This window comes from Pseudomonas sp. GW821-FHT03E01, from assembly GCF_059420765.1.
On sequence record NZ_JBWKUI010000001.1, the window covers coordinates 111,910 to 340,521 of the forward strand.

Here is a 228,612-nt window from a genome sequence, read left to right on the forward strand (position 1 = left end):
GAAGGGCTCGGCGGCGACCAAGAGCCAAGCGGAGGCTTACAAGGCGTTACGGCTGGACTCGAAAAGCGTGGCTGTGGCAATGCAGAAAGATGCGCAGGGGACAATGCTGGATCTGCTCAAGCGCATTTCGCAGGTCGATAAAGCCAAGCGTCCCGCGTTGCTGACCAATTTATTCGGCAGCGAATCGATTGCGGCGATTACGCCGCTGCTGACCAACCTGGAGTTGCTCGAGAGCAACTTGCAGAAAGTCGGCGACGCCTCGAAATACGCCGGCTCGATGGATAAGGAGTACGCCTCCCGCGCGGAAACCACGGCCAACAACTTGCAGCTGTTGCGCAACGCCGCCGCGAGTGTGGCGCGGGCGGTGGGCAATGCCCTGCTGCCGGGTATCAATGCGGTGGTGGATAGCCTGCGGCCGATGATTGCGTATGCGGCGGAATTGATCCAGGCCAATCCGCAGTTGGTTCGTGGCCTGGCCATCGCCGGCGGCGCATTCACAGCATTGCGGGTTGCGGTGTTTGCGGCGACCGTAGCCACTCGGGTGTTGGGTGTGGCCTTTGCGGCGACGCCGGTGGGCATCATTGCCGTCGCTATCGCCGCGGCGGCGGGTTTGATCGTGGCCAATTGGGAAACGATCGGACCGTTCTTCACTGCGCTGTGGGAGTTGATCAAGGCGCTGTCGACACCCTTTATGGAGTTTATGAAGGGCGTGTTTGATTGGTCACCGCTCGGGCTGCTGATCAAGCACTGGTCGCCAATCACCGCCTTTTTTAAAGAGCTGTGGGAGGGGGTTAAACCGTACTTGCAGCCGATCCTGAGTATGTTCGGGCTGGAAGAGGGTGGCGCCGGACTCACCGCGAAAGTGGCTAGCTACGCGGAGGAGCAACGCGAACGTAATGCTGGCCCCGGCGGCGGCACCGGTGCGTTCCTGCAAGCCAATGCGGTGAGCCTGGCGCGGAATCAGCAGACCGAACGCAACCTCACGCAAGCCGGCCTCGCCCCGGGCCAGCTGTTGCGCCCGCCGGGACTACCGGCCCCGGGCTCACTGGTACAGCAAGCCTCGGCGAATAACCGCACACAACTGGATGGGGCGTTGGTGATGCGTTTCGAGAACGCCCCGCCGGGCTTCCGAGTCGATCCGGCGACCAGCAATCAGCCGGGTTTGTCGATCACGCCGAAAGTGGGCTACCGCTTGCTGTCAGGGAGTAATCCGTAATGAGTGAATGGCGTGACCGCAAACAAGGCGCTTCCTTTCGGGGGGTGCCGTTTTTAGTGGATGCCGACAGCGTACCTGTTGGCCGGCGCACTCAGGTGCATGAGTTCCCCCAGCGCGATCAACCCTTTGTCGAAGACCTAGGGCGGCGCACCCGACAATACAAGTTCACCGGCTTTGTGGCCGGGGATGACTTCCTGGCGCAACGTGACCGTCTGCTGGCCGCGCTGGACAAGCCTGGCTCGGGTGAGTTGGTGCATCCGTGGTTCGGACGTCTCACCGTCACCGCCGGGGAGTGTGAGTTGTCCCATGCGCGCAACGAGCTGGGCATGGCGCGCTTCAACCTGGTGTTTATCGACGGCATGCTGGAGTTCCCGGTGCAGTCGCCAAATACCCGCCGGCAACTGGCGGCCCAGGCGCCGAGCCTGATGGACTCGATGAAGGACCGCTTTAATTCTGCGCTGGCCCCAATCGATCTGGCGCGGCAACGTGCCAGTGCGGTGCGCTCGGCGGTGTCAGGGGCTTTCGGTTTTGCCTTGAAATCCCTCCAGCCGGCTTCCGCCTTGGGGGGCGACCTCACCGGCCTGGTGTCCTCACTGCTCAATGGTCCGGGCGCGTTTGCCGACAGCCTGCTGTCCGGGGTTGCCGGCCTGGAGCGCTCCTTCAGCGGCTACGGCTCCAGCGGTGCGTTTAACAGCAGCAGTGGCAAGGCGGCGACGGTGTCGTCGTTAAAGGCCTCGGCGCCGGTGACTGCTGACCCGGAGCTCGCGACCATTCAGGCGGCGGTTATTAGCCTGGTGCAGGACGCGGCGCTGCTGGATTTGCTGCTGGACATGGCCGAGGTGCCGGTCGCCATCCGCCAGGGTATCAGCGATCCGGCCGCCCTGGACGTGCAACTGGCGCAACAAGGGGCGACGGTCGAAGCCGGTACCGAGGTCGATACGCCGGTGCCGGTCGCTGATGACGTGCTGGACGTGCGTGACGCGATCAGCGACGCGTTGTGGTCGGTAGCCGGGGAAAGTCCGCCGGAACACTTCGGTCGGCTGAGCGAGGCCCGCCTGGCTCTTGATCGGCATTTGACCGAAGTGGCGCGTAGTGGCGTAGGGCTGCGCACGTATACCCCTCCAGAGACGGTGTCGGCGCTGGTGCTGGCCCATGCGCTGTATGGCGACGCCTTGCGCAGCGGCGAAATTGTCTCGCGCAACCGTGTGTCTCACCCGGGCTTTGTGCCCGCCACTGAACTCCAAGTAGCGAAAACCTAACCATGGACGAGCTGAACACCGTCACCCTGAGCGCGGGTGGGCACGACTACGCCGGGTGGAAAAGCATCAGTATCGGTGCCGGCCTGGAACGCCAGGCACGGGATTTTAACCTAGGCATTACCTGGCGCTGGCCGGGCAGCAGCGAAGTGCCGGTCAGGATTAGCCAAGGCGAAGCGGTGGAGGTACGCATTGGCCAGGATCTTCTGTTAACCGGCTATGTGTTCAGCACGCCGATTCGCTACGACCGCGAGTCGGTGACGCTGAGCATCACCGGCCGCTCGCGCACGGCGGACTTGGTGGACTGCGCTGCGGTCAATCAGCCCGGACAATGGCGCGGCCAAAGCGTGCAACAGATCATCACGGCAATTGCCGGCGAATACGGCATTGCGGTGGTCAACGATGCTGCGGTTACCTTGGGTGTTGAAGACCACACGATAGAGCCGGGCGAGACGGCGTTTGAAAGCATCGACCGGCTGTTGACCCTGTCGCGCTTGTTCAGCACCGACGACGGTCGAGGGCGCCTGGTGATCGCCAGTCCGGGCAGCGCCGGGCGTGCGGTCGACACCTTGGAGTTGGGTAAAAACCTGCTGTCAGGCGACACCGTGCTGGACTTTTCCAGTGTGTTCTCTGAGTACATCAGCAAGGGCCAGCGCAGCGGTACCGACGACAGTTTTGGCGCCGAGGCCAGCGAAGTCGAGGCGCGGATCACGGATGCGCGCCTCGACCGGCGTCGGGTGAAGATCATTCAGCAGTCTGGGCAAATGAGTCCGGCGATTGCCAGGGCGCGGGTCGAGTGGGAGCGGGCCAACGCGGTCGGCAAGGCCTTGACCGTCAACTACGTGATTCAGGGGTGGCGGCAAAGCAACGGCGCACTGTGGCGACACAACATGCTGGTGCGGGTGGTCGACCCTTTGATTGGCCTGGACCGCGACATGCTGATCAGTGAAATCAGTTACGAGCTGGGCGAGCAGGGCACCACAGCTCGCGTCAGCGTGGCGCCGCCGGAAGCCTTCCTGCCGGAGCCGAACGACGCCTATGAAAAGCGCAAGCTCAAGAAAGGCAAGAAGACCGACACCTTCGAATACCTCATTCCAGCGGACTACAAACCATGAAAAACACCATCGCGAACTTTCTGGCGCGCGGCGTGGTGGCCTTGGGCAACTCGGCCAGCAAGCTGCAAAGCCTACAGCTTCGGTTGTTGGCCGGTGAGGTCAAAGACAACGTTGAGCACCTGGAACCATACGGCTTCACGGCATGCCCCTTGGCAGGCGCCGAGGCGCTGGCCGGTTTCATTGGCGGCGACCGTAGCCATGGGGTGGTGATCGTCGTGGCGGACCGGCGTTTTCGTCTGCAAGGCCTCAAGCCCGGCGAGGTGGCCCTGTACACCGATGAGGGCGACCGCCTGCATTTCAAGCGCGACCGGATTATCGACATTGAAACCGTGACCCTGAACGTCAAGGCGTCGGCCTCGGTGAACTTCGATACGCCGCTGATCAAAACAAACGGGCGCATCGAGTCCGATGGCGATCAGGTCGCTGGCGGGGTGAGCCAAATCAGTCACACGCATGACGGCGTGAAACAGGGCACCGAGCAAAGCGGGCCGCCGGTCGGGGGTGCGGGATGAGCCGTGAAGAACTGCTACGCCGCGCCGTGACTATCAGCCTGTTCACCTGGCGCCGCGCCGGCCCGGATGACGTAGTTGACGACAGCGACCGTAAGGGTTGGTGGGGCGACTGCGTGCCGTCGGTGGCAGGTGACCAGATCGGCTCGCGGCTGTGGTTATTGTCGCGCCGAACGCTGGTCGCGCAGACGCTGCAGGATGCCCAGGCCTACGCCGAAGAGGCCCTGACCTGGCTGCTCGATGACGGCATCGTCACGGCGGTGACGGTGACGCCTGAGCGCCGTGGCAACGATCGGTTGAATTTGCGGGTGACGCTGACCGAGCAGAGCGGCGAAACCTTGGAACTGGATTTTGAGAACACCTGGGGGCTGATCAATGCCGTATGAGAGACCAACGCTGCCGGCGCTGATCCAGCGCACCGAGGCCGACTTTGAGCGCAATGCCCCGGACGCCTTGCGCCGCGCGGATGCCAAGGTGGCGTCCCGTGCGCTGAGCGGCACCGCTTACGAGCTGTATGGGTATCAGGACTGGATTGCGCGACAGTCCAACCCGGCGACGTGCGACGAAGCCATGCTGCTGCGCTGGGCCGATTGGCGCTTGGAAGACGGCCCGACGCCAGCGGTAGCGGCCAAGGGATCGGCGACGGTGACAGGCTCCAGCGGTGCCCTGGTCGACGCAGGCCAGCTCTACCAACTGCCGGACGGCCGACGCTATCAGGTCGGCGAAGCGGTCACGCTGGTGGATGGGGCGGCCAGCCTGAAGTTGGTGGCCGAAGATGTCGGTACCTTGGGCAACATCGAGGCCGGCAGCCTGACAGCGGTGACGCCGGTGCTGGGTGTCAACTCGACGGCCGTCATTGGTCCGGATGGCATCGTCGGAGGGGCCGAAAAGGAAGGCATTGAAGCGCTGCGTGCGCGGGTTCAAGCGGCCTTCAAAAACCCCAGCAAGGTCGGCAACGGTGACGACTTTGTCGAATGGGCCTTGGAGGTGCCAGGTGTCACCCGCGCCTGGGCCTTGCCGCGCTGGATGGGGCCGGGCACGTTTGGCCTGGCGTTCGTGCGCGATGGCGATCTGGACATTATTCCCACGGCCGCCCAGGTCGCCGAGGTGCAAGCCTACTTGGACAAAAAGCGTCCGGTGACCTCGGAGATTTACGCCCTGCCGCCCGAGCCGCAGCCGCTGAATTTCAGTCTGCGCCTGACCCCGGACAGCACAGCTTTGCGCGCGGCGGTGACGCAAGCGCTGCATGGCTTAATTCTGGATGAAGGTGGTCCGGGTCAAACGCTGAAACTCACTCATGTCTGGGCGACGATCAGCAACACCCCGGGAGAGACCGACCATGCCTTGAGCGTGCCGGCGGCAGACGTGGTGATGGCCGCTAATCAAGTGGCGGTGCCGGGGGTAATCACATGGCTTTGACCGAGGCGGACTATGTTCAAAAACTTCGGCAAATGCTGCCGCCGGGGCCGGCGTTTGATCCGGAGCTGGAGCCTGATTGGGCGCAGATCGTGGCGGGCCTGGCCCCTGAACTGGCCCGGGTCGAGGGTAATGGCGAGGCGCTGTTGCTGGAGTTGAACCCGGCCACGGCCACGGTCTTGCTGCCGTATTGGGAAACCTATTTGGGCTTGCCGGATGTGTGTACGGTGCCCGGTTCGAAAACGCTGGAAGAGCGCCGCCAAGCGGTGCTCGACAAGCTGACCGCCACCGGTGCGCCGCAGTTGAGCTATTACCGAAAGCTCGGCACGCAGCTGGATATCGCCGTCGAGATTCAGGAGTTCCGCCCCGCGCGGGTGGGCCCGACCAGCGTCGGCGATTTCTTGTATGGGGCCGGTTGGCCGTGGAGCTGGATCGCGTCGGTGCCGATTGAAACATATGGCAGCGAGGCCGCGGCCACGCTGGATTGTCGGCTGCAGCGCGACGCGCCGGAATACACCGATGTGGTGCTGGGCTTCGGACAAGAAGTCGTTGATGGCATTTACAGCAAGGTGGACCAACTGTTCAACGCCATTCATTACGTCATGCCTGCCGCTGTTGCTGGTATTGAGGAATAAGTTATGCAGAGAATTTCAGAATGGACGGACCTCGTAACGCCTACGGGAGGGTTTCGTTATGGCAGTGTCGTTAGCGGTGAACCGCCTACGCCTCTCAAGGCTGAGTGGTTCAACATGGTCCAGGCCGAGTTGGCCAACTTCATTCTGGCGTCACTACCGACGTTGGATGCGGCAGATAGCTTTCAGTTACTGAAGGCCGCTCAGAAGATGATTTCGAACTTGGCAGTTCAGGCAACGACGCTTGCTGGCTACGGGATCACGGACGCCTACACCAAGGCGCAAGCCGATCTGATTATTTCCGGCAAAGCAAACTGGGCGATCACGTTGGCCGGCTATGGCATTGATGATGCCTACACGAAAACCGCAATGACGGCCTTACTTAACGCCAAGGCCAATAACGCAACTTCTTTGGCGGGTTACGGCATTCTGGATGCTTATACCAAGGATGGGATTGACTGGCTGCTGTCTTTAAAACAAGACAAGAACACAGCATCTTTTGGCGCGGCCAGTTGGACGCGGGATTCCGCTACGGGGTCGCTTGAGCAGTTCGGCTCCTTCGATATGCTTGGGGGCGCGGGTGAGCAAATCATTTGGTTCCCGGTCGCGTTCCCGTCGGCTTGCCGGATGGTGCAACTGACAAACCACGAAAACCAGCCTAACGAAGGTAACGTGGTCCGAATTCTGAGCTATGACCGCTTCTCGGCAACTATCGCGAACGCTGGAGGTAATACCTTCACTCAATACGACTGGCTTGCGAAGGGGAATTGAACATGGGCTATTCGTACAGCGCATCACTGAATACGTTTTTTCACACGTCTGTACCTGACCGTAATGTTCCTAGCGATGCCGTGGACATTACCGATGAGAGGCATGAAGAGTTGATGGTGCTCATCATGAAACAGAGAAAGAAGCTAGCCGCTGGCGAAGACGGCCTGCCGATGACGGTCGAGTATGAGTTGCCAGGCACTCCATAAGGAGTTGTTAAAGCCCGTGTACCCGCGTCGGCGGGTTTTTTTATGTCTGGAGAAACGACATGACTGATATTTCCGCGCTGGAAGCCTACGCCGGTCAGCTATCGGAAGCAGCACAGCGCTCGTTGGCGGCGTCTGCCATTCAGCATCAAGTCATGAATGGCGATGCTGAAACATTGGTGCCGACCGAGTCGGGCCCTTTGCCGAGCCTGGCGAAATGGCAGGCGGATACAAACAAGGTATTTGAAGATGTTCGGATTATTGTTGATACAAACTTTCGGCGTTTGCCCGCCGATCCCAGTACACGTTCAGACGGTAGCCCGCTTGAAATAGGGGACGAATATTTCAATACGGTGGAGTTGGTTAAACGTTCCTGGAATGGGGCGATTTGGTTTACCCCGAATGCAGATGGTCAATTGATACAGCAGGCATTCGCGGGACCTGGTGGCATGACGCTGATTGGCACACCTGCAAACCTCGCTGAGCTCCGCCAGCTACCTGCACCCGTTGTAAGCGCAGGACGATCATTTGTCATTTTTGTATCCGGACATACCAAATCGTATGACGGTTCGGAGGGCAACTGGTACTGGCAAGGCAACAGTAACGAAGGCGATGATAACGCCATGGTAATCAAACCAAACTCTTTGGATGCGAGTCAGGCGGGTCGTTGGAAACGTTCCTATGCCGACTTCATTCTGCCGGAATACTTCAATGCGGCTGGTGATTTTGATTGGGCTACTCAGCAAGGAACAGTGGACACGATCGCCCTTCAAGCCGCTCTCTGCTGGTGTAATAGAAAGGGCTCTATTTTGCGGCCCATGCCGGGTAAAAGATACCTGACCGATACGCTGTATTTGTACTACGACGCAGTGTTAAATCCGAACTGGCCCGGTCGCGCAGGAAGGGTAAGCATTTGGGGGCACGCCAACGGGCACGCAACAGGTGCTTTAGAGGATCAGGGCGACGCCTTTGTTCATATCAATGGATCTGCTAAACCGTTAATAGACCTTAAAGGCGTCTTTAGTATTGAAAATCCCACCGGTATGGGTGGCTATTTCTCTCTGCTGAATTTCAACTTGATTGGTGGCAGTCACACTAATCACGTGCTTCGTCTTCAGGGATCGCAGGGCAGCATTCTGCTCCAGAACTATACCGTCAAGGTGCAAAACCCTGCGGGCGACGGCATCCTTGAATGTACGTCATGGGAAACCACACACGTTAATGGGTTGATTCGTGGTGGTGCCACAGGTTTAGGCACTTGGACGGGAGTTGGTCTACGTATCAGCTCAGACGGTTCTGGTGGCCAGACCAACATGAAGACCTATATTAACGTCGACTGTTATCGTATGGGGTACGGCATCCGTATTGGTCGCGGCGCGGTTCCCACTGGTACTTTTGGTCCTTTGGAGTTCATCGGTGGCCAGACCTCTAACTCAGACTTCCACGGTCTTTGGTTAGAAGGCGGCGTGATTAATTTCACCAGTATTGGCCTTCAGCATGAGGAGGCCCGCCTCAATGCGATCCGTATTGATCGGACGTTAGAAGATGGTGTCACTCAAGCTAACGATTTGGCTCGTTCGATAAAGATCATCAACACCTACATTACTGGTTGCGGAATCATTGAGGACGGTTCTGTTAATAGCTACGCGGTCTACGTGGCGAACGGCGACGGGGTGGAGCTGGACGGGCTTGTTTTCAACAATGCCGGTAATAGCATTGCATTTGACGCAGGCAATGTGGATAACCTCCTTATTCGTCGACCTACCTGGCGCACTGTCAGGGCTTACGGGGCAGCATCGGGTTGCGGCATTCGAGCATTTGGGACACAGGCTGCTGCAAAACGCATCTACCTTGAGCATCCTACGTTTAACCAGAACCCGTTGATCCAGATTGACGCGATCGCCCTACAAATATTCGCTCGTGGCTTAGCCGGTGGTCGGCTTTCGTTCGCAACTAATAGTCCAACGCCAAGCATCTCTCTGAGTGGGCAATCGGGTAGCGAGGCAGTTGAACAGCTTAATTTCAACTACAGCACGCCGGTAATTCTAGACAATATTCTAGGTGGCAGGTTGTACCAGACGTTGTTAATAACAAACTCCAACACAAACGTCACTATTCCTAATAATCGCAGTACGTTTTTCCTTAATGGCTCCTCATTTACCCCGGTCAATAGCAAGTCTATTATGGTGCTCTATTTTGATGGGGTGGCGTGGAATGAAGTGCATAGATCGCTTAATGCTTAGGTGCCAAGATGACTAAAGTGTATTTGTTGGAAGGTAAGTTGATTGGTGTAGGTGATTGGGTTTGTGTGTTTGAACCGGATGAGAGCGGTAACTTAATCGCTTCCAATCCTCTGCCAGAAGGCGCCGTTGAAGCTGATGTGGAGTTGGTAAGTACAGCCAAGGGTTCGATAGTATTGGCTACGGATTACGATGCGTTGCGCTATGACGAATACCCGCCGATACGAGATCAGTTAGACGCTTTGTGGAAGGGGGGGGAAGCGGCTACCGCAATGGCTGCACAAGTTAAAATAGTTAAAGATAAATATCCGAAGCCTTAGCTGGGCAATATTGAGTTCTTTTTAAATGCCGGCGCAATGCCGGCATTTTTGTGCCTTCGAAAATGTTGGCGTAGCTCGTTTCACAACTCATCTAACAGGTGTTTGCTATGGGGTTTTACTGGATAAGGTACACAGATAAATTGTCAGAACCGTTTGGCGGGTTGGCTTCCGGTCCGCTGATTCGAATTCGGCCAAAGTACGAGGACGATAAGGGCCTGCTCGAGCATGAGAAGACTCATGTGCGGCAGTGGTTCGCACTTACAGGGGTGGGTCTGCTGGTCGCCATTTCCTTGATCCTGCTCGTTTCACCAGCCCTCTGGCCCGTCGCTGCTGGTGCACCGTTTCTTCATTCACTGCTCTACAAGTTCGTGCGGCCATATCGGCAGTGGTGCGAAGTGCAGGCTTATCGTAAGCAGATTGAGGTGGGTGACTACGCAAGTTCAGATTTTGCTGTGACTGCCCTAATCGATAAATACGGCCTGACCCTGAGTATGACTGAGGCTGCAGCGTTGCTGCGTTTCTGAGTCCGTGAGAAGTAATCCAGCCCGCCGCACGCGGGCATTTTTTTGCCTGGAGAAAAGTAATGGCACGAATCCCTGTTGCCCAAGCGGGCAGCCGTAATGCACTGGCCTTCCTCGATATGCTGGCCTGGTCCGAGGGCACTAGCACCTCGTCGGCCACCGAAGTTGATGGCTACGACGTGATTGTCACTGGCATCGATAAGAAGCCTGAGATATTCAAGGATTTCAGCAAACACCCGTTTGCCGGCGGGCGGGCATCCAAGGTTATCAACAGCAAGGGGCTGACTTCGAATGCCTCGGGCCGGTATCAGCAAATGCTCAAGGACTGGCCTCATTATCGATTGTTGCTGGCGCTGCCCGACTTCAGCCCGATCAGCCAAGACGTGCTGGCGTTGCAGCACATCCGTGAATGCCGGGCGTTGCCGGACGTTCACGCTGGTCGCATCGAAGCAGCAATCGCGAAATGCCGGAACATCTGGGCCAGTCTGCCAGGTGCAGGGTATGGCCAGCGGGAGCACCGACTTGAGGACCTGATCAAACAGTACCGGCTGGCGGGTGGGGCCCTGGTATGACGCCCGCCCAGTGGCGGTGGGTCAGCGCGATGATCTTGGCGTTCATGCTGGTTGGCGGTGGAGCTGTGGTTGCGTGGAAGTGGCAGGCCAATAGCTATGGCAAGAAGCTGGCAGACCGGGAGTCCAACTACCAAGCCGACTTGGCGAGCATCGCCAATGCTGGCGCTGCATTTTTGCAAGCTGAACGGAGCAAGCGGCTAGCACTCGAGCAGCAGCTGGCGACCAGTGATCAAACCCATCACAAGGAACTGACCGATGCACAAGACCTACAAGCTCGCTTGCGTGATCGTCTGGCCACTGCTGATTTGCGGTTGTCAGTCATACTCGGCCCTGCCGCCACGGATAGTCTCTGTGGGTTGCAGTCCTCCCCCGGCCCCGGCGGCGTGGTTCATGGAGTCACGCGAGCCGAACTTGACCCAGCGCATGCTCAACGAATTGTCGGCATCACCGACGACGGAGATCGAGGACTGATAGCTCTCGCTGCATGCCAAGCCTATGCTAAAAAAGTTTCAGAAATTAAGAAGTAGATGTTTCTATGTTAATTAGTTTGTTGCGCAATTAGAGCGCTTTTGTATGAGTGAATTTGTCATTGCTAGGCGGGTGGGATAATTTGTCAGCTTTGATTTAGTTGTTTTTCTTCTGTTGACTTGGTTAAATGGCTTGCAGAATCGTTAAGTATTTTAAGGGGAATGAAAATTATGGTTCATCCGCTAGATGGATGTAGAGCTAAGCTTGAACGGGCTAGGGAAACTATCGAGTCTTTAGCTAGAGATATATCCGCCTTTGAGTCACAAATTCCTCAACCCTTTAAAATTACGCGTGAGCACCGTGGCGCAGAGTACGTTTTCTTAGCTTCGGGAGAAACACTAGCGCCTCTTCGTTTTTCCGTGCTAGCGGGAGAGGCTGTGCATCATATGCGTTCTAGCCTTGATCACCTGGTAAGCGCGCTCGTTGTATCAAATGGTAATACTCCCAGTAGGTCTAATCAATTCCCTATTTGCACAACGGAAAATGGATTTGATGTCGCGGTTAGTAAAAAGCAACTAAATGGAATTTCGTCGTCGGCAAAAGATCTAATTAGAATGTTGCAGCCATTCCATAATCCAACGCCGGATGACGCTATTCTAAGTGTGGTTGCGGAATATGATAATGCGGACAAGCATCGATTGCTTGTGATTGTTAATGCGGCTGCGCGAATCGGAGCTAACCTTAATATTGGATCGGATCCGGCAGCGTCTTTAGAGCAACTGGAAAAGAAAGTCTCTATCGTTAATTTGAGCCCGCCGGGACCAAAAACGATTTCGCCTAAAGGAGAGGTAGTTTTTTCTATAACTTTTCAAGAGCCTATGCCCCACATAATGGCGGAGGCTGAATTTGTTCCTGTCGTGGTTTTCGATACGTGCGGTTCGGTCGTAGGTGCTCCGGTGGCACTCTATCTCAGAGGGATCTGCGATGGGGTCAGCTCTATTGTTGAGCAGTTTACTAATGAATTTTAGCAAGATGCTATCGAGAAAACTAAGGGCGTGAGTGCGGCCGGAGATGGCTGTACCGGTTCCGTGCAAGGTGGTGCCGGTCAAGGTGCCGGCCTTCGCCACTGCTAGTCTCAAGAAGTCCGACAAGCTGGAAACGAAGGTCCGGGCAATGCTGGCGGAGATCCGCCAGCGGCAGGTATATGAGAAACAATTAGTTGTAGTGAATTTGGCGTGCCTGTGATTAATGTATTTCGGTAATGCGGAATAGAGCAAGACAACAGGTCTTGTGTGTTGGGTGAGTATAGATATTAAGGAGGTTAATCTCCTAGAGCTTTATCTTTTCGCTCTTGGTGTTCAATTAGCTCTTTGACTATTTTTGTTTTAGTGATTTTTGCGAACGGGATTCTCACTGTTAAGCTTGGAGCTGAGTCAATTGGGATGACCGCTTGGGCGCTAACAATGCCAACCAGCTTGTTATTCGCTATCACTGGTCCTCCGCTGTTGCCTGGATAGATACTCATGTCCGCCCAGAAAAATGGGAGTGCCTCGTGAAGCATTGATATTCTGCCGTAAGATGCTACAGGTAGAGAAAATGCATTAGATGACCAGGCGTCAGAGAGGCTGGATTCTTTGATTTGTCCGAGTAGTGCTGTAGAGCTTGGGAATCCGATGGTGAAAACCTCTTGTGTATCGGATTCTGGTTCGTCCGCAATGTCCTCAAGCTCTATTGGCTCGAACCCTGATTCTAGTAAACCCTTCGCAAAATCAGCATGGCGTTGATTGAGCGAAATCACGGCTATATCATGCTCCGGCTTGGAAAAAATGTACGGACATAGAGCAGATGATCCGGCGCGCAGGCCATTTAAAAATTCAGGATAAGGTTTGTTGGCTAGAACTTCATCGAAAGATGGGACGCGAAATATTCTGTTGAATATCAAATTTTCAGCTTGTTCTCGTTTTTCTGAAATTTCGTCCTCAATAACGTGGCGCGCCGTAAGGATGTAGTAGCGGTCGACATGGCGGATGAAAATGCCGGTTCCGTGGTATCGGATATCTTTCATGCCTTGAGCAATATCTTCAGCGCAAAACTGCTCCCAAGTGATTTCTCCTTTGATTAGTTGGGCCTGTAGTGCTCCGATTTTATTTATACGATCTAAAGGGTCGACACTATCTGTGGCGCATTCTAGATGGATTACCGCGCGCTTCCATTTGGCGAGCATTTAGCTGTTCCTCTTGATACATGGTATTGAGTGAAGGTTGAATGTGTTGGCGTGAAATGTAGTGCAGCTTGGATGAATGTGCTTTAAGTTGTCTGACATTTTTTAACCGCCCAGGATCTCCAGGATCTTGAGCTGGTTTTGTTTGAGCTCTTTGGCATGGCGGAAGATAGAAAGGGAGTAACCGCTGATACCAATGTTGATACCAATCTAAGCTTTTTCGGGCGATCTGGTGCGCCTGAAAGCCTTGATTTTGCTACGCTTTGTCCAACACTGAAGCGCCGTTAAGATCGCATCGTGATGTTAGCTGAGTCCTCAAGCTGTTTAGACGATCGTTTTGGGGTGATCTATGAGGCCATCAAGCATCCCGCGAAGCCGGTCGGCTTCGCGCTTGTGGCCTCTTGCCGATACGTCGAGATCGTACAATTGCTTACGAGCAACTGCCAATTCTCCGGCCCTTTCCCGAAGATTTCTCATTGCTTCGTCACGCTGCGCTGAGGCTTCGGTATACATCTGCACCAGGCCAAAGATGTTTTCCCTAGCCTTTCGCAGCTGCTGATTCAATTCTTGGACTTCGTTTTCCAGCATGCGCAAATAGTGAGTGCACGTTTCAAGCTCGGTTGGGCATCCCCACCAGTCGGAGGTGTCTTCGATTTCAAGGGGGTCCACGTTTGGTACCTGCTATAGCTGTTTATATATACAGTAATTCAAGCATCAAGGTGGGTCGAGGTTGGCGCGACGAACTGCAGAAAATCGGGAATGGAACAGTTCCGCATCCACGGAGGTGCCCCTTGTGTTGTGTGGGTTACAGAGCCTTAAAAATCAGTGGCTTGCGGAACGCTTTTGATGCTAACCTATTGATCTAGCTTGTTTTGTGGATGGATTGCAAATCCACCTACGCCGGTTCGATTCCGACTTCGGCCTCCACTTTAAACGAGCTCCGTAGATCCATGATCTACGGAGCTTTTTTATTTTCGCAGTCCTGCAAGATTTAGTCTTGAAAAGGGGATTTGCGAACTTGCTTCACCGGGGCGGGATGTATATATTTCCCCCTCTGCTGCACAAGCGTCAGAACTGCCAGATCGTTATTTGGACAGTCTTCAGACTGCTTACCGCGCTACCGCCCGAATGGCGAAACTGGTAGACGCATGGGACTTAAAATCCCCCGCTCGTAAGGGCGTGCCGGTTCGATTCCGGCTTCGGGCACCATCTAAAATCAAGGGTTTGCGGGCGAAAGCTAATGCAAACCCTTGTTTGTTTCTGGTCCGCTATTTTGGAGTTGCTCCGCAATTCACTTGGTAGGAGTGACTTTCTTGCCAAGGCGATGACGGATGTATTGCTCCGTCATCACCACCGTCGTATGCCCAAGTTGATCTCTCGCCTGTAAGATGTCACCGATGGATTCGGCTTTATCTGTACCTGCTTTGGCGCGTAAATCCCGCATCTGAAATTCAGATTTCTGGACGCCGGCCGCTTCTCTGGTCAAATCAAACCTTCTCCGTAACATCGCCACCGTCATTGGTGTGCCATCCTCTGTAACGATCAGCCGTGTCGAGCGGACCTTCTGACTTTCGGGGCATGATTCGATCAATCAAAACTTCAGCTCGCCAGTGACTTCAATCCGGCGCTTCGCCTTTGTTTTCCCCTGCAGAATCCAAATTTGCCCCTCGGCGTACGTGTCTTGTCCAGTTTCTTTATTGCCCTTGATGCCGGCACAAGGATTGGCCAGCGATGTGTAGCCTTTGTCCCGCGCGTAGTTCCAGATCGCCCTGAGGAGGGGCTTTTCACGGTTCGCTCGGACCGGCGCTGATTTGCGCCAGGTTAGGTACTGGCGAACGTGCAGAGGTTCGATCGTTTCTAGAGGGCTGGATCCTCATTCTGATACTACGACGCGTTTAAAGTGTACTTAGAGAAGTCTGACATGTTGCTTTCCTTGCTTTGAGTTGGGTCAACACCAATATCGGCAACACGCCGCTAGTTCAATCCCTGCTTTAGGCTTAACAGGTAACGAAATATGACAACCAAGCAACTGGGAGTCGATCGAGCGTGCCTACCGGGAAATGTCGCAGCACATCACAACCATTCCGATCTCGGTCTTGTCGGTGCTAAATGGGATCTCACCTAGTACTTCGAAGCCGAAGCCCTCGTAGAAACGCCTCGCACTGGCGTTGGTTTTGAGTACGTCGAGCCAAATGAAATGCTCTTTACGATCTTCGGCCAGTTGACGGATGAATTGCAGAAGCTGTTTCCCGTAGCCTTTGGCTGCTTGGGTCTTGAGGAAGTAAATTTTTTGGAGCTCCGCACCGGCCTTGCCGGAAATAGGCATCGGCTTCGACCAGTTAACCTTTGAGAACCCTACCGCTCTGTCGTCTTCATCGAGTGCTATGAGCCAACAGTGACGTGCGGGTGCCCCTATCGATTCCTGAAGCGCCAGGACTGAAAAGTCTTCACTCAAGAAATGCTGCATACCTGAGGGGGTCCATATGTCGGAGAAGTGGTCTCGATACGTCTCTATACCGATATCACTAAGTGTGTGGATATCCTCAATGGTCGCCTCTCGAATTTTGATCACTGTCTCGCTCCTTGCGTTGAGTTGATCTCGACCAATACCTACAACGCGCCAGTATTTCAAGTATTAGGTAGCCCATGAACAGGCCACGCCCTCCTATGTCACTGCTTGAACTGTCAGACCTGTCCGACTTCGGTAGCCGGCCAGGCAGAAAACCGGCGGGGCCCCTGGGGACTTGCAAAGGACACGGGGTCGGAAACCCGCGGGATCTTGTTAGTGGAAGGCCTGCCAGCTTACTGAAATTTCAATCACTGAAATCTTGAAAGGATTCATTGAGAAGCCGCTGAAAAGGAGAGCTCCTAAGCGTATTCGACTACCTGTACAAGAGCGCCTTCGCGGCACGGATCGGCAGGTCGCCGAGCACCATCACCTGGTTGAAGACGAACGGCAGGTTGGTGATCGTTATTAAGGATGCAAACGGCAACGAGAAAGAGCTCGAATACAACGACGCTGGCCAACTCGTGAAATATACCGACTGCTCCGGCAAAACCAGTGCTTGGGAATACGACGAGCGCGGCCTGATGATCTGTTTTACCGACGCGGCGGGGCAGAGCATCGAGTACCACCGCAAAAATCTATCTCTGCTCCGCAATTCGCTACCACTGGTCATTTTGTGGGCATGACTTTCATCCCTTTACGCATTCGAATGTACTTCTCTGTCATGCCTACGGTGGTGTGCCCAAGTTGATCGCGTGCAGCACGAATGTTGCGTGTCGATTCTTCCTTATCCGTCGCGGCCTTCGTCCGTACGCGCATTTGAAAATCAGCCTTGGGAATGCCGGCAAACTTCGGGGCATTATCAAACCACTTCCGGAGCATGCTCGGCGTCATCGGCTACACCGCCAAGGTCGGCAGCGCTGGATGATCTCGGCCGTGGCGCGGATGATGCTGCAATGGCCATTGCTTGAATGAAGTGATGACTTTATCGAAGATCGTTTTTGTTAATGGGAATCAGTGTTAATTACGAATGGTTTTGTATAGCATGCGCCGCAGTTTTTGGCGGTTTCACTCCCTGCATTGGCCTATTCGTAAAGGTTTTTCTCTTCATGCGTCGAACCCTGCTTTCCATTTGTGTGCTGCAAGCATTGTCGTCTACCTCATGGGCTGAACAAACGGAGGTGTCACCCTCAACGCTTGAGCTGGACGCAACCGATGTTATCGGTACTGCGAATTACGAAAGGGCGGACGGCCCGGTGCAGGGTTATCTGGCTACGCGCTCGGCCAGCGCCACACGCACCGACACGTCGATCCACGAAACCCCGCAATCGATCAGTGTGGTCTCGAAAGATGCGGTCGAGGATCTGGGAGCCACCCGTTTGCAGGACGCGTTGGACTACGCTGGGGGCGTGGGGCGGGCGAACAATTTTGGTGGACAGGGTCTGACCACGTTTACCGTTCGTGGCTTTACCACTGGCGAGTTTTATCGCAACGGTTTTCCGATCAACCGCGGCTATCCGAACATGCCGGATGCCAACACTATCGAGCGACTCGAAGTGCTACGCGGTCCGGCAACCATGCTCTACGGTCGGGGTGATCCTGGCGGCACGTTCAACGTGGTTTCCAAACAGCCGTTGCCCGAGCGCACCGTCACCTTGGGCAGTCAACTGAACGATCAGGGCATGAAGCGTGGCACGCTGGATGCCTCCGGCCCGCTCGACGAAGAAGGGCGCCTGGCCTATCGACTGAACGTAGTGGGCGAGGGCGGCGACACCTTCCGCGATCACGTCGAAACCGAGCGCTACGGTATCACGCCGGTGCTCACGTGGCAGGCAACCGACGCGACCAAGCTGATTTTCGAAGGCGACTTCATGCGTAACAACGCACCTTTGGATCGAGGCGTTACACGTTACCCGAGGCAGACAGGTACCGCCTCTCGCGACAGTTTTTTCGGCGAAAAAGACGCTGGCAAACTGCATAACGACAACAACATGGCGCAGCTGCGTTTCGAGCACATGCTCAATGACGACTGGACGCTGGGTGGTGGCTTCCAGTGGCTCGATGGTTCGCTCAAGGGCAACGCAGTCGAGGCCAACGGTATTGCCGCTGACGGCCGCACCTTGGGGCGCAACTTCAACTATCGCAAGCTGGAGTGGACCGACAAGGATACCCAGCTCAATCTGACCGGCCATTTCGATACCGCTGGTTTGCAGCACACGTTGCTCACCGGTATCGAGTACGAAGATTATGACTACAAGTCGATCATTCAACGCTCCAGCGGTGCTGTCGATGCGTATCCGATCGACATCTTCGATCCGGTGTACGGCCAGTCGCGTCCAGCACTGACTCGCACGCCGACCCACGACAAGGAAAACCTCAAAACTTATGCCGCGTTTGTGCAGGATCAATTGGCACTGACCGACAAACTGAAGGTGCTGGCAGGGGCGCGTTTCGAACGCTTCGAACATGACTACGAAACCTTTGTCCCGGGCGGCAAGAGTTGGCAGGCGAGTGACAACGCAGTAACTCCGCGCATCGGCGTGACCTACGATTTGACCGAGACATTAGCGGTTTATGCCGACACCGCGCGCTCGTTCAAGCCCAACACCGGCGCTAGCCGCCTCGGGGGAGGGTTTGCGCCGGAGAAGGGCAAGTCGTACGAAATGGGTATCAAGTGGGAAGCACTGGATCAGCGGTTGAGTGTCGATGCGGCGATCTATCAGATCGAGAAGCGTAACGTGCTGACCACCGACCCCGTCGATTCCACCTTCAGCGTTGCTGCCGGTGAAGTGCGAAGCCGTGGTTTCGATATCAACGTTGCCGGCAACCTCACTCCCGAATGGCGCGTGATTGGCGGCTACGCCTATGTCGATGCCGAAGTGACCAAAGACAACGTACTGCGCTCTGGCACGCGGCTGCTGAACATCCCGAAAAACAGCTTCAGCCTGCTGAATATGTACGAGTTCCAGGACGGCACCCTCAAGGGATTGGGCTTGGGCACCGGATTCAAGTACGTCGACGAGCGCGCCGGACAAACCGCCAACACTGCGTTTTCGATGGGCAGCTACACCGTTGTCGACTTGCTTGGCTTCTACAAGATCAATGACAAGGTGCGGCTCAATCTTGACGTGAAAAACCTGTTTGATCGCGATTATGAAGAAGGCGCGTTCGGCAATGTTTACGCTTATCCGGGTGCGCCACGAACCGTGCAAGTCGGTATTTCCTACACGTTGTAGTGCGTTCTGCTGGTGCACACTGAGCAAGCGCGATAACGCTGGAAGTGAGGCGATGTGCGTCAGCAGTAGAGTCTGTGGATCCTGCAAAGGCGACAGTTGCAGATTTGAGCTACAGACAGGTCAGCCGTCAGCTTATCTCAGGTCGCTCGTGCCTGGTGCTGGACCGTGGGCGAATCGTGGAGCAGGGCGAGGTGTGGCAGATTTTTGGTGACCCGCAACACGAGGTGTCACCGGCCGTGGCGACCGATCTGCTGGGCATCGCCCAGGCACTGGGTGGGCAGGTCAGCTTGCTGCATGGCGGTATCGAGCGTATCCAGAGCCGCGCCCAGGGACGTTGACTCCTGGGCGTAGCGACGAGCCAGGGGCCAGGCGCGTTGCTGGCCCGTGCTTCGTCGCTGGCCGATCAGGTGCCGGGGTATCTGGCACCCGCGTGATGTCGACTTACTTCGATCCTCCACCGATCTGCCAGACGTAGGGCGGTTCGGTGCCGTTGATTTCCCAGTCGCCGATGATGCGTTCCTTGTAGATCAGCGGGTTGTGCGAGGCCGCGGTGCGAGCGTTGCGCCAGTGACGATCGAGGGCTTTGCCGGTGCTGGTGGCCGAGGCGCTGAGGGCGTTGAACAGGTCGCTGGTGGCGCGTAGCACCAGGTCGGCGATCACCACTTGGGCCTGGGCGGATTCCAGTTCGGCGGCGATGTTGGCATCGCGTTCGGCTTCGTCGTTATGGGCGAAGCGGCTTTCGTAGGCCACCTGCAAGGCAGCCGCGGCGCGCAGGGTGGTGGCGTGTGCGGCATAGACCTGCGCTGAAGCCTTGCCCACCACTTGCTGCACCTGGACATCCTGGCTGACGTGGCTGGCGTTGCCGGTGCTGAAGATGCGCGTGCGCTTGCGTACTTCTTCCGTGATGTCGCGCACCGCGGCACGGCCGGCACCGGTCTGGACCGCCAACAGCACCAGTTGATAGAAGGCCGTCTGGTATTTGAAGCGGGTGGTGAAGTCCAGCAGGTTTTCGGGCTCCACCACGGCGTTCTCGAATACCGAGGTGCCGCTGCCGGTGGTGCGCTGACCAAAGCCATCCCAGTCGTCGCTCTGCACAATACCCGGTTGCTGCACGCGAACGGCGGCAATCACATCGGCGCCGTTGTCATCGCGCTGGGCATAGAGGTCGATCCAGTCGGCGAAGATACTGCCGGTGCTGTAGTACTTGGTGCCGTTGACCACCCATTGTTCACCCAGGCGCGAGACACGGGTGCCAACCTGGCCGATCTTGATGCTGCCGACTTCGGTCCAGGCGTTGCCCACCAGATCGCCGTCGACAAAACGCTTGAACCAGGTGTCCTGGGGCGCATCGGCATGGGCGTTGAGGCGGTCTTCGACAAAGGCAAAGTGACCGCGCAACGCCTGCGGCAGATTGGAATCGGCTTCGGCCAGTTCGATCAGCAACTCAAACAACTGGGGCAGGGAAGCGCCGGCGCCACCGTACTGCACCGGCACGCGCACGGCGCCAAAGCCGGCTTCCTTCAGCCACTTCACTTGTTCAAAGGGCAGGCTGCGAGTTTGCTCGCGCTCCAGTGCGCCGGCGGCGATGCGTGCAAAGATCGGCCGGAAGCGCTCGGCCAGGGCCTGGTAGTCGGTACCGCTGGAGAGGGGGTGTGGCAGGTGCTGTTGCTGGACAGTCATGGTGCAGCTCCTTATGGAAGGCAAGAGAAGCAACAGTGCAGTCGATCTGTTGCGTACTACTGCCAGTGCACAGGTCGTGCCTGGCACTGCAAAAGCCGTTTAATCGGGCGCGCAGGGCTGTTCGCCAGGGTGGTTGCTGTCGTCTGCCGGGCAACTTGCTGAAGCGCTGACTGCCCGGCAACAGCGGCCTGGGCGCGCTGCATGGCATGGGCAGAGAGGCAGCTGTTGTGAGCGCAACAGTTGATCAACAGCCTGCCCGGTGGACGACACTGCGGCGTTTTGCGAAAAACCGTATAACTTATTGATTTTTATTGAATTATAGAGATGGCACGGTTGCTGCTCTAGTCCTTGTGCAGGTGCCGCGGTGGCCTCTGCCACCATGAGGACGGGCAATGAGCAACACACTGAAAGTGGTCGCGGTATCCGGGAGCGTGCAGCGGCCTACGCGCACCCTGGTGCTGCTCAAGGCTCTGGTCGCCGGTCTTGCGCAACAGCTGCCGATCGCGCTGCACCTCATCGAGTTGTCCGAGGTCGGCCCGCAGTTTGCCGGGGTGCTGTGCCGTGAAGACTTGCCCGCTGCGGTAGAGGCCGATCTGCAGGCCATTGAAACGGCCGACCTGCTGATTGCTGCCAGCCCGGTGTACCGCGCCTCGTACACCGGACTGTTCAAGCACCTGTTCGATTTCGTCCATCACCAGGCGTTGAACAACGTGCCGGTGTTACTGGCCGCCACCGGTGGCTCGGACCGCCACGCCCTGATCATTGATCACCAGTTGCGCCCGCTGTTTGGTTTCTTCCAGGCCCTGAGCTTGCCCATCGGTGTGTATGCCGCCGAAGCCGATTTCACCGACTACCAGATCACCAGCCCCCAGTTGCTCGAACGCATCGAGCGCGCTGTCGAGTCGGCGGTCCTGAGCCTCAATCCGAAAGTTCACCGGGATGCCAGCGCTGCCTGACGTCCCGGGTCAACCCTCATTTCAACGAGTCAATGGAGTACGTACAATGAGCCAGGACAACATCAAGTTTGCCTATTGGGTTCCCAACGTCAGCGGTGGCCTTGTGGTCAGCAAGATCGAACAGCGCACCAGCTGGGACATCGATTACAACCGCAAGCTGGCGCAAATCGCCGAAAAGGCCGGCTTTGAATACGCCTTGTCACAGATCCGCTTTACCGCCGGTTATGGCGCCGAAAACCAGCACGAGTCGGTGACCATAAGCCACGCGCTGTTGGCCGCCACCGAGAAGCTCAAGGTGATCGCCGCCATCCTGCCTGGGCCCTGGAGTCCGGTGCTGGCGGCCAAACAGCTGGCAACCATCGACCAGTTCACCAACGGTCGGGTCGCGGTGAATATCGTGTCGGGCTGGTTCAAGGGCGAGTTCCGGGCCATTGGCGAGCCGTGGCTGGACCACGATGAGCGCTATCGTCGCTCGGAAGAATTCATCCAGGCGCTCAAGGGCATTTGGACCCAGGACAACTTCAGTTTTCATGGCGATTTCTACCGCTTCCATGACTACACCCTCAAACCCAAGCCACTGCAGCAACCGCACCCGGAAATCTTCCAGGGTGGCAGCTCGCGCGCGGCGCGGGACATGGCTTCGCGGGTTTCCGATTGGTACTTCACCAACGGCAACAGCGTCGAAGGCATCAAGGCCCAGGTCGACGACATTCGGGCCAAGGCCGCGATCAATGGCCACTCAGTGAAAGTTGGGGTGAACGCCTTTGTCATTGCCCGCAAAACCGAGGCTGAAGCCCGAGCGGTATTGCAGGAAATTATCGCCAAGGCCGATCCGGAGGCCGTCAATGGTTTCGGCAGCGAGGCGAAGAACGCCGGCGCCTCCAGCCCTGAAGGCGAAGGCAACTGGGCCAAGTCCACCTTCGAAGACCTGGTGCAGTACAACGATGGCTTCAAGACCAACCTGATCGGTACGCCGCAGCAGATTGCCGAACGCATCGTCGCCCTCAAGGCGGTGGGCGTGGACCTGGTGCTCACTGGCTTCCTGCACTTTCATGAAGAAGTGGAGTACTTCGGCCGCAAGGTGTTGCCGTTGGTGCGTGAGCTGGAGCGCGAGGCGGTCGCGGCCAAGGCTGCGGCGCTCGCCTAAAGGACGGGAAAGGTCATGGCGACATTCACTGATAACACGCAACCCGACACCTTGCCGCAGTGGCTGCAACAGCAGGCACGTCAGCAAGGGACGGGCATTGCCCTGCGACATAAGCGCCTGGGGGTGTGGCAGGTGCGAACCTGGTGCCAACTGGCCGCTGAGGTTGAACACCTGGCAATGGCCTTGCAGGTGCGTGGTTTTGTGCCTGGCGCGAGCTTGGTGATTGTCAGCCGCCCGCGGCCGGAGGCGTTGATTGCTGTACTGGCGGCACAGTGGTTGGGCGGGGTGGCCGCGCTGTTGGATCCGCTGGAGGCTGCGGCTGCACAGGTGCCGCTGTTGCGTGAGCTGCACAGTGAATGGGTGTTCGCCGAAGGCCATGAGGAGATTCAGCGCCTGCGCGCCGCCGGACTGGCGCCCAGGCTGCTGATTTACGCCGACGGCCGCGGCACGGCTGAGGTGAGTCAGACCGGTGACACCCTGGCGTTCGCACAACTGCTGCTGGGCAGCGATCACCGGCTGGAACCCCAGGCCCGAGCCGAGCGCACAGCTTTTACCTTCTACCGTTTGGGTGCGGGGCAGCGCATCGAGCAGCAGCGCATTAGCCACGCCGAGTTGCTAAAGGAAGGCCGGCGCCTGGTGCACAGCGAGCAGCTGGGGCGGCAGGAAGAAGCCCTGGCGGCGCGAGCGTTTGCCGCGGGTAGTCAAGCGCGTTACTTGCTGGCGCCTTGGTTGATTGCCGGCTTTCGACTGAATTTTCCGGAGAACCTGGCGACTCGCGACCAGGACCGTCGCGAGTTGGGCCCGACGCTGGTGGCCGGCACCCGGGAAACCTACGAGCGCCTGCATGCCCAGGTCCTGGCCCGCTTGCCGGAGCCAGGCAGCTGGCGTCGGCGTCTGGTGGACTGGGCGCTGGTGGCACACCCCGGTGCGCTGCAACGGCATCTGGGTTACTGGCTGATCCGCCGGCCGTTGCGCGACATCCTCGGCTTTTCCCGCACCCGCGCGCCGTTGGTGGTGGGCGAGGCGCTGGCGCCACACACCCAGGCGTTTTTCCAGGCCTTGGCGATTGAAGTACGCACCTGGCCTGACCCGGCACAGTGGCACCGGCCCGCGCGCTGGCCAGCCCCGTTGGTCAACGGCTGGATCGAAGACAGCACGCAACCGGCCTGACAAGGACATGACTCATGGCACAGACACAGGCGACAAAGGTTGAACATCTGCTGGAGCTGGAAAATATTGGCTTGTCGTTCAAGGGCGTCAAGGCGGTGACCGACATCAGCTTTGCCGTGGCCGCCGGCGAGATTTGCGCCTTGATCGGCCCCAATGGCGCGGGTAAAAGCTCACTGCTGAATGTGATCAACGGCGTGTACCAGGCCCAGCAGGGGCGCATCCGCTTTGCCGGAGAAGGGCGCCGGCGCATGAGCCCGCATGATGCGGCGGTGCGCGGCATTGCCCGCACCTTTCAGAACATCGCCTTGTTCAAAGGCATGAGTGTGCTCGACAACGTGCTCACCGGACGCACCCTCAAGCGTCGCAGCAGCTGGATCGAGCAGGCTCTGCGCATCGGCCGCGCCGCTGGCGAGGACGACCGCCAACGTGAGGCCGCCGAGCGGATAATCGACTTTCTGCACATCCAGCCCTGGCGCGACACCCTTGTCGGCAAGCTGCCCTATGGCTTGCAGAAACGGGTGGAACTCGCCCGTGCCCTGGCCGCCGAACCGCGTTTGCTGTTGCTGGACGAACCGATGGCCGGGATGAACGCCGAAGAGAAGCAGCAGATGAGCCGCTTCATCGTCGACATCAACCGTGAGTTGGGCACTACGGTGGTGTTGATCGAGCACGACATCGGCGTGGTCATGGGCATTTGCGATCACGTGGTGGTGCTCGACTACGGCCGCAAGATCGGCGACGGCCCACCCGAAGAAGTGCGACAAAACCCCGAGGTGATCGCCGCCTACCTCGGCACGCGCCACTAACCCCTGGGTCGATAGCGCCGCCAGCCGCCAGCCGCCTGGTGGCCAGGAACCCTTTGCCCGCAAAACAGGAAGGCCCATGGAATTTTTCTTAGAGGTGTTGATCGGTGGGCTGCTGGCCGGGGTGATGTACGCCCTGGTGGCCATCGGTTTTGTCCTGATCTACAAGGCCTCCGGCGTCTTCAACTTCGCCCAAGGGGCGATGGTACTGTTTTCGGCGCTGACCTTTGTCAGCCTGTTGGAACGCGGCGTGCCGTTCTGGCTGGCGTTTGTCATTAGCCTGGCGGCGATGGTGCTGCTGGCGTTGGCGGTGGAGCGGGTGGTATTGCGTCCGCTGGTCAACCGCTCGCCAATCACCTTGTTCATGGCCACCCTCGGCTTGTCCTACGTGATCGAAGGGGGCGCCCAGGCGCTGTGGGGCGCCCAGGTGCATGGCCTGGAACTGGGCATCAGTGACGAGCCACTGGAACTGGGCGGCATGCTGTTGTCGCAGTTCGACATTTTTGCCGCCGTGACCGCTGCGCTGCTGGTGTTGGCGCTGTCGCTGCTGTTCAACAAGACCCGTATCGGTTTGTCGTTGCGTGCCGTGGCCGATGACCCGCTGGCGGCGTTGGCCATGGGCATCCGCCTCCAACGGGTGTGGGTGCTGGTGTGGGCGGTGGCCGGGTTTGTCGGTCTGGTGGCCGGCCTGCTCTGGGGCGCGCGGCTGGGGGTGCAGTTTTCGCTGTCGCTGGTGGTACTCAAGGCATTGCCGGTGCTGATCATCGGCGGTTTTACCTCGATCAGTGGGGCGATTGTCGGCGGCTTGATCGTCGGCGCCTCGGAGAAGCTGGCCGAGGTGTACCTGGGCCCCGTCATCGGCGGCGGTATCGAGAACTGGTTTCCCTATGTGCTGGCGTTGCTGTTCCTGCTGGTGCGGCCGGCCGGGCTATTTGGTGACCGCGCGATCGAGCGGGTTTAAGGAGAGGCGTGATGTTTTATCAGGAAGCTGGTCAGTTCAGTACTCGCTATGCCCAGGACCGCCGGGTGTTTCGCCTGCGGCAGGACCGTTACGGCTTGGTTGCCTTGCTGCTGTTGGCCTTTGTAGGTGTGCCGTATCTGGGTAACGACTATTGGTTCAGCGCCATTCTGATTCCGTTTCTGGTGCTATCACTGGCCGGGCTGGGGCTGAACCTGCTGACCGGCTATGCCGGGCAGTTGTCGCTGGGCTCGGCGGCCTTCATGGCTGTGGGCGCCTTTGCCACTTACAACGTTGAACTGCGGGTGCCGGGCTCGCCGTTATTGCTCAGCATGGCCCTGGGCGGGGGAGTGGCAGCGCTGGTGGCGGTGCTGTTCGGCCTGCCGAGCCTGCGGATCAAGGGCTTCTATCTGCTGGTGTCGACCCTGGCGGCACAGTTCTTTGTGACCTGGGCGCTGACCCGCTTCAGCTGGTTCTCCAATAACAGCGCCTCGGGGGTGATCAGTGCACCGCGCCTGGAGATACTCGGGGTGGATTTGAACTCACCGGTGGGCCGTTATCTGCTGACGTTGGGGGTGGTGGTGGCGTTGTTCTGGCTGGGCAAGAACCTGGTGCGCAGTGAACTGGGACGCAACTGGATGGCCGTGCGTGACATGGACACGGCCGCTGCAGTGATGGGCATTGCGTTGCTCAAGACCAAGCTGCTGGCGTTTGCGATCAGCGGCTTCTTTCTCGGGGTGGCCGGAGCGCTGTGGGCCTTCACTTACCTGGGCACCGTGGAGCCCCACGGTTTCGATCTGAATCGGTCCTTCCAGATCCTGTTCATCATCATTATCGGTGGCCTGGGCAGCATCCTCGGCAACTTCCTGGGCGCGGCGTTCATTGTGCTGTTTCCGGTGCTGCTGTCGAACCTGGTGGCCTTGTTGCCGGCGGGGCTGATCGATGCCGGGCAGATAGAAAACCTGCAGAAGATGGCATTTGGCGCCCTGATCATTGTGTTCCTGGTCAAGGAGCCGGAGGGCCTGGCGCGCCTCTGGCAGAAGTTCCGCGAGCGCGCTCGGTTGTGGCCCCTGCGCTACTGAGCAAACCGGCGCAGGCATGGACTGCGCTTCGATCCTCCTGCGGCAAACGTGCGATTGAATCATTGATAAGGAAAATACCGATGTTGAAACGATCTCTACTCAGTAGCCTCGCCCTGGCCGTCAGCCTGAGCGTTGCCACATTGACTGCGCAGGCGGATAACGAACAGTACTTCCCGCTGCAGAGCTATCGGGTCGGTCCTTATGCCGCCGGTGGTACCGGGTTTTTTGGTGGTTTTATCGACTACCTCAAGTACGTCAATGCCAATGGCGGGGTCAACGGCGTCAAGCTGACCTGGAGCGAGTGCGAAACCGAATACGTGGTCGAGAAGGGCGTGGAGTGCTACGAGCGTCTGAAAAAAGGTCTCAATGGTGCGCCGGCTGCCGCCACTAACCCGCTGTCGGTGGGAATCGCCTATGCCACCCTGGAGCGCTCGACCGCGGACAAACTGCCGCTGATCACCATCAACCACGGCCGCACCGACTCCACTGACGGCAGCGTTTTCCCCTATGTCTTCCCGTTGCAGCTGAACCCGTACTCCGAAGTCTCGGCGATCATCAACTACATCGGCCAGCAGGCCGGGGGGCTGGACCAGCTCAAGGGCAAGAAGATAGTCACCCTGTATCATGGCTCGCCCTACGGCAAGGAAACCAATGAGGTGTTGCAGACCCTGGCCGACAAGTACGGGTTCAAGCTGACCCTGCTGGAAGTGCCCCATCCGGGTAACGAACAGCAGTCGCAATGGCTCAACATTCGCCGGGAAAAACCCGACTGGGTGATTCTGCGAGGCTGGGGCGTGATGAACCCGGTGGCGTTGAAAACCGCGCAGAAAGTCGGCTTCCCGGCGGATCACATCATCGGCAACATCTGGAGTAACTCCGAGGACGATGCCGCACCGGCCGGTGCCGCCGCCAAAGGCTTTATCGCGATCACCACGCACCCCACGGGCACCGATTTCCCGGTCCTGCAAGGCATCCAGCAGCAGGTGGTGGCCAGGGGCAATGGTGACCTGGCCGATCCGAAACGCTTCGGCACCGTGTATTACAACCTCGGTGTGGTGAACGGCATTCTCAATGTCGAAGCGGTGCGCATTGCCCAGGAGAAATTCGGCAAGCAACCGCTCACCGGCGAGCAGGTGCGCTGGGGCTTCGAGCACCTCAAACTGGACGATGCCCGCCTCAAGGAGCTGGGTGCACTGGGCTTGGTGCAACCATTGCAGCTGTCGTGCTCGGACCATGAAGGAGGCGGTGCAGTGCGCTTCCAGCAGTGGGATGGCAGCCAGTGGAAACTGATCAGTGACTGGGTGCAGGCCGACCGTGCCTTGCTCAGGCCGATCATCGAAGCCTCGTCGCACCAGTACGCCAAGGAAAAAGGCATCACACCGCGCGATTGCAGCCAGGACAGCTGAGATGTGAATCGGGTCGGGGAGGCGTCCCCAATGCTTTTCCGTTAAGGCAATGTCTGCTCAATACACATCCCGTGGCGAGGGAGCAAGTCACTCGCCACACGTCACTTGTTTCAAGCTTTTATTAATTGAACAGCATGGGGATAGGCGTATGAATCAAGTACCGATCTTGCGGATCGACGCGATTGAAGTCCTGTACGAACAGGCCATCCTCGCGGTGTGCGGGGTATCGCTGGCGGTGCCGCAAGGGCAGATCGTGGTGTTGCTGGGGGCCAACGGTGCCGGCAAGAGCACCACCTTGAAGGCCGCCTCCAATCTGGTGCGCGCCGAGCGGGGCGAGGTAGTGCAGGGGCGGATCCTCTATCGAGGCGAGGATGTCACCCGTAGCACGCCCCATAGCCTGGTGGCCAGTGGCCTGGTGCAGGTACTGGAAGGCCGGCATTGCTTTGCCCAACTGACAGTGGAAGAAAACTTGCTGACGGGTGCCTTTGCGCGTCAGGTGTCCCGCGGGCAACTGAAGGCCGATCTTGAGCGTATCTACAGCCAGTTTCCGCGCCTCAAGCTGCGGCGCAAAAGCCTGGCCGGCTACACCTCCGGCGGTGAACAGCAGATGGTTGCGCTCGGGCGGGCGCTGATGGCCCGGCCGCAGCTGGTATTGCTGGACGAACCTTCGATGGGCCTGGCACCGCAGATCGTCGAGGAGATCTTCGAGATCATCCAGCAGCTCAATCAGCGCAACGGCGTGAGCTTCCTGATTGCCGAGCAGAACATCAACCTGGCCCTGCGTTACGCCCAGTACGGCTACGTGCTGGAAAGCGGCCGGGTTGTCAGCGAAGGCACGACCGGGCAGTTGGCCGCGCGCAGTGATATTCAGGACTTCTACCTGGGGGGCGGGACAGCGGGTAAAGGAGCTGCTGCTTGACCGCCACCAGTCAGATCGACAGGTTGACCACTTTGACCGTCTGGGCGTCCTGTACCGGGCGGCGTTTGTTCACCACCAGTTCACCGACCTTGATCAGCATCGCGCGGGTGATGTTGCGACTCAGCCCCAGCAAGCTGGCGGTGTGCACCTGGTTGTAGTGGCAGAAGCGATAGGCCGCGCGCAACAGCGCTTCCTCGACCCGCTCGTGGAGGGCGCCGCTTTCTTCCTCGAACAGCTTCTTGAAGGCTTGCTGCAACAGGGCGTCGGCACTGTCGTCCTGGACGGTATTGCTGGCGTCCAGGCGTTCGATACGCAGGTTGGACAGGTGCAAGTCCTGGACGCGGATCAGATTGTTACGGCAGATCAGTAAGGTGTGGTGAATGACGTTTTCCAGCTCGCGAATATTGCCCGGCCATGAGTAATTCACCAGCTTCTGTTCGGCTTCGGTATCCAGCACCACTTCGCCATAGCCCAGCCGACGACTGTACTCGGCGATGAAGTGGCGGATCAGCGGCAGGATGTCGCCCGGTCGCTCGCGCAGCGGGCTGAGTTCCAGGCTGACCACGTTTAGCCGGTAATAGAGGTCTTCGCGAAAGTGCCCGGCGTTGATGGCTTTTTCCAGCTGCACGTTGGTCGCAGCCAGCACCCGTACATCGATTGGGATGCTTTTGCGTGAACCCAGGCGAACCACTTCACGCTCCTGCAGCACCCGCAGCAACTTGACCTGGATTGGCATCGGCAAGTCGCCGATTTCGTCGAGGAACAGCGTGCCGCCGTTGGCTTCCTCGAACCAGCCGGCTTTGGCGCTCAGGGCGCCGGTGAAGGCGCCTTTTTCGTGGCCGAACAGTTCGGCCTCCACCAAACTTTCGGAAAACGCGCCGCAGTTGACCGCGATAAACGGTTTGTTGCGACGAGCGCTGAGGTTGTGCAGGTGACGGGCCACCAGCTCCTTGCCGGTCCCGGTTTCGCCGATGATCAACACGCTGGCATCACTGGGCGCAACCTGTTGCAGGTGCGCCAGCAGCGCCTGTGATTTCGGGTCTTCGAAGACTTGCGCGGTGGCGCGTATGGAGGTGGCCAAGGCTGGTGAGGGCGGCAGCGTGAGTAGTTGCATGGTCGGGCCTATGAGTAAAAGGACGGAGTGGGCAGCGCCGTGTTGAGCGCCCAGTCACCCAGTTCATGGAGCTTGTAGTCCACGGGGTCGTGCAGGGTCTGGGTGCGCAGGTTGCGCCAGTGACGATCAAGGCGCAGCGCGGCATGGGTGGCGCGGGCGCCGGTCACTTCAAACAGGCTGCTGGTCAGGTCCAGGCCGGTGCGGGTGGCGGCGACCTTGGCGGTGGCAATGGCCAGGGCCAGTTGGCCACGTTCCTCGGCGGCGAGCTGGTGCTCCTTGCTCCAGGCTTGGTCGAGCAGGGCGTTGGCTCGTTCAGTGAGCAGGCGCACGCTTTCCAGCCCGACCCAGAATTCGCCGTAATGGCGCAGGACATAGGGGTCCTGATTGGCCTGGCTGACGTTGGCCTTGAACCAGGGGCGCGTTTCCTTGAGGGTGTAATCGCGGGCCTCTTCGAACGCGCCCTCGGCAATGCCGAGGAAGATATTGACGAAGGTCAGTTGGGCGATCAGCGGGCGCAGGCAGGCAAAGGGCGTGCTCAGCGGGCCGGGATCGAGCAGCAGCTCATTCTCTTCCACGCGCACCCGTTCGAAGGTGGCGCTGCCGCTGTCGGTCTGCCGTTGGCCGATGTTGTCCCAGTCGCCGTGCAAGGTGATGCCGGTGCGGTGGCTGGGAATGGCGGCGATCAACAGCTTGCCGCTGGTGGATTCATCCAGCGCCGAGGCAATCAGCATTTCCGAATCGGCGGAGCCGGAGCAGAAACTCTTGCGCCCGGAAAACTCGCGATAGCCGGCAAACTTTTTCGACAGGGTGCGGGTGTCCAGCGGGTTAAGGGCATTACCCCAGAACCAGTTGTTGCGCGCGGTCTGTTCGAACCAGGGCTGCCACTGTTCGGGCCGGGAAAACAGCCGCACCGTGGCCAGCATCAAGTGCTGGAAGCCGAACACGTGGGCGATCGAGCTGTCGATCCTGGCGAATTCGCGCACCACTTCAAGGGTGTCGCTCCAGCTGGCGCCAAGGCCACCGTATTGCTGGTCAATTTTCATCGCCAGCAGACCGCTACGGCGCAACTCGTCGCGCTCGGCTTTCGGCGTGCCGCCCAGATGGTCGCGTTCGGCGGCGGTTCGGGAAAACTCGGCGGCGAGCGTCCGAGCGATCTGCAGCGGGGTTTCAAGTTTGGATGTATGGATAGCGGTCACAGGCTGTTCCTCAGGCTGTTTTCCGCAGGTCGGCGGCATTGGCGGTGAACAGCGGAGCGGCCCGTTCGACTGCCAGGCGGATGCGTGTTTTCAGCGCTTCGCTGCTGATCTTGTAATTCGTGAAATCGGCCTCCGAGGCATACACGCCCAGGGGTAGGGTCACCGACTGGAAGAAGCTGAACAGCGGGCGCAACTGGTGATCGATTACCAGCGCATGCCGGTCGCTGCCACCGGTGGCGGCCAGCAACACCGGGGTATCGATCAATGCGTCCTGGCCAATCAGGTCGAACAGGTGCTTGAACTGGCCCGGGTAGGCACCACGGTAGACCGGTGCGGCCACCACCAACAGGTCCGCCGACTCAATCGCATTCAACTCGTACTCAACAGTTTCCGGCAGCTCCCGACGGGATATGGCGCTGCCCAGCGGGCGGACAATGTCACCCAGCTCGATGATGCGGCTTTCGATTGGCAGGTACTGGCTCAGCTCAGCAACGATGGCTTGGACCAGTACCAGGGTGCGCGACGGACGATAGGTTCCACCGGAAACGGCGACGACTTTAAGTGGAGTGCTCATGGGGTCTGTTCCTGTTCGAGTTGCGGGATGTGCAGCCATCAGAGCAAGAGTTGTTCCATGGTTAAAAGAGCTATGAAAAACAATAAGTTAGTCTGTTGCTTGGTCTCGACTGCTGTTGTCTGGGCAGCTAACTGTTGAGCGACTGTTGCGTGAGCAGCAATGGCGCTGCTGTTTGTCGGGCAACACTGTGGCATCCATGAATTGAATGTAAGTGATCTAAAAAACATCTAATAAATACTTTTTGGTTATTAGCTTAAGACTTTGTCGGGCTGTCAGCGCCAGGGGAGCAGCTTTTGGCTGGCTTTAGCCGGCCGAAATCAGTGGGTAATGCTTCTCGGATCGGCCAAGTGTTGCTCAGACAATAGCGGTTCAACATCGCTGTTGGGTGGGCAACAGTGGGTGGACCAAAGCGCACGGCATTCACCTTCCACCGTCGCCGCTCAGGTGGTTGTGTACGCTGCCTGCAGGCCCGCGACGCAGGGTTTCAGGGCTTCTGGTATGGCTCTTGCTCAGGCACCTGACTCTCCAGCAACAGTGCTGATCAGGGCGCCACAGAGTGCTCGTTTCCTATATCTGCCGGCCGATGTGCCGTGCGCCTTGTGATCCAGCCCTGTATCACTCCCTGAGGCCCGTACCATGAATTTGGATATTTTCTGGTTTCTCCCCACCTCCGGTGACACCCGCTACCTGGGTAAGTCCGAGTCCGGCCGCCCGGCCACCAACCAGTACATGCGGCAGATTGCTGTGGCTGCGGAAAGCCTTGGCTACGACGGCCTGTTGATTCCCACCGGCAGCAGTTGTCTTGATCCCTGGGTCACCGCCGCCAGCCTGGTACCAGTGACCAGCCGGATTAAATTGTTGGTGGCCTTGCGCACGTCAATCAGCAGCCCGACCGTAACGGCACGTCAGGCTGCCAGCCTCGACCAGGCCCTGGGTGGGCGCCTGCTGCTCAACGTGGTCCCCGGTGGCGATGCGGCCGAGTTGGCCGCCGAGGGCGTATACCTCAAGCACGATGAGCGCTATGAGGCCGCCGATGAGTTCCTCACCGTCTGGCGTCGGGTATTGCAGGGTGAAACGGTCGACTTCGAGGGCAAGCACATCCATGTGAAGCGGGCGCAGAATTTCTTCCCGCCGGTGCAGAAGCCCTATCCGCCGCTGTACTTCGGTGGCTCTTCGCCGGCCGCCCACGAGCTGGCGGCCAAACACGTGGACACCTACCTGACCTGGGGCGAGCCACCGGCCGCGGTGGCCGAGAAGATCGGCGATGTACGTGCCCGCGCCGCGAAGCACGGCCGCACAGTGCGTTTTGGCGTACGTCTGCACGTGATCGTGCGTGAAACCAACGAGCAAGCCTGGGCCGCTGCCAACGAACTGATCCAGTACCTGGACGACGAGACCATCGCCCAGGCCCAGGCCAACTACGCGACCATGGACTCCGAAGGCCAGCGCCGCATGGCTGCGCTGCACGGTGGCTGTCGCGATCAGCTGGAAGTCAGTCCCAACCTGTGGGCCGGTGTCGGCCTGGTGCGCGGCGGTGCCGGTACTGCCTTGGTCGGTGACCCGCAGACCGTCGCCGCCCGGCTGCAGGAATACGTCGACCTTGGCGTCGACAGCTTCGTGCTCTCAGGTTATCCGCACCTGGAAGAGGCCTACCGCTTCGCCGAACTGGTGTTCCCGTCGTTGCCCGGTAAACAGGCGGTGACCGTCAATGAGGTGCTCACGGGCGGAGCCTTCGATGTGCGAGCCAAGACCAAACAAGAGGAAACCGCGGTATGAAAGTGATCGACATGCGCTGCCGGCCGGCCTATCTGCACGATTTCTTTGGCGCCAACCCGGGCTCGGCGGGCTACGCCACCGCGCGCTGGCTGAATCGCCGCGTCGGAGCTCGCGGCAGCGACGAGCATTTTGCCCGCTCGCTGACGCCAGAGGGTTTTATTGCCGAAGTCCGAGAAGCCGGTTTGAGCCAGGCGGTGGTGGTGGGGCGACACACCCCTGGGCAACACCTGCCGAATGATTTCATCCACGAAATCACCCATCCCCATCAGGAGCTGCTGGGTATCGCCGGGGTTGACCCGACGCTGCAGGGTATCGATGGCGCTATTGCCGAAATCGACCGGGTGATTGATCAACTCGGTCTGGTCGGTATCGGCCTGGAGCCGGGTTTCGCCGTGCCGGCACGGCATCCGGATGACCCGCTGTACTTTCCCCTCTACGAACACTTGTCGCGCCGTGGCATTGCGCTGTTCCTGATGAGCGGACCGACCACGCCGGATCCGGCCTTCAACGACCCTGGCCGCCTGGCAGCGGTGGCACGAGCGTTTCCCGAACTGAAAATAGTCTGTTACCACGGCTACTGGCCGAACGTGGCGCAACTGCTGGGCGTAGCTTTTCGCTATGAAAACATCTTCGCCGTGCCAGACATGTACCTGTTCCTGCCGGGCAGCGAGGCCTTTGTCGCAGCAGCCAATGGCTTTCTGGGCGACCAACTGTTGTTTGGCTCGTCCTACCCGTTCCGGCCGATCCGCCAGTCGATCGAGGATTTTCAGGCGCTGGGGTTCAAGGATCAGGTGCTGGATAAGTTGCTTTATGGGAATGCGGCGCGGTTGTTAGGGTTGAGGAGGTAGCCTTGAATCGACGCCTGCCGTTTCGACGGACGCCCAATCGGGCTATAGAAGTCGGCGAGGTAATGGCGCGGGTCGCCCAGCAGCGCGTTGACGCCGACGGCAATTGGCTGTGTCAAACCGATGGAAAGATCCAGGACAAGGCGCCTTGAGCGATAAGCTGTTGGCGAGCCTCCCATTGGCGCAACAGCCTGTCGCGGCAGGCCAGGCGCTCGTTCACTTCGGCGACTTCCAGGCTCAGTGCGCGCACCTCGTCTTTCTGCATCCGACGCTCTTGCAGCAATTGCTCGACGCTGGTCAGGATGCGTCGCAACAACGGGTTGTTCGACGACAACGGCGTGCTCGCCTGGTCAGGCTGGTCCAGTCTGTCGGCGAGCGGAGCCAATACCCAGTGGGTTGTCCGGCTGAAAAAAACATGGAGCACCTCTACCTGAGTGAAGTGATGTCAGCCGCCAGGGGCTGCGGGGGACGTACCGACAACGACTGCGAATCAAACACTGTCGCCCCCGGCAGGGCTTGCCAGGCCAGTGGGCCGGCGGCGATATCCCGGGTACTGAGCAGGCAGTGGTCAAGCTCGCGCTGTAAAACCTCGGTGTCGAGGCCCTGGCCGATGAACACCAATTCCTGGCGACAATCACCGACCACGTTGTCCCACTTGGCCATGATGCTCTGGAGCCGGTATTCATCCCGTGGCCATTGCGACGGTTCGATAAAGTTCCACCAGTGGCCGACATAGTCCCACTGGAACTGCCCGCCGCTCTGCACCAGCATGCCGGTTTCCAGGTGCCGGCTGGCGAGCCAGAAATAGCCTTTGCTGCGCAACAGCCGTCCGTTGCGCCAGGGGCGCTGGAGAAAGTCGAGCAAGCGCTGTGGGTGAAAGGGTGTCCGCTCACGGTAGACCCAGGATGTCACACCGTAGGTGTCCGCTTCGGAGGCTGGCGCGTCGGTCGCCTCCATTTTCCTCATCCAGCCCGGCGACGCGGCAAGGCTGGGTAAATCAAACAGATGGGTGCCGAGGATGCTCGACAGCGCGACTTGACCGTGGGTCATCGGCAGGATCTGCGCGCCGGGGTTCAGGCCGGCGAAAATGGCGTGCAGTGCCTGGTAACCGGCGTCATCGATCAGGTCCAGTTTGTTGACGAGAATAACGTTGGCGTACTCCACCTGCTCGATCAGAAGGTCGGCCAGATGGCGCTCCGGCGCGTCTTCCATGGCATCCGCACGGGCCACGGTATCCGGCGACTCGAGCAGCGCCTGAAACTGGCTGCCATCGACCACCGTCACCAAGGTGTCCAGGCGTGCCAGTTCGCTGAGGCTGAAGCCTTCGGTGTCAAGGAAGGCGAACGTCTCCGCCACCGGCATCGGCTCGGAGATCCCGGTGGATTCAATGAGCAGGTAGTCGAAACGCTGCTGACGTGCCAGATCACTGATCTGCTCCAGCAAATCGGCGCGCAGTGTGCAGCAAATACAGCCGTTGCTCATCTCGATTAACTCATCGCGACCACGGTGCAGCGACACGTCGCGCTGCACCGCTTCGGCATCGATGTTGACTTCGCTCATATCGTTGACGATGACCGCGACTCTCAGGCCTTCGCGATTGCGCAGGATATGGTTCAGCAGGGTGGTTTTGCCGGCACCGAGGAAGCCCGAAAGGACCGTCACCGGCAGTCGGCCCGCCTGGGCGCCGTCAATCATGCGTTCACCGCTTTTGCGCTGGGCGCCTTGTCGAGGTAGCTTTCAAAAAGATCGACCACCACGAAACCATCGTCCGCCGCGTCGCCCCAAAGGTCTTTCACACGAAATTCGACGTGGTAGGTCGGCTGATGCGCCGCGCTCACATCGCCATGGCCGATGGCATCCGGGAAGGGCCACTGTTCTGACGTGCGGTGCAGGATCACGCCTTCCTTGCCGCGTACGTAGGCCGGCATGCGGATATGCCCGGCCACATATTCGTCGCGAACGACCACCCGATCGCCCACCTCGAAGGGGGGCCGACCGGTGATCGCCTGGCGACCGCCCGCGTGGGCGGGGTTCGCCAGCTTGAAGTGAGAGCCTAGGGCCTCATCAAGTTCTGCCTGGGTAATCACGCCTGTTTCTACCAGCAGGGTCGCGGTGGCGATGATGTAGCGCTCGTAGTATTGCGTGCCGACATGTTGGCGAACATCCAGGCGTTCGACGGCGTGGCGCACTTCGTCGACGCTGAATTTTTTCAGGTGATCGACGCCGATGAACATCAAGCTGTAGGCCAGGTGTTCCCAGTCCTGCTTGAACACCTGTTTGTAGCTCAGGCTATTGATGGTGTGCTGGACTTTGCCAAAGCCTTGAAAACCGCCGAGATCGTGAAAGCCATCCATTGTGAATACCTCTGAAAAGTGAAAGAAACCCAGCGCCCTGGCTACGCTACCTGCGGCAGCGCCACGCCGATCAGGACGTCCTTGGTGATCAGGGCCCGAAGGGCCTCTTCATCCATGCCCTCACTGCCCTCGGGTCGTACCGGCAGCACCAGATAGCGGCTTTCGGCACTGGTGTCCCACACTTTGATGGTGGCTCCCTCTGGCAGCTCGGTGCCCAGTTCCCGCAGAACGGTGTGCCCTTCGCGGACCAGGCGGGCACGGAATTCGAAGCCCTTGTACCACTCCGGCGGCAGGCCGAGGACGGGCCAGTTGGTGCAGGAGCACAGGCTGCAGACGATCACGTTTTTCAGCGTGGGGGTGTCTTCCAGGGCGACGATGTATTCACCTTGTGGGCCGGTATAGCCGAATTGCGCGCAGGCAGCGGTACCGTCCTTGAGCAGCAGTTCACGAAACTGCGGGTCGACCCAGGCCTTGGCCACCACTCGAGCGCCATTCTCCGGGCTCCAGTCGTGGGCCATGAGTTGGGTCAGCTGTTCGATATAGCCGTCGGGAATCAGCTCCTTTTGCTTGAGCACCTGGAATAGGGCGCGGGCTCGCTCGCCTGGGGTCGAGGTGGTTTTTTCATCGGTGTTCATCAGTTAACTCCTCATCGTTGAGCGTTTAAGCAGCGCCTGGGGTGTTTGTTTTTGTGCGCTGCGCGGGGACCGACCGGTTAATTGTTTTTCCAGTCAACGGACGCTTCGAACGCTGCGGCCGCCTGGTAAATCGTGCCTTCGGCATAGTGCTTGCCCACCAGCATGAGCCCGACCGGCAGGCCGTCCACCAGCCCGCAGGGAATCGACATGGCCGGATGGCCGGTGATGTCCTGGGCTGAGGCGTTGCCGATCATTTCCAGCGCCCGGGCCACGTATTCCGTGATCGAGCAACCGGGTTCCGGATGAGGCTGGGCGATGATCGGCACGGTCGGCATCACCAGCAGGTCGTAGCGCGCCAGCGCCGCGTCGTAACCGGCCCGGGCCATGCGTGTGAGATTCTGCGCCTTGGCGTAGAAACGGCCGTTGTAGTGCTTGATGCCGTATTCACCGACAAACATGCACAGCTTGAGAGACGCGGACAGCTGATCCGCCTGCTCGCGCCACCCGGCTTGCTTGTCCAGCAACGTGAGGTCGTACAGGCCTTTCCAGTTAAAACCGGCGCCATTGCCGTGCATCATCTGCATTGTCAGGCCTTCACAGCCGATGGGGAGCCACAGCGAGCCGGCGATCTTGTGCTCCGGCACGGAGACTTCCTCGACATGCGCGCCGAGCCGCTCCAACTGGGCGATGGCGTTACGCACCGATGCAGTTACGCGCGGGTCCTGGTTGGCCAGCTGGAAACCTTCCTGCAGGATGCCGATCCTGAGCCCTTGCACGCCACGGTCCAGGTAATCGCTGTAGGTATCGACCCGGGGCGCGGCCTGGCGTGGGTCGAGGCCGTCGGAGCCGGCCATGACTTCCAGCATCAACGCGTTGTCGCGCACGTTGGCCGTGATGGGCCCGGCATGGTCGATGGTCGCTTCGATCGCCATGATCCCGGTGTAGGGCACCAGGCCGTGGGTCGGCTTCATCCCGTAAGTACCGCAGAATGCCGAAGGAATCCGAATGGAGCCGCCCTGATCGCCGCCGACCGCGAGATCCACTTCGCCGGCGGCCACCAGTGCCGCGCTGCCGGAAGAGGAACCACCGGAGGCGAAACCCTGACGATAGGGGTTGTGTACCGGTGCGGGGTCAGAGGTGTGACTGCCACCGGACAGGCAGTAGTGCTCGCACGTGGCCTTGCCGAGAATGGTCGCCCCCGCATCCAGTAAGCGCGTGACCACGGTGGCATCGAACGACGGGACGAAACCTTCGAGTGGCGCGGCACCGTTCATCATGGGGACGCCGGCCAGGGCGATATTGTCCTTGAGCGCGACGGTTTTGCCCGCCAGCTTGCCTTGCGGTGCGCCGTTGACTTCGGTGCGGTAATACCAGGCGTTCAAGGGGTTGTGGGCCGCCGAAGGGCGGTAGCCGGAACTGCGCTCGTAACGGACGGGCGGCACGCAATCGGGCAGCTCGTCGATCAGGTCGTAGGCGTCGAAGCTCGACTGCATCAGGGCCAGGTATTCACTGGCTTGTTCACGGCTGAGCTGCATGTGCAGGCCGTTCGCGATGTCCAGTAAGTGTTCAAGGGTGGGACGAACGATTGCCATGGTGGGGCTGTCCTTATCGTGGTGGCCTGGGGTTCAAGATAATCCGTGCCTCTGCGCGGTGGCTTGGTTGAAAAAGACACCGACTTGGTTGAGCCGGACATCCTTGCGCCAGGCGCAGGAAGGGTGTCCGGCGGCTGTCTGCTGGACGGTTGGCTAGAACACGTGCGCGTAACGCAGGTTCATGCGGAAGTCCTCTTTGGCGCCGTTATCCACTGAAAGGTCCTTGCCCAGCTGCAGCTGGAGCTGGTCCTGGGGGGTGACGAATTTGGTGGCTGTCAGGCGGAAGTTGGTGGTGCCCATTTCGTCGTCCTGGTTGACACGCGCGACGCTGGTTTCACCGCCCCAGGTACGCCCGAAGCCGACGCCGAATGCCATGGTGGGGTCTGGCATGTAACGGCCCATCACCTGGGCAGCGTAGGACACGTCCTGCTTGAGGCGGTCGCCATTGGCGCCGTAATCGGTGTTATCGCCATACCAGGTGGCACCGCCGACCAGGTCCATTGCCCACTTCTCCGTGAAGTGCTTGACGTAGGCGCTCTGCAGCTCGAATTTCCAGCGGTTCTCACCGAGGTTGAGCGCGTCGTTCTTGTCGTAGGTACCGGAAGGGACATACACATAGGGGGCGATACTGAGGGTGTCGCGGGCTTCATTGAGCCGCCACTTGACCGGCGCGGTGAGGATCAAGTCGCCGACGCCCCGGGTACTGCCGAGTGTCGAGGCATCGCCGCCAGTGGAAACGTGCCCGAAGGGCAGGAGGAATTGCGGGTCGATGGTGACCGCTTCACTCAGCGCGTACACATGGAGCAGACGCAGGATGCCGACGTCCGAGCTCAACCTGAAGTCCGAGCTGGCCTTATGGCCATTGGCGTAGGCCGAGTCTGTGGTGGAGTGCTGGTAGTAAATCGCGCCGATGGTAGCGCCGACCGGGTATTGCTCGTAATCGCCAGGGGCCACCTCACCAGCGTTCGCGTGGAGTACGGGCAACAGCGTGGAGAGTGTCAGCAGACGGATCTTATTCATCTTTTATTCCTTGCACGGCAAGGCCGTGCCGCCCGGGCAGGGCGGCAAAACGGCAGAAATTCGGGGTTTTAGACGCCGGCCAGGTTCAGGATGCAGGCGATTGCGCGTCGCGCAGCATTCCGGTCTGCGGGTGACAGTTGATGTACTCGAACACCTGGCTCTTGGCGTCCGACACCGACACTTCGTGGTACAGCCGCAATTTCTTCAGGCCCGCCGCGACACGGAAGAAGGTCACGAAAATTCGCAGATGGGTGGGGTGGGATTCCGCCCAGCGTTCGAGCTTCTCGATCGAGCGCCAGTGACCGATGTTGTAGCTCACGTCGAGGAAGTTGCCGTCCAGGTCGATATTGCGCACGAAGCGGTTGCTGTAGCAGCCCAGGGGTTGGCCGTTGTCACGCAGGAAGTCCATGCCGTCCTGCAGGGTCGGCAGGATCTCGTCGAGGTACAGTGAACGTTCTTCAGCCTCGGCGTCCGCCCAGTCCTGGCCTGAGCGAATCAAGGCGAGGTTGTCATGCCCCATGATCACCACCCGGCCACCCTTGGCGGGATCACCCGCGACCACTTGCAGCTCGCTGGTGGGCATCATCCAGTCTGTCTGGGAGATCGGGAAGCGGTCGCGCATCGAGCCCCAGTAGCCGTGTTCTTCGATTTCACCACTGGTCGTATCCATTACCGCGCCGACGCCGGGCAGGTTGTCCTGGAAGGCATACAGGGTCTCAAACTGCTCGGCGCGCGGGGCGCTGATTTCACGGAAATAGCCAAGGCCATCACTCAGCCGATCCGACGAAGCCCACCAGTCATTCACCTCCGGTGAACGCAACCAGCGACAGTGGGCCGCCGGGTCTTTCCAATACCCGACGACAATCAGATTGTCGAAGCCGCTGTTGTCGGTGTGGTGGGTCAAGTCGTGGTTCTGCGGGCCATTGGCCAGGCTGAAACTGCCGACGATATGACGCATCGCCTGCAACGCGGCCTCGCGCTGTGCATCGCCTTGATACTGCACGCCGAAGTACCCCATCACTACTTGTTGCAGTTGCTCGTCAGCGCGTGCCACCCACATCGGAAACGGCGGCTGATACTCATCGGGCACGCGGCGGGACAGGGTGCGTGGGCATTTGAGATGTTTGTCGATTGCAGATTCCATCTTGAGCTCCTCGTTTTTTTTCAGGCAAGCGGTTTGGATTCACGCTTCGGCGGCGGAGTGCGCTTGGCGACCTGCCGTCGATGCAGCAGCTTCATGGCTCCCCATTCAATCAACCAGTAAACCGACTCCTCAGGCACGAGATCGCGCATGTGCAGAAGCCAGGATGAGTCAGGCAATTGTTTTGAATATTGTCGGTCCATGGGAGGCCTCATCAGCAGGGGGATGAGCTGCTGTGAGGTGAAAATTAGGCTGGACGGCGATAGGCCGCTTTGTTCGTCAGGACAACCGTTTGGTTGTAAAAGACAACGCCGACACACGCGGCGCGGCCATGATCGGCATTGGTGCACCCACGCCGAATACGTCAGGCACTCTGCCTCTAAGTGGGGATTTTGAGGTGTTCTCGCGTCACGTTGGCCGGGTGAAAACCTCGATGGCAGTCACTTCGCAGAGCCCTTCAGGATCGGCATGAATGCGCTTGGCCTGTTAATTGCTGCGATAAAGCCGTTAGAACTTCTCGCGCTCTTACTGCAAGGTTGTACTGAGGTCCGTGGCATGAACCCAAGCACTCAATATTCGACCCTCGCTGTCGCGGCCCCGCGCCGCTTTGATTATTGGAAGGAAGTGGTCTGCCGCCATTGCCTGGCGGCCGATAGCAAACCTTTGTCCCAGAGCAGTTTTGATGGCTCGCTTGCAGTCAATACCGTGGGTGATCTGGACATTTGTTCGCTGTCTGCACCCCTGCATTACTGGGAACGCTCCGAGCAGCATCTGCGCAGTGGTCCTTCCGAAGATTTATGGTTGGGGTTCTCTCGAAATGGCCACGGCCAGATTGAACAAGGCGGCAGAAAAGCCAACCTGGCGGCGGGCAATTTGTTTCTTTATGACGCAACTCAGGCGTTTCGATTCAGCTTCGGTGGCACTGAAAACCACCTGGTGCGCATTCCGCGAGCCTTGCTCGTCGAACGCCTGCCACGTATCGCCGATTACACCGCGATGGTTCTCGACGAGCGGCGTCCGGGAGTCATTCCATTGCGTGAAATGTTGCGTCAGGCCGCGAGTGCGCCGGCATCGTTGCAGGATGAGGCCATCTCGAACCGTTACTCCAGCGCTTTGCTCGACCTCCTTGTCATCAGCCTGGAACTCCAGGACTTGAAGATCAGTCACGATGAGCTGGATCTCTACGGCCGCATCATGAAGTACATTCAACGGCACTTGACCGAGCCGGACTTGTCGATTGAAGTCATCGCGCAGGCCCACAATGTGTCCACCCGCACCGTCACCCGAGCCTTCGCCCGCTACCAGAAGACCCCCGTGGCAGAAATTTGGAAAGAGCGCCTGAATGCCAGCCGTGAAGCGATCGAGCGCGGTCAGGTGCGCAGTGTGTCCCAGGCGGCGCTGGACTTCGGGTTTTCTGACTTCTCCCATTTCAGCCATGCGTTTCGCAAAGCATTTGGCGTTGCGCCCAATACCCTGTTGCATCGAAATTGAGTGATGCCCCGAAGGACAGTGCCCTTGCGCTTGAACGCTCTTCTGTGAAAGCGCAGGGCGTTTCCTGCGGGGCGTTCTGTTTGGACCGGGGGACATGGTGGACACATGTTCGGAGACATAGTGGACAGTTAACGAAGCCGTTTACCTGATATTACGGATCGGGCGTTCATCTCAATTTGTGCAACGCGATGCCTACCCAGTAGACATCGTGCTTGCCGTCCTCCAAGGTCCTGCGCAAGCCCACACGCTCACCGGTAAACGCCCGGGCCCAGCTTGAGCTCCTACCCTCACCAGTTGAGCTCCCCGTTGGCTTGCACTGTTCGCACTTCGTCATCATCGCCGTACTCCAGTTCCGCCGGTACTTCCTGATAGCACAGCTCACTTTGCCGGTACCGGGAGGCAGGAACGTTAAAATCCGGAGCTTGGTGTGGACGTTGGTGATTATAGATTTCCCGCCATTGGTCTGTTACGGTCGACGTATATCTAATACTTTCAATCATGTTCAGACCACTTTGCACGTCAACCACGCCCCCCAGAAAAGGCTGCTGAAGAAACGGGTAGCGTCTCCAAATCCGGCGTCATGCAAGAGTTTTTGAACCGCCGCCTCGGAATGTGGAGGATCAGCACCTTGAAGGATTTTCCCAAGCTTGACCTTCACTTCATCCGGGCTGGCTCCATGCTGCCGCCACCGCTGCCCCCAAGCCGCAAGCAGTAGCGGCTGGCTGGCATAAGCGTATTGATTCCCCGCGACAATCAACGGCGCCCCCGGTTTTAGATGAGCCCGAATGGATCGTAAAATTTGTCGCTTGGTTTCATCTCCATCGAGATGATGGAGTACCCCGATCAAGGTCGCTGCGTCGTATGACTCGTCTGCTGCCAGGTCTTCAACATGCCCAAGATGCATGGCCGTTCTTTCAAGCAAGTTGTTTGCCTCTAATTGCTGCTTTGCAGCCTCCAACATCGGCTCGGACGGATCAACGGCCGTGAAGCGCCAACCCGGCTCAAGCTTGGCCATAGCAACAATTTCCTGCGCCGTACCGCCAGCGCCAACTACAAGTATTTTTGCCGAACGTGTAGCGCCCAGGCTTGCCGCCAGCATGCACGCCGCCAAGTCTTGGCAGGCGTCATATCCTGCTAGCGCAATACGGCTCTGTCGTCCGTACTCATTGGCTCGTGAGGTATCAAATTTTTCTGAGTTGAGAGGGGATGATTTCAAGGCGGTTCTCCATGTCCTGAAATCAAGCTACGCCAGACATAGCAATAATAAAAATTCATTAATTTTATGTGGAGCATTCCTGAAGGGAATGCATACCTCAAAAAAATGCATCGTCGGATCAAGTCCAATGGCTGTTACCCATGTTTTGACTATTCGAGCGTATTGCCTGATGGAGAGATGATCCGGGTCATCCACAGCGATCGGCAGTGCGCGTGGGTCGGGCGCAAGTCAAGGGGGGGGAGGGACGCTTTGGTCTGGTCGTGCGGCGTTGGGAAGGTATGTATGATGACGCATCTATTGTTACCGATGGTCCCCATCCGCCGCTCAGAACCGCCCCGACGAGGCTATTGCAGCGGTGCACTTGTATTAAGGGGTCTATTTTATGGCCTACATGTCGTCCAAGCTCAGTGGTCAGTCGCCCGAAGTGTTTCACTTGGAGACTAGCGACACCAGTGGCTACGCCGTGGATTGGCACGCCCATGACTGTCATATGCTGCTGTTACCACGCCAGGGTGGGCTATTCCTGTCGACCGAAAGCAGCCAGACTTCTCACGTTTCGCCCCGGTTGTTTTCCTTTGTGCCGGCAGACTTTGCACACGCAACCCAAGCGGCTCCGGGGCGGGAGAAACATATGACCTTGTATGTCGATCCCTCTTACATCAAGCATCAAGGACAGATGAACGGTTACAGCGGTTTCGCCAAACAGGTAAATCGATCGGGGATCTGGCAAGGAACAGAGACGCTGGAAAGTATCTTGCGCCTGTACGACCAACTGCAAGGCAGTGCATCTGCGGAGGCCTTTCAGCGCCAATTACCCCATCTCAATCATCTGCTCTTCGAGGAGTGCGCGCGGGTTATCGCTTGTCAGCAGACTCAGCCGCAGCCGAGTGAACATCAGCAGCAGGCGACGCTGGTTCGCGACATACAGCGCTACATTCAGGAGAATCTGGAAACAGATTTGGATATTGAGTCGATTGGGCATGAGTTCCACCTGTCACGGCGTCACCTTACTCGTATCTTCAAAGACATTACGGGCGAAACCCTGCTGGATTTCACCAACCGCACCCGAGTGGAAACGGCCGCCCGGCTTGTTTCATGCACTTCACTATCGATCCTCGAAGTCAGCCTCGCGGTAGGCCTGGACTCCCCCTCATACCTTGCTCGACTGTTCAAACGCCACCTGGGCCTAACCCCAAGCGGGCTACGCAAACCCCGCTAACGATCTGGCCCAAACGGGCGCATGGACGGCCCGATCAAGCGCTTTCGCCAAAATGATGCTGGCCACAATAGACCTCGTCTCCAACATTGAGAGGTCACAATGAACGACGTGGACGTTGTAGAAGTCTTCAAGTCCAGCCAGGGAGGCGACAAACGGGTATCCATCGCAATCGGTGCCGCCGGGCTTGGCGCTGAGCCGATCATGACGATGGCATGCGCCAATCTGCGACTCATAGCGACCAATAACGGGCCGGGCAGACTGAGTTATTGGCAGGAGCGAAAAGCAAAAGAAGTCATGATGGAAAACCTTGATTGCGGCATTCAGGTTTCGGCCGTAGCCAAGGAGTGTTCCTTGTCACGAAGTCACTTCTCCCGAGCTTTCAAGAATGCTACGGGCCACTCCCCACGTGATTGGCTTCAGCTTGCAAGATTAACCCGAGCGAAAGAATTCCTTGAGCAAACTGATTTTTCTATTTCTCAAGTGGGGTTGGAGTGCGGGTTTGCTGATCAAGCCCATTTCACCCGAATGTTCTCCAGTAAATTCAATATGCCCCCAGGAAAGTGGCGGACACAAAAAAAGTCCCAGCTGTAGGGGTGGATCCCCCCTGGAGAATCCATCAAGGCCACCACACCCGTCCGATTGTCAGTTGGACGGGTGTGGTGGGGGCTGCCATTGATAGCAGGCACTCCTTGTTGGTTTTCGGTCCGCTATTTTTGATGGCTTGAGCAGGCAAAGTCCGAAGGGTCGAACCGATCGGTCGTGTCCATCCGGATACTGCGCAGGCTCACCGTTTCCAGGTGTGACGCGTATAACGTCTCTGCAAAATAACTGATCAGGATGGAGCGCCGGCGTGCGCCGATCGAGTTCAGACTGCCCGCATGCACTAAATCGGCATCAAACACCAGGATGTCACCCGCGGAGCCTGAAAGCTGCACGGACCGGGACTCGTCATTGAAGTCGAATGGCGGCGCTTCCTGGTCAGGGCGATGGCTGCCGGGGACGATACGTGTTGCGCCGTTCTCGGGGCCATAATCGTCGAAGTAAGCAATGGCGTTCACAATGTCGCCGGGCCGTTGGGCCGACAAGTCGCGGTGCAGCTGCTGATGACCGCCACCTGCAAGGGGCTCGCGACCCTCCACCTGCGAGAGGAAAAACCGCTCTTCGATCAATTCACCCACCACCGCCAGCAGCTCCGGCAGACGACACACCGCCTGAATCTTCGAATCAGAATCCAGCAGCGAATGGCGCCAATCCATGCCACGCGGCACTGGCCATTGGGACGCCGGCTTCACGCCGGCATCGAACACGGCACGAAGGTCACCCAGCCACTCGGCCGGGATCGCTCGACGGAGCAGCGCAAAGCCATCTCGATGGAGTTGTTCGCGGTCAGTCATGGATTCCTCAATTTCCTTGCCACCAACGCATCAAAAATCCTGCAGTTGCGCGCGTAACTGATGGACATCATAGAAGAGCAAAAGTGGACAGCCTGTTCTTCGCGCTCGTTTAGATCTGTTCCAGCAACCAGGTACGGAACGCGATAAGCGATGGCAGCATTTCGTTGCGCGGCGGGTAGGTCAGGTAGTAGCTGCGCTGGCTGGCGAACGGCTGGTCGAGGCTGATCAGCTCTGCGTTGGCCAACTCGTCGGCCACTAGAATACGTGGCACCAAACCGATGCCGATGCCGGCCCTGACGGCCTGGATCAAGTGCGAGGTGAGTTCGAAACTCGGCCCCAGCCGCATCATTCGATGGGGCAGGCCGTGATGGCTGAACCACTCGCCCCAGACGTTGGCGTTGTTTGCGACGTTGAGCAGCGTCTGTGCGCCAATGCGCTCCGGCGTCCAGGCGTCGTGGAGCTCGGCCACTTCTGGAGAAATGATCACCATCAGTTCTTCGGTGTGCAGGCGATGGCTGATCAGGCCCGGCAAATCGGCATTGCCGACGACGATCGCGGCATCGATACCGCTGGTTTCGAAGTCGATGGCGTCGATCCGGGAATTGATGTGCACCAGCATGCCGGGATGGGTTTTGTAGAAGTCATGTAGGCGCGGCAATAACCACTTCGAGCCGAAAGTCGGCAAGGTGGCCAGGCGCAAGGTGCCGCTGCCGGATTGATAAGCCATGGCTTGCAGCGTGGCGCTGCGGATGCGTCCGAGGGCTTCGCTCATTTCTCGCTGGTAGAGACGACCGACATCGGTCAACTGCACTTGCCGGCCTTCACGGCGAAACAGCGTCAGGCCCAGTTGCTGTTCCAGCGCCTGGACTTGCCGGCTCACGGCGCTTTGGGTCAGTGACAGTTCCATCGCGGCGCGGGTGTAGCTTTCATGGCGGGCGGCGGCCTCAAAGGCCAGCAGCAACGACATCGAGGGCGTAAGGTGACGGTAATTCATTCGTAAAAGTCATCGATAGCGGCAGGATTATCCGTTTGTCCGGCGCCAGAGCCTACAGGATCATTGGCGTAGCCGACGACCTGAGGCTGACCCATTAATGCTCAGGGGACAAGTGTTTTGATTTTTTCCCATGATTAGACCGACAAGAGAACAGCCTGCGATGATCGCTCAGTTGCCCACCGTTGCACTCGCGGCAGACTACCCGGAATTTCTTCAGGCCCTGCGCGCCAGCGGTTTTCGTGGCCAGCTCAGCGCCGACTACGCCACCCGCACCGTGCTGGCGACCGACAACTCGATTTACCAGCGCCTGCCGCAAGCGGCGGTGTTCCCCATGGACGCGGACGACATCGCACGCATCGCGACCTTGATGGCCGAACCACGCTTTCGCCAGATCAAGCTGACCCCGCGAGGCGGCGGCACCGGCACCAACGGCCAGTCATTGACCGATGGCATCGTGGTCGACTTGTCGCGGCACATGAACACCATCCTGGAAATCAACGTCGCCGAGCGTTGGGTGCGGGTGCAGGCGGGCGTGGTCAAGGACCAGCTGAATGCCGCGCTCAAACCCCATGGGCTGTTCTTCGCCCCGGAGCTGTCGACGTCCAACCGCGCCACCGTCGGCGGCATGATCAACACCGACGCCAGCGGCCAGGGGAGTTGCACTTATGGCAAGACCCGCGATCACGTGCTGGAACTGCACAGTGTGCTGCTCGGTGGCGAGCGCCTGCACAGCCGGCCTCTGTCCGACGCGGAGCTGGAAGTGGCATGCACGCAATCCGGCCGCATCGGCGAGGTGTACCGGACGGCGCGGCACATTCAGGAAACCCAGGCCGACCTGATCGAGTCGGTATTCCCGAAACTCAACCGCTGCCTGACCGGTTACGACCTGGCGCACCTGCGCGACGAGCACGGGCGTTTCAACCTCAACAGTGTGCTGTGCGGTGCGGAAGGTTCGTTGGGCTACATCGTCGAGGCCAAGCTCAACGTGCTGCCGATTCCCAAGTATTCGGTGTTGGTGAACGTGCGCTACAGCAGCTTCATGGATGCGTTGCGCGACGCTAATGCGTTATTGGCGCACAAGCCGTTGTCCATCGAAACCGTGGACTCCAAAGTGTTGATGCTGGCGATGAAAGACATCGTCTGGCACAGCGTCGCCGAGTACTTCCCGACGGACGCCGGGCGCGCGACGCTGGGCATCAACCTGGTGGAGTTCAGCGGGGAAGACCTGGCGGACGTAAATGCTCGCGTGGCGTCGTTCGTGGAGCATCTGCAGGCCGACACGACGATTGAGCGACTGGGCCACACCCTGGCCGAAGGGGCCGAAGCCGTGACCCGCGTATACACCATGCGCAAACGCTCGGTCGGGTTGCTGGGTAACGTCGACGGCGAGGTTCGCCCGCAGCCTTTCGTCGAAGACACTGCCGTGCCGCCGGAGAAACTGGCTGACTACATCGCTGAGTTCCGCGCCTTGCTGGATAGCCATGGCCTGGCCTATGGCATGTTCGGTCACGTCGATGCCGGTGTGTTGCATGTACGTCCGGCGCTGGATATGAAAGATCCGGCCCAGGCCGCTCTGGTCAAGCCGATTTCCGATGCCGTCGCCGAGCTGACCCGGCGTTATGGGGGGCTGCTGTGGGGTGAGCACGGCAAAGGTTTGCGTTCGGAATATGTCCCCGAGTTTTTTGGCGAGCTGTACCCGGCGCTGCAATCGCTCAAGGGCGCGTTCGACCCGCACAATCAGCTCAATCCCGGCAAAATCTGCACTCCGCCGGACGCCGCCCAAGGCTTGCTCAAGGTCAACGAAGTCACGCTGCGTGGTGACCTGGACCGGCAAATCGACGAGCGCGTCTGGCAAAGCTTCGGCTCCGCCGTGCACTGCAACGGTAACGGCGCCTGCTACAACTACGATCCCAACGATGCGATGTGCCCGTCGTGGAAAGCCACCCGTGAACGCCAGCATTCGCCAAAGGGCAGGGCTTCATTGATTCGCGAGTGGTTGCGTCTGCAAGGCGCGGCCAATATCGATGTACTGCAAGTGGCCCGAGGCAAGCTGTCGTGGCTGAGCGGGTTGCCAACGCGGTTGCGCAATAACCTGGCGCGCTCGCGTGGCGAGGCGGATTTCTCCCATGAGGTCTACGACGCGATGGCGGGGTGTCTGGCCTGTAAATCCTGTGCGGGACAATGCCCGGTCAAGGTCAACGTGCCGGAATTCCGTTCGCGATTTCTGGAGCTGTACCACGGTCGTTATCAACGCCCGCTGCGCGACTATTTGATCGGCTCGCTGGAGTTCACCCTGCCTTACATGGCCTACGCGCCAGGTGTGTACAACGCGGTGATGAGCTCGAAATGGGTGAGCCGTCTGCTAGAGCGACAGGTCGGTATGCTCGACAGTCCGTTGATCAATCGCCATAACCTGCAGGCCACGCTGACCCGCTGCAAGGTCGCTGTCGCCAGTGTGCCAGCCTTGCGCGAGCTCACTGTCGCGCAACGCGAGCGCAGCGTGGTGCTGGTGCAGGACGCCTTCACCCGGTACTTCGAAACCCCGTTGCTGGCGAGCTTCATCCAGTTGGCGCATCAGCTGGGTTATCGGGTGTTTCTGGCGCCCTATAGCGCCAACGGCAAGCCTTTGCATGTGCAGGGTTTCCTCGGTGCCTTCGCCAAGGCGGCGATCCGCAACGCCCATCAGCTCAAGACGCTCGCCGACTGTGGAGTGCCGCTGGTGGGGCTGGACCCGGCGATGACCCTGGTCTACCGCCAGGAATATCAGAAAGTACCGGGGCTCAACGATTGCCCAAAGGTCCTGCTACCCCAGGAATGGCTCTGCGATGCGTTGCCGGAAAATCCGCATCCGGCGACTGATACCTTCCGTTTGTTGGCGCACTGCACCGAGAAAACCAATGTCCCGGCCAGCACTTCGCAATGGGAAACCGTTTTTGCCCGGCTCGGGCTCAAGTTGACGACTGAGGCGACCGGCTGCTGCGGCATGTCTGGAACCTACGGTCATGAAGCCCGGAACCAGGACACCTCGCGGACCATTTTCGAGCAGTCATGGGCCGGCAAGCTGGACAAAAAGGGTGAGGCGCTGGCGACGGGATACTCCTGCCGCAGTCAGGTGAAGCGCTTCGCCAACACGCAATTGCGCCATCCACTGGAGGTTGTGCTAGAGCGCATTGTTCAGCCAGTTCGCTGATGCAAACGCTGCGGCTGATTGCACGCAGCATCAGTTCCTTGGCGCGGCGCTCCTGCCCGTCGGACGAGGCGCCCACGGGCGCGCCAAGGTGCATTGATGGTCTGGATTCACCTGTCAGGAGTGAGCCGGGTAATCCACGTATCCACGCTGATCGCCACCGAAGAAGGTGCTCGGATCCGGCGCATTGAGCGACAACCCGTCGCGAATTCGTCGTGGCAGATCAGGGTTGGCCAGAAACGGCCTGCCGAACGCGATGATGTCCGCGCGACCGTCGATCAAGGCCTGTTCCGCTGTCTCGGGGTCGTAGCCACCGGCGATCATCAGCACGCCGTCCCACGCTGCACGCAGTTGGCCGATGATTGCATCCCAGCGCGGATCGAAGTTCTCGTCCTTGACGGTGCCGACGACGGCAGGCTCGACGAGGTGCAGGTAGGCCAGATTCCACTGGTTCAACGAACGTACGATGTGGCCGAACGTAGCTTGCGGCGTCTCATCGCCCATGCCCATGAAGCGTCCCATCGGCGTGAGGCGTACGCCCACGCGCTGCGCACCGACTTCGTCGACGACGGCAGCAACCACTTCCAATAACAGGCGCGCACGGTTTTCCAGGCTGCCGCCGTAGCTATCCTCGCGCTGGTTACTGTTGCTGTTGATGAACTGATCCAACAGATAGCCGTTGCCGGCGTGAATTTCCACGCCATCCATCCCGGCACTCAGCGCGTTGCGCGCGGCCCGGCGGTAGTCGTTGATGATGTCAGCGATCTCCGAAGTTTCCAGTGCCCGCGGAACCGGCACATCGCCCCACACACCGTTGCCATCCGCGTCGACGATGAACGTCTTGCCCGGCACGGGTAATGCGCTCGGGGCCACTGGAAGGGCATTGCCAGGCTGGAAGCTTGGGTGCGACACGCGGCCCACGTGCCAGAGTTGCATGAAGATCAAACCGCCGGCCTCGTGCACCTGGCTGCTGACTTCGCGCCAGGCCTGTACCTGCTCATCGCTGTAGATGCCCGGGGTCCAGGCATAGCCCTGGCCCTGTCGGGAGATTTGCGTCGCCTCGGTGATGATCAACGCGGCGCTCGCACGCTGGCGGTAATATTCGGCGTTCATGGCCGTCGGGACATCGCCCGGTTGCCCGGCGCGTGAGCGGGTCAGCGGCGCCATCGCCACTCGGTGCGGGAGTGTGTATGGCCCCAATGCGATGGGTTGGAACAGTTGCTGCGTCATAGAATTTCTCCAGGTTTCGAAAAGAGGGAGCAGGGCGGCGATGGATGTTTGGCCAGGCACCGTATGGCTGTAAGTTAATCCGCTGCATGCCGCTTGATAATCCGCATCAGCCTCTACGCTGCATTGCGTGAAACGCAACGCTGCGCAGGGTCAGGACGGTTGCTCTGAGCGGGTCAGCGGAAGGTTCAGCCAGCGTCGGCCGGTAGCGTTCGCCACAGCATTGCCGAGGGCGGCGGCCATCGGTCCCTGGACGATTTCGGCGGCGCCGAGAAACGGCTGTCCCGGTTGGTCGAGCAGATGAACATCGACCTTTTTCGGCACCTGCGAAAAGCGCAGGATCGGGTAGCCACTCCAGTCGTAGCTGCGTATGCCCCCGGCGTCATAGGCGACTTTTTCATACAGCGTCCAACTGGTGGACTGTACGATCCCGCCTTCCACCTGGTTGCGCAGGCCATCGGGATTGACGATTTGCCCGACGTCTACCGCCGTGACTACGTGATCTATCTGTACCTCGCCTGTCTGCGGATGCACCTGCAAGCGCACCGCGATCGCGCAATAGCCCATGATGTTTTTGTAGCGGGCAAACGCGAAGCCGATGCCCGCGCCAGGTTCGCTGCTTTTTTGCGGCCAGCCGATGGCGTCGCGCACGCGCTCCACCACGGCCCGCGCCCGGGGATCCGCCAGATGGGCAAGGCGCAAGGCCACCGGATCGCTCCCGGCCCTGGCGGCAAGCTCATCGATGCACGCCTCGATTGCGAAGATGTTGATGTGCGCGCCCAGCGAGCGCATGGCAGAGGTGCGAAACGGCATCTCAGTGACGAAGTTCATGTTGATGCGCGTGGATGCCAGCGTGTACAGCGGCACGGCATTGCGATCGCCGTCGCCTTCAGGTTGAGCGATGGGCACCGAAGGCGCAGAGATGAACGGTCGGGCCAGCAGTCGCGCCGGCAGCAGCCGGCCCGCGTTGACGATGCGTTCGTTATGCGGCGTGGTCCACAGTTCATAATTCCAGTCCTGCAGTCGACCTTGCGCATCAAGATTGGCCTGCACTTCAGTCACCATCGCCGAGCTGTAGGGTTCCCAGAGATTTTCCTGCTCGCGCATCCACTGCACCCGCACCGGCGTGCCCGGTATTCGCATGGCAATCAACGCCGCGTCGGCCGCTGCATCGTCTGCGCCGTTGTGGCCGTAACAACCGGACCCTTCGGTGTGGATACAGCGAACGCGCTCGGGCGGTAGCCGCACCATTTCGGCGATCCCGGCGCGCAGCGGATACACGCCTTGGGTGTGGGTCCAGACGGTGAGGGTGCCGTCCTTGAACCAGGCCACGGCGCAGGATGGGCCGATGGATCCGTGCATCAGGTATTGCTTGGTCACGCGCGCTCGATAGCTCTTGTCGGTCGCCACCTGTGGGGTGCCCTCATGGCTGATCGGGTAGCGGCGTGAAGGCAGGCGCTCGAGCAATGTGTGGATGTCCCGTGACTCGGGTATCGCTTGTCCACCGCTCCAGCGCGCCGATTCATATCCGCTGCGCATGGCCTTGATCGCTTGCCATTCATCACGCGCCACCACGGCAAGGTAATTGCCGTCGCGAATCACCTGCACAACCCCGGCCAACGTTTTGATCGACTCCGCGTCGAAGGCCTCCAGCGTACAGCCGGGACGTGGAGGGCGAATGACCCGAGCGTGCAGCATGCCCGGCAGACGAATGTCCTGAACAAATGCAGGACCGCCGCTGACTTTTGCCGGAATATCCAGCCGTTGCAGCGAATGCCCGATCAGCTTGAAGCCCGTCGCGGGCATTGCCGGCGATTCGGACTTGGCATAGAGGTGCAGATCGACGTTTTTGACGGCGTCAGCGTAGGACATTCGTTGTCCGGCAGGGCCGTGAATGACGCCTTCCTGTGTCGTCAACAGTGGCGGTGCCACCTCCCAGCTGCGCCCGGCCGACTGCAGCAATAACTCACGCACTTGCGCCGCCGCGTTGAACAGCGCGGTGCCGCTGTCGAAAATGCTATGGCTGCCAGCGGTGTAGCCTTCGTTGGGCGTCAGGGCAGTGTCGGCCGTCAGCAGGTTGATCGCCGTCGGCGAAACCTCCAGACGTTCGGCGGCAATTTGCAGCAAGGCTGTTTTGACGCCAGTGCCCAATTCGACCTTGCCGGTGTAGACGGTGATGCCTTCAGGGCCCACGCGAATCCACGCATCGAGGTAGGGATTGGTGCGCAGGCTGCCGGGCAGATCAGGCGCCAGCACCACCGTGCCGAGCGTATCCACTTCGGTGTCGGCCCATGCACGACGCGCTGCCGGCACCAGGGTAAACGCCACCAGCAAGGCGCCTCCACGCAAGAAAGCCCGGCGACTGTGGTCGACTTTTTTCTCCACGATCATGTCGCGCTCCCGTTTTGCCCGGCCACCAGGCTGATTGCCTCGATAATCCGCAGGTGGGTGCCGCAACGACACAGGTTGCCTGCCATGTGCTCGCGAATGGTCTGCTCGTCCGGGTGCGGATTGCTTTCCAGCAATGACTGCGCGTGCATCAGCATGCCGGCGATGCAGTAGCCGCATTGAGCCGCCTGTTTGTCGATAAAGGCTTTCTGCAAAGGGCTGGGACGTTCGGCAGAACCGAGGCTTTCAACCGTTCGAACCTTCTTGCCCTCAAGGCCCGCGCAGGGCGTCACGCAAGAAAAGACCGGTTTGTCATCGACGATGACCGTACAGGCGCCGCACTGCCCCAAACCACACCCGTATTTGGCGCCGTTCAGCCCCAGATGATTGCGCAGCGCATAGAGCAGCGGCATATCAGGTTCCAGCTCCAATGCATGGGCCGAGCCGTTGACGTTGAGCGTGACTTGGGTCATTTCGTCTCCTGACGGATCGCTTCAATAGTGGAAGAAAGCTCTGTCCAGGGTTGGTCAGGCCTGGCTTGCTGGCGCAGGTATGACGCCAGGGCGATGAGTTGAACGTTGTCCAGGCTGGCGGCAAACGGCGGCATGACCGGTCCGGGCACGCCCGGAATTGCCGGCACGCCTTCGAGCACGGTTTTCAGGAAGTTGCGTGCGCTTGGGGCTTGCAGTGCCGAGGTGCGATCCAGCGCCGGACGCCCGTCGATCTCGCGCATCGGCGCCGCAGGGGCATGACAACCGGCGCAGGCACTGGCGAACAGCAGGGCGCCGCTGGTCTGGTCCAAGGTCTCAACGTTCCCGGCGCCGGGTTGGATTTCGGTGATCGCAGCCTTGGTTTGCAGGCTCAGCAAATACTCGGCAATCGCCTCGGCGTCACTGACCGGCAAGCGAGCCAGACTGAGGCTGACCGGGCGCATCGGGCCCGCGGCTGTGCCGTGCCCGTCCACCACTTCTGCCCGCAGATAGTGGACCAACTGCTCAGTGCTCCACGGGTTTGCGCGACGGGCCATGCCGAGCAGCGAAGGCGCCTCCCAGCCATCCACCTTACCGCCCGCGAGGCTTGTGCCGGACTTCTCGGCACCGATCAGGTTCAACGGTGAATGGCAGCCCGCGCAGTGGCCGGGGCCTTCAACCAGATAACGTCCGCGATTCCACGCTTCAGATTGCTGCGCCACAGGTGTCAGCGGCTTTGCATGCAGGAACAGCAGATTCCAGAACGACACCAGTGGCCGGAGGTTCATCGGGAAATTCATGTGGTTTTGCATGGCCGGTGAGTTCACGGCAGGGCCGCTCATCAAGTACGCATACGCGTCGGCAATGTCGCCTTCGCTCATGCGCCGGTAGTGCACGTACGGGAAGGCGGGGTACAGGAAGTGGCCATCGCGGGCTATCCCTTCACGCATCGCCCGCTCGAACGCCGGCAGTGACCATTGGCCGAGACCGGTCTGCGGATCGGGTGTGATGTTGGTGCTGTAGAGCGTGCCGAACGGCGTCACCAGCGGCAGCCCGCCTGCCATGTATTGACCGCCCGGACGCGTATGGCACACCGCACAATCGCCTGCTTCGACCACCCGCGCACCGCGCTGCAATTGCGCGGCATCGAACGCTCGCGGGCGCTCAATCGGTGCTATCGCCGGGCGCCACATCAGCATCGCTGCGCCGATTGCACCTATCGAAGCGAGGACGGCCGCGCTGATCCAGAGGGGGCTGGATCTCAGGAAATTGCCCTTCATGAGGGTTTGCAACGCGAGAGGCGCGCAATGCGCATCGATGAGGGATTCGGGATCATGAACAGCTCCTTGAGCATCCGGGGGAAGGGCGCTGATGGAGAGCCCTGCGCCAAGTGCCCAAGGTTAGAGAAAGCGCAAGCGCCGGAGTATTGCCACGTCGCGCAATAGCGCTTTGCGCCAACGGCAACGCCGGGGTCGTTGCGGATGGCGCATCACTCCATTGCCCGGATGATGGATTCTCTGTGTCGGCCCATGCCCTTAGCCTTGGCATCACTTTCCCGAACTCAACGAGGTGTCATCATGCTCACGGGTAACCCCGCAGCAGCGGCCAAGGCCGAACAGCCTGCTTCACTCTCCGGCCTGATGGTCGCGTTCCTGGCATTTTGCTGCGGCGCGGTCGTGGCCAACCTCTATTACGCCCAGCCGATTGTCGAATTGATCGCGCCGCAGATCGGCCTGTCCAGCGCCAATGCCAGTCTGATCGTTTCACTCACACAGTTTGGTTATGCGCTGGGTCTGCTGTTGCTGGTGCCGCTGGCCGACCTGATGGAAAACCGGCGCCTGGTCGTGGGTTTCACCCTCGCGGCGAGCGTTACGCTGCTGTGTGCCGGGCTGACGCACTCGCCGTCGATGTTCCTCGTATTTTCCTTGCTGATCGGCCTTACTTCGGTTGCAGTGCAGATTCTGGTGCCACTGGCGGCGCATCTGGCACCCGAAGCCACGCGCGGTCGTGTGGTGGGAAATATCATGAGCGGGCTGCTGCTGGGCATTCTGTTGTCGCGTCCGCTGTCCAGCCTGATGGTGGAAGTGTTCGGCTGGCGCGGGGTGTTTTACAGCGCGGCGGCACTGATGGCCGTCATCGCCCTGATCACCGCGGCTGCGCTGCCGCGCCGTGTGCCAACGCATCAGGCGACTTATGCCGCGCTGATCGGCTCGGTGTTTACCCTGGCTCGTCGCCATCCGGTGCTGCGTCAACGTTCGTTGTATCAGGGATTGTTGTTCGCCAGCTTCAGCCTGTTCTGGACGCTTGCGCCGATTGAGCTGATGCGTCACCACGGTTTCAGCCAGGCGCAGGTGGCGATTTTTGCCCTGGTCGGAGCGGTAGGTGCAGTCGCTGCGCCGATTGCCGGGCGCTTGGCCGATGCCGGCCACGGCCACCGCGGAACACGGGTCGCACTGCTGCTGGCACCGGCTTCATTGTTGATCGCTGCGCTGCCCGGCAGCAGCTACCTGTGGCTGGTGGTGTGTGCGGTGCTGCTGGATTTCGCCGTGCAACTGAACATGGTGCTGGGCCAACGGGAGGTGTACGCCATCGACCCGCACAGCCGGGCACGCCTCAACGCCGTGTACATGACCAGTATCTTCGTTGGCGGTGCCTTGGGATCGCTGGTGGCGAGCCCGCTCTACGAGCACTTCGGCTGGAACCTGTCTGCCGCATCGGTGGCATTGCTCCCGACCCTGGCTTTGGTGATGTTCCTCGGTCGCAAGGCCAATGCCTGAGCGCCGGGTGCCGGGGAGTCCGGTGAAGCACGGTCGTACAAGACGGCTGGCGAACGGTGATGCACTATCATCACCGTTTCTTTTTGACCGGATTACGCTTATGGACAAGTTGCTGGCACTGAAGATGTTTGTTGAAACCGTGCGTTGCGGCGGTTATTCCTCCGCGGCGCGCAAGCTCGGCATCTCGACGTCTTCGGTCACTCGCCAGGTGGCGGGGCTGGAAAACGAGCTCGGCGCCAGCCTGCTCAACCGCACGACACGCAACACCAGCGTGACCGTCGCCGGGCAAACCTATTTCGAAAAGGCTGTGGCGATTCTTGACGCCATCGACGAAGCCGATGCCGTGGTTGCCGACCGTGGCAGCGAGGCGCAAGGACGCCTGCGGATCAGCGTCCCTGTCGAGTTCGGTCGGCGGATCATCGCGCCGCATCTGGGCCGATTGCTCGAGCGCCATCCGGGACTGGAAATAAGCGTGTCGTTGAGCGATCAGGTCAGCGACCTGCTGAGCGAACAGATCGATGTGTCAGTGCGTCTGGGATCGTCGGTGGTCAGTGAAGACATCGTCAGTAAACGGGTAGGGGCCTTCCAGCGCTGGGTGGTGGCCAGCCCGGATTACCTGAGCCGCCACACGGCGCCGTGTCATCCTCGCGACTTGCTCGAGCACCAATGCCTGCGCTTTGATTACGCTGGTTCGCACCAGTGCTGGACGTTCCAGGGCGATAAGGAAACCATCCAGCTCAATGTGCACGGCCGCCTGCAAAGCAACAACGCCGACATCCTGCGCGAAGCGGCAATCGCCGGCGGCGGGGTGACCCTGTTGGCCGACTGGCTGGTGCGCGACGATGTCGCCGCAGGCCGGCTGACGCGGTTGCTGGAACACTACGAAGTCAATCCCGGCAGTGCGAGCAGCTGCATCAACGCGCTGTATTTGCCCAACCACCGGGGATCCAGCCGGATCAATGTGTTTATCGATTTTCTAGAGGAAATCCTCACGCCTGGCGTGTCAGCTATACAAATGGCTGGCCAGTAAAGCCACGCGGTAGCCGTTGCAGTCCGGGCATCTCGATCAGCCGTTGGGTCCACTCTGCGCGCCAGTCGTTGGCGGCGTGGGTGGCTTTGGCTTTGCGTGCGGCCCGACGTGCGGCGTTGCGTTCGGCTTTGCGCGCTTCCTTGTACGCATCGGTGTTGCGGCAGCTTCTGCATTTCACCCGGTTCAATATGCTGCTGGAAGTGAGGTTGCTGCCTTTGTGCCCGCAGGCCAGGTGCCCGCCGACTTTGAAGTGAGTGACCATGGGACATACTCCTTCGTGATGTGTAAGCGTTCGACACCTGGCGGGTGAGGGCGTTCGTTCGCGTTACGGCAGGCAAAAAAATGGCCCGCATGCGGGCGGGCCAGGGGATGTTTTCAAAGGAGCAAGTGAACTGTAGGAGTTCGGTTGTGAAGACGGTGTGAAATGGCCGAAGGCACGAATAAAAAAAGCCCGGCAAAACGGGCCGGGTTGGGATGTAGCGCGAGTCTGGCAGGCAGGCATAACCACGGTGACGAAGAGGTCACCGCTCAGTGTGCTGAATTGGACTCTGTCCCTGGCTCAAATAACGCGGTCGCCTGATTTGAACCGAGGCAGTGGCGGCTCGACATGTTTGAGTGCAGACAACGCGCTGCGAATCTGCGGCGTGTCCTTCTCGATGTCGTTCAAGCGGTCACGAATCCTGAGCGCTGTCGGATGCCCCCCTTGATGATCGACCCAGTCGGCGATCTCCTTGCACGCAGCAGCAAGGCGGGCCTGACGGGAGTCAAGCAGGGTGAGCAGGGTGGCGATAGACTCTTTCTCGGACATGACAATCACCTCCGTTCAAGGAAATCGGCTAAAGGGCAACAAAAAGCCCGCGGGGGAGCGAGCTTTCTGCCGATGGGTCGCTGGTCCTTCAGCTCCTTCAAGTATAGACCCGGAAAATGAAAGTGGCCGGCGTCAAGCCAACCCGTGCGACACCGGCGAACTGGCCTCGTTAAGCCTGCGACATTCGCGCCTGGCGTCCTCTTCAAGATCGTAACCGTCACCGATAAAGCCGCGAGTACGGGTATCGATGATGCGATACCAGACGGCGGCGTCGGGTGGTGGGTGACCGGTTTCTCCGGCCCGGCGGCCATGAACGATGATCTTGTTGCAGCGTTTCACAACGAAAATGTCTTCCATGGCGTCCACCGAAGCTGTTCGTGTTCAGATCAAGCATAGAAGCGCTTTGCGATCATGCAAAAAACTGGTGGGTCAGTTCGTCGGTTCAGTGCCCCCTTGAATACGTCTCGGCGACGGGTTCAGGCCAACACCGCCACCGCTTTGATCTGCGCCCAGAGTTGCTGGCCGGGGTGCACGCCCAGTTGATCCCGGGAGTAGCGGGTGATTCGCGCCAGCAGCGGTGTGCCGGCGGCATTCAGGCGGATCAGTACGTGAGCAGCGTTGTCGGCGCCGATTTCACTGATCACCGTGACCGGCAGGCGATTGAGGATGCTGCTCTGTTCGACGCCTTGCAGGCTCAGGCTGACATCCCGCGCCTGAACCTTGCAGCGCAATGCCTGGCCCTTGGTCATCGGCGCGTGGGCGACCCGAATGCTCAGGTCGGTGTCGGGCAGTTGCAAGGTCAGCAGCTGGTAGTCGGCGTCATAGGCGCTGACGTGCCCTTCGATCACCACGCCGGCGTCATCGCCCAGCGCCAGCGGCAGATCGAGCCGGGCCAGGGTTTCGCCGATGGCGCCGCTGGCCAAAGCCTTGCCGTTGCTGAGCAGGACGAGGTGATCGGCAAGCCGCGCGACTTCATCCTGGGAATGGCTGACGTACAGCACGGGGATGTCGAGCTCATCGTGCAACCGTTGCAGGTACGGCAGGATTTCGTTTTTACGCTGGGTATCGAGCGCCGCCAGTGGCTCGTCCATCAACAACAGTTTGGGGCTGGTGAGCAGGGCACGGGCGATGCCGATACGCTGGCGCTCACCGCCTGAAAGATTCTGCGGATTGCGGTCGAGTAAATGGCCAATCCCCAGTAACTCCGTGGCATGCGCCATGTCGACCCGCCGCTGTTGGCGAGGGATGCGCTTGAGGCCGAATTCTAGATTGGCCCGCACCGACAGATGGTGAAACAGGCTGGCTTCCTGGAAAACATAACCCAGGGCGCGTTTATGCGGCGGGACGAAAATCCGCTTGTCGCTGTCCTGCCAGACTTCATCGTTGATCTGGATAAAACCCTGCCCGGCCTGTTCCAGACCGGCGATGCAACGCAGGCATGTGGTTTTGCCCGAACCGGAATGACCATAGAGCGCAGTCACTCCACGGCCGGGCAATTGCAAGTCGATATCCAGGGCAAATCCCGAATAGCTCAGTTTCAAGCGCGTTTGAATCATGGGTCAGCTCCAGGCCGCTTTGGTTTTACGGCTGGAGTAGAGCGCCAGCAACACTGCAAAGGAGAACACCAGCATTGCCCCGGCCAGCCAATGGGCCTGGGCGTATTCCATGGCTTCGACGTGATCGTAGATCTGCACCGAGACCACGCGGGTTTTGTCGGGAATGTTGCCACCGATCATCAGCACCACGCCAAACTCGCCGACGGTGTGGGCAAAACCGAGAATGGCCGCGGTGATGAAACCGGGACGGGCCAGCGGCACAATCACGCTGAAGAACGTGTCCCAGGGGTTGGCGCGCAAGGTGGCGGCCACTTCCAGTGGGCGAGTGCCGATGGCGGAAAAGGCATTTTGCAGCGGCTGGACCACGAACGGCATCGAGTACAGCACCGAGCCGATCACCAGCCCCGCAAAACTGAAGGTCAGGGTGCCGAGCCCCAGCGATTGGGTGAAGTGGCCGATCCACCCGTTCGGGCCAAGCGCCAACAGTAAATAAAAGCCAATCACCGTGGGTGGCAGCACCAGGGGCAGGGCGACGATCGCCCCGACCGGGCCGCGTAACCAGGATTGGGTACGCGACAGCCATAACGCAATCGGAGTGCCAATGATCAGCAGGATGACCGTGGTCAGGGACGCCAGTTTCAGGGTCAGCCAGATCGCGGAGTAATCGGCACTCGATAGCGTCATTTAGAGTTGGTAACCATAGGACTTGATGACGGCGGCGGCTTTCGGCCCCTTGAGGTAGTCAACCAATGCCTGGGCGGCCGGGTTGTCCTTGCCCTTGTTGAGGATCACCGCGTCTTGTTTGATCGGATCATGCAGGTTGGCCGGAACGATCCAGGCCGAACCGTTGGTCACTTTGCCGTCTTTGTAGATCTGCGACAAGGCCACAAAACCGAGTTCGGCGTTGCCGGTGGACACGAATTGGTAAGCCTGGGTGATGTTCTGGCCTTCAACGATCTTGCCTTTGACCTTGTCGGTCAGGCCTTGCTTGGCCAGCACCTGAGTGGCAGCCAGACCGTACGGGGCGGCTTTCGGGTTGGCGATGGAAAGATGCTGATACTGGTTGTCGCTCAGAACCTTGCCCTTGGCGTCGACATAACCTTCCTTGGCCGACCACAGCGCCAGCGTGCCGATAGCGTAGGTGAAGCGCGAACCCTTGACGGTGTCGCCTTCGGTCTCGAGTTTTTGTGGTGTGGTGTCATCCGCCGAGAGCAACACTTCGAACGGCGCGCCGTTCTTGATCTGGGTATAGAACTGGCCGGTTGCACCAAAGGAGGTGACCAGTTTGTGCCCGGTGTCTTTCTCGAAATCGGCAGCGATGGCCTGGATCGGCGCGGTGAAGTTGGCGGCAACGGCGACCTGGACTTCGTTCGCGTGGGCGGACCCGAAAGCGAACACGCTGAACAGGCACACAGGGGCAAAACGTGAGGCACGCATGGTCATGAAACGGCTCCGTGGTAGGCGAGTGATACGCTATATATCAGAATATATAGCGAAATGCCTGTAAACGGAACGAATGGGATGTGCACGTCGGAATTCACGCGCGCCCTGTAGCAGCTGGCACAGCCAGCTGCTACGGGCCCCCGTCCTAGCGGTGAAGCAATTTGGCCAATCCTTCATCCGCCAAACGCCGGGTAAGCTCTGCCGAAGTCAGTTCAACGCCCAGGGTGAACGCCTGCCCGGCCCAAAGGTTGCTGAAATCCGCTTCCCCTTTAGCCCGCAATGGCATCAGCGCACCGCCCGCCAAGGGGAAGGCCGGTGCCTTGGCGCTCATCGGCCCGAGTTCACGCATCACCCGATTGAGAATCCCGCGCGCCGGGCGCCCGGTGAAAATGTTGGTGACCGCTGTCTCGCTTTCCTTGGCCGTGCGCAACGCCTTGTGGTGGGACGCGCTGACCTTGGCCTCTGGCGTGAACAAATAAGCCGTACCTACCTGAACCGCCGATGCGCCCAACATAAAAGCCGCTGCGACGCCACGCGCATCGCTAATCCCGCCCGCCGCAATGACTGGCACTTTCACCGCATCAACGACCTGCGGCACCAGCGCGAAAGTACCCACCTGGCTGCTCAAATCATCACTGAGGAACATGCCCCGGTGACCACCAGCCTCGTAACCCATCGCAATGATCGCATCGCAGCCATGCTGCTCCAGCCAGATGGCTTCTTCGACCGTAGTCGCTGAGGAGAGAACTTTCGCCCCGGTGGCTTTTACCCGATCCAGCAGCGATTTTTCCGGCAGGCCGAAGTGAAAACTCACTACTTCGGGACAAAACTCTTCGATCACTTCGCAGGCCGCGTTATCGAAAGGCGCGCGATTGGACACCGGCGTCGGTGCGTCGAAGTCGACGCCCAATTCCCGGTAGTACGGTTCCAGCAGATTCTTCCATTCCCGGGCGCGCTGCTCATCCGGCGGCGGAGGTTGGTGGCAGAAGAAATTGACGTTGAACGGGCGCTGGGTGTGTTGGCGAATCGTCTTCAGTTCTTCGCGCAACTGCTCGATGCTCAGCATCGCGGCAGGCATCGAACCCAGGCCACCAGCGTTGCACGCAGCAATCACCATGGCCGAAGTCGTCGCGCCGGCCATAGGGCCCTGGATGATCGGCAGCTCGATCCCGAGCAGGTCAAGAATGCGGGTGTCTGGCCATTGGCTCATGTGCAGTGTTCTCCGACGTCGAAACAGGGCAGGGACGGTAGAAGCAAGTTTGTATCAGTAATGCCTGGCGCAAGGCCAGTCGAGTTTTTAATGCGTACAGGATGATCCGCAAGGCGCCAGACGATGGGGATTGGCTTAAAGTCGGGTACGGTGATGGGGTTCCCTGTGTTATTTCAACAGCACGACAACTGAGCGATTCCACCTGGAGGCAGTGATGTTCAAAGGCATTCTGATCGACAAAGATGACAGCGGTTACCGGGCCACGCTGCAAGAGATCGCTGACGATCAATTGCCCGAGGGCGATGTGACGGTGCGTGTGGCGTACAGCACGCTGAACTTCAAGGATGGCCTGGCGATCACCGGCAGCAGCCCGGTGGTGCGCAAGTTCCCGATGGTGCCGGGGATCGACCTGGCAGGCACTGTCGAAGTCAGCAGTCATCCGGACTACAAGGTCGGTGATCACGTCCTGCTCAATGGCTGGGGTGTGGGTGAAGGACACTGGGGCGGGCTGGCGCAGAAAGCTCGCTTGAATGGCGAGTGGCTGATTCCGTTGCCCAAGGCATTCACCGCCGCGCAAGCGATGGCCGTCGGCACGGCCGGCTACACGGCGATGCTGAGCATCCTGGCGCTGGAGCACAACGGCGTGAGTCCCGAACAGGGCGACGTACTGGTGACGGGCGCCAACGGCGGTGTAGGCAGTTTCGCCATCGCGCTGCTGAGCAAGCTCGGCTACCGGGTGGTGGCCTCCACTGGCCGCACCTCCGAACACGACTACCTCAAGCACTTGGGCGCCAGTGAAATCATTGATCGCGCCACGTTATCGGAGCCAGGCAAACCGTTGGCCAAGGAGCGTTGGGCGGCGGTGATCGACTCGGTCGGCAGCCACACACTGGCCAACGCTTGTGCGAGCACCAAGGCTAACGGCACCGTCGCCGCCTGCGGCCTAGCCCAGGGCATGGACTTCCCGGCGTCCGTCGCACCGTTCATATTGCGCGGCGTGACCCTGGCCGGGATCAACAGCGTGACCCAACCCAAAGCCCGGCGGATACTGGCCTGGAATCGCCTGGCCAAGGACCTGGATTTCGCCTTGCTACCGCTGATCAGCCACGAAATCGGCTTGAGCGAAGCCATCGACGCCGCGCCGCGCTTGCTTGCCGGGCAGTTGCGCGGCCGGGTGGTGGTCGACGTCAATCGTTGATCGTCTTGGCACCAATCAAACAGACAAACTGTAGTGAAAAGGAAATAGCGACAATGGATGTAAAACTGCGTGAAGTGCTGCCCTTCAGTGTCTCGGGTTTGCAGGTGCGAACCCGCAATGCCGCAGAGCAGCAGCCGGATACCGCACGTATCGGCCCTATGTGGGAACAATTTTTCGTCGAGGACGTTTTCGACAAAATCGCCCACAAACAGCCGGACTCCTTTATGTACGGCGTGTATTCCAACTACGAGTCCGACACTTCAGGCCACTTCGATGTAACCGCGGGCGCGGCGGTCACCGCACCCTCCGAGGGCTTTGCGCAGATTCAGGTTGAGGGCGGCGATTACCTGGTGTTCAGCGCCAAAGGGGCGATGCCCGATAGCGTCATTCAGACCTGGGGCTTTATCTGGGCCTATTTCGAGGACAATCCGCAGGTTCGCCGCAAGTTCGCCACGGACTTCGAGGTCTACACCGGGCCGGAGTCCGTGGCGGTCTATATTGGCATTCAGGACCCGGACGCGTTTTCAAGTTCCAGCAACTGACGCTTGCGTTCCACGCCCCAGCGGTAACCCGACAGGTTGCCGTCGCTGCGCACCACGCGATGGCAAGGGATCGCCACCGCCAAACTATTCGCGCCACAGGCCTGGGCCACGGCGCGCATGGCTTTCGGCGCGCCGATGCGCTTAGCGATATCGGCGTAACTGGCGGTGCTACCGGCGGGAATCTCCCGCAGGGCTTGCCATACCCGCTCTTGAAACGCTGTGCCGCGTACATCCAGCGGCAAATCCAGGCCGAGGGCCGGGGCTTCGATAAAGCCGACGACCTTGGCGATCAACTGCTCGAACTCATGATCGGCGCCAATCAGGTTGGCGCGGCGAAACTTGTCCTGCAGGTCGCAGACCAGTTGATGCGGGTCGTCGCCCAGCAGAATCGCGCAGACTCCGCGCTCACTTTGTGCCACCAGAATCGCTCCCAGAGAGCACTGGCCGACGGCAAAGCGAATGTCGTTGTTCTGCCCGGCCGCGCGATAGTCCCCGGGTGTCATGCCGAGCAATTGATCCGCCGCCTCATAGAAACGGCTGTTGGAATTGAATCCGGCGTCATACAGCGCATCGGTAACCGTGCCGCCATCGGTCAGGCGCTCGCGAACCTTGCGTGAACGATGGGCGGTGGCGTAGCCCTTGGGCGTCAGGCCGGTGATGGCCTTGAACACGCGGTGGAAGTGGAAACTGCTCAAACCGGCTGCATCCGCCAGTTCATTCAACGCCGGTAACGTTTCGGCGGATTCGATTTGACGGCACGCGGCGGCCACGGTCGCGGCGTGTTGCGCGGCGACGTCGCTGTGATCTTTCGCGGCCCGTTTGCTGGGGCGATAACCCGCTGCCTGAGCTTGCTCGGCCGTGTCGAAGAATTCGACGTTCTGCGGTTTCGGCAGGCGTGCCAGGCTGCTGGGGCGGCAGTAGATACCTGTGGTTTTCACCGCATACACAAACTGCCCGTCGGCACGTGGATCGCGCGCGACCACGGCGGCCCAGCGAGGATCGTTTTCGGTGGCGATTGTTGGCGATTGAGTTGTCATGGCTTCATGTCCGTTGACCCGTTTCAGGCAGATTAACCAGCCGGTAGAGACGCCACACTCCGGGTCTTGCGGTCGAATTCGAATGCTTCATCCCGCGGTACGAAAAGTGAAATTGATCCGCTGTTCGCCCAGCCGCGGATGCTGGCCTTCCTTGATCGGCAATACGCCGTGGTAACGCAAACGGTCCACGCCGCCCCAAACCACGATATCACCGTGAAACAGCGGCACCCGCTGGCTTTTGGCGCTGCGTTCGAAGCCGCCGAACAGGAACGTCGCCGGCAACCCCAAAGACACCGACACGATGGGGGCGGTGTAGGCGTTTTCGTTTTTGTCCTGATGCAACGACATCCTGGCCCCGGGAACATAGCGGTTGATCAGGCAGGAATCCGGTACGAACGCCATAAACCCTGCTTCTCGCGCCGCCGCCTGGGCCAGTTCGAAAAACACCTCGGGCATTTCTGGCCAGGGCGCGCCGGTCTGCGGATCGTTGCGGGTGTATTGGTAGCCGCTGCGATCGGTGGTCCAGCCCCAGGTGCCGCAACTGCTCAAGGCCACCGACATGGTAAAGCCACCGGGCGTGACCATCTGCCGAAACGGCGCCGCTGTCAGAACCGCCTCCAGCGCCGGTAGTAACCGGTCAAGCCAGGGCAGGGCAAAGCCCCTCAGGACGTAGGATTGTTCGCCAATCTGCTCGCGCCTGGGCTGCTGCTCGGGTTCTGCGTCGGCAAACAGATCGAAGGTAATCGGGTTCATGGGCTCATAACGCATCGTGAAAGATGATTCCAAGGGTATGCCGTTTTCCACTGTGCAGGCGACTCACCCCATGACGCAGGGTCACTCGGTAATAGCCGCGAACGCCTTTAACCGGGCGCTGATTCACGGCAAAAATCAACGCGTCACCTTTCTTCAGTCCGATGACTTGCGGGCGCGATTGCATCCGTGGGCGTTGTTCGGTCAGCACAAATTCGCCACCGGTAAAGTCCTCTCCCGGTTCTGACAGCAGAATCGCCACTTGCAGCGGGAACACGTGTTCGCCGTACAGATCCTGATGCAAGCAGTTGTAGTCCTGCGTGCCGTATTGCAGCAATAAAGGTGTCGGGCGTTCCTGACCGGCGGCATGGCAGCGTTGCAGAAACGCTTCGTGGGATTCGGGGAAACGGGTCGGCAGATCCATGCATTCGTACCAGCGATTGGCAATGGGAACCAGTCGAGGGTAGAGCGCGCTGCGCAATCGGGCCACCGGATCCGGCAGCGGGTATCTGAAGTATTTGTACTCGCCACGGCCAAAACCGTGGCGCGCCATCACCACTTTCGAGCGAAAGGGTTCGGGGCAGTCGTACAGGGCGCTTATTTCATCGCAGGTCTTATGGCTTAAAAGCGATTTGATGATCGCGCAGCCATCCTGGTCGAGTTGCTGCGTAAGTTTGCCCCAGTCGAGGGCATCGTGGTGAATCGGATCGGTAAGCAAGGGTTCTGACTCCTTGACCAAAAGGTCGAGGCGGCCAGTTTAGAGAGCGTTGCGGGAGCGGGCACTCCGGCGCTTGCGGTCGAATTCGCGAGAGGGGAGCAGACGTCCATGTTGTCGCTCCAGATCGCGTTACAGCGCTTTGCTGACGCTGATCTCGCTGATGACGTCTTCGCTCTGGCCATGCAGCTTGTCCAGCGCAGCCTTGGCTTCTTCTGCGGTGCCGTTTTCAAGCTGGGCGAATTCGAAGCGACGTTCGCCGTTGAGTTTGTATTTGATGACGTATTTGGTCGTCTGGGCCACGGTCATATCTGCCTGTTCTGGTGTGGGTTCAGCTCAGCTTCGAGCTGGAGCGGCGGATGATCTTGATCGAGTGCGTCAGGGTCGGTTTGCGGGTCACGCTGATCGGCCGGCGGTTGACCGTGTCGATGGTGATGTTCCAGAAACCGGTGCTCGGCGCGGTGATCCGGGCCGGGAAGGTGTCGAATGCGCCACCGTGATACGTGTGACGGCCGCCGTTCTTGAAGCTGCGGAAGTTGGCGTCGTTCATCAAGCGGATGTTGCACATTTGGGAGCACTGAATGACGACGATGTCGTCTTCGTTGAGGTGCTCGCGCTGGTGGATAAATTTCATGAGGCGCCTCCAGAAGGGCTTTTTCTACAAAATCAAAACGATAGCATGGGCGATTGGCGCAGTTTATCAGCCCGAACAGGTTATTATCTGGCTGTCGGGGTCCGCTTTGACAATTAAAAACAGTTATTTGGAATTCTATGAGCGATAAATGCAGGGAGCCTTGGAGAAAAACAGCATTTGTGCTGTCGGAGGGTCTTTATCGGAGGTTTCATATGAAATGGGGTGTTCTGGTCGTGCCGTTTGTATTGGCAGTGGGTGGATGTGCGACGGTCTCGGACATCACTGCGTCGTTGCCTACCATGAACGTGATTTCAGGCAAGAAACCCCATGAGTACGCCCAGTGCCTGGTCGAGAAATTGGCCAGTAGCCGTGGTGCCTTGCAAGTCGAGCCGCAAAAGGATGGCATGCGGGTGATTGTGCCGCAGAAGTTCTCCTCGGGGCCGGCAGCGGTGTTTGACATTGAAGACCGCTCCGGTGGCAGCAGCATCAAACTGCATGAGCGCATCTCCAATGTGCCGTTGCGCCCATGGGATGTACGCAATGCCGCCACCGCGTGCATTTCCGGCTGATAGACTACCCCCGGTCAGCATCGATGCCGTCAAAGTCGCACTTTGACGGCATTGTCATTTCTGGAGTCGAGCATGAAACGAGAGCAGGTGCGGGAGCGCCACGCAGAGGGTCATATCTCTGCCACCCATGTGATTCAGAACCCGGCGAATCCGGGGGAGTGGATCGTATTTTTCAAGAAAAGCGCCGGGCGCAGTTTTTTCCTGGTGGATGACAACGATGAAGTCGAGTCCTTCAGCCGCCTCGACGATTTGATCGAGACGGTACGCGGGCTCGGGATCAAGTTCGCCGAAATCCATATGTAGGGCAATGGGTGCCCTACTTGCAGACCACCACCACACTGCGGTTCTTGTAATTGCCGACGTCGACGCCCAGGGTTTTGTCGCTTTCCTTGGTCGAAGGTGTACCGTCGGTACCGACAATCCGATAGCCGGTGCCGGCGCAAGAGGCATCGGCTTTTTCGTAGCAACTGGCCCAGGCGTTGGCTTCCCCGGAGCAGTCGATGGTCAGGCCTTGCTCGCCATTTTTCAGGTAAGTCGTTTCTGACGTGGCGCAGCCACTCAGGGCCAGTACCGCAATCAGTGGCAAGAATCTTTTCATGTCGTGGTCGTCGTCAGTGATGGGGGCTAAACGCTATGACAGCGGCTGCAACGAAAGGTTATAGCGATTGGCCACTTCGTTGCAGGCATTCACAAAAAAGCCCTGCGCAAAGACAGGGCTGCGGTCGCGCCAGGTTCAGCTCAAGGCTTGTCTTTGCCGCGCCGCTTGGGTGCTGCGGGTTGATCCTGCAACACCGATGCCACTTCAATCGCCAACGCTTCTGTAGGGAACGGCCCGGCAATATTCTCGCCGCCGACGCTGTCTATCCACCACTGGCCGTCTTTCGCCTGATTGATCAGGTACCCGTTGACGCTTTTTGCTGCCGACATCTATCTGCCTCGTTGGCTGGTTCAGGTGCGCAATGATAGCGCCAAATGCCCTCAACGGGTGCCGATGGGTGTAGGGTGGGGCAGATTGTCGCTAGACTGATGGCCGCGCAGGTCGTCGATCTCTGCTATCTATAAGACGTTGTGCAGCTTATCTGCGGAACTATCCATCAGAATATTTCTCTATGATGGCGTCGGTTAGCCAGTGCGGGGCATTGTAAGGTGCACGCCGCCTGATTAGACTGCGCCGAAACTCGTACACACAGCCCTTTCAAGGACTTATATGATCAAGAAATGCTTGTTCCCAGCAGCCGGTTACGGTACTCGCTTCCTGCCAGCGACTAAAGCCATGCCCAAAGAAATGCTGCCGGTGGTAAACAAGCCACTGATCCAGTACGGCGTCGAAGAAGCACTGGATGCCGGGTTGACCGAAATCTCCATCGTTACCGGTCGCGGCAAACGCGCCCTGGAAGACCACTTCGACATCAGCTACGAGCTGGAAAACCAGATCAAGGGCACTGACAAGGAAAAATACCTGGTCGGCATCCGTAAACTGCTCGACGAGTGCTCGTTCTCCTACACTCGCCAGACCGAAATGAAAGGCCTGGGCCACGCAATCCTGACCGGCCGTCCACTGATTGGCGACGAACCTTTCGCCGTAGTACTGGCGGACGACTTGTGCGTCAACCTCGAAGGCGACGGCGTACTGACCCAGATGGTCAAGCTGTACAAGCAGTTCCGCTGCTCGATCGTGGCTATCCAGGAAGTCGATCCTCAGGAAACCAACAAGTACGGCGTGATCGCCGGCGAGATGATTCGCGACGACATCTATCGCGTTCACAGCATGGTCGAGAAGCCAAAACCTGAAGATGCACCGTCGAACCTGGCGATCATCGGCCGTTACATCCTGACCCCGGACATCTTCGACCTGATCGAACAGACCGAGCCAGGCAAGGGCGGCGAAATCCAGATCACCGACGCCCTGATGAAGCAAGCGCAAAACGGCTGCGTCATGGCCTACAAGTTCAAAGGCAAGCGTTTCGACTGCGGTGGCGCCGAAGGCTACATCGACGCAACCAACTTCTGCTTCGAGAACTTCTACAAGACTGGCAAGGCTTACTGATAGCGCCTGAGCTGCTTGTATTGAAAAGCCACCTTCGGGTGGCTTTTTCATTTTTCGGCCCCAAATAGTTTGCAACGCTTGCCCAAAGGGCGCTCGCAGGTATGCTGGTGTCCTGCCGAGGAGATAGTAATGGCCTACGATTTTGACCTATATGTGATTGGTGCCGGTTCTGGCGGTGTGCGGGCTGCGCGGTTCGCGGCCGGTTTTGGTGCGAAAGTCGCCGTGGCCGAGAGCCGCTACCTGGGCGGTACGTGTGTGAACGTTGGCTGTGTGCCGAAAAAACTGCTGGTCTACGGCGCGCACTTCGCCGAAGACTTCGAGCAATCGCAAGGTTTTGGCTGGACTCCGGGTGAAGCGACGTTCGACTGGGCGACGCTGATCGCCAACAAGGATCGCGAGATCAATCGCCTGAACGGCATTTATCGCAATCTGCTGGTCAACAGTGGTGTGACCTTGCATGAAGGTCACGCGAAAATCGTCGATCCGCATCAGGTTGAGATCAATGGCGAGCGTTACACCGCCAAAAACATCCTGATTGCCACCGGTGGTTGGCCGCAGATCCCGCAGATTCCGGGGCACGAGCATGCCATCAGCTCCAACCAGGCATTCTTCCTTAAAGAGCTGCCCAAGCGCGTTCTGGTGGTCGGTGGTGGTTACATTGCGGTGGAGTTTGCCGGGATTTTCCACGGGCTGGGCGCTGAGACCACGCTGCTGTATCGCGGTGATCTGTTTCTGCGTGGCTTCGACGGCGCAGTGCGCAAACATTTGCAGGAAGAGCTGACCAAGCGCGGCATGAACCTGCAATTCAATGCCGACATCGAACGTATCGACAAGCAGGCCGATGGCAGCCTGAAGGCGACGCTCAAGGATGGTCGCGAGCTGGAGGCTGACTGTGTGTTCTACGCCACCGGTCGGCGTCCGATGCTCGACAACCTGGGGCTGGAAAACACCGGGGTCAAACTCGACAAGAAAGGTTTTGTCGAGGTCGATGAACAGTATCAAACCGCTGAACCGTCGATCCTGGCCCTCGGTGATGTGATTGGTCGGGTACAACTCACGCCGGTTGCTCTGGCCGAAGGCATGGCCGTGGCGCGGCGCTTGTTCAAGCCTGAGCAATATCGCCCGGTGGATTACAAGATGATCCCGACCGCCGTGTTCAGCTTGCCGAACATCGGCACTGTCGGGCTGACTGAAGAAGAGGCGCGCGAGGCTGGGCACGATGTGGTCATCTTCGAAAGCCGTTTTCGGCCGATGAAGCTGACCCTGACCGAATGCCAGGAACGCACCTTGATGAAACTGGTGGTGGACGCCAAGACCGACAAGGTCCTGGGTTGCCACATGGTCGGCCCGGATGCCGGCGAGATCGTGCAAGGGTTGGCGATTGCCCTGAAAGCGGGCGCGACCAAGCGCGACTTCGACGAAACCATCGGTGTGCATCCGACAGCCGCCGAAGAGTTCGTCACCATGCGCACGCCAGTCGCGGGTTAATCGTTCTTCTGTGGCGCTGATGCGTCTGGCGCTGTCGCAACGACAGCGGCCAGGCGCACGCTTTCATCCAGGCTTGCCTGCAACTTGATCAGTTCAACTTCCAGCGCTTTGTTGATGTGCGACTGCTCGTCAATGTTCTGCTTGAGAGACTGGCTTTCCAGCAAGGCAATGCGCAAGCGTTCCTGGAGGAGGGTGCGTTCGCTGTCGATGCGGGTGACCTGTTCCAGTAACTGATCCTGTCGGCTGTTGGTGTGCTTGAGTTGCTCCTGCAACAGGCTCAACTCCCGCAGCGTGCCACGGTTTTCGGTCAGCAGACGCTCATTGTCGCGATGCAGTTGGGTGATTTCATCCTGGCGTACCAGTGCGCTTTGCTGGGCCTGACGCAACTCCATCTGAATCTGCTGCACCTGGCCTTCGTGGCGTCGCTGTTCCTGCTCGCGCTGGTCTTTGACGGCGTTGCGGTAGTGCTCCAGTGCTTCGCGGGCGTGCAGGTGTTTTTCTTCCAGTGAGCGGATCTGCTCGTCCTTGTCCTGCAAGCGCAATTCGAAATCGGCCAGTGCCTGGTTCAGCCCGGCGTTGCGGGTTTGCTCGGTTTGCAGCATCGAGCGGGTGTCGTGCAGTTCCGCCGATTCCTGGGTCAGCGCCAGGCTTTGAATTTCGTATTGCTGTTGCAATTCGGTATTGGCCTCGCGGGCCTCGTGCAGCTGGGTTTCCAGCTCTTTTCGTTGTTGCTCGAACTGCGCGCGTGCCTGGTCGATGGGTTCTTGCGCCTGTTCTTTCAGGCGTTGCGCCAGTCGCGCCACCAGCGCTGTCAGCTCATCATCGATCGGTTCGGAAGGTGCTGGCGCGGGTTCGGCGCCGTCATCGAGCTCTTTCAGATAGCGATGGATCGTGGTTTTCGAGCCGGTATTGCCCATTTCGATCCGCACTGCGTCGATGCTCGGGTGTTCGCCGCGGGCAAGGATTGCCGAGCGTGCCGCTTGCACCAGTGCCTTGTTTACGCCGCCACGTGCCATGTCTTCTCCTACGATTTGATACTGTGGTACATACCACTAATTTACACAATGTACCATGCCACGAATAAAGTTAAAAACTTGTGATAGTTAATGCGGGATATACTGGTATTACCCCGTGTGATGAGCTGTAGACCGGGTTTTCAATCGCCAACGCGGTACGTTTTCGAGCACTGAGCCCATGACCGATCTGGATCGCTACCTGCAAGCCGCTACCCGCGACAACACCCGTCGCAGCTATCGCGCGGCCATCGAGCACTTCGAAGTCAGCTGGGGCGGGTTCCTGCCGGCGACCAGCGATAGCGTTGCGCGGTACCTGGTTGCACATGCGGGCGTGCTGTCGATCAATACCTTGAAGTTGCGCTTGTCCGCGTTGGCGCAGTGGCACAGCAGCCAGGGGTTCGCCGATCCGACCAAGGCGCCGGTGGTGCGCAAAGTATTCAAAGGCATTCGCGCGCTGCACCCGGCCCAGGAAAAACAGGCTGAACCCTTGCAGCTTCAACATCTGGAGCAAGTGATCGCCTGGCTGGAGCAGGAAGCACAGTCCGCCAGGGCGCAGGACGATCGCGCGGGATTGCTGAGAGCCAAGCGCGACACCGCACTGATCCTGCTGGGCTTCTGGCGTGGTTTTCGTAGTGATGAGTTGTGCCGCGTGCAGATCGAGCATGTACAAGCCAGCGCCGGTTCAGGCATTACCCTCTACTTGCCACGCAGCAAGGGCGATCGCGAGAACCTCGGCCAGACCTACCAGACACCCGCCTTGCAGCGCCTGTGCCCGGTACAGGCCTACATCGAATGGATTACCGAAGCCGCGTTGGTCCGTGGCCCCGTGTTTCGTGGCATCGATCGCTGGGGCCATTTGAGCGAGGAGGGCTTGCACGCCAATAGCGTTATCCCGTTGTTGCGCCAGGCACTGGAGCGCGCCGGCATTGCGGCCGAGCACTACACCAGTCACTCCCTGCGTCGTGGCTTCGCCACCTGGGCCCATCAGAGCGGTTGGGATTTGAAGTCATTGATGAATTACGTGGGCTGGAAGGATGTGAAGTCAGCCATGCGCTATGTTGAAGCCAGCCCATTTCTCGGGATGACCCGAATCGCTGAAAAGCCGTTGGCGCTGTAGATCACGTTTTCTTCTATTAATACGCTCGGCTAATAGCGAAAACAAATCAGCAACATCAGGTTTGCCAATGAGCCAACTGGCGATCGGGTGGGTAGGATTCACCACATCAACTTCTTAACCCCTGACGGAGAGTCACCGATGCCTATCATCAACAGCCAAGTTAAACCGTTCAAAGCTACCGCCTACAAAAACGGCGACTTCGTACACGTGTCGGACGCTGACCTGAAAGGCAAGTGGTCTGTCGTTTTCTTTTACCCAGCTGACTTCACCTTTGTTTGCCCGACCGAACTGGAAGACCTGGCTGACAACTACGCCGAGTTCCAAAAACTGGGCGTCGAGATCTACAGCGTTTCCACCGATACCCACTTTGCCCACGCTGCCTGGCACAACACTTCGCCAGCGATCGGCAAAATCCAGTACACCATGATCGGCGACCCGACTCATGTCATCTCCCGCAACTTCGACGTGCTGATCGAAGAAGCTGGCCTGGCTGACCGTGGCACTTTCGTGATCAACCCTGAAGGCCAGATCAAAATCGTTGAACTCAATGATGGCGGTGTAGGTCGTGACGCTTCCGAGCTGCTGCGCAAAATCAAGGCCGCTCAATACGTCGCCGCTCACCCGGGCGAAGTGTGCCCAGCCAAGTGGAAAGAAGGCGAAGCCACTCTGGCTCCGTCCCTGGACCTGGTCGGCAAGATCTAAGTCTGTGACGCGCTTCATCAGGGCGGAGCTCCGCACCTACTAAGTAAGCTGCACCGCCCCATAAAACGCCCGGGCGAGATTCGCTCGGGCGTTTTTTTATGTCTGATTGCTCTCTATTCAAACAGCATCTAAGGAAATCGCCCGTATGTTGGACGCCAATCTTAAAGCCCAGTTGAAATCGTACCTGGAACGGGTCACTCAGCCGATCGAGATCGTTGCATCCCTCGACGACGGTGCGAAATCCCAGGAAATGCTCGCGTTACTCAAAGACGTTGCCAGTCTTTCCACCCAGATTACTTTGCTCGACAACGGTAACGATGCGCGTAAACCATCGTTCTCGATCAATCGCCCGGGAGCCGATATCAGCCTGCGTTTCGCCGGCATCCCGATGGGCCACGAATTCACATCCCTGGTGCTGGCCTTGCTGCAAGTCGGCGGCCACCCATCGAAAGCCAGTGTCGACGTTATCGAGCAGATCCGCTCGCTCAAAGGCGAGTTCAACTTCGAGACTTACTTCTCGCTGTCCTGCCAGAACTGCCCGGATGTGGTTCAGGCGCTGAACCTGATGGCCGTGCTGAACCCGAACATCCGCCACGTCGCCATCGACGGCGCGCTGTTTCAGGCCGAAGTTGACGAGCGCCAGATCATGGCCGTGCCAAGCGTTTACCTGAACGGCGTGAACTTCGGCCAGGGTCGCATGGGCCTGGAAGAAATCCTCGCCAAGATCGACACCAGCGGCATCGAGCGCCAGGCCGAGAAGATCAGCGCAAAGCAAGCCTTCGACGTACTGGTCGTCGGCGGTGGCCCGGCCGGTGCTTCAGCGGCAATTTACGCCGCTCGTAAAGGCATTCGCACCGGCGTGGCGGCTGAACGTTTTGGTGGCCAGGTGCTCGACACCATGGCCATCGAGAACTTCATCTCCGTGCAGGAAACCGAAGGGCCGAAACTGGCCGTGGCACTGGAAGAACACGTTAAGCAATACGACGTGGACATCATGAACCTGCAACGCGCCGACAAGCTGGTGCCGGGAAAAAACGGTGAATTGCACGAAATCCATTTCGCCAGCGGCGCGTCCTTGAAAGCCAAGACCGTAATCCTCGCCACCGGCGCGCGCTGGCGTGAAATGAACGTTCCGGGTGAGCAGCAATACCGCAACAAGGGCGTGGCGTACTGCCCGCACTGTGACGGTCCGCTGTTTAAAGGCAAGCGTGTGGCGGTGATCGGTGGCGGTAACTCCGGCGTCGAAGCAGCCATCGACCTGGCGGGGATCGTGTCCCACGTAACCCTGCTGGAGTTCGACGTGCAACTGCGCGCCGATGCGGTGTTGCAGCGCAAGTTGCACAGCCTGCCGAACGTTACCGTGATCACCAGTGCGCAAACCACTGAAGTGACCGGCGATGGCCAGAAGGTCAACGGCCTGCGCTACAAGGATCGTCAGTCGGACGAGCTGCGCACTGTTGAGCTGGAAGGGATTTTTGTGCAGATCGGTCTGCTGCCTAATACCGATTGGCTCAAAGGCACCATCGAGCTGTCACCGCGTGGCGAGATCATTGTCGATGCCCGTGGTGAGACGTCGATCCCCGGCGTGTTCGCGGCCGGCGACGTGACTACCGTGCCGTACAAGCAGATCGTGATTGCGGTGGGTGAGGGCGCCAAGGCTTCCCTGAGCGCATTCGATCACTTGATTCGCACCTCGGCGCCGGCATAAACGCCGAAGCTGAAAACACAAAACCCCATGAGCGATCATGGGGTTTTTTGTGGGTGGATCTTTTAATTTACAACGGTGCCGGCTGAATGATCTCGACCCAGTAACCATCCGGGTCCTTGATGAACGCCAGGCTCTTCATGCGACCGTCGTTCAGGCGTTTCTGGAAATCGCAGCCCAGCGCTTCAAAACGTTCGCACGCGGCGCGGACGTCCGGCACCGAAATGCAGATATGGCCGAAGCCGCGCGGGTCGGTGTTGCCGTTGTGGTAGGCGAAATCCGCGTCGTTCTCGGTGCCGTGGTTGTGGGTCAGTTCGAGAATGCCGGGGATCGATGTCATCCACTCGGTGCGGGCAGCGGCATCGGCCGGGATCTGGTTTTTATCGACCAGCGCCAGGAAGTACAGGCTGAACTCGGCTTCCGGGAAATCACGCTTTTCCACCAGCGAGAAACCCAGGACGCGGGTGTAGAAATCCAGGGACCGGGTGATGTCCTTGACCCGCAGCATGGTGTGGTTGAAGACGAACTTCTGGGTGGCGGTGTCAGGTTGGGCGGTCACACCAGGAAATGTATTGAGTTCGTGCAGGCTCATGGGCCCTCCGGAAATTCCAAGAATGCTCACAATGATACGCAAGGGCCCTGGCATCGCCAAACCAAAACCGCAGGCTTGCCTGCCGGGCGGGTGAAGCTCAGACTTCGCGGCTCAATCCGTGAGTGTTCATTACAATGATCCGACCCTGTCAATTGATGTTCGTCCTGATGTGTCTGCTTTCAGGAGTTACCCGTGCTGATGCAGAAGCTCCGGTCGTGACCTGGCCCAATGGATGGACTGTCGAGACCGTTCCGCAAGACGAGGCCAAGCCTCAGGTTTCCCGGCAGCGCGCGGTAAAAAACGACCAGGACGGGACACCGGTAATGGTGATGGAGTTGACCATGACTCAAGTGGAAAGCGGTCATCAGGTGAATCTGGAAGGTGTGTTGCTGGAAATGCGCAAGTCCGTGCAGAAGGACTTTTTTCAGGGCGGCTATCAGAGCGTCTGCAACAAAATTCATCCGACTGCCTTGAGCCGGTTATCGGCGCTGGAAACTACCTGCACCATTACCCAGAACGGTCGACATGTGTTGTCTCAAACATTGGTCGCCGCAGTCGACGGCGATAAAGCCTATGTTCTTTCCTACGCGGGGCAGGCTGAGGTTTATAAGGCAAGTCAGGGCGACATAGAGGCAGCTCGAAACAGCTTGAAACTTTAGTTTAAGGTTTCTGTACCCGCGTTTTTGAGCATGGCCCGGATTTTTAGATAGCCAAACGGATTAAGCACAAAGTTAGTCAGTCTATAGCGAGTTGATCGGCGACTATCGTCGCATTTTAGACGGCATCCATGAAAAAGCCCTGCATTGGCAGGGCTTTTTTATTACCGTGAGCGCTTAGGCACGCAGCCAGGAGTCAACGGTGGCTGCACCGTATTGTTCCTTCCAGGCTTTCAGGCCGCGATGATTGCCGCCCTTGGTTTCAATCAGTTCACCCGTGTGCGGGTTCTGATAAACCTTGACCACGCGAGCGCGGCGGGTTTTAGGGGCGGTTGCCTGCTGCAGGCCGGATTTCGCCGGGTGCGGGTCGAGGATGGCGATGATGTCGCGCAAGCTCTTGCCGTAGGTTTTCATCAGCCCCTGGAGCTTTTCTTCGAATTCGATTTCTTTTTTGAGACCGGCATCGTTCTTCAAAGATTCCAACTGCTTGAGCTGTTCTTGAAGGGCCTTTTCAGCTGCACGGAATTCAGCGAGTCTGGACAATATCTTTACTCCAATAGTGTGTTTGGCTGAAACCAACCGCAAACAAAGCTATAAGCCAAGAGCCTTGAAGCGACTCGGTGATAATGGCACGCCTGCCGATTTTGCACAGGTATGAAAAATTGTAGTAGTTAATTGGCCAAGAGTAAATCCTGACTTTTTCTTCATGTAACAAGAGTAGTCTTTTGATTCAATTTGGCGCGCATCATCATGATTCCGGCGCTTAACGTGGTTAGTTAATGATCACTTAATGCTCTAATGAACTCTGCGCCGGGCATCGGCCGGCCGAACAGATAACCTTGCAGAAAGTTCACGCCATGGGCAGTCAGATAGTCACTTTGCTCCTCGGTTTCCACCCCTTCGGCGACGATGCCCAGATCGAGTTTGGCCGAGAGTTCGATGATGCTGTCCAGAATGTGCCGGGAGAGGGCGTCGACACCGATCATGGCGACAAAACTCTGGTCGATTTTCAGGAAGTCCACATTGAACTGACGCAAGTAACCGAGGCTTGAATGGCCGGTGCCAAAGTCGTCGATGGCGATCATCACGCCCAGCGCGCGAAGCCGTTCGAACAACAGCAGGGTGATGGCTGTCGGTTCGACCAGTTCGCGCTCGGTCAACTCCAGCACTAAATGGACACTGCCCGGTGCAAAAGCACTGAGGAATTCTCGGCAGTCTTCGACCAGCGCAAGATCCCGGCAATGACTGGCGGTGATGTTGATGCCAATGTGGAATGACCCCTCGAACGATGCCGACAAGGGCGCCAGCAATGTGGCGGTCTGTTGCATCAGCGAGCGGGTCATCGGCACGATCAGACCGGAATGTTCGGCAAACGGGATAAACAGATCCGGACGCACCAGGCCTTCCCTGGGGTGTTTCCAGTGCATCAATACTTCGGTGCCGGACCACAGCTTATTGTCGCCATGCACCACGGGCTGAAAGTAAGGAATGAATTCTGCTGCCTCCAGCGCCCGCTGCATTTCACGGCTGGGCGACATCGAGCGCTTCTGCAGCACATGCCCGATCGAACCTGACACCACGCCGAAGAACATCAACAGACTGAACAGTGGCGGGTATTCACTACGCATGTAACGCCAGGTTTCTCCTTCGGGGAAACCTGCGGCCACCGTAAAGGCATACCGCGAGGACGTCAGCGTACTTTGTGCTACTGGCAAGGCGGGCAGGGCGTCCTCGTGAACTTTGCCGTCGGCAGACAACCAGTTGGGACCGACTTGTAGCAACAGTAATGTCTTGCGGCCGATCAGGCGCAATTCATTGCTCAGGTGATAACCGTTCAGCGTGGTCAATGCCCCTTTATTTCCTTCGCTGAGCCGGTACACCAACAGCGCGGTATTGGGCGTGACCGGGTTGCCGTTCATGAGCCATAACTGGCCTTGGGTGTAGTCGCCGGGATTAACCTTTTCCTGATATTCACCGAACAACGAACTGCAATAGAGGGTGTCGTCCCACACCAGGTTGGTCGAGCGCACGAAGGGCCGGCGCGTAACTTGTTCGCGCAAGGCCAGTTTGACGTCATTGCAGTTTTTGCCAGCCAGCGGCAGGAGCTCCTGCGCCGCTTGGGCGGTGTTGTCGAGCATCAGTTCGAACTGGCGAATGGATTCTTCGCCAGTCAGTTCAGTACTTTGCTTGAGGGTACGTTCAGCCTGCAGATAGAGAATGGCGACTCCCAGCAACACCGGGAGCAATCCGCTCAAAACAGTCACAGTGATTCGGGTGCCACGCTTGCGGCGACTTTTGACGTTCAGTGGCATTCGCAAATCCATCGCGATAAAAGAGGGCTCTCAAAGGTTGGCAGGTCGACATGCCTCCCAAAAGAGTTCAGCCATGATAGTTGGCTATCGGCCCTTATGCCGCTCAACCTTTAATCAATCTTGAGGCCAGTTTAATAAAGGCCAGCGTCGCGGGGGATGACTGACGCTGATCGAGCACCGCCAGACCGACTTGGCGGCTGATGGGGGGCGACAGCGGTTTTTTCACGTAGCGGTTGTCGTGGTCGTCAGGCAGTGAGCTTTCGGCGACGACAGTCAAGGCATCGCCACGGCCTACGACGTCCAATGTGCTGAGCAACTGCGAGCAGCGATAACGAATGTTCGGCGTCAATCGCGCCGTATTGAACAGGCGCGACACCAGCTCCGAAGACCCGGCTTCGGTCAGCACAAAAGGGTCGTGGCACAAGTCGTTCAGGCGCAAGCTGCCGCGACCGGCCAGTACATGGTCGGCAGGCAGCAGCGCGACCATCTGGTCCTCGATCAAGGCCACGGTGTCGAAACGCTCTTGGGGCAACACCACGAAGCCGATGTCGATACGCCGTTCTTCCAGCCACTGGATCACCTGGCGATCCGGCCCTTCATCGATATGAACCTCGATGCCCGGATGCGAGGCGCGGTAGTGCTGCAAGATCCTGGGCAACAGCTTGATCGATGAGGTCGGGCCGAACGAGCCGATACGCAGAGTGCCGGTTTTCATCCCGCGTGAATCGGCCGCCTCCTGGCGCAAAGTGTTGGCCAGCCCGAGCATTGCCCGAGCGCGCAGTAATAGCTGCTGGCCGATATCACTGAGCTCGACCTGGGACTGATGCCGACGCAGCAGTTCGACGCCCAATTCCTGTTCCAGCGACTTGAGTGCGTGGGAGACCGCAGACTGGGAAATCTCCAAACGATGGGCGGCCGCCGTGAAGCCGCGCAGTTCGGCCACCAGCGAGAAAATCTCGAGTTGAGTGAGGGTCATGAGCTTTTACTCATTTTACGATGATCGATCATTAGTCGAATGATACGCCACATGCCCGATTTCTGGTGGTGGAGACTTATGACTACGTGTGAACAGACCCTTGCGAACTCTTCGGATGTGCCGGTTTATCTGAAACTGGCGGCGGTCACCATGATCTGGGGCGGGACGTTCGTCGCCGGGCGGTTTCTGGCCGACAGCCTCAGTCCGTTATTCGCTGCGAGTCTGCGGTTCCTGCTGGCGAGCGTGGCGTTGCTGGTGTTCCTGCTGCTGGCGCGGGTGCCCTTGGTGCGACCCAGCCCCAGGCAATGGTTGCAATTGGCGCTGTTGGGATTCTTCGGGATTTTCTTCTACAACCTGTGCTTTTTTTACGGGCTGCATTACATCAACGCGTCCCGGGCGTCTTTGATCGTGGCGTTGAACCCGGCGGTGATCGGCCTGGCTTCTTGGCTGTTGTTCAAGGAGCGGCTGAGTCGGGCGAAAGTGGCTGGTATTGCGATCTGCATTGCTGGCGCCAGCCTGGTGATCGTCAGCCGCAATCCGCAGTTACTGGACGGCAATGCCGATGCCTGGATCGGCGATCTGTTGATCTTCGGCTGCGTGCTCGGCTGGGGCATTTATTCGCTGTTCTCCAAAGGCCTGAATCAAATACTGGGGCCGGTGCAGACGGTGACGTACTCGATTTGGCTCGGCACGCTGATGCTCTGGGTGACCAGCGCCGTGCGGGGCGAGTTGAGTGTCGCGGCGCTCACCGGGCTCGGCGCGCAACAATGGTTGAGCCTGATGTACCTGGGCGTGCTGGGTTCGGCATTGGCCTACATTGGTTATTACGACGGCATCCGCAAAATCGGTGCGACGCGCTCGGGCGTGTTCATCGCCTTGAACCCTTTGACTGCTGTTCTTCTCGGCGCGTTGTTGCTGGGCGAGCAGCTGACACTGGCGATGTGCCTGGGCGGCGGGCTGATCCTGGCGGGGATTTTCCTGTGCAACAAACCGCTTGCGCAGGCCACGAAAAAGGGGATTGTATAAGAAGGCGGACAAACTGATTTACGCTGTGTAGAATCCGGTTACGCATATAAGAATAATCGTCTTCTGGCAGCAGAAGCCTCGCCCGCAAGAGCCTTGGGTCGACAATGAAGATATTTGGGTTCCAATTGATCTACGGTGACTTCCTCGCCCGCAGCGTGAGGGGCATCTCCTGCGCGCCACCCGCCGGTCTCAGCATTGCTAGCAACTAACGATCCGTTAATTCTAAAAGCATGATGAGGCGCCAAAATGGCAGATTTATACGAAAACCCAATGGGCCTGATGGGCTTTGAGTTCATCGAATTCGCATCGCCGACCCCGAACACCCTGGAGCCGATCTTCGAGATCATGGGCTTCACCAAGGTCGCGACCCACCGCTCCAAAGACGTGCACCTATATCGCCAGGGCTCGATCAACCTGATCCTCAACAACGAACCCCACAGCGTGGCCTCGTACTTCGCGGCCGAGCACGGCCCGTCGGTGTGCGGCATGGCGTTCCGGGTCAAGGATTCGCAAAAGGCCTACAAGCGTGCCCTGGAACTCGGCGCCCAGCCGATCCACATCGAAACCGGTCCGATGGAATTGCACCTGCCGGCGATCAAAGGCATCGGCGGCGCGCCGCTGTACCTGATCGACCGTTTCGGTGAAGGCAGCTCGATCTACGACATCGACTTCGTATTCATCGAAGGTGTGGACCGCAACCCGGTCGGCGCCGGTCTGAAAATCATCGACCACCTGACCCACAACGTGTATCGCGGTCGCATGGCCTACTGGGCCAACTTCTACGAGAAGCTGTTCAACTTCCGCGAAATCCGTTACTTCGACATCAAAGGCGAGTACACCGGCCTGACATCCAAGGCGATGACCGCGCCGGACGGCATGATCCGCATCCCGCTGAACGAAGAGTCGTCCAAAGGCGCCGGGCAGATCGAAGAGTTCCTGATGCAGTTCAACGGCGAGGGCATCCAGCACGTGGCGTTCCTCACCGATAACCTGATCGATACTTGGGACCGCCTGAAAAAAATCGGCATGCGCTTCATGACGCCGCCGCCGGACACCTACTACGAAATGCTCGAAGGCCGTTTGCCGAACCACGGCGAGCCGGTCGATCAACTGCAAGCACGGGGCATCTTGCTGGACGGTTCGTCCGAGCCTGGCGACAAGCGCCTGCTGCTGCAGATTTTCTCGGAAACCCTGATGGGGCCGGTGTTCTTCGAGTTCATCCAGCGTAAAGGCGACGATGGTTTCGGCGAAGGCAACTTCAAGGCTCTGTTCGAATCCATCGAGCGCGATCAGGTTCGTCGCGGTGTGCTTTCCACTGATTAAGCCGTTCCTGATGTGAAAAAGCCCGGTCAGCAGCAATGCTGGCCGGGCTTTTTTTTGAATCATGCAATTACATTGGCCGGCGTCGTTGCCGGACCAGATGCTTGAACCCTTCAAACACCAACGCCGCCACCGCCAGCCAGATCGGAATATAAGTCAGCCATTCGCCGGCCTTGATGCTTTCCCCCAACAGCAACGCAACGCCCAGCAACAGCACGGGCTCGACGTAACTCAACAACCCGAACAGGCTGAACGGCAGCAGCCGGCTGGCAATGATGTAGACCACCAGCGCCGAAGCGCTGATCACCCCGAGCAGCGGAATCAACAGCGACAGCCACGGATGTTGATCGAACACGCCAAACCCTTGTTCACCTCCCTGCACGAACCAGAACGCCACCGGCAGCATCAATGCCATGTCCAGCCAGAGCCCGCCAAGGTTGTCCGTGGCCAGGCGTTTGCGCAGGATGAAATAGATCGGATAGCCGATCACCACCAGCAACGTCGCCCAGGAAAAACCGCCGACCTGATACAACTCGTTGAGCACGCCGAGGCTGGCGAAGAACACGGCTATTTTCTGCAGGTAGGAAAGGCGCTCGCCATAGACGATTCGCCCGGTCAGGACCATGGACAGCGGCAACAGGAAATACCCCAGCGACACGTCGAGGCTATAACCGTTGAGCGGCGCCCACATAAACAACCAGAGTTGCAGGCCCAGCAGCACTGCCGAGCCGATCAGGGCGATGAGCAACTTCGGCTTGGCGGCCAGCCGCCGAAGAATCTCGACCACGCGTTTCCATTCGCCGGACACCACCATGAACACGGTCATGCATGGTGCGGTCAGCAACATCCGCCAACCGAAAATCTCCACGCCACTCAAGGGGGAGAGCAGTGAGGTGTAGTAATACATGACGGCAAACAGCATCGAGGCTGTGACCGATAGAGCGATACCTTTAGACAAACTGTCCTCGCGGGTTGAAGGTTAAACGGGGCGCGCAGGATACGTGGTTTTTGTGCTGAATATTGGCCGGGTGATCGATATTTTCAACATCGCGAGGGATGTTGAATCGCTATCGCGGGCAAGCCCGCTCCCACAAGTAACTTCGTCGAAGCATAGTCAGCAGATCGACACAGAACCTGTGAGAGCGGGCTTGCCCGCGATAAATCTCAAGCCGAACGCGGTTTGCGTCCCGGCACAAAATGGCTCACATCATTGAACCCCGGTGTCGACGCATGCCCCGGTGTCACCAGCGAATCGATAAAGGCTTCATCTTCCGCCGTGATTTTCACCGCTTGCGCCTTGATGTACCCATCCCACTGTTCTTCGGTGCGCGGGCCGACGATGGCCGAGGTGACGGCGCTGTTATTCAGCACCCAGGCGATGGCGAACTCGACGATGCCCACGCCACGGTCCCGGGTGTATTGCTGGATCTGCTGGGCAATGCGCAAAGACTCAACCCGCCATTCGGTTTCCAGGATGCGTTTGTCCTGGCGACCGGCGCGGCTGTTGGCGTCCGGTGTCACATCCGGCGCGTACTTGCCGCTGAGCACACCGCGCGCCAGCGGACTGTAAGGCACCACGCCGAGGCCATAGTTTTGCGCGGCGGTGATCTGCTCGGTTTCCGCCTGACGGTTGACGATGTTGTACAGCGGCTGGCTGATCACCGGCCTGTCGACGCCGAGTTTGTCGGCCAAACGAATCACTTCGGCGATACGCCAGCCACGGTAGTTCGACAGCCCCCAGTAGCGGATCTTGCCTTGACGAATCAGATCGCCGATGGCCGACACCGTGACTTCCAGCGGCGTGTTGTGGTCTTCGCGGTGCAGGTAATAGATGTCCAGATAATCGGTGCCCAACCGCGTCAGGCTGGCGTCGATGCCATTGAACAGGTGCTTGCGGCTCAAACCGCTGCGGTTCGGCACACCGTCCACCGGACCGAAGCCGACCTTGGTGGCGAGCACCCATTCGTGGCGGTGGCTGGCGATCGCTTCGCCGACGATCTCTTCGGAGCGGCCGTTGGTGTACACGTCCGCGGTGTCGATGAAGTTGATGCCCTGGTCCCAGGCCTTGCCGATGATCCGCAGGGAATCTTCGGTGCTGGTCTGTTCGCCGAACATCATGGTGCCCAATGTGAGGGTCGACACCTGTAAACCCGAATGACCCAGCGTGCGATAGCTCATGACGAAATCCTTTTACCGGTCAGAAAGCCCTAATCAAATACCAGAACCGCTGCGCGGAGCAATCTGAATTATCGACGCAGTGCCTCACAACGCTCCTGCAAGAACGTTTGCAACACCTTGACCCGCTCCGACACCTGCACCCGATGCGGGCAGAGCAAATTGAATGGCACGCTTTCGCCTTGCCAGTCATCGAACAGCGTCACCAGCCGCCCGGCCTGCACATCGGCGGCGACGTCGAGCCAGGCCTTGTAGGCGATGCCATGCCCGGCCAGGGCCCAGCGGCGGGCAACTTCGCCGTCATCGCTCAGATAGTCGCCATGCACATCAACCTCCAGCACCTCATCGCCACGGCTGAAACGCCAATGGTTGTAGGGTCGGCCATTGCGCAGGTAGAGAAGGGCGCTGTGTTCGCCCAGTTCCTCGGGATGCTGCGGCGTGCCACGGCGGGTCAGGTACTCGGGGCTGGCACAGGCCACGCGCCGATGCTGCGGCAGAATCGGTAGCGCCACCAGCGTCGAGTCACTCGGCACACCGAAGCGCAGGGCCACATCGACCGTCTCGCGGAACAGGTCGGCATGTCGATCGTTGAGCAATAGTTGCAATTGAATGTTGGGGTGTTGGCGCTTGAAATCATCTAGCCACGGTAACAGCACATTGCGCCCGAAGTCCGATGGCGCCGCCAATTGCAGTACACCACTCAAGCCTTGGGTCTGTTGCTTCAACGCCTGCTCACCTTCGGCCAGCGCGGCCAGTGCCAGGCGCACGCTATCCAGGTAGCGCCGGCCTTCTTCGGTCAGGCGCATGCTTCGCGTGGAACGGGCCAGCAAGCGGATGCCGAGACGGGTTTCCAGGCGTTTGAGGGCGATGCTGGCCGCCGCCGGAGTCAGCTCCAGGGCGCGGGCGGCGGCGGAAATGCTGCCGGAGTCGGCGGTGCGGACGAAGATCTCCAGGTCGAGAATCGAGCTCATTGGTAAAAATCCTTTAAAGATCCTTCTGATTTACCGGGATTTTTCTTCGATTGGCAACCGGAGAAGATTGAATCTCCTTAACTCGACCGGAGATCAGCTCATGACACAACTCAACGCTTCCTTGCACGATCGGACCGTCGTGGTGATCGGTGGCCGCAGCGGAATAGGCGCAGCCATCGTCCAGGCCGCAGCCGAGCGTGGAGCCCGTGCGGTGGCGGTGAGTCGCCGCCAGCCAGCGGTCGACCATGATGCAAAGACTCGACACGAAGCGGCGGACGTCACTGATGAAGCGTCGTTGCGACAGCTGTTCGAGCGTATCGGCCCTTTCGATCATCTGGTGATCACTGCCGGTCCGAGTGTGAGTGCCAAACCGTTGGCTGACAGCGATTTGCAGCACGCCCAACAGGCCTTCGATGTCAAATTCTGGGGCGCGCTGCGGGCGATCCAGGTCGCGCTGCCATACCTGAGCGCACGTGGCAGCATCACGCTGACCTCGGGTCTGTTGTCACGCAAGTTCGTCGCCGGGCAGTTCATCAAAACCACCTTGAATGCGGCGCTGGAAGCCTTGGGCAAGCAACTGGCCAAGGAACTGGCACCGCGCCGGGTCAACGTCATAAGTCCCGGTGTCACCGACACCGAGGCTTACGCCGGAATGGACGAAACGCAACGCGCCGCGATGTTTGCCCGTACCGCCGCCGCATTGCCGGTGGGCCGGGTCGGCACCCCACAAGATCTGGCGGCAGCGTTTATTCTGGCGATGGAAAACGACTTTATCAGCGGCACCGTCATCGACGTCGACGGAGGAGGGTTGCTATGAGTTGGCACTTTGATCATCTGGCCTTCAACACCCCCGACGGGCAACCGTTGCAGGAGGCCTTCGGTTCGTTGTTGGGATTGGCGCCAGGACGCCGCCCGCCATTCCCGTTCCCCGGACGCTGGTTGTATCAGGATGCGCAGGCGCTGGTGCATGTGATCGAGCAGCCGACGTTCGATGAGACGGCGTTGAGCCACATTGCCTTTCGCACCGATGAGGAGGCCGCGACGGTGTTGCGACGGGTGCAGGCCAGTGGTTTGCCGTATCAGGTGGCGCAGGTGCCGGAGGACGGGATCTGGCAGATTTTCGTGCAGATGCCGGGTGGTTTGGTGATTGAGCTGGATGCCAAGGCGGGGAGTCTGGTGGGCGTTTAAGGACGATGTTTAAAAGACATTTCCAGATACTCACTGAGGCTACATATTCTTGCGCCGCTGCCTACGACTGCGCCAGAATCCGCCGGCTAGTGCATCTTTGGCCTGGGCTATATCGTTTCTCTGTCGCTGAAAAACAGCGATCGGGTTTGGTAGCCCGGGATTGTTGTTAGGTGCACAGCTCCACCTTTTTGCAGAGTTTCTCGTCTCTGTTTTATGGTGGCCATGCGCAGGGCGTCTTCGGACGCGCCGGTTTCCTAACGCCCGGTCTACCAACCTGAGCATGGCCGCCACCCATCGTTTGGTAGCGAGGGTGATGGCTCCTTCTGTCCTGTTAGGAGTTTCATCTATGTTCAAACCAACGCCAAATCCACCAGAAGTGGACGACGTTTCCCCCTACGAAACCCCCGATTCCAAAAAACTCAACGAAGCCGCCGAGCGCGCCCTCGACCATTACCTCAAACCACCCACCCCCAAAGCCACCAAGCGCAAACCCAGCACCATTTACCATGTCGGTGAAAAGGTCGATAACGAAACCCTGCTGGTCAACGCCTGCGAATCCCTGGCGTCAGCGAGCATGATGCTCACTGAATTCGCCGGATTGATGGACATGCCCCATCGCAACATGATGCTGGGGATTCAATCGGTGGTCATGCTTGGGGAACTGGCTGTCAACCGAGTGCTGGATAACCTCGATCCTCAGAACTGATTGATCCATTGTGGCGAGGGGGGGCTTGTTGTGGTGAGGGGGCTTGCCCCCGTTGGGTTGCGAAGCGACCCCAAAACCTGTAACCGCGGTGTATCAGAGAAATCGCATACACCGGATTGACGACTGCTGCGCAGCCGAACGGGGGCAAGCCCCCTCGCCACGAAAGCAGTGGTGTATCCATGAAATGAAGAACGGCCCGAACGGGCCGTTTTTTTGCTGAACCTTAAACCCGCAACGTCCGGGTCATGCGCAACGCCAGCAAACTCCCACACACAATCACACCCGCCAGCAGGTACAACGCCGCATCGGTGGACCCGGTGCTGTCCTTGACCCAACCCACCAGATACGGGCTAAGGAAACCCGCCATCTGCCCCATGGAGTTGATCAACGCCAAGCCACCGGCCGCCGCACCGGCGCTGAGCATCGCCGTCGGCACCGGCCAGAACATCGGCAAGCCGGTGAGGGCGCCCATGGTGGCGAGGGTCAGGCCGAGAATCGCAAGAGCTGGCGTGGTCGCGAAGTTCACCGCAATCAACAGCCCCACCGCACCCATCAGCATCGGCACCACCAGGTGCCAGCGACGTTCTTTGCGCAGGTCCGCCGAGCGGCCCACCATCAACATGAACACCGCCGCCAGCAGGTACGGAATCGCGCTCAACCAGCCAATCACCAGGTTGTCGCTGAAACCCAGGTTCTTGATGATCGACGGCAGCCAGAAGTTAATCGCGTAAACACCGCTCTGGATGCAGAAGTAGATCAATCCGAACGCCCAGATCGCCGGGTTCTTGAACACTGCCCGCAAGGAGTCGGTGGTGGTTTTCGGTTTGCTGGCCAGGTCTTCGGCGTGGTCGGCTTCAAGCACCGAACGCTCGTACGGGGTCAGCCACTTGGCGTTGGCGTAACTGTCGCTGAGCAGGAAGTAGGCGAGGGCGCCGAGGATCACGGTCGGGATGCCTTGCAGCAGGAACATCCACTGCCAGCCGGCCAAACCGGCCTGGCCTGCGCCGAAGTGGTTGAGGATCCAGCCGGAAAACGGGCTGCCCAGCAGGCCCGACACCGGGATCGCCGACATGAACAGCGCCATGATGCGGCCACGGCGGAACGTCGGGAACCACTGCGAAAGGTAAAGCACCACGCCCGGGAAGAACCCGGCTTCGGCGGCGCCGGTGAACAGGCGCAGGGTGTAGAACTCGGTAGGTGTGGTGACGAACAGCAGGCAAGTCGAGAGCGCTCCCCACGTCATCATCATCAACGCGATCCAGCGTCGCGGGCCGAATTTGGTCAGGGCCAGGTTGCTCGGTACGCCGCACAACACGTAGCCGATAAAGAAGATTCCGGCACCGAGGCCGTACACGGTTTCGCTGAATTTCAGCGCGTCGAGCATCTGCAGTTTGGCAAACCCGACGTTCACCCGGTCGAGGTAGTTGAACAGGTAGCAGATGAAGATGAAGGGGATCAAACGCAAGGTAATGCGTTTGTAGACGGCGTTCTTGTCGTCAGCGTTGGCCAGGGTAGCGGTGGCGCTCTGTGACATGGCGGGCTCTCTCTTTATTATGATTTTTTGCGACGCAAGGGTAACGTTGATCGCCCTGTGAGTCTCGGCCACCCCTTGGGTGGTTGTCTTTGTGCCTGAGCACAGGGTTTGCGACCCTGGCCTGTGCGGCTGAACAAGCCGCCCCATCACGCTTTCAAGGATCCCCGCTATGTTTGAACTCGATCACGACCTGGCCCAGGACATCGTCGACCGGGCGATGGCCATCCTGCCGTACAACGTCAATGTCATGGACAGTCAGGGGCTGATTCTTGGCAGCGGCGAGCCGGAGCGCATCAACACCCGTCACGAAGGCGCGCAACTGGTGCTGGCCAACGGGCGCGTGGTGGAGATCGACGCGCAAACGGCGATTCATCTCAAAGGCGTGCAGCCGGGCATTAATCTGCCGCTGTTGCTCGATCAGCGCTTGATCGGTGTGCTGGGCATTACTGGCGAACCGGAGCAATTGCGCACCTACGCCGAACTGGTGCGCATGACCGCCGAGATGCTGGTGGCCCAGCGCAATCAGCAGGCCGAGCAGCAATGGCGGCGCCAACGGTGCGACGATCTGCTGGCATTGCTGTTGAGCGAAGCAGGGGATTCGCCACGGTTGCTGGACGAAGCGCAGCAACTGGGGCTCAAGCCGCAGCTGACACGAGTGCCGTATCTGTTCGAGTTGGGCATCGAACACGGCCCGAGCCAGACCGTCGAAGCGCTCAGCGCCTGGCTGATGTCGCGCTACCCGGACAGTTGGTGCGTGAGCTCGGCCAAATCTTCGTTGCTCTGGTGCCGCCCGGCGACGCCTGCGGTCGAGAACGAACGATTGCTGGAAAAGCTCGATGGCCTGGGCTGGAACATTTTGCGCATTGCCGTGGGCGGGCAGGCCGACGGCTTGTCGGGGTTGCGTCGCTGCTATCGACGGGTCGGCGATTTGCTGGCCTACGGGCGCGATGTGTTGCCGCATTCGCGCTTGTTGATCCTGAACCGTTATCGGCTGCCGGTGATGCTCTGGCGGCACCGCGACGACGATGCGCTGGATGAACTGCTGCGGCCGCTGCGTAAAGTCATCGCCAAGGACGGTAACGGGCAATTGCTGGCCACCCTGCGCAGTTGGTGCGAACACGACGGCCAGAGCCAGGCCTGCGCCGATGCCCTGGGCATCCACCGCAACAGTTTGCGTTATCGCATGGAGCGGATCGCCGAACTCAGCGGCGTCGACCCGCTGAAGCTCGACGGAATGCTCGCACTGTACCTTGGCGTCCAGCTCCTGCCACAAACCGAGCTGCCGACCACCGCACCGTAGCAGCTGCCGAGCCTGCGAGGCTGCTGCTACGACGAACAGTGCGGACAAGGGTTTTGTGGAAATGAACAATAATCCACATGGCCGCTTGTGCAGCGGACCGGCGTTATTGTTCAGGCCTGCTGGCAGCATGGACGCATTGGAACTGGAGAATTCGCATGAAAATCGTCATTGCCCCCGATTCGTTCAAGGACAGCCTGAGTGCCCAGGGTGTGGCCGAGGCCATAGCGCTGGGGTTGGCGCAGGTTTGGCCAGACGCGCAATTGCTCAAGTGCCCAATGGCTGATGGTGGCGAAGGCACGGTCGAGTCGATTCTGGCCGCGTGCGATGGGGAACTGCGCCGCACCCGTGTTCGCGGGCCGTTGGGCGCCACGGTCGATGCCGCCTGGGGCTGGTTGCCGCAGAGTCATACCGCGATCATCGAAATGGCCGAGGCCAGTGGCCTGCAACTGGTGCCGCTTGACCTGCGCGATGCCTGTACCAGCAGCACCTTCGGCACCGGCGAATTGATCCGCGCTGCGCTCGATGCCGGGGCGCAACGAGTGATTCTGGCGATTGGTGGCAGTGCCACGAATGACGGCGGCGCCGGGGCGATGCAGGCTCTGGGGGTGAAACTGCTGGACGCACAGGGCCAAACCCTGGCGCCGGGCGGTCTGGCGCTGGCGCAACTGGCCCGTCTCGATTTGAGCGACATTGATCCGCGTCTGGCCGGCGTGCGTTTCGACATCGCCGCCGACGTCAATAATCCGCTGTGCGGCCCTCACGGTGCGTCAGCGATTTTCGGCCCGCAGAAAGGTGCGTCGCCCGAGCAAGTCCAGCAACTGGACCTTGCTCTCGGGCACTTTGCCGAGCTCTGCGCGCAAGCCCTGGACAAAGACGTGCGCGATGAACCAGGCAGCGGCGCGGCGGGCGGTCTGGGGTTTGCCGCGAAGGCGTTTCTTGGCGCGCAATTCCAGGCCGGTGTGGAAGTGGTCGCCGAACTGGTGGGGCTGGCCGAAGCGGTCAACGGCGCCGACCTGGTGATCACCGGCGAAGGCCGTTTCGATGCCCAGACATTGCGCGGCAAAACCCCGTTTGGCGTGGCACGCATTGCGCGGCAGCACGGTGTGCCGGTCATCGTCATCGCCGGCACCTTGGGCGAGGGGTATCAGGCTCTGTACGAGCATGGCATCGATGCGGCTTTTGCATTGGCGAGCGGGCCGATGAGCCTGGAACAGGCCTGCGCCGAGGCGCCGCGATTGTTGCGTGAGCGCGCCAGTGATATCGCGCGGGTTTGGCGGGTGGCCGCCCGCAAGGCCTGACACTGTCTTCAGTAAAAAGAAATCTCTGTGGCGAGGGAGCTTGCTCCCGCTCGGTTGCGCAGCAGCCGTAAATTTTTTGGGGCCGCTACGCAGCCCAGCGGGAGCAAGCTCCCTCGCCACAAAGGCTACTGCGCAAAGCCGACCTCCGCGCAACATCTGTTTCACCGCTGAAACACTCTGCCGCCCTTGAAAAATATTTCTCCAGACCCCTGCAAAAATCCTAAACCCCGGCCGATACAGCCAATAGGCGTACACAAACCTATTACAACAGTGGCGCCAAACTGAAAGGTGCGCGCCATCGCCCGCCCGCCAGTGATCATGGCAAGGATGCTCGCCGCCTCAATTACCGAGATCATCCTATGTCACTGCGTAATCTGAAAATCGCGCCTCGAGCTTTCCTCGGTTTCGCTTTCATCGCCTTGCTGGTCATCGTGCTGGGTGTGTTTGCGGCGAATCGCATGTCGATCATCCGACAGGCCTCTGTGGATATGGAAAGCAATCAGCTACCCAGCGTCGGCTTCCTGGGTGTCATGACCGAAAACGTGCTGCGTCTGCGAATTCTCTCGTTCCGGGTTCTGGTGAACCGTGAGCCCGCGAGCCTGCAAGAAGCAGAAACCCGGATCGGGGTACTGGTGGACAAGGTCAAGCAGGCACAGGCTGCTTATGGGGCATTGCCGGCCGGCGATGAGGAAGCGGCGTTATTCAAGACATTCTCGGCCACGCTGGACAAATACCTGCAAGCGGTGCGCGAGATGATGGAGCTTTCGCGGCAGAACAAACTGGATGAAATGCTCAACCTGATCAACACCCGGATCAAGGATGGAACCGATCAGATGGGCGAGCAGTTGAACAAGTTGATTGCCATCAACAAGGCTGGCGCGACTGCGGCCGACGCCCAGGCCAAAGAGCAGTTTGCCTTTGCCACCAATGGCATCATCGTGGTCTCGGCGGTCGCTGCCCTGATGACCGTGCTGCTGGCCTGGCTGTTGACCCGCAGTATCGTCACGCCGCTGAACCGTGCGGTGCTTGCGGCCGAAACCATTGCCAGCGGCAACCTGAGCAAGGTCATCGAAGTCGATGGCAACGACGAACCGGCGCGTTTACTCGGCGCCTTGGCCACCATGCAGACGAACCTGCGCAAGACCATCGAACAGATCGCCGGCTCCGCGACGCAACTGGGCGCCGCCGCCGAAGAACTCAGCACCGTGACCCAAGAAGCGTCCCGTGGCCTGCAACAACAGAACAACGAAATTGAACAGGCCGCCACCGCCGTCAACGAAATGACCGCCGCCGTGGAAGAAGTGGCACGCAACGCGGTATCGACGTCCGAAGCCTCGAACCAGTCGACCCAGGCCGCCCGTGAAGGTCGTGACCGGGTGGTGGAAACCGTCGACGCGATCCAGACCATGACCCACGACGTGCAAAACACTGCATTGATGATCGAGGGGCTGGCCACTCAGGGCCGAGACATTGGCAAAGTGCTGGACGTGATCCGCGCCATCGCCGAACAGACCAACCTGCTGGCCCTCAACGCCGCCATCGAAGCGGCCCGTGCCGGGGAAGCCGGGCGTGGCTTTGCGGTGGTTGCGGACGAGGTCCGGGCGCTGGCCCATCGCACTGCGCAATCGACCCAGGAAATCGAGAAAATGGTGGCCGGTATTCAGAACGGCACCGGTGAAGCGGTGTCGTCGATGCAGCAAAGCAATCAGCGCACCCAAAGCACCCTGGAAATGGCCCGTGCGGCAGGTGTCGCCCTGGAACAGATCACTTCATCGATTCAGCTGATCAATGAACGCAACCTGGTGATCGCCAGCGCCTCGGAAGAACAGGCCCAGGTGTCCCGTGAAGTCGACCGCAACCTAGTGAACATCCGCGACCTGGCCACCCAGTCGGCCGCCGGTGCCAACCAGACCAGCGCCGCCACCCATGAACTGTCACGACTGGCGGTAGATTTGAATGCAATGGTGGCGCGTTTCGTGATTTGAGATAGGGTTGAAACTGGAACTCGCGCGTTAGGAGAAGTACATGCGCTATTCAGCCTTGACCCAACGAATCGACGGTGATGGAGCGGCAGCCTGGAAGATTCACGATCGAGCGCTGGAATTGCGCGAGCAGGGCGTCGACGTGTTGCTGTTGTCGGTCGGCGACCCGGACTTCGATACGCCGCTGCCGGTCGTCCACGCGGCCATCGACAGCCTGCTGGCCGGCGACACCCATTACTCGGATGTGCGCGGCACCCGTACATTGCGCAGCAGCATCGCCAGCCGTCACCAGCAGCGCTGCGGCCAAGAGGTGGACGCCGACCATGTGATCGTGCTGCCCGGCGCTCAATGCGCGGTGTATTCGGTTGCCCAGTGCCTGCTCGACCCGGGTGACGAAGTGATCATCGCCGAACCCATGTACGTCACTTATGAAGGCGTGTTCGGCGCCTGCGGGGCGAGCGTGGTGCCGGTGGCGGTGCGTCCGGAGAACGGCTTTCGGGTCGAGCCGGCGGATGTCGCGGCGCTGATCACCGCTAAAACCCGGGTCATTCTGCTCAACAGTCCGAACAATCCCTCCGGTGCCAGCCTTTCCTTGAAAAGCTGGCAGGAACTGGCGGCGCTGTGTGTGCAACATGACCTCTGGCTGATCAGCGATGAGGTCTATAGCGACTTGTTGTATGAGGGCGAGCACATCAGCCCGGCCAGCCTGCCGGGTATGGCCGAGCGCACCGCGACCCTCAACAGTTTGTCCAAATCCCATGCCATGACTGGCTGGCGGGTAGGCTGGATGATCGGCCCGAAACCACTGGCCGATCATGTGATGCATCTGTCGTTGTGCATGCTGTTCGGCATTCCGGATTTCGTTCAGAAAGCCGCGCAAGCGGCACTCGATAAGGATTTGCCGGAAGTGGCGCTGATGCGTGAGGAGTATCGCCAGCGACGCGATCTGGTGTGCGCGAGGTTGAGCGGTTGCCCCGGTATCCGGCCGATCAAGCCTGATGGCGGGATGTTTGTGATGCTCGATGTGCGCCAGACCGGGCTCGGCGCCCAGGATTTTGCCGAGCGGCTGCTGGAAGGTTATGGCGTGTCGGTGCTGGCCGGCGAAGCCTTCGGGCCGAGTGCGGCGGGGCACATACGCATCGGGCTGGTGGTGGACCAGGTGAAGCTGGCGGAAGCGTGTCGGCGGATTGCGTCCTGTGCGGCGGATTTGCTGCAGATGCGACGGGCCTGATCGAGCCATTTCATGATCGTTCCCACGCGAGCATGGGAACGATCAATCCCTTAACCCTTCCACGCTCCGGTATTCACCAGATTCACCGGCCGCTCACCCGCCAACGCCGCCAACAAGTTTTCGACTGCACAAGTCGCCATCGCCTCCCGCGTCTCATGGGTCGCCGAGCCGATATGCGGCGTCGCCACCACGTTGTTCAACTGCAACAGCGGCGAGTCATGGCGCAGCGGTTCGCGCTCGAACACATCCAGCCCGGCAGCGCGAATCCGGTTCTGCTGCAACGCTTCGATCAACGCCGCTTCATCCACCACTTTGCCCCGGGAAATGTTGATGAAGATGCTTTGCGGGCGCATCAAGGCAAACTCCCGGGCGCCGATCAGCTTTTCGGTTTCGGTGGTCAGCGGCAAGGTCAGGCAAATGAAGTCGGCCTGCTGCAACAACTCGGTCAGGCTGCGGTATTGCGCATTGAAGCGCTGCTCCACCGCCGGTTTCGGCGAATGGCTGTGATACACAACCGGCATGCCGAAACCGAAATGCCCACGCTGCGCCAACGCTTCGCCAATCCGCCCCATGCCGATGATGCCCAGCGTCTTGCCATGCACATCGCTGCCGAAATGCGCTGGGCCGATGTTGCGGTTCCACTGGCCGGCACGAACCATGTTCGCCAGTTCCACCACGCGTCGGGCGGTGGCCAGGATCAGCGCGAAGCCGGTGTCGGCGGTGGTCTCGGTCAACACGTCGGGGGTGTTGCTGAGCAGGATCCGCCGTTCGGTCAGGTAGTCGATGTCGTAGTTGTCGACGCCGACGGACACACTGGCAATCGCTTCCAGGTTCGGTGCCAGGTCGAGCAACCCGGCATCGAGTTTCAGACTGGCGCCAAGCAACCCTTGGGCGCGGGGCAGGGCCTGGCGCAGCTTGGCCAGGCCTTCGGCGTCGAGGCTGTCGATCAGCGTCACCTCAGTCTGCTCATGCAAGCGAGCCATCAGCAGCGGCGAGAGTTTCTTGTACAGCACAACCTGCTTTTTCATATCGACATCCATTCAGGAATGAGCCGGCACCGGCCGGGGCGCGGCGGTTTTGGCCACGACCCGGTCACTGGCGCCGGGCTTGAGGAAAATCGTCAGCACCACCGACACCAGCAACGCGCCGCTCATCAGCAGATAAGACGCACCGGGCGATCCGGTGGAGCTGTTCAGGTAACCGACCAGATAAGAGCCGCCAAACGAACCGAGCGCACCCATGCTGTTGATCAACGCCATGGCACCACCGGCCACGTTGGCCGGGAGGATTTCCGGAACGATGGCGAAGAACGGTCCGTACGGGGCGTACATGCAGGCACCGGCAATCACCAGCAGGGTGTAGGACCACCAGAAATGCTCCGCGCCCAGCGCGTAGGAGCCGTAGAACGCAATCGAGGCGATCAGCAGCGGAGGCCAGACGAAGCGTTTGCGCTTCTGCAGTTTGTCCGAGCCCCAGGACACCAGCAGCATGCCGATCACTGCCGCCAGGTAGGGTAACGCCGACAGCCAGCCGGCTTCGATCATGTCCATTTGCGCGCCGGCCTTGAGGATCGATGGCAGCCACAGCACGAAACCGTAGACGCCAATGCTCCAGCAGAAGAACTGCAAGGCGAGGATGATGACTTTTGGCGAGCGAAAGGCTTCGGCATAGTTTTTCACTGCCTTGATGCCGACCTGTTCGGCGGCCAGGGCACTTTCCAGGTCCTGCTTTTCCTGGTCGTTGAGCCACTTGGCCTGGGCCGGCCGGTCATCGGCCAGACGCCACCAGATAAACGCCCACAACACCGCCGGCAAGCCTTCGATGATGAACATCCAGCGCCAGTTGAAATGCTGGATCAGGTAGCCCGAGACCACCGACATCCAGAGCATGGTCACCGGGTTGCCGAGGATCAGGAAGGTGTTGGCGCGCGAGCGTTCGGCACGGGTGAACCAGTGGCACAGGTACACCAGCATCGCCGGCATCACCGCGGCTTCGACCACGCCGAGCATGAAACGAATGACGATCAGCCAGTAGGCGTTGGAGACGATCCCGGTCAAGGTCGCCAGGGCACCCCAGAGAATCAGGCTGACGAAAATCAGTTTCTTCACGCTGTGCTTCTGGGCGTAGATCGCGCCCGGGATCTGGAAGAAGAAATAGCCGAGGAAGAACAGTGCGCCGAGCAGGGAAGACAACCCCGGGGTGATCATCAGGTCCTTGGCCATCCCGGAGGCGGCGGCGAACCCGTAGTTGGCGCGGTCCAGATACGCCAGGCTGTAGGTGATGAACACGATGGGCATGATGTACCACCAGCGGCGGGTGGCCAGTGTTGCGGTTTTCATAGTGATGCTCCTGAGCTTGTTGTTTTTGTCGCAGCAGGTAACGGAGTCTGATTCAAATTTTTACGTTAATGGTGAGGGCCCCTTCGCGGGCAAGCCTCGCTCCTACGGGCGTACACCCCGAACCCTGTAGGAGCGAGGCTTGCCCGCGAACGGCGTCCTCAAATTCAGCATCCATCTCGGCTCGGGTGGGCAAGCCTTCCATATCCCCACGGCTCTGCACCGCGCGGCTGCCGATCCAGTTGGCACGTTGTACGGCATGGGCAACGCTGTGGTTTTCCAGCAGGGCGCTGATCAGGCCGACGGCAAACCCGTCACCGGCACCGACCGTATCGACCACTGTTGCCACGGGTACGCCTGCAACGAAACCTTCATCCTGATGCGTGCGGTAATACGCACCGTGCGGGCCAAGCTTGATCGCCACGGCTTCGGCGCCCTGGTCGAGGTAAAACGCCGCGATGTCGGCAGGGTCTTCGAAACCGGTCAGCAACCGTCCTTCGCTCAACCCCGGCAGCACCCAATGGGCGAGGGCGGCGAGGCGGTTGATCTCGCTGATCATCTGCTGTTCGCTGGCCCACAGGCTCGGGCGCAGGTTGGGGTCGAACGACACGCTGCGCCCGGCATCGCGCATGCGGGTCATCAGTTCGAAGGACATTGCCCGGGCCGACGCGGATAGCGCCGGAGGAATGCCGGTGGCATGCAAGTGCCGGGCGTTGAGCAGCGACGGGGAAATCGACTGCACCGACAAGTGACTGGCCGCCGAACCGCGACGGAAATATTCGACCACCGGATCGCTGCCGTCATCGGCGCGGGATTTGAGTTGAAACCCGGTGGGGTGGGCCGGGTCGATGTCGACGTGGCTGCAATCCAGGCCTTCTTTCTTCAGCGTATCGATGACGAAACGGCCGAGAGAATCGGCGCCCACCCGGCTCAGCCAGGCGACGTTAAAGCCCAATCGCGACAGGCCAATGGCGACGTTGCTGTCGGCCCCGGCAATGCGCTTGTGGAAGTGGCCGACGTCGGCCAGTTCACCGTTCTGCTCGGCAACGAACATCGCCATGGTTTCGCCGAACGACAGAATCTCGATCTCAGACATGCGCAGGCTCCAGGCGGGATTGGCTGAGGCAGGCGAGGGTAGCAACGTGTTCGGTGGTCAACTGCACCAGGTCATCGCCTTGCAGCGGATATTCCGCTGCGCGCATCACGTTCTGGGGCATGTGCCGCAGCAATTGTTGCCACAGGTGCAAGTCACTGGCCGCCGGTGGTATCGCTACCAGTTTGCCGTCGACCCGACGCGCCACTGCTTTGCAGTGCACGTAGCCGACATGTCGACCGAGCAACCGCGCGGCGCTGGCAGCGGACTGGTCCTGCCATTGCCAGTTGCCGATATCGAAGGTCATTTTGATCGGCAACTGATGCTGCTCGACGTCGGCGAAGAAACGCTGGAACGGCTCGATGCGGCCGCCGTGCAAGGTCTGGTCGTTTTCCACCAGCAATTGCACTGGGCTCTGCTGCAACACATGCGCCAGTGTTTGCAGGTCATTGTTGTCGGTGAAATAACCCAGGGAGACTTTCAGCCATTGTGAGCCGAATGCCTCGGCGCGTTGCAGGGTCGAGAGCAATTCAGGGTTGGGTGCCGATTGCCCGGCCAGCCACAACTCCAGCGGCGAGGAATACACGCTTTCCAGGCCCCGGGATTGCGTGGCGTCGGCCAATTGCGCGGGGTCTTCGAGGGTCAGCAGCTCTTCGCGCCATTCGATGTGCGTGGCACCGGCAGCGGCCAGCACTTCGACAAAACTACCCTGGCCACGTTGGCGCACAAGCTCGGCGCCGTAGCTGGACAGGCTGATGGAAACGGGTGGTTTGTTCATTGTTATCACCTCTGAAACCGGTTTCATTTTTGTTCAAAAAAAATATCAGTGAGTGATGTGTTGTTCTTTCGGGCGTCTTCGCGGGCAAGCCTCGCTCCTACAGGGGCGTGGGTGTAAATCCGTAGGAGCCAGGCTTGCCCGCGAAGAGGCCTTCAAATTGGAACACCCCCCGTGGTCGACCCCCGCACAATCAACCGTGCCGGAAAATCCAAAGTCCGCACCGGCCCGTCATCCCCACGCAAACGCTTGAGCAAACACTCAAACGCACTCGCGCCAATGTCCTCGGTCGGCTGGGCGAGGGCGGTAATCCCGCTGCCCACCAGCGGATACCAATCCAGATCATCCAGGGCGATCAACCCGACATCCTCAAACAGGTTGCACTGCAATTCACGCAACGCATGGGTACTGGCCAACGCCGCAATACCGTTGGCGCAGAACAGCGCTTTCGGCCTGGGACCAGGGGTATCAAGAAAGGATTTCAAGCGATCGGCCAGATCACCGCCAGTTTCAACCACCGCGCCCGAGAGCGCCGGACGCTGCTCGATCTGCGCCTTGAAGCTGCTGACCCGCTCGATCCGCGAACTGGTGCCGTCAAACGGCTCCGTCACCATCAGCACATCGCGATAACCGCGTTGTTCAAGATGGGCCGCGGCGATCTCGACGGCGGCGGGATTGTCCAGCCCCACCAGATCGCTATCGAACTGCTCGACCTTGCGATCCACCAGCACCATGGGCATTTCCCGCTGCAATTCGCGCAACTCATCCACGTGGTGGCCGAGGGTATTAACGATCAAGCCTTCGATGTTGTACGAGCGCAGCAGCGCCAGGTGCTGACGTTCCTGCTCGTCATCGCGATCGGTGTTGCACACCACCAGGCTGTAGCCGTGCCGACGGCAGGCGGTTTCCACACCATGCATCACGGCAATCGAATAAGGGTTTCGGATATCGGCCACCAACATGCCGATCAGACGCGTGCGCCCACGTTTCAGGCCGCGGGCCATCTGGTTAGGGCGGTAGCCCAATTCGGCAATCGCCTGCTCGATGCGCAGGGCCGTGGCATCGGAGAGCAGGGCGCGGTCGTCGCCGATGAAGCGCGAGACGCTGGCCTTGGAGACGCCGGCGTGTTCGGCGACGTCGAGCATGGTGACGCGGCTGCGCTGGGCGGCGGAGAAGTCGTTCACGGATAGACAGCCTTCTTATTGGAATTATTCAGGGGCGACCGCAAGGTCTGAAACCGGTTTCAGATAACCGCATAACCCATCGGCTCGTCAAGTTTGAAAAGGTCTGAACCCGACGACAGGGCCGGAGTATTCCGACCAGCGGTAGTTAAACCTGTCAGATCTGACAGTAGGCGAGATTGCGATTACTGCGTTTAATTTCTCCCGAAGCAAAGGGTTTTCAAGGCCTCAGGAGAACGGCGGATGAGCACATCAACACCCATTGGAATATTCGCCGCGCCATTAAGCATTGACGGTGTCGGTGCCGATAAGGTGCTTCCGCCGGACGCGCACCTCAATGGTGTGACACTGCGAATCCCCCCTTGGCCCGCACCTTCGCTCAAACCGGGCAAGAGTGATTTGCTGCAGATCTGGATTCGAGAGCCTGGGGCAACGTCCGACACTCGTTTTTACCACAACCTTTTTCCCGTCAAGGTGGAGTTTCCGACCTCTATCCACTTGCCCTCGCAGTTCCTGCAACTGATAGGTGACATCACTCTGACCTACAAGGTGACGTCTGGAGATACCGAGAACGAGGATGACTCGCTGGCGCAGGTGTTCATCCTCAAACGCCCGGTCCCGGTCAACCTGAAGGAACCGGTCTTTCCCAACGCAACCTTGTGGGGTTACCTGAATTGCAGGACGTCTCCAGCGATCTGGGTGGTGGTCACTGTGCGTGTTCCGGCACAACCGGGGCGGTTCCTTGCAGGCGATGTGTGTGAACTGGGATGGGTAGGCTTCAGCAGCCTCAACGGCAGCGGTAACGCCATTCCAGGCACGGCGCTGAGCATGCGCAAAACATTGACGCAGCAGGAAGCCGATTCAGCGCAGGGCTTCGACTTCAGGCTCGAAAGCGACAAATACGAAAAACATATCAAGCCTATGGTCATCAACGCATCGGCACTCGCTCAGTACACGCTTTATCGAAAGGGTGTCGCTCTGGGTCGATCGGCCCCGGGCCTGGTAAAGATCGACCGGGGCGTATCGGGGAATCCACCTTGCGGCCCATAACCCAAGGAGTCTCAAGTTCAACCGTTGTAGAACACACAAACGCAAGAAAAACGTCAATCCCAGGAACATGCAGCCAGGAGTCGCGAGATTTTTCATTGGGACACAACGTTGATGGTTCAACGATTAATTCATCCATGGAGCATACGAACATGAATATGCAGGTTAAATCTGGCGATGTCCTTGCCTTGCCTCCGACTATTGTCGGTGTGTTGCCTGATGGCCGAATTCCCTATCAACAACTGAAAGTCGACAGACGGGTCACATTTCGATTGGCCGATGTCGATGACAAAACGCCTGAAGGCGCTCACAGAATCCAACTTCACCTGCACCCGAAAGGGATCAAGCCCGTACCATCCGACCCGACATGGGTGGTTTTGGAGTTGTTGAAAGCCAATCAGCCAGCGGCTGACTGGACGTTTCCGATCGATTTTGACGTGACTGGAGCTGCACTCGACCGACTGGTCGACAGGTTTGATATGAACGGCGAATACGCGGAATACGGCGCGACATTCATTATTTATGACGCCCACACCAACGACGATATATCTGATCCACCTCTTGAGTTCAAAGTCGATCTGACCGGGCCTTACCAGCGCCAACCCGGTACGGGCAACGGCACCGGCCCCCGGCCTGCGTTGATCAGCCAGACTGGCTTGCCTACCAGGATTGACGACGCCTGGCTGGCGGATCCCGCCAACGCCGGCGGTCTCGATTTGCCCATTCCTACCGGCTATACAAAATTCGAAGCGTTAACCGATCGCGTCAGTATCTATGTTTCTACGCAAACAACATTTACAGGGATGCAGGGCGACGTCAACGGAGCCTCTGTCGTCGATTTTCCGCTGCCGGTTGGCGGGGTCATCAACATTCCTCTGGCCGATCTGCAGGCGTTGAGGGATGGTTCGTACTTTTATTCCTATAACCTCAAGGATGCGCCAGGAAATATCAGCAACAACTCGGCCATCACGTTGCTGTTCAGTCGGGTAAGTGCCCCCGCCCCGGTACTGGGCGTGCCAAGGATCCCGGTCACCGGTCCTAATGGTCAAACGCCTATTACGCTTGGGACGTCAGCGTTTCCCACCAAAGCTGTAATGGAAGTCGATTTCCCGTTGAACGGGCTTCCCGGTGATCGGATCGTTCCAGAAGTCTTTGATTCGAATGGTGTTCCTTCACCGACAATCCCTGAACAACAAATTCCGCCTGTCGGTACACCGGGTCCACAGACACTGTTTTTCGACCTGGACGATGCGTTTTGGGCCGCTGTGTATGCGGACCCCAATCGCCAGGATGAGGAGCAGTTCACATACAGGTACAGATTGATTCGTCCTACGATTTCATCTGATCCGGTTTCGCAGCCGGAGCAATTCGGTATTCTCGATCGATCGTACGCCGGGCCTGAGCAACCGAACCTGCCAGACCCGCTAAACCCCAACATTCAGCCGGTGGCGGTTCAGGGCGCAGGCACTCCGGTACCCGCCCCCAACACGCTTGGCACGGCACAGGCAGGCCTCGACGCCACCATGACCTGGCCTTTGTGGAGGGATCCAAACCGGCCGGTGACAGACCGTGAAATCGTGACGTTCTACTACCAGGGCAAGCAAGTGGGGAGCCCGGTGGGCGTGCGGGGTGACCAGCCGACGGTCACCACGACATTGCCTTGGGCCACGATCCTGGCCGAAGGCAACGGCAGTGGTGCAACGGCGCGAGAAGCCTACATCACCATCGGATACCCTGGCAGCGCGAACGTGATGACGCAGACGCCCGTGACCCCGGTCAACGTGACAGCCATCGTGATCAATCTGCCTGCGCCACAGATCATTGTTTCAGCCTTCAGAACAGCCACCGGGACCCTGGTGCCGGAGCGTGTCGCGACTTCCATCAATTGTCCATGCATGGATCACCCGACTGTAGCGAACGGGCCGATGCCGCCTTACGCGGCGCGCAGCCTGCGGATCAGGATCCTGCGCGATCCCAATATCCCTACAGGCGCAATAGTGAACCTGGAATTTGAGGGCCGGGTCACCAACACGGCGGGTGGGGCTGCAATTCCCGGCACTCAGATCACGGATTCGAGGCCTATGCCAGCGACCGGAGTGCTGGAATTCAACCTGACGGACTACACCGCCATCAGGACGATCCAGCTGCCAAGCCCCGGTCCGGGTCAGCGACCTGCCACCCGTTTTGCGCGCATCGCGTATACGGTCAACGGAATCACTTCCGAGGGCACCTTCCCCGTGGCGCTCTTGAACTCGAGCCTGGTGTATTGCGAGCAGAACCGTCCTTGATAACGGATCAGCAGCGCTTCGAATGAAACTTCCGAGGATAAGGGCGACAGCAATTGTCGTCCTCATCCGAAGAGGTGAAGTCAGATACGTACGAGCTTACGAAGCAAGGGGATAAATCGTACAAAGACGGAGATTGATCCTACATATCCCCGGGAAAGTTATCCGTAGTCTGGCGACCGTTTTAGTCCGGCTCGCACACTGTTTGAGTCGGAAACTCGTTCCTGATGGAATGCAATCGAGTAGGACTCAACTATGTTGCCAAAGTCGCAATTTCCTTTTTTGAAAACATCGATCAGCTTCTGGGTGGCAACCCTGATGCCTCTTCTGATGAATTCATCGATGACTCAGGCTGCCACTGTTCCGGCGGGCACCACTCAAGCCATCGACGCCACGACACCCCTGCAAACCTGGCAGCTTCAAAGCAACGCTACGTTGAACGCCACCAATGCCACAACACTGCAGATGACCAGTGCTGCTGGTGGTGTGTTCAACTTGACTGGCTCAAACGTCAGCGCCGCAACGGGTTCAGGTATTTCCCTGACCAACGCTAGCGCCAACCTGGACAACTCGAGCGTCAACAGTGCCACCGGCATCGGCATCTCTGCGGTACGAAACGTCGCCAGCGTCGGTGGTTCGAATGTGACATTGCGCAATGGGTCTGTCGTTCGAGGTTTGCAAGGAGGTATCGCGGGCAACCGGTTCAGCGTCCTCAATCTGCGAAATTCCACTGTTGAAGGGACTGGCGCCACCAGTTTCGGGATTCGGATGCTGGAGGGTTCACTGTCGGCCACCGGAAGTACGATCACCGGCGGCCTCAATGGCGTGACGGTGGGCACCGACACGCAAGTATCGACTGTCATTCCAACCACCATCGTTCTGGACGCTACCCGTGTCGAAGGCAAGACAGGGTCGGCGTTGGTGGTCGGCATCAACGCGCCGAACTTTCCGACCGTGGCCAACATCGAAGTGCGTAATGGCTCGAGCCTGGTCTCAGGCAACAATACGTTGCTGGAAGTCAGGCGAGGCGCCTCGGCTGGTTTCCTTGTGGATAACAGCGCATTGACCGGTAATGTAACGGTGGCTTCCGGCAGTTCCGCCAACGTCACGCTGCAGAACAATGCATCGTTGACCGGGGACCTGCAAAACGTCACGACCGCCGTGTTAAATAATCAGGCACGTATGACCGGTAACGTGCTGGGTGCTTCAAGTGTCGCGCTTGATAATGGTTCGACACTGAGCGGTAACCTGGACAATGTCGCCAGCGTGTCCATCAACAACCAGAGCATCATGACCGGCAACGTCAACGCTGCGACGGGCAGTGCTTCTGGCTTGACACTGGATAACGGGGCGAGCCTGACGGGGCAAGTGAACAACGTCGCCAATTTCGCCATCAGTAATCAGGCGCTCTGGCAGATGACCGGCAGCCAGTCGGTGAACAACCTGACACTCAGCAATGGCGGCGGAGTCCGATTAGGCACTAATCAGGAATATTTTCAACTGAACGTGGCCAACCTGGCGGGCAACGGTACATTCAGGATGAGTACCGATTTCAACCAGGGCATCAGTGATTTGTTGAATATCACTGCAAGCGCTGCCGGCGATCATCAGTTGCTGGTTCGCAGTTCGGGTTTCGATCCGGTCAATGATGCTTCGATCAAGGTGGTGCAGAGCGTTGCTTCAAACGCGCAATACGGCCTCGTCAACAACCAGGTCGATGTCGGGGCGTTCACTTATAGACTGGTGAAGGACGGGAATGACTGGTACTTGCAGCCCGACAAGGAAGTCGTCAGCACACCGACCCGCTCGATATTGGCGATTACCGGCACGACGCCTGCGGTGACCTACGGCGAAATGGCTCTATTGAACAACCGGATGGGCGATCTACGTGTCAATGGCGGGCAAACCGGCGGATGGGTCCGGTCTTTCGGCAGTCGGTACAGCATCGGCAACAATGCCTACGGGAACGGCTATAGCCAGCGCCAGTACGGGTTGTCGATGGGGGTCGATACCCCGGTGGAGATCGCGGGCGAGCGCGTGTTGCTGGGTGTGTTTGCCGGTTACAGCAAATCCGATCTCGATCTGAGCCGTGGCAGCTCCGGTGAAATCGGCAGTACATCCCTCGGCGTTTATGGCACCTGGCTGGGTGATAGTGGCTATTACCTGGATACGGTGGCCAAGCTCAATCACTTCCGCAATGAAGCCAATGTGGCACTGAGCGATAACACCAAAACCAAAGGCAACTACAACAATCTGGGGGCCAGTGCATCGGTCGAGTTCGGCAAGCGCATCGACTTCAAGGACGGCTATTACGCAGAGGTGTTCACTCAATGGCAGGCAGCCTCCGTGCAAGGCAAGGACTTCAGTCTGGACAATGGCCTGAAGGTCGACGCCGACACCACACGTTCCATGCTCGGCAAGGCGGGTGTAACGCTGGGACGTGGCATGAAGCTGTCTGACGGCAGCGTCCTGCAACCTCATGTGCGTGTTGCTGGCGTTCATGAGTTCGTGAAGACCAATGAGGTGCGCGTCAATAACAATAAATTCAACAATGATTTGTCCGGCAGCCGGTTGGAGGTTGCCGCCGGAGCATCCTGGACCCTCAATGACCGCTGGCAGCTACACGCGGAACTGGATACCAGCAAGGGCGATGGCGTTACCAAGGACTTTGGCGTGAACATGGGGGCGCATTACAAGTTCTGACGCGAATGAAAAAGGGAAGCGCGGCAGACCGTGTGAAAACGCAGTCTGCCGCGGTTTAAAGCAAATGCCCCGACTTGTCGGGGCATTTGCTTTTCTGAAATCTGAAAAATAAAGGGCCTCTCAGCCCATCAACGCCATCAGCTTTTGTGCTCCCAGCACCTTGATCGCCCTTTTCAGGTTGTAGGCTTGTACCGCCAATGCCAATTCGGCTCGGGCGCCTTTCAGCTGTCTCAGCAAGAACCGGCCATTGCCAAATAGCCATTGCTTGAGATTGCCGAAAGGGTGTTCGACGATGGATCGCCGGCTAACCATCAATTGCGCTGACACTCGGCCTCGAGCCGTCGCGAGGAGCGAATACGCTGAAAATAACCGTACAGATAGAGTTTGAGCAGATCGGCAGGATCGTATGAAGGACGTCCGGTGGCCTTGGGTCTGGCTTTGTCGAAACCCAGTTGCTCAAAGTCCAGAAGCGAAACATAGGCTTCGATGACGCGAACCAGATGGTCATCGGGAATAAGTTCGTCCAGCGACACTGGAAACAGTGCGGTCTGGGCGTGGTTTTTACCTTGGATATAGCGCATAAGAAAAATGCCCGTATCTTGCGATACGGGCATTTTCTTTAACCGGCCAGCAGATTGCTAGGTTTTCACACGGTCTGCGCTGGCTTCCCTTTTTTTGACTGTGTGTCCCGTCCTGAATAAGGTTTACACAGCGGTTATCATTTCAAAACTTGAAGATCGCCATCGAGCTGAAATGTAGTTCCGTCGGCATTCTCTACGCTCACCTTGAACTTGGCTTTGACGTTAGCGCTGCCGACAGCCGGTTCGATTTCGATTTCGCCTGAAATGGCTTCACTTACCACGGTGTCGTCTTTAAAGCTGAGTGCCACATCGGGACTGCTTTTGATCGCATGTTTGCCCACCGGGTAGTCCTTGGGGAGGATGATGATAATTTCACGTGCCGGATAGCTTTTGGCTTTAGTATTCGAAGCGGGTCGATCGATGGCCGTAATCTGTACGGCATCAAGTTGTTGAACGCCGACTTTTACCTGGTCTATCAGTCGGGAAGTGGCAATGAAATCCTCGATGGGTGTACCAGTGTTGGCGAAAGCCTTCGCAGTAACATAGTTACCTGGGGCAAAGCTGATTTGTTTGATTACAGCGTTCATGAATAGGATCTCCGTTCACTAAAAGGAAGTATCCAAAGGCCGTCCGACCCTAACTCTGGATGCACCATGGAAGCGTTTTCCTGACGGGTTGTAAACTGTCAAACCTGACAGGTTACAGCTGTCAAAATCTGTGAATGGATGGCCTCAGCATGCAGGCACAAAACGCTGGTATCCAGGCTGAACAGAGCAGGGGGCGGTCGTCAGCTGAACAAACCGGCGGCAATGTTGATGGAAAACCCCAATATCGCCGTGTTGAACACAAACCCGATCAACGATTGCGCTAGCACGATCTTGCGCAATTCCCGCGTGGCGACGCCGACATCCGCGGTCTGCACCGCCACGCCGATGGTGAACGAGAAGTACAGGAAGTCCCAGTAATTGGGGGTTGTCAGCCCTTCGGCAAATCGCAGCGCAGGTTCCTTGCCTTCCCAGGTGTAATACAACCGGGCGTAATGCACGCTGAAGATCACCCCGATCAACAGCCACGAGCCGATCACGGTCATCCCGGTAAAGCCGTAGTGCAACAGCCGGTGATAGGTGTCCAGATCTTTGCTGCCTGCTAGTTGGAGGGTGATGGCGGCGAGGCTGGCCAGTGCAGCCATGCTCACGGTGAACAGCACCAGCCCGGCGTTTTCGTCCTCGACTTCGGCGATGCGTTTCACGTCGTCGGCTTTGGAACGCATGGTCAGCCAGATGATCAGGGCCAGATACGTCCAGACCCCGGCATTCCAGCCGATGAGGATTTTGCCGAGGATCGAGTCGGCCGGAGCCAGAATGCCTGCCGCGACGCCAAGGGTGGCGGCGGCGGACAGGCGAGGGTGGGTGCGGGCGAGGAAGGGCATGGGGGCTCACGGTCAGGGGCTTTTCAGCACCTTAGCCCTGGTGTGAGTGGTGCATCAAGCGCCGCCTTTCAGGTCAAGCCTAGGCAGGTCATAGGCGTTAAGGGGTCTGAGGATTATTGATGAAAGTGAAACGTCCGTTATTAAACGTAATCTGCGTTCCGTTGGAGGCTATTTCACTGATGAAATCCAGGCGGCCCGTGAAACCTTGCGATGAACCCTCCACGGGCACGTGCTCGATCACCAGTTTGCCGCTTCGTACCGAGTAACCTACTATTATTCCCGGACGATACTCGCTGTAACTTACGCGGATTTTATCCTTGAAGGCGGCCAGTTCATAAGTGCCAGGTCCGAGGTCGCAAGCACATAAGATATTGACTGAATCCAGCGGGTGGTTGGGTACATCGAAGGAATAGGTTTGGGACCAGGCGCGCCAATGTGGAGTATTCGGGCCAACAACCGGGTCTGCGGGGAGGGCCTCCAGCTGAAATCTATTGGCGTTGTATTCTGTATACGCGCCGCCCTCAAGTGTAGCCGTGAAGGTGCCGGCAGTATCAGCCTTTGCAATTGACAGGGTGTCATCAAAGTTTTGATATTCGCACGAGCCTTCGCTGACAATCACTTTTTGCCCCCCAGACTCTGCTGTGAAAAAAAAATTAAAACTTGCCGTCCCGTTGGGGATGTCGAGATTGACGTTAGTCAACTCACCTGACGTCGCAATGAAAGGTCGGATCCCGCTTACGGAGTGAACGGTCCACGATGCACTTGCGCTCGTTGCGTCATTGCTGTTGTTGATCTGGAAGGTTTCATTGCCGTTGGGGGGGAATCGGAAAGACAACTGGATCGCATTTTTTTCATCTTTACGATCAGCCGATTGTGCATTCCATTGATTTGTTCTGGGGTCTTTGTAGAAGCGGTAAAACTCATTGCTAACATACTTGAGGCCATCTTTCACTTCCGCTGTGACAGTGCCAGTGGTTGTATTCTTCATGGGGCGCTCCTGAATCAAAACGTGTAGGTGTGATTGATGACTAGAGCGTGCAGCTTATGGGCCCATGAGATATTTCGGCTACTGTCAGATATGACGGGTGTAAGGGACTTGTTAGTTATAGCGATATTTTATATGCGTTAAATGTCTTCTCGGGCGACAGCTGTTGGCATCGCCCGAGAACTTTGACCTATCCTTTCGCTTTACGCTTCACCCACTTCATCACCACCACAAAAAACACCGGTACAAACACCACCGCCAATGTCGCCGTGATCATCCCGCCGATCACCCCGGTGCCGATCGCCTGCTGGCTTGCGGAACTGGCCCCGGTAGCAATCGCCAACGGCACCACCCCAAGAATGAACGCCAGCGATGTCATCACAATCGGCCGCAACCGCAGGCGCGCCGCTTGCAGCGTGGCATCGATCAGGTCATGACCTTCGTCATACAGGCTTTTGGCGAACTCGATGATCAGGATTGCGTTCTTCGCCGACAGGCCAATGATGGTGATCAGCCCGACCTTGAAGAACACGTCGTTGGGCATCCCGCGCAGGGTCACAGCCAGGACCGCGCCGAGCACACCCAGCGGCACCACCAGCAGCACCGAGGTCGGAATCGACCAACTCTCATACAGCGCCGCCAGGCACAGGAACACGATCAGCAGCGACAGACCGAGCAGCATCGGCGCCTGACTACCGGACAAGCGTTCCTGCAACGACAACCCGGTCCATTCCTGACCCAACCCCGCCGGGCCTTGCGCCACCAGCCGTTCGATTTCCGCCATGGCTTCGCCAGTACTGTAACCGGGCGCCGGTTCACCGGAAATGCTGATGGCCGGGTAGCCGTTGTATCGGGTCAATTGCGCCGGGCCCTGGGTCCAGTTGGCCCGGACGAAGGCCGACAGCGGCACCATTTTTTCAGCGTTGTTGCGTACGTGAATCTTCAGCAGATCGGCGACCTGGCTGCGTTGATCGCCTTCGGCCTGGACCACCACTCGCTGCATTCGCCCCTGGTTGGGGAAGTCGTTGATGTAAGCCGAACCCACAGCGGTGGACAGTACGTTGCCGATGTCGGCAAAGGAGATGCCCAAGGCGTTGGCTTGCTTGCGGTCCACGATCAGCTGAACCTGTGGCGCTTCGGCCAGGGCGCTTTCGCGCACATTCATCAGGATCGGGCTTTTCTCGGCGGCGGCGAGCAATTCGCTGCGCGCTTTCATCAGCGTGGCATGGCCGAGGCCGCCACGGTCCTGCAAGCGGAACTCGAAACCGCTGGAGGTGCCGAGACCGTCAACAGGCGGCGGCAGCACCGAGAAAGCCATGGCATCCTTGATCTGGCTCAGCGCGATGTTGGCGCGATCGGCGATGGAACTCGCCGAGTCGTCGCTGCCCCGATCCGACCAGTCCTTGAGCGTGGTGAACGCCAGCGCAGCGTTCTGCCCGCTACCGGAAAAACTGAAGCCGAGAATCACTGTGCTGTCGCCGACGCCCGGTTCGGTGGCGTTGTGTGCTTCGATCTGCTCCACCACATTTATTGTGCGATTCTTGCTCGCGCCCGGTGGCAGTTGGATGTCGGTGATGGTGTAGCCCTGGTCTTCCACCGGCAGGAACGAGGAGGGCAGACGACTGAAACACAATCCCAGGCCGACCAGCAGCACGCCATAGATCAACAGGTAACGACCGGTGCGTTTCAACGCATAGGCGACCCAGCCCTGATAACGCTCGGTCAGTTGTTCGAAGCGCCGGTTGAACCAGCCAAAGAATCCGGCTTTTTCGTGATGCTCGCCTTTGGCAATCGGCTTCAACAGCGTCGCACACAACGCCGGGGTCAACGTCAGGGCGAGGAATGCCGAGAACAGGATCGACGTGGCCATCGACAGCGAGAACTGTTGGTAAATCACCCCGACCGAGCCCTGCATGAACGCCATCGGAATGAATACCGCCACCAGCACCAGGGTGATGCCGATGATCGCGCCGGTGATCTGCTTCATCGCCTTGCGCGTCGCTTCCTTGGGCGACAGGCCTTCGGTGGCCATGATTCGTTCGACGTTCTCCACCACCACAATCGCGTCGTCCACCAGGATGCCGATGGCCAGCACCATGCCGAACATGGTCAGCACGTTGATCGAGAAGCCCAGCGCGAGCATGGTCGCAAACGTGCCCATCAACGCCACCGGCACCACCAGCGTCGGGATCAGCGTGTAGCGGATGTTCTGCAGGAACAGGAACATCACCGCAAACACCAGCACCATCGCCTCGCCGAGGGTGTAAACCACTTTGGTGATCGAGACCTTGACGAAGGGTGAGGTGTCGTACGGGATCTTGTATTCGACACCGGCCGGGAAATAGCGCGCCAACTCGTCCATCTTTGCTCGCACCAGCGTTGCGGTGCTCAGGGCATTGGCGCCCGGCGACAGTTGCACACTGACGGCGGTAGACGGTTTGCCGTTCAGGCGTGTGGAGAACTGATATTCCTGGCTGCCGATCTCGACCCGCGCCACATCACGGATGCGCACGGTAGAACCGTCAGGATTGGCCTTGAGCACGATGTCGGCGAATTCTTCAGGCGTCGACAGCTGGCCTTTGACCAGAACGGTCGCGGTGATTTCCTGAGTGGTGCGGGTCGGCAAGTCGCCGATGCTGCCCGCGGAAACCTGAGCGTTCTGCGCGACGATAGCGGCGTTGACGTCAGCCGGGGTCAGGTTGAAGCCGATCAGCTTCTGCGGGTCGATCCAGATCCGCATCGCCCGTTCGGCGCCGTACAACTGGGCCTTGCCGACGCCGTCCAGACGCTTGATCTCGTTCATCACGTTGCGCGCCAGGTAATCGCTGAGCGCCACGTCATCGAGCTTGCCGTCGCTGGAGGTGAGGGTGATCAGCAACAGGAAACCGGCGGAGACTTTCTCCACCTGCAAACCTTGCTGGGTGACCGCCTGAGGCAGGCGCGACTCAACCGCTTTGAGGCGGTTTTGCACATCGACCTGGGCCATTTCCGGATTGGTGCCCGGCTGGAACGTCGCGGTGATGGTGGCGCTGCCGAGGCTGCTCTGGGATTCGAAGTACAGCAGATGGTCGGCGCCGTTGAGTTCTCCCTCGATCAAGCTGACCACGCTTTCGTCCACGGTCTGCGCCGAAGCGCCGGGGTAGGTGGCGTAGATTTCGACTTTCGGCGGCGCAACGTTCGGGTATTGCGCCACGGGTAACTGCCCAATGGCCAACGCACCGGCCAGCAGGATGAACAGGGCAACCACCCAGGCGAACACCGGGCGATCGATAAAGAACTGCGGCATAAAAAGCGTCCTGCTTACTGGCCAGAAACCTGGGCAAGTGGAAGAGGGGTGTTGTCGATCTGGACTTTCTCACCGGGGCGCGCGTGTTGCAGGCCTTCAGTGACGATGCGGTCACCGGGCTTGAGGCCGCGGGTGACGATCCAGCGATCGTTCTGCACCGGGCCCAGCTCTACCGGTTGCTGGCCGACCCGCTGTTCGGCGTCGAGCAATAGCACTTGGGCGACACCGGCGCTGTCACGCTGAATGGCCCGTTGCGGCACGCTGATGCCTTGCTGATTGAAGGCCTGCTCCAGACGTACGCGAACGAAGCTGCCTGGCAGCAAGTCGAGGTCCGGGTTGGGGAACTCGCTGCGCAGGATGATCTGACCGGTGCCCGGGTCGACGGTGATGTCGGTGAACAACAACTTGCCGGGCAATGGATAAAGGCTGCCGTCGTCCTGGATCAGCGTGGCTTTGGCCTGGCCTTGGCCCACTTCCTTTAACTGGCCAGAGCGGAAGGCCCGGCGCAGGTCGTTGAGTTCACGGGTCGATTGGGTCAGGTCGGCGTGGATCGGGTTCAACTGCTGAATCAGCGCCAGCGGCGTGGTTTCGTTCTGCCCCACCAGCGCGCCTTCAGTCACCAGCGCGCGGCCGATGCGCCCGGAAATCGGCGCGGTGACGGTGGCATAACCGAGGTTCAGTTTCGCCCGCTCCACCGCGGCTTTGTTGGCGGCGACATCGGCGGCGGTCTGCCGGGCATTGGCTCGGGCATTGTCGTAATCCTGAGCGCTGATGGCGTTGCCTTCGATCAACTGGGCGTAACGCTGCTCCTGCAATCTGGCCTGGAACGCGTTGGCTTCGGCCTTGCGCAGCGCGGCTTCGGCGCTGTCCAGGTCGGCCTTGAAGGGGGCCGGGTCGATACGGAACAGAACGTCGCCTTTATTCACGTCGCTGCCTTCGCGGAAGACCCGCTGTAACACCACGCCGGCAACCCGGGCACGCACTTCGGCAATCCGTGGCGCGGCAATCCGCCCGCTCAAGTCGCTGCTGATTGACAGAGGACGAGCTTCGACGGTTTCGATGCGCACCGTGGCCAGCGGTGCCGATTCTTCGGCGGTCGAAGACTGGTCACAAGCGCTCAGCGTCAACGCCAGGGCAATCAGGCTGAGCGTGGCAAGCAGGTTCTTTGACATGGAAATACCCCAATAATGACTACCCGCATCCTACGGGGAGTCGATGAGGGTAGCGGTGAAGCTTTGTTGGTGCTGTGTGAAATTGTGTAAGGGTTTTGCTCGCGTATGCGTGAGGGCGTATATCCTTCGCAGCTTGAAACTTTTTGCGACGGTCAGGCCGCCTTCGCGGGCAAGCCTCGCTCCTACAGTAGGAGCGAGGCTTGCCCGCGAAGAGGCCCTGAAGTTCGCCACAGCACTTTCTGGAAACACCCATGCCCAACATCCTCCTGGTCGAAGACGACACCGCGCTCTCGGAACTGATTGCCAGCTACCTGGAACGCAACGGTTATTCCGTCAGCGTGATCAGCCGCGGCGATCATGTACGCGAACGCGCGCGGGTCAGTCCGCCGGACCTGGTGATTCTCGATCTGATGCTGCCGGGGCTCGACGGCTTGCAGGTCTGCCGCTTGCTGCGGGCGGATTCGGCGACGTTGCCGATCCTGATGCTCACCGCCCGTGACGACAGTCACGATCAGGTGCTGGGCCTGGAAATGGGCGCCGACGACTACGTCACCAAACCCTGCGAGCCCCGTGTGTTGCTGGCCCGCGTACGCACGCTGTTGCGTCGCAGCAGCCTCAGCGAACCGCAGACCGCTAATGACCGTATTCTCATGGGCAACCTGTGCATCGACCTGTCCGAGCGCACTGTGACCTGGCGCGGGCAACTGGTCGAGCTGTCCAGCGGCGAATACAACTTGCTGGTGGTGCTGGCCCGGCATGCCGGCGAAGTGCTGAGCCGCGATCAGATTCTGCAACGCCTGCGCGGTATCGAATTCAACGGTACCGACCGCTCGGTGGACGTGGCCATCTCCAAACTGCGACGCAAGTTCGACGACCACGCCGGCGAGGCGCGCAAGATCAAGACCGTGTGGGGCAAGGGCTACCTGTTCAGCCGCTCCGAGTGGGAATGCTGAACCATGTTCAGAATCCTGTTTCGTCTGTATCTGGTGACCATCGTTTCGTTCAGCGCGGCGATCTACCTGGTGCCGGACCTGGTGATCAAGGTCTTCCATGAGCGTTTTGTGACCTACAACCTCGATTACTCCCGAGGTTTGCAAACGCTGATCGTCAAACAGTTTCGTACGGTGCCTGTCGAGCAGTGGCCGGCGCTGGCGGCGGAGATGGACAAGGAGTTCCAGCCGCTGCACATCATTTTGGCCCGCAATGACGATGCCGAATTTACCCTGGATGAGCGCGAACGCTTGCAGCGCGGGGAGAACGTGGTACGCATCGGCGACTGGGGCTGGCGCACCCTGGCGGTGACACCGTTGAACGAGCAGATGGTGGTGGAGATGGTCGTGCCACCGGACCCCACGGATGTCAGTTGGTTGTACTGGAGCATCAACGTGCTGATCGGTGCGACGATGCTGGCCTGCCTGTTGTTGTGGCTGCGCCCGCACTGGCGCGACCTGGAACGTCTCAAAAGCACCGCCGAACGCTTCGGCAAGGGCCACCTGAGCGAGCGCACGCAGATTTCCCCCAGCTCCAACATCGGCAGCCTGGCCAACGTGTTCGACACCATGGCCGGCGACATCGAAAACCTGCTCAACCAGCAGCGCGACTTGCTCAACGCCGTGTCCCACGAATTGCGCACGCCGTTGACGCGGCTGGATTTCGGCCTGGCCCTGGCGCTGTCCGACGACTTGCCGGCCACCAGCCGGGAACGCCTGCAAGGCCTGGTCGCGCACATTCGCGAACTGGATGAGCTGGTGCTGGAGCTGCTGTCCTACAGCCGATTGCAAAACCCGGCTCGGCTGCCGGATCAGGTCGAGGTGTCGCTGGATGAATTCATCGACAGTATTTTGGGCAGCGTCGATGAAGAGCTTGAGTCACCGGAAATCGTCATTGATGTGCTGCTGCACGGTCAGCTCGAACGCTTCTCGCTGGATCCGAGATTGACCGCCCGGGCGATCCAGAACCTGCTGCGCAACGCCATGCGCTATTGCGAGAAACGGATTCAGATTGGTGTGCAGGTGTGCGCCAAAGGCTGTGAGATCTGGGTGGACGACGATGGCATTGGCATTCCCGATGAAGAGCGGGAGCGGATCTTTGAGCCGTTCTATCGGCTGGATCGCAGTCGGGATCGCGCCACAGGCGGGTTTGGCCTGGGGCTGGCAATCAGCCGCCGAGCACTGGAAGCGCAGGGCGGCACGCTGACCGCGCAGGCATCACCATTGGGCGGCGCACGGTTCCGTTTGTGGCTGCCCACCTCGGCCTGACGCATTCGTTGTAGCAGCTGCCGAGCCCGCGAGGCTGCGTTCGAGTGCGCAGCACTCGTAAAACCAGGCAACCGGTTCTTCCAGGAAAACCGCATTCGCAGGACTTGCGAGGACTGCGTCCTCGGACGCAGCCTCGCGGGCTCGGCAGCTGCTACGAGCCAGGTGAGGGAACGATCTGCAGTTCAGTCGAGCAGTTCGGCTGACTCAATCAACCCAACCCCCGCCACCTGCATCCGCTCAATCGCCGCCGCCAGCGACCCTTCCAGATCAATCGCGCGGCAAGCATCCATCACCACAAACGCATTGAACCCCGCCGCCCGCGCATCCAGCGCAGAAAACATCACGCAGAAATCCAGTGCCAGCCCGACCATGTAAACCGTGTCGATGCCGCGTTCTTTCAGGTACCCGGCCAAACCGGTGGTTGTGGTTCGATCCGCCTCCAGAAACGCCGAATAACTGTCGATGTCCGGGTTGCAGCCCTTGCGGATGATCAATTGGGCGTGGGGCAGGTCCAGCTCCGGGTGGAACTCGGCGCCGGGCGTGGCGCGAACACAATGCTCCGGCCACAGCGTCTGTTCACCGTAAGGCAACTGAATCACGTCGTAAGGCTTGTGCCCAGGGTGGCTGGAAGCGAACGAGGCGTGGCCGGGCGGGTGCCAGTCCTGGGCAATGATGACCTGTTTGAACTGGTGACCCAGACGATTAATCAGGGGCACAATCAGGTCACCCTCCGGCACCGGCAATTGACCGCCGGGAATGAAGTCGTTTTGTACGTCGATGACCAGTAAGGCAGCGCGTGAAGAAATTGGCATGGGGTAGGTTCCTCCTTGGAAAGTCGGGTGCAAGCATAGTGACAAGTTCGCTGGAGTGCTAAGCCGGCTTCTCAATAACTTCGCCGGGCCCTCCAGTGCTGCCGCCGGGTTATGCCCGATCAGCATCAAGGCGTGTTCCATGCTCGCCCAATAGACAACGGTCATGGACCTCATGGGCGATGGACGGTGAACACCGCAGTGTGAACAATTATTCATTTTTTTCTGACAATCATTGCAAGGAAAGCGCAAATCGAGGCGCTATCCTCGACAGCGTTCGTTGTCCATTTGGAGAACTGCCATGAAAGATCAGGTCCATCCCTCTGCGGCCGCAGGGTATAAAACCGGTGCCGACACCTATGTCCGTGGTCGTCCGGATTATCCACCCCAAGTGGCTGACTGGCTTACGGTTACCCTTGAGTTGAACGCCGATAGAACCGTTCTCGACCTAGGCGCCGGCACCGGCAAGTTCACCGGGCCGTTGGTGGCGACCGGGGCGCAGGTGATTGCGGTGGAACCTGTGCCGCAGATGCTGGAGAAACTGTGCGAAGCCTTTCCTGAGGTACTGGCAGCGAGCGGCACCGCCACCGACCTCCCGCTGCCGGATGCGTCGGTGGACGTGGTGGTCTGTGCTCAGGCCTTTCACTGGTTTGCCAGCACCGAGGCGTTGACCGAGATTGCCCGGGTGCTCAAGCCCGGCGGCAAGCTGGGGCTGGTGTGGAACCTGCGCGACGCCAAGGTCAGCTGGATGCCAAAACTGGATGCGATTGTCAACGCGCTGGAAGGCGACACACCGCGTTATTACACCGGCGCGTGGCGCGAAGCCTTTCCACATCAGGCATTCGGGCCGTTGCAGGTGCAGTATTTCAGTCATGGTCATACGGGGTCGCTGGAGGATGTAATTTTCAATCGGGTGCGCTCGATCAGTTATATCGCTGCGTTGCCGGTGGCGGAGCGGGCGAAGGTTGATGCACAACTGCGGGCATTGATTGCCGGGGAACCGGCGCTGAGGGGGCGGGATGTGGTGACCGTGCCTTATGAAACCGTAGCGTTTGTGGCGGTGAAGGGCCGTTAGATCGGCGGTGCGGCCTTCGCGAGTAAGCCCACACACAGGGAATTTGTGAGCGCCAAAGACCCCCTGTGGGAGCAGGCTTGCTCGCGAAAGGGCCGGTCCAGACGCTAAAAAAACCTGAAGCCAGTCCCGCATTTGGCCGAACCGCTGCCTTACTGCCGGCACGGATGCCTTGTTATAGTTCGGGCCTCATTTTCTGCCCGGTAAAGGATCACTGCCATGTCTCAATACACCGCCTTCAGCGTCGAACTGGCTGATAACATCGCCCATGTGCAGATCAACCGTCCGGACAAGATCAACTCGATGAACGCCGCGTTCTGGAGCGAGATCATCGAGATTTTCCAGTGGGTCGATGATACCGATGAAGTCCGGGTGGTGGTGCTCAGCGGCGCCGGCAAGCATTTTTCTTCCGGTATCGACCTGATGATGCTCGCCGGTGTGGCCAATGAGCTGGGCAAGGACGTCGGCCGCAATGCGCGCCTGCTGCGGCGCAAGATCCTGGCGCTGCAAGCGTCGTTCAACGCCGTCGACAACTGCCGCAAACCGGTGCTGGCGGCGGTGCAGGGTTATTGCCTGGGCGGCGCCATCGACCTGATTTCCGCCTGCGACATGCGTTACGCGGCTGAAGACGCGCAATTTTCCATCAAGGAAATCGATATCGGCATGGCGGCCGATGTTGGCACTTTGCAACGCTTGCCGCGGATCATCGGTGACGGCATGCTGCGTGAACTGGCTTACACTGGTCGCACCTTTGGCGCCGAAGAAGCGCGTAACATTGGCCTGGTCAATCGCGTCTACAGCGACACCGCCAGCCTGCTTGAAGGCGTGATGGGGATTGCCCGCGAAATCGCCGGCAAGTCGCCGATTGCCATCACCGGTACCAAAGAGATGATCAGCTACATGCGCGACCATCGCATCGACGACGGCCTTGAATACGTCGCCACGTGGAACGCCGCCATGCTGCAGTCCACCGATCTGCGCGTGGCCATGGCCGCCCATATGAACAAACAGAAACCCGAATTTCTGGATTGATTAACCATGACTTCACGCTGGACCACTGCAGTACTGGACACCGATCAACCCGGCGGCTGGGCCGTGGCGCGCAGCCCCGAAGGCTTTTTGTTCGATGACAATGGCGCCCTGTTTCCACGGGAATGGCTCAAGCGTCAGGACTTGTCGGTTCTTGCCGAGCACGGCATTGGTCACCTGGATGGCGAACCGGTGTACCTGCTGGAATTGCGCAGTCACAGCGACGTGCCGGGTTGTAACTGGAAAGGCCTGCGGGCGTTCATGCTCGATGGCGATCACACCGTCTACAAGGTTCTGGGCTATGCCGCGCAAATCGGTACCTGGGCCCGTGAGCACCGTTTTTGCGGCAACTGCGGGCAGGCGATGATCCAGGTGCCGCGCGAGCGGGCAATGTACTGCGAGCCATGCGATTTACGCAGCTACCCACGTATTTCGCCGAGCATGATTGTGCTGGTGACCCGTGGCGACGAGGTTCTGCTGGCCCGTTCGCCGCGTTTTGTCACCGGGGTCTACAGCACGTTGGCGGGGTTTGCCGAGCCGGGTGAGTCGGCCGAAGATTGCCTGATTCGCGAGGTTCGCGAAGAGGTGCAAATCGAGGTCAAGAACATCCAGTACATGGGCAGTCAGTGCTGGCCGTTCCCGCATTCGATGATGCTCGGTTTTCATGCCGAGTACGCCGGTGGCGAGATTGTCTGTCAGGAAGACGAGATCGAAGACGCCCAGTGGTTCAACGTGCACGAGCTGCCGCCGTTGCCGGCGTCACGCTCGATTGCCCGCTACCTGATCGACGTCTACGTGGCGCGGCGCTTAGGCCACGCTGAACCAGTGCTGCCAGGCTAGGCGCACGGTCAGGCCGAGCACCACCGTAATGAACACCGGACGAATGAATTTCGCACCGCCGCTGATGGCGGTGCGCGCGCCGAAGAAGGCGCCGACCATCACCGACAGGCCCATGCTCAGGCCGATAATCCAGTCCACTTGCCCGGAAAAGATGAACACCGACAGCGCCGCAATGTTGCTGACGAAGTTCATGCTGCGCGCCACGCCGCTGGCCTTGACCAGGTCGATGGGGTAGAGCAGCAGGCTGCTGACGGTCCAGAACGCCCCCGTTCCCGGGCCGGCCACGCCGTCATAGAAACCGAGGCTGAAGCCTTGACTCGATTGCCACTTTTTCTTGATCGGTGCATCGCTGTCCAGCGGCGCTTTCGGTGTGCCGCCGAACAACAGGTACAGGCCGCAGGCGAACACAATTACCGGCAGCATCTTGTTCAGCCATTCCGCCGGCAAGTAATGAGCGACGATGGCGCCGCTGAGCGCACCAACCAACGTGCCGACGATGGCGTGCATCCACTGCCGTGGATGGAACAGCTTGCGGCGGTAGAAGGTGAAGCTGGCGGTGGCCGAGCCAAAGGTCGAACTGAGTTTGTTGGTGCCCAGTACCAGATGCGGCGGCAGGCCGGCGGTCAGCAGTGCCGGGGTGGTCAACAGACCGCCACCACCGGCGATGGCGTCGATGAAACCGGCAATGAAAGCGACGAGAGCCAGAACGGCCAGGGTAGTGGGGTCAACGCTGAGTTCGAAAGGCATGGAATGGGGCTTATTCGGCAGGGCGCAGAAGAGGGCTGCGGGGAAAGGCCGGTATCTTACCCATAAAGTTATCCGGGTACAGCCGATCGTTCCCAAGCGGGAGCGCGGGAACGATCGGTCAGGGGGATTGTGTCTACAGGCCTAGATCGGAGAGACCTGGGTGATCATCCGGCCGGCGACCCAGTGGCCAGTGGAATTTGCGCTCGCTTTCCTTGATCGGCAGGTCGTTGATGCAGGCGTAGCGGTTGAACATCAGGCCGTTCTCGTCGAACTCCCAGTTCTCATTGCCGTAGGAACGGAACCAGTTGCCTGAATCGTCGTGCCATTCGTAGGCGTAACGCACGGCGATGCGGTTGTCGCCATGGGCCCAGAGCTCCTTGATCAGTCGGTAGTCCAGTTCCTTGGCCCATTTGCGGGTCAGGAAAGCTTTGGCTTCTTCGCGGTTGTGGGCGAACTCGGCGCGGTTACGCCACTGGGTGTCCAGGGTGTAGGCAAGAGACACCCGTTCCGGGTCACGGGAGTTCCAGCCATCTTCGGCCAGGCGAACTTTTTCGATGGCCGATTCACGGGTAAACGGCGGCAATGGCGGACGAACTTCGGCAGTAGACATATTAAGTCTCCCTATCAAATTAACGTTCAAGCAAGTTGTCGGGCTTATTTAAAGTGTTACAGGTCCAATAACTTTCGCGCCATGCATTGCGCATTATCGGCGGCACTGTGATCACCCATCACAAGCGCTACGGTAATGGCACCGTCGATCAGGATCAGCAGCTGTCTGGCCAGCGTCTCCGGGTCTGTTGCGCCATGTTCGGTACAGAGCTCGCGCACGTAGTCGAGCAGCTTCTGTTTGTGGTCTTTGGCGACCAGGCGAACCGGGTCTTGCGGGTCGCCGGTTTCGCCGCTGGTATTGATGAATGCGCAGCCGCGGAAGCCTTCGGAGACGAACCAGGCCTTGAGCACGGTAAACAGGTTGAGCAGCCGCTCGGCCGGGGTTTGGGCCGTGCCGACTTCGCTCCGGTACCAGTGCATCCAGCGCTCATCGCGGCGTTGCAGGGCCGCGACGACAAGCTCCTCCTTGTTGGCGAAGTAGCGGTAAATACTTTTTCTGGAGACGCCGGCGGTTTTCACCAGAAGATCCATGCCGGTGGCAGCGATGCCACTTTTGTAGATCAACTTTTCGGTGACATCCAGAATGATGTCGCGTGTGTCGTTGCTAATGATTTCGTTCATGTGGCTAACAGTAGAATGATCGTTCTTCATGGTCAAGTAGTTATTTGTAGCGCCTATGAAATTGCCTTCGCGGGCAAGCCTCGCTCCTACAGGATTTGTGTTCCAAACGACGAAAAAACGTAGGAGCGAGGCTTGCCCGCGAAGAGGTCTTTACAGACAGTAACAAGACCCAAACCCATCCATGGTGTAAGCTCTCAGGCTCTTCGGATTCGACCCTTTGCGAGCCCTATGCCGTTGCTTTTCAAACGTTCTCTGCTGCCTAAATTGCGCAGTTTTCCGCTGACCGCCGATGCCGTCACCATCCTCTCTGGCGCTGCCGAGTTCCGTCGTTGCCTGCTGGAAAAAATCGCTCAGGCGACCCGGCGTATCTATATTGTTGCGCTGTACCTGCAACAGGATGAGGCCGGCCAGGAAATCCTCGATGCGCTGCACGCGGCCAAACTGGCACGTCCGGAACTGGACGTGGTGGTGGTCGTGGACTGGCTGCGCGCCCAGCGCGGCTTGATCGGTGCCGGCAAGCAACCGGGCAACTCAGCCTGGTATCAGGAAACCACCCGTACCCACGAAAGCGAAGTGCCGGTGTACGGCGTGCCGGTGCAGACCCGCGAACTGTTCGGCGTACTGCATTTGAAAGGCTTCGTGATCGACGATTGCGTGATCTACAGCGGCGCGAGCCTGAACAACGTTTACCTGCACAAATTCGACAAGTACCGCTTCGACCGTTATCACCTGCTGCAGAATCAGGCGCTCGCCGATTCGATGCATCACTTGATCCAGCACGGCTTGATCACCTCCAAAGCGGTGCATCGCCTAGACCTGCCGAACCTGCCGACCACCCGCAGTCTGCGCCACGACATCGGCGACCTGCGCAGCCGTCTCAAGCACGCGGCGTACGACACCACGGCGGGCAGCACGGCAAAGGGCGGTTTATCGGTCAGTCCGTTGCTCGGTGTGGGCAAGAACAACCCGTTGAGTCGAGTCATCTGCGAGCTGATCGCCAGTGCGCAGCATCAGCTGACCATCTGCACGCCGTACTTCAACCTGCCGCTGGCGGTGACCCGGGAAATCAATCGGGCCCTGGCTCGCGGCGTGAAGATCGACATCATCGTCGGCGACAAGACCGCCAACGACTTCTACATCCCGCCCAGCGAGCCGTTCAAGGTGATCGCGGCGCTGCCATACCTCTACGAAATCAGCCTGCGACGTTTCGCCAAGCGTCATCAGCGCAACATCGACAGCGGCAAGCTGAACCTGCATCTGTGGAAGGATGGTGACAACAGCTATCATCTCAAGGGCATGTGGATCGATCAGCGCTACACCTTGCTGACCGGCAACAACCTCAATCCACGGGCGTTCCGTCTCGACCTGGAAAATGCGTTGCTGATTGATGATCCGAAAGGCGAGTTGCTGGAGCCGCGTGGCAAGGAACTGGCGGAAATTTTCCAGCACACCCGCCGTATTGAGCGTTACCTGGATCTGCAAACGCTGCCGGATTACCCGGCGGGAGTGGCCAAGTTTCTCAAGCGTGTGAGTCGGGTGCGGATCGAGCGGTTGTTGTATCGGATTTTGTAGGGCTCAAAAGCAAAGATTGCAGCCTTCGGCAGCTCCGCGCCTGTGGGCGCCGCCGAAGGCTGCGATCTTTTCACAGACAACGCCGATATTCAGTTCAACCCCAACTTCCCCCGCAACATCGACAAGTCCTCAGCCAAGGTATTCACCGGCCCGACCAGCGCTTTGCGGTCGCTGTCCTTCACCTTGTCATACGTTTCAAAACCACCCCCTGTAGTTTTGTACTTGGCTAACGTCTTGTTCACCGTAGCGAAGTTCTTGTCGACTTTGGCCATGAATGCCGCGTCTTGCTTCTCGATCTGCGGACGGAACAGGTCGACGATTTTCTTCGCGCCGTCGATGTTGCCCTGGAAATCATAGAGGTCGGTGTGGCTGTAGCGATCTTCCTCGCCGGATATCTTGGTGGCGGCCACTTCTTCAAGCAGCGCAGCGGCGCCGCCGACGACTTTTTCCGGTGGGAAGGTCAGGCCGGCGACGCGGGTTTGCAGGTCTTTCACGTCTTTGTTCAAGCCGTCAGCCAGCTTGTCCAGACCCTGGGTGCTGTTCTCTGAAAACAATGAATATTCGATGCGATGGAAACCGGTGAAGTCTTCGGCCTTCACGCCTTTTTCGTGGTCGTCGACCCGGGAGTCGATGGACGCATCGAGGTCACTGAACAACTCGGCAATCGGTTCGATCGACTCGTAATAGACGCGGGTCGGTGCGTAGAGCTTTTTGGCGGTGGCCAGGTCGCCTTTTTTCACTGCATCGGTGAATTGCTGAGTGTGGCTGGCGAGTTCATCCAGCTGTTCGGTGACGTAGATCTTGTAGTCCGAGATCGGCCCCACCAACTCCAGCGGCGCCGTCGCCGCGAAAGCCGAAAACGGGGTGTTGAGCAAACCAAGGGTCAGCAGTAACGCGAGGGGCGACTTTTTCATGGGACGGTTCCGTGGAGTGGTAAGGGTCAGACTGAGGCTTTGGGTTGTGTAGCGTTGAGCAGCGAGCGGCCGATGAAGTCCTTGTCGCCGGTCACACCCGGCAGGGTGAAGAAGTACCCGCCGCCAACCGGTTTCAGGTATTCCTCCAACGGCTCGCCATTGAGTCGGGTCTGCACGGTGATGAAGCCTTTTTGCAAATCCGCCTGGTAACAGATGAACAGCAAACCCATGTCCAGCTGACCGTTCTTGTTCACGCCGTTGGAGTAGTTGAACGGCCGGCGCAGGATCAGATTGGCCTGGGTTGCGGCGGTGCGCGGGTTGGCTAGGCGGATGTGGGCGTCGAGTTTGGTCAGCTTGCCTTCCGGGTCTTTGGCGTAATCCGGGACTTGGGTTTCATGCGCACCATCCATCGGTGCACCGGTGCTCTTGACCCGGCCGATAATGCTTTGCTGTTCTTGCAGCGGCGTGCGGTCCCAGCGCTCGACGAAGTTGCGGATGATCCGCACCGCCTGGTAGCTGCCGTTGACCGCCCAGGCCGGTTCGTCGCTGCCGGGCTGGACCCAGACGATGCTGTCCATGGCCTTGGCGTCGTTGGAGTCGGGGTTGGCCGAGCCGTCGCGAAAACCCAGAAAGTTGCGTGCGCTTTGCGCCGGCACACCGGGTTTCGTCGGGGCTTGCGGAGGCACGCTGCCTTCCTGCTTCCAGCGCACCAGCAACAGGTCCGGCAGGTTTTTCACGATGTCGCGCAGGGCGTGGATGTTGGTGTCGGCGGTGTTGGAGCAGAACTGCAGGCTAAGGTCGCCGTGGCAGCAGTCGGCCTCCAGTGCGTCGTTGGGGAAACCGACCATGCGGATCAGCCGCTTGGGCTTGGCGCCGGCCAGACCGAAGCGCTCGTCGAACAGCGACTCGCCCACCGATACGGTGATGGTCAGGTTGTCCGGTGTGACCACCGGGCCAAGAATCCCCGAGTCCAGCGGCGGCAGTTTGGGGTCTACCTGCGCCACCGGACCGCCCTGCATCAGGAACGCGATACGCTCGTTGAGCGTGCGAAACAGCCGCTCCAGATCTGCGCGGTCGCTGGCCAATACGTCGAACGACACCAGCATGCCGGATGTTGGGCGCGGGGTGACGATGCCGGTCTGGTGCTGGCCGTGGAAGGCGTGGCGGTCCTCGGTCTTGTCGCTGCTCGGTGCTTCGGTGACTTGCGCCGGGGTCGCGGCCATGACCGGGCAACTCAGGGCCGAACCGGCTATCGCCACACCGGCGGCTCCCATACCCATCAATACACGACGGCGTTGTGCTGAAAACTGTTCTGAGTCGTTCATCTGTCTGAGGTCTTCTGCTTACAGGCCGGAAAGGCCAAGGGCGGGATCGATTCCATCGAGTGCATCGGCCAGAACCTTGGCCTTGTCGGCGATACGTTTGCGCTGTTCGGCGCTGACAGTGTCGTAGCTGGCGTAGCCATCCTTGACCTTGAAACCGTTGAGTTCGGCGTCGAAGGCCGTGACCGCGCTGTCGATTTTCGCCAGTAGTTCAGCGGCAGGTTTGCTCAGCAATGGCCGCAACAGGTCGACGACTTTGCGGGTCGCGTCGAGGTTGGCGGCGAAACCGTTCAGGTCGGAGTGGCTGTAGCGTTCTTCTTCGCCGCTGCTGGCGCGTACCTCGGCGAGGCTGTTGAGGTTGCGCACCAGCATGCTCACCAGTTGTTCCGGTGGCAGCGACTGGGCCAGCAGTTGCTGTTTGAGATTGGCGACATCCATGCTCAGGCGTTGTGCAACAGGCGTCAGACCGTCGAGGTTGCGTTGTTGGAACAGCGCGTATTCGAGGCGGTGGAAGCCGACGAAGCCCGGATCCTGCTCGCGCTTATCGAAGTAATCGGCGCGGGCGTTGATCGCGTTGTCCAGCTCCGCGAGGCGCTGGGCTGCTGGAGCCAACCGTTGATAGGCCGCACGAGCCGGCACATACAAGGCTTGTGCCTGGCTCAGGTCGCCGGCCTTGATCGCTTGCTCAAGCGCGGCGACGGCTTTGATCAATGCGGTGCTCTGGCTGCTCAGGTACACGCGAAATTCCGACAGCGGGCCAATGAACGCCACCATCGAGGGACGCGCCTTGGCCGCCGCATCGGATGCGGCGGTCGGACTGACATGTAAGGTGCCGCGCGGGTTGCTCAGCAAGCCGCAGGTGATGGCGTAGTCGCCGGGCAACAGGTTGGCGTTGATCACCTGGCTCAGGCCAGGGGCGATGTTCTCGCGCTCTTCGACCACCAGCACGCCGTCAAGAATTTCCCATTCGACGGCACGGTCCGAGCGGTTGACGATACGGAAACTGGTGCGACCGGCCGGAACCGTCAGCGCATTCGGTTCGCAGCTGTGCGGGTGAAGGGTAACCAGCACTTGGTCGTGGTTGCTCTGGCGCTTGGCGGCGGCCATTTTCGAGGCGTAGTAGAACAGGCCGCCGGCGGCGATCATCACGATCACCGAGCCGGCTACCGCCCAGCGCAAGGCGCGCGGAGGTGAAGCCACTGGAGGAACTGGCGTTGACATGAAGGCCCTTATTGGCTGGAAACGGAAGAGGGTGTTTGCGCGGGCGTGGCCGCCGGGAGAAAAAACATCACCAGCGCCACCAACAGATAAAGCAGATACGCCCCGAGGGTGCTGACGGTCGGCGCGTCCTGGTAGCCGAACATGCCGGCCAGCACCGAGCCCAGCGGGCCGTCCATCGGCAGCGTGGCACTGAAATCGAAGAGCACGGTTTGCAGGTGATTCCACACGCCGGCTTCATGCAGGGCTTGCACCGAGTTGGAGAGAATCCCGGCGGCTACCACCAGAATGAACAGACCGGTCCAGCGCAAGAACGCCGAGAGATTCAGGCGCAGGCTGCCGGTGTAGATCAGGAAGCCGACGATGATCGCCAGGGCCAGGCCGAGCAGGGCGCCGAGCGGTGCGGCCGGGCCTTCGCTTTGCTGGAACACGGCGAGCAGGAAGAACACTGTTTCCAGGCCTTCCCGGGCGACGGCGAAAAACACCATGGCGATCAGCGCGGTCACTTGATGCCTGGAGCCGGTCAGCGCCTGATCGAGGGAAACGTGCAGCGAATGCTTGATCGAACGCGCCATCTTGCGCATCCAGAACACCATGGAGCTGAGAATGCCGACGGCCAGCAAACCGACCACACCTTCAAACAGCTCTTGCTGCTTTTGCGGGAATTCAGCACTGATCAGTTCCAGGCCACCGCCGACCAGCAGGGCCAGCGCGGCGGCGAGGAATACGCCGACCCACACTGCCGGCATCCATTGGCCGCGACCGGTCTGCTTGAGGTAACTGGCGATAATGCCAACGATCAACGCGGCTTCGATGCCTTCGCGCAGCATGATCAGAAAAGGAACGAGCATTCAGCACCGGGGAGTAATTAGATAGGGTGCTAATTTGTAACATGATGAAACTCATTCTCATATGGTAGTTATTGCTAATTGCCTGAACCTAAGCTGAACAACCCTGAAGATCCCACCATCCCGTAGGAGCGAGGCTTGCCCGCGAATCAGGCAACTCGGTCTGTCGGTGAAACCGCGTCATCGTTCTTCGCGGGCAAGCCTCGCTCCTACGGAATCGGTTTGGTGTGCGCTAATATGCCCACCACTCAAACACGAACAAGGCTCACCCCGGTCAATGTCGGAAAAAGACACCATCGCCATTCAACTGGTGCGTGAAGCACTGTTGCAAAGTTGCGCCCCTGGCGCTGCCACCGCAGAGGTGTTGAACAAGGTCGGCATCGATCCAGCGCTGTTGGGCAGCACCGACGCGCGTGTCCCGGCCGCCGCCTATGCGCGCCTGTGGCGTTTGCTGGCCCGGCGTGGGGACGATGAGTTTTTTGGCATGGACCCACGCAAGCTCAAGTCCGGCAGCCTGGAGTTTCTCTGTCGCTGCTCCATGGTTCAGCCGAGCCTGGCCGTCGGGCTGACCTCGGGCCTGAGCTTTCTGTCGTTGATGCTCGAACGCCTGCCCGCACAACTGGTTCGCCAGCAAAGCCTGGCGGAAATCGTCCTGCTGGAGGAGGACGAAGAACCACGCCGCGCCTTCACCTATTTCACTTACTGGATGATCGTGCACGGCGTTGCTTGCTGGCTGGCGGGGCGGCGGATTCCGATCCTGGCCATCGAGTTGCGTTGCCCGGAGCCGGATTTTTGCGATGACTATAGGGTGATGTTTTCCGAGAACCTGCGATTCGACCGGCCGCGTACGCGGATGATTTTCTCCGCCGACTGCCTGGATTTGCCGATCAAGCGCAGCGCTGAAGAGCTCAAGCGCTTTCTGGCCCATGCACCGGCGAACATTCTGGTCAAGTACCGCGACCCCGAGAGCCTGGCCAGCCGGATCAAGCACGATCTGCGGCAATTGCCCGCCGAGCGCTGGCCGGAAACCGAAGCGCTGGCGCAGCAACTGTGCATGTCGGCCTCAACGTTGCGCCGCCGCCTGGCCGAAGAAGGGCAGACGTATCAGGGGCTCAAGGACAGCGTGCGCAAGGAACTGGCCATCGTCTGGCTGGCCGAGCCGGCCATCAGCTTCGCTGAAATCGCTACCCGTTTGGGGTTTGCCGATGCCAGCTCGTTCTACAAGGCGTTTCGCAAATGGTCGGGGTCCAATCCTGGGCATTATCGGAGTTTGATTCTTAACGAGGCGGACTGATCCGGATCCTGGGGGGCTGACGCCATCGCGGGCACGCCCTCGAACCTTGGCCAAACCAGTCACGCAACTTGATAGCTTTGACCATTGTCCCGCTCCCCGCGCAGAGCGAGTATTTCCCTGTTGATTACGGTTCCCCCAACCTAATAAAAATACAAAGGGATTCTGGCAATGCGCGATTACTTGTCTGCTACGTCACAGTTCAATTATCAGCACACCGTCGATGCCGCGCTCACAGGGTCGTTGACAGCGCTCAACGCCTGCGTCGAGTGTTGCGACCGGCATGCCTTGCCGGGGCGCATTGCGCTGTTCTGGGAAGGCCGCGACGGTAGCAGCGCGACCTATACTTTCAGCGACTTGCAGGACAAGGCCGCGCGTTTCGCCAACTTTCTGGTGGCCCAGGGCGTGAAGAAGGGCGACAAGGTCGCAGGCCTGCTGCCCCGCAACTTCGAATTGCTGATCACCGTGTTTGCCGCCTGGCGTATCGGGGCGGTTTATCAGCCGCTGTTCACCGCCTTCGGCCCCAAAGCCATCGAACACCGTCTGAACAGTTCCGGCGCCAAAGTGGTGGTCACCGATGCGGTCAATCGCCCGAAACTGGCTGAAGTGGCCGACTGCCCGACCATCGTCACCGTCGGCGGCGCGAAAGGCCAAGGTATTGTTCGGGGTGATTTCAGTTTCTGGGCGGAACTGGCCAACTACTCCAGCATCTGCGAACCGGTATTGCTGACCGGCGAAGACCCGTTCCTGCTGATGTTCACCTCGGGCACTACCGGCCCGTCGAAAGCGCTGTCGGTGCCGCTCAAGGCCATCGTTGCGTTCCAGAGTTACACCCGCGACGCTGTAGACCTGCGCCCCGAGGACGCCTTCTGGAACGTCGCCGATCCGGGTTGGGCCTACGGCATTTATTTCGGTGTCACCGGGCCGATGGCGATGGGGCATCCGATCACCTTTTACGATGGCCCGTTCACCCTCGAAAGCACCTGCCGGGTGATCAACAAATACGGGATTACCAACCTCACTGGCTCACCGACCGCCTATCGCTTGCTGATTGCCGGTGGCGATGAATTCGCCCGTTCGATCAAGGGCAAGCTGCGCATCGTCAGCAGCGCCGGCGAGCCGCTGAATCCGGAAGTGATCCGCTGGTTCGCCGACAACCTCGGTGTGGTGATTCACGACCATTACGGCCAGACCGAACTGGGCATGGTGCTGTGCAATCACCATGGCCTGGAACATCCGATCCACATGGGCGCCGCCGGTTTTGCCTCGCCGGGCCACCGTATCGTGGTGCTGGATGAGGAATACAAAGAACTCGGCGTTGGCCAGCCAGGAATCCTGGCCATTGACCGTACCCAGTCGCCGATGTGCTGGTTCGGTGGTTACGAAGGCGTACCGACCAAAGCGTTCGTCGGCAATTATTACCTGAGCGGCGACACCGTCGAGTGGAACCCGGACGGCAGCATCAGCTTCGTCGGCCGCAGCGACGACGTGATTACCACCTCGGGTTACCGCGTCGGCCCGTTCGACGTGGAAAGCGCGCTGATCGAACACCCGGCGGTGGTCGAGGCGGCGGTGATCGGCAAGCCCGACCCGGAGCGCACCGAACTGGTGAAAGCCTTCGTCGTGCTCAGCCCGCAATACCGCGCCGAGCCTGCGCTGGCCGAAGAACTGCGGCAACACGTGCGCAAGCGTCTGGCGGCGCACTCGTACCCCCGTGAAATCGAATTTGTCAGCGAATTGCCGAAAACCCCAAGCGGCAAATTGCAGCGCTTTATCTTGCGCAACCAGGAAATCGCCAAGGCTCAAGAGGCCGCCGCGAAGAACGTTTCAGCTTGAATCCAAGGAAACAATGATGCAGATCGAAAACAAGGTTTTTCTCGTCACCGGCGGTGCTTCCGGCCTCGGTGCCGCCACTGCTGAAATGCTGGTGGCGGCCGGCGCCAAGGTGATGTTGGTGGACATGAATGCCGAAGCTGTTGCGGCGCAGGCGGCACGTCTCGGCGCGCAAAGCGTGGTGGCCGACATCAGCAATGAAGCGGCGGCCGAAGCGGCGGTGCAGGCGACGGTCAAAGCGTTTGGCGGCCTTAATGGCCTGGTCAATTGCGCCGGCATCGTGCGTGGCGAGAAGATCCTCGGCAAGACCGGCCCTCATGCCTTGGCCAGTTTCAGCCAGGTGATCAACGTCAACCTGATCGGCAGTTTCAATATGCTGCGCCTGGCTGCTGCGGCGATTGCCGAGACTGAAGCGGATGCAGACGGCGAGCGCGGGGTGATCATCAACACCGCCTCGGTGGCGGCCTTCGACGGCCAGATTGGCCAGGCTGCGTATTCGGCGTCCAAAGGCGCGATTGCCAGCCTGACCTTGCCTGCCGCCCGTGAGCTGGCGCGTTTCGGCATCCGCGTGATGACCATCGCACCGGGCATTTTCGAAACGCCGATGATGGCCGGCATGACCCCGGAAGTACGTGATTCACTGGCCGCTGGGGTGCCGTTTCCGCCACGCCTGGGCAAGCCGAGCGAGTACGCCGCGTTGGCCAGGCATATCATAGAAAACAGCATGCTCAACGGCGAGGTGATCCGTCTCGACGGTGCCTTGCGCATGGCCGCCAAATAAGGAGTATTTGTCATGACATTGTCCAACGATCCGATTGTTATTGTCAGCGCCGTCCGCACCCCGATGGGCGGTTTCCAGGGCGAACTGAAAAGCCTGACCGCGCCGCAACTGGGCGCTGCTGCGATTCGTGCCGCGGTCGAACGCGCCGGTATCGCCCCTGAATCCGTCGAAGAAGTGCTGTTCGGCTGCGTGCTCTCCGCCGGCCTCGGCCAGGCCCCGGCGCGGCAAGCGGCACTGGGCGCCGGGTTGAATAAATCGACCCGCTGCACGACGCTGAACAAAATGTGCGGCTCGGGCATGGAAGCGACGATCCTGGCCCACGACATGCTGATCGCCGGCAGCGCCGACGTGGTGGTCGCTGGCGGTATGGAAAGCATGTCCAACGCGCCGTACCTGCTGGACCGCGCCCGCAGCGGTTACCGCATGGGCCATGGCCAGGTGCTCGATCACATGTTCCTCGATGGCCTCGAAGACGCCTACGACAAGGGCCGCCTGATGGGCACCTTTGCCGAGGATTGCGCCGAGACCAATGGCTTCAGCCGTGAAGATCAGGACGCGTTTGCCATCGCGTCGACCACCCGCGCCCAACAGGCGATCGAGGAAGGTAGTTTTAACGCCGAGATCGTGCCGCTCACCGTGACGGTCGGCAAACAGCAAGTGCTGATCAGCCACGACGAACAACCGCCGAAAGCCAAACTGGACAAGATCGCTTCGCTGAAACCGGCGTTCCGCGAGGGCGGCACGGTGACGGCGGCCAACTCCAGTTCGATTTCCGACGGCGCCGCGGCATTGGTGCTGATGCGCCGTTCCGAAGCCGAGAAACAAGGCTTGAAACCACTGGCAGTGATTCATGGCCACGCGGCGTTCGCCGACACCCCGGGGCTGTTCCCGGTGGCACCGGTGGGCGCGATCAAGAAATTGATGAAGAAAACCGGCTGGTCGCTGGATGAAGTCGAGTTGTTCGAAGTCAACGAAGCCTTCGCCGTGGTGAGCCTGGTGACCATGACCAAGCTGGAAATCTCCCACGAGAAGATCAACGTCCACGGCGGTGCCTGTGCCTTGGGCCACCCGATTGGTGCATCCGGCGCGCGGATCCTCGTCACCTTGCTCTCGGCCCTGCGCCAGAAAGGCCTGAAACGTGGCGTTGCAGCGATCTGCATCGGTGGCGGCGAAGCGACGGCCATGGCCGTTGAATGCCTGTACTGAGGCTAATGAGGCGCAACCTGTGTGTGGGTTTTATGTGGCGAGGGAGCTTGCTCCCGCTGGGTCGCGAAGCGGCCCCAAAAGCTTTGCGACTGCTGCGCAGTCGAACGGGAGCAAGCTCCCTCGCCACACAAGCCCGCTCCCACAGGTCTTGCGTTTCAACTTGATTTTTAAGGAATTGGCATGATCCCCAACGACGAACAACTTCAGATCAGCGACGCGGCCCGGCAGTTTGCCCAGGAACGGCTGAAACCGTTCGCCGCCGAATGGGACCGCGAACATCGCTTCCCCAAGGAAGCCATCAGCGAGATGGCTGACCTGGGCTTCTTCGGCATGCTGGTGCCGGAGCAGTGGGGCGGTTGTGACACCGGATACCTGGCTTACGCCATGGCCCTGGAAGAAATCGCTGCCGGCGACGGCGCCTGCTCGACCATCATGAGCGTGCACAACTCGGTGGGTTGCGTGCCGATCCTCAAGTTCGGCAACGACGACCAGAAAGAACGTTTCCTCAAGCCACTGGCCGGCGGCGCGATGCTCGGTGCGTTTGCGCTGACCGAACCGCAAGCCGGCTCCGATGCCAGCAGCCTGAAAACCCGTGCCCGGCTGGAAGGCGATCACTACGTGCTCAACGGCTGTAAGCAGTTCATCACTTCCGGGCAAAACGCCGGGGTGGTGATTGTGTTTGCGGTGACTGACCCGAGTGCCGGCAAACGCGGGATCACCGCGCTGATCGTGCCCACCGATTCGCCGGGCTATAAAGTCGCGCGGGTCGAAGACAAGCTCGGTCAACATGCCTCCGATACCTGCCAGATCCTCTTCGAGGATGTGAAAGTGCCGGTGGCCAATCGACTGGGTGAGGAGGGCGAAGGTTACAAGATCGCCCTGGCTAACCTCGAAGGCGGACGTGTCGGCATCGCCTCGCAATCGGTGGGCATGGCCCGCGCCGCATTCGAAGCGGCCCGCGACTACGCCCGCGAACGCGAGAGCTTCGGCAAGCCGATCATCGAGCACCAGGCGGTAGCGTTCCGCCTGGCCGACATGGCCACCCAGATCGCCGTGGCCCGGCAGATGGTGCATTACGCGGCGGCATTGCGCGACAGCGGCAAACCGGCGCTGGTCGAAGCGTCGATGGCAAAACTGTTCGCCTCGGAAATGGCCGAAAAGGTTTGTTCCTCGGCGTTGCAAACCCTTGGCGGTTACGGTTACCTGAACGACTTCCCGCTGGAGCGTATCTACCGCGACGTGCGGGTGTGCCAGATCTACGAAGGCACCAGCGACATTCAGCGCATGGTCATTTCGCGCAATCTTTGAGAAGGAGTCCCGTCTGTGAGCAATAAAGAGCTGAACTACGAAACGATTTTGCTGGAAACCCACGGCCGTGTCGGCCTGATCACCCTCAACCGTCCGCAAGCCTTGAACGCGTTGAATGCCCAAATCGTCAGTGAACTGAACCACGCCCTCGATGGCCTGGAAGCCGATTCGAACATCGGTTGCATCGTGCTGACCGGCTCGAAAAAAGCCTTCGCCGCCGGTGCCGACATCAAGGAAATGGCCGAGCTGACTTACCCGCAGATCTACCTCGATGATCTGTTCAGCGACAGCGATCGCGTGGCTAACCGCCGCAAGCCGATCATTGCCGCGGTCAACGGTTTCGCCTTGGGCGGTGGCTGTGAACTGGCGCTGATGTGCGACTTCATCCTGGCCGGCGACAATGCAAAATTCGGCCAACCGGAAATCAACCTCGGCGTATTGCCGGGCATGGGCGGCACCCAGCGCCTGACCCGCGCCGTGGGCAAGGCCAAGGCCATGGAAATGTGCCTGAGCGGGCGCTTGATCGATGCGGTGGAAGCCGAGCGTTGCGGGATCGTGGCGCGCATCGTGCCGGCGGATGAGCTGGTGGACGAAGCGCTGAAAGTCGCGGCGCTGATTGCGAAGAAATCACTGCCGATTGCGATGATGATCAAGGAAAGCGTCAACCGCGCCTTTGAAGTCAGCCTGTCGGAAGGCGTGCGTTTTGAACGCCGGGTATTCCATGCGGCGTTTGCCACGCAGGATCAGAAAGAAGGGATGGCGGCGTTTATTGCCAAGCGTGAGGCTGAATTCCAAGGCAAGTGATGTAGCGTTCTCACGGACGTATTCGCGGGCAAGTCGGATCGCCGCACCGCTCGCGCCTACAGAGGATATGCATTCCCCTGTAGGAGCGAGGCTTGCCCGCGAAGCTTTTTAGATCAGGTAGTTCTTGAGTTCCCGGGCAATCACCATCCGCTGTATCTCGCTCGACCCTTCATAAATCTGCGTGATCCGCGCATCCCGGTAGTAACGCTCCACCGGGTAGTCCTCCAGATACCCATACCCGCCATGAATCTGAATCGCCGACGAGCAGACTTTCTCCGCGATCTCCGAGGCAAACAGCTTGGCCTGTGAAGCCTCCGACAGGCACGGCTTGCCGGCACTGCGCAAGCGCGCGGCGTGCAGGATCAACAGGCGCGCGGCGTTCAGTCGGGTCTGCATGTCGGCCAGCATATTGGCGATGCTCTGGTGTTCGATGATCGGCTTGTCGAACTGCACCCGATCCCGCGCGTAAGCCAGCGCCGCTTCGAACGCCGCACGGGCGATGCCCAGGGCTTGCGCAGCGATGCCGATGCGGCCGCCTTCGAGGTTGGAGAGGGCGATGGCCAGGCCTTTGCCGCGTTCACCCAGCAAATTGGCTTCAGGGACGGTGCAGTTGTTCAGGGTGACGGCGCAGGTGTCGGAAGCGCGGATGCCCATCTTGTGTTCACTGCGGTCGACGATGAACCCCGCTGTTTCGGTCGGCACCAGGAATGCCGAGATGCCACGCTTGCCCAGCTCTGGATCAGTCACGGCGAAAACGATTGCCAGCTTCGCCCGTTTGCCGTTGCTGACGAATTGCTTGGCGCCGTTGATCACCCACTGGCCGTCGCGCAGTTCGGCGCGGGTGCGCAGGTTATGGGCTTCGGAACCGGCTTGCGGTTCGGTCAGGCAGAAGCAACCGATGGCCTGGCCGCTGGCGAGGTCCGGCAGCCATTGCTGTTTTTGCTCTTCGGTGCCGTAGTTCAGCACCGGCCCGCAGCCCACGGAGTTGTGGATGCTCATCAGCGCGCCGGTGGCGCCGTCACCGGCGGAAATCTCTTCCACCGCCAGCGCGTAGGCCACGTAGTCGACATAGGTGCCGCCCCATTCCTCGGGCACCACCATGCCCAGCAGACCCAGTTCCCCCATCTTCGCCACCAGACCGTCATCGATCCAGCCGGCCTTTTCCCAGGCTTGTGCGTGGGGCGCGATTTCGCCGCGGGCAAAATCCCGGGCCATGTCGCGGATCATCACTTGTTCTTCGCTCAATTCGATATCGTGCATGGTTCAGCTCCCGCTCTGGTCAAACCCGGTGAAAAAACTCGCGACGTGCTCGGCGTCCAGCGCCTGCAAGGTCGGCGGGTTCCAGCGCGGGTTCTTGTCTTTGTCGATCAGCAAGGCGCGCACGCCTTCGATCAGGTCGCCGCGTTCGAACCACTGGCGATCCAGGTGCAGTTCGAGGGCGAAGCACTGTTCCAGGCTCAGGTGCCGACCGCGCCGCAGCATTTCCAGGGTCACGCCCATGGCCAGCGGTGAACGGCTTTCCAGCAATTCGGCGGTGGCCATGGCCCACTCATGGCTGTCGGCGACGGTCACTGCACGCAGTTGTTCCACCATACTCGGCACATCGGGCAGGGCGAAGAAGTGGTCGATGACCGGCCGCAGCGCCGCCAGCGGCGCTACCGGCAGTTGCTGCACGGCGAGTTTCGCCAGCGCGCCTTGCAGGTCCTTGAGCGGGGTGTCGTGCCATTCCAGATGGTCGAGTCGCTCGTCCAGCTCGCCCAGGCTGGCGCTCTCCAGATACCAGTCGGCCAGGCCGCAATAGAGCGCATCGGCGGCGCGGATCTGCACGCCGCTGACGCCGAGATAGATGCCCAGCTCACCGGGAATGCGCGGCAGGAAGTAGCTGCCGCCGACGTCCGGGAAATAACCGATGGCCACTTCCGGCATCGCCAGACGGCTACGCTCGGTGACCACCCGCAAATCGGCGCCTTGCACCAGCCCCATGCCACCGCCCAGGACAAAGCCGTCCATCAAGGCCAGGACCGGTTTGCGGTAGTGATGGATCGTGAGGTCGAGGGCGTATTCCTCGACGAAGAAATCTTCGTGCAGCGTGTCGCCGCTTTTGAAGCTGTCGTACAGCGAGCGGATATCGCCGCCGGCACAGAAGGCTTTCTCGCCAGCACCGCGCAACACCACCGCATGCACCTGCGGATCCTGTGCCCAGGCATCGAGTTGCTGTTGCAGGCTGCGGACCATGTCCAGGGTAATGGCGTTGAGGCCGGCGGGGCGGTTGAGGGTCAGGTGACCGATGTGATTGCGAACCTCGGCCAACACTTCGTTTTGCGTGGCATCCATGGACGGTGTCCCCGGGGATGAAACCTGAGCAGTCATCACTAACTCCCTGCTTTTATTGTTCTTTATAGAGAAGCTCGCGCGCGAGCGATGCAGGATCGTAACAGTGCAAATTTGCCCTGTACAACCGAGATACGTGCAGGTTCTTTCTGCATTTTTACCTTAGTGCAAAATCAAAAGATCGCAGCCTTCGGCAGCCTGACTCCGTTTTGAATCAACCTTGAATTTGTGGCGAGGGGGCTTGTCGGATCGCCGCACCGTCCCGTTCGACTGCGCAGCAGCCGCAGATAAGGGCAATGAGCTATGCCTGGAAAAATTCGTTAGCAGGTTTTGGGGCCGCTTCGCGACCCAACGGGGGCAAGCCCCCTCGCCACAAAGATGCCTTTAGGTTCTGCTGCTCAGCACTTCACCGATACTGCGGCGCTTGGCATGCAATTCACTGGCATGAATCAACTGCTCGAGGTCTTCAGGGGTGACGTCGTAGAAGGCCTCCATGTCGGCGAGTGCCCGTCGCAGATCTTCGGCGGTGATCGCCTGGATGTCGGCCGCGGGCATAAGCGGGGCCGGTTCGGCGGGACGCTTGGGGTAACGAATGCGCGTGAAGTTGTTGTACGCCAACGCGCTGAGCAGCATCGTCGAACCGCTGAGCATCACCGGGCCGAGGGCTTTCCAGTCCATGGCGATGGTCGCCGGGTCTGCCAGCACCATCAGCAGCGCCAGCGCCCCGGCGGGTGGGTGCAGGCAACGCAGCCAGCACATCAGAATCAGCGCCATGCCCGCCGCGAGGCAGGCGCTGCCGAGGGTGCGGCCGAGTACGTGAGCGACCAGCAGCGAGATCACCCCCGCGCAGAGGTAACCGCCAAGAATCGACCACGGCTGGGCCAGCGCACCCGAGGACACGGCGAACAGTAATACCGCCGACGCGCCCAACGGACCTATCAGATGCAGCGCCACGTCGATGCCGAACACCTGGCCGCACACCCAGACACTGAACATCGTCCCCATGGCCATGCCGATGGCGGCACGGCTCCATTCGGAGGGGCGGGTGTTGATGGCGGCGGGCAACCAGTGAGCGAGCATGACGAACATCGATCCTTTGACAAAAACCAGGGCAAAAAAAAGGCTTGTCCGGATACCCGGAAAGCCCTTGAAGTGGTTCCAACTATTGGGGGAGGAACGGCGAACAGTGTGCCGGTCATTACCGATACTGACAAATTCATATTAATGCAGCTTCAATGCATTATTTTTGCAGTATCGCGACGCGTCGACCGCTCATGAAACAGAGAAAACCGCCCATCGCCGTCAATGCGCTCAGGGCGTAGAACATGGTGGGCGCGGGCGTGTGCATCAGCAGGAAGCCGCAGATCACCGGGCTCAGCGCACCACCGAGGGCTGCGAGGTTCTGCGCGCCGTAGTAGCTGCCGCGCAGTTCTTCCGGGGCCAGGGTGTCGATGAAGAGGAATTCGGCCGGGTAAATGATCATTTCGCCGAGGGTGAAAATGAACATTGCGATGCACCAGCTCACCAGGCCGTCGGCCAGGCTGAAACCGATCAAGCCGAGGATGAACAGGCTGCTGCCGCCGACAATCCAGTAACGCAGTTGTTCGCGTTTGAGAAACCGGCCGATCTGGTATTGCAGCAGGATCACGCTGATGGCGTTGCAGGCGAGCAGGGCGGCCATGGTTTCCAGCGCTCGTTTGGAGTCGTGGGTCACCAGCAGGTATTGCGACAGGTACAAGGTAAAACGCCCGTGGACCACGGTGCTGAGCAGGCAGCCGCAGGTGAACATGATCAGCGTGCGGTCGTTTTTCAGGGTGACCAGGGTTTTGAGAAAGCTTTGGGGCTGGCCGATGGCGGATGTCTGGGCCGGGTCCTTGGGAATGCCGCTCATCAGGAAAATGCTGAAGAACGCGATGCCGCCGGCGATCAGGAACGGCGCAATCGGGTACACGCCAGCGATCACCACGCCGAGCATCGGGCCGGTGGCGTAGCCGATGTTGGTCAGGGTGTAGCGCAGCGAAAAAGCCTTGGCGCGTTGGCCCATGGGCAGGTTGTCGCTGAGAATCGCCTTGGACCCGATCAGAAACAGCGCCGAGGCGGTTTCGGTGATCACCAGGGTCGCGGTGGTCAGGTAGAGGTTTTTGGCAAAGGTCAGCAGCACGAAGCCGATGGCACTGGAGAGCATGGCCAGGATCAGCAGCCGGCGCTTTTCGAGGCGGTCGATGATGTAACCACCATAGAGCGCGAGCAGGGTGGCGATGAACACCGCAATCCCGAGCAGCAGGCCGACGTCCTGTTGGTTGAGGCCGAGCTTGGTGCTCAGGAACAGCGTGAGCAACGGGCTGGTGATGGCGCGACTGACGACGATGGTCAGCGAGCAGATCATCAGCCGGCGGATAACGAGGGAGTAAGTGGCCACGATGGGGCAAATGTCCTTATTCAGATTCTGTGGTGTTCGACGCGCGACGCCAGGCTCAACTCAGCCACCGATCAAGCGCCCGAACCGACTCCAGTTCTTCCAGCCGCCACAACTGCTCCAGCAGCTCTTTTGCCTGCTGCAGCGGTATCACCCGTCCGGCCAGGCTGAAGAATTTTTCCTCCAGCGCCCCATCACTCAGCGGATTGCCCGGCGCCCCCAACGGCACCTCAACGCACAGGCTTGCTTGCCGACCGTCCACGGTCCGCACGCTGACCATAGGCTCGCCATCCTCGGACAGTTGCGGGTCGACTTCAAGGCGAATACGCGACATCCAGTGCGCAATCCGCGGGTGGCGGCGCTGTTCATCGTCGTAGGCTTCCAATCGGCAATGCCCATGGAGCAGCCGGGCCGCCAGGGCATAACGCAGGCTCATCTGCGCCGCCGGCAATGTGCTGACGTCCTGGCCACCGCACATGTCTTGAAGGAATCCGCACAGCGATACCTGAACGTCCTCGACCTGCTCGGCGCTGACCTGCAATTGATCGAGCAACAGGCCCAATGCGTCGATCGCCGAATGGGTCCCACGGCAAGCCGCATAGGGCTTGATCGAGCAGCGCGCGAGTTTCCATACGTGGCCCAGTTCGGCGTCCAACGCCTCGGGCACGGCGGTGTCCGCTGCGAGCGTCCTGAGGAAACCGCCCCAGACGTCATCGAACAGTTTTGTCGGGCCGGTGATGCCTTGTTGAGCAAACCGCGCGGCCAGCAATCCACCTTCGGCGGCGCGTCCGCTGTGGAGTCTTTTGCTTTGCGAGCCGTCATGGATAAACGCCCACAGACCACCGCTGAAGCTGCCGGCGATGCCCAGTGCCGACAAGGTTTGTTGTGCATCCAGCCCCAGAATCCGTGCACTGGCCGCCGCCGCGCCAAACACTCCGCACGTCGCCGTGGAGTGCCAACCGGCGCCGTTATGGGCCGAGTAACTGCCGCAGGCTTCGAGCACCCGACGGCCGATTTCGTAGCCGATCACCACCGCAGTGATCAGTTCGCGACCATCAATTGACGCTTCAGAAACCGATAGCGTCGACATCGACAGCGCCGCCATCACCGCCGGCAGCACCACCGCGCCGGAATGGTCGCAGCCGCCGGTATCGTCCAGCTCCAGGGCATGCGCGGCGATGCCGTTGAGCATGGCGGCTTGCGCCGCGCCGACTCGCTGACCGGTGCCCCAGACCAACGTGCTGCCGGCTTCTCCCTTGAACACCTGACGCGCCTGTCTGGCGACATCGCTGCCGGCTCCGGCCAGGGCTGCGCCGAAGGTGTCGAGAATGTGTCGCTTGGCTTGCTCCACCAACGCGGCAGGTAAATCTTCGAAACGGGTATCGACGCAGAACTGCGCCAGCCGCGCCATTCGCATAACCCCATCCTGATCTCTCATACGCCGTAATCCCGATAATGACGCTCGTACACAGCGGCCGGGTGATCCTCGGTCACCGGCGCCGCCGACTCTGCCCACCACTGAGCCACTTCGGCACCGGTGGCGATCCACACGTCATCGTGCTGCTGAATGCTTTGCAGCAATTCGCGCAACACGCCGATCCGCCCTGGCGTGGCGATGATTTCCGGGTGCAGCCGCAGTACGTAACACAAGCCGAACCGGTGAAACCCGGCGAAGTCCATCTTCAGATTGCCAAGGGTGTGGCTGTAAGAGGCGATGCGCGATTGCGCCGGTGGCACCGCCGGGCTGAGGTTGAAGGCGAAATAGGGCTCGTCCTCCAGTTCGTAGTGCAACGGCAGTTCGATCACCTCGGGCGCCGTCGGGTGGGCGAAGGGCAAATCATCGCCGCGCCATGACGAGGACCAACGGATACCGTGCTCGCGCAACGCCTCGATGAAGCCGGATGCGCCATTGCCGGCGGGAATGCGAAAGCCTGTCGGACGCTGACCGGTCAGCGCGCTCAAGGCCGCGCAGCCCTTGGCGATTTCGGCGCTTTGCTCGGCCAGAGTCAGGTGGTTGTAGTGCTGATGGCGGTAGCCGGCGCAGGCTATCTCGTGCCCGCCGGCCTGGATCGCCCGGAGGTGTTGCGGGTTTTCCTCGGCGACGATGCCGGGCACGAACCAGCTGCTGGAAACCCCCAGTTCTGCGAACACGCCAAGCAAACGCTGGACCCCGCGCTGGGTGCCGTAGCGCCACACCGACAAGGTCTTGTCGCGCCCGGCGACTTCCGGCGCCTGGGTGAGGATGCCGTGGATGTCGTTGTAATCGACGGTCAGCACCACGGCGCAGCGGTAGCCGTTGGGCCAGACAATGGAATCAGCCATGGTGATGCTCCTTCAGCCACCAGTGGGCGACATCGCGGCAGGTGGCGAACCACACGTCATCGCGTTGGCGCATGTGTTCGAAGAGTTTTTCCAGCAACAGGATGCGGCCCGGTTTGCCGGTGATCTTGGGGTGGAACAGGGTGGTCAGGCACAGCCCTTCAGCCATGGCGCCATCGAACTCGCGGCACCAGTTATCGAGGGTCAGTTCGTAGCTGGCGGTTCGGTCCAGCCCGGAAGGGAAGTCCGGTGCGCGGGTGTAGGCGAGGGAGGCGTAGTCGTCCATTTCCCAGCGGCCGGGGATTTCCACCAGTGGTGTATCGAAGCCCGGCACCTTGACCAGGTAGGGCCGGTCATCGCCGCGCATGCTGCTGGAATAGGTCACACCGGCTTCCACCAGCATGGCCGGCGTTTCGGCCCGCCAGTCGCCGGACGGCGTGCGGAAACCTTCAGCGCGGATGTTCAGGTACTTCCAGAACACCTCGCGGGATTTGTGCATCACGTCCTTCTGCTGCTCCAGCGTCAGGGCGTAAAAAGATTCGTGTTTGTAGCCGTGATAGGCCACCTCATGCCCGCGCTCGACAATCGCCTGGCACTGTTTCGGCCAGTTCTCCACGACCCAGGCCGGAACGAAAAACGTGGTCGGGATGCGGAACTCATCCAGCAGATCGAGAATCCGCGGCAGCGCCCGATAGGGGCCGTAACCGCCGAAACCGAAATACTCGGGCTTGCGCCAGATCGAGCCGTTAAGCATGGCATCGCCGGTGGGGCCATCGAGGTCGAAGGCCAGGGCGAGGCAGGCCTGGTGCTGGTCGGGCCAGGTGGGTTGCAGCGAGGAGGACATCGTATGGCGCTCCAGAATTAATAGTTGAAACACCCGTAGCAGCTGCCGAGCCCGCGAGGCTGCGTTCGGCGGCGCAGCCGTCGTGAATTCAAACTACGCGGTGTTTCAGGAAAACCTCGCGTGCAGGGTTTACGACGGCTGCGCCGCCGAACGCAGCCTCGCAAGCTCGGCAGCTGCTACGAACCGTGTTATTTCCCGGCGTTGATGGTCACGGTCTTGATCGCGCCCAGTTCCAGGTCCCATTTCTTCAGGATCGCCTGGTAGCTGCCGTCGTCGATCATGCTTTGCAACGCGACTTTCACCGCTTCGCTCAGCTCAGGTTTTTTCTTGCTCACACCCATGCCCGAGAACTGCTTGGAGATCGGCAGTCCCACGGTTTTGTACATGTCCTTTTCCTGGGTCTTGAGGTACGGCAGGGTTTCGCTGCCTTGCATGGCCGCGTCGATACGGCTCTGACGCAGTTGCGCACGGGCGTCGGCCGAGCCTTCGGTGCCGATCACGTTGATCGCGGGTTTGCCGGCGGCTTCGCAGTTTTCCTTGCTCCACGCGGCGATTTCCGCCGGGAAGGTGGTACGGCGGCTGGTGCCGACTTTCTTGCCGCACAAGTCGACGATCTCGTTGGTGTCCTTGTTTTTCTGCAAGGTGTAGAACTGCGGACCGCTGGTGAAGTAATCGACGAAGGTCACGCTGGCCTGACGCTCGGCGGTGTCGGTCATGCCCGAGAGCACCATGTCTACGCGGTCGGTCGTGAGCGCGTTGATCATTTGCTCGAAGCCGGTTTCCTGCCATTTGATCTTCACGCCCAGACGTTCGGCCAGGGCGTTGCCCAGGTCATAGTCAAGGCCGGTGAGGGTGTTGGTGGCCGGGTCCTTGAAATCCATCGGCGGGTAGTTCGGCATGATCGCAACAACGATCTCGCCCTTGTCCTTGATGCTGGCCGGCAACTCGGCAGCGAAGGCGAAACCGGATGCCAGGACGCTGGCAAGTACTGCAGGGATGACTAGGTTCTTCATGGTCGTTCTCTTATGAGTGTTGTGAGCGCCAAAGGACGCTTAGGTTCGAACGGCAGAAATGAAGCTTTGGGTGCGTGGGTTTTGCGGACTTATTAGTATTTCTTCGGGGCTTCCAGCCTCCACGATCTGCCCGCCGTCCATGAACACCATGCGGTTGGAAACCTCGCGAGCGAAGCCCAGTTCATGGGTGACGACGATCATGGTCATGCCGGTTTGCGCCAGATCGCGCATCACCGACAGCACCTCTCCGACCAGTTCCGGGTCGAGTGCCGAAGTGGGTTCATCGAACAGCATCAGCTTGGGGCGCATGGCCAATGCACGGGCAATGGCGACACGTTGTTGCTGACCACCCGACAGTTCGATCGGGTAGCTGTTGCGCTTGTCGGCCAGGCCGACGCGAGCGAGCAGTTCCACGGCTTCTTCGTGCGCCTCTTTGGGCGAACGCTTGAGCACCTGGCACGGCCCTTCGATGATGTTTTGCAGCACAGTCATGTGCGGGAACAGGTTGAAACGCTGGAACACCATGCCGGTGGCCAGGCGCTGGCGGGCGATCTGCGACTCGTTGAGCTCGTGCAGTTTGTTGCCGACGATCCGGTAACCCACCAGTTCGCCGTCGACCCACAGGCCGCCCTTGTCGATTTTTTCCAGCTGATTCACGCAACGCAGCAGGGTGCTTTTGCCGGAGCCGGACGGGCCGATGATGCACAGCACTTCGCCTTGCTCGACTTCGATGTTGATGTCCTTGAGCGCGTGGAAATGGTCGTAATACTTGTTCAGGCTCACGGCCTTGACGATGCTTCTCATGTTGGGCTCCTCAAGAACGCTTGCCGGCGCCGCGAGCGAAACGACGCTCCAGACGGCTTTGACCAAAGGACAGCACGGTGACCGTGGCCAGGTACCAGATACCGGCAACGATCAGCAACTCCATCACGCGGGCGTTGGCGTAGTAGATGTTCTGCGCGTTGTAGAGCAGTTCCGAGTACTGGATGACGCTCGCCAGGGAGGTCATTTTCACCATGCCGATGAATTCGTTACCGACCGGCGGAATGATGATCCGCATGGCCTGGGGCAGGATGATCCGGCGCAGCGCTTGCAAGCGCGGCATGCCGATCGACTTGGCGGCTTCGTACTGGCCGGTGTCCACCGACAACAGGCCGGCACGCACCACTTCGGCGGTATAGGCGCCCTGGTTGATGCTCAGGCCGAGGAGGGCGGCTACGAAGGGCGTCATCAGGCTCACGGTGTCCATTTCGAACAGGCCGGGGATGCCGATGGTGGGGAAGATCAGCGCCAGGTTGAACCACAGCAACAGCTGCAGGATCAGCGGCGTGCCACGGAACAGCCAGGTGTAGGTCAGCGCCACATAGCGCAGGATCGGGTTGGCCGACATGCGCATGATCGCCGTGATCACCCCGAAGACAATGCCCAGCGCCATCGCCAGCACCGCCATGACGATGGTGTTGAGCAAGCCCCACATGATCGCTTGCGAAGTGAGGAACTGGCCGATGTACGACCATTCGATCTTGCCTTCGGCGAAGGCCCGCACCAGGCCGACAATGGCGATGACAATGACGGTAGCGAAAAAAATTCGCCCGTAATAACGCCGTGGCACGTGTTGGTACTGGGTGATATCGAACTGGTTTTCCGCCAGTTTGCGCTCCGCCTGGAGTCGTTCTGCCTGTGTCTGGCTCATGTTGGTTCTCCGTACACTGTTCTTTCAGATCAAGCACAATCCCCTTGTAGGAGCCGGCTTGCTGGCGATGGAGTGTCAGTCGACATCAATTCAGCTGACACACCATCGCCAGCAAGCCGGCTCCTACAAGGTTTTGCGTTGTCTATCAGAGGCGGAAGCCCTGATAGTTCACGGTCCACGCTTGCTGCGCGGCGAGGGCGGTTTTCAGTCGGCCGATCTGCTCGCGCACCTGTTGCGGTGCGGTGCCACCCCAGCCACTGCGGGCGGCGATAGCCGCTTCGAGGGTCAGGCTCTCGCGCACCTCAGGCGTCAGGCGCGGATCGATCTCGGCCAGCAGCGCCGGCGAGGCTTCCCACAGTTCGATGTCATGTTTCTCACAGGCCTGGACCAATGCGCCGGTGATTTCATGCGCTTCCTTGAACGGCACGCCGCGCACTGCCAACCAGTCGGCAACTTCGGTGGCAAGGGTGAAACCCAGCGGTGCCTGACGGCGCAGTTCTTCGACGTTGACCTTCATGGTCGCGACCATCCCGGCCATGGCCGGCAGCACCAGCAGCAGGGTGTCGACGCTGTCGAGCACGCCGTTCTTGTCTTCGCTCAAGTCACGGTTGTAGGACAGCGGCAGGGATTTGAGCGTCGACAGCAGGCCGGTCAGGTTGCCGATCAAGCGGCCAGCCTTTCCCCGGGCCAGTTCGGCGATGTCCGGGTTTTTCTTCTGCGGCATGATCGAACTGCCGGTGGCGTAGGCATCGTCCAGTGCGACCCAGCGAAATTGCCGCGACGACCACAGGCAGAATTCTTCGGCGAGGCGGGAAATGTTGATCCCTAGCATGCTGGCGATAAACAGGAATTCGGCGACGTGATCGCGGCTGGCCACGGCGTCGATGGAGTTTTCGCACACGCCGCTGTAGCCCATTTCCTTGGCCGACTGCTGGGGCAGGCGAGCGATGGCGGAACCGGCCATGGCCGCCGCACCCAGTGGCGACAGCGAGGTGCGCGCGTCCCAGTCCACCAGACGCTGCACATCGCGCAGCATCGATTGGGCGTGGGCCAGCAAGTGATGAGCGAAGACGATCGGCTGGGCCTGTTGCAGGTGAGTGAAGCCCGGGCAGATGCTTTCGACGTGTTGCTCGGCCTGCTCCACCAGCGCTTGCTGCAAGGCCAGCACTTCAACGGCCAAAGTACGGACGTGATCACGCAGGAACAGCCGCAGGTCGTTGGCGGTCTGGTCGTTGCGCGAACGGCCGGCGCGCAGCTTGCCGCCCAGTGCGCCGAGGCGTTCGGTCAGCAGGCGCTCGATGAAGGTGTGCACGTCTTCGTCGTCCAGGGTCGGCGCGATGTTGCCGGCACGGAAGTCATCACCGATGCCCTGCAGGGCGTCGAGCATGGTCTGGGTTTCCTGCTCGCTCAGAAGGCCGGCTCGCTGCAACTCCCGGGCATGGGCCTTGGAACCGGCGAGGTCATATGGGGTAAGGCGAAAGTAGCGCTCGGGGCAACGGGACAGCGCCGCCAGGGCTTCGGACGGACCGCTCTTGAAGCGGGCACCCCAGAGACGGTCGGTGGTTTGAGACATTGTTGTTTTCCTCGTCGGTAACGCGAACTGATATCGGTGTGCAGAGCCTGAAACACTTCCCGGAAATTATTCGGGTGTGGTCATGGCCAAGCAGTGTTCAAGAGGGCAGTTGCTAAAGGGCGAGAACTGATCGAAGTGTCAGCTTTTAATAGTTCGAAATCAGTGAGTTGGCACTGATCGGCGGGATTTATTAACGGTTGCCAAGCCTTGTTTTCTGTGTTCATTATTATTAGCCAGCACTGTTTTTGTTGTTGGGCACAGGTTGTTGAATAGGGCGCCAGAGGTAAATAAGCATTATGGAAACCCCACTTTCCAATTCCGGAAACCCACCGCCAAAAATGCTGCAAAGGGCACCGCTGGCCCTCAGCGGTCTGGACTTCAAACTGCTCAAAGTATTCAAGGCGGTGGTCGAGGCTGGCGGTTTCAGTGCGGCGCAGAATGAGCTGAATGTGGGCCTGGCGGCCATCAGCAAGCAGATCTCCGACCTTGAGATTCGTATCGGCATGCGCCTGTGTACCCGGGGACGGGAAGGGTTTCACCTGACCGAAGAAGGGCGTCTGGTGTATCAGGCGTCGATCGACTTATTTACCTCGGTCGATAACTTTCGTGATCGGCTTAGTTCGGCGCAGAATGAACTTATTGGCGACCTTGGGGTGGGCGTCATTGATAATACAATTACGGACTCGAATTCTCCGTTAGTTGCGGCGCTTAGAAGAATAAATGAAGAGTCGCCGAAAGTAAGATTTCAACTTCAGGCCTCCCAGTTAGATGAGGTGGAAAGAGGTGTGGTCGAGGGGCGGTTAGTGGCCGGGATCGTGCCGGTTTATCAAAAAAGAGAAGAGTTCGATTACTTCCCGCTGTATGAAGAACGCTCGTATGTGTATTGCGCCGTCGGTCATCCACTGTTCTCGGTGCCGGAGGCGGACATGGGCGGCAATGTGCTGCAGGATTACGAGTGCATCAACCACCGCTACGCGATCCATCGGGACAAACTGAACTTTGCCCGCTACGACAGCTTTTCCGCTTCGGCGACTCAAGTGGAAGCTGTGGCGCTGCTGGTCAAGACGGGGCGTTTCGTCGGTTTTCTGCCCGAGCATTACGCGGCAAACCTGGTGGCTCAGGGACAGTTTCGGGCGGTGCGTCCGGACCTGATCAACATCGTCACGCCGTTCAATCTGATCCTGCGCCACAACACTGTGCGCAGTCCGTTGGTGAAGGCGTTTGCCCAGTCGCTGGGGGTGGATTTGAAGGCGCCGGTTTAACCTCAAACGTAGGCGTTCAAGTGTGGTTAACAGTAACTAAAGGACAATACATGGATACGCAGGAGCTACTGCAGGCTGCGATCTTTGATCTTGCTCTTCAGCAACATCGAAACCATCAAAAGATCGCAGCCTACGGCAGTTCCTACAAGGGCGGCGTGTGCAGCAATACGAAATCGTTCTTATCGAAACGTCCGCTCAATACCGGTGGCTGGGCACCCAGCGGAGTGCCTTGCAAGGCGTTGTAGTCGTTTCGGTCCATCATCAGCCAGGCCGGCCCCGAGAGGGCTTCCAGTTCCTGTGTCGATTCGGTGAACACCGGTTGAAAGTCCTGCTCGATATTGACCATGAACTTGATCGCCTTGGCGTCTTTGCCCATGCCGTGCAGCACCAACGGCGCCGGCGCTTTTTGAATCTCAGCGAACGCGGCTCGACTGAAGGCTTGCGTGTCGTAAAGCTGACGTTCGACCGGTTCATACACCAGGATATAAACCGACCACAGCGCCAGGACTGCGCAACAGGCCAGCACCTCGGCTCGCCAGTGAGCGCGGAACCAAGCCGCCAGTGTGATGACTTGCAGAGCCGCAAGCACGATCAATACCGGCACAAAGGCAGGAGGTTGTGCTGGCAGACGCCGCTGAATGATCAGCAATGCGACAATCAACACCCCTGGTATCACCAACCACAGCCCTTGCATCAAACCCCGCAACCAACCGAAAACCCGACCTTGCGCCACCTGAAACGGGTACGCCGCAATGATCGCTGCCATGGGCAGCATCGGCAGCAGGTAACGGGCCTTTTTCGCCTGGGGAATCGATAAGCCAATCATCACGATCAACCCGGCCGCCGTGCAGTATTGCAACAAGCGTAATGCCGGACCTGCCTGCCGTGGGTTCGTCAGCCAGACTGCGGCCAATACCAGCAGTGCCAATGGATAAGCGAGCGCATAGTTGCCAAACGAAGCGGTGAAGTAATACAGCGAACCACTGACGCCTTCACTGCCGTCCATGCGCCCCATGAACTGCATGCGCACCACGTCATGCATGAAGGCCGTTCCACCACTGGCTTCGGCCAGCCACAGCAGCGCGCCGACGCACACCACCAACAACACCGCCGCCAGCAGGCCAAAACCGAACAACCGTGACCATTGGCGATTGAGCAGGTAGTAGCTGCACAACATACCGGTGGGGATAACCAGCCCGATCGGCCCGCGAATCCCGAAGCCCAACAGCAGCAGCACAAAAATCAGCGGCCACCGACGGGGCATCGCGAAATGATCGGCGGCGTACCCAAGGTAGAACACCGAAAAGGCCACGGCCGCCAGCATCAGGTCCTGGGACACGGCACGGGTTTCAGTGACAAATGTACTGGTGAGCAACATCAACGCGATGCTCAGCAGCGCCCAGCGTGTGGAGCAGGGCGCGACCAACCGGTACATCAACGTGACGATCACCGCAGCGCCGATGGCAGTCGGCAACCACGCGGTGAGGCTATTGACCTGACCGAACGGCAGGGACAACAGCCAGACAAACACCGTAGACAGCGCCGAGTAATCGGCATAGGGCTGGCCATAGGTGGTCGGGAAAAACGACGGCCCGTGGCGCAGCATCTCCTGGGCGAACAGCACGAACCGCGAATCGAAACCGATTGCTGTTTGCTGATAGACCCCCGCGATGAACAGCATGAACGTCAGCAGCCCGAACCCTAAGGACTGCCGACGAATGCTGGGCGATACCGTACTCACGCGACGCCTGAGGCCGATGGCCATTGCTGAAGGGGAATTGGCAATTTGCGGGATTCACCACGGCCCATCGGGAAATACAGGAAGCCGCTGCGGGCCAGGCGCTCTGCGTCGTACAGGTTACGTCCGTCGAAAATCACCGGTGCATTCAGGCGTTGCTGGATCAGGTCGAAGTCTGGCGCCTTGAACTGCTGCCATTCGGTGCAGATGATCAAGGCGTCGGCACCCGAAAGGACTGATTCCGGCGTGCCCATGAGCATCAGCTTCGGTTCGTCAGGATAAAGGTGTTGGGTTTCCTGCATGGCTTCCGGGTCGAACGCCCGTACATTGGCCCCCGCAGCCCACAGCGATTCCAGTAGCACCCGGCTCGGCGCATCGCGCATGTCGTCGGTGTTGGGTTTGAAGGCCAGGCCCCAAACGGCGAAGGTCTTGTCGCGCAAATCACCCTTGTAGAACGCGTTGATGCGTTCGAACAATTTGTGTTTCTGCCGCTCGTTGATGGCTTCCACCGCTTGCAGCAGGTCGCTGTTGCAGTGGGCTTCTTCGGCACTGTGGATCAGAGCGCGCATGTCCTTGGGGAAACACGAGCCGCCGTAACCGCAGCCGGGGTAGATGAAGTGGTAACCGATACGCGAGTCGGCACCGATGCCCAGCCGTACCGATTCGATGTCGGCACCCAGGTGTTCGGCCAGTTCGGCGATCTGGTTGATGAAGCTGATTTTGGTCGCCAGCATGCAGTTGGCGGCGTATTTGGTCAGCTCGGCGCTGCGCAGGTCCATGAACATGACGCGGTCATGGTTGCGGTTGAACGGTGCATAGAGGTCGCGCATCACGTCGCGCACTTCATCGCCTTCACAGCCGATGATGATGCGGTCCGGGCGCCGGCAATCGGCCACGGCCGAACCTTCTTTCAAAAACTCCGGGTTGGAAACGATATCGAACTGCAGCTGACGGCCGGCCTTGAGCAGGTACTGGTCGATATGGGCGCGCAGCGTATCGCCGGTGCCCACCGGTACCGTGGATTTCTCCACCAGGATCACCGGCTGTTCACGATGACGCGCGACCGCTTCACCCACGGACAACACGTATTGCAGATCCGCCGAACCATCCTCCCGGGACGGCGTGCCGACGGCGATGAACAGCACCTGGCCATGTTGCACCGCGAACTTTTCGTCCGAGGTGAAGTGCAGCCGCTTGGCATCCAGGCTTTCACGCACCAGGCTGGCCAGCCCCGGCTCGAAGATGCTGACGTGGCCTTGTTGCAGCAACGCAACTTTTTTCTCGTCAATGTCCATGCACACTACGTCATGGCCGACTTCAGCCAGGACGGCGGCTTGCACCAGACCAACGTAACCGCTACCAAATACACTGATTTTCATGATGCACTCCTAAGTTCGGGCGCGCGAGCAGGTCGAGAATTAATAGTAATGACCCCCAGGATGACCAGCGCCACTCCCAGGGTTTTTGAAAGACTGAAGGATTCGTTGAACAGTGGCAGGCTGGCGGCCAGCACATACACCAGCGCGTAGCTGATGCTCAGCAGCGAATAGGCCCGACCCAGCGGCACATCCCGCAGGGCCGCGAGCCAGGTGAGCATCGACACGGCATAGGCGAGGATGGCGGCCAGTACGACAATCACAGCGGGCATATCGACGCTGCCGCTGCTCAAGGCCGCTAACCACTGTTCGGGATGTGGCAAGCGAGTCATGCTCCAGCGCATGCCCAACTGCGCGGCGGTGCCCAGCACTACGCTGCCCATGGCAAAGGCGATTCCGCGACGCAGGCTCATGCGTGTTGCCCCAGCAACGCCACGCCACCAATCACCAGCGCCACGCCCAACCAGTGACGGCGGTCGATGACTTCGTGAAAGACGAAACGGGCGACCAGTGTGATCAGCACGAAATTCAGGCTGAGCATGGGATAGGCGATACCGACTTCGAGGCGCTGCAACACCAGCAGCCAGACCAGCAAGCCCAGCCCCAGAGAGGCGAGCGCCAGCCACAGCCAAGGCGAACGCAGTTTCTCGCCCCAACCCGAGGTCTTGCCACGCCAGCTTTCCACGGCGTACTTCTGGGCGATCTGGCCAAGGCAAGTCAGCAGGCAGGCGGTCAGGAGCAGCAACAGGCTCATGACGCATCCCGAGGGAAGATCAGGATCACCAGGTTGCCTTGTTCATAACGTTTGCCATCCTTGGGCAGCAGTTCGATTTCTTGCAGTTCGTCATCCCCTTTGACCCGCATCACCACGCCGACCGAACCACTCTGACGCGCTTCGCGCATCCACTGTTGCACGTGCTCGAGATCGACCCGCTGCTGTATTGCATCTGGATCAGGATAGTCGAGGCCGTATTTCAATTCGCCTATCGTGTTGTACAACGCCACCTCCGGGCGTTTCAAGCGCCAGGCCAGGGCCGAGGCAGCGCCCAGGTCGTTGCTCAACAGCTTGTCGGTCTGCGCCAGCGCTGGGGCGTGCTGGAGGATGAACTGGTCGGGCATCTTGTTCGCCACCACCGAATCCGGCATGCCGGCCGGCAGCACGCCGATCAGCAGCAAACTGCCAAAGGCCGGTGCCGCCCAGCATTGCAAGGGACGGAAGGCCTGCAGCAGGTTGGCCATGATCCAGCCGATCAACCCGATGAACACCAATACCAGGTTGTGCAGTTCGTGGGTGTACAGCGGTTTTTTCAGTTGCAGATAAACCAGCGCAATCAGGACGATCAGGCCCAGCGTCATGTTCAGCAGGCCATTGATCCCCAGCACCCGGCCTTGTTCCAGCTTCAGTCGGTCCGCCAGGGCATGGCCCAGCAACAACGCCAGAGGCAGCAGGCAGGGCATGATGTAGGTCGGCAGCTTGCCGTTGCTCAGGCTGAAAAACAGAAAGGGCATCAGCAACCACAGCAGCAGGAAAGCGATGTTGGCCTGACGCCGGGTCTGCCAGGCCTGTTTCAGCGCCGATGGCAGCAACGCCGCCCATGGCAGGCTGAACGCCACCAGCAGCGGCAGGTAGAACCACCATGGCGCATCGTGTTGGGCGTCATCCCCGGCGAAGCGGCGAATGTGTTCGTGCCAGAAGAAGAACCGCCAGTAATCGGGTTCCTGCGCGTGCACCGCCAAGGCCCACGGCAGGCTCACCGCGATGGCGACGATAATCGCCACCGGGCCGTAAGTCAGCAGTTCCCGCCAGCGTTTCTGCCAGAGCACCCAGGGCAGGGCGATCAACACCGGCAACGCCCAGGCGAGGAAGCCTTTGGTCATGAAACCCATGCCGCAGGCCAGCCCCAGTACAGTCCAGCCGAGCAGACGCTGGCCACGGCTGGTGCTGTCCAGCGCAAACCACAAAGCCACCAGGCTCAGGTTTACCCAGAAGGTGAATTGCGGATCGAGGTTGGCGTAGCCGGCTTGCCCGGCGATGATCGCAAAGCTCATGTACAGCAGCGCACAGGCAAAACTCTTGCGCGGCTCGTTCCACAGCCGGTGAGCGATCAGGTAGCACAGCAACACGCTCAGCCCGGTGCTCAGCACCGAGGCAATACGTACGCCAAACAGATTGTCGCCAAACAGCGCCTGGCCGATAGCGATCATCCAGTAGCCCGCGATGGGCTTTTCGAAGTAACGCAGGCTCATGAAATGCGGCGACACCCAGTTACCGCTCAGGAGCATGTCCTGGCTGATCTGGGCGTAACGGGTTTCGTCGGGAATCCAAAGGCCGTGAGAGCCTAGCGGCAGCAGGTACGCCAGCGCCAGAACGACCAGTAATAACGGCAATGCCCAGGGTTTGCTCATGCGCCTTGAACCCCTAGCCAGCCTTCGCGACCCTCAAGAGTGCCGCGTACGACCCGGCCCTTAGGCAAGATGGCGGGGGCGTCGGGAAGCAAATTGCCCAAGGGTTGGAAATGAATATCACGTTGGCGAGCATCGGCCAATAATTGGCGAAAATCGTTGGCCATCAGAATCCCTTCTACTTCGGCATGGACAGTGTAGACATTGAGTTTTTGCGGGGAGAACCGCTCAAGAATGAAAGTGTTGAAGTCTTTGGCTGCAACGGTCGGGCCAACCACTTCGTCGAAGGTCGGCAGGTCCACCGGAATCTGCGGTGCGCCCAGACTACCATTGGTCAGGATTGGCTGGAACAGGTGCTGGCCCCGACAATCGCTGTTGTAGCGAAAGCCGAAACCTTGCTTGGCTTCGATCACACGCTCGTCCGCCCGCCAACCGGCGGAAGCCGAGCATTCGACTTTTTGGCCGAGGATGTCACTGAGGCTGTCGACGCCACGACGAATCTGCTCGATCAGTTGCGCCTGGCTCCAGCGTCCGGCATTGGCCTGCCAGCCGTGGTGATCCCAGGCGTGCAGGCCGACTTCATGCCCAGCCGCCTGGGCTTGACGCATCAGGTGCCCGAGGTCGCGACCGATCGGTTTACCCGGCCACGCAGTGCCTGCCAACAAAATATCCCAGCCATACAGGCCGGCAGCGTTGGAACGAAGCATCTTCCAGAGAAACTGCGGACGGATAAGGCGCCACAAGTGGCGCCCCATGTTGTCTGGCCCGACGCTGAAGAAAAACGTCGCCTTGACCTGTGCTTCATCGAGTATTTCGAGTAACCGCGGCACCCCTTCACGGGTGCCTCGGTAGGTGTCGACATCGATTCGAAGGCCTGCCTGCATCAACGTTTTTTGTCCGCGATTTCGAGCATGGCCTCGCGCAGGAAGAAGTCCAGCGTGTTGCCGATGGTTTCCTTCATCTCCACGGTGGGTGCCCAGTCAAGCAGACGCTTGGCGTTGGCGATGCTCGGTTTGCGGTGAGACACGTCCTGATAGCCAGTGCCGTAGAAAGCCTTGCTTTCGATATCGCGGAAACCGGCGAATGGCGGGAAGTTGTCGCGCAACGGGTGAGCTTCGAACTGACGCAGCAGTTCTTCGCCCAGCTGACGAATGCTGGCTTCGTTGTCCGGGTTGCCGATGTTGATGATCTGGCCGTTGCAGACATCGTTGTCGTTGTCGATGATCCGCGCCAGGGCTTCGACGCCATCGGCGATGTCGGTGAAGCAGCGTTTTTGTTCGCCGCCGTCGAACAGGCGAATTGGCGTGCCTTCCACCAGGTTCAGGATCAACTGGGTGATGGCCCGGGAGCTGCCGATACGCGCCGAGTCCAGACGGTCCAGGCGTGGGCCCATCCAGTTGAAAGGGCGGAACAGGGTGAAGTTCAGGCCTTTCTGGCCGTAAGCCCAGATCACTCGGTCAAGCAGCTGCTTGGAGATCGAGTAGATCCAGCGTTGCTTGTTGATCGGCCCAACCACCAGGTTGGAGCTGTCTTCGTCGAAGTTGGCGTCCTGGCACATGCCATAGACTTCGGAGGTCGACGGGAAGATCACGCGCTTGTTGTATTTGACGCAGTAGCGAACCAGCTTCAGGTTCTCTTCGAAGTCCAGTTCGAATACACGCAGCGGATTGCGGGTGTATTCGATCGGCGTGGCGATCGCCACCAGCGGCAGGACCACGTCGCATTTCTTGATGTGGTACTCGATCCACTCCGAGTGGATGCTGATATCGCCTTCGACGAAGTGGAAGTTCGGATGGCTGCGCAGGCGCTCGATGGCGTCCGAGCCGATGTCCAGGCCGTACACTTCATAGCGGTCGTCACGCAGCAGGCGCTCGGACAGGTGATTGCCGATGAAGCCGTTGACGCCAAGGATCAGCACGCGGGTGCGACGCGGTGCACGGCCCGATTCGGCGCCACGCAGCACAGAACCGTCGACCAGCCCCAGCTCATTGGCCAGTTGTGGACCGCTGAGGTACAGGCCGTTGTCGTTGCGTTGGCCGGCGTTGACCACCAGCGAGTCTTCGCCGCAGGCGATGCGCAGCGGATCGACGCTGATAACCCGGCCCGGTGCCTGGCCTTCGTTGCCCTTGACGACATCCGCGCTCCAGACAATCAACTTGTGCTCGCCCACGGCACAGAACGCGCCCGGGTAAGGTTGGGTCACGGCGCGGACCAGATTGAACAGTTCTTCGGCAGGTTTACTCCAGACCAGTTTGCCGTCCGCCGGGGTGCGACGGCCAAACACTGTGGCTTTGGATTCGTCCTGTGGGGTTTCGCTGATTTTGCCCTGAAGCAAGGCAGGCAAGGTGTCGCGCAGCAGATCGCTGGCGGCCTGGCGCAATTTGGCGTGCAGGGTCAGCGCGGTGTCGGCGCGCTCGATCGCTACCCGCTCCTGGGCAATGATGGCGCCGGCATCGGCACGTTTGACCATGCGGTGCAGGGTCACGCCGGTCTCGGTTTCACCGTTGACCAGTACCCAGTTGGCCGGTGCGCGGCCACGGTAGCGAGGCAGCAACGAACCGTGCAGGTTGAAGGCGCCTTTGCTGGCCGTGGCCAACAGTGGTTCGCTCAGCAGGTTGCGGTAGTAGAACGAAAACAGGTACTCGGGATTGAGTTTGCTGATGCGCTCGATCCACAGCGGGTGGTTGGCGTCTTCCGGAGCATGCACCGGGATGCCTTTACGGGCGCACAGTTGCGCAACCGAGCCATAGAACGCATTTTCCTTCGGGTCATCGGGATGGGTGAACACGGCTGCAATCTCGAAACCGCTGGCAAGCAGGGATTCGATGCCGGCACAGCCAATATCGTGATAAGCGAAGACAACAGCTTTTGCACTCATGAGAGAACCTGATCTGAAGAAGTGGAAGTGAGACCGTCAACGGTGACAACGGGGGCAGGAGCAGAAGGGGTGCTACGTAAAACTTTTTCGATAAAGAACCGTGGACGTGCCCGGACGTCGCTGTACATGCGACCCAGGTACTCGCCCAGCAGGCCCATGCCAATGAATTGCCCGCCGGTGAAAACGAACAGTACGGCGAACAGGACGAACGTACCGCCGCCCGCCCAACCGGCGCCGAAAGCCATGCGCAGCACAATCAACGCGATGGCGAACAGCACGCCTAGGCCGGCCATGCCGAAGCCGACGATGCTCAGCAATCGCAGGGGCGTGGTCGTCATGCAGGTGATCAGATCGAACATCAGGTTGATCAGGCGCATCGGGCTGTATTTGGATTCGCCGTGTTCACGCTCGGCGTGGGTCACCAGAATTTCCGTGGTGTGCCGGGCGAAGCTGTTGGCCAGGATCGGGATGAACGTGCTGCGTTCGCGGCAGGCGAGCATGGCGTCGACGATGGTGCGGCGGTAGGCGCGCAGCATGCAGCCGTAGTCGCTCATGGCAACACCGGTGGAGCGTTGCACGGCAAGGTTGATCAGCTTCGACGGCCAGCGACGCAAGGCCGAGTCCTGACGGTTGTTGCGCACCGTGGCGACTACGTCATAGCCCAGTTCGGCCTGAGCCACCAGCCGCGGGATTTCTTCAGGCGGGTTCTGCAGGTCGGCGTCGAGGGTGATCACCACGTCGCCCTTGCATTGTTCGAACCCTGCCATGATCGCCGCGTGCTGGCCGTAGTTGCGGTTGAGAATGACCGCCACCACCGGGCTGCCGTCGAGACTGGCCGCCTCCTCGAGGATTTGCGCCGAGTTGTCGCGGCTGCCGTCGTCGACCAGCACAATTTCGTAGTCATGGTGCAGTTGCTGGCACGCCGCTTCGGTGCGCCGAAGCAACTCGGGCAGACTGTCCTCCTCGTTATAGACCGGGATGACGATTGATACGCAACGGATCGGATAAGGTTTCACAGGCTTCTGTCCAGTGTTTTTTCAATGGCGCCGACGACACGATCGACATCATCGGTGGTCATGTCGGGGAACAACGGGATCGAACACAGCCGCGCCGAGTTCCATTCGGTGTTGGGCAGGTAGATGTTGGGGAAACGCTGCCGGTAGTAAGTGTGCAGGTGGGTGGCGATGAAGTGAATACCTGTGCCGATGTTCTGTTCCTGCAACGCCTTCATGAACGCCTCGCGATCCAGCCCGCAACGTTCGGCGTCGATGCGCAGGATGAACAGATGCCAGGCGTGCTGTTGCGCATGGGCCGGAATGGCCAGCGGTTGCACCGGCAGGCCTTCAAGGCGTTGCAGGTAGGTCTGGGCCAGCTCTGTGCGCTTGGCGTTGATCGCGTCCAGGCGTTCCAGCTGAACCAGGGCGATGGCGGCATTGATGTCGGCCAGGTTGTACTTGAAGCCGGGTTCGATCACCTGGGCCTGGGGTTTGCGGCCGTGGGTGAGGCGGTCGTAGGCGTCGACGCCCAGGCCATGGAACTTGAGCATGCGTACCCGATTGGCCAGGGCTTCATCGTCGCTGACGAACATCGCGCCCTCGGCGCAGGTCATGTTCTTGATCGCGTGGAACGAGAAGATCGCCGTGCCTTGGGCGCCGACATGCCGACCTTTATAGAAAGTGCCCGCTGCGTGAGCCGCGTCTTCGATGACGGTGATGCCATGTTTGTCGGCCAGAGCGTAGAGCGGATCGAGGTCGAATGCCGCGCCGGCGTAATGCACCGGAATGATTGCCTTGGTGCGAGGCGTGATCGCCGCTTCGATGCTCTCCAGGTCGCTCATCAACGTGTCGCGGTCAACGTCGACGAAAACCGGCGTCGCACCGAGCAGGCAGATCATGTTGGCGGTCGACACCCAGGTCTGGGACGGAGTGATGACTTCGTCACCGGGACCGATACCCAAGGCCAACAAAGTAATGTGCATGCCACCGGTGGCCGAGGACAATGCGACGGCATGCCGACAGCCGACATAGTTGGCGAAGTGTTCTTCCAGTTGCTGGTTTTTCGGCCCGGTAGTGATCCAGCCAGAGCGCAGTACTTGCTCTACCGCAGCAATTTCTTCATCGCCGATACTCGGGCGAGAGAAGGGGAGAAACGCCTGACTCATGGGCACCTCGGAACTGAAAAAAAATAAGACTATCAGGCTTGAACGTTGGATCCAACATCAGCGTAGACGCTAAAACAAAAGCGGCATCAAGCAGTTGCCAGTAATTTGTGACAAATTACATCGGTTGACTTTGCTTGTCATGCCCGACGGGTTGGACGCTATCAAGACGCCATCTGTGATCCGTTGAGGGTAAGCGCGATTTTGTGAAAGGAACATGAAAAACCGGTAGGTGATTCGTTTTATTTCAAGCCCATACAGGCACTGTTCAGGCTTCTACCGGCTCATCGCATTTTTTGTAGGGAAAGGCGTACAGAAGTGTCTGCCTTGATGGACTTGCGCTGCATTGCTTAGTTGTTTTTTTGAATTGTTATATTCGGGGGCGATTTCGTTTCTCGCCCGTTACCGATTCAAAAGCTTAAGGTTCGCTCAGTACATGAGCATGGCCGATGGTCGACACATGAACCTCGCTCCCAGCGGGTGGCGCATGCATGCCGGAACTGCGCACCAGCAATGAACGCCCCGGACGGCCATCAGCGTTCAACGTCTGCAATTCCACGGTCAATGTGCAGGTATTACCGCCGAAGTCGCATTCGGTGACCACGCCGCGACAGCCGTCCTGTTGCTCCAGGCCGTGGGGCGCGCTGATCAGCTGAAGTTGCTCGGGGCGCAGCATGATTTGCGCTGATCGGTTGTTTCTGTGGTTGTTGACCGGTATGCGACCCAGATCGCAATGAGCCCAACCCGCTTCGATTCTGGCCGGCATGACCACGGCATCCCCGAGAAACAGGGCGGTTTGTTCATCGGCGGGATAGCGGTAAAGGTCCAGCGGATGTCCGGATTGCACTAGCCGGCCCTGACGCATCACCGCCAACTGATCGGCGAATGACAACGCTTCACTTTGATCGTGAGTCACCAGAATGGTCGTGACACCGGCGTCAGCCAGAAGCCTTGCGACCAATTTGCGCATGGCGGCGCGCAAACCGGTATCGAGTGCCGAAAACGGCTCGTCCAGCAACATCAGCCGTGGTTGTTGCGCCAGGGCCCGGGCCAGCGCGACACGCTGTTGCTGGCCGCCGGAGAGTTCATGCGGCCAACGATTGGCCATACTCGAGTCCAGTGCCACGCTGTCCATCAACTCGGCGACACGTTCCTGTTTGGCAACGCCCTTGGCCGCCAGCCCGAAACCGATGTTGGCGGCTACGGTCATGTGCGGGAACAGCGCACCATCCTGCGGAACATAGCCGATCAAGCGTTGATGCGCGGGGACCTCGCGGGTGCCGTCGACCAGCATTTGACCATTGAGCGCAAGGCTGCCCGAGTCCGGGAACTCGAAACCGGCGATCATTCGCAGCAAGGTGGTCTTGCCCGAACCGGACGGGCCGACGATCACCGTACGGCTTCCCGTCGGCACCGACAGGCTGATGTTCTCCAGGGCTCGGTGAGAACCGTAGGACTTGCAGATCGAGTGGAGTTCAAGAGCGTTCATCGGCCAGCCGTGCGTTTGGATTGATGGTAAAGAAGTCCGGTTAACGGAAGCGACAGCAGAATCATGAGCAAGGCATAGGGCGCCGCGGCGGCATAGTCGATTTCACTGGTCATTGCCCAGAAACCGGTAGCCAGGGTGCGCGTGCCATTGGGGGCGAGCAGCAGGGTGGCGGTCAACTCATTGCTGACCGCCAGAAACACCAGCGCAGCGCCGGCGGCAGCACCGGGTGCGGCCAGGCGCAGAGTGATCAGCCACAACGCCCGACCAGGCGAACGGCCGAGGCTGCGCGCCATGTTCTCCAGTTCCACCGGCGCCTGGGCGATGCCTGCGCGCAAACTCACCAGGGCGCGGGGCAAAAACATCAGTAAATACGCCAGCAGCACCGTGATGGTGGTCTGGTAAATCGGCCGGGCAAAATGAATCGTCAGCGTTACCAGCGCCAGCGCAACGACAATCCCCGGCAACGCGCTGGTAATGTAGTTGCAGCTTTCCAGCACACGTTGCAACAGGCCCGGTGAGCGAATCGACAGCCAGGCGATCGGGATGGCCGCGCATGTGGTAATGAGCGCGCCGGCGGCCCCGAGCATCAGCGTCTGCTCCAGCGCCGGCAGCAGTTCGCTCAGGTTCCAGACTTGCGCGCCACCGTCGATCAGCCACTTGCCAAGGGTGATCAACGGCACACCGAGTGCCAGCACACAGGTCATGCCTTGCAGCGTCAGCGCGAGCAGGGTGGTGCGCAACTTCAAGCGCACAATCCTTTGTTCGCGCGCGCTTCCCGACCCGACCCGGGCGTAGCGCGCCGTGCCGCGAGCAGCCGACTCGGCCGTCAGCATGGCCAGGCAGCAGAGCGCGAGGACGCCGGCCAGCATATTGGCGGCAGGCCCGTTGAAGGTGGACTTGAACTGATCGAAGATGGCCGTGGTGAAGGTGTCGAAGCGAATCATCGCGTACAGACCGTACTCGGCCAGCAGGTGCAGCCCCACCAGCAAGGCACCGCCGCAGATGGCTAGGCGCAACTGCGGCAGCACCACGCGAAAGAACACTGCCCAGGGCTTGAGCCCCAACGACTCGGAGACATCTTCGATAGCCGGATCGAGCCGGCGCAAAGTCGCTGCTATCGGCAGGTAAAGAAACGGGAAATAGGCGATGACCGACACCAGAACGCCGGCAAACAGGCCATGAATCGGTGGTACCAGACTGACCCACGCATAGCTGTGCACGAATGCCGGCACCGCCAGCGGCGCCGTCGCCAACAGCGACCACCAGCGCCGCCCCGGCAAGTTGGTGCGTTCCGTCAACCAGGCCAGCGCCAGACCCAGTGCGATGCACAAGGGAATGGTGAGCACCACCAGCAGCACGGTGTTGATCAGCAACTCGCCGACGCGTGGGCGCCATACCAGCGTCACCAGCGTCGCCCAGCCAGTCTGCACCGATACGCCGATCACGAAAGCAATCGGCAGCAACGCCAGCAACGACATCAGCACCGACAGGCTAATCACCCAGGCGCCGCCGCGGCCCGAGAAGACGCCGCGAGAGCGTGCGCGCAAGTTTACAGAGGACGCCGCAGCGACCTCTGCCGGTAGCGTTTCAGGCAACAATTAGAGCAACCCGGCCTGGGTCATCAGCTCAACCGCCTTTTTGCTGTCGAGTTTCGAGACGTCGACAGTCGGAGCGTCGAGTTGCTGCAGCGGCACCAGTTTCGGATTGGACTCTGCATTCTTGCCCACGGCGTATTCAAACGAGTTGCCGTTCTTGAGGATCGCCTGGCCGTCTTTGCCGGTAATCCATTTCAGGAATGCCTGAGCCTGTTCCTTGTGTTGACTGGAGGCCAGGACGCCACCGCCGGACAGGCTGACAAAGGCACCTGGATCCTTGTGTTTGAAGTAGCTCAGCGAGGTGTTCTTGCTGTTCTCGCCGGTCTTGGACTGATCGACGAAGCTGTAATAGTGATAGATCACGCCGCTGTCGATCTGACCGGCATTGACCGCCTTGAGCACGGCGCTGTTGCCCCGGTAGGCGGTGAAGTTGGTTTTCATGGCTTTCAGCCAGTCGAGGGTCGCGGCTTCACCCTTGAGTTCCAGCACGGCAGCGACGATGGCCTGGAAGTCGGCACCGGCCGGCGAAGCGGCCCAGCGGCCTTTCCAGTTCGGTGCTGCGAGGTCCATCAGCGATTTTGGCAAGTCTGCTTCAGCCAGCTTGCTCGGGTTGTAGACGAACACCGTGGAGCGTGCGGCAATCCCTACCCATTTGCCATGCGCCGGACGATAGGCCGCGCCCACTTGTTCCAGCGTGCTCGGCGCAACCGGTGCAAACAGCCCCGCGTTGTCGACCAGCACCATCGCCGGGGAGTTTTCGGTCAGGAACACGTCGGCCGGGGAGGCTGCACCTTCCTGCACGAGCTGATTGCCCATCTCGGTGTCGTCGCCATTGCGCACGGTCACTTTGATGCCGGTTTCCTTGGTGAAACCTTCGACCCAGGATTTGGTCAGGCTTTCGTGTTGAGCGTTGTAGACCACGATACCCTCCGTCTGCGCAGCGGCATACACGTGACCGGCGCTGAGGAAAGCAGTGGTCAGCAATGCGTTTTTAAGGAACGAGGGGATACGGGAAATCATTCTGTCGACGGCTCCTGTTTTTTTAGTCAACACGCGCAGATTCATTATGGGAACAATGCGAATCATTTGCATGTTTGAGTCGCCGCGAATGTAGAGCGCCAAATGAGAAAAAAACGTCAAAAAAATCGTAAATAGATGTCATTTCACTGTCGGCGGAAAACTTGAGCCGACACGGTGGTGGGCAACTTTCAAACGATATCTTCGATCGGAGTGTGGCCTTGGGCCCCTTGGCTGAACTTTGGCCTGGTCTGAGGTGACGTGGGGCTCAAGGCTTATAACGCATCATGGCAATGGTCACGCGCGTCCCTGTCTGCGGCGTACTTTGAACCGTCAGATGTCCACCCAGTCTTTCGACAATCCGCTTGCAGTGGGCAAAGCCAAGCCCGAACGACGATGATTGCGACCGTGCGGCGTCGGCACGGAAAAACACTTGCCCCAATTGCCGGACTTCTTGCGCGGACATGCCTGCACCGTTATCGGTGATCCGGATGATCAAACCGCTGCCCGGATGTTCGTCCAGCGTGACGTCGACGGCGCCGCCGGCCGGGGTGTACTTGATGGCGTTGTCCAGCAGGTTGCCAAACACCACTTCCCACTGTTCCGGTCCTCCGGCGACTTGGGCCTGATAATCCTCCAGCAGATGCAGGGAGAGACTGAGACCTTTGAGTTCGGCAGCCTTGCGCCAACGCTCGACGGCATTGAGCGCATTGTCATTCAACCCGCTTGCCTGCCCGGCAATGTCGGCGGTGCCCTCCAGTTGCGCAAGGTCCAACAGGCCGAGAGACAGGCGCTTGAGCACCTGCATTTCGGCCAGCACATCACGACAGGTCTGGGCGTAATCTTCGGCGTGCCGTGGCCGCGCCAGAATGACCTCCAGCGCAGAGGTCACGGCAGCAATCGGCGTCTTCAGTTCATGGGAGGCGTTGGCGATAAACAGCCGTTGATGTTCCAGCACCTCCTGAACCGCCGCTTCCATTTGCGCGTAGCTGTCGAACAGCAGTTTTTCTTCCGCCGAGTGCGCCTCGAACACCACCCGGCGGGTGAATTCCGGCGGCTTCAAGGTGCGCAGTTGTCGAGCGAAATGGCGAAGGTTGCGGGTGGAGAGCGACACCACGATAAAACTGCCAAGCGTCGTCAACAGCAATATCCCTATCGCGGCCAGCGCCACCACCCGTTTGAAGGCGTTGACCGCATTGAGCACCGGTTGCGCGTTGGTGGCCACCAGCAGCCTGGCTTTCAGCGGGCCTTCGGGGCTGGCGCGCTCAAGGTCGCCCATCTGTGCGATCCATTTCTCGTGACCGACATCGAACAGGAACGTCTCTTCGTCGCCCGCGCGAACCTGACTCATGGCCTCGCGAAGCGCTTTGCGCATTGACGGCGTTGGTCCCCAGGATTCTTGCAGCATCTCACCCGATATCGATGACAAGTCAAAAAACAGGTCGTGATCGTGATCCAGTTCCGAGGCGAATTCACCCTGGCGCTGATAGACCAACTGCGCGTTTTCGACGCTGATCAGCGACTCGATGACGTCCGACTGGGTATCGAGATGGTGCCGCAGTTCATCGAGCCGGGTGGTTTGCACCCAATGACTCAGCCACACATAGCCGACGAACAACACACACGCCTGAACCACGAACAGCGTGAGCGCGATTTTGATGTTCAGTGCCAGGTTACGCCACACGAAGGATCAACCCTTTGCCGCGAACGGTTTCAATCTCGACGTCGGCCCCAGCCAACTTGCGTCGCAGGCGATTGAGCAGCACGTCCAGGCTGTTGCTGTCCGGCTCGCTGTCGAAAGGGTAGAGCAACCCCAGCAATACCGTGCGGGTCTGCAACTGATTCGCCTTGCCGGCCAGCGCCACCAGTAGATTGTATTCCATGCCCGTGAGATCCAGCGGACGGCCGCCGATGCTGACCCGCAAGGTGTCGAGTTCGATGTTCAGATTACCCAGTGTCAGCGATTTCGAGCCACGGGCGATCGAGCGCCGATAGAGGGCATTGAGCCGCGACACCAACTCGATCATTTCGAAAGGTTTGCTCAGATAATCGTCGGCGCCGCGATCCAGGCCCTGCACCCGATCCACTACTTCGCTTCTGGCCGTGACCATGATCACCGGCACGTCGTTGCCCTTGCCGCGCACCACGCCGAGTACTTCCAGACCCGATATCTGCGGCAGCATCCAGTCCAGCACCAACACGTCGTATTCACTGGCATCGGCATAGTACAAGGCCTCTTTGCCGTCCCTGGCCAGATCCACCACCCAGCCTTCTTCCTCAAGCCCGCGCTTGATGCTGTTACCCAGCAGGGCATTGTCTTCGGCCACCAGAACCTTCATCGCTCGCTTCCTGATCAGGCATTGCAGGCGTGCATTCATTGCATGTCCGGCACGCACTGGCAAGCCGTCGCACAGCCATGTGACTTCGTTAACAAGCGGTTCATTTTCGCTTCTTTAGACTGCCCGCCAGTGGTGAGCGAGCCCTTCGGCTTCGATTCGCTTTTCAGTCCCTTTTCTGGATTTCTTCCATGAGCCTTTCCAGTCGACGCCTGTCGTTCATCCTCCTGACGGGGCTGCTGGCCTGTCTGGTGGCTGCGACATTTTCCAGCCTGGCCACTCATGTGCGCTTCGGGCTGGAGTTTCGCGGTGGTTACGAGATTTATTACGTTGTGAACCCGGCACCGGGCAAAACCCGGCTCGCCAAGGATGACTTGTTGCAGACGGTCGCGATCCTGAGTAAACGAGCCGACAGCATTGGTATTACCGAACCGGACATCCGGGTCGAGGGCGCCAACCATATTCGGGTGAAACTGGCAGGCCTGACGTCCGCCGAAGAATCACGCTCGCTGCTCGGAAGTTCGCAGGGGTTGCCCACGCAGCTGACCGAGAAATACACCCAGACCGTCGGCAGCGTACTCGGCAAAACCGCGCTGGCGGAAACCGTTCAGGCAGGTTTGATCGGCATCGCCTGTATTTTCCTGTTGCTGGTGGGGCTGTACCGCACTGCCGGTTTGATCGCCGCGTTTTGTACGCTGGTCTACCTGTGGCTATTGCTGATTGTATTCACCGCCTCGGGCGCCACCTTGTCGCTGTCGGCGGTGGTCGCGTTTGTGCTGGGCATTGGCATGGCGGCGGATGCGAGCATCATTTGCCTGGAACGTATTCGCGAGGAAATCGACCTTGGCCGGTCTCTGCGCGAAGCCGTGGATAACGGTTTCAAAGGCTCGCTGCCGACGATACGTGATGCAAACCTGGTGACCGCGCTGGCGATGATTGCCTTGTTCGCGGCCGGCATCGGGCCGATTCAAGGATTTGCGCTGACCATGCTGGTGAGCATCGTGATCAGTGTCGCCACTAACTTCTTGCTGATTCGCCAGCTGATGCTGTGGCTGGTCGATACCCAGTGGGTCAGCCAGCGTTGGTTGATCGGAAAGAGCAAGCCGCGCGCCACCAAGGCTCGCCGTTTCAACTTCGTGGGTCTGGGTAAAACGGCGATTGTGGTCTCGTTGCTGACCATCGTTTCCGGCTCGCTGTATTACCGCGCTCACGGCCTGAACCTGGACATTGATTTTACCGCTGGCACTGCGCTGGACATCGACGTCGACCGTGCGATCACTCAGGAAACCGCCACGCAAATCATGACCGGGGCGGGCACCATCCCGGCCACCGTGGCCGTGGGCGGTGCACAGAATCAGCACATCGCCGTACGCTTCGATGAAGTGCTCAAGCCCGCTGATCTGAAGCAGATCATTACTGCGTTCAAGGGTAAGTATCAGACCGTAGAGTACGAGGAAAACACCGCAGACCCGGGCGTTGCACGGGATTTTGCCACTCGGGCCATTTATGCGGTGATTGCGGCATTCGCCAGCATCGCAATCTATATCGGCCTGCGTTTCTCCTGGGCCATCGCCTTGGCAACCTTGCTGCCGATCGTTCAGGACATCCTCATCGTTTCGGCGATCTTCTCGCTGTTCAAGTTCGAGATCGACGTCACTTACATCGCTGCATTGCTGACGATCATCGGCTATTCACTGAACGACAAGATCGTGATCTTCGGACGCATTGTCGAAAACGTGAAAAAGTCCCCGCCGGTGGATGCGCTGGCCTTGTGGAGCCTGATCAACCTGAGCATCAGCCAGACCCTGAGGCGTTCGCTGTACACCGTGCTGACAGTGGTGATGGCGTCAACCTGCCTGTATCTGTTTGCCTGCGAACCGTTGCAGATGTTCTCGCTGGCTCTGGTGCTGGGTCTGATATCCGGCGCGGTGTCGTCGATTTTCATGTCCAGCGCTATCTGGCTGACGCTTTCCCGGCGAAGCTTTCGGGTGGCGAAGGTTGGTTCAACATTGAAACTCAGCCCCAAGCGTGTCCCGCATCTGGCGTCCACGCCGTTCCTGGGGGCACTGCTGTTCGTCTGCACGGTCGGCGTCGGTGGGTGGTTCTGGGTGCCGGCTCAGGCAACGGCCGGTAAAACGACGGTGAGCGCCTCGACGGTGACCGGTTCCCTTGGCGATTTGTCGAGTTTCCGGACGATTACCGTAGACACTGCCCGTTTAGTGGACGCCGGCGACCTGAAAGCAGCCAAGGCTCGCATCACCGATCTGGAAACAGCGTGGGATCAAGCCGAAGAAACCTTGCAGCCGAAGTCGCCGGCTGACTGGACTTCGGTCGATAAATCGATTGACCGTGCACTGTCCCAACTGCGCTCCGGCAACCCGGATCCGCAAGCCTGTGCCGAAGCCTTGAAGACTCTGCTGGCCAAGTTTGATAGCAAGCAGATCAGTGCCGCCATCCCCGTAGCAGCCACTCCCGCCGGGTCGATGGGCGATCTGTCCTACCTGATGGCCATCATTACCGACACCAAAAAGCTACTGGGCAGTGGCGACATGAAAGGTGCAAGGGCCAGGATCACTGACCTGGAAAGTGCCTGGGACCAAAACGAGGAACAACTGCGACCGATTGATCCTGAAGGCTGGACCTCCATCGACAAGTCCCTGGACCGGGCGTTGAAGCAAGTCAGAACCGGGTCGCCGGATCTGACTGCGTGTACTGAGGCGCTGGAAACCCTGGCGACGAAGATCGACAGCAAGCGCCTGCACTGACACCTATTCGGCCCGGGGAATATACGCCACGCTCTGGTCTTCACGGCCGTGGAATATGCGCTCGCCGTTGGTGGGCGTGGTGGTGATGACCTGATGGTCGGCACTCAGGTAGTCCAGCGGTACTGCATCACCGTTGCGGTACTGGGTGATAACGATGGTGCGTTGCGGGTCCCAGTGCTGGCCGCTGGTGTTGTCCAGCCAGGTCATCAGCGCGGCGGTATCGCCGGTGCGAGGAAAGTCCTGGCTTTGCTGCACGTAATAGAAGGGGGCGCCGCCGGTTTGCAGGTACATCGGCACTTTGTTGTCCACCTCGATCATCACCATGCGCCATGTATTGAGCGGTGCGCGTTTGCTGGCCTCAAGCCTGACCGTCTCACCGAACTGAACCACGCCGCCACCGCCGTTGGTCCAGGGATAGAACACACCGAGTATCGCCATCAACAACACAGCGGTCAGGCCGAAACCGATTTTCAATCGGCGACTACCGAACCTGTCTGTGGCGTTGCGTTCGGCCATTCGCCGGGTGATCCACCAGGCGCCCAGCAACTGGGCGAAGGGCACCAGGGGCAATACGTAGTAACTGCGTCGACTGCCGCTGGCCGTGAAAAACAGCATCAACAGACCCAACCCCCAAACCAGCCAGCGCGTATTGGGTTCGACGCTGCGCCAGTGGCGCAGCGCAAACCACAACCCCAGCATCCAGCAAGGCGCCCATGGCAGAGTGTAGACCGGGAGGTAAATCAAATAGGTGTAGATCGGTCCGATGTTGTCGAAGGGCTGGAAAAACCGCACGACGTTTTCCCGCAGCACCAGGCCCAGGCCACTTTCGCCATAAGTCGGCGTGCCGTAGAGGTGCGACAATATGAATGGCGTCATGTAAAACGCCCCGGCGATGACCAGGGCGCCGCACAGCCGCAGATTGAGATGGCTTTTCCAGCGACCGTCCTGCACCACATGCGGCAATAGCAGCAAGCCCGGCAGAATGAAGCCGATCAGGCCTTTGAACAATGAGGTCAGGGACAACAGCAGGAAAAACACCAGGTAACGGCTGAAACGCGTGTCTTGCGGCCCGCGCCAATACCACCACACCGCCGCCAGCACACCGCAGACGGTGAGGATGTCGGCGGTGGCGACCCGTGCCCAGAACACGAAATAAAAGGTGGTCGCCAGCATCCACCCGGCAATCAATCCGGTGCCTTTGCGCATTAGCTGCTCGCCGATCAAGTACACCAGCCAGACGCTCAGCCAGGCGGCAACCACCGAAGACAAGCGTAGTGACCAGTGCCCTAAACCGCCGGTCAGCCAGGCGGTGGCCGTGATCAGCCAGTAGGAGGGCAGCGGTTTGTCGTAATACGGCCCGCCCTTGAGGTAGGGATCGAAATAGTCACCGCTCTGGAGCATTTGCAACGCGATGTTGGCCCAGCGGGTTTCCGGCCCCCATAACTCCCGCGTGCCCAGGCCCAACAACAAAATCAGCGCAGAGGCGCCGAGCAGGAGCGCCAAGGCGCCCCTGTCACTAGCCCGAAGGTTCATAGCGGGTTTCCTGTAGGAAGAACGGTGTCAGGGTTGGCTCTGCGGGAATATCAGAATCTCCAGGTGGCCGCGCTGATAGCGCTTGCCATCGATGGGCAACATCTCGACTTCCTGCATCTCCGCGACACTGTTAACCCGCATCACCACGCCGACCGCGCCTTTTTTGCGGGCCTCGGTCATCCATTGCCCGACGTTGTCCAGGGTGACTTTACGTGACGCCATGGCGGGATCGTCGAGGCCATATTTCAGCTCGCCGACAGTGTTGAACAGATCGACCTGAGGTCGCTTCAGGCGCCACGACAAGGCTGACGCCGCGCCCAGATCGTTGCTGAGCAACGATGTCGTCTGACTCAAGGCATCCAGATGCTCGGCGATGAACTGGTCAGGCATTTGGCTATTGACGATCTGCGCCGGCATCGCTGCCGGCAACAACGCTACCAGCAGCCAGATGCCGAGTGCCGGCATGGCCCAGAATATCAATGGACGCAGCACCTGCAAGGCGTTGGTGATGATCCAGCCGAGCAACACGATGAACGCCAGGGACAGGGTGAACATCTCGGTGTTTTCGTAGACTTCCTTGGTGGCTTGCAGATAAAGCAGGGCGATCAGGGCGCTGGTGGCGATGACGACGTTGATCACGCCGTTGATGCGAATGATCCGGCCTCGTCCTTGATTCAATAGCTCCATCACTGCGTGTCCCATCAGCAACGCCAGAGGCAACAGACACGGCATGATGTAGGTCGGCAGTTTGCCGCTACTGAAGCTGAAGAATGCCAGCGGCAACAGCATCCAGAGCAACAGAAAGCCGATTACGGGCTGGCGCTTTTGCTGCCAGGCCTGGACGAGTGTCGTTGGCAACAAGGCAGCCCACGGCAGGCTCGAGGCGACCAGCAGCGGCAAATAGAACCACCACGGGCGCGCGTGTTGCGCATCTTCGCCAGCGAAACGGCGGATGTGTTCGTGCCAGAAGAAAAACCGCCAGAAATCCGGTTCCTGATGGTGAATGGCGAGCACCCACGGCAGGCAGACCACCGCGGCCACGACCACCGCCAGTGGTCCGTAGCGCAACAGCTCGCCCAGGCGTCGCTGCCAGATCATGTAGGGCAGGGCGATCAACACCGGCAACAACCAGGCGAGAAAGCCCTTGGTCATGAAGCCCATGCCACAGGCAAAACCCAACAGCGCCCAAGCGCCGAGTTTGCCGCGGGAGGAATGGCTATCGATGGCAAACCACAACGCGACCAGGCTCAAGTTGACCCAGAGCGTGAATTGCGGATCGAGGTTGGCGTATCCGGCTTGCCCGGCGATCAGGCCGAAGCTCATGTAGAGCAAGGCGCAGATAAAGCTCTTGCTCGGATCATTCCAGAATCGGCGAGCAATCAGGTAAGTCAGCCAGACGCTCAGCCCGGTGCTCAGCGCCGAAGCGATACGCACACCAAACAGGTTGTCGCCAAACACCGCTTGACCGATGGCGATCATCCAGTAACCGGCGATGGGTTTCTCGAAGTAGCGGATACCCATGAAGTGCGGGGACACCCAGTTACCGCTCAGCAGCATTTCCTGACTGATCTGGCCATAGCGGGTTTCATCGGGAATCCATAGACCATGGGTGACTAGCGGCAGCAGGTAGAAGACCACGTACGCCAGCAGCAAGCCGGGCACGATCCAGCGTTCGGTGATGGGCAGCGCACGCGCGGTGCCACGCAATAAAGAGCCGTCGGGGTGGGGCAACAAGTTATTGGACGTCATGACTCGACCTTGGCGCAGAAGGATGTTGCTCCGCCAGGTGCACGCTTGCACTAGCGGAACTTTTTACATAAAGCAACACAATAGCGATGAGGACTACAGAAGTTGCGTCAGCCATCTAATGGTTACGGACTAGTTATAGTCTGCCCGAGCAAAAAAGGCTTTCTCGGCTTCGACTTTTTTTTCCGCGATTATTGTTTCAAGGCTTTGCCGTGCAACAGCGTCTGCCAGTCAGTGGCATTCACAATGCCGAGTACCTGAGGTTGCCCGTCGGCGGCAATTTGCACGAACAAGGCACTGCCATACTTACTGGTCGTCGCGTGCTTGAAACCGGTCTGGGCTTCGAAGTCGCTGATGCAACCGCTGTGCGTGACCAGCACCAGATTTCGATGGGCTTGCTTGTGCGCCACCACATCGTTACGCATGGTTTTGCCACAACTGACCAGCCATTCCTGGGTCGCCGCATCTTTACCGAACATGTAACGCGAGGTTTGCGCCGTGCGGGTGGTTGGGCTGCTCAGCACATCGGTCTGGGTCATGCCCAGCTGCACAAAGCCTTGGCCCACGGCTGTGGCGGCTTCGCTGCCGACTCGGGTAATACCGTCGGCGGGGCCAAGGCACGGATTGCTGGACTGGTCGCAGCGTTCCGCATGGCGAACCAGTACCACCACTTCACCGGCTTGCCAGCGATCGACCAGGCTGTTGGTCGCTTCGGACCCGGCGGCCGCCAGGTTGATCGGAGATCTGGGCCACCAGACAAACCCCGTGACGAGTGCTGCGATAACCAGAGCGGCCGTTGCCGCGACCAGTTTGCCCAGCCGCGATGCAACGATTCGTGCTGGCTGTTTGCGCGATACATGATCAACCATGTTTTGTTTACCCGTCGGTACGCAATAGAGAACAACTTTCAAATACAACCCAGCGTAACAACGCTTGAAGGGTCCTGGAAAGACACTAGTTCAAGGCAGGTGTCGGAGTGGTGAAAGGGATGTGAAAAATTTGCGTAGAAAAATTTCAGTACTTTTTTTAGTTGGTTGTTGCAGCGCTTGTCTTGAACACCACGTACAGTGGTCTATGGTCTATCTTTGGTTCGCGTCTCGGCTCTGCGGCATCGGCCCGATTCAGCAGATGGCGCGGTTTGAACCGGCAGTGGAGCCAAGCAACAGAATGGATTTCAAACTGAGTCTGAATAAACGGATTGTCATCGTATTTGCCTTGATGAGTACCTTGGTCGCGGGCGTATTTGCGATGGGCATCGTCGCGACTGTGCATGTGGTGGATCGAAATATCACGGCTTCCCGCCTGGTAGGAGGGCTGCACCGCTTGCTGTCGATGGAAAACAGCGCCGGGTGGAGCCATCAGCCGGAGAAAGACGAACTGTTTTTCATCCAGGAAGGTCCGGGTGCGATGGCGCTGGATAAGGAACTGGCGGCGCTTGCACCAGGTTTTCAGGAAACGCTCTACGCGGGTTCTAAGTACTACGCCATGGTAAGCCTGGTGGGCGGTCGCAAATACGTTTTGTTGCGAGACCGGCGAAGCGTCGAACAGCGTGAACAGGCGTTATTCTCGGTGGTGATCGTCGGGTTCGTCTTGAGCATCCTGCTCGCGGTTTTGTTAGGCCGGATGCTGGCCAGGCGTGTGATGGCGCCGGTCATTCGTCTGGCGCACCAGGTGCGTCAACGCGAGCAGTTGCTGGAACTGGCCCCTGAGCTTCATCCCGACTACGCGGCCGACGAAGTGGGAGCGCTGGCGCTTGCCTTCGATCAGACCCTGGGCCGGTTGCGTGAGGCACTGGACCGGGAAAAACTCTTTACCAGCGATGTCAGCCACGAACTGCGCACGCCATTGATGGTATTGGGCAGTTCCTGCGAATTGCTGCTAGCCAATCCCTCGCTTGACCGGCGCTCTGTGGCTCAAGTCAGTCGAATTGCCCGCGCGAGCGACGAAATGCGGCAATTGGTCGATACGTTTCTGATGCTGGCTCGCGATCGGGAAGACTCTGATACCGCAGCAAGTGCGACGCTCAAAGAAGTCGCCGATGCTCTCGTGGATATCTGGGCGCCGCTGATCCGGGAAAAAGGCATCGAGTTTATCTACGACAATGAACAGGTTTCGTCGGATCGCCATAACCTGACGTTCCTGCGATCGGTCATGGGCAATTTGCTGCGCAATGCCTGGCATTACACCGATCACGGCTACATTCGCCTGACCCTGCGGGCGCGCGGTTTCAGCGTCGAAGACAGTGGCATAGGCATTTCGGAAGAAAAACGCCATACGATGTTTCAACCGTTCGTTCGCGGTGACGAGCGCCGGGGAGAAGGCCTGGGACTGGGGCTTTCACTGGTCCAACGGATTTGCACCCATCAGAATTGGCGAGTGGAACACAGCAGCCTTCAGCCCAACGGCAGTTGTTTCACCATTGAACTGGAAGGCGTCTGATGACTGTTTATTTAGTTGCCGGGCAGCTTTTCGATGTGCCGGCGGTAGCCTGGCTGATGGTGGCGGCCAAGCGCTTCACATTGTTCTGATGAGCCACCACCAACTCATCGATACTCGTGCCGGAAGGCGTCTGCAAGGTGCTGCGGCAGGTGACTAATGCAGTATCGCCTTCGCCGAGTTTGCGCAGGCGCCATTTGACGTCGATCAATGCGTACTGACCGGGTATCGAATCAAAACGCTGAACGTCCAGGCGCAACGACACTTTGCGCTGCGGGTTACTGTTGACCAGTTGATCGACCAGGGCACTGCGCAGTTCCTCCGACAGGCTTGCGCCCCACCATTGTGTTTCGAGGATTGCCAGGCCGGCGTTGCCTTGACGAATGACGATCTGCGGACGGTCGACCTGGGGCGGCACGGTGATGCTTTCGATCTGGATGTCCGCTCCGCCGCTTGCACCGCTCGGTTGAGCCGGGGTCAGGGTGTGGAATTGAATCGGCTCACTGCGGCAAGCGGCGAGTAGCAACAACGCAGTGACCAGCGTGATCTTCAGCGAAAATGCCATGGGTAGCTCCTGTGGTCAGTTGCGCGGTGGCCCTTGCAGATCCATCGGCGCGGCATTGTCGGGGCGGCCGCGAATCAGCGATTCCGGATGCCGTCCCATGTAGTCCGAGAGTTCACGCAACGAGCGCGACATGCGTCCAAGCTCGTCCAGGGTCTGGCTCAGTTGTTCCCGTTGCGGCGAATCTTCGGCGAGGGTCGAACTGGCCGACTGCAAGGTCTTGCTGACGTCCGACAGGGTGGTTTGCACGCCGGGCAGGGTCTTGGCGTTGAATTGCGCTAAGCCTTTGCGCAGTTCGACGAGATTGCTGTCCAGGTTGCCGGCTATGCGTTCGATAGGCAGTTGGTTGATTTTGTTGACCATGCTTTCCAGTTTTTCCTGCAACTGCTCAAGACTGCCGGGAATGGTTGGAATAGAGATAGGGCGGGCAGCCGGATCGAACGCGACTTTCTCCGCCTTGGGATAGAAGTCGAGCGCAATGTAAAGCTGACCGGTCAACAGATTGCCGCTACGGGCCTGAGCTCGCAGGCCGTTTTCGATGAAGGAGCCTAGCAGACGCACGGTTGCAGTTTCGTCATTGGGGTCATGCTTCAAGGCCTCGAGCATTTTGATGTGAGCCTTACCGAGGCGTTGCGGGTAGATCACGATGCCGACATTGACCGGGAAGCTGCGTTTTTTCGCGTCGAAATCCAGATTGACTGCCACCACCCGGCCGATCTCCACACCAAGAAACTCCACCGGTGCATCAACCTTGAGCCCGCGCAACGCCTGATCGAAACGCAAGCTCAGGAACTGTGCCTTGCCGTTGGGCGGGGCGAGGGCGGTGTGCTCATCCTCGAACAGGTCGAAGGCTTTATCCTCGATGGCCACTTCATCGTTGGGACTGTATTCCGGCGCGCGAAAGGCGACGCCGCCCACCAACAAGGCTGACAGGGACTCGGTCTTCACCGAAAAACCGTTGGCGCCGACATTCACATCAATACCGCTGGCGTTCCAGAACCGGGTGTTCTCGGTAACGTAGGCATCGTTGGGTGCGTGTACGAAGATTTCGATGTTCACCCCTTTGCCGTCGGCATCCAGTTCATACGCCACCACTTGCCCGACGGGGATCTTGCGGTAGTAGACGGGGGAACCGATGTCCAGCGAACCGAGGTCCTGAGTGTGCAACATAAAGCGTTTGCCCGGCTCGCCATAGGTAATGGGCGGCGGGTTTTCCAGCCCAGTGAAGTGTTTGGAACGGGCATCGGCCTGGCCGATGTCGGCACCAATGTAGTCGCCCGACAGCAAGGTATCGATGCCCGAAACGCCACCGGCACCGATGCGCGGCCGCACAACCCAGAACTGCGAGTCTTCCCGGGTGAAGCTTTCAGCTTGTTTGTCGAGCTGGATCGTGGCGTCGACGCGTTTCTGGTCGCCGCTCAGTTTCACTTCCGAGACGCGGCCGATGACCACATTGCGGTATTTGACCTCGGTCTTGTTGGCCACCAGGCCGCTACCGGTCTTGAACGTGATGGTGATGGTCGGGCCTTCCTGCAGCCAGCTGTGCACCACCAGGGAAATCCCCACCAACACCGCTACGATCGGCACGATCCATACCAGCGAAACGCTGAAGCGACGGGTCTTGATCGCGGCTTGGCCAGGGGCTTGCGGACCGTCAGTGGCTTGGGACTTCATCCATGGGCTCCTCATCTTGTGGGTTTTGCAGCGCTCTATCCCGCTCGTTATCCCAGATCAGCCGCGGGTCGAAACTCATCGCCGACAGCATGGTGAACACCACCACCAGACCAAAGAACAGAATGCCCGGGCGCGGTTCGATATCGCCTAGGGCCTGGAATTTCACCAATGCCGCCACCAGCGCAACGACAATGACGTCGAGCATCGACCAGTAGCCGATCAGCTCGACAAAACGGTAAAGCCTCGAACGTTCCTTGCGCGCCCAGAAGCTGCCGCGTTGCACCGTGATCAGCAGCAGGGAGAGAGCAACGAACTTGATGCCCGGCACCGCGATGCTGGCAATGAAAATGATCAGCGCAATGTCCCATGCACCGTGTGCCCAGAACTCCAGCACACCGCTCATGATGGTGCTGTCGGAGCCGTTGCCGAACAGACTGGTGTTCATGACCGGCAGCAGATTGGCCGGGATATAAAACACCAGTGAGGCCAGCAGATAGGCCCATGTCCGGGTCAGAGAGTCAGGTTTGCGGGCATGCAACGGCGCGCCGCAGCGTTCGCATTCGTGAGGTTGATCGGTCATGTCGCAGGCCATGCCACAACTGTGGCACAGGCACAGGTTGAGTTCGCTGGCGAGCGGTGGCCTGTTCATAGGGTGTCCCACAAATCACGTACATCGCGCCCGGCGATGCGGATCAGCAACAGGCTGAGGACCGCCAGGGCAAACATGCCGATACCCGGCAGCACATCCAGCAGCCCGGCGAGTTTGAACACCGCGACCATCGCCCCAAGCAGGCAGACTTCCAGCATGCTCCAGGGCCTGAGGGTTTCCAGCCAGCGCATGCATAGCTTGAAGCCTGGGGAACGTCGGGAGGTGAGGGCAAAGCTCAATACCCAGATCAACAGGAGCAGCTGGAACATCGGCGCGATGATGATGGAAATCGCCGCCACTAACGCAATGAAAGTGATCGGCCCCTGGCTCAGCGCCACCACCGAATCCCACAGCGTCGCGCTGTTCTTCATGCCCTTGAGGCTGATGGTCATGACCGGATAGAAATTCGAGAAAGTCCACAGCACGGCCGCCGTGAAGCTCAGCGCCAGGCGTTGCTGCACCGACAAGCCGTTGTAACGCGCAAGCACACCGCCGCAACGTGTACACAGGGCCTTTTGATGTTTGGCGAGCGTGACTTTTTCATACACGCAGTCGCAGTGCTCGCAGATGATCAATGGAGCAGTCGTCGCCATGGGCAGCACTCGCCGGGAGGCAGAAAAGTCAGAGCACTCCCTCAATATAGAAGTGACTTGCGATTGAGCAAATCTAAAGGCTACTCCAGGGATAACCCGAATGCGGCACTAGAGGGCATTTGTAGCAGACTGCACTTCGGCTTCAGGGTATGTGCAAAGCCATTACCACGAATCTCAGCCAAGCAATTCGCGCAACCGGTACCAGAACATGCCAAGGGCCAGCAGCGGTGAGCGCAGGGCTCGTCCGCCGGGAAAGGTCATGTGCGGCACGGCGCTGAACACGTCCAGCCCCTGGCTGTGCCCGGCATGAATCGCTTCGGCCAGCAGCCGGGCGCACCAGTGGGTCACGTTCAGGCCATGGCCGGAGTAACCCTGGGCGTAGAACACGTTCGGGTACTGGCTCAAGCGTCCGGCCTGGGGGAAGCGGTTGGCGGTGATGCCGATCTTGCCGCCCCATTGATAGTCGATGCGCACATCCGCCAGTTGCGGAAAGACCTTGAGCATTTTCGGCCGCATATAGGCGCCGATGTCCACGGGGTCGCGCCCGGAATAATGGCAGGCACCGCCGAATAACAAGCGTCGATCCGCCGAGAGCCGGTAGTAATCAAGACCGACTTTCTGGTCGCACAGCGCCAGGTTCTGCGGGATCAGCTGAGCGGCCACCTCGGGTGCCAACGGTTCGGTGGCGATGATGTAACTGCCCGCCGGCAGCACCTTACCGCTCAGGCGCGGTTCGAGTTCTTCCAGATGTGCGTTGCAGGCCAGCACCAGGCTGCCGGCGCGCACTGTGCCGCCGGCGCAGCGAACCTGCACGGGACTGCCGTGGACCAACTCCAGCACCGGGCTGTGCTCGAAAATCCGTACCCCGAGGGATTGCGCCAGCCGCGCTTCGCCGAGCACCAGATTCAGCGGATGCAAATGCCCCGAACCCATGTCGATCAGGCCGCCGGCATAAAGGTCCGAGCCCACCACTTGCTGGCGGATCTGCTCGGGGCCGACGAGTCGGGTTTCATGGGCGTACTCCAATTCGGCGAGGCTTTGCAGCTCAGCCTTGAACGCAGCGAACTGCGCCGGGGTATTGGCCAGTTCGCAGAAGCCCCAGCGCAGGTCGCAATCGATGCCATGTTCACGGATGCGATTGCCCACCAGTTCCACGGACTCGATGCCCGCACGCTCCAGATAACGCACGCCTTCCTCGCCGACATAACGGGCAAAGCCGCTGACGTCATGGCCGATGCCACGGATCAACTGGCCGCCGTTACGCCCGCTGGCTCCCCAGCCGATTCGCCGGCCCTCCAGCAGAATCACCGAGAGCCCGCGCTGCGCCAGTTCGATCGCGGTGTTGACCCCGGTGAACCCGCCACCGATCACGCAGACATCGGCTTCAAGGTCCGAATCCAGCGTAGGGTAGGGTGCCATGCCATTGGCCGATGCCGCGTAATAGGAGCGGGCATGTTGCTTGTCATGCTGATTCATTGGTTGGACTTCACTTTGCTCCAGGAACGGGTCATCAGACGCATGATCGCCTGGGGCGGGGTGGTGGAGATGTAGAGTTTGTCGAGGACGTCCTGGGGTGGGTAGACCTCAGGATTATTGACCAACTCAGCATCCATGTAGGCCTTGGCCGCCGGGTTCGGATTGGCATAGCCCACCGAGGCACTGACCTTGGCGATCACTTGCGGGTCCAGCAGGTTATTGATGAAGGCGTGGGCTTCTTTCGGGTTGCTGGCGTCGGCGGGAATTGCCAGAAGGTCGAACCACAGGTTGCTGCCTTCTTTCGGGATCGAGTAGGCGATGTTCACGCCGTTCTTCGCTTCCTTGGCGCGATTGGCCGCCTGGAACACGTCGCCGGAGTAACCGAAGGCCACGCAGATGTCGCCGTTGGCCAGGTCCGAGACGTACTTGGAGGAATGGAAGTAGGTGATGTAAGGCCGGATGCTCAAGAGTTTGGCTTCGGCTTTTTTAAAGTCCTCAGGGTTTTCGCTGCGTGGGTCCATGCCCATGTAGTTGAGGACTGCCGGGAATACTTCATCAGCCGAGTCCATCATCGACACACCACACTGGCTGAGTTTCTTCAGGTTCTCGGGTTCGAAAAACACGGCCCAGGAATCGATGTGATCAATGCCCAGCACTTGCTTGACCTTGTCGACGTTGTAGCCGATGCCGTTGGTGCCCCACAGATACGGTACGGAATGCGCGTTCTGCGGATCGTTTTTCTCCAGCAGCGTCAGCAGTTTCGGGTCGAGGTTTTTGAAGTTGGGCAGCTGCGAGCGATCCAGTTTGAGGAACGCACCGGCCTTCACCTGCCGCGCGAGAAAGTGGTTGGACGGCACCACCACGTCATACCCGGTGCGGCCGGCGAGCAGTTTGCCTTCCAGGGTTTCGTTGGAATCGAATACGTCGTAGATCACCTTGATCCCGGTTTTTGCCTGGAAGTCGGCGAGGGTGGTCTCGCCGATGTAATCGGTCCAGTTGTAGACGCTGACGCTTGGCTGAGCCTGCGCCCCGGCGCTGAACAATACCGCCAGCGCGACCGGAACCACGGATTTCAATAGACGCATATCGACACCTCTTTGAGTTATTTGGCTTTGTGGGAGCGGGCGTGTGTTTTTTAGACGCTGAGCAGCAGGAACTCGCGCTCCCAGGAGCTGATCACGCGCTTGAAGTTCTCGTGTTCGGCGCGCTTGACCGCGACATACCCCCGGACGAATTTGCTGCCCAGGTAGCGCTTGATGGTTTCGCACTCTTCCATGCGCGTGAGTGCGTCCTCGATGGTGATCGGCAGGCGCAGGTTGCGTCGCTCGTAGGCACGACCCTGCACCGCGGCGCTCGGCTCGACCTTTTCGACCATGCCCAGGTAGCCGCACAACAGGCTCGCGGCGATCGCCAGGTAAGGGTTGGCGTCGGCACCCGGCAAACGGTTTTCCACGCGCATGGCGTCGGGGCTCGAGGTCGGCACGCGCAGGCCGACGGTGCGGTTTTCTTCGCCCCATTCGACGTTGACCGGTGCCGAGGTGTCGGGCAGGAAGCGGCGGAACGAATTGACGTTGGGCGCGAACATCGGCAGCACTTTGGGGATGTACTTTTGCAGGCCGCCGATGTGGTGCCGGAACAGCTCGCTCATCTGCCCGTCGGCATCGGCGAAGATCGGCTGGCCGCTGGCGATGTCGACCACGCTTTGATGGATGTGCATGGCGCTGCCAGGTTCGTCACCAATGGGTTTGGCCATGAAAGTCGCAGTCACGTTGTGCTTGAGTGCCGCCTCGCGCAGGGTGCGTTTGAACACGGTGATCTGGTCCGCCAGGTCCAGCGCATCGCCATGACGGAAGTTGATTTCCATCTGCGCCGGGCCGTCTTCGTGGATCAGCGTGTCGAGGTCCAGGCCCTGCAGTTCGCACCAGTCGTAGACGTCTTCAAACAGTGGATCGAACTCGTTGGCGGCGTCGATGGAAAAAGACTGTCGACCGCTTTCCGCACGGCCAGAACGCCCCAGCGGCGCCTTGAGTGGCAAGTCCGGGTCTTCGCAGCGCTGGGTCAGGTAGAACTCCATTTCCGGCGCGACAATCGGCTGCCAGCCTTTGTCGGTGTAAAGCTGCAGCACTTTCTTCAGCACGTTGCGCGGCGACAGTTCGATGGGGTTGCCGAACTTGTCGAAGGTGTCGTGGATCACGATGGCGGTGGGTTCGATGGCCCACGGCACCACGTAAACCGCGTCGGCGACAGGTTTGCAGACCATGTCGATGTCGGCCGGGTCGAGCAGGTCGTAGTAGATGTCGTCGTCGACAAAGTCCCCGGTTACCGTTTGCAACAGCACACTTTCCGGCAGGCGCATGCCTCGCTCATGCAGGAACTTGTTGGTGGGTGCAATCTTGCCGCGAGCAATGCCGGTCAAGTCGCTGACCACACACTCGACCTCGGTAATCTTGTGATCTTTCAGCCACGTGAACAGCTGATCGAAAGGGACATTCATAAAGACCTCATTGTTGGTTTGAATTACGCCGGGGAAGGCGCCTTCATCCACCGGACACTTCCCCTGTGGCGCGTTGACGACTATCTTGGGTGAGCCGTGGCGTTCCATCTATCCACTTTAAGCAGCACCAAAACGCACCAAACGAGTGCGTAAGGTCACCCCATGACAGCGTGCAATCCGTTACAGGTTCAAGCCTTCAACACCGCCGACGTGGCCGAGCAGATCCGCGCCACACCGGGTTGGGTGCAGCACTATCAGCAGATGTCACCGGGGCATTTCGCCGGGCGGGTGCGCTATCTGGACTTGCAAGGCGTGGAGATTTACGAAGAGCAGATGAACACCCGGGTCGAGCAGAATTTCAGCGCCCCCGAAGGTTCACTGGCGTTCTGTTTCGATCGCAACGACAACTCGCTGTACATGTTGAACGGCGAGAGCCGCAACATCTGGATCACCCCGGAGAACTACCAGGAAATCGCCGTGGTGTTCGGACCGCAATTCGTTCAACGGCATGGCCTGGACGTGGCGCGGCTCGAAGGCTTGTTCATGTCGCCGCTCAATTGCGGGCAGAACGCGCTGTTCAGCCGCTGGTTGAGCGGCACCTTGACGCGACTGGAGCAGACGCTGGATCCGCCGAGCAAAGAGGCATTGACCCAGCAGTTGCTGGAGGACTGTTTGTTCATCCTCGATAACGCTTGTGTGTGCCTGGATCGCGCAGGCTTGCAGCGTCGGGCCGAAGAGCGAACGATCATGAAGCGCGTCGCCGAATGGGCCGCCGATACCCCGGAAGAAACCCTCAACTTGCTGGAACTGTCCCAGGTGGCCGGGGTTTCGTTGCGTCAGTTGCAGCACGCGTTCAAGGCGTACACCGGGATGACGCCCTCGCATTGGTTGCGTTTGCGCCGGCTCAACAGTGCGCGCCGTGAGTTGCTCAGCCGAACGGCCAGCGACACGACAGTCGCGCAAGTGGCGATGCACTGGTCGTTCTGGCATTTGGGGCGGTTTTCCAGCAGTTATCGAGCGTTGTTCCAGGAGCTTCCCAGCCAGACGCTCGCCCGCCAACACAGTGGACCTTGTCGGAGGTCATCATGAGTCGGTTATCGTCTTTCAGTCTGTGTGTCGTAGTGTCGATGGCCTGTACGCAGGTCCAGGCCGAAACGGTTGTGCCGTTGAAAGGGCAGAGTTCGCAACAAACCCAGCTGGACATCAACGATTGCCGCAACGTCGCGGCGAGTCAGAGTTCCTCAACACCACCACCCTCGGGCGGGCGCTTGCGCGGTGCTGCGGTGGGTGCTGCTGCCGGGGCGGTGGGCGCTGAGGTCCGGGGGCGTCAGCATGACGAGTTTTACGAGGGGGTCGACGACGATGTGAAACAGGAATATCGGCAGAACCGGGCCGGGCAAACCGCAGCGGCGGGCGCAGTGGTTGGTGGCGCGCGCCAGCGTCAGGAGCGTCGGGCGCAGCAAAAGACCAACGCGTCGACCAGTTCAACCGCCTATACCAGCTGCCTGCAAGGGCGGGGTTATCAGGTAACGCCCTGAGCACCGGGCGTTCTCTGCCGCTGTTCAATCAGGTGAACCATCAGGTCGGCATAGAGCGTGAGGGCGATAAACAACCCCATGCGCACGGCGAAGGCGGTATAGACGTCTTTGCCGGCAAGACTGTCCTGCACCGACTGGCCCAGCAGGATGATCAGCGTGATCAGGCTGTTGAGCCAGAACCCCGGGGTTTGTCGAGTCGGACTCAGGGCATAGAGCTTGCGCGCCAACAGCAAGCCGAACAGCAGCATCCACAGAAAGAACATCCACAAGTGCACGAACAGGCTGAGCGCGCACCAGAACATAATGGCCAACAGCCCGCCCATTAAGGTCGAGCCGAGCAGTTCGCGACTGGCGTTGCGCGTCGTTACCGTTGAACTCTGCTGGCCCAGACTGACCGCTTTCAAAATGATCGGCAGATAACTGGCCGGGTCGATCAGCGCCAACAAGAACGCTGGGATCACGATCAGGGTGGCACGCAGCGCTATCCTGGGCACTTCTTGCGCCGGCATAGCGCTGGCGGCAGGTGGCGAGGGTGCATTGGCCGGGTCGGGAAACAGCCAGTGACTGATCGCGACGACGATGACGGCGAGGAGCAAGGCCTTGACCAGGGCACCGATGACCATTATCGCCAGATCGAACTCGGCAACGCCGGCCGAGGAAATCATCGTCAGGCCGATGATCAGAAAGGTCACGACCAAGGTGTTGCCGCCGCGCAGCCCGAAACCAAAGGCCAGGAACAGACCGACACCGATCAGCAGCACGCCGCTGAGGGGGTAATAACGCAGGACCGGGATCAGTAACAGCCCGATGCCGGTGGTCAGCATCGCAACCACTGCCAGCATCACGCCTGCCTTGAATGGCAGGGGTTTGTTAAGCGTGGCCAACAGCAACACGCAAAGCACCGGCGCAATAAACGGAATCGGCAGTGCCAGGCCGAAGCTGATGGCCAGGCACAGCGCCGTGCCGACGGCCAGACGCGGCGCCCGTTGGAATCCGGGCGGGCGATCAGTAGGCATAAGACAACCAACTCATCAGCCAGAAAAACAAGCGTCCCAAGGGATTCAGCGGATTATTCTGCGCAGGAAAGGCCATGACTTCGGCCTGGCCGCCGGCACGAATGGCGCGACTGTCACGCAGCACCTGCATCGCCTCGTCAGAAAATTCGATGATCACCGGGAAGCGTTGGGCCGGACGCAACCAGTCGCGACTGTTTTGCACACTGGGCAAGGTGCCCGGCGCCGGCGTCTGCCCCACGCTGACGCCGTAGCCAACGCTGCGCACCCGCCCCTCGAAGACCTCGCCCGGCAGCGCGTCCAGCACGATCGCCACCGGAGTTCCAGGCTTGACCCGCCCCAGGTTGTTCTCGGTCATGTCCGCACTGATCCACACATCGTGGATGGCAATCAAGGTCATGACCGGCGTGCCGACCGAGGCGAATTGCCCGACGTCGGTGCGCAGGTCAGTTATCAAACCCGCCGAGCGCGCGCGGACTTGGGTGTTGGCCATGTCGAGTTCGGCTTTTGATAACGCCGTGGCGGCGCTGCGTAACAGCGCGTTGTCTTCCTCGCTGCCGCCTTCCTGTTCCCGTGCTCGCTGGACTTCAGCACGGGCCGCGGCGACTTGGCTGACGGCCTGCTCACGGCTGGCCCGCGAAGCTTCCAGCAGGCGCACGGAAATGGTTCCGCGGTCTTGGCGGTACAGGCTTTCAAGGCGTTCGTTATCCTGCCGGGCCTTGAGTTCATTGGCCTGGGCCGCCCGCAACGAGGCTTGCGCGGAGGCAATGCCGGCAGTGCTGGCACCGATCTGCCGGCGGGTAGACTCAAGATCCGCGCGTGCGCGGTCGGCGGCTATCTGATAGGGCTGCTGATCGACTTCGAACAGCACATCGCCTGCCTTGACGTCCTGGTTGTTGCGCACATTCACGCGGATCACCTGACCGGCCACTTCAGCCGCCACCGGAATCACAAAGGCACCGACCCGAGCCTGTTGCGTATACGGCGTGAAACGGTCAGCCAACAGATACCAGGCCAGGCTCAGGACGATCAGCAGCAGCACCCATTTGATGCCTTTTTTTGCCGGATCGGCAGCCGGTTCGGGCGCCTTGGAAGAGGGCACTTCAGTGGCGGGCGGTGAGGGTTCACTCATCGGCTTTGACCTTGTCTGACGTGGAAGAGAGGGCTGGTGAAGGGGCTGGTTCATGCAGCAGGTTGCCCCAATCGGTGCGGTGTTCCATTTGTTGGCGTGTGTCTGGGTCGACAGTCGGCTGGGCGCTGTACCAGCCACCGCCAAGGGCTTTGTACAGGGCGATCAGGTTGCTCACGGCATTGCTGCGGCTGACCAGGTAATTGTCCTGTTGTTCGAGCAATGCGCGTTGGGCATCCAGCACCCGCTGGAAGTCCGAGTAGCCTTCGCGGTATTGGCTGTTGGCCAGGCTCAGCGAGCGCTTGGCGGCGACCTGCGCTTCGCTCAGGATGCGCTCGCGTTCCAGTGATTTGCTCAGGCCGCTGGCGGCATCATCGGCTTCGCGTGCAGCCTCGCGGACTTTGTCGCGATAAACCTCGATCAGCTGCTGCAACCGCGCATCCTGCACCCGCACGTTGTTGCTGATCTGACCGTGATCAAACAGGTTCCAGCGCAAACTGGGGCCGCCGATCAGGTCCAGGCTGTTGGAGGTGCCCTTCAGCGTGTCGGTCGACCAGACGATGCTGCCGAGCAAGGTCAGCGATGGATAGAAGTCGGTTTCTGCCACTCCGATCAGTGCCGATTGGGCGGCGACGTTGAGTTCGGCTGCGCGTACGTCCGGTCGACGCAACAGCAGGCTGGCGGGTACGTCTTGCAGCACGGCACGGTCTACCAGCGGAATCAGTCCCTGGTTTTCGAGCAATCGGGGCAGGGCGTTGGGCGGCTGTCCGATCAGTACGGCCAATGCGTTGCGGGTGCGCAGCACTTGCCCTTCAAGCTCGGGAATGCTGCTCAAGGTGCCGAGGTACTGGGTCTTGGCTTGTTGCAAATCGAGCTCGGCGCTCTGGCCGCTGTTGAACAGTTTCTCGGTGATTTCAAAGTTGCGCTTTTGCTGTTCGGCGTTTTCCCGGGCGACGCGTAAACGCGCTTCGGTGGTGCGCAATGAGAAGTAAGTGTCGGCCACTTGAGCACGCAGCAGTACCAGTACGTCTTCATAATTGGCTTGAGCCGCAAAGTAACTGGCATCTGACGACTCGATGGCCCGACTGAAACGTCCCCAGAAGTCCAGCTCCCAACCGACATCAAAACCCACGCTGTGTTGCCAGAAATGGCTGTCTTGCGGGTTGTTGCCGCCGTATTGCCGACGGTTGATGTACAAGCTCTCGGCACTGGCCTGCTGCAGTTGCGGATAGCGTCCGCTTTGGGCAATCCCCAACCGGGCACGGGCTTCCATGACACGAAGGCCGGCAATTTTCAGGTTGGAATTGTGCGCATCCGCTTCGGCGATCAGCCCGTCGAGGACCGGGTCGGCGAACACTTGCCACCACTGGCGCACATCGGGATAGGCGCGTCTTTGGCTGGCCTGTTCAAGCGCAGGGCTGCTCCAGAGTTTTGTCCAGGCCTCGCCCGGGGCTTGAAAATCCGGCCCCAGACGCACGCAGCCGCCAAGAGCGAGGGCCCCCAGTAGAAGCAGCGGAGCCGGGCGCGTCAGCATCGCAGCACTGCAAGTTGGTCACGGGAAAACGTCATCCTAGCGTCCCCAATATTGAATGCCCTGGCTGTGCGGGCTTGAACCGGTTCCGCTTAGGTTAGTACAGCCAAGACAAACACAAGGTCATGTTTGACAAACAGGGCACCGAGCAACTGCTACGCTTTTGAAAGTTATTCATTCGGGTGAAAAAGAAGGGTACGAAGACCATGACCAGTCCCCAGGACGAGATTGCCCCCAGCTCCACCGGTTGGCGTTTCAAAGCAGGCATCGGGATTCTCAGTTTGACAGTGCTCGCCTGGCTGTTGGTGCCGCTCGCCGCCGCTGCGGATGTGCCCGGCCCAAAGATCGCGGCACTGACAGGCATTTTGTTTATCAGCAACAAGATTCTGCTGATCCTCGCCATCGCCGTCATGGGCAAGTCTGGTTTTCAGCAACTCAAGCGCAGCGTGTTTGGCTATGTTTCCACGCTCGCACCGACTGAACTTGAAGTAGGCCCGGCTCGCCATCGAATTGGCCTGGTGATGTTTTGCCTGCCACTGATTTCATCCTTTCTCGAGCCTTACGTGGACACACTGTGGCCGGGGCTGAGACCGAACCTCTGGCAGGTCCAGGCGCTGGGCGATGCCATGTTGGTCGGCAGCTTTTTCGTACTGGGCGGGAATTTCTGGGACAAGGTGCGTGCTTTGTTTATCCGCACGGCGCGTGTGGTCAACGTGAGTACGGTGTGAGTGCTTCTAACGAGAGATGATCCCGTGATCGATCGCGTATTTTACGAGGGCGGCGGGTTTGTCGATGTTGAGTTTGCGGCGGATGCTCAGGCGATGGGTTTCCACTGTGCGGACGCTGATGTCCAGCTCGCGAGCCATTTCCTTGTTGTTCAACCCCTGAGCCATTTTGTACAGCACCTGGCTCTCGCGCGGTGTCAGTTCGTTGTCGGTACTTTTATCGGCGATGAGCCGTTGGGCGATTTCGGCACTGTAGAACGTCCCACCACTGACAATGGCTTCGATGGCCGCAATGATTTCCCGTGAAGGCGCGTTCTTCAGTACATAGCCGCTAGCCCCCGAGCGAACCGATTCACTGACGTATTCGTAGTTGTCGTACATGCTCAGCACCAGCACCTTGAGCGACGGGTACTGGCTGCGCAACAGCCGGGTCAGCTCGAGCCCGTTGATATCCTTCAGGCTGATGTCGACCAGCAACAGATCCGGCTGACAGCGCCCGACCATCGCAATGGCATCGGCGCCATTCTCGGCTTCGCCCACCACTTCCAGCGGCGCCATGACCGCCAGCAGCGATTTGATGCCATCGCGGACCAGGGAGTGATCGTCGACCAGGGCGACGCGGATCGGGTAGGGCAGGTTCATCGCAGGCATTCACTCTAATTGTTATGGGGTGAGTCAGCGTTCTGTACCGGGTGGCTTCATCGGCAGCAGCACGTCCAGTTCACTTCTTCCCGGCATCGAGGTCAGGTCGAATCGACCGCCAAAATGCTCGACTCGCTCACGGATATTGCGCAGGCCAATGCCGGCCTGGCGACGTTCGACCTGGGCGACATTGAAACCTATGCCGTCATCGATCACCGTCAACCGTACGGACTTTTCGCAGCCGTGCAGGGTAATGATGACGTGTTTTGCCTGGGCGTGGCGTTCGATGTTGGTCAGGCCTTCTTGCACAATGCGAAACAGCGAGGCGGCGGCGCCATCGGCCAGGTGACAGTCGAATTCGTTATCGTTGAAGGTTACAACAAGACCGCTGCGTTGCTCGAACTCGGCGGCGAGTTGACCGATTGCCGCCGGCAGGCCGAGGGTGTCGAGCAATGATGAGCGCAGGTCGTGGGAGAGGCTGCGAACCTCACCGATCGCTTCCCCCAGGCGCTCGGTGGCGTCTCTTAAAATGCTCAAGCCTTTGTCTTGGCCATTCTCCAGCACATGGCTGGCCAGTTCGAACTGAAACTTGATAGAGACCAGTAGCTGGCTGATGCCGTCGTGCAGCTCTCGGGAAACCCGTGACCGTTCTTCCTCCTGCAAACTGACGATGCGTTGAGTCAGGCGCTGCAGTTTTTTGTCGGCCAGGCGGTGCTCGCTGACGTTCAGCGTCATGCCACTGGCGAACACAAACAGCACCGCTACAAGCGCCACCGCGGCAATCGCCAGCATGGTTGTGCGGATGCCCTGAGCCACCTCGGCACGCGCTTGTTGGGTGGCGCGCTCAACGTCTTCAAGGTAGATGCCGGTGCCGAGCATCCAGCCCCAGCGATCGAGCATCACTACGTAGGCGAGCTTGTCGGTCACTTGGCCGGAAGAGGGTTTGTTCCAGGCGTAACGTTGAAAGCCTTCGCCGGATGCCGCGCTTTTGAGCAACGCCTGGATTACCGGCAGGCCGTGAGGGTCTTTCATGTCCCACAGGTATTGGCCCACCAGCTCTGACTGGCGTGCGTGCATCAGGCTGCGGCCTTCGCGGTCGTAGACGAAGAAGTAGCCATTGATGCCAAAACTGAGCTTGCGCAGTTCTTCCAGCACTTGTTGCTGTGCGTGTTCGTCACCACGGCCGTTGTCGTACAGCGGCGCGATCAGGCTTTGTGCCATTTCAACGTAGTTTTTCAGCTCTGCGCGCTTGCTGGCCAGAATGCTGTCTTCGATCAGTTGCGCCTGTTGATCACCCAATTGGCGGTTCAGGGAAATCACCAGCGCGCAGATGACCGCGATCGCCAACACCAGCGGCAGAATGCCGAGCGCGACGATTTTGTGTTTGAGCTGCATCTCTACTCCTGGCCAGACCGAGGGAGGGCGAAGGCCCGGCATCATATGCCAAAGATACGCGCCTCCAGTAGCAGTGCTGGACAGAATGACAAACCGTCTACGTAGAACTACGTAGGCGCCACGTACGTAGTAACGCGGATTTATTTGTCGACAGCATGGGTGGATATTGGGCCCGCTCCGCAAAGCGGACACAATTATAATAATTACCGCCGCAGTCACTGACTGTCGGCAGGAGACACGCTATGCCCCGTCTGGCTAAACACCTCGCCTGGTTTGCCGTGGCTGTCTTGGGAGCGTTTGCGCTAAGTGTCGTGGCCCTGCGCCGCGGCGAAGCCATCAACGCCCTCTGGATCGTAGTCGCAGCCGTCGCTATCTATCTTGTCGCATACCGCTACTACAGCCTGTTCATCGCCACCAAGGTGATGCAACTCGACCCCAATCGAGCCACTCCCGCCGTACTCAACAACGATGGTCTGGACTATGTGCCGACCAATAAACACGTACTCTTCGGTCATCACTTCGCAGCCATTGCAGGCGCGGGGCCGCTGGTCGGTCCGGTGTTGGCGGCGCAGATGGGCTATCTGCCCGGTACGCTGTGGCTGATTGCCGGCGTGGTGCTGGCCGGTGCGGTTCAGGACTTCATGGTCCTGTTCATGTCCACTCGCCGCAACGGCCGTTCCCTGGGCGACATGGTCCGTGAAGAAATGGGCCGCATCCCCGGGACCATAGCGCTGTTCGGCTGCTTCCTGATCATGATCATCATCCTCGCGGTGCTGGCGCTGATCGTGGTCAAGGCCCTGGCCGAGAGCCCGTGGGGCATTTTCACGGTGATGGCGACCATCCCGATCGCGATGTTCATGGGCATCTACATGCGCTACATCCGTCCGGGCCGTATTGGTGAAATCTCGGTGATCGGCGTGGCGTTGCTGCTCGGTTCGATCTGGCTGGGCGGGCAAATTGCTGCTGACCCGGTCTGGGCCAAAGCCTTTACCTTCACTGGACTGCAGATTACCTGGATGCTGATCGGCTACGGTTTTGTCGCGGCCGTATTGCCGGTATGGCTGATCCTGGCGCCGCGTGATTACCTGTCCACGTTCCTCAAGATCGGCACCATCGTTGCGCTGGCGATCGGCATTCTGATCACCATGCCCGAGCTGAAAATGCCGGCATTGACCCAGTTCATCGACGGCACCGGGCCGGTGTGGAAGGGTGGGCTGTTCCCGTTCCTGTTCATCACCATTGCCTGTGGCGCAGTGTCCGGTTTCCACGCACTGATCGCTTCCGGCACCACGCCGAAGCTGCTCGCCAGCGAAGGCCATGCCCGTTACATCGGTTATGGCGGCATGCTGATGGAATCCTTCGTGGCGATCATGGCGATGGTGGCCGCTTCGGTGATCGAGCCGGGTGTCTATTTCGCCATGAACAGCCCGGCGGCCCTTGTCGGCGCCGACGCTGTTTCGGTTGCACAGACAGTCAGCAGCTGGGGTTTCGCGATTACCCCGGAAGCCCTGCAAGCGGTAGCCAAGGACATCGATGAAACCACCGTCCTGGCCCGTGCCGGCGGTGCGCCGACCCTGGCAGTCGGTATCGCGCAGATCCTGCACCACGTGCTGCCGGGTGAAAACACCATGGCGTTCTGGTACCACTTCGCGATCCTGTTTGAAGCGCTGTTCATCCTGACTGCGGTCGATGCCGGTACCCGTGCCGGACGTTTCATGCTGCAGGATTTGCTTGGTTCCTTCGTGCCGGCGTTGAAACGCACCGAATCCTGGACCGCCAACCTGATCGCCACCGCCGGTTGCGTGGCGATGTGGGGTTACCTGCTGTACCAAGGTGTGATCGACCCGTTGGGCGGGATCAACACCTTGTGGCCGCTGTTCGGTATTTCCAACCAGATGCTGGCCGGTATCGCGCTGATGTTGGCAACCGTTGTGCTGATCAAAATGAAACGCCAACGCTATGTGTGGGTGACCATGCTGCCAGCGGTATGGCTGCTGATCTGCACCACCACTGCAGGCTTCATCAAGCTGTTCGACGCCAACCCGGCGATCGGCTTCCTGTCGCTGGCGAAGAAGTACAGCGATGCCCTGGCCAACGGTCAGGTGCTGGCGCCGGCCAAGAGCATTGAGCAGATGCAGCATGTGATCTACAACGCCTACACCAACGCAACGCTGACGGTGTTGTTCCTGCTCGTGGTGTTCAGCATCCTGTTCTTTGCGCTTAAAGTCGGCATTGCCGCCTGGGGCACCAAAGAACGTACGGATAAAGAAGCGCCATTCCATGCGCTGCCAGATGCTTGATCGAGGAGGGCAGCATGTTCAATGACCTGAGTCGCCTCGGTAAATACCTCGGTCAGGCTGCGCGCCTGATGGTCGGCATGCCCGACTACGACAACTACGTCGAGCATATGCAAACCGAACACCCGGACAAGCCGGTGATGAGCTACGAGATGTTCTTTCGCGAACGTCAGGAGGCTCGTTACGGCGGTAAGGCAGGGCCGAAGTGTTGCTGACCTGACAGCCAGGTTGATCCAAACCCTGTGGGAGATTCTATGTTGCAGGACAACCCTGCAACGGTCGATTCGGTTGGTATTCGCTCTGGTTTTTCATCAGGGCGAACGCCTCTCATGATCGCTGATCATGTTCTAGACTCACCGGGGGCCTGATGGAGTTAAACGTCAAGAGCAGAAGGGCCGTCCACGCGATCTGGATAAAACGAATGAGCGGTCTGCAAGAGAAGGCAGGCGGTTATCGCGAGCCGGATTATCCGTTGCGGCGAATTCCCGAAAAATTCTGACGGATTGCCGAGCGAGTCTCCGCCAAGGGCTGCATTGCCATGAGTCATTCGGATATTGTGCCTCCCGTCCCGGAACCGGGGCGGATTGCGCACCGCAAGTCGAACGACGGCCAGACCCTCTGGGACCGCTGGCTCCCGGGACTGCATACGTTGCGCGGATACCAAATGATTTGGTTACGCCACGACCTCGTGGCCGGACTGGTGCTCACCACAATGCTGATACCCGTCGGCATCGCCTATGCGGTGGCATCGGGCGTACCCGGTATTTACGGGCTCTACGCAACGATCGTTCCATTACTCGCTTATGCGTTGTTCGGTCCCAGCCGGATTCTGGTGCTTGGGCCAGACTCTTCGCTGGCTGCTGTCATCCTGGCCGTCGTCTTGCCACTGTCCGGCGGCGATCCGCATCGCGCAATCGCCCTCGCGGGCATGATGGCGATCGTCTCGGGGGTGGTGTGCATCCTGGCTGGCATCGCGCGTCTGGGCTTCATTACTGAGCTGCTTTCCAAACCGATCCGCTACGGATACATGAACGGGATTGCGCTGGTGGTATTGATCAGTCAACTGCCAAAGTTTTTCGGTTTTTCGATCGAAACCGACGGGCCGCTGAGAAATGTATGGGAGATCGCTACAGCAGTGATGGCTGGGATAACCAACTGGGCCGCGTTCACGGTGGGCGCAAGTACTCTGTCGGTGATCCTGCTACTCAAGGGCAATAAACGCGTGCCGGGCATTCTGGTCGCAGTGGCAGGCGCGACCGTTGCCGTTGGTGTACTGGACCTTGCAGCTCGCGCCGGGGTGTCGGTCCTGGGATCGCTCCCACAGGGGCTGCCAGCATTCGCCATTCCCTGGATCACCAGGGCTGATATCGTCCCCGTCCTGATTGGTGGTTGTGCCGTCGCCCTCGTTTCGTTCGCCGACACCAGTGTGCTCTCTCGTGTTTATGCGGCGCGGACTCGTACTTATGTGGACCCGAACCAGGAAATGGTCGGGCTCGGCTTCGCCAATCTGACCGCCGGGTTTTTTCAAGGTTTTCCAATCAGCAGCAGTTCATCCCGGACACCCGTCGCCGAGGCCGCAGGCGCGAAAACCCAATTGACCGGTGTCGTCGGTGCGATCGCAGTTGCCTTATTGCTGATGGCGGCGCCGAACCTGTTGCAGAACCTGCCTACCAGCGCATTGGCGGCAGTGGTGATCGCATCCGCCATCGGCCTGATCGAAGTGACCGACCTGCGACGAATCTATCGCATCCAGCGCTGGGAATTCTGGCTGTCGATCGTCTGCACCATCGGTGTGGTCGTACTGGGCGCGATCGAGGGCATCGGCCTGGCCATCGTGATCGCCGTCATCGAGTTCCTGTGGGATGGCTGGCGCCCGTACTCGGCGGTTCTGGGCAGCCCGGAAAAGATCCGGGGTTACCACGATATCAAGCGCTATCCCGACGCGCGCCTTATCCCAGGCCTGGTTTTGTTTCGCTGGGATGCGCCTTTGTTTTTCGCCAATGCCGAGCTGTTCAATGACCGGGTACTGGACGCCGTGGCAACATCGCCTTCGCCCGTGCGTTGGCTGGTTGTAGCGTCGGAACCGGTCACCAGCGTGGACGTAACTTCTGCCGATATGCTGGCTGAACTCGATGAAACCTTGCGTGGGGCGGGTATCAAGTTGTGCGTGGCCGAGATGAAGGATCCGGTCAAGGACAAGCTAAAGCGATTCGGGCTTTTCGCCAAGCTGGGCGAAACGGCGTTTTTTCCAACGATAGACGATGCGGTCGAAAGTTATCTCGTGATTTATCCAGTGGGTTAGCCCGCGCCAATGAGCTTCGCAGGCGGGATTTCCCGGGAAAGCAAAGCGCTCGTGGACGCTCGGATTTCACAGAACGAATGCCGGAAGGCAGTGCATGAACCGGGGGCGCGGGTTGCCGGTGGCTTTCATCAAGTCCGTGTTGACCTGGTACGGCAACAGTTGCTTGATACGTTCGGCCCAGGCTTTGTCAAGTGAGGTTCATCGTGCTGATCGAGAGGCGAGCTGCGGGAAATCGTTCCCGGCCACAAAGGACGGTTTGTAATCATTTCCAGAGAGTGCGGGGCATTGATTCGGGAGTTCAATCTCTCGACAAAAGACTCGGCACCATCAAGGCTGCGGAAGCTCGCCATCCACAGACCCATGTGAACCCACCAACAATTCTGTGCAGGGTCTTTTTCAACATAAATCTTCATTGACGGCGCTCCAAAAAGGCAGGAATCAATCATCCTGATGTTTCTGAGTACGCTGGCGGTGAGCAATCCATGGCATTGCGTCGTTGCGTGCCCGACAGCGTGTACGCGATCAACCGGCAAACTATTGATCAGGATCAACTATCCTGATCTGTTTGCCCGCGGCCTGATGCCGTGCGTCGGACAGCAACTGTCTAGCTCAATGCCTATTGCGTTGTAGCTTGGCCATCGGGGCGTGGAATATGGTTTTGGCGTAGTACGGATGGTAAGGCTCAGTGTCGGGCCGTCCTCCATGCCTCACTACTTTGCAGCTTCGCTTCAGGCGTCATCTCCGGGTGCATTTTATTGACCATTAATAGTGCGTCGGTATTCATCAATGCGCCGCGCTGGACGCCTTGTATTACACGGAGAATAAAAACAGTGAGTAGGAATTTCCCGCTTGTAGGGCATAAAACTCAAATCAGTTGCCAAATGCACCATTTTCGTCCGATCCAGAGTTGTGCAAGTTACAAGTGGAAAAACCGTTTCAGTAGTCTTATCGATTTTCGTCTCAAAAATGAAACGATGTGTCGCAATTCCGGCTTGTCTAAGGGTTTTTCCGGTTTTTATCGATCGTAACAATAGTTGGGCACAGCCCTTGCAAAAGTACTTTCAAACCACCGCTAGTGTGGTTTTTCATCGAAAAAAAATTATGGGGGAACGTTATAAATGGGGCGCCAGAAATCAAACCGCAAAGGCCAAGTCTCTGGCGTCGGAACGCGTCAACAGGTTGCCGAATTCACGCGGAATTTGTTTCCAAATGAGACAGGAAGTTAACGACGCACACTGAGGTGCTCAACAGAAACAGTACTCACTAAAACAACGTAAGGCCTGATTTTATTGAAATAGCGAAGTTATAAGAAAATGCCGTCTGTATTGCGGCAAGGAGTAGGGTATGTCCCGAGCTTTTTTTAACGAAATGTATGATGCGAGTGGTGGCTGCCGCCCACATTACCAGGAGTTCGCGCGTTGGTTGGCGGACACACCTCTGGAGTTGCTGGATCAACGTCGTCGCGAAGCCGACCTGTTGTTCCACCGAGCCGGCATCACCTTCACCTTATACGGGGACGAGCAGGGCACCGAACGGTTGATTCCGTTCGACATCATTCCGCGCAGCATCAAGGCCAGCGAATGGCAAATGGTCGAGCGGGGCTGCATTCAGCGGGTCCAGGCGTTGAACATGTTCCTGGACGACATCTACCACGGGCAACGTATTCTCAAGGAAGGCATCATCCCGGCCGAACAGGTGTTGGCCAACGAGGGTTATCAGGTCGCCATGCAGGGCCTGAATCTGCACCGGGGCATCTACGCCCACATCGCCGGGGTCGATCTGGTCCGCGACGGCGATGGCAGCTACTACGTACTGGAAGATAATCTGCGCACCCCCAGCGGCGTCAGCTACATGCTTGAAGACCGCAAGATGATGATGCGTTTGTTCCCCGAACTCTTCGCCGCCCAGCGTGTGGCGCCCATCGATCACTACCCGAACCTGCTGCTGGACACCTTGAGGAGCTCCAGTCCGCTGGACAATCCCACGACCGTGGTGCTGACCCCGGGCCGCTTCAACAGCGCTTACTTCGAGCATGCGTTCCTGGCCCGTGAAATGGGCGTGGAACTGGTTGAAGGCGCAGATCTGTTTGTCCGCGACGATCACGTCTATATGCGCACCACCGCAGGCCCCAGACAGGTGGACGTCATTTACCGCCGTCTCGACGATGCGTATCTCGATCCTCTGTCGTTCAACCCGGACTCCATGCTCGGCGTACCGGGCCTGATTGCCGCTTACCGCTCAGGCAACGTGGTGCTGGCGAACGCCGTCGGCACCGGCGTGGCCGACGACAAGTCGATCTATCCCTATGTCGGCGACATGATCCGCTTCTACCTCGCCGAGGAACCGATCCTCAAGAACGTGCCTACCTGGCAATGCCGCAAACCGGAAGAGTTGTCCCATGTGTTGGCGAATCTGCCTGAGCTGGTGGTCAAGGAAACCCAGGGTTCCGGTGGCTACGGCATGCTGGTCGGCCCGGCGGCCACGGCGGCGGAAATCGAAGACTTCCGCGCGCGCCTCAAGGCACGCCCCGAAGCTTATATCGCCCAACCAACCCTGTGCCTGTCAACGTGCCCGACCTTTGTCGAAAACGGCATCGCCCCACGCCACATTGACCTGCGCCCGTTTGTGCTGTCGGGCAGAGAAACCCGTCTGGTGCCCGGTGGCCTGACCCGCGTGGCATTGCGCGAAGGCTCGCTGGTGGTGAACTCGTCTCAGGGCGGCGGCACCAAAGACACTTGGGTAGTGGAGGACTAAGACATGCTTTCAAGAACCGCTTCGGACCTCTACTGGATGTCCCGTTACCTGGAGCGCGCCGAAAACCTGGCGCGCATGCTCGAAGTCAGTTACTCGTTGTCGTTGATGCCTCAGGCGGGGCGTACCGATGGCCGCGCCGAACTGGCAATGTCGCTGCTCGCCGCCGGTACGCTGGACGATTACAACGAGCGTTATGGAGAGCTCAACACCGAACGCATGTTGCACTTCTTCGCGCTGGATGAAACCAACCCCGGGAGTATCTATTGCTGTTTGCAAGCCGCGCGAGCCAATGCTCATGCCGTGCGCGGACGCATCACCGCCGACATGTGGGAGAACATCAACGCCACCTGGCTGGAGATGCGCAACATCGCCAGCAATGGTCTGGCGCGCTATGGCATCAGCCATTTCTGCGAGTGGGTCAAGGAGCGTTCGCACCTGTTCCGCGGTGCGACCTCGGGCACCATCATGCGCAACGATGCCTACTGCTTCATTCGCCTGGGGACTTTCCTTGAGCGGGCAGACAACACGCTGCGCCTGCTGGATGCACGCTACGAAATGTTCGGCGAGGAGTCGGAGGAGGTGAGTGACAACTCCGCGCGCGGCTACTACCAGTGGAGTGCCTTGCTGCGGGCCTTGTCGTCCTTCGAGGCGTTCAACGAGATCTACCGCAATGCGCCGGGCGCCGAGCAGGTCTCCGAGATGCTGTTGTTGCGCAGCGACGTCCCGCGTTCGTTGCATGCCTGTATCGAGGAACTGGACCATATACTCGCCAGCCTGCCGGGCAGCAACGGGCGGGCCGCCCAGCGATTGGCCGCCGAGTTGAATGCTCGGCTGCGCTACACCGGTATCGACGAGATTCTAGGCTTCGGTCTGCACCTTTGGCTGACTGACTTCATCTCCCAGGTTCGCCATCTCGGCCAGACCGTTCACGAGTCCTATCTGGAGGCCGTATGAAACTGTCCATACGCCACGACACCACCTACAGCTACGCCGATGAAGTCTGCACCAGCATTCAGTTCCTGCGTCTGACGCCGCAGAACAGTGAACGCCAGCGCATCCTGGAATGGCACCTGGAACTGCCGCGCCTGGTGCGCAGCCAGTTCGATCCGTACGGCAACATCCTGCATGTGTTGACGATGGACGAACCCCATGGGGCCTTGGTACTGACAGCTTATGGTCAGGTGGATATCGACTCGGACCGTGAGCTGGAGCGCGACAGCCAATCGCCTTTGCCGTTTTTGCGCACCAGTAAGCTGACGATAGCGGACGATGCCCTGAATGCCTTCGCCGTGCAGCACTGCGGCATACGGCGTGATCGAATGGCGTTGATCGACCTGATGCACGGCCTGGCCGACCATATGGTCTACAACCCGGGCGCAACCACCGTGGACACCACGGCCGCCGAGGCGTTTGCGGGCGGAGGCGGGGTCTGTCAGGACCACACTCACGCCTTCCTGGCCTGCGCCCGTAGCCTGGGGATTCCTGCGCGTTATATCTCCGGTTACTTGTGCACCGAAGATGAAAACCACTTGGCCAGCCATGCGTGGGCTGAAGCCTGGCTCGACGATGGTTGGTACAGCTTCGATGTCACCAACCGGCTGGCCCGGCCCGAACGCCATCTGAAACTGGCGGTGGGCCTGGACTACCTCGACGCCTGCCCGGTACGTGGCATGCGTCGTGGTGGCGGGGCCGAGTCGATGCTGGCGCGGGTACAGGTAACGTCGCTGTTTCAGGTTCAGCACCAATAAGCCTGAAACGTTCATCGTAATTGGCCATGCCGTCGGGGAGACGGTATGGCCTTTCATCCAGAATTCACGAGTAAGCGCAAATGACTTATTGCGTCGCTATGCACCTGGCCGACGGGATGGTGTTCATCTCCGACTCACGGACCAATGCCGGTATCGACCAGATTTCAACGTTTCGTAAGTTGTTTATTTTCAGCACGCCGGGCGAGCGGCTGATTGTGTTGCAAACGGCGGGCAATCTGGCCACCTCGCAATCGGTGGTGAACTTGCTCAAGCAGCGTTGCAGCGGGCCTGGCCCGCACCTGTTGAATGTCCGCACACTCTATGACGCCACTGTGCTGGTGGCCGAAACCGTTCGCGAAGTTGTCGCCCGGGACCGTACCAAGTTGGCCGGCAAGACCGACTTGAGTTGCTCTTTTCTGGTGGGCGGGCAGATCGCGGAGGGGGCGATGGATGTGTACAGCATTTACCCGCAAGGCAACTTCATTCAGGCGACGGAGGACACGCCTTTCCTGCAATTGGGTGAAAGCAAGTACGGCCGACCGATACTCGATCGCAACCTCACGTACCGCACATCACTCGAAGAGGGCCTGCGCTGCGGGCTGATCTCGTTCGACTCGACCATGCGCAGCAACCTGTCGGTGGGTATGCCGCTGGATCTGCTGGTGTTCAGAAAGGACAGTTTTGCCAGCGCGAAAAGTTATCGCATTACGGCTGATGACCCGTATTTCATGCGTATCCGTATGCAGTGGGCTGCCGGACTGCAAGACATGCTTGCCGCATTGCCGGAGCCGCCTGACGCTTACATGTCGGGGGGCTGCCAATAAAGCGCTGACTCTGCATCAGCGCTGAAGTAAAGCGGCCGGGCCAGCGATTACCAAGTGCGCGATATCGTGATGTCGATTGGCTAAAGCAGCGGAATGCTGTAGCTCACGATCAAGCGATTCTGGTTCTGGTCACGCGCCGCCTCGCTGTTGGACTTGCCGTTGCGCCATCCAAGTCCGACACCTTTAAGCGTGCCGGACTGAATCGCATAGTCCAGATCAAGCCCACTACGGACGCGACGCCAGAGGAGATTTTAGAACAGGCTGAGCGGGTAGGGCTCACTCGGATTGAGGCAGTGGGTCATTCCAGTTGACCTAGGCTCACCCACCTTTCGTCAGCGAGATCAGCAACCCTTGTTGACAGAAAAATGCATCAGGAGAATACTCGCCTCAAGATTCATATATATGACTAGATAACAAGGTGAATACAGTCGATGAACTCCTTATCCAGCGATGTCCGGCTACCGCTTTATCAGCGCCTGCGAGATCAGTTGGCTGAACAGATTGCCAACAATCGTTGGCGTCCCGGGGAGGCCATTCCCACCGAGGCTGCACTTTCAGCGGAGTACCAACTGTCCACTGGCACCGTACGCAAAGCGGTTGACGCGCTGGTCAGTGAGGGCGTTCTTGAGCGTCAGCAAGGTCGAGGCACCTTCGTTCGCCGGCCGCAGTTTCAATCGTCACTGTTCCGATTTTTCCGCTTCCAGACCGCTGCGGGCGAGCGCCAGGTGCCGGAGAGTCGCATCTTGTCGATTGAGCCGGTGGCCGCACCCTCGGCGGTGGCCCAAACGTTAGGCCTGCCAATCGACGCACCGGTTATTCGCATTGTTCGCGTACGTCTTCTCGATGTTCAGCCGGTACTTGCCGAAGAAATCTGGCTACCTCGCAGCCGGTTTCAGCCGCTGCTGGAGATCGACCTGAGTCGAAAAGGGCCGCTGTTGTATCCGATTTACGAAGAAGTCTGCGGTCAGGTCGTCGCTTCTGCCGAAGAAACACTCACCGCCGAGTCTGTAAACGACGTGCATGCGCGATTGCTGCAAGTACCGGTCAACAGTCCCGTGGTGGTGATCGAGCGTCTGGCGCGTGACTACGCCGGGACGCCTCTGGAATGGCGTCGCTCCCGTGGGCATGCCCAGCATTTCCGTTACAGCGTGGATATTCGCTAGCGCCTTGCCTCAATAGCGGATCGCTCATCGGCGCCTGATCTGCGCCGTCTTCATCGTCTTGCTTGCCATGCCTGGCCTCGTAGCGGCGCGGTTCGCTTTCGGCTGCCTCACGTTTCACTTATAAGGATAAGAAATCATGTTCAGCTGGTATCGCCAAGTCACTCCTCGGGAGCGCAAAACGTTCTGGGCCTGCTTCGGCGGATGGTCGCTGGATGCTCTGGAAGTACAAATGTTCGGCCTGGCCATTCCGGCATTGATCGCTGCGTTCGCACTGACCAAGGGCGATGCCGGGCTGATCAGCGGCGTCACGCTGGTCACTTCGGCCATCGGCGGATGGGTAGGGGGGACGTTGTCCGACCGCTACGGCCGGGTGCGTACGTTGCAGTGGATGATTCTGTGGTTCTCCTTCTTCACCTTTCTGTCCGCCTTCGTCACAGGGTTCCATCAGTTGCTGATGGTCAAGGCACTGCAAGGCTTCGGCATTGGCGGTGAGTGGGCCGCCGGCGCGGTATTGATGGCAGAAACCATCAACCCGAAATACCGCGGCAAAGTGATGGGCACTGTGCAAAGTGCCTGGGCGGTCGGTTGGGGGCTGGCGGTCGGGGTATTTGCGCTGATTTATACGTTCGTACCGCAAGACATGGCCTGGCGTGTGATGTTTATCGTAGGCCTGCTGCCCTCGTTCCTGATCCTCTGGGTACGGCGTAATGTCGAGGAGCCTGACAGCTTCCAACGTTTGCAGAAAGAACACGCCATTCCACAGAGCTTCTTCAAATCCCTGGCCGGTATTTTCCGACCTGAACTGCTCCGCGTAACGCTGTTCGGCGGGTTGTTGGGCTTGGGCGCACACGGCGGATACCACGCGGTGATGACTTGGCTGCCGACATTCCTCAAGACCGAACGCAACCTGTCGGTGCTGAACTCCGGTGGCTACCTGGCCGTGATCATCTTTGCCTTCTGGTGTGGCTGCGTTGTTAGCGGATTCTTGATCGACCGTATTGGCCGCCGCAAAAACATCGTGCTGTTCGCGTTGTGCTGTGTCGTCACCGTGCAGTGTTATGTGTTCCTGCCGCTGACCAATACCCAGATGCTGTTTCTGGGGTTCCCGCTCGGCTTCTTCGCGGCCGGTATTCCAGCGAGCCTCGGCGCGTTGTTCAACGAGCTGTACCCGGCAGACGTGCGCGGCGCCGGCGTCGGCTTCTGCTACAACTTTGGCCGAGTGCTTTCCGCGGTGTTCCCGTTCCTGGTCGGTCACATGAGCGACTCCATGTCGCTTGGGTCTGCGATTGGTATCGACGCCGGGATTGCCTATGGCGTGGCGGTGATCGCGGCACTTTGTCTGCCGGAAACCCGTGGACGCAGCCTCGAAGCCTCGAGTGCATCGGTGCCAGCAACGGTCAACGGCAACGAGAGTGCGCGGGCCTGATGCCCTTTACCTTCTATAGATGAACGCTATGACTGACACCTGTTCTACGCCGATCACCGGCATCGACTCCCATGCTCATGTGTTTAGCCGTGATCTATGCCTGGTCGGTGCACGGCGCTATACCCCTGATTACGACGCCACGCTTGAGCAGTATCTGACGCACTTGCACGCTCATGGTCTGAGTCATGGCGTATTGGTGCAACCGAGCTTTCTCGGCACCGACAATAGCTACCTGCTGGCGGCGTTGAAGCAAGCGCCGGAGCAGTTGCGAGGAGTGGTTGTGCTGGAGCCAGGCGTCAGTCGCGCCATGTTGAATGACATGGATCACCTGGGCGTGGTCGGCGTTCGCTTGAACCTTATGGGTAAGGCGTTACCTGATTTTCGTAACAGTGCCTGGAGAGAGTTTTTCAGCCACATTGCTGATCTTGACTGGCATGTCGAGTTGCATAGGGAGGTAAAGGATCTGCCGGGACTGATCCATCAATTGACGCCGTTCGGTTTGAAGTTGGTGATTGATCACTTTGGTCGGCCGGATGCCAATTCGGGCGTCGATCAGCCCGGCTTTTGCGAGTTACTGGAGTTGGGATCGAAAGGTTCGATCTGGATGAAGGTATCGGGAATCTATCGTTTGGGAGGTACGCCGCAACAGAACATCAATTTCGCTCGAATGGCATTACCGCTGCTGGAACAAAGTTTCGGCCTTCGCCAGTTGGTGTGGGGCAGCGACTGGCCGCATACGCAGCATGAGCAAAGCATCGGTTTCAGCACCGTAGTCGATCAGTTGCAAGCCCTGGAGTGTTCGACGCAGGTTAGCTATTCGTTGCTGGTGCAAGTCCCTCGAAGGTTATTCGGTTTTGCGAAAGGCGAAAGCTGAAATTTACGCCTGCATTTGCAGATGACCATTCATCTCACCCATTTAAACGAATACATACAGAACATTCGAAGTGCGACCGTTGCAGTAAAACCTATCGTGGCTCATCGAGAGTTCTGTGTAATAGCAGCATATTCCAATTACAAGAGAGTAGATTCCATGAACACGTCATCCAATGCCGAAGTTGAAAGCACCCAAACGATGTTTGGTTTATTGCGTGCGCCGACAGGCGTTACGGTTTCAAACTTCTCTTTCAAATCTGAGTGCAGTTTGAGCGCCAGCCCAGCCGAGATCCTTTCATGACTCCCTTAGATGTAGACCTCTTACTGACCGCATTGGTGAGCGTCCTGGTGCTGGTGGCGCTCATCGTGTCGCGTCTCAAAATGCACCCGCTCCTGGCCTTGCTAGTAGTTTCCGTTGGCGTTGGCTTTGCAACCAGTATGGAACCAGAAACCATAGTCTCCCACTTGATCACCGGCGTCGGAAAGACACTGGGGGCAGTAGGGGTCGTAATCGCGCTTGGAGCGATGCTAGGCAAAATTCTTGCTGACGCAGGCGTCACAGAGCAGGTCGCCGAGGTCATCCTCAAGCGAACATCGGATCGGATGATACCTTGGGCCATGATGATGGTTGCATTTGTAATTGGCATTCCCATGTTTTTCGAGGTGGGCTTGGTGATCATGCTGCCGCTGATATTCAGCGTGGCGCGAAAGCTGGAAAGCCAGGCTCGCTTCAAAGGTTCAGCCTATGTGTATGTGGGTGTTCCGGTGATTGCGGCACTTGCAGCCATGCACGGGATGGTACCGCCGCACCCTGGCCCCTTGACGGCCATCGCCGCGCTCAAAACCTCGGTTGGGCCCACAATGCTCTATGGCTTCCTTGCGGCTATTCCTGCAATGATTTTAGGCGGCCCGCTTTATGGCGCATTCATTTCGCCGCGCATGAGCACTCGGCCCGATCAGGTTTTGCTAGATCAGTTCACCCTGGCTGAAAAAGCCGACGATCAACCAAGCACCAGCGTATGCCTTGGCGTGCTGGCAGCCTTGCTACCGGCGATCCTGATGCTGATTCATGCCGTCGCTGAGATGGTATTACCCAAGGACAATGCGATCCTGAAAATGGCTAGTTTCTTGGGCAATCCCCTGATCGCCATGCTCCTGGGCGTGCTGTTCGCAGGGGCAAGTCTGGTACTCGCGCGGGGCGGCGATGCGGGGCAATTGCGCGAATCCCTGGGCAAGAGCCTCAAGCCAATCGCCTCAATCATCATGATCATCGCCGGCGGTGGTGCCTTTCAGGAGCTGTTGACCAGCGCCAAGGTGGGCGATGCCATTGTGCACCTGACTCAGCAGTCTGCGTTCCCTCCGCTGATCTTGGGTTGGTTGATCGCGATGTTGCTCTCGGTATCTACCGGTTCTGCCACTGTCGGTATCGTTGGTGCTGCTGGCTTGCTGGCGCCGCTTGCAGGTGCTGATCCCAGCCTCAACCTGCCTCTGCTTGCCTTGTCCATAGGCTGCGGCTCGCTGTTCTTCAACTATGCGAACCATGCGGGCTTCTGGATGGTGAAGGAATCCTTCGGCATGACTATGGGCGAAGCCACCAAGACCATTTCAGTGGTTCAATCCATCGTGGCCGTGGTCGGTTTGATTGTGGTGTTGATGTTGAATGCGGCTGTCACGGTGGTTTGAGTCAGGATCTGTTCGCAGTTAGTAACCCTGCCCGAACGAGTTAGCCGAGGGGGGGAGATAGAGTTACGCTCCACAGGGTGTTTTACTCGGCTCTAACCCTAAAGTGTCGGCACGCATAAGCCCCGCCAGGTGAAGGTCTACAAAAAACCTCACACAGGCGAAGTTGTAGAAACGAAGGGCCCTTCAAGGGCCCTTTGTTGTATGCGCTTTCGAAATTGTTCAGATTAATGATCTATGAAAAAAGGAAAAGGGGGTGGAAACGGTTTTACTGTCAACTCAGGAGGGACAATACCTCAGAGCCTACGCATGTGGTCTGTCCCGGTATTAGTAGAGTGAAGAGGGGGCAGGAACGATAACGGTGGAGGTCGAGATCGTAGACCAAGATGTCGACTACGCGAACCGGATTGGCATCGTGGGCATAGTCATCAAGGCTCTCGGGAAGTAAAGGTGTCTTGGCCTCGATGTTCACATTGGATAAAGCGCTTCATAGGCGATCCCTGCGACGAAACCCTCAAAAACCATAGCAAGTGTTCGCGACGGCGTTTTTACATACTCTGGGCCAGATCATTCAGAAACCGTCAAAATGCCTTTTTCCTGCCTCGCGCCCACGACTTTGTTGATTAGTTCATCCCAAGGTGGCGTTGAAGGGAACAGCTCAATCAGAAATGCGAGGAATGCCTGTCAAATCCCAAATCGGCTTTAGGGGCGCTGATGATTTCACGGGTGGCTCGGGCTTGGACCTATCCACCATCGAACGTGTTGTAGATCACCTTGGATGGGGCATTCGACATGAGCCCAATCCGAATGGCGGTAGCCGCTTCACCTTGCAGCTTCCCGATAGCGTGTAGTTTTCCATCGACAGTAAAATCGACACACCGCACGCACATAGGTTGATTCATCAGAGATCGTCCTGCATTTTCCACCACAAGCAAGAGCATCGAATGAAAGGGATCCTCGAAAACCTGCGTCCGCTGGACTAATCTTGAAACATAATGTTACGTGTAATGTATATTATGTTAAATGATGTGTCATGTCATAGATGTTCATGAACCGCCTAAACCACTGATTCGACAAAAACGCTTCTGCCGTCCACGCTCTCAACGGGCTATGCCCTTCGTGTTCATGGTGAGTCATTCATGAGGTGGCTGCCGATGAAACTGATTCAGTGCCGTTTCTCTTCAGGTCAGCGTGTACCGCTGCTCGTACAAGATGGTCACGCAGCGCCGTTGCCCATACTCATTCGAGATTGAACGACGCTTTGAAAGCCATATCATCAATGTTCGTCCCGACCACGCTCGTTACCGCAGCCTGACAGATACGCAACTCCAGATCCTTTGATCCACTCATTTCGGAACGCCAAGCGCCGGATGATTTGCAGGACTGCTCATACCTACAGCGCAATTATGGATTCGCGCTCAGAAAGTATGATTTGAAGGCGATCAAAGTTAAGTCGTCGACATTCAGTCTCGGTGCCTTCTCGAGACTCATAGGTAGTCTTCAGACGTAGTTTCTCTTCCCTACCATAGATGTTGAAACCTTGCGGTACAGTCTGGCAGTAGAAGCGCGCTCCGTTACGCATTGATCCTGTTTCTGTTTGGATTGTAGGAACAACAACGAATCTCAAAATTTTCAGGCCCTCTCCTATATTGTCTTGCGGTTTGGTGCTCGCCGCGGTAATCGATAGGCATTCCAACAACAATTTGACGTGGAGCAGCAACGCTTGGAATTGAGACAACTGCGATATTTCGTAAAAATCCTCGAACACGGCAGCTTGGGACGCGCAGCTCTTGAACTGGACGTCGGCGTATCAGCCCTTAGCCAACAGATCGCGAAACTTGAAAGTGAGCTGTCAACCCGCCTCCTTAATCGCACCACTACTGGCGTCACACCTACCAGCTCCGGTATGGCGTTCCTGCACCATGCCCAGCTGTGTTTGCGGCAAGCCGAAAATGCGATCATGGCCGCTCACCGTGGGCGAATGAGTGGGTACGTCACCGTCGGAATGGCGCCCACGACTTCCACTGTTCTTGCCCTGCCATTGATCAACGCGATGCGAGAGCGTTACCCGGATATTCAATTGCACCTGGTCGAAATGCTATCCGGGCATTTGGCCACGCAACTCAATGCTCGCCAGATCGACCTGGCCATTCTGTTTCAACTCGAAGGTGGTAAGCGCTGGAGCGTGACACCGCTGCTCGACGAAAAACTATTTGTCATCAGCTCACCGCACCTGCCCCACGCACCACAAGGAACCAGCGTGCAACTGGCGGATCTGGGGCAACTTCCACTGGTAATGCCGAGTGCGCAACACGGTTTGCGTTCTACGCTGATGGTTGCGTTTGAACGTTCGGGATTGGCTCCCAACATCATCATGGAAGTGGATGGGCTTGCCGTATTGATGAACGCCGTACGCGCAGGTCATGCTGCCACCATCCAGCCCGGTGCGGCAGCAGCGCTCAAAGGTGAGTCGGGACTTTCAGTGGTGGAAATTTCCGATGCTCACGTAGGTCGACGAAACCTGCTGGCGACACTGCCTGATGATGAGCTGTCTCCCGCTGCTCTGGCGGCGCGACTGGTCATCACCGATGTCGCTCGACAGTTGGTCGTTGATCAACAATGGCCGGGAGCATCGTGGATTGAGGACGTCGCGTCATGATCCCGGCGCACCCTCTTCCCGGTTTCCAATACTGAGGTGTCCGCGCCAAAGCCTTTATGAAAACTAAACACCCCCATTCATTTCGCGCCTTTCGACAATAAGCTGACAGCTCTACCTTCCCCCCACTCGCGAGGAGCACTTCGTTCATGCCTCCTTGCGATTGAGGAGTGATGATGATCGACGTATTAGTAATTGGCGGCGGCAATGCCGCCTTGTGTGCAGCGTTGATGGCGCGAGAGGCTGGTGCTAGCGTGATGCTGCTGGAGGGCGCACCGAAAATCTGGCGTGGTGGCAACTCGCAACACACACGAAACCTGCGATGTATGCACGACGAACCGCAAGATGTGTTGGTCGATGCCTATCCCGAAGAAGAATATTGGCAGGATCTGCTGAAAGTCACCGGTGGGATTACTAACGAAAAGCTTGCACGTATTGTCATCCGCGCCTCGTCGAACTGCCGTGACTGGATGCGCTCCCATGGTGTGCATTTTCAGCCGTCGTTGTCTGGTGCCCTACATGTTGCGCGCACCAATGCGTTTTTCATGGGCGGCGGCAAAGCGTTGGTTAACGCGTACTTCCGCAGCGCCGAGCGGCTGGGTGTGAAGATCCGCTACAACGCTCAAGTCACCGACATCGAGTTGAAGGACGGAGCATTCGTCGCAGCCCACATCGGTGAGCGTGAGGTCAATGGTCAGCGTTTGCCCGCCGAGCGGATCCAGGCCAAGACGTGCGTTCTGGCGGCTGGCGGTTTCGAGTCGAACCGCGAGTGGCTCCGTGAGGCTTGGGGCCAAAACGATCGCGGAGAATGGCCGTCAGACAATTTTCTGATTCGCGGGACGCGCTTCAATACTGGTGTACTGCTTCGGCGCATGCAGAGCTTGGGCGCCGATTTTATCGGTGACCCAACCCAAGCGCACATGGTGGCCATCGACGCCCGTGCGCCCCTGTATGACGGTGGTATCTGTACCCGTATCGATTGCGTATCGCTGGGCGTGGTGGTCAATCGCGACGGCGAACGCTTCTATGACGAAGGCGAGGATTTCTGGCCCAAGCGCTATGCGATCTGGGGCCGCCTGGTGGCGGGTCAACCCGGTCAACAGGCCTACTCGATCATCGACCAACAAGCCCTCGGCCGTTTCATGCCTCCGGTGTTTCCGGGCACTAAAGCCAACTCTCTGCAAGACCTGGCCCGCCAGTTGAAGCTTCCCGTGACGCAATTTGTCAAAACCATCGAGGAATATAACGCAGCCTGCTGCGTCGGCACGTTCGACCACACCGCGCTGGACAATTGCCACACCGAAGGTTTGACACCCGCCAAAACCCATTGGGCCCGCCCATTGGTAAAGCCCCCATTCTGTGCCTACCCACTTAAACCTGGCGTGACCTTCACCTATCTAGGCCTCGCTACCGACGATACCGCCGCCGTTCACTTCAACGGCAAGGCTAGCCCCAACCTGTTTGTCGCAGGAGAAATGATGGCGGGCAACGTATTGGGCAAGGGCTATACCGCCGGCATCGGCATGGCCATTGGTACCGCATTCGGTCGCATCGCCGGTGTGCAAGCCGCGGCTGCGGCCGGCTTCCTGACCCCTTCCTCCACGGAGCCCCAACATGCAGCTGTTTGATCCCAAGGCACCGGGTAATTTGATTCCCGTACTCAACCTTGATGAAAGCGAAGTTCAGCGACAAATGACCGTTTGCAATGCCTGCCGTTACTGCGAGGGCTTCTGCGCTGTATTCCCGGCCATGACAAGGCGTCTGGAGTTTTCTCAGGCGGATATCCATTACCTGGCGAACCTTTGCCATAACTGCGGCGCATGCCTGCATGCCTGTCAGTACGCTGCCCCTCACGAATTCGTAATCAATGTGCCCAAGGCCATGGCCAAAGTCCGCCTCGACACTTATACCGAGTACGCCTGGCCACAGGCGATGGGCACACTATACCGACGCAACGGACTGACTCTGGCACTGTCCGCCGGTGTCGGGCTGGCACTGTTCCTGTGTCTCACGTTGATGGTGATGGGCAACCTGTTCACGGCGATGCCCGGGGGAAATTTCTACGGGATCTTTCCGCACAACACCCTGGCCGTAATGTTCGGTGCAGTTTTCGGATTCGCGGTACTCGCGTTAACCCTTGGCGCGCGGCGCTTCTGGCGCAATGTTTCACCGACCGACGCGCCCGCGCAGGAAAAAACCGCTGCTGCACTGGAAGCCACGGCCAACGTCGCCCGGCTCAAATTTCTGGACGGTGGCCATGGCGAGGGCTGCAATAACGCTGATGATCGATTCACCTTGTGGCGGCGGCGCTTCCACCACTTCACCTTCTACGGCTTCATGCTGTGCTTCGCCGCCACTGGGGTCGCCACGCTCTACCATTTCCTTCTGGACTGGTCGGCGCCCTACCCCGTCTTGAGCTTGCCGGTGATGCTGGGCATCAGCGGTGGGCTCGGGTTGCTGGTCGGCCCTGCGGGTCTGTTGTGGTTGAACCTGCGTCGCAACCCCGAACACGGCGACGAAAACCAGAAACCCATGGATCGCGGCTTTATCGCACTGCTGTTCCTGGTCAGCGCCAGCGGCCTGGCACTCCTGGCGTTCCGTGAAACCGCAGCCTTGGGCCTGTTGCTGGCAATCCATCTCGGCCTGGTCATGGCGTTTTTCCTGACCATGCCCTACAGCAAATTCGCCCATGGCATCTTCCGCAGCGCCGCGCTGCTCAAGTACTCCATCGAAAAACGCCAACCCAACCCGATCAACGCAGGTAGCGACTGATCGGCGATCCATTCATTCCAAAAACAATATTGATCACCACGGTAGCCATGATGAAAACAACAACTCAAGACACCCGATCCAAGGGGGCCAAACTGGGCGCCATCCTGCGGGTCACTAGCGGCAATTTTCTCGAACAGTTCGACTTCTTTCTGTTCGGGTTTTACGCGACCTACATCTCCCAGACGTTCTTTCCTACCACCAGCGAGTTCGCCTCGTTAATGATGACCTTCGCCGTATTCGGCTCGGGATTTCTGATGCGGCCGCTGGGCGCTATCGTGCTGGGCGCATACATCGACAAGGTGGGCCGGCGAAAGGGGCTGATCGTAACGCTGTCGATCATGGCCGCGGGCACGGTCTTGATCGCCTTGGTTCCGGGCTACGCCAGCATAGGCATCGCAGCGCCGATATTGGTGTTGCTCGGGCGACTGTTGCAGGGATTCTCTGCAGGTGCGGAAATGGGTGGTGTTTCCGTGTACCTGGCTGAAATCGCCACGCCCGGACGCCGGGGTTTCTATACCAGTTGGCAGTCGGCCAGCCAACAAGTGGCGATCATTCTTGCGGCTGCGTTGGGCTATACGATTAACGCGTCTATGGAGGCCGCCGACGTTGCAGCCTGGGGCTGGCGTATCCCATTCTTCATTGGTTGCCTGATTATCCCGTTCATCTTCATCATTCGCCGCTCGCTACAGGAAACCGATGCATTCAAAGCGCGCAGCCATCACCCAAGTGCCAGTGAAGTCTTTCGCTCGATGCGGGACAACTGGCGCACGGTACTGGCTGGTGGTCTGTTAGCGTCGATGACCACGACCACGTTCTATCTCATTACCGTCTACACCCCGACTTTCGGCCGGTCTGTACTGAACCTGAGCACCAGCGACAGTCTGGTGGTCACGCTCTTCGTCGGCCTGAGCAACTTCATCTGGCTGCCCATCGGCGGTACGATCTCTGATCGCATTGGACGCCGCCCCTTGTTGCTGGCGGTCACCTTGCTGTGCATCTTCACCGCCTATCCCGCCATGCATTGGCTGGCCGCGGCGGCAAGCTTCGAACGACTGCTCGCCGTGCTGCTGTACTTCTCTTTTTTCTTTGGCATTTACAATGGCGCGATGGTTGCTGCATTGACTGAGGTAATGCCTCAGAACGTACGAGTCGTAGGATTTTCACTGGCATTCAGTTTAGCAACGGCTGTGTTTGGCGGCTTTACACCCGCCGTATCAACAATCCTGGTGCAGGCAACAGGTGACAAGGCGTCGCCCGCCTACTGGCTAATGTTTGCTGCGTTGTGTGGGTTCACAGCGACGACGATCCTGTATCGCAGGCAAAAAGCAGTGCCAGTCAACGCTTGATCAAAGAGAGGTTTCGGCGGAATTCAGGGCTTTGCACTGAATAAATATCGCGCCCTGGCCTGCATTGTATGCGTCCGGCAAAGGCATCTAGCCCGCTCTGCTAAGCCAAGACAGGTGTGCACTTCAATTTAAGTGGACACCTCGTCTAGCCTTTTTAAGCAGATACTCCATGCGGCCAATGCGCCGTTCCTATTCCAAATCCTTCAAAACCCAAGTATTCGGAAAGCCGTAGCCGCACTTCAGTAGATAGGCTTCGGCAATGGGCCAGTTTGGGATCTTGATGATGGTGGATGACAGCTGTTTGACTCCAAGGAGAACAGCATCTCAAAGTAATAATGGCTGCAGCTCAAACCAACTGACGCATTTTATGATTACCGCAAGCGCCCTCCTCCGCTTCTTCCCTCCGGTTGAAAAAAAACGTGAAATCGTCGATGCACGAGTTGAAACGTTCAGCCATACACAGCGCCGAGGCCGCAGATACGGCTGTTGGTATCACCCCCTGATTGAGGTGACATGGTCGGGCGACAAACTCGCCATGGAGGCACACCCCATGTTCGCAAGTGTGCGATCCATCTCATCTTTGATAATGCTCAGCACCTGGCTAGCCCCTTCCTCGCCACCTGCAGCCAGACCGTAGAGTAGTGGCCTGCCTAGAAGAACACCACCCGCACCGAGCGCCATAGCTTTAACAACGTCAGAACCACGTCTGAAACCGCTATCAACAAGCACCTTGCCCGGATGAGCATTAGCAATTTGCTTAAGAACAGGCATAGGCGAGCAGCTCGAATCAAGTTGACGCCCGCCATGGTTTGAGAGGATTACGCCGTCAGCTCCGAACGCCATACAACGCGCAGCGTCTTCAGGGTGAAGTATTCCTTTGACTAACAGCCGATGTGGCCAGAGTTCTCGCAATCTTTTAAGTGAATCCCAGTTGAAACTGGCATCCATTTTCCGCGACAGCAGCGCAGCTTGAAGCTCTACGTTGTTGGCGTCCTGATTGGCGAAATTTGCCATCTGCGGCATCCCGCCTGTAAGCAAGCTTATAGACCAGCGCGGATGGAGCATTCCATCGAGCATTACCTTCGGCGTGTACTTGAAAGGCAGGCCAAAACCACTACGTAAATCACGCTCACGCTTGCCGTTCACCGCAACATCAGTGGTCAGCACTAGCGTTCTGTAACCTGCCGCCAGTGCACGAGCTACGAGTTGATCAGCAAGTGATGGGTGCACTACATAGAGTTGGAACCACAGTTCCCCTCCCGCTTTTTCCGCGACCTCCTCAATGGACGCATTGGCCGCCGTGGACAATATAAAGGGGATACCCGCTTTCCTGGCCGCCCTTGCTAGAGCGATATCGCCCTTCGGCCAGAATGCCCCATTAAGCCCCATCGGAGCTACCATGAGCGGCAGTGGCTGAGTAGTACCGAAGACGTTGACGCTCAGATCACGCTGGGCGACATCAACCAAACGCCTTGGGATGAGCTCCCAATGGTCGAACGTGTCCCGGTTACGCTGCAAGCATTTCTCATCATCGGCGCCGCCTTCAAGGTAGTCGAAGACCATTCTGGGAAGGCGCCGTTGCGCCAGTGAACGAAAACCTTCAACGCTAAAAGCTAAGCTCATGGTGTCCTCACGGCAGTACGAGAATACAAAGTAAAAACCCCACTCTATTGAGCGGGGCCTAATTGATCAAATCGATACTATCCAGGCCCTGAATAGATCACGCTTATTCAGAAGTAACCGCAAGTGCTGAGGACGTGACTAGATGGGTAGCAGCACCAGGTGCGGTTTCGATCAGGAACAAACCAGTGACAGCCGCTGCAAGTGATACCGCTCCCACTACCATCATGGGTAGCGCCAAGCCGTATAGATCGGCCAAACCACCTGCAATCACAGGCATCAATACACCGCCAATTAATTCGCTCACACCCGTTGGCACACCAACTGCTGCTCCGGTCATATTGGATGGGACGGACTCGCTAGGAATCACGGCCAAGAACAATGGTGCGATGCCAAATCCGAAGATACCGGCGGCAAACAGGATCGAAAACATCACCCAAGGGCCGGCGTGGCTCAGAGCAAATGCGAGCATCAGCAGACCGTAAATAGTGGCGCAAGTCACCAGCACAGGTTTACGCCCCCATCGATCCGACAAGGCGGGTACGGCGATCATTCCTATGAAGCCACCGAACCCCCAGCCCGAGACGATCAATCCCGTCGTGCTCAACGACAGCCCCACCACTTGAGTGAGGTAAAGCGCGACGAAGGTCGAGAATACGAACAAGCCCGTTTGAAACAGAGAGCCGATGACTGTAGTCACCCAGATATTGCGGAATTTGAGCACGCTGGTGATAGGAGCGCTTTTGTGTGCATCGCGCTCGACGGTCACCTTCCTGGGTTCGCGCATGAGCTTCGCGAGCATCACCGTCAAAATCAACCCAGGAATCCCGAGCAGAAAGAACACCCACTCCCATGGCATGTACAAGCTTAATTGAGTCGCAATGATCGGGCCCAAACCGATGCCCAACAGTGGAAAGAATGCTTGGTGAATGCCCATATTGAGCCCTCGCCGTTTAGGCGTCGATATCTCTGCGAGCGTCGCGACACTGGCACTGAAAACCCCGCCTTCACCTACGCCAAGAAGGCCTCGAACGACCAGCATTCCAGTGAAGCTTTTTACCGCTCCCGTCATCCATGTCATGAGTGAGAAGAAAATGCCGGAGTAGATCAACACCTTCTTCCGACCGTGGCGATCACTCACGCCACCAAGAACATAAGTAGACAGCGCCCATGTCAGCGCCAATACAGAAGCGATTGCACCGGCTTGGGTATTACTCAACCCCAGCTCTGGTATCAAGATTGGAAACAAGTACACCACCACCAACCGATCCAGACCTACGATGCCAAACAGCACCGCTAGCAGCCACACCATTTTCCACTCGTAAGCTGAATCACCAAGCGATTTATGCTGCATGTTATGCACCCATCAAAAAGGGATATCGATTAATTGGCTTCAAGGTCGTCAACAAGAGCGAGCTTGTCATCCGAACCGATTGATGCGTCCTCTGTAACGGGCCTGCGTGGCTCGCTGTTAAACAGCAGTCTTGTGACATCGCTTCGGGAGTAGTGGCCAACCGGATCTGCTGCAACTTTGGCCATCGTGACGGCGTCAAGGTTGATGTCCCCGTACAGCAGCCCTTCCTGGTCTGGCGGCAATGGAGTGGCCAAATCGGCGCCGTCGGGGCCATAGATGCGCGCGAAGCCTCCCCCGACCTTTAGCAAATTACGTGCTTCATCCGTTTGGCAGAGCAACTCAACAACATCCTCGGAAACCATCCCGCACGGGGCGAGAACGAAACACTGGCCTTCAACGGCATATGTGCGGCTTACGGCGTTATTAACCTCACCACCAATTGCTGGGGTGACGTCCGTATAGAGGGAAAAACCTGGCCATGCGGCGACGTGCACTTGCTCATGCTTGCTGTACATCGCGAATTTGGTCAGTGGCTGAATATGCTCCCAGCAGCACAGTCCCCCGAGCCGACCAATGTTGGTTTCATGAACTTGGATATCACTACCGTCGCCCTCCCCAAAGACCATGCGCTCTGCCACGGTTGGTTTGAGCTTGCGTCGGGTCGACAGGGTACGGCCCTGGTCGTCAATGAAAGTCTGCGCCATGTACAAGCTGCCATTGGATCGCTCGGTGAAGCCGAGGCACACGAAGATTTCATGGTCGGCTGCCGCTTGCTCCAATCGACGATAGTCCGGGCTATCAATCACCAAGGCCTGCTCGTGATATTGCAGCATGTACTGCATTGCCCAAGCTGGTGACCCCAGCCAGAAAAACCATGGGTAACCAGGAATGAAGTTTTCCGGAAACGCGATTACCCGAGCACCGTTGCCAGCTGCCTCGGCAATCAATTGAATGCACTTATCAACCGTCGCGCTGCGATCCATGAAGACGGGTGCTGCCTGCACCACTGCGACTCGATACGAAGTTGAAAAAGACATAGAAACCTCAAAAAAAGATGGCGCTCAGCCGTTGCTGCATCTTTGATGAAAATGCCCAATTGGAATGTGCTGAAAGTCTTGTCAGATTTGCTCTAGCTTCTCCATGCCATGGGTGGAGGGCACCCAGGCATGAAGAAAAATGTCTCAGCGGCTCACGACGGGATCTGCGAAATCCTGCTTGGGCAGATCTACATGCCGCTGGGAAACGAATTCTGTAGCGCTATGGCCTAGGCCCAATGCATACGCTCCTGGCGCTACAGACCAGCGCTGTGCCTTGACGTCAAAATCGGCGAGCAGGCGTGAATCCACTTGCAGGGTTATGGATCGCGATTCCCCGGCACGGAGCTCGATCTTGTTCCACCCCAGCAAGCGTTGCTGAGCTCGACCAGGCATACCCGTCAGATAGAGCTGAGGAACATCTTGTCCCGTCAGCTTGCCGATGTTGGTCACGTTAAAGCTAACGGTGAGCGGAGAGGTTTTTTCGACCTTCAGCCCATCATATTTAAACTGTGTGTAGGAAAGCCCGAAGCCGAATGGGAACAAAGGATTGATGTTTTTTCGCGCAAACCATTTATATCCAACGTCAGCGCCTTCGATGTTGTAGTCCACATCGATCTTGGCGTTTTCGGGGCCACCAAAGCCGGGTACCACAGGGCGAGGCAGTTGTTTGAGGTCTGCCGGGAAAGTGATCGGGAGGCGGCCCGATGGATTTACTTTGCCGGTCAGCGTGCGAGCGATGGCCTTACCACCACCTGCACCTGGATACCACGCCTGCATGACTGCTGCCGTTTTGTTGAGCCATGGCATGCTGATAGGGCCACCAGTTTCCAAGACCACAATGGTTTTAGCGTTTGCGGAGGCCAATGCGTCAATCAAGCCATTCTGACCGCTAGGCAACTCCAGGTCATAGGTGTCGTAACTCTCCATCATCCACTGCGTCGCGAACACGATGACCACGTCAGCGTTCTTGGCCAACGCAGCCGCTTCCCCGGAGTTACGGCCATCGTTGAAGGTAATGACTGCATCTGGCAGCTCCTCCTTCAGAGCCTTAAGCGGCGAGCTTCTATGCCAAACCATCTCGCGCAGTGAAGCGAACTGACCTTCGCCTCCCGTAGGAATTACCAGGCCAGCACCCTCTGGCTCTACAACCTGTGACGAACCGGCTGCAGAGAGAACCCCCTTGTCCGCGTTGCCACCCACTACAAGGATCTTCTTGGTCGCACCATTGAGAGGCAACGCATGCTTCTCGTTGCGCAACAACACCATCCCCTCTTCGGCAGCTTGTTGTGCTACGGCCTTGCTCGCTGCGTAATCAATAGGTGTTTTAACAGGAGGGTGCTCAAAGAGGCCAACATCAAACATCGAGCGCAGGACTCGCTGGCTCATTTCACCCAAACGAGTGCGATAAACTTGGTCTTGCTCAGCTTTGGCCAACAGTGGCTTCTCGAAGAAAACATCTCCAAATAACCACTTGTCCAACTGTGTGCCCATCTCAATATCCACGCCATGCATGGCGGCTTCGACACCGTGAACAGAACCCCAGTCGGACATCACAAAACCGCGATAGCCCCAACGATCCTTTAAGATGCGCTGAAGCAGATCAGCGTTGTCGCAGGCGTGAATGCCATTGACTCGGTTATAACCACACATCACTGCGCCCGGCTGGCCGCGCTCGATGGCGATTTGAAATGCCAGCAGATCACTCTCACTCAAAGACCGTTCACCGATGACAGCGCTCATGCCCATTCGCGCGGTCTCTTGATCGTTCATGGCGAAATGCTTGATCGTTGAAAGCACATGCTGGCTTTGAATGCCCTTGATGTTTTCACCTGCCATCGTGCCAGCAAGCAGGGGATCCTCGCCAAAGTATTCAAAATTCCTTCCATTGCGTGGATCACGAGCCAAGTTTACGCCACCTGCTAGCATGACGTTGAATCCTTTACTCCATGCTTCATGCCCGATCATTTGGCCGCCATCGTAGGCGACCTTTGGATTCCAGCTGGCAGCACTGCTGAGCCCTGAAGGAAGGGGCGTCCCCCCATCTCCTGGCCGGACATTGGCAGGGTTGGCAACGCCCAGGCTTGCATCGGTGATTTGGAGCGCTGGGATGCCCCGCGTTGTGTCGGCAGGCACAAACCCAGCGGATCCGATGGCGCCATCTGGCACTGTAAATCCAAGGATAGGCATGGCCATTTCGCCGTGTACTCGGCGTATTTGCTCTTCAAGTGTCAGATCTTGCTGAAGAAGCTTTGCACGATGATCAGATGATTTATCCGAGTCTAACCAAGGTTGAGACGCCGCGAGTACGTGGGTGTTTGTCATTATAAGTGTTAGCAGCATGGTGGCGCTTGAAGGAATTCGGTTTTTCATTGGGTTGTCCTTTAGAAGCTGATGTTGAATCGCAGGCCAAGCACCGTCGCATCCGGCACTTTGTCCACACCACCTGGAGCGTGGTAATACTGGATATTTGGCTGGAGGTAGAGCCACCTCGTGGCTTGGTAGCGATAGAACAACTCAGTCGAAACTTCGGTGTCGCCTAGCGGGAGATAACGGGGATCGTCGTAGTCATCGACGCCTGCCAACTGGTTAGTAAGATCTCGATTTCGTGTCCAATCTTTGTTGATCTTGATTGCCGTACTGGCAAATCCAAGCATGTCATCCGGGCGATTGTCGAAAAGGCCGTTGTAGTAAAGACCGGCGCCGTAGCCGTAATGCAGGACAGAAGTTTCCTTGTCATTGATCTCGGCGTTAACAAAAGCGCGCAGGCCTTGCTTACTGTCTCCGCCAGGCCCCGTCAGTTGCTGTTCAAAGAAAGCCCAAGCCGCCCGCTTACCATGGCGAGTCTTGAATCCAGCAGATGGATTAGATGCCTCCATCCCGCCGGCAGCACCTGCTGCAACATCGGGTGCGTCTACGTTGCTGTAATAGGCGCCAATGAAATAATTACCCGCTAACTTTCGCTCTCCCCAATAAGGGCGCCAGCCGAGCAGCACCGGGTAGATTTGCCCTTCAGTACCACGATCACTGAGGGAAATAGCTCTGTCATTGGTGGTGGTCTGGGGGTTCTGCTGGTAGACGCCAAACTTTACGTACCAATCCGGCGTCATGTGCCAGGTAGTCGTAGCCGCCCACGTACTGATTGGCCATCCGTACCAAATGTTGCTTATGCCAGGGACGGTGCCGCAGTTGACAAGACTTTGAAACTCACAGGTGGACGGAAAAAACTCTTCCGTCGGTGTCATTTTCCCAACCCTAAGGCTCAACTGTTTGTCGAAGAAGTTTTGCTGGTAGGTGAGTCGGGTCAAGCGCGTCACAGAGCCAAAGCCCCACACTTCTTGCGAGAGATTGGGAAGTGAACCCGTGCGAGGGTCGTTCACGCGAGTGTTTGTAAGTAACTCATGGTTGTTTCGATTAGTTACGACGAGGCTGAATTCTCCATCCACACCGAGCTTTTTACTCAAATCGTAGTTAAACAGGGCTGTGGTCTGATCACTTGTTTCCAAAGCTGTCTTTTGGTCATAACCACCTCTCACGTTCGTAGCCAGTTCATTTACGTAGAACAGCCCAAAGGTGAACCCTTGCTCACTAAGCTCATTGCGTTTCCCCGACCAATCACCAGTCAGCCATGGCGAGTCTGAAGCTAAAGGCTCAGCAGCTAGGGCGGGGATGCTGATTGACCCTACGAGGGCTAAACCACCAGCTGCTATACGTTTCTTCAATTCGAGTGCTCCTTTTGTCGAGCGCAAAGGAGCTCGCCAGGCTCCTACTTGCTTCGTGTATATGTGTGGGGGCAGAAAAATCTTGATAGCGGCGCCAAGCTGTCTGCGTTGAGAACTATCGCAGGCCACTGGAGTAAACCGCTGCCCTCCACTTCCTGAGGAAGTTGCCTCTATTTCTTAAGCTGGAGCGCGTCATCAGGCGAGCGTGAAAGTCGACGTCACGCCCTGAAATGAGGCGAGTTTCGGTGGCGAGAAAGCGAAACGAATGCCTTCCTGTACTCCGCTTCCACCATTACTGGGCTGTGGATCTCAAATCGATGAATCTCTTTGGGAGAGGCACCCTATTTGCTTGCTTTTAGGCAAGCAGCCAGCGCAGGACACTCAACATGCACACCACACTCTCAACAAGAGCAATACCCGAAGGTGACCGCCTACCTTTTTGGAGGGAAACAATTGGAAAAATGTTTATGCCTCTGGAGTGCGTTGCCGGCGCGGGGACGTCCTTTAGTGCGGATCTGCAACATGCGTCCGTGGGGCCAGTAGACTTAATGGCCATGACGGCCAGTCCGCATCAGGTGACCCGAAGCGCTCGTTTAGTCCGCAACTCTGACGCTGACTATTTTATGGTCAGCTATCAAATTTCCGGACAGGGTTTTTTGAGACAGAGTGATAAAGAATCCCAACAGAGCGCTGGAGACTTCGTTCTCTACGACAGCACTCGGCCATTTGAAATGGGATACTGCGAAAACTTCAGCAAGTATATCCTTAGAATTCCTCGCAGCCTTCTTAGCGCTCACGTGAGCAGCCCTGATCGCCTATGCGGATTGACAATAAGCGCCAAATCAAGCCCTAGCATTTTGCTGGGCGGCATGCTGCGCTCTCTGGCAGAAAGCAGGGCTGAGATGGCAACAACTGTGCTGGATCCGATAGCCAACGCTTTGATTGAGTTGGTAGTTGGAGGTTTGCAGTCCTTACCTCAGGCTCAACAAGGCGAAGTATCTAAACTTCAGACCTTTCATCTATCCAGGGTAAAGAGTTACATACTTCAGAACCTGAGAGACCCGAGCCTGAATATCGAGAGGATTGCTTTAGATCTTAAGATGTCGGTGAGTTCTCTATATCGGATTTTTGAAAAAGAAGATCAGCCACTTTCTCAGTGGATCTGGAGTCAACGGCTTCAGCTATGTCAACGCGACCTGAAGAGTCCTGTTTTGAAAGAAAAGAATATTGGTGATATCGCATTTGATTGGGGGTTCAGCAATTGCACGCACTTCAGCCGTGCATTCAAACGCGAAACTGGAATGACTCCCAAGGAGTTCCGTAAGCAACACATGACTGGATAAGATGATCCAGGGGCCACGTAACTCCATCATGCTTCGACTAGGACGAAGCACTCTGCCGCTTTTTCACGACAGCTCTTTCATGCCTATCAGAGCATGGAGGCACTGAGTAACAGGAACGTGAACACCAGCGGCCTGCCCTTTCTCCACAATTGCGCCCGCTATAAGTTCATTTTCAGTCTGGCGCAATGTGCATGGCTGCCTTCTAAAATTGGTAGGTATAAGTAGTGATCAGACGATTCTCATCGTAGTCCGGGCCAGACAATGAGCCGCTACCGAAGCGGGTTTTGACCTCGATGTGACGCCACTCAAAGCCGACGTTTTTGAAGAGGCCACTTTGGATGACATAGCTCAACACCAGGTTGCTTTCGCTCTCGACATTCTTGTCCAAGGCATTGCTACCTCGATCAATTCCGGTACCCCGCATATAGCGAGTCATCAGCTTCAGCCCCGGAGCACCCATAGCAGCAAAATCGTAGTCATACCTGAGTTGCCAAGAGCTCTCATTGGGCTTGAAGAATCCGAGTGTTGACCAGTTGACGAGATAGGGTTGTGGGGCATATCCATTGAAAAGCGGGAACGCTGATTCGCCAAGCATACGTTGATAGCCAATCCCGAATGCATGACCTGCCTTTTTCAGGGTAGTCATGGCACCATAGGTTTTATTGTCAATTTTCCCGTAGAGCGCGTCTCCATCCTCGCTATTTTGATAATAGCGCAAGTCAGTTTTCAACGCGTAACCGCCACCCAGATCAAAAACATCTGTAAGCCCAAGATAGTGCTGTTTGTAAATGTCTTCCAGCTGCCCATAGAAATAGGTTCCTGAAAGTCCAGGCGTGAACTGGTAAGTAGCCCCTGCAAAGTTCAGCCCATCGCTACGGCGTTTGATGTCAGGGCCATTCATCAAATAGATTTTTTCATGACTGGACGATTCGCGTGCAGCAATTTCAGTGATACGCCCGCCGGTGAGAGTAAGGCCTTCCCACTCTTTAGACTCCAGCAGTGCACCCTGATAAGTGGTGATGAGCTGGCGCGAATCGTCAATATAGGCAACTGGCAGAGTGGGACGTAGCTCACCGAGCTTTAGCTCTGTTTTGGAAACACGTATTTTTGCCGTGGCATTCGAACGCCCATATTCCCTGACCTGTTCACCTCGGCTGGCGTCGTAGGGTATGACACTATCGGGCCCTCTACCGCCGCCGCCATCTAATCGATACGCCCATTGAGCGCTGGTATCAAAGCCAAACTGAACTGGCCCCTCGGTATACCCAGAGATGAAACGCAAATCGAAACCCTGAGTCCAACTGCCGACCCTAGATTTAGGCGCATCGCTTTGTTTGAAGTCACGGTCAATATAAGCATTACGCAGACCTAATGTGACCTTGCTATCTTCGAGAAAGTCCGCTCTAGCAGATAACGGTTGCACACAGGACAAGCAAGTGACAGCAAGTACACCACATTTTGTCTTGGAGAGAGTCTGCATAAATTTACCTTTTTATTTTTTTTGGAGGCGATAGCAGGCCGCCGCCCTTATAAATAAAGGCAGCGGATACAATTTTTGTAAAAAGCTAAACTTTATATAGCAAGTAGTGCACTAGCACTTAGAAAGGGTAAGACCGAGGCGTCATTTGCACACTTACCCAATGGTCAGTGGTGAACTCTTCAATCGCCCACTCACCATTAAACCTACCAAGCCCGGAGTTTTTCTCTCCCCCAAATGGTGCGTGCGCCTCGTCATTCACGGGAATATCGTTGACATGCGTCATGCCGGCCTTGATCTGACGAGCAAAGCGAGCACCTCGTTCGAGGTCTTTGGTGAACACCGCGCTGGAGAGCCCATATTCACTGTCATTAGCCAGCAGCAAAGCATGGGCCTCATCGCGAGCACGCTGGATGCCAACGAGCGGGCCGAAAATCTCTTCTCGCGCAATTTCCATATCAGCGGTAACGTCGGCGAAAACGTGTGGTGGAAGTAGATTCCCGCGAACCTCCCCTTCAACGACGGTTCTCGCACCTTCTTCTTTGGCCCGAGAAACCTTGTTCAACAATCCCTCGAGCTGTTTACGATTGATAATGGGGCCAATCACCGTGTCAGCATCACTGGGATTACCAACCTTCAGCGCTCTGACCTTCTCCGCGTAGAGTTCTACGAACCGGTCATACAGGGCGTCTTCCACGATGATCCGGTTGATGGCCATGCAGATCTGTCCTTGGTGCAAAAACTTGCCCATGACAGCCGCTGCGACCGCTTGATCGAGATCAGCATCAGCCAGCACCACGAATGGGCTATTGCCACCCAGCTCCAGTGCCACATGCTTGAGATACTTGCCACCACTGGCAATGCGCCCAATGTTCAGCCCGACCGGCGTCGAGCCTGTGAACGAGATGAATTTGGGGATCGGATGCTCCACGAATGCATCGCCGATCTGAGCGCCAGAGCCCACCAATACACTGATGACGCCCTTGGGCACTCCTGCTTCCTCGAAAATCCTGGCAGCGAGCAACCCACCGGTGACCGGAGTATCGCTCGCTGGCTTGATCACGACAGCATTGCCCAATGCCAGTGCCGGCGCGACAGAACGTTGAGTCAGGTGAAACGGGAAGTTCCAAGGGCTGATCACCCCAACCACGCCGAGCGGTTCACGATAAACGCGATTTTCCTTACCCGGCACATTGGAAGGTAGGATCCGACCGTGAACACGAGCAGGAAATGACGCCGACTCTTGAGTGATGCCGCGAGCCGCCCCCCACTCGATCTGTGCCTTGATTCGTGTGCTACCGGACTCCTTGATGATCCAGTCGATAATTTCTTCACGGCGTTCGTCGAAGATTTGCACCGCTTTCAAGAGTATCGCCGACCGTTGTCCCGGGCCCATATTGGCCCAAGCTGCCTGAGCGTTCTCGGCAGAGATATAGGCCTGATTGAGGTCTTCGCGATCAGCCTGGACGATTTCTAACAGGGTGTCACCGGTGAACGGATCAGTAACGTTAAGCACGTTCCTGGCGCTGCCCTTACGCCACTCTCCTGCAATCGGCAGCAGATGCATTTCTTGGTAAGGCATACGGTTGGCTTGGCTCAAGTGATGTCTCCTTGGACGGTGTGAGTTGAAGATCAGGAATGCGCGTCAATCGGCTGGGATTCCATCTCATTCGAATGCGCAGATCGCCGCTTGACCATGGCGATAGCAAAAATCGCGATCAGTCCTGGTATGGCGCAGAAGATAAAATTCAGTTGGAGCGGTAAGTTCAGGCTGAGCATAAGCCCCCCCAAAGCGGGGCCTGCGACGCCTCCGAAACGACCTATGGCTGAACACCAACTGACAGCCGTGGAACGGATATCACTCGGATACTGCTGAGCGGCAAAGGCATGAATTACAGCAAGAGTTCCGATGGTGGTAGCACCGGCAATCAATAACATTATGTTGAGCGTTACCGGGCCCGGCTTGATGCCGAGGATGCAAAGCGAAACGACCGCCAATGCAAAAAAAAGAATCAACGTAGGTTTACAGCCCCAGCGATCAGCCAGCCAGCCACCCCCAAGAGCGCCCACCGTAGCGCCAAGATTCAACGTCACCAGAAACATGAGACTGGAGCCAAGTGGGTAGCCCCCTGCGACCATTATTTTCGGCAACCAGGTATTGAGGCCGTAAACCATCAGAAGGCACATGCCGAAACCTAGCCAGAGAAAGACGGTACCCACGCCTCTCCCCTCTTTGAACAGTCGGGAAAGAGGTGTGGATGTTGAGGTTCGTACAGCTGGTTCAAATCGGACAAAAGCAGTATCTATATCGGGAACGATACGCTTGAGAAGTGCCCCTGCTGCACGTTGATTTTTCGCCAGCAGATAGGGCAAAGACTCAGGGAGATAACGGTACATCCAAGGCATGCAAAGCAGTGGCAGTCCGCCGATGAAGAATGTTGCCTCCCATCCAAATTTGGGTATCACCAGCATGGCCACCAACGCCGAAATCATTGCACCGATGGAGTAAAAGCTGAGCATGATCGTAGTCAGAGTGCTACGACGAGTTGTGGGGGACAAGTCGCTCATCAGGGCAACGATGTTTGGAATGGCACCGCCGAGGCCGACACCGGTAAAAAATCTCAAAGCCGCGAAGCTGGGTACATCCCAGGCGAATGCATTTGCGAAAGCGCTAATGCTCGCGAGAGTGATCGCTCCGAGGATGATCTTGCGTCGCCCCATTCGGTCTGCAAGCGGGCCGATAGCGATTGCGCCGAACATCATTCCGAATAGAGCTGCACTCCCCATCCATCCCGCTTGGACTGGCGGGATAGACCACTGTTCCATCAAGCGGGGAACCACAGATCCGTAGATGACGAGATCATAGCCATCGAACAGCATGATGAACGAGCACCAAAACAACAGGCCGTAGTGGAACCTGCCCAACGGAGCTGAGCCCGCAATTTCTGTAGCATTTCTTTGAGTCATAATTTGGTCTCTTGTTTTTGTTATTCGGGGACTTACTAGGAGGCACAAGGCCCTTGGCACTCATCAATGAGGCTGGATCGTCACAGTGGGCACCTCGATCAAAGTAGGTTCGGTAGAGTCGAGAGCAGCGCGAAGGGCGGCCTCGAAACTATCGCGAGTGTCGGTATGTACCGCCTTGACTCCATACCCTTTTGCGATAGCGCAGAAGTCCAAACCAGGGACGTCCAAACCAGGCGCTTCCTCAACATTCAGGACGCCCGCGAACCAGCGCAGCGCACCATAGGTGCCATTTTTGAGGATGATGAACACGACTGGGATGTGATACTGCGCAGCCGTCCACAACGCAGTAATTCCGTAGTTCGCAGAGCCATCGCCAATCAAAGCGACCACGCGCCTATCGGGCTGGGCCAGTTGAACGCCCACCGCTGCTGGCAGACCGAAGCCCAATCCACCTGCTGCGGGGAAGTAGTAGCTACCAGGGTGACGCATGTTCATTCGCTGCCAGAACGCGGTCGTGGTGGAAGTCGATTCCTTGACGTAGATAGCATCTGGCGGAGCGACCGCGTCGAGGACGTCGAACAGCGTTTCCGGGCGCAAGTGATGAGGTTCATCTTGTACATCTGTCAACGCTGGTAGAGATGCTGGATAGGACTTTGCCTTCTCCTCAACGCCCTCTGCCAGTACGCGTAGAGTCTCTGCAATATCGCCGATCAAGGCGTCCCCCATAGGAGCGCGAGCTGCTTCCTGAGGATCTGACGTGATGTGCAAGAGCCGAGCTCCTGCCGGTAGATACACGCCTGGTGCGAACTGGTGATAGCGGAAAACCGGCGCGCCGATGACGATGATCAGGTCGTGGCCAGCAAGCGTCTTACTGATCCCTGCGATGGCAGCAGGCAAAACTCCACGGAAGCTAGGATGGCGAGTTGGGAACGGGCAACGTGATGCCGATGGAGCAACCCAGACAGGCAGTTTCAGTTTATCGGCCAAGGCGACGGCGTAATCGTTGGAGCGGGTAGCATCCACATCAGGGCCGAGAACGAGAACAGGGTTGTTGGCCTCATTCAAGTGCTTGGTCAAAGCTGCCAGCTGCCGCGCATCAGGAGCACCCGCAGTCTGGACTTCTCTCTCAAGAAGATGCTCCACACCGAGCGGAGATGGTTTCTCCCAGTCGTCGTATGGAATAGACAGATACACCGGAGCCTTGGGAGAAGTATTAGCAATGTGGATCGCCTGGCTAAGAGCCCGAGGCACATCCTGAGCCGTTGCAGGTTCATAGCTCCACTTGACCAGTGGTTTGGGTAGCTGTGATGCATCCACATTGGCCAGCATTGCTTCGACACCAATCATCGAACGCACCTGTTGACCTGCCGTGATCACCAACGGGCTGTGTGAATACCACGAATTGGTGAGAGCCCCCATGCCATTGCCCGTACCTGCTGCTGCATGGAGGTTTACGAAAGCAGGCTTACCGCTTGCGAGAGCATAGCCGTCCGCCATCCCCACCACAGCGCCTTCATGAAGACCGAGGACATACTGGAAATCCTCCGGAAAGTCCTTCAGAAAAGGAAGCTCGTTGGATCCAGGGTTACCAAAGATGGTGGTCATGCCATGGCGACGCAAAAGCGCATAAGCGGCAGAGTGAATTGTTTTCATTGGGTCATATTCCAGGGTGTGTCCGATTGCTCCTACTGTAAAAATTCGATTAAAATCGATCAAATCAATATTTTATGACTACCACATAGACACCACTTATTTTCATAAAGGTCTACGGATGGCTCATTTCGATCTAAATTTGATCACCACCTTCGTCACGCTTTACGAAACGCAGAGCCTGACGACTACCGCCGAGCGGCTGTTTGTCACCCAGCCGTCAATCAGCTACAGCCTGGGGAAACTACGTGAGCAATTCGACGACCCGTTGTTCATACGCAATAGCCAAGGAATGCAGCCCACAAGGCTTGCGTCTCAGCTATACGTTGGTTTCAAGCAGGCTGCACGCTGTATTGAGGAGTCAGTGGCTGAGGCAAGAAGGTTTGAGCCTGCCCACTCAAGCAGGCAATTTCGACTAGCGCTTTCTGACTTGGGGGAGATGGCGTTGCTGCCCAAGCTCATGGGTCAGCTAAATATCCTGGCGCCCAATATCGAGCTTGAGATCATTCCGCTAGAGATCGACCAGGTGGGGACATGGTT

At 58.9% G+C, this 228,612-nt stretch carries 208 protein-coding genes, 1 tRNA gene and 8 pseudogenes (2 of these 217 cut by a window edge); 96 read left to right on the top strand and 121 right to left on the bottom strand.

Annotation, left to right across the window (positions count from 1 at the left end; all coding sequences use genetic code 11):
* The 16 genes from AC07VO_RS00570 to AC07VO_RS00645 all read left to right on the top strand — a co-directional run.
* Window positions 1-1,216, top strand: partial view of a phage tail tape measure protein gene (locus AC07VO_RS00570; protein WP_495007445.1) — the 3' portion only. 704 nt of this gene lie to the left of the window's left edge; 1,216 of the gene's 1,920 nt are visible here — the last part of the coding sequence; its start codon lies beyond the left edge, outside the window; it ends in the stop codon at window positions 1,214-1,216.
* On the top strand, window positions 1,216-2,475 hold the full coding sequence (locus tag AC07VO_RS00575; RefSeq protein WP_495007446.1) for a DNA circularization protein: 1,260 nt from the start codon (window positions 1,216-1,218) through the stop codon (window positions 2,473-2,475). Before AC07VO_RS00570 ends, AC07VO_RS00575 begins: the two co-directional genes overlap by 1 nt.
* Before the next feature lie 2 nt (window positions 2,476-2,477).
* Complete coding sequence (locus AC07VO_RS00580; protein ID WP_495007447.1) at window positions 2,478-3,587, top strand: phage baseplate assembly protein; 1,110 nt, start codon at window positions 2,478-2,480, stop codon at window positions 3,585-3,587.
* Complete coding sequence (locus AC07VO_RS00585) at window positions 3,584-4,099, top strand: phage baseplate assembly protein V (protein WP_495007448.1); 516 nt, start codon at window positions 3,584-3,586, stop codon at window positions 4,097-4,099. Before AC07VO_RS00580 ends, AC07VO_RS00585 begins: the two co-directional genes overlap by 4 nt.
* Entirely contained in the window at window positions 4,096-4,482 is a 387-nt protein-coding gene (locus tag AC07VO_RS00590) for a phage GP46 family protein (protein WP_495007449.1), read from the top strand. Before AC07VO_RS00585 ends, AC07VO_RS00590 begins: the two co-directional genes overlap by 4 nt.
* Window positions 4,472-5,515, top strand: coding sequence for a baseplate J/gp47 family protein (locus AC07VO_RS00595; RefSeq protein ID WP_495007450.1), 1,044 nt, complete (start codon window positions 4,472-4,474; stop codon window positions 5,513-5,515). Before AC07VO_RS00590 ends, AC07VO_RS00595 begins: the two co-directional genes overlap by 11 nt.
* Complete coding sequence (locus tag AC07VO_RS00600; RefSeq protein WP_495007451.1) at window positions 5,506-6,147, top strand: putative phage tail protein; 642 nt, start codon at window positions 5,506-5,508, stop codon at window positions 6,145-6,147. The genes AC07VO_RS00595 and AC07VO_RS00600 overlap by 10 nt, the downstream gene beginning before the upstream one ends.
* A gap of 3 nt (window positions 6,148-6,150) precedes the next feature.
* Complete coding sequence (locus AC07VO_RS00605) at window positions 6,151-6,915, top strand: gp53-like domain-containing protein (protein ID WP_495007452.1); 765 nt, start codon at window positions 6,151-6,153, stop codon at window positions 6,913-6,915.
* A gap of 2 nt (window positions 6,916-6,917) precedes the next feature.
* A complete protein-coding gene (locus tag AC07VO_RS00610) occupies window positions 6,918-7,121 on the top strand; it encodes a hypothetical protein (protein ID WP_495007453.1) in 204 nt (67 codons plus the stop codon).
* Between the two features lie 59 nt (window positions 7,122-7,180).
* The gene (locus AC07VO_RS00615) at window positions 7,181-9,361 is read left to right on the top strand and encodes a putative phage tail protein (RefSeq protein WP_495007454.1); all 2,181 of its coding nucleotides are present in this window, start codon (window positions 7,181-7,183) and stop codon (window positions 9,359-9,361) included.
* Between the two features lie 8 nt (window positions 9,362-9,369).
* A complete protein-coding gene (locus AC07VO_RS00620; protein WP_495007455.1) occupies window positions 9,370-9,678 on the top strand; it encodes a hypothetical protein in 309 nt (102 codons plus the stop codon).
* Window positions 9,679-9,785: 107 nt separating this feature from the next.
* Window positions 9,786-10,202: a hypothetical protein gene (locus AC07VO_RS00625; RefSeq protein WP_495007456.1), complete on the top strand. Its 417-nt coding sequence runs from the start codon at window positions 9,786-9,788 to the stop codon at window positions 10,200-10,202.
* 59 nt (window positions 10,203-10,261) lie between these two features.
* Window positions 10,262-10,771, top strand: a complete 510-nt coding sequence (locus AC07VO_RS00630; protein WP_495007457.1) for a glycoside hydrolase family 24 protein — start codon at window positions 10,262-10,264, stop codon at window positions 10,769-10,771.
* Window positions 10,768-11,298 (top strand): lysis system spanin subunit, encoded by a 531-nt coding sequence (locus AC07VO_RS00635; protein ID WP_495007458.1) that lies wholly within the window; start codon window positions 10,768-10,770, stop codon window positions 11,296-11,298. Before AC07VO_RS00630 ends, AC07VO_RS00635 begins: the two co-directional genes overlap by 4 nt.
* 171 nt (window positions 11,299-11,469) lie before the next feature.
* Window positions 11,470-12,267 (top strand): hypothetical protein, encoded by a 798-nt coding sequence (locus AC07VO_RS00640; RefSeq protein ID WP_495007459.1) that lies wholly within the window; start codon window positions 11,470-11,472, stop codon window positions 12,265-12,267.
* 43 nt (window positions 12,268-12,310) lie between these two features.
* The gene (locus tag AC07VO_RS00645) at window positions 12,311-12,484 is read left to right on the top strand and encodes a hypothetical protein (RefSeq protein WP_495007460.1); all 174 of its coding nucleotides are present in this window, start codon (window positions 12,311-12,313) and stop codon (window positions 12,482-12,484) included.
* Window positions 12,485-12,560: 76 nt separating this feature from the next.
* Here the strand turns inward: AC07VO_RS00645 and AC07VO_RS00650 are convergent, their stop codons facing one another.
* Together AC07VO_RS00650 and AC07VO_RS00655 are read right to left on the bottom strand one after the other, a co-directional pair.
* A complete protein-coding gene (locus AC07VO_RS00650) occupies window positions 12,561-13,463 on the bottom strand; it encodes a S1 family peptidase (protein ID WP_495007461.1) in 903 nt (300 codons plus the stop codon).
* Between the two features lie 321 nt (window positions 13,464-13,784).
* Window positions 13,785-14,129, bottom strand: coding sequence for a hypothetical protein (locus tag AC07VO_RS00655; protein WP_495007462.1), 345 nt, complete (start codon window positions 14,127-14,129; stop codon window positions 13,785-13,787).
* Window positions 14,130-14,582: 453 nt separating this feature from the next.
* Here AC07VO_RS00655 and AC07VO_RS00660 point away from each other — a divergent pair.
* Window positions 14,583-14,669, top strand: a tRNA-Leu gene (locus AC07VO_RS00660).
* Between the two features lie 82 nt (window positions 14,670-14,751).
* On the opposite strand, the pseudogene AC07VO_RS00665 reads toward AC07VO_RS00660, so the two are convergent.
* Window positions 14,752-15,327: pseudogene (locus AC07VO_RS00665) on the bottom strand (tyrosine-type recombinase/integrase); the annotation flags it as partial.
* A 183-nt stretch (window positions 15,328-15,510) separates the two neighbouring features.
* Window positions 15,511-16,032 (bottom strand): GNAT family N-acetyltransferase, encoded by a 522-nt coding sequence (locus tag AC07VO_RS00670; RefSeq protein WP_192350377.1) that lies wholly within the window; start codon window positions 16,030-16,032, stop codon window positions 15,511-15,513.
* A 314-nt stretch (window positions 16,033-16,346) separates the two neighbouring features.
* Here AC07VO_RS00670 and AC07VO_RS00675 point away from each other — a divergent pair.
* Both AC07VO_RS00675 and AC07VO_RS00680 read left to right on the top strand, forming a co-directional pair.
* Window positions 16,347-16,430 (top strand): annotated as a pseudogene (locus tag AC07VO_RS00675) (terminase small subunit); the annotation flags it as partial.
* The gene (locus AC07VO_RS00680; protein ID WP_237229612.1) at window positions 16,425-16,652 is read left to right on the top strand and encodes an RHS repeat domain-containing protein; all 228 of its coding nucleotides are present in this window, start codon (window positions 16,425-16,427) and stop codon (window positions 16,650-16,652) included. The pseudogene AC07VO_RS00675 and the gene AC07VO_RS00680, both read left to right, overlap by 6 nt.
* Here AC07VO_RS00680 and AC07VO_RS00685 read toward each other — a convergent pair.
* Window positions 16,636-16,860, bottom strand: a complete 225-nt coding sequence (locus AC07VO_RS00685) for a site-specific integrase (RefSeq protein WP_225609181.1) — start codon at window positions 16,858-16,860, stop codon at window positions 16,636-16,638. The genes AC07VO_RS00680 and AC07VO_RS00685 overlap by 17 nt on opposite strands.
* Window positions 16,861-17,075: 215 nt before the next feature.
* On the opposite strand from AC07VO_RS00685, the gene AC07VO_RS00690 reads away from it, so the two are divergent.
* Entirely contained in the window at window positions 17,076-19,202 is a 2,127-nt protein-coding gene (locus AC07VO_RS00690) for a TonB-dependent siderophore receptor (protein WP_192350379.1), read from the top strand.
* Between the two features lie 104 nt (window positions 19,203-19,306).
* Window positions 19,307-19,540: an NIL domain-containing protein gene (locus AC07VO_RS00695; RefSeq protein WP_225609182.1), complete on the top strand. Its 234-nt coding sequence runs from the start codon at window positions 19,307-19,309 to the stop codon at window positions 19,538-19,540.
* Between the two features lie 103 nt (window positions 19,541-19,643).
* On the opposite strand, the gene AC07VO_RS00700 is transcribed toward AC07VO_RS00695, so the two are convergent.
* The gene (locus AC07VO_RS00700) at window positions 19,644-20,882 is read right to left on the bottom strand and encodes an acyl-CoA dehydrogenase family protein (protein ID WP_018929018.1); all 1,239 of its coding nucleotides are present in this window, start codon (window positions 20,880-20,882) and stop codon (window positions 19,644-19,646) included.
* 392 nt (window positions 20,883-21,274) lie between these two features.
* On the opposite strand from AC07VO_RS00700, the gene msuE (AC07VO_RS00705) reads away from it, so the two are divergent.
* From msuE (AC07VO_RS00705) to AC07VO_RS00740, 8 genes are all read left to right on the top strand, one after another.
* Window positions 21,275-21,838, top strand: a complete 564-nt coding sequence (msuE, locus tag AC07VO_RS00705; protein WP_018929019.1) for an FMN reductase — start codon at window positions 21,275-21,277, stop codon at window positions 21,836-21,838.
* Between the two features lie 46 nt (window positions 21,839-21,884).
* A complete protein-coding gene (gene sfnG / locus AC07VO_RS00710) occupies window positions 21,885-22,985 on the top strand; it encodes a dimethylsulfone monooxygenase SfnG (RefSeq protein ID WP_018929020.1) in 1,101 nt (366 codons plus the stop codon).
* Window positions 22,986-23,000: 15 nt separating this feature from the next.
* Window positions 23,001-24,155, top strand: a complete 1,155-nt coding sequence (locus AC07VO_RS00715) for an AMP-binding protein (RefSeq protein WP_192350382.1) — start codon at window positions 23,001-23,003, stop codon at window positions 24,153-24,155.
* Window positions 24,156-24,169: 14 nt separating this feature from the next.
* A complete protein-coding gene (locus AC07VO_RS00720) occupies window positions 24,170-24,961 on the top strand; it encodes an ABC transporter ATP-binding protein (protein ID WP_018929022.1) in 792 nt (263 codons plus the stop codon).
* Window positions 24,962-25,037: 76 nt separating this feature from the next.
* The gene (locus AC07VO_RS00725) at window positions 25,038-25,919 is read left to right on the top strand and encodes a branched-chain amino acid ABC transporter permease (RefSeq protein WP_064617653.1); all 882 of its coding nucleotides are present in this window, start codon (window positions 25,038-25,040) and stop codon (window positions 25,917-25,919) included.
* An 11-nt stretch (window positions 25,920-25,930) separates the two neighbouring features.
* Window positions 25,931-26,998 (top strand): branched-chain amino acid ABC transporter permease, encoded by a 1,068-nt coding sequence (locus AC07VO_RS00730; RefSeq protein WP_064617655.1) that lies wholly within the window; start codon window positions 25,931-25,933, stop codon window positions 26,996-26,998.
* 80 nt (window positions 26,999-27,078) lie between these two features.
* Window positions 27,079-28,404 (top strand): ABC transporter substrate-binding protein, encoded by a 1,326-nt coding sequence (locus tag AC07VO_RS00735; RefSeq protein ID WP_018929025.1) that lies wholly within the window; start codon window positions 27,079-27,081, stop codon window positions 28,402-28,404.
* 148 nt (window positions 28,405-28,552) lie between these two features.
* Window positions 28,553-29,323, top strand: a complete 771-nt coding sequence (locus AC07VO_RS00740; protein ID WP_192350384.1) for an ABC transporter ATP-binding protein — start codon at window positions 28,553-28,555, stop codon at window positions 29,321-29,323.
* 10 nt (window positions 29,324-29,333) lie between these two features.
* Here the strand turns inward: AC07VO_RS00740 and AC07VO_RS00745 are convergent, their stop codons facing one another.
* From AC07VO_RS00745 to msuE (AC07VO_RS00755), 3 genes are read right to left on the bottom strand one after another with little or no spacing between them, the layout of a single operon-like run.
* Window positions 29,334-30,437 (bottom strand): sigma-54 interaction domain-containing protein, encoded by a 1,104-nt coding sequence (locus tag AC07VO_RS00745; protein ID WP_018929027.1) that lies wholly within the window; start codon window positions 30,435-30,437, stop codon window positions 29,334-29,336.
* An 8-nt stretch (window positions 30,438-30,445) separates the two neighbouring features.
* A complete protein-coding gene (locus tag AC07VO_RS00750) occupies window positions 30,446-31,633 on the bottom strand; it encodes an acyl-CoA dehydrogenase family protein (protein WP_018929028.1) in 1,188 nt (395 codons plus the stop codon).
* A gap of 10 nt (window positions 31,634-31,643) precedes the next feature.
* Window positions 31,644-32,207: an FMN reductase gene (gene msuE, locus AC07VO_RS00755; RefSeq protein ID WP_192350385.1), complete on the bottom strand. Its 564-nt coding sequence runs from the start codon at window positions 32,205-32,207 to the stop codon at window positions 31,644-31,646.
* A 636-nt stretch (window positions 32,208-32,843) separates the two neighbouring features.
* Between msuE (AC07VO_RS00755) and ssuD the strand changes: the two genes are divergently transcribed.
* Window positions 32,844-33,983: an FMNH2-dependent alkanesulfonate monooxygenase gene (gene ssuD / locus AC07VO_RS00760; protein ID WP_018929030.1), complete on the top strand. Its 1,140-nt coding sequence runs from the start codon at window positions 32,844-32,846 to the stop codon at window positions 33,981-33,983.
* Window positions 33,980-34,831, top strand: coding sequence for an amidohydrolase family protein (locus tag AC07VO_RS00765; protein ID WP_111453241.1), 852 nt, complete (start codon window positions 33,980-33,982; stop codon window positions 34,829-34,831). The genes ssuD and AC07VO_RS00765 overlap by 4 nt, the downstream gene beginning before the upstream one ends.
* A gap of 112 nt (window positions 34,832-34,943) precedes the next feature.
* On the opposite strand, the gene AC07VO_RS00770 is transcribed toward AC07VO_RS00765, so the two are convergent.
* The 8 genes from AC07VO_RS00770 to AC07VO_RS00805 form a co-directional block, all read right to left on the bottom strand.
* A complete protein-coding gene (locus AC07VO_RS00770) occupies window positions 34,944-35,213 on the bottom strand; it encodes a hypothetical protein (protein WP_310391992.1) in 270 nt (89 codons plus the stop codon).
* A gap of 41 nt (window positions 35,214-35,254) precedes the next feature.
* A complete protein-coding gene (locus AC07VO_RS00775) occupies window positions 35,255-36,523 on the bottom strand; it encodes a GTP-binding protein (RefSeq protein WP_192350387.1) in 1,269 nt (422 codons plus the stop codon).
* A complete protein-coding gene (nthB, locus tag AC07VO_RS00780) occupies window positions 36,520-37,182 on the bottom strand; it encodes a nitrile hydratase subunit beta (protein WP_111453243.1) in 663 nt (220 codons plus the stop codon). The genes AC07VO_RS00775 and nthB overlap by 4 nt, the downstream gene beginning before the upstream one ends.
* A gap of 41 nt (window positions 37,183-37,223) precedes the next feature.
* Window positions 37,224-37,817 (bottom strand): nitrile hydratase subunit alpha, encoded by a 594-nt coding sequence (gene nthA / locus AC07VO_RS00785; protein WP_192350389.1) that lies wholly within the window; start codon window positions 37,815-37,817, stop codon window positions 37,224-37,226.
* A 77-nt stretch (window positions 37,818-37,894) separates the two neighbouring features.
* Window positions 37,895-39,409, bottom strand: coding sequence for an amidase (locus AC07VO_RS00790; RefSeq protein WP_192350391.1), 1,515 nt, complete (start codon window positions 39,407-39,409; stop codon window positions 37,895-37,897).
* A 153-nt stretch (window positions 39,410-39,562) separates the two neighbouring features.
* Window positions 39,563-40,429: a transporter gene (locus tag AC07VO_RS00795; protein WP_310391996.1), complete on the bottom strand. Its 867-nt coding sequence runs from the start codon at window positions 40,427-40,429 to the stop codon at window positions 39,563-39,565.
* Window positions 40,430-40,514: 85 nt separating this feature from the next.
* Window positions 40,515-41,573, bottom strand: a complete 1,059-nt coding sequence (gene oxdA / locus AC07VO_RS00800) for an aliphatic aldoxime dehydratase (protein WP_192350395.1) — start codon at window positions 41,571-41,573, stop codon at window positions 40,515-40,517.
* A 20-nt stretch (window positions 41,574-41,593) separates the two neighbouring features.
* Entirely contained in the window at window positions 41,594-41,773 is a 180-nt protein-coding gene (locus tag AC07VO_RS00805) for a hypothetical protein (protein WP_192350397.1), read from the bottom strand.
* Window positions 41,774-42,125: 352 nt separating this feature from the next.
* On the opposite strand from AC07VO_RS00805, the gene AC07VO_RS00810 reads away from it, so the two are divergent.
* A complete protein-coding gene (locus tag AC07VO_RS00810) occupies window positions 42,126-43,061 on the top strand; it encodes an AraC-like ligand-binding domain-containing protein (RefSeq protein ID WP_018929040.1) in 936 nt (311 codons plus the stop codon).
* Between the two features lie 166 nt (window positions 43,062-43,227).
* On the opposite strand, the gene AC07VO_RS00815 is transcribed toward AC07VO_RS00810, so the two are convergent.
* Complete coding sequence (locus AC07VO_RS00815; protein ID WP_018929041.1) at window positions 43,228-43,398, bottom strand: hypothetical protein; 171 nt, start codon at window positions 43,396-43,398, stop codon at window positions 43,228-43,230.
* Between the two features lie 165 nt (window positions 43,399-43,563).
* A complete protein-coding gene (locus AC07VO_RS00820) occupies window positions 43,564-44,277 on the bottom strand; it encodes a class I SAM-dependent methyltransferase (RefSeq protein WP_192350398.1) in 714 nt (237 codons plus the stop codon).
* 382 nt (window positions 44,278-44,659) lie between these two features.
* Between AC07VO_RS00820 and AC07VO_RS00825 the strand changes: the two genes are divergently transcribed.
* A complete protein-coding gene (locus tag AC07VO_RS00825; RefSeq protein ID WP_086945561.1) occupies window positions 44,660-45,496 on the top strand; it encodes an AraC family transcriptional regulator in 837 nt (278 codons plus the stop codon).
* 99 nt (window positions 45,497-45,595) lie between these two features.
* Window positions 45,596-46,087, top strand: coding sequence for a helix-turn-helix domain-containing protein (locus AC07VO_RS00830; RefSeq protein ID WP_064617675.1), 492 nt, complete (start codon window positions 45,596-45,598; stop codon window positions 46,085-46,087).
* A 116-nt stretch (window positions 46,088-46,203) separates the two neighbouring features.
* On the opposite strand, the gene AC07VO_RS00835 is transcribed toward AC07VO_RS00830, so the two are convergent.
* Window positions 46,204-46,890, bottom strand: coding sequence for a phytanoyl-CoA dioxygenase family protein (locus tag AC07VO_RS00835; RefSeq protein ID WP_192350400.1), 687 nt, complete (start codon window positions 46,888-46,890; stop codon window positions 46,204-46,206).
* Window positions 46,891-46,999: 109 nt separating this feature from the next.
* Complete coding sequence (locus tag AC07VO_RS00840) at window positions 47,000-47,884, bottom strand: LysR substrate-binding domain-containing protein (protein ID WP_096480274.1); 885 nt, start codon at window positions 47,882-47,884, stop codon at window positions 47,000-47,002.
* A 160-nt stretch (window positions 47,885-48,044) separates the two neighbouring features.
* Between AC07VO_RS00840 and ydiJ the strand changes: the two genes are divergently transcribed.
* Window positions 48,045-51,074 (top strand): D-2-hydroxyglutarate dehydrogenase YdiJ, encoded by a 3,030-nt coding sequence (gene ydiJ, locus AC07VO_RS00845; RefSeq protein ID WP_192350402.1) that lies wholly within the window; start codon window positions 48,045-48,047, stop codon window positions 51,072-51,074.
* Between the two features lie 114 nt (window positions 51,075-51,188).
* Here ydiJ and AC07VO_RS00850 read toward each other — a convergent pair whose 3' ends face one another.
* The 4 genes from AC07VO_RS00850 to AC07VO_RS00865 form a co-directional block, all read right to left on the bottom strand.
* A complete protein-coding gene (locus tag AC07VO_RS00850; RefSeq protein WP_192350404.1) occupies window positions 51,189-52,301 on the bottom strand; it encodes an alkene reductase in 1,113 nt (370 codons plus the stop codon).
* Window positions 52,302-52,451: 150 nt separating this feature from the next.
* The gene (locus tag AC07VO_RS00855; protein WP_192350406.1) at window positions 52,452-54,689 is read right to left on the bottom strand and encodes a xanthine dehydrogenase family protein molybdopterin-binding subunit; all 2,238 of its coding nucleotides are present in this window, start codon (window positions 54,687-54,689) and stop codon (window positions 52,452-52,454) included.
* Window positions 54,686-55,159: a (2Fe-2S)-binding protein gene (locus tag AC07VO_RS00860; protein WP_192350407.1), complete on the bottom strand. Its 474-nt coding sequence runs from the start codon at window positions 55,157-55,159 to the stop codon at window positions 54,686-54,688. Before AC07VO_RS00860 ends, AC07VO_RS00855 begins: the two co-directional genes overlap by 4 nt.
* Entirely contained in the window at window positions 55,156-56,355 is a 1,200-nt protein-coding gene (locus tag AC07VO_RS00865; protein WP_225609184.1) for a cytochrome c, read from the bottom strand. Before AC07VO_RS00865 ends, AC07VO_RS00860 begins: the two co-directional genes overlap by 4 nt.
* 378 nt (window positions 56,356-56,733) lie before the next feature.
* On the opposite strand from AC07VO_RS00865, the gene AC07VO_RS00870 reads away from it, so the two are divergent.
* Both AC07VO_RS00870 and AC07VO_RS00875 read left to right on the top strand, forming a co-directional pair.
* Window positions 56,734-57,933 carry an MFS transporter gene (locus tag AC07VO_RS00870; RefSeq protein WP_192350411.1) on the top strand — a complete coding sequence of 400 codons (1,200 nt, stop codon included), beginning with the start codon at window positions 56,734-56,736 and terminating at the stop codon, window positions 57,931-57,933.
* A gap of 100 nt (window positions 57,934-58,033) precedes the next feature.
* Window positions 58,034-58,963 (top strand): LysR family transcriptional regulator, encoded by a 930-nt coding sequence (locus AC07VO_RS00875; protein WP_018929053.1) that lies wholly within the window; start codon window positions 58,034-58,036, stop codon window positions 58,961-58,963.
* Here AC07VO_RS00875 and AC07VO_RS00880 read toward each other — a convergent pair.
* The 7 genes from AC07VO_RS00880 to AC07VO_RS00910 all read right to left on the bottom strand — a co-directional run bounded on the left by AC07VO_RS00880 (window position 58,941) and on the right by AC07VO_RS00910 (window position 63,980).
* The gene (locus AC07VO_RS00880; RefSeq protein ID WP_192350413.1) at window positions 58,941-59,225 is read right to left on the bottom strand and encodes a hypothetical protein; all 285 of its coding nucleotides are present in this window, start codon (window positions 59,223-59,225) and stop codon (window positions 58,941-58,943) included. The genes AC07VO_RS00875 and AC07VO_RS00880 overlap by 23 nt on opposite strands.
* Before the next feature lie 297 nt (window positions 59,226-59,522).
* Window positions 59,523-59,771, bottom strand: a complete 249-nt coding sequence (locus tag AC07VO_RS00885; protein ID WP_018929055.1) for a hypothetical protein — start codon at window positions 59,769-59,771, stop codon at window positions 59,523-59,525.
* A 132-nt stretch (window positions 59,772-59,903) separates the two neighbouring features.
* The gene (locus AC07VO_RS00890) at window positions 59,904-60,128 is read right to left on the bottom strand and encodes a hypothetical protein (protein WP_192350416.1); all 225 of its coding nucleotides are present in this window, start codon (window positions 60,126-60,128) and stop codon (window positions 59,904-59,906) included.
* A 119-nt stretch (window positions 60,129-60,247) separates the two neighbouring features.
* Window positions 60,248-61,327 carry a molybdenum ABC transporter ATP-binding protein gene (gene modC, locus AC07VO_RS00895; RefSeq protein WP_138867479.1) on the bottom strand — a complete coding sequence of 360 codons (1,080 nt, stop codon included), beginning with the start codon at window positions 61,325-61,327 and terminating at the stop codon, window positions 60,248-60,250.
* A gap of 3 nt (window positions 61,328-61,330) precedes the next feature.
* A complete protein-coding gene (gene modB / locus AC07VO_RS00900) occupies window positions 61,331-62,011 on the bottom strand; it encodes a molybdate ABC transporter permease subunit (RefSeq protein WP_018929058.1) in 681 nt (226 codons plus the stop codon).
* On the bottom strand, window positions 62,012-62,764 hold the full coding sequence (gene modA, locus AC07VO_RS00905) for a molybdate ABC transporter substrate-binding protein (RefSeq protein WP_374727784.1): 753 nt from the start codon (window positions 62,762-62,764) through the stop codon (window positions 62,012-62,014).
* Between the two features lie 151 nt (window positions 62,765-62,915).
* Complete coding sequence (locus AC07VO_RS00910; RefSeq protein WP_192350418.1) at window positions 62,916-63,980, bottom strand: NAD(P)H-dependent flavin oxidoreductase; 1,065 nt, start codon at window positions 63,978-63,980, stop codon at window positions 62,916-62,918.
* Between the two features lie 214 nt (window positions 63,981-64,194).
* On the opposite strand from AC07VO_RS00910, the gene acuI reads away from it, so the two are divergent.
* Window positions 64,195-65,178, top strand: coding sequence for an acrylyl-CoA reductase (NADPH) (gene acuI, locus AC07VO_RS00915; RefSeq protein WP_192350420.1), 984 nt, complete (start codon window positions 64,195-64,197; stop codon window positions 65,176-65,178).
* A 53-nt stretch (window positions 65,179-65,231) separates the two neighbouring features.
* On the top strand, window positions 65,232-65,720 hold the full coding sequence (locus AC07VO_RS00920; protein ID WP_192350422.1) for a GyrI-like domain-containing protein: 489 nt from the start codon (window positions 65,232-65,234) through the stop codon (window positions 65,718-65,720).
* Here the strand turns inward: AC07VO_RS00920 and ada are convergent.
* From ada to AC07VO_RS00945, 5 genes are all read right to left on the bottom strand, one after another.
* The gene (gene ada, locus AC07VO_RS00925) at window positions 65,684-66,757 is read right to left on the bottom strand and encodes a bifunctional DNA-binding transcriptional regulator/O6-methylguanine-DNA methyltransferase Ada (protein ID WP_192350424.1); all 1,074 of its coding nucleotides are present in this window, start codon (window positions 66,755-66,757) and stop codon (window positions 65,684-65,686) included. The genes AC07VO_RS00920 and ada overlap by 37 nt on opposite strands.
* An 87-nt stretch (window positions 66,758-66,844) precedes the next feature.
* The gene (gene alkB / locus AC07VO_RS00930) at window positions 66,845-67,525 is read right to left on the bottom strand and encodes a DNA oxidative demethylase AlkB (RefSeq protein WP_192350426.1); all 681 of its coding nucleotides are present in this window, start codon (window positions 67,523-67,525) and stop codon (window positions 66,845-66,847) included.
* Entirely contained in the window at window positions 67,515-68,225 is a 711-nt protein-coding gene (locus AC07VO_RS00935) for a 2OG-Fe(II) oxygenase (protein ID WP_192350427.1), read from the bottom strand. The genes alkB and AC07VO_RS00935 overlap by 11 nt, the downstream gene beginning before the upstream one ends.
* 129 nt (window positions 68,226-68,354) lie before the next feature.
* On the bottom strand, window positions 68,355-68,531 hold the full coding sequence (locus tag AC07VO_RS00940) for a hypothetical protein (protein ID WP_018929066.1): 177 nt from the start codon (window positions 68,529-68,531) through the stop codon (window positions 68,355-68,357).
* A 22-nt stretch (window positions 68,532-68,553) separates the two neighbouring features.
* Window positions 68,554-68,856 (bottom strand): DUF1883 domain-containing protein, encoded by a 303-nt coding sequence (locus AC07VO_RS00945; protein WP_007900033.1) that lies wholly within the window; start codon window positions 68,854-68,856, stop codon window positions 68,554-68,556.
* Between the two features lie 212 nt (window positions 68,857-69,068).
* On the opposite strand from AC07VO_RS00945, the gene AC07VO_RS00950 reads away from it, so the two are divergent.
* On the top strand, window positions 69,069-69,425 hold the full coding sequence (locus AC07VO_RS00950; protein ID WP_018929068.1) for a hypothetical protein: 357 nt from the start codon (window positions 69,069-69,071) through the stop codon (window positions 69,423-69,425).
* 72 nt (window positions 69,426-69,497) lie between these two features.
* Entirely contained in the window at window positions 69,498-69,728 is a 231-nt protein-coding gene (locus tag AC07VO_RS00955) for a hypothetical protein (protein ID WP_007935641.1), read from the top strand.
* Between the two features lie 13 nt (window positions 69,729-69,741).
* On the opposite strand, the gene AC07VO_RS00960 is transcribed toward AC07VO_RS00955, so the two are convergent.
* Both AC07VO_RS00960 and AC07VO_RS00965 read right to left on the bottom strand, forming a co-directional pair.
* A complete protein-coding gene (locus AC07VO_RS00960; RefSeq protein WP_018929069.1) occupies window positions 69,742-70,023 on the bottom strand; it encodes a hypothetical protein in 282 nt (93 codons plus the stop codon).
* 140 nt (window positions 70,024-70,163) lie between these two features.
* A complete protein-coding gene (locus tag AC07VO_RS00965; protein ID WP_007935646.1) occupies window positions 70,164-70,352 on the bottom strand; it encodes a hypothetical protein in 189 nt (62 codons plus the stop codon).
* 280 nt (window positions 70,353-70,632) lie between these two features.
* On the opposite strand from AC07VO_RS00965, the gene galU reads away from it, so the two are divergent.
* Together galU and gorA are read left to right on the top strand one after the other, a co-directional pair.
* Window positions 70,633-71,472: a UTP--glucose-1-phosphate uridylyltransferase GalU gene (galU, locus tag AC07VO_RS00970; RefSeq protein ID WP_003182953.1), complete on the top strand. Its 840-nt coding sequence runs from the start codon at window positions 70,633-70,635 to the stop codon at window positions 71,470-71,472.
* 129 nt (window positions 71,473-71,601) lie between these two features.
* Entirely contained in the window at window positions 71,602-72,960 is a 1,359-nt protein-coding gene (gorA, locus tag AC07VO_RS00975; protein ID WP_018929070.1) for a glutathione-disulfide reductase, read from the top strand.
* Here gorA and AC07VO_RS00980 read toward each other — a convergent pair.
* Window positions 72,957-73,976, bottom strand: a complete 1,020-nt coding sequence (locus tag AC07VO_RS00980; RefSeq protein ID WP_086945543.1) for a DNA-binding protein — start codon at window positions 73,974-73,976, stop codon at window positions 72,957-72,959. The genes gorA and AC07VO_RS00980 overlap by 4 nt on opposite strands.
* A 178-nt stretch (window positions 73,977-74,154) precedes the next feature.
* Here AC07VO_RS00980 and AC07VO_RS00985 point away from each other — a divergent pair, with 178 nt between their 5' ends.
* The 3 genes from AC07VO_RS00985 to ahpF all read left to right on the top strand — a co-directional run bounded on the left by AC07VO_RS00985 (window position 74,155) and on the right by ahpF (window position 77,503).
* Window positions 74,155-75,093: a site-specific integrase gene (locus tag AC07VO_RS00985; protein ID WP_138867487.1), complete on the top strand. Its 939-nt coding sequence runs from the start codon at window positions 74,155-74,157 to the stop codon at window positions 75,091-75,093.
* Window positions 75,094-75,231: 138 nt separating this feature from the next.
* The gene (gene ahpC / locus AC07VO_RS00990; RefSeq protein ID WP_105345993.1) at window positions 75,232-75,795 is read left to right on the top strand and encodes an alkyl hydroperoxide reductase subunit C; all 564 of its coding nucleotides are present in this window, start codon (window positions 75,232-75,234) and stop codon (window positions 75,793-75,795) included.
* 145 nt (window positions 75,796-75,940) lie between these two features.
* Complete coding sequence (gene ahpF / locus AC07VO_RS00995) at window positions 75,941-77,503, top strand: alkyl hydroperoxide reductase subunit F (protein WP_192350429.1); 1,563 nt, start codon at window positions 75,941-75,943, stop codon at window positions 77,501-77,503.
* Between the two features lie 67 nt (window positions 77,504-77,570).
* Here ahpF and gloA read toward each other — a convergent pair whose 3' ends face one another.
* Entirely contained in the window at window positions 77,571-78,092 is a 522-nt protein-coding gene (gene gloA, locus AC07VO_RS01000) for a lactoylglutathione lyase (RefSeq protein WP_192350431.1), read from the bottom strand.
* Window positions 78,093-78,226: 134 nt separating this feature from the next.
* On the opposite strand from gloA, the gene AC07VO_RS01005 reads away from it, so the two are divergent.
* Complete coding sequence (locus AC07VO_RS01005) at window positions 78,227-78,751, top strand: DUF4946 domain-containing protein (protein WP_026286641.1); 525 nt, start codon at window positions 78,227-78,229, stop codon at window positions 78,749-78,751.
* Window positions 78,752-78,925: 174 nt separating this feature from the next.
* Here the strand turns inward: AC07VO_RS01005 and AC07VO_RS01010 are convergent, their stop codons facing one another.
* The 3 genes from AC07VO_RS01010 to AC07VO_RS01020 all read right to left on the bottom strand — a co-directional run bounded on the left by AC07VO_RS01010 (window position 78,926) and on the right by AC07VO_RS01020 (window position 82,036).
* Window positions 78,926-79,291 (bottom strand): histone-like nucleoid-structuring protein, MvaT/MvaU family, encoded by a 366-nt coding sequence (locus tag AC07VO_RS01010; protein WP_007935661.1) that lies wholly within the window; start codon window positions 79,289-79,291, stop codon window positions 78,926-78,928.
* A 233-nt stretch (window positions 79,292-79,524) separates the two neighbouring features.
* Window positions 79,525-81,060 (bottom strand): EAL domain-containing protein, encoded by a 1,536-nt coding sequence (locus AC07VO_RS01015; protein ID WP_192350433.1) that lies wholly within the window; start codon window positions 81,058-81,060, stop codon window positions 79,525-79,527.
* A 103-nt stretch (window positions 81,061-81,163) separates the two neighbouring features.
* Window positions 81,164-82,036 (bottom strand): LysR family transcriptional regulator, encoded by an 873-nt coding sequence (locus AC07VO_RS01020; RefSeq protein WP_064617707.1) that lies wholly within the window; start codon window positions 82,034-82,036, stop codon window positions 81,164-81,166.
* A gap of 78 nt (window positions 82,037-82,114) precedes the next feature.
* Here AC07VO_RS01020 and AC07VO_RS01025 point away from each other — a divergent pair, with 78 nt between their 5' ends.
* The gene (locus AC07VO_RS01025; RefSeq protein ID WP_192350435.1) at window positions 82,115-83,062 is read left to right on the top strand and encodes a DMT family transporter; all 948 of its coding nucleotides are present in this window, start codon (window positions 82,115-82,117) and stop codon (window positions 83,060-83,062) included.
* Between the two features lie 246 nt (window positions 83,063-83,308).
* Window positions 83,309-84,385: a 4-hydroxyphenylpyruvate dioxygenase gene (gene hppD, locus AC07VO_RS01030; protein ID WP_007935668.1), complete on the top strand. Its 1,077-nt coding sequence runs from the start codon at window positions 83,309-83,311 to the stop codon at window positions 84,383-84,385.
* Window positions 84,386-84,452: 67 nt separating this feature from the next.
* Here hppD and rarD read toward each other — a convergent pair whose 3' ends face one another.
* The 3 genes from rarD to AC07VO_RS01045 form a co-directional block, all read right to left on the bottom strand.
* Window positions 84,453-85,340, bottom strand: coding sequence for an EamA family transporter RarD (gene rarD / locus AC07VO_RS01035; protein WP_026286642.1), 888 nt, complete (start codon window positions 85,338-85,340; stop codon window positions 84,453-84,455).
* A 206-nt stretch (window positions 85,341-85,546) separates the two neighbouring features.
* Window positions 85,547-86,560, bottom strand: a complete 1,014-nt coding sequence (locus tag AC07VO_RS01040; RefSeq protein WP_192350439.1) for an aldo/keto reductase — start codon at window positions 86,558-86,560, stop codon at window positions 85,547-85,549.
* A 68-nt stretch (window positions 86,561-86,628) separates the two neighbouring features.
* On the bottom strand, window positions 86,629-87,528 hold the full coding sequence (locus AC07VO_RS01045; RefSeq protein ID WP_018929083.1) for a LysR family transcriptional regulator: 900 nt from the start codon (window positions 87,526-87,528) through the stop codon (window positions 86,629-86,631).
* 100 nt (window positions 87,529-87,628) lie between these two features.
* Between AC07VO_RS01045 and AC07VO_RS01050 the strand changes: the two genes are divergently transcribed.
* The 3 genes from AC07VO_RS01050 (at window position 87,629) to AC07VO_RS01060 (ending at window position 89,422) form a co-directional block, all read left to right on the top strand.
* Window positions 87,629-88,345, top strand: coding sequence for an SDR family oxidoreductase (locus AC07VO_RS01050; protein WP_192350441.1), 717 nt, complete (start codon window positions 87,629-87,631; stop codon window positions 88,343-88,345).
* Window positions 88,342-88,716 (top strand): VOC family protein, encoded by a 375-nt coding sequence (locus AC07VO_RS01055; RefSeq protein WP_192350443.1) that lies wholly within the window; start codon window positions 88,342-88,344, stop codon window positions 88,714-88,716. Before AC07VO_RS01050 ends, AC07VO_RS01055 begins: the two co-directional genes overlap by 4 nt.
* A 346-nt stretch (window positions 88,717-89,062) precedes the next feature.
* The gene (locus AC07VO_RS01060) at window positions 89,063-89,422 is read left to right on the top strand and encodes a DUF6124 family protein (protein ID WP_192350445.1); all 360 of its coding nucleotides are present in this window, start codon (window positions 89,063-89,065) and stop codon (window positions 89,420-89,422) included.
* 223 nt (window positions 89,423-89,645) lie between these two features.
* Here the strand turns inward: AC07VO_RS01060 and AC07VO_RS01065 are convergent, their stop codons facing one another.
* On the bottom strand, window positions 89,646-90,956 hold the full coding sequence (locus tag AC07VO_RS01065) for an MFS transporter (RefSeq protein ID WP_111453278.1): 1,311 nt from the start codon (window positions 90,954-90,956) through the stop codon (window positions 89,646-89,648).
* A 169-nt stretch (window positions 90,957-91,125) separates the two neighbouring features.
* Between AC07VO_RS01065 and AC07VO_RS01070 the strand changes: the two genes are divergently transcribed.
* The 4 genes from AC07VO_RS01070 to AC07VO_RS01085 all read left to right on the top strand — a co-directional run bounded on the left by AC07VO_RS01070 (window position 91,126) and on the right by AC07VO_RS01085 (window position 96,767).
* A complete protein-coding gene (locus AC07VO_RS01070) occupies window positions 91,126-92,256 on the top strand; it encodes a sugar diacid recognition domain-containing protein (protein ID WP_064617724.1) in 1,131 nt (376 codons plus the stop codon).
* 155 nt (window positions 92,257-92,411) lie between these two features.
* Complete coding sequence (locus tag AC07VO_RS01075) at window positions 92,412-93,554, top strand: glycerate kinase (protein ID WP_018929089.1); 1,143 nt, start codon at window positions 92,412-92,414, stop codon at window positions 93,552-93,554.
* 359 nt (window positions 93,555-93,913) lie between these two features.
* Window positions 93,914-95,539 (top strand): methyl-accepting chemotaxis protein, encoded by a 1,626-nt coding sequence (locus AC07VO_RS01080; protein WP_064617729.1) that lies wholly within the window; start codon window positions 93,914-93,916, stop codon window positions 95,537-95,539.
* A gap of 40 nt (window positions 95,540-95,579) precedes the next feature.
* A complete protein-coding gene (locus tag AC07VO_RS01085) occupies window positions 95,580-96,767 on the top strand; it encodes a pyridoxal phosphate-dependent aminotransferase (RefSeq protein ID WP_018929091.1) in 1,188 nt (395 codons plus the stop codon).
* Window positions 96,768-96,817: 50 nt separating this feature from the next.
* Here AC07VO_RS01085 and AC07VO_RS01090 read toward each other — a convergent pair whose 3' ends face one another.
* The 5 genes from AC07VO_RS01090 to AC07VO_RS01110 all read right to left on the bottom strand — a co-directional run bounded on the left by AC07VO_RS01090 (window position 96,818) and on the right by AC07VO_RS01110 (window position 102,155).
* Window positions 96,818-97,795 (bottom strand): 2-hydroxyacid dehydrogenase, encoded by a 978-nt coding sequence (locus tag AC07VO_RS01090; RefSeq protein ID WP_192350447.1) that lies wholly within the window; start codon window positions 97,793-97,795, stop codon window positions 96,818-96,820.
* A gap of 12 nt (window positions 97,796-97,807) precedes the next feature.
* Window positions 97,808-99,106: an MFS transporter gene (locus AC07VO_RS01095; protein WP_192350449.1), complete on the bottom strand. Its 1,299-nt coding sequence runs from the start codon at window positions 99,104-99,106 to the stop codon at window positions 97,808-97,810.
* A 52-nt stretch (window positions 99,107-99,158) separates the two neighbouring features.
* Entirely contained in the window at window positions 99,159-100,199 is a 1,041-nt protein-coding gene (locus tag AC07VO_RS01100; protein WP_192350451.1) for a sugar kinase, read from the bottom strand.
* On the bottom strand, window positions 100,192-100,974 hold the full coding sequence (locus AC07VO_RS01105; protein ID WP_192350453.1) for a sugar phosphate isomerase/epimerase family protein: 783 nt from the start codon (window positions 100,972-100,974) through the stop codon (window positions 100,192-100,194). Before AC07VO_RS01105 ends, AC07VO_RS01100 begins: the two co-directional genes overlap by 8 nt.
* A gap of 152 nt (window positions 100,975-101,126) precedes the next feature.
* Window positions 101,127-102,155, bottom strand: coding sequence for a LacI family DNA-binding transcriptional regulator (locus tag AC07VO_RS01110; protein ID WP_192350455.1), 1,029 nt, complete (start codon window positions 102,153-102,155; stop codon window positions 101,127-101,129).
* A gap of 240 nt (window positions 102,156-102,395) precedes the next feature.
* Between AC07VO_RS01110 and AC07VO_RS01115 the strand changes: the two genes are divergently transcribed.
* From AC07VO_RS01115 to AC07VO_RS01125, 3 genes are all read left to right on the top strand, one after another.
* The gene (locus tag AC07VO_RS01115; RefSeq protein ID WP_225609185.1) at window positions 102,396-103,202 is read left to right on the top strand and encodes a hypothetical protein; all 807 of its coding nucleotides are present in this window, start codon (window positions 102,396-102,398) and stop codon (window positions 103,200-103,202) included.
* 149 nt (window positions 103,203-103,351) lie between these two features.
* Window positions 103,352-105,487, top strand: a complete 2,136-nt coding sequence (locus AC07VO_RS01120) for a hypothetical protein (protein WP_225609186.1) — start codon at window positions 103,352-103,354, stop codon at window positions 105,485-105,487.
* A 339-nt stretch (window positions 105,488-105,826) separates the two neighbouring features.
* The gene (locus tag AC07VO_RS01125; protein ID WP_225609187.1) at window positions 105,827-108,187 is read left to right on the top strand and encodes an autotransporter outer membrane beta-barrel domain-containing protein; all 2,361 of its coding nucleotides are present in this window, start codon (window positions 105,827-105,829) and stop codon (window positions 108,185-108,187) included.
* A gap of 120 nt (window positions 108,188-108,307) precedes the next feature.
* On the opposite strand, the pseudogene AC07VO_RS01130 reads toward AC07VO_RS01125, so the two are convergent.
* The 7 genes and pseudogenes from AC07VO_RS01130 to AC07VO_RS01160 all read right to left on the bottom strand — a co-directional run.
* Window positions 108,308-108,499: pseudogene (locus AC07VO_RS01130) on the bottom strand (transposase); the annotation flags it as partial.
* A 2-nt stretch (window positions 108,500-108,501) separates the two neighbouring features.
* Window positions 108,502-108,768, bottom strand: a pseudogene (locus tag AC07VO_RS01135) (transposase); the annotation flags it as partial.
* A 137-nt stretch (window positions 108,769-108,905) separates the two neighbouring features.
* Window positions 108,906-109,355, bottom strand: coding sequence for a hypothetical protein (locus AC07VO_RS01140; protein WP_086944331.1), 450 nt, complete (start codon window positions 109,353-109,355; stop codon window positions 108,906-108,908).
* A 200-nt stretch (window positions 109,356-109,555) separates the two neighbouring features.
* Window positions 109,556-110,197, bottom strand: coding sequence for a DUF1345 domain-containing protein (locus AC07VO_RS01145; RefSeq protein ID WP_019649642.1), 642 nt, complete (start codon window positions 110,195-110,197; stop codon window positions 109,556-109,558).
* Between the two features lie 97 nt (window positions 110,198-110,294).
* Window positions 110,295-111,185, bottom strand: a complete 891-nt coding sequence (locus AC07VO_RS01150; protein WP_192350462.1) for a hypothetical protein — start codon at window positions 111,183-111,185, stop codon at window positions 110,295-110,297.
* Window positions 111,186-111,372: 187 nt separating this feature from the next.
* Window positions 111,373-114,468, bottom strand: coding sequence for a multidrug efflux RND transporter permease subunit (locus tag AC07VO_RS01155; protein ID WP_192350464.1), 3,096 nt, complete (start codon window positions 114,466-114,468; stop codon window positions 111,373-111,375).
* 14 nt (window positions 114,469-114,482) lie between these two features.
* Window positions 114,483-115,640: an efflux RND transporter periplasmic adaptor subunit gene (locus AC07VO_RS01160; protein ID WP_018929112.1), complete on the bottom strand. Its 1,158-nt coding sequence runs from the start codon at window positions 115,638-115,640 to the stop codon at window positions 114,483-114,485.
* 251 nt (window positions 115,641-115,891) lie between these two features.
* Between AC07VO_RS01160 and AC07VO_RS01165 the strand changes: the two genes are divergently transcribed.
* Entirely contained in the window at window positions 115,892-116,593 is a 702-nt protein-coding gene (locus AC07VO_RS01165) for a response regulator (protein ID WP_018929113.1), read from the top strand.
* A 3-nt stretch (window positions 116,594-116,596) separates the two neighbouring features.
* Window positions 116,597-117,898, top strand: a complete 1,302-nt coding sequence (locus AC07VO_RS01170) for an ATP-binding protein (RefSeq protein WP_064617753.1) — start codon at window positions 116,597-116,599, stop codon at window positions 117,896-117,898.
* Window positions 117,899-118,080: 182 nt separating this feature from the next.
* Here AC07VO_RS01170 and pncA read toward each other — a convergent pair whose 3' ends face one another.
* A complete protein-coding gene (gene pncA, locus AC07VO_RS01175) occupies window positions 118,081-118,710 on the bottom strand; it encodes a bifunctional nicotinamidase/pyrazinamidase (protein ID WP_111453290.1) in 630 nt (209 codons plus the stop codon).
* 298 nt (window positions 118,711-119,008) lie between these two features.
* Between pncA and AC07VO_RS01180 the strand changes: the two genes are divergently transcribed.
* From AC07VO_RS01180 to nudC, 3 genes are all read left to right on the top strand, one after another.
* Window positions 119,009-119,782, top strand: a complete 774-nt coding sequence (locus AC07VO_RS01180; protein ID WP_018929116.1) for a class I SAM-dependent methyltransferase — start codon at window positions 119,009-119,011, stop codon at window positions 119,780-119,782.
* Window positions 119,783-119,998: 216 nt separating this feature from the next.
* Window positions 119,999-120,811, top strand: a complete 813-nt coding sequence (locus AC07VO_RS01185) for a crotonase/enoyl-CoA hydratase family protein (protein ID WP_192350468.1) — start codon at window positions 119,999-120,001, stop codon at window positions 120,809-120,811.
* A 6-nt stretch (window positions 120,812-120,817) separates the two neighbouring features.
* Window positions 120,818-121,648, top strand: a complete 831-nt coding sequence (gene nudC / locus AC07VO_RS01190; protein WP_192350470.1) for an NAD(+) diphosphatase — start codon at window positions 120,818-120,820, stop codon at window positions 121,646-121,648.
* Here the strand turns inward: nudC and AC07VO_RS01195 are convergent.
* The 3 genes from AC07VO_RS01195 to AC07VO_RS01205 form a co-directional block, all read right to left on the bottom strand.
* Entirely contained in the window at window positions 121,616-122,395 is a 780-nt protein-coding gene (locus AC07VO_RS01195; protein WP_018929119.1) for a TSUP family transporter, read from the bottom strand. The two genes, nudC and AC07VO_RS01195, sit on opposite strands and share 33 nt — an antisense overlap.
* Window positions 122,396-122,528: 133 nt before the next feature.
* Window positions 122,529-123,005 (bottom strand): nuclear transport factor 2 family protein, encoded by a 477-nt coding sequence (locus tag AC07VO_RS01200; RefSeq protein ID WP_018929120.1) that lies wholly within the window; start codon window positions 123,003-123,005, stop codon window positions 122,529-122,531.
* A 56-nt stretch (window positions 123,006-123,061) separates the two neighbouring features.
* Window positions 123,062-123,625, bottom strand: a complete 564-nt coding sequence (locus AC07VO_RS01205) for a TetR/AcrR family transcriptional regulator (RefSeq protein ID WP_064617761.1) — start codon at window positions 123,623-123,625, stop codon at window positions 123,062-123,064.
* A 228-nt stretch (window positions 123,626-123,853) separates the two neighbouring features.
* Here AC07VO_RS01205 and pssA point away from each other — a divergent pair, with 228 nt between their 5' ends.
* Window positions 123,854-125,197 carry a CDP-diacylglycerol--serine O-phosphatidyltransferase gene (pssA, locus tag AC07VO_RS01210; RefSeq protein WP_192350472.1) on the top strand — a complete coding sequence of 448 codons (1,344 nt, stop codon included), beginning with the start codon at window positions 123,854-123,856 and terminating at the stop codon, window positions 125,195-125,197.
* An 89-nt stretch (window positions 125,198-125,286) separates the two neighbouring features.
* Here the strand turns inward: pssA and efeO (AC07VO_RS01215) are convergent, their stop codons facing one another.
* The 4 genes from efeO (AC07VO_RS01215) to efeU are packed head-to-tail and all read right to left on the bottom strand — an operon-like array spanning window position 125,287 to window position 129,502.
* Window positions 125,287-126,111, bottom strand: coding sequence for an iron uptake system protein EfeO (efeO, locus tag AC07VO_RS01215; protein ID WP_018929123.1), 825 nt, complete (start codon window positions 126,109-126,111; stop codon window positions 125,287-125,289).
* Window positions 126,112-126,137: 26 nt separating this feature from the next.
* Entirely contained in the window at window positions 126,138-127,436 is a 1,299-nt protein-coding gene (efeB, locus tag AC07VO_RS01220; RefSeq protein WP_111453295.1) for an iron uptake transporter deferrochelatase/peroxidase subunit, read from the bottom strand.
* A gap of 18 nt (window positions 127,437-127,454) precedes the next feature.
* Window positions 127,455-128,654: an iron uptake system protein EfeO gene (gene efeO / locus AC07VO_RS01225; protein WP_192350476.1), complete on the bottom strand. Its 1,200-nt coding sequence runs from the start codon at window positions 128,652-128,654 to the stop codon at window positions 127,455-127,457.
* Window positions 128,655-128,662: 8 nt separating this feature from the next.
* A complete protein-coding gene (gene efeU, locus AC07VO_RS01230) occupies window positions 128,663-129,502 on the bottom strand; it encodes an iron uptake transporter permease EfeU (RefSeq protein WP_192350478.1) in 840 nt (279 codons plus the stop codon).
* A gap of 274 nt (window positions 129,503-129,776) precedes the next feature.
* Here efeU and AC07VO_RS01235 point away from each other — a divergent pair, with 274 nt between their 5' ends.
* The 6 genes from AC07VO_RS01235 to AC07VO_RS01260 all read left to right on the top strand — a co-directional run bounded on the left by AC07VO_RS01235 (window position 129,777) and on the right by AC07VO_RS01260 (window position 136,722).
* Window positions 129,777-130,793: an AraC family transcriptional regulator gene (locus AC07VO_RS01235; protein ID WP_192350480.1), complete on the top strand. Its 1,017-nt coding sequence runs from the start codon at window positions 129,777-129,779 to the stop codon at window positions 130,791-130,793.
* Between the two features lie 168 nt (window positions 130,794-130,961).
* Window positions 130,962-132,626, top strand: a complete 1,665-nt coding sequence (locus AC07VO_RS01240; protein WP_018929128.1) for an AMP-binding protein — start codon at window positions 130,962-130,964, stop codon at window positions 132,624-132,626.
* Window positions 132,627-132,642: 16 nt separating this feature from the next.
* Complete coding sequence (locus AC07VO_RS01245) at window positions 132,643-133,404, top strand: SDR family NAD(P)-dependent oxidoreductase (RefSeq protein WP_018929129.1); 762 nt, start codon at window positions 132,643-132,645, stop codon at window positions 133,402-133,404.
* A gap of 12 nt (window positions 133,405-133,416) precedes the next feature.
* Window positions 133,417-134,610 carry an acetyl-CoA C-acyltransferase gene (locus AC07VO_RS01250; protein WP_192350481.1) on the top strand — a complete coding sequence of 398 codons (1,194 nt, stop codon included), beginning with the start codon at window positions 133,417-133,419 and terminating at the stop codon, window positions 134,608-134,610.
* A gap of 180 nt (window positions 134,611-134,790) precedes the next feature.
* Window positions 134,791-135,918 carry an acyl-CoA dehydrogenase gene (locus AC07VO_RS01255; protein WP_019649660.1) on the top strand — a complete coding sequence of 376 codons (1,128 nt, stop codon included), beginning with the start codon at window positions 134,791-134,793 and terminating at the stop codon, window positions 135,916-135,918.
* 30 nt (window positions 135,919-135,948) lie between these two features.
* The gene (locus AC07VO_RS01260) at window positions 135,949-136,722 is read left to right on the top strand and encodes an enoyl-CoA hydratase (RefSeq protein ID WP_028940625.1); all 774 of its coding nucleotides are present in this window, start codon (window positions 135,949-135,951) and stop codon (window positions 136,720-136,722) included.
* Between the two features lie 108 nt (window positions 136,723-136,830).
* Here the strand turns inward: AC07VO_RS01260 and AC07VO_RS01265 are convergent, their stop codons facing one another.
* The 11 genes from AC07VO_RS01265 to argH form a co-directional block, all read right to left on the bottom strand.
* Complete coding sequence (locus AC07VO_RS01265) at window positions 136,831-137,982, bottom strand: acyl-CoA dehydrogenase family protein (protein ID WP_018929133.1); 1,152 nt, start codon at window positions 137,980-137,982, stop codon at window positions 136,831-136,833.
* 3 nt (window positions 137,983-137,985) lie between these two features.
* Window positions 137,986-139,092, bottom strand: a complete 1,107-nt coding sequence (locus AC07VO_RS01270) for an enoyl-CoA hydratase/isomerase family protein (protein WP_192350485.1) — start codon at window positions 139,090-139,092, stop codon at window positions 137,986-137,988.
* Between the two features lie 345 nt (window positions 139,093-139,437).
* Window positions 139,438-140,133 carry an HPP family protein gene (locus AC07VO_RS01275; protein ID WP_064621270.1) on the bottom strand — a complete coding sequence of 232 codons (696 nt, stop codon included), beginning with the start codon at window positions 140,131-140,133 and terminating at the stop codon, window positions 139,438-139,440.
* A gap of 160 nt (window positions 140,134-140,293) precedes the next feature.
* On the bottom strand, window positions 140,294-141,472 hold the full coding sequence (locus AC07VO_RS01280; protein WP_192350488.1) for an MFS transporter: 1,179 nt from the start codon (window positions 141,470-141,472) through the stop codon (window positions 140,294-140,296).
* A 55-nt stretch (window positions 141,473-141,527) separates the two neighbouring features.
* The gene (locus tag AC07VO_RS01285) at window positions 141,528-142,886 is read right to left on the bottom strand and encodes an MmgE/PrpD family protein (RefSeq protein WP_192350490.1); all 1,359 of its coding nucleotides are present in this window, start codon (window positions 142,884-142,886) and stop codon (window positions 141,528-141,530) included.
* 17 nt (window positions 142,887-142,903) lie between these two features.
* Window positions 142,904-143,791: a polysaccharide deacetylase family protein gene (locus AC07VO_RS01290; RefSeq protein ID WP_192350492.1), complete on the bottom strand. Its 888-nt coding sequence runs from the start codon at window positions 143,789-143,791 to the stop codon at window positions 142,904-142,906.
* Window positions 143,784-144,632: a polysaccharide deacetylase family protein gene (locus AC07VO_RS01295; RefSeq protein WP_018929139.1), complete on the bottom strand. Its 849-nt coding sequence runs from the start codon at window positions 144,630-144,632 to the stop codon at window positions 143,784-143,786. The genes AC07VO_RS01290 and AC07VO_RS01295 overlap by 8 nt, the downstream gene beginning before the upstream one ends.
* A 188-nt stretch (window positions 144,633-144,820) precedes the next feature.
* Complete coding sequence (locus tag AC07VO_RS01300) at window positions 144,821-145,645, bottom strand: ABC transporter substrate-binding protein (RefSeq protein WP_028940620.1); 825 nt, start codon at window positions 145,643-145,645, stop codon at window positions 144,821-144,823.
* Window positions 145,646-145,684: 39 nt separating this feature from the next.
* Window positions 145,685-146,449: an amino acid ABC transporter ATP-binding protein gene (locus tag AC07VO_RS01305; protein ID WP_018929141.1), complete on the bottom strand. Its 765-nt coding sequence runs from the start codon at window positions 146,447-146,449 to the stop codon at window positions 145,685-145,687.
* A 10-nt stretch (window positions 146,450-146,459) separates the two neighbouring features.
* Complete coding sequence (locus tag AC07VO_RS01310; protein WP_052966338.1) at window positions 146,460-147,338, bottom strand: amino acid ABC transporter permease; 879 nt, start codon at window positions 147,336-147,338, stop codon at window positions 146,460-146,462.
* Between the two features lie 145 nt (window positions 147,339-147,483).
* Complete coding sequence (argH, locus tag AC07VO_RS01315) at window positions 147,484-148,911, bottom strand: argininosuccinate lyase (RefSeq protein WP_086944316.1); 1,428 nt, start codon at window positions 148,909-148,911, stop codon at window positions 147,484-147,486.
* Between the two features lie 296 nt (window positions 148,912-149,207).
* On the opposite strand from argH, the gene AC07VO_RS01320 reads away from it, so the two are divergent.
* Window positions 149,208-150,173, top strand: coding sequence for a LysR family transcriptional regulator (locus AC07VO_RS01320; protein WP_086944315.1), 966 nt, complete (start codon window positions 149,208-149,210; stop codon window positions 150,171-150,173).
* Between the two features lie 142 nt (window positions 150,174-150,315).
* Here AC07VO_RS01320 and AC07VO_RS01325 read toward each other — a convergent pair whose 3' ends face one another.
* From AC07VO_RS01325 to AC07VO_RS01390, 14 genes are all read right to left on the bottom strand, one after another.
* The gene (locus tag AC07VO_RS01325; protein ID WP_086944314.1) at window positions 150,316-151,938 is read right to left on the bottom strand and encodes an ArnT family glycosyltransferase; all 1,623 of its coding nucleotides are present in this window, start codon (window positions 151,936-151,938) and stop codon (window positions 150,316-150,318) included.
* Window positions 151,911-153,290, bottom strand: a complete 1,380-nt coding sequence (locus AC07VO_RS01330; protein ID WP_018925828.1) for a UDP-glucose dehydrogenase family protein — start codon at window positions 153,288-153,290, stop codon at window positions 151,911-151,913. Before AC07VO_RS01330 ends, AC07VO_RS01325 begins: the two co-directional genes overlap by 28 nt.
* Window positions 153,287-153,700 (bottom strand): 4-amino-4-deoxy-L-arabinose-phosphoundecaprenol flippase subunit ArnF, encoded by a 414-nt coding sequence (gene arnF / locus AC07VO_RS01335; protein WP_019578860.1) that lies wholly within the window; start codon window positions 153,698-153,700, stop codon window positions 153,287-153,289. The genes AC07VO_RS01330 and arnF overlap by 4 nt, the downstream gene beginning before the upstream one ends.
* On the bottom strand, window positions 153,697-154,041 hold the full coding sequence (arnE, locus tag AC07VO_RS01340; protein WP_018925830.1) for a 4-amino-4-deoxy-L-arabinose-phosphoundecaprenol flippase subunit ArnE: 345 nt from the start codon (window positions 154,039-154,041) through the stop codon (window positions 153,697-153,699). Before arnE ends, arnF begins: the two co-directional genes overlap by 4 nt.
* Complete coding sequence (gene arnT / locus AC07VO_RS01345; protein ID WP_086944313.1) at window positions 154,038-155,693, bottom strand: lipid IV(A) 4-amino-4-deoxy-L-arabinosyltransferase; 1,656 nt, start codon at window positions 155,691-155,693, stop codon at window positions 154,038-154,040. The genes arnE and arnT (AC07VO_RS01345) overlap by 4 nt, the downstream gene beginning before the upstream one ends.
* On the bottom strand, window positions 155,690-156,574 hold the full coding sequence (arnD, locus tag AC07VO_RS01350) for a 4-deoxy-4-formamido-L-arabinose-phosphoundecaprenol deformylase (RefSeq protein WP_064617800.1): 885 nt from the start codon (window positions 156,572-156,574) through the stop codon (window positions 155,690-155,692). The genes arnT (AC07VO_RS01345) and arnD overlap by 4 nt, the downstream gene beginning before the upstream one ends.
* Window positions 156,574-158,568 carry a bifunctional UDP-4-amino-4-deoxy-L-arabinose formyltransferase/UDP-glucuronic acid oxidase ArnA gene (arnA, locus tag AC07VO_RS01355; RefSeq protein ID WP_018925833.1) on the bottom strand — a complete coding sequence of 665 codons (1,995 nt, stop codon included), beginning with the start codon at window positions 158,566-158,568 and terminating at the stop codon, window positions 156,574-156,576. Before arnA ends, arnD begins: the two co-directional genes overlap by 1 nt.
* On the bottom strand, window positions 158,565-159,584 hold the full coding sequence (gene arnC / locus AC07VO_RS01360; protein WP_018925834.1) for an undecaprenyl-phosphate 4-deoxy-4-formamido-L-arabinose transferase: 1,020 nt from the start codon (window positions 159,582-159,584) through the stop codon (window positions 158,565-158,567). Before arnC ends, arnA begins: the two co-directional genes overlap by 4 nt.
* Window positions 159,581-160,729: a UDP-4-amino-4-deoxy-L-arabinose aminotransferase gene (arnB, locus tag AC07VO_RS01365; protein WP_018925835.1), complete on the bottom strand. Its 1,149-nt coding sequence runs from the start codon at window positions 160,727-160,729 to the stop codon at window positions 159,581-159,583. The genes arnC and arnB overlap by 4 nt, the downstream gene beginning before the upstream one ends.
* Window positions 160,730-161,144: 415 nt before the next feature.
* Window positions 161,145-162,215, bottom strand: coding sequence for an ABC transporter ATP-binding protein (locus tag AC07VO_RS01370; RefSeq protein WP_086944312.1), 1,071 nt, complete (start codon window positions 162,213-162,215; stop codon window positions 161,145-161,147).
* Window positions 162,212-163,810, bottom strand: a complete 1,599-nt coding sequence (locus AC07VO_RS01375; protein WP_086944469.1) for an ABC transporter permease — start codon at window positions 163,808-163,810, stop codon at window positions 162,212-162,214. Before AC07VO_RS01375 ends, AC07VO_RS01370 begins: the two co-directional genes overlap by 4 nt.
* 3 nt (window positions 163,811-163,813) lie before the next feature.
* Window positions 163,814-164,830 (bottom strand): iron ABC transporter substrate-binding protein, encoded by a 1,017-nt coding sequence (locus tag AC07VO_RS01380; RefSeq protein WP_064617803.1) that lies wholly within the window; start codon window positions 164,828-164,830, stop codon window positions 163,814-163,816.
* A gap of 265 nt (window positions 164,831-165,095) precedes the next feature.
* Complete coding sequence (locus AC07VO_RS01385) at window positions 165,096-166,511, bottom strand: sensor histidine kinase (protein ID WP_086944311.1); 1,416 nt, start codon at window positions 166,509-166,511, stop codon at window positions 165,096-165,098.
* Window positions 166,501-167,166 carry a response regulator transcription factor gene (locus AC07VO_RS01390; RefSeq protein WP_086944310.1) on the bottom strand — a complete coding sequence of 222 codons (666 nt, stop codon included), beginning with the start codon at window positions 167,164-167,166 and terminating at the stop codon, window positions 166,501-166,503. Before AC07VO_RS01390 ends, AC07VO_RS01385 begins: the two co-directional genes overlap by 11 nt.
* Before the next feature lie 188 nt (window positions 167,167-167,354).
* Between AC07VO_RS01390 and secF the strand changes: the two genes are divergently transcribed.
* Window positions 167,355-169,928, top strand: coding sequence for a protein translocase subunit SecF (secF, locus tag AC07VO_RS01395; protein ID WP_086944309.1), 2,574 nt, complete (start codon window positions 167,355-167,357; stop codon window positions 169,926-169,928).
* Window positions 169,929-169,931: 3 nt separating this feature from the next.
* Here secF and AC07VO_RS01400 read toward each other — a convergent pair whose 3' ends face one another.
* The 3 genes from AC07VO_RS01400 to pmrG form a co-directional block, all read right to left on the bottom strand.
* The gene (locus AC07VO_RS01400) at window positions 169,932-171,461 is read right to left on the bottom strand and encodes an ArnT family glycosyltransferase (RefSeq protein WP_086944308.1); all 1,530 of its coding nucleotides are present in this window, start codon (window positions 171,459-171,461) and stop codon (window positions 169,932-169,934) included.
* Between the two features lie 27 nt (window positions 171,462-171,488).
* Window positions 171,489-173,210, bottom strand: coding sequence for a lipid IV(A) 4-amino-4-deoxy-L-arabinosyltransferase (gene arnT / locus AC07VO_RS01405; RefSeq protein WP_064617811.1), 1,722 nt, complete (start codon window positions 173,208-173,210; stop codon window positions 171,489-171,491).
* Between the two features lie 188 nt (window positions 173,211-173,398).
* Window positions 173,399-174,076 carry a lipopolysaccharide core heptose(II)-phosphate phosphatase PmrG gene (pmrG, locus tag AC07VO_RS01410; RefSeq protein WP_495007463.1) on the bottom strand — a complete coding sequence of 226 codons (678 nt, stop codon included), beginning with the start codon at window positions 174,074-174,076 and terminating at the stop codon, window positions 173,399-173,401.
* Window positions 174,077-174,374: 298 nt separating this feature from the next.
* Here pmrG and AC07VO_RS01415 point away from each other — a divergent pair, with 298 nt between their 5' ends.
* Window positions 174,375-175,646: a sensor histidine kinase gene (locus AC07VO_RS01415; protein ID WP_064621274.1), complete on the top strand. Its 1,272-nt coding sequence runs from the start codon at window positions 174,375-174,377 to the stop codon at window positions 175,644-175,646.
* 7 nt (window positions 175,647-175,653) lie between these two features.
* Here AC07VO_RS01415 and AC07VO_RS01420 read toward each other — a convergent pair whose 3' ends face one another.
* The 7 genes from AC07VO_RS01420 to AC07VO_RS01450 all read right to left on the bottom strand — a co-directional run bounded on the left by AC07VO_RS01420 (window position 175,654) and on the right by AC07VO_RS01450 (window position 183,091).
* Window positions 175,654-176,208, bottom strand: coding sequence for a PqiC family protein (locus AC07VO_RS01420; protein ID WP_086944306.1), 555 nt, complete (start codon window positions 176,206-176,208; stop codon window positions 175,654-175,656).
* Window positions 176,209-176,223: 15 nt separating this feature from the next.
* On the bottom strand, window positions 176,224-177,879 hold the full coding sequence (locus tag AC07VO_RS01425) for a PqiB family protein (protein WP_086944305.1): 1,656 nt from the start codon (window positions 177,877-177,879) through the stop codon (window positions 176,224-176,226).
* Window positions 177,860-178,528, bottom strand: a complete 669-nt coding sequence (locus AC07VO_RS01430) for a paraquat-inducible protein A (protein ID WP_086944304.1) — start codon at window positions 178,526-178,528, stop codon at window positions 177,860-177,862. The genes AC07VO_RS01425 and AC07VO_RS01430 overlap by 20 nt, the downstream gene beginning before the upstream one ends.
* Window positions 178,525-179,121 (bottom strand): paraquat-inducible protein A, encoded by a 597-nt coding sequence (locus AC07VO_RS01435; protein WP_019578875.1) that lies wholly within the window; start codon window positions 179,119-179,121, stop codon window positions 178,525-178,527. Before AC07VO_RS01435 ends, AC07VO_RS01430 begins: the two co-directional genes overlap by 4 nt.
* Window positions 179,122-179,295: 174 nt before the next feature.
* Entirely contained in the window at window positions 179,296-180,597 is a 1,302-nt protein-coding gene (locus AC07VO_RS01440) for an NAD(P)/FAD-dependent oxidoreductase (RefSeq protein WP_086944303.1), read from the bottom strand.
* Entirely contained in the window at window positions 180,594-181,682 is a 1,089-nt protein-coding gene (locus AC07VO_RS01445; protein WP_019578877.1) for a polyamine ABC transporter substrate-binding protein, read from the bottom strand. Before AC07VO_RS01445 ends, AC07VO_RS01440 begins: the two co-directional genes overlap by 4 nt.
* 50 nt (window positions 181,683-181,732) lie before the next feature.
* Window positions 181,733-183,091 carry a glutamine synthetase family protein gene (locus AC07VO_RS01450; RefSeq protein WP_018925852.1) on the bottom strand — a complete coding sequence of 453 codons (1,359 nt, stop codon included), beginning with the start codon at window positions 183,089-183,091 and terminating at the stop codon, window positions 181,733-181,735.
* A 162-nt stretch (window positions 183,092-183,253) separates the two neighbouring features.
* On the opposite strand from AC07VO_RS01450, the gene AC07VO_RS01455 reads away from it, so the two are divergent.
* Both AC07VO_RS01455 and AC07VO_RS01460 read left to right on the top strand, forming a co-directional pair.
* Entirely contained in the window at window positions 183,254-184,180 is a 927-nt protein-coding gene (locus tag AC07VO_RS01455; RefSeq protein WP_019578879.1) for a helix-turn-helix domain-containing protein, read from the top strand.
* Window positions 184,177-184,629 (top strand): YMGG-like glycine zipper-containing protein, encoded by a 453-nt coding sequence (locus tag AC07VO_RS01460; RefSeq protein WP_064617823.1) that lies wholly within the window; start codon window positions 184,177-184,179, stop codon window positions 184,627-184,629. Before AC07VO_RS01455 ends, AC07VO_RS01460 begins: the two co-directional genes overlap by 4 nt.
* Here AC07VO_RS01460 and AC07VO_RS01465 read toward each other — a convergent pair.
* Genes AC07VO_RS01465 through AC07VO_RS01475 form a run of 3 tightly spaced genes read right to left on the bottom strand, consistent with a single transcriptional unit; the run spans window position 184,614 to window position 188,305 of the window.
* The gene (locus tag AC07VO_RS01465) at window positions 184,614-185,645 is read right to left on the bottom strand and encodes a DUF2955 domain-containing protein (RefSeq protein WP_086944302.1); all 1,032 of its coding nucleotides are present in this window, start codon (window positions 185,643-185,645) and stop codon (window positions 184,614-184,616) included. The two genes, AC07VO_RS01460 and AC07VO_RS01465, sit on opposite strands and share 16 nt — an antisense overlap.
* Window positions 185,635-186,774, bottom strand: a complete 1,140-nt coding sequence (locus AC07VO_RS01470) for an HlyD family secretion protein (RefSeq protein WP_086944301.1) — start codon at window positions 186,772-186,774, stop codon at window positions 185,635-185,637. The genes AC07VO_RS01465 and AC07VO_RS01470 overlap by 11 nt, the downstream gene beginning before the upstream one ends.
* Window positions 186,767-188,305, bottom strand: a complete 1,539-nt coding sequence (locus AC07VO_RS01475; protein WP_086944300.1) for an efflux transporter outer membrane subunit — start codon at window positions 188,303-188,305, stop codon at window positions 186,767-186,769. The genes AC07VO_RS01470 and AC07VO_RS01475 overlap by 8 nt, the downstream gene beginning before the upstream one ends.
* 203 nt (window positions 188,306-188,508) lie before the next feature.
* Here AC07VO_RS01475 and AC07VO_RS01480 point away from each other — a divergent pair, with 203 nt between their 5' ends.
* On the top strand, window positions 188,509-189,030 hold the full coding sequence (locus AC07VO_RS01480) for a transporter suffix domain-containing protein (RefSeq protein WP_019578884.1): 522 nt from the start codon (window positions 188,509-188,511) through the stop codon (window positions 189,028-189,030).
* A 6-nt stretch (window positions 189,031-189,036) separates the two neighbouring features.
* Here AC07VO_RS01480 and AC07VO_RS01485 read toward each other — a convergent pair whose 3' ends face one another.
* Window positions 189,037-189,669: a response regulator gene (locus AC07VO_RS01485; protein ID WP_028940608.1), complete on the bottom strand. Its 633-nt coding sequence runs from the start codon at window positions 189,667-189,669 to the stop codon at window positions 189,037-189,039.
* Between the two features lie 33 nt (window positions 189,670-189,702).
* Window positions 189,703-191,064 (bottom strand): cache domain-containing protein, encoded by a 1,362-nt coding sequence (locus AC07VO_RS01490; RefSeq protein ID WP_018925860.1) that lies wholly within the window; start codon window positions 191,062-191,064, stop codon window positions 189,703-189,705.
* 242 nt (window positions 191,065-191,306) lie between these two features.
* Here AC07VO_RS01490 and AC07VO_RS01495 point away from each other — a divergent pair, with 242 nt between their 5' ends.
* From AC07VO_RS01495 to AC07VO_RS01505, 3 genes are all read left to right on the top strand, one after another.
* Window positions 191,307-193,364 carry a carbon starvation CstA family protein gene (locus tag AC07VO_RS01495; protein WP_495007464.1) on the top strand — a complete coding sequence of 686 codons (2,058 nt, stop codon included), beginning with the start codon at window positions 191,307-191,309 and terminating at the stop codon, window positions 193,362-193,364.
* 14 nt (window positions 193,365-193,378) lie between these two features.
* Window positions 193,379-193,576, top strand: coding sequence for a YbdD/YjiX family protein (locus AC07VO_RS01500; protein WP_007938220.1), 198 nt, complete (start codon window positions 193,379-193,381; stop codon window positions 193,574-193,576).
* 323 nt (window positions 193,577-193,899) lie between these two features.
* Entirely contained in the window at window positions 193,900-195,663 is a 1,764-nt protein-coding gene (locus tag AC07VO_RS01505; protein ID WP_086944299.1) for a SulP family inorganic anion transporter, read from the top strand.
* 75 nt (window positions 195,664-195,738) lie between these two features.
* On the opposite strand, the pseudogene AC07VO_RS01510 reads toward AC07VO_RS01505, so the two are convergent.
* Window positions 195,739-195,849 (bottom strand): annotated as a pseudogene (locus tag AC07VO_RS01510) (ornithine carbamoyltransferase); the annotation flags it as partial.
* A 1,158-nt stretch (window positions 195,850-197,007) separates the two neighbouring features.
* Between AC07VO_RS01510 and AC07VO_RS01515 the strand changes: the two are divergent.
* From AC07VO_RS01515 to AC07VO_RS01530, 4 genes are all read left to right on the top strand, one after another.
* Entirely contained in the window at window positions 197,008-198,417 is a 1,410-nt protein-coding gene (locus AC07VO_RS01515) for a circularly permuted type 2 ATP-grasp protein (protein WP_007938225.1), read from the top strand.
* A 3-nt stretch (window positions 198,418-198,420) separates the two neighbouring features.
* Complete coding sequence (locus tag AC07VO_RS01520; protein ID WP_019578892.1) at window positions 198,421-199,371, top strand: alpha-E domain-containing protein; 951 nt, start codon at window positions 198,421-198,423, stop codon at window positions 199,369-199,371.
* Window positions 199,368-200,165 (top strand): transglutaminase family protein, encoded by a 798-nt coding sequence (locus AC07VO_RS01525; RefSeq protein WP_495007465.1) that lies wholly within the window; start codon window positions 199,368-199,370, stop codon window positions 200,163-200,165. The genes AC07VO_RS01520 and AC07VO_RS01525 overlap by 4 nt, the downstream gene beginning before the upstream one ends.
* 80 nt (window positions 200,166-200,245) lie before the next feature.
* Window positions 200,246-200,989, top strand: a complete 744-nt coding sequence (locus AC07VO_RS01530; protein WP_086944296.1) for a proteasome-type protease — start codon at window positions 200,246-200,248, stop codon at window positions 200,987-200,989.
* Window positions 200,990-201,069: 80 nt separating this feature from the next.
* On the opposite strand, the pseudogene AC07VO_RS01535 reads toward AC07VO_RS01530, so the two are convergent.
* Window positions 201,070-201,207, bottom strand: a pseudogene (locus AC07VO_RS01535) (OprD family outer membrane porin); the annotation flags it as partial.
* Window positions 201,208-201,420: 213 nt separating this feature from the next.
* Here AC07VO_RS01535 and AC07VO_RS01540 point away from each other — a divergent pair.
* From AC07VO_RS01540 to AC07VO_RS01565, 6 genes and pseudogenes are all read left to right on the top strand, one after another.
* Window positions 201,421-202,152: a GntR family transcriptional regulator gene (locus AC07VO_RS01540; protein ID WP_086944295.1), complete on the top strand. Its 732-nt coding sequence runs from the start codon at window positions 201,421-201,423 to the stop codon at window positions 202,150-202,152.
* A 136-nt stretch (window positions 202,153-202,288) separates the two neighbouring features.
* Window positions 202,289-203,578, top strand: coding sequence for an MFS transporter (locus tag AC07VO_RS01545; RefSeq protein WP_018925910.1), 1,290 nt, complete (start codon window positions 202,289-202,291; stop codon window positions 203,576-203,578).
* Between the two features lie 28 nt (window positions 203,579-203,606).
* Entirely contained in the window at window positions 203,607-204,452 is an 846-nt protein-coding gene (locus AC07VO_RS01550) for an amidohydrolase family protein (protein WP_018925911.1), read from the top strand.
* Between the two features lie 156 nt (window positions 204,453-204,608).
* Window positions 204,609-204,752 (top strand): hypothetical protein, encoded by a 144-nt coding sequence (locus AC07VO_RS01555; RefSeq protein ID WP_155944795.1) that lies wholly within the window; start codon window positions 204,609-204,611, stop codon window positions 204,750-204,752.
* Complete coding sequence (locus tag AC07VO_RS01560) at window positions 204,749-206,134, top strand: GntP family permease (RefSeq protein WP_032833722.1); 1,386 nt, start codon at window positions 204,749-204,751, stop codon at window positions 206,132-206,134. Before AC07VO_RS01555 ends, AC07VO_RS01560 begins: the two co-directional genes overlap by 4 nt.
* Before the next feature lie 108 nt (window positions 206,135-206,242).
* A pseudogene (locus tag AC07VO_RS01565) lies at window positions 206,243-206,362 on the top strand (hypothetical protein); the annotation flags it as partial.
* Window positions 206,363-206,495: 133 nt separating this feature from the next.
* Here the strand turns inward: AC07VO_RS01565 and AC07VO_RS01570 are convergent.
* Window positions 206,496-206,622: pseudogene (locus AC07VO_RS01570) on the bottom strand (hypothetical protein); the annotation flags it as partial.
* Window positions 206,623-207,854: 1,232 nt separating this feature from the next.
* Between AC07VO_RS01570 and AC07VO_RS01575 the strand changes: the two are divergent.
* The 4 genes from AC07VO_RS01575 (at window position 207,855) to AC07VO_RS01590 (ending at window position 212,905) form a co-directional block, all read left to right on the top strand.
* Window positions 207,855-208,790, top strand: a complete 936-nt coding sequence (locus AC07VO_RS01575) for a LysR family transcriptional regulator (RefSeq protein ID WP_138867536.1) — start codon at window positions 207,855-207,857, stop codon at window positions 208,788-208,790.
* A 173-nt stretch (window positions 208,791-208,963) separates the two neighbouring features.
* Window positions 208,964-210,415 (top strand): FAD-dependent tricarballylate dehydrogenase TcuA, encoded by a 1,452-nt coding sequence (gene tcuA, locus AC07VO_RS01580; RefSeq protein ID WP_026286398.1) that lies wholly within the window; start codon window positions 208,964-208,966, stop codon window positions 210,413-210,415.
* Window positions 210,402-211,559: a tricarballylate utilization 4Fe-4S protein TcuB gene (gene tcuB / locus AC07VO_RS01585; protein WP_192350496.1), complete on the top strand. Its 1,158-nt coding sequence runs from the start codon at window positions 210,402-210,404 to the stop codon at window positions 211,557-211,559. The genes tcuA and tcuB overlap by 14 nt, the downstream gene beginning before the upstream one ends.
* Window positions 211,560-211,606: 47 nt before the next feature.
* Entirely contained in the window at window positions 211,607-212,905 is a 1,299-nt protein-coding gene (locus AC07VO_RS01590; protein WP_192350718.1) for an MFS transporter, read from the top strand.
* A gap of 492 nt (window positions 212,906-213,397) precedes the next feature.
* Here the strand turns inward: AC07VO_RS01590 and AC07VO_RS01595 are convergent, their stop codons facing one another.
* The 5 genes from AC07VO_RS01595 to AC07VO_RS01615 all read right to left on the bottom strand — a co-directional run bounded on the left by AC07VO_RS01595 (window position 213,398) and on the right by AC07VO_RS01615 (window position 220,635).
* A complete protein-coding gene (locus tag AC07VO_RS01595; protein ID WP_192350498.1) occupies window positions 213,398-214,528 on the bottom strand; it encodes an alpha-hydroxy-acid oxidizing protein in 1,131 nt (376 codons plus the stop codon).
* 103 nt (window positions 214,529-214,631) lie between these two features.
* Window positions 214,632-215,879 carry an MFS transporter gene (locus AC07VO_RS01600; protein ID WP_225609188.1) on the bottom strand — a complete coding sequence of 416 codons (1,248 nt, stop codon included), beginning with the start codon at window positions 215,877-215,879 and terminating at the stop codon, window positions 214,632-214,634.
* A gap of 29 nt (window positions 215,880-215,908) precedes the next feature.
* Window positions 215,909-216,916: a carbon-nitrogen hydrolase family protein gene (locus tag AC07VO_RS01605; RefSeq protein WP_026286399.1), complete on the bottom strand. Its 1,008-nt coding sequence runs from the start codon at window positions 216,914-216,916 to the stop codon at window positions 215,909-215,911.
* A gap of 144 nt (window positions 216,917-217,060) precedes the next feature.
* The gene (locus tag AC07VO_RS01610) at window positions 217,061-219,286 is read right to left on the bottom strand and encodes a beta-glucosidase family protein (RefSeq protein ID WP_192350500.1); all 2,226 of its coding nucleotides are present in this window, start codon (window positions 219,284-219,286) and stop codon (window positions 217,061-217,063) included.
* 11 nt (window positions 219,287-219,297) lie between these two features.
* Entirely contained in the window at window positions 219,298-220,635 is a 1,338-nt protein-coding gene (locus AC07VO_RS01615) for a carbohydrate porin (RefSeq protein WP_192350502.1), read from the bottom strand.
* Between the two features lie 386 nt (window positions 220,636-221,021).
* Between AC07VO_RS01615 and AC07VO_RS01620 the strand changes: the two genes are divergently transcribed.
* Window positions 221,022-221,978 carry an AraC-like ligand-binding domain-containing protein gene (locus AC07VO_RS01620; protein ID WP_081626502.1) on the top strand — a complete coding sequence of 319 codons (957 nt, stop codon included), beginning with the start codon at window positions 221,022-221,024 and terminating at the stop codon, window positions 221,976-221,978.
* A gap of 63 nt (window positions 221,979-222,041) precedes the next feature.
* Here AC07VO_RS01620 and AC07VO_RS01625 read toward each other — a convergent pair whose 3' ends face one another.
* From AC07VO_RS01625 to mdlC, 5 genes are all read right to left on the bottom strand, one after another.
* On the bottom strand, window positions 222,042-222,164 hold the full coding sequence (locus AC07VO_RS01625; protein WP_167331178.1) for a ketopantoate reductase C-terminal domain-containing protein: 123 nt from the start codon (window positions 222,162-222,164) through the stop codon (window positions 222,042-222,044).
* Between the two features lie 16 nt (window positions 222,165-222,180).
* Window positions 222,181-223,458 carry an OprD family porin gene (locus tag AC07VO_RS01630; RefSeq protein WP_018925925.1) on the bottom strand — a complete coding sequence of 426 codons (1,278 nt, stop codon included), beginning with the start codon at window positions 223,456-223,458 and terminating at the stop codon, window positions 222,181-222,183.
* Between the two features lie 118 nt (window positions 223,459-223,576).
* The gene (locus AC07VO_RS01635) at window positions 223,577-225,037 is read right to left on the bottom strand and encodes an aldehyde dehydrogenase family protein (protein WP_192350722.1); all 1,461 of its coding nucleotides are present in this window, start codon (window positions 225,035-225,037) and stop codon (window positions 223,577-223,579) included.
* 50 nt (window positions 225,038-225,087) lie between these two features.
* Window positions 225,088-226,422: an MFS transporter gene (locus AC07VO_RS01640; protein WP_192350504.1), complete on the bottom strand. Its 1,335-nt coding sequence runs from the start codon at window positions 226,420-226,422 to the stop codon at window positions 225,088-225,090.
* A gap of 63 nt (window positions 226,423-226,485) precedes the next feature.
* Window positions 226,486-228,075 carry a benzoylformate decarboxylase gene (mdlC, locus tag AC07VO_RS01645; RefSeq protein ID WP_192350725.1) on the bottom strand — a complete coding sequence of 530 codons (1,590 nt, stop codon included), beginning with the start codon at window positions 228,073-228,075 and terminating at the stop codon, window positions 226,486-226,488.
* 118 nt (window positions 228,076-228,193) lie between these two features.
* On the opposite strand from mdlC, the gene AC07VO_RS01650 reads away from it, so the two are divergent.
* Window positions 228,194-228,612 carry the start of a LysR family transcriptional regulator gene (locus tag AC07VO_RS01650; protein WP_495007466.1) on the top strand. The gene runs 496 nt beyond the window's last position, so 419 of the gene's 915 nt are visible here — the first part of the coding sequence; the start codon lies at window positions 228,194-228,196; the stop codon falls past the right edge of the window.

Bases quoted from the DNA above. Each gene is read 5' to 3' on its own strand.
- AC07VO_RS00575 (WP_495007446.1), top strand. From the start codon at position 1,216: ATGAGTGAATGGCGTGACCGCAAACAAGGCGCTTCCTTTCGGGGGGTG.
- AC07VO_RS00580 (WP_495007447.1), top strand. From the start codon at position 2,478: ATGGACGAGCTGAACACCGTCACCCTGAGCGCGGGTGGGCACGACTAC.
- AC07VO_RS00585 (WP_495007448.1), top strand. From the start codon at position 3,584: ATGAAAAACACCATCGCGAACTTTCTGGCGCGCGGCGTGGTGGCCTTG.
- AC07VO_RS00590 (WP_495007449.1), top strand. From the start codon at position 4,096: ATGAGCCGTGAAGAACTGCTACGCCGCGCCGTGACTATCAGCCTGTTC.
- AC07VO_RS00595 (WP_495007450.1), top strand. From the start codon at position 4,472: ATGCCGTATGAGAGACCAACGCTGCCGGCGCTGATCCAGCGCACCGAG.
- AC07VO_RS00600 (WP_495007451.1), top strand. From the start codon at position 5,506: ATGGCTTTGACCGAGGCGGACTATGTTCAAAAACTTCGGCAAATGCTG.
- AC07VO_RS00605 (WP_495007452.1), top strand. From the start codon at position 6,151: ATGCAGAGAATTTCAGAATGGACGGACCTCGTAACGCCTACGGGAGGG.
- AC07VO_RS00610 (WP_495007453.1), top strand. From the start codon at position 6,918: ATGGGCTATTCGTACAGCGCATCACTGAATACGTTTTTTCACACGTCT.
- AC07VO_RS00615 (WP_495007454.1), top strand. From the start codon at position 7,181: ATGACTGATATTTCCGCGCTGGAAGCCTACGCCGGTCAGCTATCGGAA.
- AC07VO_RS00620 (WP_495007455.1), top strand. From the start codon at position 9,370: ATGACTAAAGTGTATTTGTTGGAAGGTAAGTTGATTGGTGTAGGTGAT.
- AC07VO_RS00625 (WP_495007456.1), top strand. From the start codon at position 9,786: ATGGGGTTTTACTGGATAAGGTACACAGATAAATTGTCAGAACCGTTT.
- AC07VO_RS00630 (WP_495007457.1), top strand. From the start codon at position 10,262: ATGGCACGAATCCCTGTTGCCCAAGCGGGCAGCCGTAATGCACTGGCC.
- AC07VO_RS00635 (WP_495007458.1), top strand. From the start codon at position 10,768: ATGACGCCCGCCCAGTGGCGGTGGGTCAGCGCGATGATCTTGGCGTTC.
- AC07VO_RS00640 (WP_495007459.1), top strand. From the start codon at position 11,470: ATGGTTCATCCGCTAGATGGATGTAGAGCTAAGCTTGAACGGGCTAGG.
- AC07VO_RS00645 (WP_495007460.1), top strand. From the start codon at position 12,311: ATGGCTGTACCGGTTCCGTGCAAGGTGGTGCCGGTCAAGGTGCCGGCC.
- AC07VO_RS00650 (WP_495007461.1), bottom strand. From the start codon at position 13,463: ATGCTCGCCAAATGGAAGCGCGCGGTAATCCATCTAGAATGCGCCACA.
- AC07VO_RS00685 (WP_225609181.1), bottom strand. From the start codon at position 16,860: ATGACGCCGAGCATGCTCCGGAAGTGGTTTGATAATGCCCCGAAGTTT.
- AC07VO_RS00690 (WP_192350379.1), top strand. From the start codon at position 17,076: ATGCGTCGAACCCTGCTTTCCATTTGTGTGCTGCAAGCATTGTCGTCT.
- AC07VO_RS00700 (WP_018929018.1), bottom strand. From the start codon at position 20,882: ATGACTGTCCAGCAACAGCACCTGCCACACCCCCTCTCCAGCGGTACC.
- msuE (WP_018929019.1), top strand. From the start codon at position 21,275: ATGAGCAACACACTGAAAGTGGTCGCGGTATCCGGGAGCGTGCAGCGG.
- sfnG (WP_018929020.1), top strand. From the start codon at position 21,885: ATGAGCCAGGACAACATCAAGTTTGCCTATTGGGTTCCCAACGTCAGC.
- AC07VO_RS00715 (WP_192350382.1), top strand. From the start codon at position 23,001: ATGGCGACATTCACTGATAACACGCAACCCGACACCTTGCCGCAGTGG.
- AC07VO_RS00720 (WP_018929022.1), top strand. From the start codon at position 24,170: ATGGCACAGACACAGGCGACAAAGGTTGAACATCTGCTGGAGCTGGAA.
- AC07VO_RS00725 (WP_064617653.1), top strand. From the start codon at position 25,038: ATGGAATTTTTCTTAGAGGTGTTGATCGGTGGGCTGCTGGCCGGGGTG.
- AC07VO_RS00730 (WP_064617655.1), top strand. From the start codon at position 25,931: ATGTTTTATCAGGAAGCTGGTCAGTTCAGTACTCGCTATGCCCAGGAC.
- AC07VO_RS00735 (WP_018929025.1), top strand. From the start codon at position 27,079: ATGTTGAAACGATCTCTACTCAGTAGCCTCGCCCTGGCCGTCAGCCTG.
- AC07VO_RS00740 (WP_192350384.1), top strand. From the start codon at position 28,553: ATGAATCAAGTACCGATCTTGCGGATCGACGCGATTGAAGTCCTGTAC.
- AC07VO_RS00745 (WP_018929027.1), bottom strand. From the start codon at position 30,437: ATGCAACTACTCACGCTGCCGCCCTCACCAGCCTTGGCCACCTCCATA.
- msuE (WP_192350385.1), bottom strand. From the start codon at position 32,207: ATGAGCACTCCACTTAAAGTCGTCGCCGTTTCCGGTGGAACCTATCGT.
- ssuD (WP_018929030.1), top strand. From the start codon at position 32,844: ATGAATTTGGATATTTTCTGGTTTCTCCCCACCTCCGGTGACACCCGC.
- AC07VO_RS00765 (WP_111453241.1), top strand. From the start codon at position 33,980: ATGAAAGTGATCGACATGCGCTGCCGGCCGGCCTATCTGCACGATTTC.
- AC07VO_RS00775 (WP_192350387.1), bottom strand. From the start codon at position 36,523: ATGATTGACGGCGCCCAGGCGGGCCGACTGCCGGTGACGGTCCTTTCG.
- nthB (WP_111453243.1), bottom strand. From the start codon at position 37,182: ATGGATGGCTTTCACGATCTCGGCGGTTTTCAAGGCTTTGGCAAAGTC.
- nthA (WP_192350389.1), bottom strand. From the start codon at position 37,817: ATGAACACCGATGAAAAAACCACCTCGACCCCAGGCGAGCGAGCCCGC.
- AC07VO_RS00790 (WP_192350391.1), bottom strand. From the start codon at position 39,409: ATGGCAATCGTTCGTCCCACCCTTGAACACTTACTGGACATCGCGAAC.
- AC07VO_RS00795 (WP_310391996.1), bottom strand. From the start codon at position 40,429: ATGAATAAGATCCGTCTGCTGACACTCTCCACGCTGTTGCCCGTACTC.
- oxdA (WP_192350395.1), bottom strand. From the start codon at position 41,573: ATGGAATCTGCAATCGACAAACATCTCAAATGCCCACGCACCCTGTCC.
- AC07VO_RS00805 (WP_192350397.1), bottom strand. From the start codon at position 41,773: ATGGACCGACAATATTCAAAACAATTGCCTGACTCATCCTGGCTTCTG.
- AC07VO_RS00810 (WP_018929040.1), top strand. From the start codon at position 42,126: ATGAACCCAAGCACTCAATATTCGACCCTCGCTGTCGCGGCCCCGCGC.
- AC07VO_RS00815 (WP_018929041.1), bottom strand. From the start codon at position 43,398: ATGATGACGAAGTGCGAACAGTGCAAGCCAACGGGGAGCTCAACTGGT.
- AC07VO_RS00825 (WP_086945561.1), top strand. From the start codon at position 44,660: ATGGCCTACATGTCGTCCAAGCTCAGTGGTCAGTCGCCCGAAGTGTTT.
- AC07VO_RS00830 (WP_064617675.1), top strand. From the start codon at position 45,596: ATGAACGACGTGGACGTTGTAGAAGTCTTCAAGTCCAGCCAGGGAGGC.
- AC07VO_RS00835 (WP_192350400.1), bottom strand. From the start codon at position 46,890: ATGACTGACCGCGAACAACTCCATCGAGATGGCTTTGCGCTGCTCCGT.
- AC07VO_RS00840 (WP_096480274.1), bottom strand. From the start codon at position 47,884: ATGAATTACCGTCACCTTACGCCCTCGATGTCGTTGCTGCTGGCCTTT.
- ydiJ (WP_192350402.1), top strand. From the start codon at position 48,045: ATGATCGCTCAGTTGCCCACCGTTGCACTCGCGGCAGACTACCCGGAA.
- AC07VO_RS00850 (WP_192350404.1), bottom strand. From the start codon at position 52,301: ATGACGCAGCAACTGTTCCAACCCATCGCATTGGGGCCATACACACTC.
- AC07VO_RS00855 (WP_192350406.1), bottom strand. From the start codon at position 54,689: ATGATCGTGGAGAAAAAAGTCGACCACAGTCGCCGGGCTTTCTTGCGT.
- AC07VO_RS00860 (WP_192350407.1), bottom strand. From the start codon at position 55,159: ATGACCCAAGTCACGCTCAACGTCAACGGCTCGGCCCATGCATTGGAG.
- AC07VO_RS00865 (WP_225609184.1), bottom strand. From the start codon at position 56,355: ATGCTGATGTGGCGCCCGGCGATAGCACCGATTGAGCGCCCGCGAGCG.
- AC07VO_RS00870 (WP_192350411.1), top strand. From the start codon at position 56,734: ATGCTCACGGGTAACCCCGCAGCAGCGGCCAAGGCCGAACAGCCTGCT.
- AC07VO_RS00875 (WP_018929053.1), top strand. From the start codon at position 58,034: ATGGACAAGTTGCTGGCACTGAAGATGTTTGTTGAAACCGTGCGTTGC.
- AC07VO_RS00880 (WP_192350413.1), bottom strand. From the start codon at position 59,225: ATGGTCACTCACTTCAAAGTCGGCGGGCACCTGGCCTGCGGGCACAAA.
- AC07VO_RS00885 (WP_018929055.1), bottom strand. From the start codon at position 59,771: ATGTCCGAGAAAGAGTCTATCGCCACCCTGCTCACCCTGCTTGACTCC.
- AC07VO_RS00890 (WP_192350416.1), bottom strand. From the start codon at position 60,128: ATGGAAGACATTTTCGTTGTGAAACGCTGCAACAAGATCATCGTTCAT.
- modC (WP_138867479.1), bottom strand. From the start codon at position 61,327: ATGATTCAAACGCGCTTGAAACTGAGCTATTCGGGATTTGCCCTGGAT.
- modB (WP_018929058.1), bottom strand. From the start codon at position 62,011: ATGACGCTATCGAGTGCCGATTACTCCGCGATCTGGCTGACCCTGAAA.
- modA (WP_374727784.1), bottom strand. From the start codon at position 62,764: ATGCGTGCCTCACGTTTTGCCCCTGTGTGCCTGTTCAGCGTGTTCGCT.
- AC07VO_RS00910 (WP_192350418.1), bottom strand. From the start codon at position 63,980: ATGAGCCAATGGCCAGACACCCGCATTCTTGACCTGCTCGGGATCGAG.
- acuI (WP_192350420.1), top strand. From the start codon at position 64,195: ATGTTCAAAGGCATTCTGATCGACAAAGATGACAGCGGTTACCGGGCC.
- AC07VO_RS00920 (WP_192350422.1), top strand. From the start codon at position 65,232: ATGGATGTAAAACTGCGTGAAGTGCTGCCCTTCAGTGTCTCGGGTTTG.
- ada (WP_192350424.1), bottom strand. From the start codon at position 66,757: ATGACAACTCAATCGCCAACAATCGCCACCGAAAACGATCCTCGCTGG.
- alkB (WP_192350426.1), bottom strand. From the start codon at position 67,525: ATGCGTTATGAGCCCATGAACCCGATTACCTTCGATCTGTTTGCCGAC.
- AC07VO_RS00940 (WP_018929066.1), bottom strand. From the start codon at position 68,531: ATGACCGTGGCCCAGACGACCAAATACGTCATCAAATACAAACTCAAC.
- AC07VO_RS00945 (WP_007900033.1), bottom strand. From the start codon at position 68,856: ATGAAATTTATCCACCAGCGCGAGCACCTCAACGAAGACGACATCGTC.
- AC07VO_RS00950 (WP_018929068.1), top strand. From the start codon at position 69,069: ATGAAATGGGGTGTTCTGGTCGTGCCGTTTGTATTGGCAGTGGGTGGA.
- AC07VO_RS00955 (WP_007935641.1), top strand. From the start codon at position 69,498: ATGAAACGAGAGCAGGTGCGGGAGCGCCACGCAGAGGGTCATATCTCT.
- AC07VO_RS00960 (WP_018929069.1), bottom strand. From the start codon at position 70,023: ATGAAAAGATTCTTGCCACTGATTGCGGTACTGGCCCTGAGTGGCTGC.
- AC07VO_RS00965 (WP_007935646.1), bottom strand. From the start codon at position 70,352: ATGTCGGCAGCAAAAAGCGTCAACGGGTACCTGATCAATCAGGCGAAA.
- galU (WP_003182953.1), top strand. From the start codon at position 70,633: ATGATCAAGAAATGCTTGTTCCCAGCAGCCGGTTACGGTACTCGCTTC.
- gorA (WP_018929070.1), top strand. From the start codon at position 71,602: ATGGCCTACGATTTTGACCTATATGTGATTGGTGCCGGTTCTGGCGGT.
- AC07VO_RS00980 (WP_086945543.1), bottom strand. From the start codon at position 73,976: ATGGCACGTGGCGGCGTAAACAAGGCACTGGTGCAAGCGGCACGCTCG.
- AC07VO_RS00985 (WP_138867487.1), top strand. From the start codon at position 74,155: ATGACCGATCTGGATCGCTACCTGCAAGCCGCTACCCGCGACAACACC.
- ahpC (WP_105345993.1), top strand. From the start codon at position 75,232: ATGCCTATCATCAACAGCCAAGTTAAACCGTTCAAAGCTACCGCCTAC.
- ahpF (WP_192350429.1), top strand. From the start codon at position 75,941: ATGTTGGACGCCAATCTTAAAGCCCAGTTGAAATCGTACCTGGAACGG.
- gloA (WP_192350431.1), bottom strand. From the start codon at position 78,092: ATGAGCCTGCACGAACTCAATACATTTCCTGGTGTGACCGCCCAACCT.
- AC07VO_RS01005 (WP_026286641.1), top strand. From the start codon at position 78,227: ATGATCCGACCCTGTCAATTGATGTTCGTCCTGATGTGTCTGCTTTCA.
- AC07VO_RS01015 (WP_192350433.1), bottom strand. From the start codon at position 81,060: ATGCCACTGAACGTCAAAAGTCGCCGCAAGCGTGGCACCCGAATCACT.
- AC07VO_RS01020 (WP_064617707.1), bottom strand. From the start codon at position 82,036: ATGACCCTCACTCAACTCGAGATTTTCTCGCTGGTGGCCGAACTGCGC.
- AC07VO_RS01025 (WP_192350435.1), top strand. From the start codon at position 82,115: ATGACTACGTGTGAACAGACCCTTGCGAACTCTTCGGATGTGCCGGTT.
- hppD (WP_007935668.1), top strand. From the start codon at position 83,309: ATGGCAGATTTATACGAAAACCCAATGGGCCTGATGGGCTTTGAGTTC.
- AC07VO_RS01040 (WP_192350439.1), bottom strand. From the start codon at position 86,560: ATGAGCTATCGCACGCTGGGTCATTCGGGTTTACAGGTGTCGACCCTC.
- AC07VO_RS01045 (WP_018929083.1), bottom strand. From the start codon at position 87,528: ATGAGCTCGATTCTCGACCTGGAGATCTTCGTCCGCACCGCCGACTCC.
- AC07VO_RS01050 (WP_192350441.1), top strand. From the start codon at position 87,629: ATGACACAACTCAACGCTTCCTTGCACGATCGGACCGTCGTGGTGATC.
- AC07VO_RS01055 (WP_192350443.1), top strand. From the start codon at position 88,342: ATGAGTTGGCACTTTGATCATCTGGCCTTCAACACCCCCGACGGGCAA.
- AC07VO_RS01060 (WP_192350445.1), top strand. From the start codon at position 89,063: ATGTTCAAACCAACGCCAAATCCACCAGAAGTGGACGACGTTTCCCCC.
- AC07VO_RS01065 (WP_111453278.1), bottom strand. From the start codon at position 90,956: ATGTCACAGAGCGCCACCGCTACCCTGGCCAACGCTGACGACAAGAAC.
- AC07VO_RS01070 (WP_064617724.1), top strand. From the start codon at position 91,126: ATGTTTGAACTCGATCACGACCTGGCCCAGGACATCGTCGACCGGGCG.
- AC07VO_RS01075 (WP_018929089.1), top strand. From the start codon at position 92,412: ATGAAAATCGTCATTGCCCCCGATTCGTTCAAGGACAGCCTGAGTGCC.
- AC07VO_RS01080 (WP_064617729.1), top strand. From the start codon at position 93,914: ATGTCACTGCGTAATCTGAAAATCGCGCCTCGAGCTTTCCTCGGTTTC.
- AC07VO_RS01085 (WP_018929091.1), top strand. From the start codon at position 95,580: ATGCGCTATTCAGCCTTGACCCAACGAATCGACGGTGATGGAGCGGCA.
- AC07VO_RS01090 (WP_192350447.1), bottom strand. From the start codon at position 97,795: ATGAAAAAGCAGGTTGTGCTGTACAAGAAACTCTCGCCGCTGCTGATG.
- AC07VO_RS01095 (WP_192350449.1), bottom strand. From the start codon at position 99,106: ATGAAAACCGCAACACTGGCCACCCGCCGCTGGTGGTACATCATGCCC.
- AC07VO_RS01100 (WP_192350451.1), bottom strand. From the start codon at position 100,199: ATGTCTGAGATCGAGATTCTGTCGTTCGGCGAAACCATGGCGATGTTC.
- AC07VO_RS01105 (WP_192350453.1), bottom strand. From the start codon at position 100,974: ATGAACAAACCACCCGTTTCCATCAGCCTGTCCAGCTACGGCGCCGAG.
- AC07VO_RS01115 (WP_225609185.1), top strand. From the start codon at position 102,396: ATGAGCACATCAACACCCATTGGAATATTCGCCGCGCCATTAAGCATT.
- AC07VO_RS01120 (WP_225609186.1), top strand. From the start codon at position 103,352: ATGAATATGCAGGTTAAATCTGGCGATGTCCTTGCCTTGCCTCCGACT.
- AC07VO_RS01125 (WP_225609187.1), top strand. From the start codon at position 105,827: ATGACTCAGGCTGCCACTGTTCCGGCGGGCACCACTCAAGCCATCGAC.
- AC07VO_RS01140 (WP_086944331.1), bottom strand. From the start codon at position 109,355: ATGAACGCTGTAATCAAACAAATCAGCTTTGCCCCAGGTAACTATGTT.
- AC07VO_RS01145 (WP_019649642.1), bottom strand. From the start codon at position 110,197: ATGCCCTTCCTCGCCCGCACCCACCCTCGCCTGTCCGCCGCCGCCACC.
- AC07VO_RS01150 (WP_192350462.1), bottom strand. From the start codon at position 111,185: ATGAAGAATACAACCACTGGCACTGTCACAGCGGAAGTGAAAGATGGC.
- AC07VO_RS01155 (WP_192350464.1), bottom strand. From the start codon at position 114,468: ATGCCGCAGTTCTTTATCGATCGCCCGGTGTTCGCCTGGGTGGTTGCC.
- AC07VO_RS01160 (WP_018929112.1), bottom strand. From the start codon at position 115,640: ATGTCAAAGAACCTGCTTGCCACGCTCAGCCTGATTGCCCTGGCGTTG.
- AC07VO_RS01165 (WP_018929113.1), top strand. From the start codon at position 115,892: ATGCCCAACATCCTCCTGGTCGAAGACGACACCGCGCTCTCGGAACTG.
- AC07VO_RS01170 (WP_064617753.1), top strand. From the start codon at position 116,597: ATGTTCAGAATCCTGTTTCGTCTGTATCTGGTGACCATCGTTTCGTTC.
- pncA (WP_111453290.1), bottom strand. From the start codon at position 118,710: ATGCCAATTTCTTCACGCGCTGCCTTACTGGTCATCGACGTACAAAAC.
- AC07VO_RS01180 (WP_018929116.1), top strand. From the start codon at position 119,009: ATGAAAGATCAGGTCCATCCCTCTGCGGCCGCAGGGTATAAAACCGGT.
- AC07VO_RS01185 (WP_192350468.1), top strand. From the start codon at position 119,999: ATGTCTCAATACACCGCCTTCAGCGTCGAACTGGCTGATAACATCGCC.
- nudC (WP_192350470.1), top strand. From the start codon at position 120,818: ATGACTTCACGCTGGACCACTGCAGTACTGGACACCGATCAACCCGGC.
- AC07VO_RS01195 (WP_018929119.1), bottom strand. From the start codon at position 122,395: ATGCCTTTCGAACTCAGCGTTGACCCCACTACCCTGGCCGTTCTGGCT.
- AC07VO_RS01200 (WP_018929120.1), bottom strand. From the start codon at position 123,005: ATGTCTACTGCCGAAGTTCGTCCGCCATTGCCGCCGTTTACCCGTGAA.
- AC07VO_RS01205 (WP_064617761.1), bottom strand. From the start codon at position 123,625: ATGAACGAAATCATTAGCAACGACACACGCGACATCATTCTGGATGTC.
- pssA (WP_192350472.1), top strand. From the start codon at position 123,854: ATGCCGTTGCTTTTCAAACGTTCTCTGCTGCCTAAATTGCGCAGTTTT.
- efeO (WP_018929123.1), bottom strand. From the start codon at position 126,111: ATGAAAAAGTCGCCCCTCGCGTTACTGCTGACCCTTGGTTTGCTCAAC.
- efeB (WP_111453295.1), bottom strand. From the start codon at position 127,436: ATGAACGACTCAGAACAGTTTTCAGCACAACGCCGTCGTGTATTGATG.
- efeO (WP_192350476.1), bottom strand. From the start codon at position 128,654: ATGTCAACGCCAGTTCCTCCAGTGGCTTCACCTCCGCGCGCCTTGCGC.
- efeU (WP_192350478.1), bottom strand. From the start codon at position 129,502: ATGCTCGTTCCTTTTCTGATCATGCTGCGCGAAGGCATCGAAGCCGCG.
- AC07VO_RS01235 (WP_192350480.1), top strand. From the start codon at position 129,777: ATGTCGGAAAAAGACACCATCGCCATTCAACTGGTGCGTGAAGCACTG.
- AC07VO_RS01240 (WP_018929128.1), top strand. From the start codon at position 130,962: ATGCGCGATTACTTGTCTGCTACGTCACAGTTCAATTATCAGCACACC.
- AC07VO_RS01245 (WP_018929129.1), top strand. From the start codon at position 132,643: ATGCAGATCGAAAACAAGGTTTTTCTCGTCACCGGCGGTGCTTCCGGC.
- AC07VO_RS01250 (WP_192350481.1), top strand. From the start codon at position 133,417: ATGACATTGTCCAACGATCCGATTGTTATTGTCAGCGCCGTCCGCACC.
- AC07VO_RS01255 (WP_019649660.1), top strand. From the start codon at position 134,791: ATGATCCCCAACGACGAACAACTTCAGATCAGCGACGCGGCCCGGCAG.
- AC07VO_RS01265 (WP_018929133.1), bottom strand. From the start codon at position 137,982: ATGCACGATATCGAATTGAGCGAAGAACAAGTGATGATCCGCGACATG.
- AC07VO_RS01270 (WP_192350485.1), bottom strand. From the start codon at position 139,092: ATGACTGCTCAGGTTTCATCCCCGGGGACACCGTCCATGGATGCCACG.
- AC07VO_RS01275 (WP_064621270.1), bottom strand. From the start codon at position 140,133: ATGCTCGCTCACTGGTTGCCCGCCGCCATCAACACCCGCCCCTCCGAA.
- AC07VO_RS01285 (WP_192350490.1), bottom strand. From the start codon at position 142,886: ATGCGAATGGCGCGGCTGGCGCAGTTCTGCGTCGATACCCGTTTCGAA.
- AC07VO_RS01290 (WP_192350492.1), bottom strand. From the start codon at position 143,791: ATGGCTGATTCCATTGTCTGGCCCAACGGCTACCGCTGCGCCGTGGTG.
- AC07VO_RS01295 (WP_018929139.1), bottom strand. From the start codon at position 144,632: ATGTCCTCCTCGCTGCAACCCACCTGGCCCGACCAGCACCAGGCCTGC.
- AC07VO_RS01300 (WP_028940620.1), bottom strand. From the start codon at position 145,645: ATGAAGAACCTAGTCATCCCTGCAGTACTTGCCAGCGTCCTGGCATCC.
- AC07VO_RS01305 (WP_018929141.1), bottom strand. From the start codon at position 146,449: ATGAGAAGCATCGTCAAGGCCGTGAGCCTGAACAAGTATTACGACCAT.
- AC07VO_RS01310 (WP_052966338.1), bottom strand. From the start codon at position 147,338: ATGAGCCAGACACAGGCAGAACGACTCCAGGCGGAGCGCAAACTGGCG.
- argH (WP_086944316.1), bottom strand. From the start codon at position 148,911: ATGTCTCAAACCACCGACCGTCTCTGGGGTGCCCGCTTCAAGAGCGGT.
- AC07VO_RS01320 (WP_086944315.1), top strand. From the start codon at position 149,208: ATGGAAACCCCACTTTCCAATTCCGGAAACCCACCGCCAAAAATGCTG.
- AC07VO_RS01325 (WP_086944314.1), bottom strand. From the start codon at position 151,938: ATGGCCATCGGCCTCAGGCGTCGCGTGAGTACGGTATCGCCCAGCATT.
- AC07VO_RS01330 (WP_018925828.1), bottom strand. From the start codon at position 153,290: ATGAAAATCAGTGTATTTGGTAGCGGTTACGTTGGTCTGGTGCAAGCC.
- arnF (WP_019578860.1), bottom strand. From the start codon at position 153,700: ATGAGCCTGCGTCGCGGAATCGCCTTTGCCATGGGCAGCGTAGTGCTG.
- arnE (WP_018925830.1), bottom strand. From the start codon at position 154,041: ATGAGCCTGTTGCTGCTCCTGACCGCCTGCCTGCTGACTTGCCTTGGC.
- arnT (WP_086944313.1), bottom strand. From the start codon at position 155,693: ATGAGCAAACCCTGGGCATTGCCGTTATTACTGGTCGTTCTGGCGCTG.
- arnD (WP_064617800.1), bottom strand. From the start codon at position 156,574: ATGCAGGCAGGCCTTCGAATCGATGTCGACACCTACCGAGGCACCCGT.
- arnA (WP_018925833.1), bottom strand. From the start codon at position 158,568: ATGAGTGCAAAAGCTGTTGTCTTCGCTTATCACGATATTGGCTGTGCC.
- arnB (WP_018925835.1), bottom strand. From the start codon at position 160,729: ATGAGTCAGGCGTTTCTCCCCTTCTCTCGCCCGAGTATCGGCGATGAA.
- AC07VO_RS01370 (WP_086944312.1), bottom strand. From the start codon at position 162,215: ATGAACGCTCTTGAACTCCACTCGATCTGCAAGTCCTACGGTTCTCAC.
- AC07VO_RS01380 (WP_064617803.1), bottom strand. From the start codon at position 164,830: ATGATTTCCCGTATCCCCTCGTTCCTTAAAAACGCATTGCTGACCACT.
- AC07VO_RS01390 (WP_086944310.1), bottom strand. From the start codon at position 167,166: ATGAAGGTTCTGGTGGCCGAAGACAATGCCCTGCTGGGTAACAGCATC.
- secF (WP_086944309.1), top strand. From the start codon at position 167,355: ATGAGCCTTTCCAGTCGACGCCTGTCGTTCATCCTCCTGACGGGGCTG.
- AC07VO_RS01400 (WP_086944308.1), bottom strand. From the start codon at position 171,461: ATGAACCTTCGGGCTAGTGACAGGGGCGCCTTGGCGCTCCTGCTCGGC.
- arnT (WP_064617811.1), bottom strand. From the start codon at position 173,210: ATGACGTCCAATAACTTGTTGCCCCACCCCGACGGCTCTTTATTGCGT.
- pmrG (WP_495007463.1), bottom strand. From the start codon at position 174,076: ATGGTTGATCATGTATCGCGCAAACAGCCAGCACGAATCGTTGCATCG.
- AC07VO_RS01415 (WP_064621274.1), top strand. From the start codon at position 174,375: ATGGATTTCAAACTGAGTCTGAATAAACGGATTGTCATCGTATTTGCC.
- AC07VO_RS01420 (WP_086944306.1), bottom strand. From the start codon at position 176,208: ATGGCATTTTCGCTGAAGATCACGCTGGTCACTGCGTTGTTGCTACTC.
- AC07VO_RS01425 (WP_086944305.1), bottom strand. From the start codon at position 177,879: ATGAAGTCCCAAGCCACTGACGGTCCGCAAGCCCCTGGCCAAGCCGCG.
- AC07VO_RS01430 (WP_086944304.1), bottom strand. From the start codon at position 178,528: ATGAACAGGCCACCGCTCGCCAGCGAACTCAACCTGTGCCTGTGCCAC.
- AC07VO_RS01435 (WP_019578875.1), bottom strand. From the start codon at position 179,121: ATGGCGACGACTGCTCCATTGATCATCTGCGAGCACTGCGACTGCGTG.
- AC07VO_RS01440 (WP_086944303.1), bottom strand. From the start codon at position 180,597: ATGAATCAGCATGACAAGCAACATGCCCGCTCCTATTACGCGGCATCG.
- AC07VO_RS01445 (WP_019578877.1), bottom strand. From the start codon at position 181,682: ATGCGTCTATTGAAATCCGTGGTTCCGGTCGCGCTGGCGGTATTGTTC.
- AC07VO_RS01450 (WP_018925852.1), bottom strand. From the start codon at position 183,091: ATGAATGTCCCTTTCGATCAGCTGTTCACGTGGCTGAAAGATCACAAG.
- AC07VO_RS01455 (WP_019578879.1), top strand. From the start codon at position 183,254: ATGACAGCGTGCAATCCGTTACAGGTTCAAGCCTTCAACACCGCCGAC.
- AC07VO_RS01460 (WP_064617823.1), top strand. From the start codon at position 184,177: ATGAGTCGGTTATCGTCTTTCAGTCTGTGTGTCGTAGTGTCGATGGCC.
- AC07VO_RS01465 (WP_086944302.1), bottom strand. From the start codon at position 185,645: ATGCCTACTGATCGCCCGCCCGGATTCCAACGGGCGCCGCGTCTGGCC.
- AC07VO_RS01470 (WP_086944301.1), bottom strand. From the start codon at position 186,774: ATGAGTGAACCCTCACCGCCCGCCACTGAAGTGCCCTCTTCCAAGGCG.
- AC07VO_RS01475 (WP_086944300.1), bottom strand. From the start codon at position 188,305: ATGCTGACGCGCCCGGCTCCGCTGCTTCTACTGGGGGCCCTCGCTCTT.
- AC07VO_RS01480 (WP_019578884.1), top strand. From the start codon at position 188,509: ATGACCAGTCCCCAGGACGAGATTGCCCCCAGCTCCACCGGTTGGCGT.
- AC07VO_RS01485 (WP_028940608.1), bottom strand. From the start codon at position 189,669: ATGAACCTGCCCTACCCGATCCGCGTCGCCCTGGTCGACGATCACTCC.
- AC07VO_RS01490 (WP_018925860.1), bottom strand. From the start codon at position 191,064: ATGCAGCTCAAACACAAAATCGTCGCGCTCGGCATTCTGCCGCTGGTG.
- AC07VO_RS01495 (WP_495007464.1), top strand. From the start codon at position 191,307: ATGCCCCGTCTGGCTAAACACCTCGCCTGGTTTGCCGTGGCTGTCTTG.
- AC07VO_RS01500 (WP_007938220.1), top strand. From the start codon at position 193,379: ATGTTCAATGACCTGAGTCGCCTCGGTAAATACCTCGGTCAGGCTGCG.
- AC07VO_RS01505 (WP_086944299.1), top strand. From the start codon at position 193,900: ATGAGTCATTCGGATATTGTGCCTCCCGTCCCGGAACCGGGGCGGATT.
- AC07VO_RS01515 (WP_007938225.1), top strand. From the start codon at position 197,008: ATGTCCCGAGCTTTTTTTAACGAAATGTATGATGCGAGTGGTGGCTGC.
- AC07VO_RS01520 (WP_019578892.1), top strand. From the start codon at position 198,421: ATGCTTTCAAGAACCGCTTCGGACCTCTACTGGATGTCCCGTTACCTG.
- AC07VO_RS01525 (WP_495007465.1), top strand. From the start codon at position 199,368: ATGAAACTGTCCATACGCCACGACACCACCTACAGCTACGCCGATGAA.
- AC07VO_RS01530 (WP_086944296.1), top strand. From the start codon at position 200,246: ATGACTTATTGCGTCGCTATGCACCTGGCCGACGGGATGGTGTTCATC.
- AC07VO_RS01540 (WP_086944295.1), top strand. From the start codon at position 201,421: ATGAACTCCTTATCCAGCGATGTCCGGCTACCGCTTTATCAGCGCCTG.
- AC07VO_RS01545 (WP_018925910.1), top strand. From the start codon at position 202,289: ATGTTCAGCTGGTATCGCCAAGTCACTCCTCGGGAGCGCAAAACGTTC.
- AC07VO_RS01550 (WP_018925911.1), top strand. From the start codon at position 203,607: ATGACTGACACCTGTTCTACGCCGATCACCGGCATCGACTCCCATGCT.
- AC07VO_RS01555 (WP_155944795.1), top strand. From the start codon at position 204,609: ATGAACACGTCATCCAATGCCGAAGTTGAAAGCACCCAAACGATGTTT.
- AC07VO_RS01560 (WP_032833722.1), top strand. From the start codon at position 204,749: ATGACTCCCTTAGATGTAGACCTCTTACTGACCGCATTGGTGAGCGTC.
- tcuA (WP_026286398.1), top strand. From the start codon at position 208,964: ATGATCGACGTATTAGTAATTGGCGGCGGCAATGCCGCCTTGTGTGCA.
- tcuB (WP_192350496.1), top strand. From the start codon at position 210,402: ATGCAGCTGTTTGATCCCAAGGCACCGGGTAATTTGATTCCCGTACTC.
- AC07VO_RS01590 (WP_192350718.1), top strand. From the start codon at position 211,607: ATGATGAAAACAACAACTCAAGACACCCGATCCAAGGGGGCCAAACTG.
- AC07VO_RS01595 (WP_192350498.1), bottom strand. From the start codon at position 214,528: ATGAGCTTAGCTTTTAGCGTTGAAGGTTTTCGTTCACTGGCGCAACGG.
- AC07VO_RS01600 (WP_225609188.1), bottom strand. From the start codon at position 215,879: ATGCAGCATAAATCGCTTGGTGATTCAGCTTACGAGTGGAAAATGGTG.
- AC07VO_RS01605 (WP_026286399.1), bottom strand. From the start codon at position 216,916: ATGTCTTTTTCAACTTCGTATCGAGTCGCAGTGGTGCAGGCAGCACCC.
- AC07VO_RS01610 (WP_192350500.1), bottom strand. From the start codon at position 219,286: ATGAAAAACCGAATTCCTTCAAGCGCCACCATGCTGCTAACACTTATA.
- AC07VO_RS01620 (WP_081626502.1), top strand. From the start codon at position 221,022: ATGCACACCACACTCTCAACAAGAGCAATACCCGAAGGTGACCGCCTA.
- AC07VO_RS01630 (WP_018925925.1), bottom strand. From the start codon at position 223,458: ATGCAGACTCTCTCCAAGACAAAATGTGGTGTACTTGCTGTCACTTGC.
- AC07VO_RS01635 (WP_192350722.1), bottom strand. From the start codon at position 225,037: ATGCCTTACCAAGAAATGCATCTGCTGCCGATTGCAGGAGAGTGGCGT.
- AC07VO_RS01640 (WP_192350504.1), bottom strand. From the start codon at position 226,422: ATGACTCAAAGAAATGCTACAGAAATTGCGGGCTCAGCTCCGTTGGGC.
- mdlC (WP_192350725.1), bottom strand. From the start codon at position 228,075: ATGAAAACAATTCACTCTGCCGCTTATGCGCTTTTGCGTCGCCATGGC.